General features: G+C 39.7%; 117 protein-coding genes (1 of these 117 only partly in view). 71 read left to right on the top strand and 46 right to left on the bottom strand.

From position 1 onward, the window contains the following. The 3 genes from ABIB30_RS18380 to ABIB30_RS18390 form a co-directional block, all read right to left on the bottom strand. Positions 1-556 carry the 5' portion of an NAD(P)-dependent oxidoreductase gene (locus ABIB30_RS18380; protein ID WP_354304507.1) on the bottom strand. 98 nt of this gene lie to the left of the window's left edge, so only the first 556 of its 654 coding nucleotides appear in the window; it begins with the start codon at positions 554-556; its stop codon lies beyond the left edge, outside the window. A gap of 19 nt (positions 557-575) precedes the next feature. Beyond that, on the bottom strand, positions 576-992 hold the full coding sequence (locus tag ABIB30_RS18385) for an RrF2 family transcriptional regulator (RefSeq protein WP_354304508.1): 417 nt from the start codon (positions 990-992) through the stop codon (positions 576-578). 92 nt (positions 993-1,084) lie between these two features. After that, on the bottom strand, positions 1,085-2,005 hold the full coding sequence (locus tag ABIB30_RS18390) for a hypothetical protein (RefSeq protein WP_354304509.1): 921 nt from the start codon (positions 2,003-2,005) through the stop codon (positions 1,085-1,087). Between the two features lie 102 nt (positions 2,006-2,107). On the opposite strand from ABIB30_RS18390, the gene ABIB30_RS18395 reads away from it, so the two are divergent. Further along, on the top strand, positions 2,108-4,546 hold the full coding sequence (locus ABIB30_RS18395; RefSeq protein WP_354304510.1) for an AsmA family protein: 2,439 nt from the start codon (positions 2,108-2,110) through the stop codon (positions 4,544-4,546). Here the strand turns inward: ABIB30_RS18395 and ABIB30_RS18400 are convergent. Next, positions 4,543-4,776, bottom strand: coding sequence for a hypothetical protein (locus tag ABIB30_RS18400; RefSeq protein ID WP_354304511.1), 234 nt, complete (start codon positions 4,774-4,776; stop codon positions 4,543-4,545). The two genes, ABIB30_RS18395 and ABIB30_RS18400, sit on opposite strands and share 4 nt — an antisense overlap. A gap of 12 nt (positions 4,777-4,788) precedes the next feature. Beyond that, complete coding sequence (gene thiD / locus ABIB30_RS18405) at positions 4,789-5,640, bottom strand: bifunctional hydroxymethylpyrimidine kinase/phosphomethylpyrimidine kinase (protein ID WP_354304512.1); 852 nt, start codon at positions 5,638-5,640, stop codon at positions 4,789-4,791. A gap of 411 nt (positions 5,641-6,051) precedes the next feature. Here thiD and ABIB30_RS18410 point away from each other — a divergent pair, with 411 nt between their 5' ends. Both ABIB30_RS18410 and ABIB30_RS18415 read left to right on the top strand, forming a co-directional pair. Further along, positions 6,052-7,206, top strand: coding sequence for an ATP-binding protein (locus ABIB30_RS18410; RefSeq protein ID WP_354304513.1), 1,155 nt, complete (start codon positions 6,052-6,054; stop codon positions 7,204-7,206). Next, positions 7,203-7,676 (top strand): hypothetical protein, encoded by a 474-nt coding sequence (locus ABIB30_RS18415; RefSeq protein ID WP_354304514.1) that lies wholly within the window; start codon positions 7,203-7,205, stop codon positions 7,674-7,676. The genes ABIB30_RS18410 and ABIB30_RS18415 overlap by 4 nt, the downstream gene beginning before the upstream one ends. On the opposite strand, the gene ABIB30_RS18420 is transcribed toward ABIB30_RS18415, so the two are convergent. Continuing rightward, a complete protein-coding gene (locus ABIB30_RS18420; RefSeq protein ID WP_354304515.1) occupies positions 7,673-8,890 on the bottom strand; it encodes a BamA/TamA family outer membrane protein in 1,218 nt (405 codons plus the stop codon). The two genes, ABIB30_RS18415 and ABIB30_RS18420, sit on opposite strands and share 4 nt — an antisense overlap. A gap of 158 nt (positions 8,891-9,048) precedes the next feature. Between ABIB30_RS18420 and ABIB30_RS18425 the strand changes: the two genes are divergently transcribed. After that, positions 9,049-10,458, top strand: coding sequence for an aminotransferase-like domain-containing protein (locus ABIB30_RS18425; protein WP_354304516.1), 1,410 nt, complete (start codon positions 9,049-9,051; stop codon positions 10,456-10,458). Between the two features lie 186 nt (positions 10,459-10,644). Then, a complete protein-coding gene (locus tag ABIB30_RS18430) occupies positions 10,645-11,163 on the top strand; it encodes an N-acetyltransferase (protein WP_354304517.1) in 519 nt (172 codons plus the stop codon). 40 nt (positions 11,164-11,203) lie between these two features. Here ABIB30_RS18430 and ABIB30_RS18435 read toward each other — a convergent pair whose 3' ends face one another. Further along, positions 11,204-11,590: a nuclear transport factor 2 family protein gene (locus ABIB30_RS18435; protein ID WP_354304518.1), complete on the bottom strand. Its 387-nt coding sequence runs from the start codon at positions 11,588-11,590 to the stop codon at positions 11,204-11,206. Between the two features lie 196 nt (positions 11,591-11,786). Between ABIB30_RS18435 and ABIB30_RS18440 the strand changes: the two genes are divergently transcribed. Genes ABIB30_RS18440 through ABIB30_RS18450 form a run of 3 tightly spaced genes read left to right on the top strand, consistent with a single transcriptional unit; the run spans position 11,787 to position 15,759 of the window. Further along, the gene (locus tag ABIB30_RS18440) at positions 11,787-13,127 is read left to right on the top strand and encodes a TolC family protein (protein ID WP_354304519.1); all 1,341 of its coding nucleotides are present in this window, start codon (positions 11,787-11,789) and stop codon (positions 13,125-13,127) included. 1 nt (position 13,128) lies between these two features. Further along, entirely contained in the window at positions 13,129-14,178 is a 1,050-nt protein-coding gene (locus ABIB30_RS18445; RefSeq protein ID WP_354304520.1) for an HlyD family secretion protein, read from the top strand. A 3-nt stretch (positions 14,179-14,181) separates the two neighbouring features. Further along, positions 14,182-15,759: an MFS transporter gene (locus ABIB30_RS18450; protein ID WP_354304521.1), complete on the top strand. Its 1,578-nt coding sequence runs from the start codon at positions 14,182-14,184 to the stop codon at positions 15,757-15,759. A gap of 63 nt (positions 15,760-15,822) precedes the next feature. Here ABIB30_RS18450 and ABIB30_RS18455 read toward each other — a convergent pair whose 3' ends face one another. From ABIB30_RS18455 to ABIB30_RS18465, 3 genes are all read right to left on the bottom strand, one after another. Further along, positions 15,823-16,974 carry a helix-turn-helix domain-containing protein gene (locus tag ABIB30_RS18455; RefSeq protein WP_354304522.1) on the bottom strand — a complete coding sequence of 384 codons (1,152 nt, stop codon included), beginning with the start codon at positions 16,972-16,974 and terminating at the stop codon, positions 15,823-15,825. Positions 16,975-17,049: 75 nt separating this feature from the next. Next, positions 17,050-17,790 (bottom strand): metallophosphoesterase family protein, encoded by a 741-nt coding sequence (locus ABIB30_RS18460; RefSeq protein ID WP_354304523.1) that lies wholly within the window; start codon positions 17,788-17,790, stop codon positions 17,050-17,052. Next, complete coding sequence (locus tag ABIB30_RS18465; RefSeq protein WP_354304524.1) at positions 17,787-18,959, bottom strand: MFS transporter; 1,173 nt, start codon at positions 18,957-18,959, stop codon at positions 17,787-17,789. The genes ABIB30_RS18460 and ABIB30_RS18465 overlap by 4 nt, the downstream gene beginning before the upstream one ends. An 88-nt stretch (positions 18,960-19,047) precedes the next feature. Here ABIB30_RS18465 and ABIB30_RS18470 point away from each other — a divergent pair, with 88 nt between their 5' ends. Together ABIB30_RS18470 and ABIB30_RS18475 are read left to right on the top strand one after the other, a co-directional pair. Further along, positions 19,048-19,902, top strand: a complete 855-nt coding sequence (locus ABIB30_RS18470; protein WP_354304525.1) for an AraC family transcriptional regulator — start codon at positions 19,048-19,050, stop codon at positions 19,900-19,902. A 103-nt stretch (positions 19,903-20,005) separates the two neighbouring features. Beyond that, a complete protein-coding gene (locus tag ABIB30_RS18475; protein ID WP_354304526.1) occupies positions 20,006-20,959 on the top strand; it encodes an aldo/keto reductase in 954 nt (317 codons plus the stop codon). Between the two features lie 72 nt (positions 20,960-21,031). On the opposite strand, the gene ABIB30_RS18480 is transcribed toward ABIB30_RS18475, so the two are convergent. Then, a complete protein-coding gene (locus ABIB30_RS18480; RefSeq protein ID WP_354304527.1) occupies positions 21,032-21,757 on the bottom strand; it encodes an IclR family transcriptional regulator in 726 nt (241 codons plus the stop codon). A gap of 47 nt (positions 21,758-21,804) precedes the next feature. Next, positions 21,805-23,004 (bottom strand): FAD-dependent oxidoreductase, encoded by a 1,200-nt coding sequence (locus ABIB30_RS18485; RefSeq protein WP_354304528.1) that lies wholly within the window; start codon positions 23,002-23,004, stop codon positions 21,805-21,807. A 167-nt stretch (positions 23,005-23,171) separates the two neighbouring features. Here ABIB30_RS18485 and ABIB30_RS18490 point away from each other — a divergent pair, with 167 nt between their 5' ends. Further along, positions 23,172-24,503, top strand: coding sequence for an FKBP-type peptidyl-prolyl cis-trans isomerase (locus ABIB30_RS18490; protein ID WP_354304529.1), 1,332 nt, complete (start codon positions 23,172-23,174; stop codon positions 24,501-24,503). A gap of 61 nt (positions 24,504-24,564) precedes the next feature. Here ABIB30_RS18490 and ABIB30_RS18495 read toward each other — a convergent pair whose 3' ends face one another. Beyond that, positions 24,565-25,149: a PhnA domain-containing protein gene (locus ABIB30_RS18495; RefSeq protein WP_354304530.1), complete on the bottom strand. Its 585-nt coding sequence runs from the start codon at positions 25,147-25,149 to the stop codon at positions 24,565-24,567. Positions 25,150-25,382: 233 nt separating this feature from the next. On the opposite strand from ABIB30_RS18495, the gene ABIB30_RS18500 reads away from it, so the two are divergent. Continuing rightward, positions 25,383-27,266: a gamma-glutamyltransferase family protein gene (locus ABIB30_RS18500; protein WP_354304531.1), complete on the top strand. Its 1,884-nt coding sequence runs from the start codon at positions 25,383-25,385 to the stop codon at positions 27,264-27,266. 48 nt (positions 27,267-27,314) lie between these two features. Then, positions 27,315-29,036 carry a patatin-like phospholipase family protein gene (locus ABIB30_RS18505; protein WP_354304532.1) on the top strand — a complete coding sequence of 574 codons (1,722 nt, stop codon included), beginning with the start codon at positions 27,315-27,317 and terminating at the stop codon, positions 29,034-29,036. Between the two features lie 4 nt (positions 29,037-29,040). Here the strand turns inward: ABIB30_RS18505 and ABIB30_RS18510 are convergent, their stop codons facing one another. Beyond that, positions 29,041-29,376: a hypothetical protein gene (locus ABIB30_RS18510; protein WP_354304533.1), complete on the bottom strand. Its 336-nt coding sequence runs from the start codon at positions 29,374-29,376 to the stop codon at positions 29,041-29,043. 138 nt (positions 29,377-29,514) lie between these two features. On the opposite strand from ABIB30_RS18510, the gene ABIB30_RS18515 reads away from it, so the two are divergent. Genes ABIB30_RS18515 through ABIB30_RS18525 form a run of 3 tightly spaced genes read left to right on the top strand, consistent with a single transcriptional unit; the run spans position 29,515 to position 31,780 of the window. After that, the gene (locus ABIB30_RS18515; RefSeq protein WP_354304534.1) at positions 29,515-30,195 is read left to right on the top strand and encodes an ArsR/SmtB family transcription factor; all 681 of its coding nucleotides are present in this window, start codon (positions 29,515-29,517) and stop codon (positions 30,193-30,195) included. Positions 30,196-30,200: 5 nt separating this feature from the next. After that, entirely contained in the window at positions 30,201-31,076 is an 876-nt protein-coding gene (locus ABIB30_RS18520; protein WP_354304535.1) for a metallophosphoesterase family protein, read from the top strand. Between the two features lie 14 nt (positions 31,077-31,090). Beyond that, positions 31,091-31,780 carry a hypothetical protein gene (locus tag ABIB30_RS18525; protein ID WP_354304536.1) on the top strand — a complete coding sequence of 230 codons (690 nt, stop codon included), beginning with the start codon at positions 31,091-31,093 and terminating at the stop codon, positions 31,778-31,780. Positions 31,781-31,923: 143 nt separating this feature from the next. Here the strand turns inward: ABIB30_RS18525 and ABIB30_RS18530 are convergent, their stop codons facing one another. Then, positions 31,924-33,096, bottom strand: a complete 1,173-nt coding sequence (locus ABIB30_RS18530; RefSeq protein ID WP_354304537.1) for an alpha/beta hydrolase-fold protein — start codon at positions 33,094-33,096, stop codon at positions 31,924-31,926. A 908-nt stretch (positions 33,097-34,004) separates the two neighbouring features. On the opposite strand from ABIB30_RS18530, the gene ABIB30_RS18535 reads away from it, so the two are divergent. The 7 genes from ABIB30_RS18535 to ABIB30_RS18565 are packed head-to-tail and all read left to right on the top strand — an operon-like array spanning position 34,005 to position 88,074. Beyond that, positions 34,005-55,049: an SDR family NAD(P)-dependent oxidoreductase gene (locus ABIB30_RS18535; RefSeq protein WP_354304538.1), complete on the top strand. Its 21,045-nt coding sequence runs from the start codon at positions 34,005-34,007 to the stop codon at positions 55,047-55,049. Between the two features lies 1 nt (position 55,050). After that, the gene (locus tag ABIB30_RS18540; protein WP_354304539.1) at positions 55,051-62,430 is read left to right on the top strand and encodes an SDR family NAD(P)-dependent oxidoreductase; all 7,380 of its coding nucleotides are present in this window, start codon (positions 55,051-55,053) and stop codon (positions 62,428-62,430) included. A 12-nt stretch (positions 62,431-62,442) separates the two neighbouring features. Continuing rightward, positions 62,443-83,358, top strand: coding sequence for a non-ribosomal peptide synthetase (locus ABIB30_RS18545; protein ID WP_354304540.1), 20,916 nt, complete (start codon positions 62,443-62,445; stop codon positions 83,356-83,358). Positions 83,359-83,363: 5 nt separating this feature from the next. Beyond that, positions 83,364-85,697 carry an ACP S-malonyltransferase gene (gene fabD / locus ABIB30_RS18550; RefSeq protein WP_354304541.1) on the top strand — a complete coding sequence of 778 codons (2,334 nt, stop codon included), beginning with the start codon at positions 83,364-83,366 and terminating at the stop codon, positions 85,695-85,697. Then, entirely contained in the window at positions 85,698-86,654 is a 957-nt protein-coding gene (locus tag ABIB30_RS18555; protein WP_354304542.1) for an acyltransferase domain-containing protein, read from the top strand. An 11-nt stretch (positions 86,655-86,665) separates the two neighbouring features. Next, the gene (locus tag ABIB30_RS18560) at positions 86,666-87,319 is read left to right on the top strand and encodes an MBL fold metallo-hydrolase (RefSeq protein ID WP_354304543.1); all 654 of its coding nucleotides are present in this window, start codon (positions 86,666-86,668) and stop codon (positions 87,317-87,319) included. 5 nt (positions 87,320-87,324) lie between these two features. After that, positions 87,325-88,074 carry a 4'-phosphopantetheinyl transferase family protein gene (locus ABIB30_RS18565; protein ID WP_354304544.1) on the top strand — a complete coding sequence of 250 codons (750 nt, stop codon included), beginning with the start codon at positions 87,325-87,327 and terminating at the stop codon, positions 88,072-88,074. On the opposite strand, the gene ABIB30_RS18570 is transcribed toward ABIB30_RS18565, so the two are convergent. Further along, positions 88,062-88,817: a hypothetical protein gene (locus ABIB30_RS18570; protein WP_354304545.1), complete on the bottom strand. Its 756-nt coding sequence runs from the start codon at positions 88,815-88,817 to the stop codon at positions 88,062-88,064. The two genes, ABIB30_RS18565 and ABIB30_RS18570, sit on opposite strands and share 13 nt — an antisense overlap. Before the next feature lie 99 nt (positions 88,818-88,916). On the opposite strand from ABIB30_RS18570, the gene ABIB30_RS18575 reads away from it, so the two are divergent. Beyond that, entirely contained in the window at positions 88,917-89,750 is an 834-nt protein-coding gene (locus ABIB30_RS18575; protein ID WP_354304546.1) for a 3-keto-disaccharide hydrolase, read from the top strand. A gap of 2 nt (positions 89,751-89,752) precedes the next feature. Here ABIB30_RS18575 and ABIB30_RS18580 read toward each other — a convergent pair whose 3' ends face one another. Next, positions 89,753-90,127, bottom strand: a complete 375-nt coding sequence (locus tag ABIB30_RS18580; RefSeq protein WP_354304547.1) for a DoxX family membrane protein — start codon at positions 90,125-90,127, stop codon at positions 89,753-89,755. A gap of 78 nt (positions 90,128-90,205) precedes the next feature. Next, positions 90,206-91,051, bottom strand: a complete 846-nt coding sequence (locus tag ABIB30_RS18585) for an AraC family transcriptional regulator (protein WP_354304548.1) — start codon at positions 91,049-91,051, stop codon at positions 90,206-90,208. Positions 91,052-91,273: 222 nt separating this feature from the next. Here ABIB30_RS18585 and ABIB30_RS18590 point away from each other — a divergent pair, with 222 nt between their 5' ends. The 6 genes from ABIB30_RS18590 to ABIB30_RS18615 all read left to right on the top strand — a co-directional run bounded on the left by ABIB30_RS18590 (position 91,274) and on the right by ABIB30_RS18615 (position 98,176). Further along, positions 91,274-92,953: a GMC oxidoreductase gene (locus ABIB30_RS18590; protein ID WP_354304549.1), complete on the top strand. Its 1,680-nt coding sequence runs from the start codon at positions 91,274-91,276 to the stop codon at positions 92,951-92,953. Between the two features lie 4 nt (positions 92,954-92,957). Continuing rightward, the gene (locus ABIB30_RS18595; protein WP_354304550.1) at positions 92,958-93,524 is read left to right on the top strand and encodes a gluconate 2-dehydrogenase subunit 3 family protein; all 567 of its coding nucleotides are present in this window, start codon (positions 92,958-92,960) and stop codon (positions 93,522-93,524) included. 5 nt (positions 93,525-93,529) lie between these two features. Further along, positions 93,530-95,005, top strand: coding sequence for a xylulokinase (locus ABIB30_RS18600; protein WP_354304551.1), 1,476 nt, complete (start codon positions 93,530-93,532; stop codon positions 95,003-95,005). Between the two features lie 20 nt (positions 95,006-95,025). Then, the gene (xylA, locus tag ABIB30_RS18605) at positions 95,026-96,357 is read left to right on the top strand and encodes a xylose isomerase (protein WP_354304552.1); all 1,332 of its coding nucleotides are present in this window, start codon (positions 95,026-95,028) and stop codon (positions 96,355-96,357) included. A 92-nt stretch (positions 96,358-96,449) separates the two neighbouring features. Next, entirely contained in the window at positions 96,450-97,214 is a 765-nt protein-coding gene (locus ABIB30_RS18610; protein ID WP_354304553.1) for an SDR family NAD(P)-dependent oxidoreductase, read from the top strand. Positions 97,215-97,267: 53 nt separating this feature from the next. Next, positions 97,268-98,176 (top strand): helix-turn-helix domain-containing protein, encoded by a 909-nt coding sequence (locus ABIB30_RS18615; protein ID WP_354304554.1) that lies wholly within the window; start codon positions 97,268-97,270, stop codon positions 98,174-98,176. Positions 98,177-98,526: 350 nt separating this feature from the next. On the opposite strand, the gene ABIB30_RS18620 is transcribed toward ABIB30_RS18615, so the two are convergent. Continuing rightward, complete coding sequence (locus ABIB30_RS18620) at positions 98,527-99,201, bottom strand: FMN-dependent NADH-azoreductase (RefSeq protein ID WP_354304555.1); 675 nt, start codon at positions 99,199-99,201, stop codon at positions 98,527-98,529. 267 nt (positions 99,202-99,468) lie between these two features. Between ABIB30_RS18620 and ABIB30_RS18625 the strand changes: the two genes are divergently transcribed. From ABIB30_RS18625 to ABIB30_RS18635, 3 genes are all read left to right on the top strand, one after another. After that, positions 99,469-100,254, top strand: a complete 786-nt coding sequence (locus ABIB30_RS18625; protein ID WP_354304556.1) for an AraC family transcriptional regulator — start codon at positions 99,469-99,471, stop codon at positions 100,252-100,254. Between the two features lie 118 nt (positions 100,255-100,372). Further along, positions 100,373-101,191: an AraC family transcriptional regulator gene (locus ABIB30_RS18630; RefSeq protein WP_354304557.1), complete on the top strand. Its 819-nt coding sequence runs from the start codon at positions 100,373-100,375 to the stop codon at positions 101,189-101,191. 5 nt (positions 101,192-101,196) lie between these two features. Beyond that, positions 101,197-102,048: an SDR family oxidoreductase gene (locus ABIB30_RS18635; RefSeq protein ID WP_354304558.1), complete on the top strand. Its 852-nt coding sequence runs from the start codon at positions 101,197-101,199 to the stop codon at positions 102,046-102,048. Positions 102,049-102,119: 71 nt separating this feature from the next. On the opposite strand, the gene ABIB30_RS18640 is transcribed toward ABIB30_RS18635, so the two are convergent. Further along, on the bottom strand, positions 102,120-103,355 hold the full coding sequence (locus ABIB30_RS18640; protein ID WP_354304559.1) for a DEAD/DEAH box helicase: 1,236 nt from the start codon (positions 103,353-103,355) through the stop codon (positions 102,120-102,122). A gap of 33 nt (positions 103,356-103,388) precedes the next feature. Between ABIB30_RS18640 and ABIB30_RS18645 the strand changes: the two genes are divergently transcribed. Then, positions 103,389-104,360 (top strand): tetratricopeptide repeat protein, encoded by a 972-nt coding sequence (locus tag ABIB30_RS18645; RefSeq protein WP_354304560.1) that lies wholly within the window; start codon positions 103,389-103,391, stop codon positions 104,358-104,360. A 10-nt stretch (positions 104,361-104,370) separates the two neighbouring features. Here the strand turns inward: ABIB30_RS18645 and ABIB30_RS18650 are convergent, their stop codons facing one another. Beyond that, a complete protein-coding gene (locus ABIB30_RS18650; protein ID WP_354304561.1) occupies positions 104,371-105,657 on the bottom strand; it encodes an MgtC/SapB family protein in 1,287 nt (428 codons plus the stop codon). A gap of 296 nt (positions 105,658-105,953) precedes the next feature. Further along, positions 105,954-106,517 (bottom strand): IS3 family transposase, encoded by a 564-nt coding sequence (locus ABIB30_RS18655; protein ID WP_354304623.1) that lies wholly within the window; start codon positions 106,515-106,517, stop codon positions 105,954-105,956. Between the two features lie 295 nt (positions 106,518-106,812). On the opposite strand from ABIB30_RS18655, the gene ABIB30_RS18660 reads away from it, so the two are divergent. From ABIB30_RS18660 to ABIB30_RS18670, 3 genes are all read left to right on the top strand, one after another. Further along, positions 106,813-107,160, top strand: coding sequence for a hypothetical protein (locus ABIB30_RS18660; RefSeq protein ID WP_354304562.1), 348 nt, complete (start codon positions 106,813-106,815; stop codon positions 107,158-107,160). A 158-nt stretch (positions 107,161-107,318) separates the two neighbouring features. Then, positions 107,319-107,900: a TetR/AcrR family transcriptional regulator gene (locus ABIB30_RS18665; RefSeq protein WP_354304563.1), complete on the top strand. Its 582-nt coding sequence runs from the start codon at positions 107,319-107,321 to the stop codon at positions 107,898-107,900. A gap of 49 nt (positions 107,901-107,949) precedes the next feature. After that, a complete protein-coding gene (locus ABIB30_RS18670) occupies positions 107,950-108,741 on the top strand; it encodes an SDR family NAD(P)-dependent oxidoreductase (RefSeq protein WP_354304564.1) in 792 nt (263 codons plus the stop codon). A 45-nt stretch (positions 108,742-108,786) separates the two neighbouring features. Here the strand turns inward: ABIB30_RS18670 and ABIB30_RS18675 are convergent, their stop codons facing one another. After that, positions 108,787-109,923 (bottom strand): MFS transporter, encoded by a 1,137-nt coding sequence (locus ABIB30_RS18675; protein WP_354304565.1) that lies wholly within the window; start codon positions 109,921-109,923, stop codon positions 108,787-108,789. Between the two features lie 109 nt (positions 109,924-110,032). Here ABIB30_RS18675 and ABIB30_RS18680 point away from each other — a divergent pair, with 109 nt between their 5' ends. Continuing rightward, entirely contained in the window at positions 110,033-110,389 is a 357-nt protein-coding gene (locus ABIB30_RS18680) for a winged helix-turn-helix transcriptional regulator (RefSeq protein WP_354304566.1), read from the top strand. A gap of 79 nt (positions 110,390-110,468) precedes the next feature. Here ABIB30_RS18680 and ABIB30_RS18685 read toward each other — a convergent pair whose 3' ends face one another. Further along, positions 110,469-111,857, bottom strand: a complete 1,389-nt coding sequence (locus ABIB30_RS18685) for an NAD-dependent succinate-semialdehyde dehydrogenase (protein ID WP_354304567.1) — start codon at positions 111,855-111,857, stop codon at positions 110,469-110,471. A 156-nt stretch (positions 111,858-112,013) separates the two neighbouring features. Between ABIB30_RS18685 and ABIB30_RS18690 the strand changes: the two genes are divergently transcribed. Both ABIB30_RS18690 and ABIB30_RS18695 read left to right on the top strand, forming a co-directional pair. Then, positions 112,014-112,955, top strand: coding sequence for a helix-turn-helix domain-containing protein (locus tag ABIB30_RS18690; RefSeq protein WP_354304568.1), 942 nt, complete (start codon positions 112,014-112,016; stop codon positions 112,953-112,955). Further along, positions 112,952-113,560 carry a hypothetical protein gene (locus ABIB30_RS18695; protein ID WP_354304569.1) on the top strand — a complete coding sequence of 203 codons (609 nt, stop codon included), beginning with the start codon at positions 112,952-112,954 and terminating at the stop codon, positions 113,558-113,560. The genes ABIB30_RS18690 and ABIB30_RS18695 overlap by 4 nt, the downstream gene beginning before the upstream one ends. A 13-nt stretch (positions 113,561-113,573) precedes the next feature. On the opposite strand, the gene ABIB30_RS18700 is transcribed toward ABIB30_RS18695, so the two are convergent. Continuing rightward, the gene (locus tag ABIB30_RS18700) at positions 113,574-114,029 is read right to left on the bottom strand and encodes a MarR family winged helix-turn-helix transcriptional regulator (protein WP_354304570.1); all 456 of its coding nucleotides are present in this window, start codon (positions 114,027-114,029) and stop codon (positions 113,574-113,576) included. Between the two features lie 149 nt (positions 114,030-114,178). Here ABIB30_RS18700 and ABIB30_RS18705 point away from each other — a divergent pair, with 149 nt between their 5' ends. From ABIB30_RS18705 to ABIB30_RS18730, 6 genes are all read left to right on the top strand, one after another. Further along, positions 114,179-115,228: an HlyD family secretion protein gene (locus tag ABIB30_RS18705; RefSeq protein ID WP_354304571.1), complete on the top strand. Its 1,050-nt coding sequence runs from the start codon at positions 114,179-114,181 to the stop codon at positions 115,226-115,228. Between the two features lie 33 nt (positions 115,229-115,261). Then, positions 115,262-116,842, top strand: a complete 1,581-nt coding sequence (locus ABIB30_RS18710; RefSeq protein WP_354304572.1) for a DHA2 family efflux MFS transporter permease subunit — start codon at positions 115,262-115,264, stop codon at positions 116,840-116,842. A 35-nt stretch (positions 116,843-116,877) separates the two neighbouring features. Further along, positions 116,878-118,173 carry a TolC family protein gene (locus ABIB30_RS18715; protein ID WP_354304573.1) on the top strand — a complete coding sequence of 432 codons (1,296 nt, stop codon included), beginning with the start codon at positions 116,878-116,880 and terminating at the stop codon, positions 118,171-118,173. Then, positions 118,174-118,422, top strand: coding sequence for a hypothetical protein (locus ABIB30_RS18720; protein ID WP_354304574.1), 249 nt, complete (start codon positions 118,174-118,176; stop codon positions 118,420-118,422). Positions 118,423-118,563: 141 nt separating this feature from the next. After that, entirely contained in the window at positions 118,564-120,762 is a 2,199-nt protein-coding gene (locus ABIB30_RS18725; protein ID WP_354304575.1) for a B12-binding domain-containing radical SAM protein, read from the top strand. 159 nt (positions 120,763-120,921) lie between these two features. Then, positions 120,922-121,437, top strand: a complete 516-nt coding sequence (locus ABIB30_RS18730; RefSeq protein WP_354304576.1) for a LytR/AlgR family response regulator transcription factor — start codon at positions 120,922-120,924, stop codon at positions 121,435-121,437. A gap of 30 nt (positions 121,438-121,467) precedes the next feature. Here the strand turns inward: ABIB30_RS18730 and ABIB30_RS18735 are convergent, their stop codons facing one another. The 3 genes from ABIB30_RS18735 to ABIB30_RS18745 all read right to left on the bottom strand — a co-directional run bounded on the left by ABIB30_RS18735 (position 121,468) and on the right by ABIB30_RS18745 (position 126,125). Then, complete coding sequence (locus ABIB30_RS18735; protein WP_354304577.1) at positions 121,468-122,634, bottom strand: M57 family metalloprotease; 1,167 nt, start codon at positions 122,632-122,634, stop codon at positions 121,468-121,470. A 144-nt stretch (positions 122,635-122,778) separates the two neighbouring features. Continuing rightward, entirely contained in the window at positions 122,779-125,151 is a 2,373-nt protein-coding gene (locus tag ABIB30_RS18740; protein ID WP_354304578.1) for an ABC transporter permease, read from the bottom strand. A 386-nt stretch (positions 125,152-125,537) separates the two neighbouring features. Continuing rightward, complete coding sequence (locus tag ABIB30_RS18745) at positions 125,538-126,125, bottom strand: DUF4142 domain-containing protein (protein ID WP_354304579.1); 588 nt, start codon at positions 126,123-126,125, stop codon at positions 125,538-125,540. A 101-nt stretch (positions 126,126-126,226) separates the two neighbouring features. Between ABIB30_RS18745 and ABIB30_RS18750 the strand changes: the two genes are divergently transcribed. The 3 genes from ABIB30_RS18750 to ABIB30_RS18760 all read left to right on the top strand — a co-directional run bounded on the left by ABIB30_RS18750 (position 126,227) and on the right by ABIB30_RS18760 (position 127,733). Further along, a complete protein-coding gene (locus tag ABIB30_RS18750; RefSeq protein WP_354304580.1) occupies positions 126,227-126,580 on the top strand; it encodes a VOC family protein in 354 nt (117 codons plus the stop codon). A 96-nt stretch (positions 126,581-126,676) separates the two neighbouring features. Continuing rightward, positions 126,677-127,345 (top strand): competence protein CoiA family protein, encoded by a 669-nt coding sequence (locus ABIB30_RS18755; RefSeq protein ID WP_354304581.1) that lies wholly within the window; start codon positions 126,677-126,679, stop codon positions 127,343-127,345. Further along, entirely contained in the window at positions 127,335-127,733 is a 399-nt protein-coding gene (locus ABIB30_RS18760) for a DUF6122 family protein (protein ID WP_354304582.1), read from the top strand. The genes ABIB30_RS18755 and ABIB30_RS18760 overlap by 11 nt, the downstream gene beginning before the upstream one ends. 19 nt (positions 127,734-127,752) lie before the next feature. Here ABIB30_RS18760 and ABIB30_RS18765 read toward each other — a convergent pair whose 3' ends face one another. The 4 genes from ABIB30_RS18765 to ABIB30_RS18780 are packed head-to-tail and all read right to left on the bottom strand — an operon-like array spanning position 127,753 to position 130,193. Continuing rightward, positions 127,753-128,184: an HvfX family Cu-binding RiPP maturation protein gene (locus ABIB30_RS18765; protein WP_354304583.1), complete on the bottom strand. Its 432-nt coding sequence runs from the start codon at positions 128,182-128,184 to the stop codon at positions 127,753-127,755. Between the two features lies 1 nt (position 128,185). After that, complete coding sequence (locus tag ABIB30_RS18770; protein WP_354304584.1) at positions 128,186-128,941, bottom strand: HvfC/BufC N-terminal domain-containing protein; 756 nt, start codon at positions 128,939-128,941, stop codon at positions 128,186-128,188. After that, positions 128,928-129,818: an HvfB family MNIO-type RiPP peptide maturase gene (locus tag ABIB30_RS18775; protein WP_354304585.1), complete on the bottom strand. Its 891-nt coding sequence runs from the start codon at positions 129,816-129,818 to the stop codon at positions 128,928-128,930. The genes ABIB30_RS18770 and ABIB30_RS18775 overlap by 14 nt, the downstream gene beginning before the upstream one ends. Positions 129,819-129,839: 21 nt before the next feature. Then, a complete protein-coding gene (locus ABIB30_RS18780; protein ID WP_354304586.1) occupies positions 129,840-130,193 on the bottom strand; it encodes an HvfA family oxazolone/thioamide-modified RiPP metallophore in 354 nt (117 codons plus the stop codon). 377 nt (positions 130,194-130,570) lie between these two features. Here ABIB30_RS18780 and ABIB30_RS18785 point away from each other — a divergent pair, with 377 nt between their 5' ends. From ABIB30_RS18785 to ABIB30_RS18805, 5 genes are all read left to right on the top strand, one after another. After that, complete coding sequence (locus ABIB30_RS18785) at positions 130,571-131,683, top strand: acyltransferase family protein (RefSeq protein WP_354304587.1); 1,113 nt, start codon at positions 130,571-130,573, stop codon at positions 131,681-131,683. A 56-nt stretch (positions 131,684-131,739) separates the two neighbouring features. Further along, complete coding sequence (locus ABIB30_RS18790; protein WP_354304588.1) at positions 131,740-132,717, top strand: helix-turn-helix transcriptional regulator; 978 nt, start codon at positions 131,740-131,742, stop codon at positions 132,715-132,717. Between the two features lie 46 nt (positions 132,718-132,763). Further along, entirely contained in the window at positions 132,764-133,594 is an 831-nt protein-coding gene (locus ABIB30_RS18795) for an SDR family NAD(P)-dependent oxidoreductase (protein WP_354304589.1), read from the top strand. 7 nt (positions 133,595-133,601) lie between these two features. Continuing rightward, on the top strand, positions 133,602-134,261 hold the full coding sequence (locus ABIB30_RS18800; protein WP_354304590.1) for an NAD(P)-dependent oxidoreductase: 660 nt from the start codon (positions 133,602-133,604) through the stop codon (positions 134,259-134,261). A 140-nt stretch (positions 134,262-134,401) separates the two neighbouring features. Beyond that, positions 134,402-134,980, top strand: a complete 579-nt coding sequence (locus tag ABIB30_RS18805) for a Crp/Fnr family transcriptional regulator (protein ID WP_354304591.1) — start codon at positions 134,402-134,404, stop codon at positions 134,978-134,980. Positions 134,981-135,063: 83 nt separating this feature from the next. Here the strand turns inward: ABIB30_RS18805 and ABIB30_RS18810 are convergent, their stop codons facing one another. From ABIB30_RS18810 to ABIB30_RS18825, 4 genes are all read right to left on the bottom strand, one after another. Next, positions 135,064-135,756 carry a type 1 glutamine amidotransferase domain-containing protein gene (locus tag ABIB30_RS18810; protein WP_354304592.1) on the bottom strand — a complete coding sequence of 231 codons (693 nt, stop codon included), beginning with the start codon at positions 135,754-135,756 and terminating at the stop codon, positions 135,064-135,066. A gap of 50 nt (positions 135,757-135,806) precedes the next feature. Further along, positions 135,807-136,097 carry a putative quinol monooxygenase gene (locus tag ABIB30_RS18815; RefSeq protein WP_354304593.1) on the bottom strand — a complete coding sequence of 97 codons (291 nt, stop codon included), beginning with the start codon at positions 136,095-136,097 and terminating at the stop codon, positions 135,807-135,809. Positions 136,098-136,537: 440 nt separating this feature from the next. After that, the gene (locus ABIB30_RS18820; protein WP_354304594.1) at positions 136,538-137,317 is read right to left on the bottom strand and encodes a DJ-1/PfpI family protein; all 780 of its coding nucleotides are present in this window, start codon (positions 137,315-137,317) and stop codon (positions 136,538-136,540) included. Between the two features lie 90 nt (positions 137,318-137,407). Further along, positions 137,408-138,325 carry a GlxA family transcriptional regulator gene (locus ABIB30_RS18825; protein WP_354304595.1) on the bottom strand — a complete coding sequence of 306 codons (918 nt, stop codon included), beginning with the start codon at positions 138,323-138,325 and terminating at the stop codon, positions 137,408-137,410. Between the two features lie 526 nt (positions 138,326-138,851). Here ABIB30_RS18825 and ABIB30_RS18830 point away from each other — a divergent pair. Both ABIB30_RS18830 and ABIB30_RS18835 read left to right on the top strand, forming a co-directional pair. After that, on the top strand, positions 138,852-140,147 hold the full coding sequence (locus ABIB30_RS18830; RefSeq protein ID WP_354304624.1) for a DUF3863 domain-containing protein: 1,296 nt from the start codon (positions 138,852-138,854) through the stop codon (positions 140,145-140,147). A 36-nt stretch (positions 140,148-140,183) separates the two neighbouring features. Next, entirely contained in the window at positions 140,184-142,007 is a 1,824-nt protein-coding gene (locus tag ABIB30_RS18835) for a glycoside hydrolase family 2 protein (RefSeq protein WP_354304596.1), read from the top strand. A 513-nt stretch (positions 142,008-142,520) separates the two neighbouring features. Here the strand turns inward: ABIB30_RS18835 and ABIB30_RS18840 are convergent. From ABIB30_RS18840 to ABIB30_RS18850, 3 genes are all read right to left on the bottom strand, one after another. Further along, positions 142,521-143,150: a hypothetical protein gene (locus ABIB30_RS18840; protein WP_354304597.1), complete on the bottom strand. Its 630-nt coding sequence runs from the start codon at positions 143,148-143,150 to the stop codon at positions 142,521-142,523. 4 nt (positions 143,151-143,154) lie between these two features. Then, on the bottom strand, positions 143,155-143,394 hold the full coding sequence (locus ABIB30_RS18845) for a hypothetical protein (RefSeq protein WP_354304598.1): 240 nt from the start codon (positions 143,392-143,394) through the stop codon (positions 143,155-143,157). Between the two features lie 642 nt (positions 143,395-144,036). Further along, positions 144,037-144,927 (bottom strand): LysR substrate-binding domain-containing protein, encoded by an 891-nt coding sequence (locus tag ABIB30_RS18850; protein ID WP_354304599.1) that lies wholly within the window; start codon positions 144,925-144,927, stop codon positions 144,037-144,039. A gap of 88 nt (positions 144,928-145,015) precedes the next feature. On the opposite strand from ABIB30_RS18850, the gene ABIB30_RS18855 reads away from it, so the two are divergent. The 14 genes from ABIB30_RS18855 to ABIB30_RS18920 all read left to right on the top strand — a co-directional run bounded on the left by ABIB30_RS18855 (position 145,016) and on the right by ABIB30_RS18920 (position 165,756). After that, a complete protein-coding gene (locus tag ABIB30_RS18855; protein WP_354304600.1) occupies positions 145,016-146,437 on the top strand; it encodes a pyridoxal phosphate-dependent decarboxylase family protein in 1,422 nt (473 codons plus the stop codon). Between the two features lie 692 nt (positions 146,438-147,129). Continuing rightward, entirely contained in the window at positions 147,130-150,480 is a 3,351-nt protein-coding gene (locus ABIB30_RS18860) for a sacsin N-terminal ATP-binding-like domain-containing protein (protein ID WP_354304601.1), read from the top strand. A gap of 450 nt (positions 150,481-150,930) precedes the next feature. Then, a complete protein-coding gene (locus tag ABIB30_RS18865; protein ID WP_354304602.1) occupies positions 150,931-152,484 on the top strand; it encodes a hypothetical protein in 1,554 nt (517 codons plus the stop codon). Next, entirely contained in the window at positions 152,481-154,154 is a 1,674-nt protein-coding gene (locus tag ABIB30_RS18870; RefSeq protein ID WP_354304603.1) for a hypothetical protein, read from the top strand. Before ABIB30_RS18865 ends, ABIB30_RS18870 begins: the two co-directional genes overlap by 4 nt. Continuing rightward, positions 154,151-155,041 (top strand): hypothetical protein, encoded by an 891-nt coding sequence (locus ABIB30_RS18875; protein ID WP_354304604.1) that lies wholly within the window; start codon positions 154,151-154,153, stop codon positions 155,039-155,041. The genes ABIB30_RS18870 and ABIB30_RS18875 overlap by 4 nt, the downstream gene beginning before the upstream one ends. Then, entirely contained in the window at positions 155,034-160,136 is a 5,103-nt protein-coding gene (locus ABIB30_RS18880; protein WP_354304605.1) for a DEAD/DEAH box helicase, read from the top strand. Before ABIB30_RS18875 ends, ABIB30_RS18880 begins: the two co-directional genes overlap by 8 nt. A gap of 305 nt (positions 160,137-160,441) precedes the next feature. Further along, positions 160,442-161,269, top strand: a complete 828-nt coding sequence (locus tag ABIB30_RS18885; protein ID WP_354304606.1) for a hypothetical protein — start codon at positions 160,442-160,444, stop codon at positions 161,267-161,269. 92 nt (positions 161,270-161,361) lie between these two features. Beyond that, positions 161,362-161,700 (top strand): helix-turn-helix domain-containing protein, encoded by a 339-nt coding sequence (locus ABIB30_RS18890; protein ID WP_354304607.1) that lies wholly within the window; start codon positions 161,362-161,364, stop codon positions 161,698-161,700. A gap of 344 nt (positions 161,701-162,044) precedes the next feature. Next, complete coding sequence (locus tag ABIB30_RS18895) at positions 162,045-162,452, top strand: hypothetical protein (RefSeq protein WP_354304608.1); 408 nt, start codon at positions 162,045-162,047, stop codon at positions 162,450-162,452. Between the two features lie 8 nt (positions 162,453-162,460). After that, positions 162,461-163,405: an IS3 family transposase gene (locus tag ABIB30_RS18900; RefSeq protein ID WP_354304609.1), complete on the top strand. Its 945-nt coding sequence runs from the start codon at positions 162,461-162,463 to the stop codon at positions 163,403-163,405. A gap of 235 nt (positions 163,406-163,640) precedes the next feature. Then, on the top strand, positions 163,641-163,895 hold the full coding sequence (locus ABIB30_RS18905) for a helix-turn-helix domain-containing protein (RefSeq protein WP_354304610.1): 255 nt from the start codon (positions 163,641-163,643) through the stop codon (positions 163,893-163,895). Position 163,896: 1 nt separating this feature from the next. Continuing rightward, the gene (locus tag ABIB30_RS18910) at positions 163,897-164,211 is read left to right on the top strand and encodes a hypothetical protein (RefSeq protein ID WP_354304611.1); all 315 of its coding nucleotides are present in this window, start codon (positions 163,897-163,899) and stop codon (positions 164,209-164,211) included. Between the two features lie 12 nt (positions 164,212-164,223). Further along, on the top strand, positions 164,224-164,772 hold the full coding sequence (locus ABIB30_RS18915) for a BfmA/BtgA family mobilization protein (protein ID WP_354304612.1): 549 nt from the start codon (positions 164,224-164,226) through the stop codon (positions 164,770-164,772). Positions 164,773-164,775: 3 nt separating this feature from the next. Then, the gene (locus ABIB30_RS18920) at positions 164,776-165,756 is read left to right on the top strand and encodes a DUF5712 family protein (protein ID WP_354304613.1); all 981 of its coding nucleotides are present in this window, start codon (positions 164,776-164,778) and stop codon (positions 165,754-165,756) included. Positions 165,757-165,791: 35 nt separating this feature from the next. Here ABIB30_RS18920 and ABIB30_RS18925 read toward each other — a convergent pair whose 3' ends face one another. From ABIB30_RS18925 to ABIB30_RS18950, 6 genes are read right to left on the bottom strand one after another with little or no spacing between them, the layout of a single operon-like run. Continuing rightward, entirely contained in the window at positions 165,792-165,989 is a 198-nt protein-coding gene (locus tag ABIB30_RS18925; protein ID WP_354304614.1) for a hypothetical protein, read from the bottom strand. A gap of 2 nt (positions 165,990-165,991) precedes the next feature. Then, complete coding sequence (locus tag ABIB30_RS18930; protein ID WP_354304615.1) at positions 165,992-166,171, bottom strand: hypothetical protein; 180 nt, start codon at positions 166,169-166,171, stop codon at positions 165,992-165,994. A 10-nt stretch (positions 166,172-166,181) separates the two neighbouring features. After that, the gene (locus ABIB30_RS18935; RefSeq protein ID WP_354304616.1) at positions 166,182-166,931 is read right to left on the bottom strand and encodes a hypothetical protein; all 750 of its coding nucleotides are present in this window, start codon (positions 166,929-166,931) and stop codon (positions 166,182-166,184) included. Next, entirely contained in the window at positions 166,918-167,217 is a 300-nt protein-coding gene (locus tag ABIB30_RS18940) for a hypothetical protein (protein WP_354304617.1), read from the bottom strand. The genes ABIB30_RS18935 and ABIB30_RS18940 overlap by 14 nt, the downstream gene beginning before the upstream one ends. 12 nt (positions 167,218-167,229) lie before the next feature. Further along, complete coding sequence (locus ABIB30_RS18945) at positions 167,230-167,544, bottom strand: hypothetical protein (protein WP_354304618.1); 315 nt, start codon at positions 167,542-167,544, stop codon at positions 167,230-167,232. 40 nt (positions 167,545-167,584) lie between these two features. Continuing rightward, positions 167,585-168,481, bottom strand: coding sequence for a HEPN domain-containing protein (locus ABIB30_RS18950; protein ID WP_354304619.1), 897 nt, complete (start codon positions 168,479-168,481; stop codon positions 167,585-167,587). 337 nt (positions 168,482-168,818) lie between these two features. On the opposite strand from ABIB30_RS18950, the gene ABIB30_RS18955 reads away from it, so the two are divergent. Beyond that, positions 168,819-169,334: a helix-turn-helix domain-containing protein gene (locus tag ABIB30_RS18955; protein WP_354304620.1), complete on the top strand. Its 516-nt coding sequence runs from the start codon at positions 168,819-168,821 to the stop codon at positions 169,332-169,334. 248 nt (positions 169,335-169,582) lie between these two features. Here ABIB30_RS18955 and ABIB30_RS18960 read toward each other — a convergent pair whose 3' ends face one another. Continuing rightward, positions 169,583-170,845 carry a site-specific integrase gene (locus tag ABIB30_RS18960; RefSeq protein ID WP_354304621.1) on the bottom strand — a complete coding sequence of 421 codons (1,263 nt, stop codon included), beginning with the start codon at positions 170,843-170,845 and terminating at the stop codon, positions 169,583-169,585. Positions 170,846-171,032: the final 187 nt, after the last annotated feature.

A 171,032-nucleotide genomic window follows, 5' to 3' on the forward strand; every position in this document is an offset into this window, starting at 1 on the left:
CATTTTCATCAAATACCGGTGTATCCAGGCTTGTTCTATAAGAACCTTTACGAACGCCTGAAGTTTGAGGACCCATTTCAAAAGCAGGACTGAAGAATGTCCAGTCTAAATCTTTTTCTTCCTTAATGATATTCAGATAATCTCTGGCAGCAGTTGCACCAGGTTTATAGGCCGCAGGGAAATCAGGTGTGTCAACAGCTTGTACACCAGGGGCAACCTCTAAACTTCCGGCGCCGCCAATTACAATATATCTTTTCACATCTGATGCACTGATACCAGCCTGTATAGCCTTTGAGCCCCTTAAAAACTCTGCGTAAATATCAGGGTTAGTCCATCCTGAATTATAAGCACTGATCACTGCATCCTTTCCATTTACAACTTTGGTTACCTGGGCAGCATCCAATACATCAGCTTTTTCAATTTTCAGGTGATCATGACGTACTGTGATTTTTTCCGGGTTTCGAACTACTGCAGTTACTTCGTGACCTCTGTTTAATGCTTCTTTTAAAATTGCTGAACCTACAAATCCTGAGGCTCCGATTAAGACTATATTCATGCGATTTAAATTTTATATTTTATGATACTGATTTAAATTTTTCACCAAACTCTTTCAATGTTTTTTTCTCTAGTTTGCTGGTTAGCGAAAGTTCCGCCTCTGTATACAATTCATCGAGGTGCTCATTAATCTGGCGGCCTACAATACAAGAAGGATTTGGAGTATTGGAACGACCAAGCAGGGGAGGTGTGCGTACAGCTTTATAAATTTCTGACAACAAAATTTCTGCTGAAGGCCGGGCAAGCATACATCCCCCGCCATTTCCCTCTTTGCTGGAAATAAATCCCAATTTACGCAGATTACTAATTTCCTTACGGACCAATGCCGGATTCAGGTTAATACTACCAGCAATCCATTCTGAGGACAGTCTTTGGCCTTTAGCTAAATCAAGTAAAGTAAGGATATGTAAAGCCGTAGCAAACTTTGCGTTATTCATCTGTAATAATAATTGTTACAGTACAAATGTATGTAAAAGAATTACTTAGTCAGATTTACTCTGTCTTATTTATGTAAAAATGAAATTAACTGTTATTTTGAAAGTCTCTTTTCTAAAATTACAGTGTTCCCGATTTTTCGTTTTCTAGAATTGTTCAGAATCACATTATAGTCACCCAGGAATCCTGTGCCCACTATATTTTGCGGAAAAGCAGAGCTTAACTGAATTTTTTGCTTTGGCAATTGAATTCCATTAAAAAGCAATCCAGGCACATTTACCTCATAAATGGTATCCAATACTTTTTTAGCATGGATATCAGAAAGGATTCTTTTAACTGGCTTAAGGCTATAATCTGCAATTAATTTACGGCCTAAATCAGATCTGGAGTTGATCTGGAAACCCGCACCTGATCCAAAATCCAATGCGAAATTAGTTTTGATACCGGCAATTTCCACCGCAACTTTTGGATAAGAATCATTTTTATAATTGATCGTTGTAAAAGCTGCTGACGGTGTAAAAGGCTGTTTAGAAATAGAAATTTGATTCTGATCATTATTAATCATCCAATTATAGCGGTAAACCATTTCAGTTCCGGTAGCTCCGGCAATGATGGTATCAGGAAAAGCATAATTTACAATAGCCTGCTCACTTCTGAATTTGAGGTTTCCAACCATAATCTTTGGTGAATAGAAAAGCAGGCGGTCATGCGGCCTGCCATTAGGAGCAACTAAAGTCAGGATATCTCCGCTTGGAGAAAGTGACCGCTTACTTTGGAAATAGGGGGTTAGTCTTAACGGTTTAGCATAAGTGCCAAATAATAAAGACATACTATCTCTATCAATCTTTACAGGAATAAAGATCCGGTTGTACTTATCCTTTTGAAAGGTTATCTTAGTGATTACAGGTGACTGCGCATTTGAATTTTGTGATAAAATAGAACAAACAAAGGTTAAACAGCTTACTGTAAAAATTGACCTTAAAGTTTTCTTATAGTCTGATTTTATGGTGTTCATCGTCGTGTGGATTTGTTGATATAAAAATAATCAATTTAAGAGAACAAAGCTACCTTTAAACAATTTCCTTATTTTAAACGTTTATTACGCAAACACTCTTCTATGCCCCTTTGGTTAAAACGCTCCATTCAAATATTTTCTGCGCTTATTGTCTTAGTCATTGTGATCTTTATTGGCCTTGCAATGTATGTGAGCGGTAATAAAAAAGAATTGCAGATGGCTATAACCAAAGAATTAAATAAGAATCTCAACGGTAATCTGACCATTGCTACTATTGAACCTACCTTTCTTAAAGGCTTTCCTAATGTATCAGTATCGTTAAAAAAGGTAGAAATTAAAGACAGCTTATGGAATATGCACCACCATTCGCTGCTTACCGCAGGAGATCTGGATATTTCTGTTAATACAATGGCGCTCTTAAAAGGAACTATAGAGATCAGGAAAGTTACGATCAACGATGCCTCAATTTACTTATATACTGATAGTAATGGCTATAGTAATACTTCAGTTTTTAAGAAAAAACCAGAGAAAGAACCAGCAGTGAAACAGGAGAGCTCATCCTCTACTCAAATCAGACGTTTTGATCTGAATGCCGTTCGGTTTATCCTGGATAATAGAAAAGGTAATAAACTGTTCTTGTTTGCTATACAAGACTTCAGTGGTAAAGTCGATTATCCATCCTCAGGCTGGAAAGCAGACATAAATTTAAAAACTTTAGTACGCAGCCTGGCCTTTAATACAAAAAGGGGGAGTTTTGTGAAAGATAAGCTGCTGGAAGGAAAAATGGATATCTCTTACAATGAAAAAGCAGGTATTATTGAAGTCAAACCTAATACTTTAAATATAGGGACTGACCCCTTCATTCTGGGGGCAAAATTTAAGATATCAAAAGATCCTGTTGAATTTTCTATCCGTGTAGAAGCTCCTCATATACTCTGGAAAAATGCTTCTGCCTTGCTTGCTCCAAATATTACCTCAAGACTGGATATGTTTAACCTTGACAAACCAATTTTTGCCAAGGCTATTATAGAAGGAAATATGGGTGCAGGAGGTGATCCCTCAATTTTCGTGAAAGCAAGAGTAAAGGATAATACGCTGACTGGCTTTGGTGGAGTAGTTGATAATTGCAATTTCGGTGGAGTTTATACCAACAACTTTATCAATGGAAAAGGTTATACCGATGAGAATTCTGCGATTAAACTTTATCATTTCTCTGGTAGCTATAAAGAACTTCCCTTTACAATTGATACAGTTTTTATTCATAATCTGGATAAGCCAGTGGCGACCGGTATTTTTAAATCTCAATTTGATGTCGCTAAACTGGGAACTGTTTTGGGAACCGACGTCTTAAACTTTACTAAAGGAACGGCCGATGTAAAACTGAACTATAGTGCAGATATTGTAGATTTTAAGTTGAATAAACCGATGTTAACGGGAACAATCAACGTGAAAAATGCAGATGTAAGTTACGTGCCTAGAAATGTGAATTTTAAAAACACTTCTATTTCCCTTGACTTTAAAGGGCCTGATCTTTTGATTCATGACATCAGGCTTCAAAGTGGTAAAAGCGTAGTTTTTATGGATGGAAGTGTCAAAAACTTCCTGAACCTATATTATAATTCTCCGGAGAAAATCCTATTGAACTGGAGGATGCATAGCCCTGATCTCTATTTAGGCGACTTTCTTGCTTTTCTGGGAACCAGAAAGAACAGTGTCCCTGTTAAATCGAAGAATAAAAGCAATAGTTTCGCTACCCAGATGAATACCATGCTGGAAAAAGGTAATGCTGAAATTAATTTACGGGTTGATAAAGTTCACTACAGTAAGTTTACAGGAACAAATGCGACTGCAGATGTTTTCCTTTCTGAAAATGGACTCAACTTAAAAAATGTAAGTCTGAAACATGGTGGAGGTTTGATTAAACTGAATGGGAAATTACAGCAAAATGGCCGTTTAAACAACTTTGCATTAAACACAGTGGTCTCTAATGTTAATATCAGTGATTTCTTCTATTCATTTGATAATTTCGGTTTGGAAAGCCCGACTTATAAAAATTTAAAAGGGAGCTTCTTTACGAAAACCAATATTACCGGGAGTGTAGATGGTCAAGGTAAACTTATTCCGAGATCAATGAATGGAAACGTTAGTTTTGATCTTAAGAAAGGGGCTCTTGTGAATTATAATGCGGTGAAAAGTATCGGTAAGTTTGCTTTTCCGTTCCGGAATCTGGATAATATTACATTTGATAACCTTAATGGTAATTTTGATATTAAAGGAAGGCTTGTTACTATCAAACCGATGATGATCAATTCCAGCTTATTGAATATGAATTTAGCAGGTGTTTATGCGACTACCGGCAAGGGGACTAACATCCTGCTTGATGTGCCGCTCCGAAACCCAAAGAAAGATGAGGATATTACGGATAAGCAAGAGCTTAAGGAGCGGAGGATGAAAGGTATTGTCATACACATCCTCGCCACGGACGGAGAGGACGGTAAGATCAAATTTAAGCTGGTTGGGAAAAAAGATAAAGACAGTTAAGGCTGTAAGCTTTCAAATTTATCTCCGATCAAAAAGATAAGATCTTCATCTGCAGTTACCTCATCATTGGTCACCCACATATCATCCTCAGAGAGAAAGATTTCAAAGTTTTCCTGACCAGGTATGTCCACCATAAAAATTGAATCGTCGTCATTTTCAACTTCAGTAATGATCACGGGAATTGTTTCACCTTCAAATTCTACTGAGAATTCTGTTTTTAAATCTGCCATGGTTCAAATATATTAATTTTTAACATCCAGATCCAGCTTAATGAGGGGAACAGGAGCGTAAAAGTGATTCAATGGTCCTTTACCTTTTCCTGTTTTTACCTCAATACCCTCAGCAATAGCACGATGAACATAAGATTCTGCATTTTTAATAGCCTCTGGCATTTCCATATTTCTTGCCGTAAAACAAGCAATCGCAGAAGATAAGGTACAGCCTGTACCATGCGTATTCTGACTTGGAATACTATCATTTTCAAATATGAACTCTCTTCCTTTTTTATCCAGGTAAACATCATAATGCTTGTTTCCTTTCAAATGCCCACCTTTAATCAGTATAGCCTGCCCACCAAATTTAAGGAGCTGATGTGCCGCAATTTTCATGTGTTCTACGGTAGAAATTTCCATGGCTGTTAAAATAGCGGCCTCATCCAGATTTGGGGTAACCAGGTTGGTCAGCGGAATCAATAAAGCTTTCATTAATTCAATAGTATCTTCTTCTACTAAACGATGCCCGCTTGTCGCAATCATAACCGGGTCCAGAAGCACAGGAATTTCAGGATACAGCTTTAAGATATCAGTTATGGCCTTTAATAAGGCTGAATTTGGGATCATCCCTATTTTGATAGCATGAGGCCTGATATCTTCTATTACAGCTTTAATCTGATCAATAACTACAGTTACAGGCAACTCAAAGAGATTAGTAATTCCCATTGTGTTTTGTGCGGTAATCGCTGTAATTGCAGAAGTCCCATAACAACCTAAAGCCGAGATGGTCTTCAGATCGGCTTGAATACCTGCGCCACCACCACTATCAGAACCGGCAATTGTTAATACAGCAGGATAAATATATTTGAAGTCAGTAAGCATGCTTGTTTTGAATATTAATGTATTATTTCAAGTAAAACTATCAATATATAAACTAATAACAAGGGATTATGGTTAAGCCAAGCATTCATCGAAATCTTTTTTTTAATAGTTTCAGGAATATTTTGATACCGTGATTCTCTCTTTAAACCCATCTATATGTGTTGTGCGCTCTTTTCTTAATTCTAGAAAAGCCAGACAGGTATTTTACGATAAACTAAATATATTCTTGGTCGTTTTTTTGTTAACGTATAGTATAGACTCAGGAAAATTTTTAATTATATAATTTTTTAACCTGACTATATTACCTGCCTTGATTAACAAAGGTACTGAGCCACATCAAAGATTAGTTGGTGATCTATCTGATACCCTCCGGGTATGAAGAGGACTTGGGATTAATTTTAATGATAAATTATGAGCGCTCAAAACACACAAGAACAGCTGCTGGCTGAAATAAAGGAATTGAAAATTCAACTTGAAGCAGCTAATGATACTATTGAAGCTATCAAAACAGGCAAAGATCTTCCAGTAAATCAGGAACATTTTATACTGCTGGCCAATAATATTCCCCAGATTACCTGGACTAATTTGTCGTCAGGGCAATTTAATTTCTTTAATGAGCGCTGGTATGATTATACAGGCTTATCATTTGATGCCACATTTGAAGAATCATGGGACAATATTATTCATCCGGATGATCTGCCAGCAACCAGGGAGGAATTCAACCGCTGTATAAAAACAGGAGAGGTCTTTGAAATTGAAAACCGGTATAAACGGAATGACGGTATTTACAGATGGCATCTTAACCGGAATATCCCTTTAAGAAATGAAAATAATGAACTCTTGTTTTGGGTGGGTACCGCAACTGATATTGACGATCAGCGTAGATCTATTGAAAAGAAAGATGAATTTATAGGGATAGCCAGTCATGAATTAAAGACACCATTAACCAGTTTAAAAGCTTATTTACAGCTGATCTCCAACTATAAAAAAGAGGTTGTTCCTGGTCAGGTTAAAACCTTTATTGTCAAAGCTGAAAGCTCCATCTGCAAGTTGCAAAATTTGGTTAATGACCTGTTGGATGTCAGCAAGATACAAGCCGGAAAATTGGATTTTGTTCAATCACCGATGAGCGTTAAAGAGCTGATCACCACCTGCGCAGAGAATGCAGGCTATATATTTCCTGATTATAATATTATTTTTAACCCCGCCGCAGAGGTCAGGATTAAAGGAAATCCAGAGCGTCTGGAGCAGGTACTGATGAACCTGATTAATAATGCAGTAAAATACTCTCCGCTGCATAAGGATATTATTTTATCAGTTAAGAAAGAAGGTCATCAGGTCCGGATTTCTGTAACCGATTACGGGATCGGGTTATCCACAAGTCAGCTGGATAAGATCTTTGAAAGATTTTATCGTGTTGACGTTAAAAACACAATGGCAGGCGGATTGGGAATGGGATTATATATCTCTATGGAAATTATCAAAAACCACAAAGGTACAATAGGTGTTCAAAGCAGAATTAATAAGGGTTCTACTTTTTACATTTTATTACCTTTGCTTTCATGAAATATGCGTTAACATTCTTGCTTTGTCTTTTCGGGTTGTTCAGCAGTGCTCAGCACTTTAAACTAAACCAGCTTGAATCACTTATAGGTCAGCCAGTTTCAGCTGTTACTGATAGTCTCGTGCAGCATAAATGGGAAGTAAGACCTGAGTTGTCGGGAAAACAAGGGCATCAATTGTATAAAACTTTCTCTTTCGGAAACCATGCCTCCGAACAGGGTAAAGCCTTATCCTGGTTCAGGATTCAGGCAGATAACGAGGTTACCAATCAACTTTACTATCAACTTAGTGGTGCAGAAGCCTATCAGTTGATTCTGGAAGAAATCAAGCAGACAGGAGCAGAGAAAAAAGATATACAGGATATAGAAGCGCAACAAATCAGTACCTACTATATATCAACTGATTATATTTTCCAGACGATAGTAGGTAATGATAGTTATACAATAATGGTCATGCCGAATCAACAGCCTTAGAAAGCTTCTCCAAGACCGATAGAGAAGCCGGAGAATCCCTTACTTACTCCATAATCAACTGCTATATTGGTGTTAGAACCTTTGTTAAATTTGATCCGCATACCACCTCCAACTGCAGGATGGATTTTCTTGAACGAATTGGTTTCTGGTTCAGCGACTGAAGTTGCGTTGGCAAAAACTACAAATCCCAGCAAACCATTTTCTGTAATATCCCTTCTGTACTCACTCTCCACATAAAACAGAGCTTTCCCTCTGTATCTGTTTTGGTCCATACCTCTACCAGACTTGTTGTAAGGATCCCAGCCAATACTTGGTAAATTCAGGTAAGGAATGCCATTGTTTAAACCTGTCCAGAAATAAGACCATAAAGCCAATGTATTCTGTTGATGCGGTTTGGTATTTAGTGAGATGTATTTTCTTGCATCTATATAAAGCGATTTCCAGCTGGTTTGACTTCCCAAAAATTTAGGGTTGGTTCGTAAAACAAGGTTTAGATAACTTCCCGGCAGCGGATTGATAGAATTATTTCTTGTATCATATAATAAGTTGAAAGATATACCTGAAGAAAAAGAATTACTTCCCTCTTCAGTTCCTGAATTATAGCCAGTAAATTTCTGAAGACCCGGATCGGCAGCTCTGACATTTACAAAATAATCCAGTGTATAACCGAAACCGGCATAAAAATAGGGTCTGATCCGCTTTAATGCACTTTGATAAAATCTGATATATTTATAATCTACTAATAACTTCTGATCTTCACTTCCACTTCCCAAACCCCAGGTATACTGTGGATAAACAAGGAAACGTGTATCTCCCTGGATATTCCAGGTATTGTCTGCTAACCAGATATTTGAACGCAGAGGCAACCCGAACCGGCTTTTCAAATTCCAGTAAGGCGTAAATGTAACGTTCGATATATTCGTTGTCTTGCGGTCACCTAAATAAAAACCTGCACTGGTTGAAGTAATCAATGCCGTTCCTCCTCCTGGTACGTTACCTCCGATAGGTAAGAGTGAAAAGAAAACTTTTCTAGGCTGATCTCCAGTTTTTATACCCGGTTTTATTTTAAATAATATTTTGGCATAATCAATCAAATCCCGTTTATTCGAAGTATCACGGACTTGATTATTTGCGGAAATAGCGTCAGCTGCATTTTGTGCACTGGCACTGTAAGTAATAAATAAAAAGGAGAACAGAAAGATAGTTTTTTGCATTAGGCAAGATGATAGTTGGTGTATAATTACAGCTTAACCAAATGCCGTGCCGTATTGTTTATTTTTTTATTAAAATACTTAATATTTCTGCTGGTTGTTATTTGTTACCTTTGGGATACAGGTGTTATTTTATTAAAATATACCAATACAGTTTGGCTATGAAACAATACCGATATGAAGAATTTACAATAATTATTGAAGCCCAGATCAAAGAAGGAGTCTATAAACCGGGACATAAATTACCGTCGGTGAGAGCTTTAATGAGAAAATATGCAATGAGTACGGGGGCAGTACAGCAAGGCTTTGACTATTTAGTAAGTAAAGGTCTGGTAGAAAGTATTCAAAAATCTGGTTATTATGTTTCTAATTTGCCTGAAAATCAGGTCGGTATAGGTGGTGTGAAACGGATGCCGGTAGTCAGAGATGCTGTGTTTAAGCATAAACTCTCACAAACAACTTCTTTGCGTACCGGCCGGAATTCTTTAACCGAGTTTAATGTAGCTGCTCCGGGAGATTTGTTAGTCCCTCAAAAAATGATTTTGAGAACTATGCAACAAGTAATCAGAGAACAAGGTGCAGGGCTATTAAGATACTATCCTTCAACAGGATCCGAAGAATTAAAACATAATATTTGCAAGCATGCTGCACATTACAATCCAAGGCTTAATGCAGATGAGCTGATCATTACCGATGGTGCACTGCAGGCGTTATACATTGCCCTGGTTTCCATTTGTTCTCCCGGTGATGTAGTTGCTGTAGAAAGTCCTTGTGTGTTTTCCATTCTCCAGGTAATTAATACCTTACGGCTAAAAGTTGTAGAGATTCCAATGGACTTCCAGACTGGATTTGATATCGGGCATTTAAAAAAGGCAGTTTCTGCTACAAAAATAAAGGCGATTGTAGTGACCCCGAATTTTCAAAACCCTACAGGGATATTACTTACTGACGAACAGAAAAAACAATTACTGGCCGTTGCACAATATCAGGGGATAGCTATCATTGAAAATGACGTGTATGGAGATTTAAATTTCACCGGGCAAAGACCAGCTAACCTTAAATCATTTGACGAAAGCGGGCTGGTGATGACCTATTCTTCGTACGCTAAGACACTCGCTGCGGGAATCCGGCTGGGTTGGCTGTCTGCAGGACAGTTTTTTCAACAAGCAGAACAAGTGAAATTTTCGACCGGCAGCACGGTTGCTCCTGTCTACCAGGAAACCGTAAGTAAATTGCTGAATTCGAATAGTTATGACAGGCATATCCGAACTTTCAGAACCCAGTTATCAAAAAATGCTTACCATACACTTAATTTGCTGAGTACTTATTTTCCAAAAGGTACGCAAGTGACTATGCCCGAAGGCGGATATAATTTATGGGTGAAGCTTGCGGATGAGATTGACATCAAAGATTTTTATCTGCATTGCGAAAAAGTTGGCGTAAAATTTACACCGGGAGAGACCTTTTCTTTCTCCAGTGATTTTAAACAGTTTTTCAGAATAGTATTTGCTGATCAGTATTCTGCAAAGCGTATTGAAGGGTTGAAGCTTGCAGGTAAAACCATGTTGTAAATTCAGAAATCTACGGACGCCAATAATGCATAAATCTACGAGGCCAATAATACAGAAATCTACGGATAATAATACGGGTATGCTAATAAATGATATCAGGTGCTTACTGTATCGGTCATTTAGCTGCAATGTGTATCTGTATCGATTGATGATCCTGTTTACCTTTGATCCTATAAAATTAAAATCATGGATCAAAAAGTTATCACGAAATTCAAAGTAGCAACAGAAGATGCGATTTCTGAATTATTGTACCTGACCAGGACTATCGCTTTAGAAAAATATGCCCATTTAGTAAATGAAGAAATTATTGAAGCATATATTTCTCTTCATTATAATGATAAACAAATAATTGATGAAATGAATAGTTTTGGTAACCAGTGGCTCGTTGTCTATGTGGATGAAAAAGCAGCTGGTTATGCATTTATAACTACTCAGGGCAAAAGACCTGGATTATTGGAAGGTAAAAAAGCAGTCTCTATTGCTGATTTCTGTGTTTTAGAGGAATATTTACCTGGCGAGGCTAAACAATCTTTGCTCGATAAATGCTTAACTATTGGTAAGGGCTATGAATCAATATGGTTGACAGAACAAGTTGATAGTCCGTTGATATCTTTTTTTGAAGCCCATGGACTTCATCCTATAACAGAAAGGAATGAACTTATTCATCCAAACATCCCGATGCGTTATCTGATTAAAGAAAATTAGTTTTTAAGGAGCAGCTTACAGAACTTGCTGCTCCTTATTGCTAAATTCTGGAGCCCAGATCTCTGTCTTTCGGGTCCCCGCTAATTAAATAAGTCAGTTCATCACAGTAGCATATTTGATCACCCTGAAAACGGAATTCTCCGATAACCTGTATTTTCATATCCCCGGCCGATTTTTTACTAACGATATGATTGGAGAAAACAGTGTAGCCTTCCTGAACTAATGTTTTGATATCAATTTGAATCTCAGGCATATCTTTTTTCAGCGTTTTCATATGCTGATTGAAGCCCTCAAAATTCAGCATCTTACCATCTACATGCTGCACATAATTTGGACTGAAATATTTACCAACAAGCTCTTCATTGTAAACAGGGTTTTCAAGTACTTCTGAAAACACCTCTTTCAAACGCGATTTATAATCTATCATCTCTATATTATTTGACTACAAAATTATCATGGATAAACTGCTGTACAATGGCAGATCGGTGGCAATGATTGGACTATTCGCGGAAGGAAATTAATTTCTTTGCTGATTTGCGCTAGTAAATCTATATGGCCAAAATTAATAAATATATGGCCAATTATATAAAATTAATCGAACTGTGATTGGTGAATTTTGTAAGATGAAACAACAGGAAATTAAAATCAGTTATTCAATCTTCTGTATTGTGTTTTTATTGCAGGGGCCTGCTGTGTTTGGTCAGGATATTGAACATGAGCCTATAAGACTCAGTCTGAACCAGGCTTGGGAAAGAGCATCCGCCTATAACAAGGAAGTTGCAGCGCAGCTAATAAACACTAAACAGGGAGATGAAGAATTTAAAGACGCAAAAGCTAAAAGGTTGCCTTCCATACAAGCGGGCACAAGTTATACTCGTTTTACAACTATGACAGCCTTTGAGGATGGGCTCTCCAAATCAAAGAAGATTCATCTTACTCCCGATAATGTTAATCTGGATGCCAGCGCATCCCTGATGCTATACCAGGGAAAACAACTTAATAATTATATTAAAGAAAAGGAAGAGGCAAAATACATGTCTATTGAGCAGCAAAAGCAACAATTGGCAGAACAGAAGTTAAAAGTAGCTGCGACTTATTACCATGTACAACGCAGTCAGCAATTCAGAAACTTGCTTTTAGCCAATTTGAAAGAAGAAGAAAAGAGACAGCTGCAAATGAAAGTGCTGTTTAAAAACGGGGTGGTTTTACGGAGCGATTTGTTAAGAGCAGAATTACAGATTTCCAGACAGCAAATGAAACTGATTGAGGTTAACAATACTATTCTGCTCGCTGAAAATGAATTGAAATTATTATTAGGGATACCCAGACCGCAAGAATTCACCTTAACAGATTCCATTGTAAAACCACAATTACAGAAGGAAGAAAATTTAGCATTGTTGATGAGTACTGCACAAACTGAGGGTTATGAAATTAAAATTGCTACCCAAAGAACGCGCATTGCTTTATTCAGACAGAAACAGGTTCAAGCAGCTTTTATGCCTAAAGTAGAGTTGTTGGCAAACTACGGCTATGCTTTTCCCGACAATATTTTCTATCCAACCATCAAAAGGGTATATGGATTAGGATCTGCTGGAATCAGAATAGCCATGCCACTATCAGCATTGTATCAAAATAAGCACCGGTTCGCCATTGCGAACCTGGAATCCGCTAAACAAAAGATTTTGCTGGCTGACCAGGAGGATAAAACAGGACAATTAACTATGGATGTATATATCAGATTCAACGAAGCCTTAAAAAGGGTGGAGGTTGCAGAAGAAAACATCAGGCTCGCTACAGAAAATTACCGGATTGTTCGGCAAGGCTATTTTAATCAGCTGGCTTTGCTAACAGATTTACTGGATGCAGATACACAGTTATTGCAATCAAAATTTGACCTGGAAGACGCAAAGGTTACCGCTATCATTCAATACTATCAATTACTTAAAACAGTTGGAAAACTATAATATGGAAAATAAAGTCAATCGTACCGATCAGCTGGTCACTTTTTTTACTAAATGTTCGGCAATTATCCTGCTTGCGGGATTGATACTATGGGGAGGAAAATACGTCTGGGGCAGTTATCATTATGAAGAAACAAATGATGCACAGATTGAAGAGTATGTAAATCCAGTGAGTACACGGGTAAACGGTTATATCAAAAAAGTCAATTTTGAAGAAAATCAGCAAGTCAGTAAAGGAGACACGCTGGTTATCATTGATAATAATGAATATCAAATTCAACAGCAAGAAGCTGAAGCTTCCCTTGCCAATGCAGCAGCAGAGATTAATGTTTTGGAAAGCAGCATAGTAGTACTTCAAAATACAGCGAAGGTAACGCAATCACAAATCAGTGCAGCCAAAGCTAAACTAATAAGACAAGAACAAGAATATAGCCGTTATCAAAAATTGTTAACTGGTGAATCTGCAACACAACAACAATTTGATAACATAAAGGCAGCTTTTGAAATCGCTAAATCTGAATACCAGACTACCCTTAGCAATTATCAAGCATCGCTTTCAAAGGTTAAAGAAGCACAATCCCGAAAAGCATCCATCGAGGCAGAAATCAAAAAAAGAGATGCAATGCTGGGGTTAAAAAGATTGAATCTCAATTATACGGTGATTTTGGCTCCTTATAGAGGCCGGGTAGGGAAGAAAAACATCCAGGTTGGGCAGCTGGTGCAAGCAGGACAGGTACTCACTTTCATTGTAAACCAGGACGCTGGCAAATGGGTCATTGCTAACTTCAAAGAAACCCAGACCGGAAAATTCAAGCGCAATCAACCTGCTTTGATTACTGTTGATGCTTATCCCGGATATACTTTTCATGGTGTGATCGAATCACAGTCTCCTGCCACAGGTTCCCGTTTTTCACTATTACCACCCGACAATGCAACAGGGAACTTTGTGAAAACCATTCAGCGTATTCCAGTTCGTATCCGGCTGACTGATATTCCGGAGAAAACTGCAGGATTAAAAGCCGGAATGAATGCTAATGTTTCTATTAATCATTAAAATATGGATAGTTTTTTTAAAGAATGGGCTCCAGACTGGCTGATCAGATTAACAATATTCTTGGTTTTACTTCCTGGTCTGCTGGTTTTTGCACTCTACTTCAGTAATATTTCTGAAGCCAGTGGTTATTATGGAATAGAACCTGCTGATGTACAATTTTCAATCGTATTAATGTATGCCGCACTAGTTAGCTTTTTTCCCGTTGATGATCGGTTTTTTAAGTATTTAAAACCGAAGCCTTATTTTATTACAGCCACATTGATCAATATCGTGAGCTATTATATTTGTGCAATAACCCGCGACGTGGCTACACTGATGATCTGTCGTTTTATTCAGGGTTTATCCTGTAGTATGTTATGTAATTTTTGTTTGAATCTTATCTTTTATAAGTTACCACAACAACGAGCAAGAGCCCTGGGATATGGTGTTTTTTATGGCGTCATACAAGCCTCGATTCCGGTTTGTGCCATTTTTTGCAGTTGGATACTTTATCGTTATGAATTCAATCATTTATTCTATTTATTGATACTTATGCAAATTCCGGGAGTGGTATTAATGCTCTTGATTATGAAAAATATCAGGATCAAAAAGAAGTTTCCGCTTTATCAATTAGACTGGATAAGTTATGTTTTTTATACATTTATACTTTGTTCAGCAGGGTATATTCTGGTATATGGACAGCAGTTAAACTGGTTTTCAGCACAGAAAATAAAGCTGTTATCGCTGGGAATTGTCATTTCAGCCGGGCTGTTTAGTTACCGGCAATTGCATTTGAAGCGCCCTTTACTACAACTCAGGTTGCTTCGGTTTGCGAATGTCCGGAATGGATTATTGTTACTTGCCTTATATTATATCTGTAAAGGCACAACGGGCTTTACCTATATTTTTGCACAGCAGATTCTCGGATTGGATGCTATACATCTTATTCCATTTTGGGGAGCGAATATTGCCGGGATTGTACTGGGTATGGCTATTTCAGTCCGGTTTGTACTGCTCAAGACGGAAGCCAAAGTGTTGTGGATTACAGGCTTTGCTGCGCTGCTGGTTTTTCATCTTTTGATGTACTTTCTCTTTTCAGCAAATGTGGAGGATAATCAATTATATCTGCCTCTTTTTCTACAGGGATTTGGAACGGGCTGGCTGATGGTTCCTCTTGTTGTATTTATGTCTTCAGCAGCACCAATCTCTATGGTCGGATCTACGCCGTTTATTGGTGTTGCGAGCAGATTTCTTGGCTTATCTATCGGTCTTGCAATCGCAAACTATTTCCAGCTATACTATAAAAGTATACACTTTAATGATTTTCGTCAGTATGTTACGGCATTAAACCCTTTATACACTGAGAAAATAAGTGACTTACAATCAGGAGTAGCTTACAGTGGAAATGGTATTGGAAATACTCAGGAAACTGCTGCTGCATTACTTAATAAATCTATTGCAAATCAGGTGTTTTTGAGATCAGCTATGGATTATTATTCTTTAATGATCCTGATGATTAGTGTGATTATAATTCTTATCATTTTTTTACCAGGAGTCAAACAGGTGTTGCTGGTTTTCAGGAGCAAAGTAATGCCTTATTAATTCGTGTAAATAGTACTGTAATTGTATCGTTTTGATTTAACTGTGATCTGTCTGTAAAGTAGGCTATTGTGTATACTTTTTTCGGTATTCAGTAGGCGTGAGGTCAGTATGTTTTTTAAACGAAGTATTAAAAGATGATTTAGAATTAAATCCTATCTCATATAAAATTTCAAGGATAGTCAATTTAGCCTTTGCCGGGTCTTTCAGAATTTTCATTGCCTTTTCAATCCTGTATACATTTACAAAATCAAAGAAATGCTGGTCCAGGTGATTGTTAATCAGAATAGACAAATCCTTTACAGGCATATTGATCTGATTGGCAAGGTCCTGTATCGTCAGTGCAGGTTCAAGATACGGCTCTTTTTGAACCATATAGTCCCTGATGCGTTGAAGCTCTTTTTGATCCTGCAGGCTTAAAACCCCTTTAATCGGCTGGTTGGCTAAATGATCTTCCAGCACTAGATTTTCCGCAGGCTGAATTGTAGAGTCTATCCCTCTAAAAAGGTCTGGATAATATAAAGCCTTCAATATGAACCAGCATAAGATGAATACCGCATTGATTCCAACAATAATTTGTGCACCGTTAAACACATCTGTACTGACAGTAAACTTTAAAATATCTTTTAACGTAACTATAGAATGTACAACCGTGATCACAACCGTAAGTTGAAATAGCCATTTATAAGTGATTGTCCTGCTATCTGCATAGTTTTCCAGGTAAATCTTCCTGTATTTTCTTAAAACCAGGAAAACACCAATAAAATAGCATGCAAACTGCAAATGCCCTGCCAGCAACATGATTTTTGCTGCTGACCCATCTCCATAATGTTCAAGAAAAAATGATTTTTGCTTTATATCCGTCAGATAAAACTTCGGCAATAGTAACAGGTTATAGCCTATAAAAGGAAGCGCATGCAGCAAATGTTTAGCTTTTAACCTGAAATCAGAAAAACAAATGGATAAGGCATACAAATAAAACACAGGATTGATCAACCAGGAAGTAGAACGTCTGAATAGCTCCAGATCGGGATGAAGTTTGGTGAAATCGTAAATGAACCAGGCGCTCAGATCAATTGCATTCAGTAGAATAAAGCCAGCCAGCAGAACATTCCCTAACTTTCTTTCACTATTTACAGTGAGCAGAAAAAATGATAAAAGGACAGAAACAAAAACTGCAATCAGACTGATAATGCTTATCAAACTTTTACTATCCATTTAGCGCGTATTAGTGTCAACCTCACTAAATTAAATATATTGTTTAATTACACAATATTATATTGAGTACCTGTCTTAAACTGACCCCAGAAAACGGGCATAAAAATCGGGGATATTACTTTCGTGAATTGCCTTCACCACTTTTTCTACAGGATAAGCTAATTTAATAAGTTCGGCCTGTACACTATGTTCATTAATTGCTATCAAAAGATAGACCGCCATTGGCTTTCCTTCTTTTGACCGGCCAACAGAACCACAGTTGATCACCATCTGATCCTTACCCTCAGAAGGAATAGCCCTGATATACGATTCATGTGTATGTCCCATCACCAATATATCTGCTCGTTCCTGATCCAGCATTCCGCGAACATCGTTTAATTCGTGGTCCTCATAAATATATTCCTCATTACTCCTGGTACTGCCATGCACTAGTAAAATACGAAAAGGCTTTCCTTTCAACTTAAAAGTGATTTTTAATTGAGAAGGCATTCCGGCCAAATATGTTTTGCAATCTTCTTTAATCGTGTTTTTTGTAAAATTGATTGCAGCTATCCTTGCCCGGGTTTCTTCCTGATTGTGTTTTGCAAGCGGAATAACTTCGTGATTAAAAGCGATCCGTTCATCATGATTCCCCAGCAGACAAGGAATCTGCAGATCCCTGATCGTTTCGATCACTTCATTTGTCCAGGGCGCAAAATCTACCAGGTCGCCCAGACAATATACCTGATCCGCTTTTCGTTTTTCAATATCTTCCAAAACAGTTTGAAGTGCAGGTAAATTTCCATGCACATCACTAAATATCGCTATCAGGCTCATGATTTGTAACGCTTTGAAATGATGACAATTAATAAAGCGATACCACTCCATAATAACATTTGAGAAGTCGAAAGCCCCCATTGCCCTAATTTCCAGCTCAGCAGACCAAAATAGGTACCTACCGCTGCACCGATAAAATAAGTGGTCATATAAATCGTATTTAACCGGCTATGTGCATCTTCATGCAAACTGTAAATACGGGTAAAATTGGTAATTTGGGTGGCTTGTACACCAATATCCAAAAAGAAAACGCTGATAATTAATACAGGTATCGAATAAGGGAACACCTTAATTAACAGGATACTACCGATGATCATAGAAACTGTGAGCAGCAAAGAATTGTAAACATCACCCTTGTCGGCTAGTTTCCCAAAATAGGGGGCAACTAAAGCCCCGCCAATAGCAATCAGGCCAAACAGACCAATTGTTCCGGTATGGTAATTCAGTGGGGCACTGCTTAAATGGAAAGTCAATGTCGTCCAGAACGAGCAGAACACACCAAAAGTGAAAGCACCTAATAAAGCTGCCTGTCTTAAAACGCGGTATTCCTTAACCAAAGCCAGTGTGGATTTCAAAAGGTTCAGGTAACTTCCTTTAAATTTGGGAGTGACTTCTGGCAGATATAATTTAAGCAAAATAGTCATGGTCAAAACCATGAACGCCGAAATCCCATAAACATAGCGCCATCCCAACCATTCTGTAATTAATCCACTCAATACCCTGGCTCCCAGAATACCAACCAGTATCCCGCTAAAAACCTGTCCAACATTTTTACCCCTGTTATGTTTGCCCAAAGTCGCAGCCATCGGTAAGATAATTTGTGCTGGTGTAGAGAAAAGGCCTACAAAAAAACTCAGGATACAGATTCCCGTTAAGGTAGAAGAAAAAGCAAAAAGGGTCAATGTCACGATGAGCAGGCCGCAAAGCAGAAGGATCAGGTTTTTGCGGTTCAGTTTATCGCCCAGCGGCAATAAAAAAAACATGCCTAAGCCATAGCCTAATTGCGAAAGCATCGAAACCTTTCCAATCTGGCTTTCACTCACCTGCAGCGCTTGTCCAATTTCGTTTAATATAGGTTGGTTATAATAAATATTTGCCACAATAACCCCGGCTGAGACTGCCATTAAAGGGATAATTGCAGGATGTAAGTTTGATTTTTCTGATGTCATGCGCTCTTCTAATTCTGGCTACAAACCTACCTTTGTAAAAAGCTTACAAATTGTACATTTAAACGGTATATTTGTCAAAACTTATTAATTGGAGCGATTTATTCAGCACGAGCCTCTTTTTATCAGGCATTTTACGACTAGCATATGGCCGTACCCTGTACATAACCATAACCATTTTGAACTGATGTTTATCCATTGCGGGAGTGGATATCACGAACTAAATGGCGCGACGAGCGCTTACCGGGGGAAATGTATGTTTTTATTAGCACCAGCAGATTATCATACTTTGGTTATCCAGGAGGAAACGCAATTCAGTGTGTTGAAATTCAACAATGTCTATCTGGATGGTGCAGCAAATGAATCTGCTAAAAATGAATGGAATAAGCTGATTGATCATCTGCTTGTGGTGAGTAATGCTTACGACTCCTGCCTGGTGAAATCGGAAGATGAACTGGATAAAATTGATCATATTATGCGGATGATCGTCCGGGAATGGCAAGAAAAAAACACATCAAATGAAGTTATCTTTTATCTGATCAGAAGTGTTTTTGCTTTAATTAAACGAAATGCCCTTCATCAGGCAATTCCAGATCACCTGCCAAACGGAAACTTATTCATCGGGATTATGAATCATATTCATATCCACATTCACCATCCGGAAAGTTTGAACTTAAATACTTTGTCTCACCAATTTAATCTATCCCCGAACCATTTAAGCACTTTGTTCAAACGGCAAATGGGTATTTCCATTAAAAAATACATTAGTGATTATAAGTTCAAACTGATTGAAAACCGGTTAAAATTCGGGGATTCTATGATTAAAGAAATCAGCAACGAATTCGGTTTTGCAGACTTAAGCCATTTCAATAAATTTCTGAGAAATCAGGGTGGTGTTAATCCCAAAGATATCAGGAAGAAATCGAGAGGTGAAACTGGAATCTAGTATAAGTTCAATCATACGGAACAAACTGTCATTTTATATTTATTGTGTCTCTGGTTATTTACTAATGATGTACTTTTGAGAACTGAATTTAAAATAAACAATCATGATACAAAAAAGAAACTTAGGTACTTCATCTATAAGCATTGCACCTTTAGTATTTGGAACTAATGTATTTGGCTGGACCACTGATGACCAGATGACGTTCAAATTGCTGGATCATTTTACAGCTAATGGCTTCAATGCAATTGATACCGCAGATGTTTATTCTGCATGGGTTGATGGTCTGGAAGGCGGGGAGTCGGAAAAGGCAATTGGGAGATGGTTGAAAAAATCGAATAAAAGGAGTCAGATTGTATTGGCTACCAAAGTTGGAGCAGAACTAAGTGCCACTAAAAAAGGGCTTAGCAAAGCTTATATCATTTCGGCTGTGGAAGCTTCCCTGAACCGCTTGCAAACTGACTATATTGATTTGTATCAATCTCATTATGATGATCTTGATACGCCAATTGAAGAGACCCTGGAAGCTTATGATATTTTGATTAAAGCAGGTAAAGTCCGGATTATCGGTGCTTCAAATTTCACAGCAGAACGGTTAACTGCCGCTCTTGAAGTGAGTAAAGCAAATGGTTTACCTCAATATCAAACTTTCCAACCAGAGTATAACCTCTTTGATAGAGCCGATTTTGAGAAAAATATTAAGCCCGTTACAACAGCCAATGGAATCAGTGTAATTAACTACTTTTCATTGGCCAGCGGATTCTTAACTGGCAAATACAGAAAGGTCGAAGATTTGCAGGACAGTAAAAGAAGCGCTTTTGTAGAGAAATATATGACGAGCAGAGGCTTCGGGATCTTGAATGCATTAGACGAAGTTTCTTCAAAATACAATACGAATCCGGCAGCAGTAGCTATTGCCTGGTTGCTGGCAAATCCGGCAGTAACGGCCCCAATTGCAAGTGCAACGAATATTTCGCAATTAGACGATTTAATCAGAGCGACACAATTGAACCTGGATCAGGAGTCCGTTGTACTTTTAAATACAGCGAGTGCACTGTAAGTTTTTAGCTGAAATCAACAAAGCCCTTTCTCTTTCAAAAAGAGAAAGGGCTTTGCTTTTAAATATACTCCTTTAAGGAAGCAGTTGTGTGCTATATTTGGGAAGATCCTTTAAAGCTGCATTGATCACCTGGATCGCTTCAGCAAATTGCGGCTTGCCAAACCGGTAGGAGGGGCCGGATACACAAAGCACCGCAATAATTTTCCGCTGATAAAATAAAGGAACGGCAACACAATTTAAATCCGGATCATACTGTTGGACATCTAAAGCATAGCCGCAAGATTCGATTTCCTTAATTTCGTTCAGCATTCCTGAAAAATATTCCTCCCCATGATACTTGATTTGGTTAGTCTGCAAATAAGCAGAGTACGTAAGAAAGACTTTTCCGATCGCTGTAGTTGTCATTTCAAACGGCTTACCCATTTTTAATGAAATTTTCACAGCCCTGTTGGGTTCACATTTCAGCTCATGGCGATAAAATGCACCCATCTGAACAGCCAGATAAGAAGATTCTTTAGTACCCTCAGTGATCCTCTCCAATACCGGACGTAATTCTTTTTTTAGCAGAACAGCCGAAATATCCGGCGCATAAAGACATTGCAATTTTGGCGTAATCTGATACCTTGGACTCAGGTCATCTTGTTCCAGATAACCCAACTGTTTAAGCGAATCCAGAAAATTATGTACTGTAGTTTTATTGAGCGCTAAGGCTTGTGCAATATCATTCAGCCGGACGATATTACCATTCTTAGCGATATACTCCAGAATATCAAACGTTCTTTTAACAGATTGAATCATGAGTTCATTAATATGGAACAAATTTACGGTTTACAGCTGAGATATTCTTAATTGTTCACGCTTTGCTGTTTTGCATAAAGTATTTGCCCGCCTTGATTTGAAGCATTTACTGCATTGATGCTGTGGTTCAGCATAGTTGTTTCGTAATCGGAAATAGCATAGGCTAAATCAATCTTTTTCCGAGCTGCTTTGACTAAGTTTCCGGTCAGCAGAGCAGCATCATAAAGTGCTGAGTTAGCGCCTAATCCACCAGCGGGACTCATGGCATGTATCGCATCTCCCAATGCTGTGATCTTGTTGCTGCGCCAGGTTTTTTCGGGTAAAGCTATTTTTACTGGGGTTAACGTGAGTGTGGCCGGGTCAGCGAGCTCAAATAAGGCTTGAAATGTGGGAGCCCACGAGCTGGTTACCTTTTGAATACGTAACAGAATTTCTGCCGGGGAAAACAGCAGTTTTTCTTCCATGCTTAGGCCGAAACGGTGACGGTTACCAATAAATGCCCAGTAAATATAGTCTTGCTGAAAACTAAGCTGTAAACCGGCTGGGTGTTCTTTAAACTGCATCGCATCCATAACCAAGGCTATTTCCTCTCCGAAAATAACAGAGGTACCAGTTTGTAATTCTGCAGCTACTAATTTTTGGACTTCAGCTGTATAAAATGTTTTTCCGTAAATATTAATGTTGCCTGTATCAAATAGGTGATTCTCAGGGAATCTTAAGGCACATAATTTGGAATGGACACCGTCGGCAGCGACTACCAGATCTGCCTGTATAGTTGTTCCGTCTTTAAAATACAGGCAGATTTTGCCGTTTGCTAATTCCTCATAGTTTACAAATTCCTTATTGAAACTAATTTGTTCACCTAAATCTGATAAGAGTACTTCTCTCATAGTAAGTCGGTTAGCTTTTAAGTCTGGTAGTTTATCATTTGCATTGTCACTCCAGGAATCAACCCATTTATCAGTTAGTTTTTCATATTGTGGATTCAAGGTGCGTACACCCAGCGACGGTAGTGCGCAACTCTCAGCAAATGCGTCATAAAGTTCTTTTGAAAGACAATTGGCCAAAGCCTTTTGCCCAGTTTCGTCAATTCTGATCCGGTAACCCTGAGTTCTGCTGTTCACTGCCTTATCTTTTTCGAATACTTGAAAAGAAATGTTATTTTTTCTCAGGCCCTGTGCTAAAGTAAGCCCACCCAGGCCAGCTCCGATGATCGCAATATCTATTTTATCAGGTTTTTCATTCATTGTATTTGTATCATTTGATATTAAGACAAAACTCTGGCATAAAATAACAGCATTTACCAACCAAATCAGGGGAATGGTTAGACTATATACGGTAATTCCATACAGACAGTAGAGGACAGCGGGTTGCGTGACCTTCTATACCTTCGTGTTCACTAAAAAACATATGCATGAAAGTAGCGAAGTATTTATGGATAGCAGGGGCCATGCTCATGAGTCAAACAGAATTGAAAGCACAGCTGGCACAGATTCCATATGAAACCCGCGGATCGCATCTGATCGTCAAAGTACAAACCAATCATAGTGATTCATTAAACTTTATTTTTGATTCCGGTGCAACCAATATATCAATAGATTCACTGACCGCAGAGCGTGTTGGTATTAGTAAAGAGAACCGCGAAACAGTTGCAGTTGGCGGATCCGGAGGAACCCAGAACTATAAAATGGCTTTACATCAGAACTTAAAAATAGGAAACCTTGAAATTAAAGATGTCAATATGGTCTTGATAAATTTCGCTTCGCTTTCTGAAGCGATCGGCGTAAAACTGGATGGTATTATCGGATATGAAGTGTTGAGCAAATATGTAACAAAGCTCGACTTTGAACGTAAAAATATATCATTTTATGATCGGATTAAATCAGTTGATACAACAGGTTATACCGTGATTCCTTTTGAATTTAATAAAAACATACTCATCCCTCGCTTTCCGATTTCTGTTACTTTAGCAAACGGGGAGACTTTTACGGGCAGGGTCATGTTTGATACCGGCAATGTTTTTACGCTGATTGTGAGTACTCCTTTTAGTAAGTATCATAACTTCGAGAGCAAGTTAGGAGAAACCAGTGTACAAACGGGCAGAGGCTTAAATGCGACCACACAAGATCAGCTGGCAACCATTAATTCTATATCATTTAATGGGTTTAATTTTGGTAAGATGGGCATCAGGCTGACGATTAATGATCAGGCTGAACCTAAAGATGGTTATTTAGGGATTTTAGGCATGGAAGTGATCAAACGTTTTGATGTTATTCTGGATTATATGCAGAAAAAAATCTATTTAAAGCCTAATAAAGCTTATCGCGATGCTTTTCCTGCCGAACCGAAAAAAGCAGGGATCTATAAAGAAAGCGAAGACTTTTTGGCGAAAAATAAGACCAGGCCTGGCGTAAGAGTTACCCCATCAGGTTTGCAGTATAAAATTATAAAACAGGGGAATGGTGAAAAACCGGCCATGGAAGATAGGGTAAGTCTCAATTTTACTGCTACGCTGGTTAATGGTAAAAAGATATGGAGCACCTATGACGAGAAAAAACCTTGGGTACACCATTTAGATAAGGCTTTCGACGGTTTGGGAGAAGCCGTGCTGATGATGCCCGAAGGCTCTAAATGGATGCTTTATATTCCTGCTAAACTGGCTTTTGGAGATACAGGGACACAAGAAGTCCCACCTGGTGCGGCTTTAATTTATGAAGTGGAGCTTTTGAAAGTAGCGCATCCCTGAGCTATTGATTAAATGCAAAAAGCCTCATGATTAATGAGGCTTTTTGCGTTAATTGTATATTTTATCCTTGTTTTCTGACATATTTAGTCAGGATCACAATGACCTGCCCTTCGATTTTACCTTCTATCTGATCGGTATTATTATCTACTAATCGGATGTTTTTGACCACCGTACCCATTTTAGCGTTTAACTGAGAACCTTTTACGTCCAGAGACTTGGTTAATACTACAGTATCACCAGTTTGCAATACTGCACCCAAACTATCTTTGTGTACTTCCACCACACTGGTATCGTTGTCTAATCCGCCAGCAGCTTTTGCCCAGGCTAATCTCTCGTCATCAAGATACATCATGTCCAGATTATCCATTGCCCAGCTTTCATTGCTCAGACGGTTAAGCATACGCCATGAAACTACTTGTACTCCAGGTGTTTCACTCCACATGCTTGTCGTTAAACAACTCCAGTGTTTGCTATCCAGTTCTTCTTTTCTGTCAATTTGTGCAAGACATTTCTCACAGATGATGATGCAATTATCTTCATTGCTGCTTGACTGTGGTGGGACCTCATATAATTTAAGAGTTTCTCCGGATCCGCATAACTCACATTGATTTTCGCTTCTTTTCAGCAATTGTTCTTCCAATTTCATATCCTTCTGTTAAAATAAAGAGCGCGAAGATAATTATTTTAGCCGGAAATAAGGTTTTCTACTTTTAATGGTGTTTTTCAAGTTCAGAAGGCAGTATCCTTCAAGGTCAGAAGTCAGTATTTTTCAAGGTCAGAAGTCAGTATTCTTCAAGGTCAGAAGGCAGTATCCACATTGTGACAAAATCGTTTAAAATACCCCGGAGAGGTCTGCTATTTTTTCTTATTTTGGGTTTTATGAAACAACTTGTATCCGCATTATTTATTTCCGCAGTTTCCATCTTTCCTGCTGCCGCGCAGCAAACCCAGAAACCAGTATTACATGGTAAGAACTGGATGGCGATTACGGGTAAACCGCTGGCCGCTACAGCAGGGGCTATGACCTTTCAAAAAGGCGGAAATGCAGTAGATGCAGCTTGTGCGATGCTGGCTGCAACTTGTACCATGTGGGATACTTTAAGCTGGGGAGGCGAAACCCAGGCATTGATCTATAATCCAAAAACTAAAAAAGTAATCGCAATTAATGCAATGGGTGTAGCACCCAGCGGAGCGACTGTAGATTTCTTTAAAAATAAAGGCTATAATTTTCCTCCTGAATATGGCCCTCTGGCCGCAACTACTCCCGGTACGCCCGGCGGTCTTTTGTATATGCTGGCCAATTATGGGACGTTAAGTTTGGAACAAGTACTTTCTCCGGCTATGGAAATGGCAGCAGGTTACCCGATAGAAGCGCAGGCAGCCAATAGTATTGAACGTGGAAAAGATAAGATTAAGGAATGGCCTTACAGCAAGGAAGTTTTTCTGACACATCCTGGTGAAAAAAGAGAGGCACCTGAAGCGGGAGAAATCTTTGTTCAAAAAGATTTACTGGCTACACTTCAGAAAATGGTAGCAGCAGAAAAAACAGCCTTGAAGCAGGGAAAGAATAGGAAACAAGCAATTATGGCTGCTTATGATCGTGTTTATAAGGGAGATATTGCCCGGGAATTTGTACGCAGCAGTCAGGAACAAGGCGGGTTGATTACAATGGAGGATCTGGCCAAATGGAAACCTTTGGAAGAAGAGCCGCTAATGGTCAACTACAAAGGAGTTGATGTTTATAAATTACAACAATGGACGCAGGGCCCAATGCTTTTGCAAGCACTAAATATCCTGGAAAATTTTGACTTGAAAGGCATGGGATATAATAGTACAAAGTATATTCATACCTTATATCAAGCGATGAATCTTGCATTTGCAGACCGTGACTTTTATTACGGTGATCCTGCCAATGGGCCAAAGGGGCCTATGAAAGGCTTATTAAGCAAGGAATATGCAAAAGAAAGAGCAAAACTTATACAATATGATAGAAATGATGTGGCTATAGGCCCTGGTAATCCATATCCTTTTGAGGGAAGAAAAAACCCTTATATCAAACTGCTGAAAGACAGGGGCTATGAACTGGATACGACAAAACGGAACTTTGCACCTGCACATGATATGACCAATAATATGCCCGATGCAGCTTATCAGGACAGACTATGGTTAGGTACTACTTCTGTAGAAGCCGCTGATAAAGAAGGCTGGGTGGTTTCGATGACTCCTAGCGGTGGGTGGCTGCCAGCTTGTATTGCCGGGAAAACAGGGATGGGGATGAGTCAGCGGATGCAAAGTTTTGTGTTGGACTCTACCTTAAATCCTTTCAATGTAGTGGGGCCAGGTAAAAGACCGAGGGTAACTTTATCTCCTTCTATGGCCTTAAAAGATGGAAAACCATTTTTAGCTTCTGCCGTTCAGGGTGGGGATACGCAGGATCAGAACCTGTTGCAGTTCTTTTTAAATGTAACAGAATTCGGAATGAATGTACAGCAAGCTACAGAAGCTGCAAACTTCAATACCAATCAACTCTGGCTTTCGCTGGGCGGTACGAAAACAACAGACCGTCAGCCTAAGCCCGGACAGATCTTATTAAATGATAACACCACACAAGTGGTCAGGGACGAATTAAAGAAAATGGGCTACACCTTAAGTTTTGGAGCTAGAACAAGTGGCCCGGTGAATGCAGTTTATTTTGACTGGAAACATGGCGGCCTTTGGGGAGGATCCAGTAATCATGGCGAAGATTATGGCATAGGCTGGTAATTTTATAGCATAGGCTGGTAATTTTTGTATCTTAAGGGATAATTTTCAATGATGAACGGTATACCTGATCCAACTAATGAACAGGAGAAATCTCCTGCGGCTGAACCTGGAAAATTCCATCTGGGAATTTGTATGGCTGGTGCAGTATCTGCCGGGGCTTATACGGCGGGTGTGATGGATTATCTGCTGGAGGCTTTGGAAGCTTATGAAAAAGTAAGAGGGCAGCCAGGTATACCCCAGCATCAAATCGAAATACCAGTAATGGGCGGTGCTTCGGCAGGAGGGATGACCGCTATGCTTACTGCTGCGGCTTTACAGCGTGAAATGCATCCGATTGAACATCCTGGGCATGATATCTTAGCGGAGCATAAAGATCATATTTTATATCATTCGTGGGTAGACCTCACTGACAAAGATATGTTTGACAGAATGCTCAGGAACGATGATATTGAAGGAACAATCGTCTCTGCACTTAATTGCATTTTTATTGATGAAATCGCTGACCGGGTGTTGAAACCTAAAGATCCTGAGTCTGTTAGCTGGAAACCTTTACCCTCTTTTTTCCCTCGTAAACTAAAACTATTTACTACACTAAGCAATCTTGGCGGGTTTACCTATAATGTGAACTTTAATGCGAGTGGCACAAGACGCCCTTATTATATGAAAGTCCACCAGGATTATGCTTGTTTTGAACTGACTTCAGAAGAGCAGTCAGTTAACCATTCTTCAGGCTGGATGCCGCTTAATTTCAGGACCGGAACTAATGCTCAAATCGCAGTTGATGCTGCGCTGGCTACAGGCGCATTTCCAGTCGGATTCAAAGCGAGAAAAATTACCCGTTCTAAAGATGTCGTCAATAATAATCCGTTGTTTGATGAAAAAATGCTTCGGGCAATTCAGATTACTACTGATCCTTATCAATCGCTGAATGTTGATGGAGGCATGATTAATAATGAACCTTTTGATAAAGTAAGGGAAGTATTAAGTGCGGTTTGCGGGCAGCAGGCCCCAGCACTATACAATGATTACAATACTTTCAATTCCACAGTATTAATGATTGCACCGTTTCCCAGTACAAAGCCAGTTGACATTAAGCTGTTTGATAAATTAATGCATGTGATGGGACTCACTTTATCAGCGATGGTGAGCCAGATGCGATCGAAAGCCACACAAGTTGTAGATGCAATGAATGAAAGTTGCGCTGGTCAGTTTCTGATTGACCCTTCCAGGGAATTAAGAAAAACGGACGGTACTAAAGTTGATCTTCAAGGAGAGCGTGCTATTGCATGCGGTGCATTGGGAGGCTTTAGTGGCTTTTTGAACAAAGAATTCAGGGTGCACGATTATTTCCTGGGCAGGCATAACTGTAAAATATTTTTGCGCGATTATTTTACAATTCCTGAGCTGGCCAAAAATGAAAATCCAATTTTTAAAGCCGGATATCATGGAATTGATTCCGATAAATATCGTTCAAAGGTAGATGGCAACTGGCAGATTATTCCGATAGTAGGTGATGTTGATTATACGTTTCCTCAATTAGCTTTTAGTTCTGGCAGCAACTGGCCAGTGCAAAGCTGGGAAGCGATCAGCCAATATAATGGTGTACTGAAAAGACGTGTACAAGCACTGATTCTTAATCTGGTGAAATATAAGCCAGTACAAAAGTTCTTTTTATGGATTGGAACCCGGATTTTATTGCGGGGGATGATTACCAAAGCCATGCTGGCAACAATTAAGGATGAACTTAACCGCTGGCAGCTGCTTAAATAGTATATTATAAATTGAAGTCGATATAAGTTGTTGGATCATCGTAATAAAGATCATCATCAAATAATATCCGGTTATAACCGCTGCCAAGAAATTTAACTGTCGTATAATCTCTATTGTTATTAGTATACAATGATACATTTATAACAGGCAGATTATGATTGAAGGGAATGGAACGGTAGCCATAAACGTTGTAAGTCTGGACATCAAAGCCATTTTTAATGGAGATTACACAATTGTCGCAGGATACTTCAAATCTGTAGTCGGAATAAGGTCCGTCATTCGTTTTAACACAAGAACTAAATAAGAAACAAATTAATAATAGGGCTACAAGCTTATTCATTATGGAAATTTATAAATACCAAAGGTAATTATTTAATGTAGCTTCCTGTTCTTTTATCGTAGAATGATGGTTTTTGTTAAAATGAACATTTCATTCCAGGATGAAGTATGTGTTTTGGCAATAGGCTATATTTGAAAAATGGAACTTGAAAATTTAGCCAGTGTGGCAGGATTGATTGGTGAACCAGCACGTATTAAAATGTTATGGGCATTGATGGATGGTAAAGCTTATACGGCAACCGAACTGGCTTTAGTAGCCGGTGTATCCCCGCAAAGTGCAAGTATGCATCTTGGAAAAATGGTGTTGGCCGATTTATTAAAAGTGAGTAATCAGGGGCGTCACCGGTATTTTAGTTATGCAAGACCCGAAGTTGCTTATGCTATTGAAGCATTGTCAAACTTGGTTCCGCATCAAAAACAGGAGATTGTTCCGGTCACTAAAGATATCCCTTTTGAATATTGCAGAACCTGTTATGATCATATTGCTGGCAGGGCAGGGGTAATCATTAACGAAAGGTTACTCGCAATGGAATACTTGATAGAGAAAGACCAGCGTTACGAAATGACTGCCAAAGGGGAGGTTTTTTTAAAAAATTTCGGAATTGACACGGACAGTTTATTAAAGCAAAAACGTCCTTTCGCCAGACCTTGCCTTGACTGGAGCGAGAGACGGCCGCATCTGGCAGGTTCGCTGGCCATGGTCATCCTAAAAAAAATGATTGCAGAAGACTGGATGAGAAAAATTCATGATTCCAGAACTTTAATGATTACTGCTAAGGGTCAGTCGAACTTATATGATTTATTAGGCGTTAAAATTTAACCTGTATGGCTATTCAAACTATTGCTTACCTGACGGATGCACATTTAGGTCAGAAAATTATACTTGATGAAGAGACTGGTCACATGCGATATGTGGAAAATACAGAAGAACATAAGGATAACCTGAAATTTATTCTGGAAGATATCCGTTCGGTTGGCATTACTGAAATCATATTCGGCGGTGATATTGGTACTCAGGAAGCTAATCAATGGTTCTTTGAAACTATGGATGAATTTAATTTCAAGCTTTTAATGGTGCTTGGTAATCATGATACCTATCCGCAGGTGGACCGGTACTATAAACCGGTGGACCGATATTATAAACAGTCGAATCAGTACTATATGCAGGTGAATCAGGACTATAAAAAGGATCAATACCATACACATCCCGATAAATATGGTGATGAAAGCGGCAATAAACAAGATGCTAAACCTGGAAATGAACTGAACTATGCCTATGAAGAAGGAAACTTTAAATTTATTTATTTAGATTCTTCTTCCAATAGCTTTAGTCCGGCCCAGCTGAACTGGCTTGGGCAGGAGTTAAACACGGATAAGAAAATATTACTTTTTATACATCATCCTGTTTTGGAAATCAAAACTCCCCTTGATAAAATAGGCGCTGCTTTAAAAGGAAGGGACGAAATTAAGTTATTGCTATCGGCGCTTCAAAAAGAAGTGCTGGTTTTTTGCGGGCATTATCATATGACTGATGAATTGACTGTTGGAAATATACGGCAATACTCCTCACCGGCATGTTCTTACCAGATAGTGAAATTATCAGAAAAAATTGAGATTGATACTTTGACATTTGGCTACAGGTTAATTACTATCAATGGCAACCATATAGAAACAGCAGTTAAATTATTTAAGACATTATAGTATATTTAAAAAATATGATAAAGATAAGTTGTCCTTATGACTGGGTTTGTGGACAGGAATTTACTATAGACGAGTTGAGCGCTCATGACAAGGATTTTGTAATTAGCGCTGTAGCTAAGAAGATGAAGTTAATATTTATTGATTGTCCTGTTTGTAAAGTCACTTTCTCTTATAATCCATCCAGTAATACAAGTACAGCATCCGAAATGATCAATCCTGATCAAAAAGAGAAAAAAGGGCCTGTACGTAAAACTTTGAAAGAATTTAATGCGTTGTTAAAAAAAGATAAAATAGAGCTTCTTCCAGCATATCTTGATTATTTAAAAAGTGCGAAATTCAAGACTCAATTGCAAGTATTTAAAGATCAGGATCCATTTGAAATTTTGAGTTACGATTCCCTGCGCGAAGTAGTCAATATTGATGGAAAAGACTATGTAAATGCCAGGCAGCTTAAAGGATTCGCATTGTCTTTAAGCGAACTGATATCGGAAAATGAACCAATACAGGAAACCGGTGTGAGCTCAGCTTATGGAAAAGAGAATTATTTTTTCACACTCGATGAACTGGCTGACAGTATAGTTATTGGCCAGGCTGGTACCCGGCTTTTATTTATTGATTGCAGAGATCAGGATACTTTATTTGTTTTTCATCCGGATGGGGGAGATATAGAAAGAACAAGCCTGTCTCTGAGAGATCTGTTTTGATCAAGATGCAGTAGCTATCTGATCAAAGTCCAGTATCTTTTTAATAAATGGTCGCTCATGCTGAATGAAGCCTTAAATCATATGCGCTCAGCCAGATTTGATGGATCCATTAAACAATTGATAACTACTGTGATTTAATATTATTACTTCAGTTTTTCCAGTTTTAGTTTAATATCAGATCTGTATTTTAAAGCCAGTGCTTTTTCAAAATATTTAACTGCGGCTGGCTTATTATCTTTTGATAAATAATAATCGCCCATACTATCATAAGCATTAAAACTCTCAGGATAATAACGAATATTGAGCTGAAAGAACATTTCAGCTTTGCTATTGTCTTTTTGCTGAAGAAATATATAGCCCAATCTATTCATATCCTGTTCTGAAGGACGGACGATATAATCCATTTCATCCGACAAGGATTGGTAGTGCGAACTGATTAGTTTTTCCAACTCTGCTGCAGTTGATTTCTTGTCGAAAAACTGATTTACAGGTTGAGTTTGTGGGAATTTATAGTGTCTGAAAATAAACTTTAAGGCATCATATTCAGCAATTAAAGGAACGGAAGTATGATCTTCATCAGGATAATATTTAAAGTTCCACCTCAAGCCCTGGACTGAACGCAGTTGATCTGAAAGCGCTAGAATAGATCTTAGATGTTGCGTAACCTGCGTAGTATCTTGTCTGGCCGCAGCAGTATCCATTCCGGGATTTATAGTATTTGCTGCTCCCAGAAAGAGTGATTTTTTTAAAAACTCTTTTTCCTGGAGTATAGGCTTAGAATTGATGAGTAGTTTACCCTGATCATAAGACATACTTGGATCAATTGCAACATATGCATTAAATAATGAGGTATGGTGGATTAGGGTGTTCATCACGGTCAATCCTCCTAAAGAATGTCCTATCAGCGTCCGGTAGGGTGCAGCCGGATAATTTTTATCCACATAAGGGATAAGTTCCTTTTCAAGGAATGAGGTGAAATTATCTCCGCCACCTGAATCCCCGAAGATTGGGCTTTTGGAAGGCGTCAAATCTCTTGTCCGGTTTCCAGGTGTATTAATAATGCCGACAATGATCATTTCAGGGAAAACTTTATTGCCATTAATTATGCTCAGCTGGTTGATCATGGCTGTTAAGGTCAGGAAATTATTTTCACCATCTAAAATGTACATTACCGGATAACCAGGTTTGGAAAAAACACGCGTATCAAGGGGTGGAGTATAAATCCATAAAGACCTTTTTTCATTTAATATAACGGAATGTAAAGTATCTGTATGACCTGTAGAAAGAGATAGTTGCTGTTGAGCGTTTACATACATTGAACTCAAAGCGAAGACTATAATTAAGAAAATTTTTTTCGTATTTAGCATCCAGCAAGGATACGGCACTTCAATATAGCTTTGAAAGAAATGTGACCAAACTGTTCTTTCATGGGGTGAAGAGTTTCTATGCTTACGTTAACTGGCAGATTAGTCGTAATTTTTTTTCTGATTACTGACTTAACTAACTGGTTAACATTTTAATAGTAGATTATTTCCATAGAATTTATCTGTAGTTTCTGAAAAAAATATTTTACGCTTTACAGTAGTAAGCTGAATTTATTTGAGCGTTTTTTTGAAAAAAAATAAAGTATCAAATAATAATTGTCCCCTTTGTTTATTGAGAATTAAAAGTTACATTAGCATAAATACGTTGTTAAAACCCGTTAAAAAGCCATTTTAAAGCACTTATTATCATTACGTTATAAATACACTTAGTATTTTGATAAATAAGGGCATTTGAATATAGATGTTTGAACAATATTTAACACTTTGATAACACGGGTAAAGGTCAGTATTTACAACAATGAAATAATTTAGCATAGTTAACCAAAAACAAAATATAAGTATAAAAACAAAGAACTAAACCTTCGCATCATCTATCTACCAACCAAAATACCTACAATAAAACAAAACACAATTCCCTATGAAAAACATGTCTAACCTCAACGGTATTAAACACCTTTCGGTGATGTTTAATATCAGTCTGCAATCCATGCAGATTATCTATCGATTTAAATCTTCCAGCGTACTCCAGACAAACAGCGTGCTGACGTAAAGTTATTCACCTTATTTGCTTTGTAAATACAGTATAAAAATACTGTAGGTGGCATTTTTTTGCCCAAACTTAATGGTTGTTTCACGATGTGTGGAGGACCAGCTGTACCTGCTTTGTTAAAAAAATTGAGATGGAAGACACATCAAAAAATGCAATCCCGTTGGATAGCCAACAAAATAATAATGATATCGCTGTGATAGGTATGTCATGCAGATTCCCCGGAGCAGGCAACTACCGGGATTTTTGGAATAATCTTGTCAATGGAGCCTTCAGTGTGACGGAAATTCCCGACACCCGATGGAACTGGCGTGACTATTATGGCGATCCTGCACAGGATACCAATAAGACTAACAGTAAATGGGGTGGATTTATCGAAGACATGGATAAGTTTGATCCGTTATTCTTTAATATCTCACCAAAAGAAGCCAGGTATATTGATCCGCAGCATCGGATTTTTCTGGAAGCGGCCTGGCATGCGGTAGAAGATGCAGGGTATAGTACAGAAAGTTTATCAGGCAAAAAGGTTGGTGTTTACGTAGGCGTTTCTAAAAATGACTATGCCGAGATGCTGCAGTCTACGCATCAGGAAATCAGCTCTTTTATTTCTACGGGTACGGTACATTCTATTTTGGCTAACCGGGTTTCGTTTCTGATGGATATCAGGGGGAAAAGTGAAGTGGTGGATACCGCTTGTTCCAGTTCACTGGTTGCCTTGCACAATGCAATCCGTGATATGCGGGCAGGAAATTGTGACTCCGCATTGGTTGGTGGTGTGAATGCACTGATTACGCCTACCATGTACTTATCACATGGTAAATCAGGGATGTTATCTTCAGAAGGAAAATGTAAGACTTTTGATGAGAGTTCTGACGGTTATGTGCGCGGAGAAGGGGTGGGGTGTATTTTCATCAAGCCCTTAGCAAGAGCAATAGCAGATAATGATTCTATTATTGGTATAATCAAAGGAACCGCGGTGAATCACAATGGCCGCTCCAATTCCTTGACTTCACCTAGTGTACGTGCACAAGCAGAGGTGATTAACGCCGCGCTTGAAGATGCTGGTGTTGACGCCGGGCAGGTGAGTTATATTGAAGCACATGGTACAGCTACTCCTTTAGGTGATCCTATTGAGATTAGTGCCTTAAAAAAGGTATTTAGTAAATACGGTGAAGACAAAAATGTGCAATGCAATTTAGGGGCATTGAAAACAAATATAGGACATCTGGAAAGTGCAGCAGGGATCGCAGGCCTCATTAAAGTATTGCTTTGTATGCGCCATGGTCAACTTCCTGGGCTATTGCATCATAAAAAACTAAACCCATATATTGATTTAACGCATAGTCCATTTGTTATTTCTGGTGAGCTGAGCCCATGGAAACCGGCTGTAAAAGGTCTTCAAAGCGGGCCGCTTACTGCCGGAGTGAGTTCTTTCGGAATGGGTGGGGTAAACGCACATGTAATCTTGCAAGCCTACAACGGAACTCAGCGCAGCGTTGTAACTAAAACCGCAGGTCCTTATCGTATTCCTGTGAGCGCAAAAACACAAAAACAATTAAAATCATATGCACAGACTATTGCTGACTTTTTAAAAGCAGATGGTCACAAATTGCATTTACAGGATATCGCATTTACGCTGCAAAACGGCAGAGATGTAATGGCTAGTAAAGCAGTTTTTTTAACTACTGATTTAACGGATTTCATTGCACAGCTGGATGAATATGCTGCGACCGGGAACATCACTCCAAATCAACTTAAGCCAAACGAACAGCTGATTGCAGCAGATGGCGTAAGAATTGCCTTACCGGGATATCCATTTGAAAGACGCAGGTGTTGGATGGATGCGGCTTCGGTTTCTGCTGCTGTTGTAGAAATAGCCCATCCTTTATTGACATTTTCCAACAACGATCAGGAACAACAATGGGCCTATGAAACTTTGTTAAAACCAGCAGATTATTTCATTCGCGATCATATTGTGCAGGGTGAATGTATGATGCCTGGTGTGGCTTACCTGGAAATAGCGAGAGCTGTAGCGGAACAAGCTTGTGGACGACCTGTTGCTGAATTAACTGAAGTATGCTGGATGCAATCTGTGAAAGTGTATGCGGAAAATGTGCCTTTACAGCTTAAACTGGCACCTGTAAATACAGGTTTTTCTTTCGAAATCACAACGGCCGGCGGGGTGCATGCCAATGGAAATATCTTATTAAAAAATAAAATCAATACCCCTGCGGTCATTGATTTGCAAAATATAAAAGAACGCTGTGTTATTCATAAAACAGCAGACGAAATTTACCAGGCACTATCAAAAGAAGGATTAGCTTATCAAAAAACCTTTCAAACTATAACAGCAGGTTACTTTACCGCTGATGAAGCATTATGCAGCTTACAACCAACTGACAAAGACCAGTCAGTCTCTTCAAAAGTATGGGAGCCTTCTTTACTGGACGGTGTTTTCCAAACTGTAGTGGGTTTGTGTATTTGGGGTAATGTAGAACATACTTATCAATTACTGCCATTTTATCTTAAATCGGTGCGCTGTTATGGCCAGCTTGGCGAGGCACGTTATGCTTATGTTAAAAAATCAAGTGCTTATCAGGAAGGGGAAAAGTTCTCATTTGATATGTTCTTGTGCGATGAAAATGGAAACGTAATCCTGTCATTCAGTGAGTTCGTTAAAAGGGCTTATAAATCAGGTCCGGTTGCGCTTAAAGAGCCTGCAGCAGTCTTAATAGAAAGCCTGCACTATACTGCAGATTGGCTGGAAAGACCATTGGGCGTATTAAATGAGCGGCCAAATGCTGTTATTGTATTTGATACAAATACTGTTTTATATGAAAGTATTCAAAAGAAACTGCCTTTTACAACTGCGGTAATTGTATTGCCGGGTTATACTTACCAGAAAAAAGATAAACATACTTATCAGCTCGACGTTGCAGATGCTACATCTTTTAAAAGGCTGACTAAGGATTTAGCACAGGACGGGATCGTTACCGACAATTGGATTTACCGGTGGAGTATGGGCCGTGATCAAAAAGTAAGCGCGCATTTACAGGATATTTATGCCTTATTATATTTATCGCAAGCTTTAATCACTGCTGCTTATGCTGAACGCATCAAATTATTATTTGTCTACAATCATAGCGACACGGTAACTGCTGCGGTTCACCAGATGGCTGGTGGGTTTGCAAGAACACTAGCGTATGAGAATCCGCGTATTTCTATTTTAAGTGTTGGGATTACGGAAGATGAAACTGTAAACTACCAGGAGATCATTCTGCAGGAAATTACGCATTATGTAATGGCTCCATTGTTAGAAGTAATTTATCGTCAGGGACGCAGAGAAGAAAGAACCGTTGTACCAGGGAAGGATTTTTATGGCCTTCCGGAGCAGGTTTTGCTAAAAGAAAACGGCTGTTATATTATTACTGGTGGTAGCGGAGGCTTAGGAATGGTATTCTCAGCTTATCTGGCCGAGCAGTATAAAGCAAAAATCGTATTAATTGGCCGCAGTGCAAAGAATGAAGTAATTGAAGAGAAATTGTTGCAATTGCAGCAGCTGGGCGGGGATGCGGTCTATTATACTGCAAACGTTGCCGATAAAAAAGCAATTGCTTCAATCATCGCTAAGGTTAAGAAAAAATATAAAAAGGTTAATGGGGTCATTCATGCTGCGGGACTGATCGAAGACTCGTTTATCATTAATAAAAAACCAGATTCATTTGAAAGGGTAATCACCCCTAAAATCTATGGCGCTATTAATTTAGAGGAATGTCTCCAAAATGAAGCGCTCGATTTCTTTATTGCATTTTCATCCATCGCTTCATTAATGCCTAATCAGGGGCAGTGTGATTACGCTGCCGCTAATAATTTCCTGGATCATTTGATGTATAGCAGGAACCAGAGAGAAATTGGAAAAGGGCGTCATGGAATCAGTCTTGCTATTAACTGGCCGCTTTGGGAGAACGGAGGGATAACAATCTCTGCTGAAGAACGTGAGCATTTATGGCAGGTATTTGGAATGAAGCCAATGCTGAATGAAGATGCGCTAAAAGGGTTTATAAAATTATTGAGCACCAGTAACACTTCAACTCCTTGTCAGGCCGTACTAATTGAAGGGATAGCAGACAAGATAGAAATGCACCTGAATGTTGAACGGACCTTGAGTAATAAACAGAAAGAAGTTCCTGCTAGCGGTGATTTTTCTGCTGTACTACGTCATATGATTACGGCTGTTTTGCCAGAAATAAAAGTGATTACTGATACAGACAGTTTCAATAAAATGGGGCTTAGTTCTTCTGCACTGGTTAAACTATCCGCTCTTTTGACGGAATATCTTGATACAGCGATCAATCCTATCTTATTAATTGAATACAATACTATTCAGGAGCTGACCGCTTATGTCAACAATGAAATACCAGCAGCAGTAGTCACGGCCGCCGCAAAAGCAGCAGGACAATTAATATTTGAAAACGAACGCAAAGACCATCATGGATATGGCGGTAAAACTTCCTTAGTGGATGCAGATCGTTCAGATCAGTCAAGTTTGTTATTTAGAAAGCGCTTCAGCAATGAAGAGTTTTATATGCAGGATCATGTGGTCGACAATAAATACAATGTTCCAGGAGCTTGTTATATTGAAATGGGCAGACAGGCTGTTTCCTTGCTGGGCAAAAAAGTATACAGCTTATCAAATAACTACTGGCCTGAAGTATTATCCTCTGCAGGTGCGCCGATCAATGCTAATATTCAATTGATACAAAAAGGATCATTGTATAGCTATGAGATCTTTAGTCAGGAAATAACAGGGCGCAAAGTTGTGCATGCGATGGGTGATGTGAATTTGGAAACTGTCATTGAGCCTGGTGAGTTAGGGGTGATTAACCTTCAGTCGCTGCGCGAAAAGCTAACCAAAACAATAACCAGGGATACGGTATATGAGCAAATTATCGCGGAAGGTCTGCATGTAGGGCCTTCTTTTATGCCGATGAAAGAGTTATGGACTAACCAGGAAGAAGCGCTGGGGCATTTGATTTTGCCATTACATGTTGCGGAAACTTTGCCTGATTATATTTTGCACCCAAGTATGCTGACTGGTGTATTCCAGACCGCTATTATTAATAATAAACCGAATGGCATGGATGCTACCAAATATATACCGGTAGCTATCGATGAAATCTTATTTACTGGTCAGCTTCCTGCCGAATGTTTTGTACATACAGTTGCGCATGAAGAGAATTCAAACAGAAGTGGGATTAAGAAATTTGATGCAGTAGTTGCTGATCTGGCCGGAAATATTATTGCACGCCTCAGTGGTTTTGCAATCAAAGAAATTACAAATGCACAGCATGTTTCAGCTTCTTCACCACAGCTTGCTCAGAAAGCCAGATTGGGCAGCATAACAGGCCCGGCAATTGAAAGCGTAGCGCATTTGTTAAAAACATTGCTGCACGATGGTGTGGGGCTGGAGATCGAAGAGATGGATGCTGAAATCTCTTTTGAAGAGTTGGGTATCAATTCCAGGATGATTATCGATCTGAACAGATTGCTGGCAAAAACCTTCGGTAACTTATCAAAAACTCTTTTCTTCGAGTATCGGAATATCAGCGAACTGGCAGAGTATTTTCAGAAAAAACATGCTGCAGTATTACAGGAATTGCTTGCTTCGGAGCAGCTGGAAGAGGAAGGAAATGTTGCAGGCTTAACTGCTGAACAAATATTTGCTGGCCAAATTTCATTAGCAACAGATCAACAGGCAATCAGTAATCAGCTAGTAACTAGTAATCAACCAGCAACCATCAATCAGTTAGCAAAAGCTCCGGTATCAAAAGATATTGCGATTGTAGGTATAGGCGGTAAATATCCGAAAGCTGATAACCTTGCTGAATTCTGGAAAGTATTAAAGCAGGGCGAGGATTGTATTGTTGAAATCCCTGAAGATAGATTTGATTATAAAGCTCATTTTGATGCGGATAAAGATAAAGGGCTATTATATGCCCGTTGGGGAGGGTTTATCAATGATGTAGATAAGTTTGATCCCTTATTCTTTAATATATCTCCAAGAGAAGCTGAACAGATAGATCCTCAGGAAAGATTGTTTCTGGAGGTAGTTTGGGCAACGCTGGAAGATGCAGGTATTACCCGTGAAAAGGTAGCTGCACAATCAAAAAAAGTTGGTGTATTTGTTGGTGCACTTTGGCAACCTTATATTAACCTGGGCGTTGAAGAAACGGCTAAAGGAAATCCAGTTGCACCAAGTGGTCTTTTATATAGTATTCCAAACAGAGTATCCTATTTCTTTAACTGGACAGGGCCAAGTATTGCAATTGATACCGCTTGTTCGGCTTCGTTAACGGCCTTACATTATGCTTGTGAAAGTATCAGAAACGGAGACGCTGACAGCTGTATCGCAGGAGGGGTTAACTTATCACTTTCACTAAGTAAATACTTGTTTTTAAGTTCTCATAATTTCCTGGCTACCGATGGCCGCTGCCGTAGTTTTGGTATCGGTGATGGTTATGTTCCCGGTGAAGGAATTGGTGCCGTTTTACTGAAGTCTCTGGAAGATGCAATTGCTGATGGAGATCAGATTTACGGTGTCATTAAAGGTACAGCAGTCAATCATAGTGGTCGTACTAACGGATATACTGTGCCTAGCCCTAATTTGCAAGGCGAACTGATCAGTTCAGCTTTAGAAAAAGCACAGCTTGATGCGCGTACTATCTCTTATGTGGAGGCGCATGGTACAGGAACTTCTTTAGGCGATCCTATTGAGATGACAGGTCTTTGCAAAGCTTTTGATGCACATACAGCAGAAAAACAATTCTGTGCAATCGGTTCTGTGAAAGCTAACATTGGTCATTTGGAAGCTACAGCTGGCATTGCCGGATTAACAAAAATATTATTGCAGTTTAAACATGAGGTACTCGTACCTTCAATTCACTCTGCTGTGCTGAATCCAAATATCAGTTTTGAAGATACTCCTTTTTATGTGCCGCAGAATTTAGCGCCATGGAAAAGACCTCTGATTACAAATAAAGCAGGTCAGCTGGAAGAAATCCCACGCAGGGCGATGCTAAGTTCTTTTGGCGCAGGAGGCAGTAATGCACACCTGATTGTCGAAGAATTTAAGCAAGCGCGGCAGCAACCAGTAGCTGAACAGGATTCTGCAATCATTTTGCTGTCTGCTAAAAATGAAGAACGGTTACAAGAACAGGTCGCTAATTTAAAATATTTCCTGGAGCAGGACCAGAGTTTATCAGTTCTTGATATCGCCTATACCTTGCAAACCGGAAGAGAAGCAATGGAAGAGCGTATTGCCTTTATTGCTAAAGATATACCTGCATTGGTTACTTTATTAGGTAGTTTTCTGGAAGGAAATCCAGCTGATTATCTGGCCTCTGGTGCAGGATATCGTGTTGGTAATAGTAAACAAGGTACAAATGTCCGCAAGGGTATTGTTGAACAAAATGTATTATCACAAGCTATACAGACTTCAGCATGGGGAACTATTGCAGATTTCTGGATCAATGGACAGTTGGTGGACTGGAAAATATTGTATACCGGAAAACAGCCCCGCAGAATCAGCTTGCCAACTTATCCCTTCGCAAGAGAACGGTACTGGCTTCCAGAAGCAGAAGAAAATATTAAGCTGTTCAGCAGTAAATCTGAGGGCAAAAACTTGCATCCATTGGTACATAGCAATACCTCGGATCTGGATCAGCAGCAGTTTACCAGTACATTTGATGGCAGGGAGTCATTTTTAGCACATCACCAAGTACAAAACAAAAAAATACTGCCTGGAGTAGCTTATCTGGAATTAGCCAGAGCAGCCGGAGAACTCAGCATCCACCAGCAAATTAAGCAGCTGAAACAAGTAAGCTGGATAAATCCTTTTTGGGTAAATGATACCGCAACACTGCATATCAGTTTATTCCGGAATCAGGGAGAAGTCAGTTATGAAATTTACAGTGGACAGGAAGAAAATATAACCCTGCACAATAGCGGTAATTTGTCTGCTTCAGCAGTAAATATTCCTGCCGCAATGAATATTCCACAGCTTAAACGTGCTTTGACCAGTGAAATATCAGGACAGGAATTATACCGTGCATTTGATCTGGCAGGATTAAATCTGAAAGAGACTTTTCAACAGGTTGAAACTTTATATTTTGGAGAAGAAGGCGCTTTGTCAAAAATAAAGCTGGCAAACACTGATGGTAGCATGTATCCACCAGGCATCCTGGATAGTTTATTACATGCCATTTATGGATTGATGGAATCTGGCGGACAAGCTTATTCGCTGGTATTGCCTTTTTACGCAGGAGAAGTGAATTTCTATCAGGAAATTAAGGGTGCTAAAGAGTTATGGGGCTATGCCGTTAAAAAGAAAGACAAGGCTCAGGAGCAAACTGCTGTTACTGCCGATTTCTATCTGCTGAATGAGTCTGGCGAAGTGCTGTTATTCTTTAAAGATTTTATCTTCCTTCCTGCAGAAAATAAACCAAAGATTACTTTAAAAGAGGACGCAAGCGTTGCTTTTTATCAGCAGCATTGGGAAAAAGCAACTTTAGCTGAAGCCCAGCAGCTCGAAACAGCCAATCAGCTTATCCTTATTGCGGGTGGTGCAGCCGGTTTATGTGATAAATTGCAGGAAGAATTGGGGCTGGAAGTGCTTAACGTTACGCAAGAACAACCAGCGCTTTATTTCCAGACCATACTCGAAAACATTAAGTCGAAAATACAACAAAAAGGGCCTGCGCATCTTACTGTCATTTGTCAGCATGACGATTACCTGGAATATGGTTTTATATCAGGTTTGCTTAAAACGGTAAAGCTTGAACATCCGGCTATTACTGGAAAAGTATTGTCAGTAGACAGCTTGTCTGTTAAAAATCTGGATGAACTTGCGGCAATAATTGAAGCTGAACAGGGTAATATAGCTTCAGAAGTCAGTTACAAGGATGGGGTGAGGGAAATCAAAAAGCTTTCTCCGGTTAACCTTAATGCAGCAGCGGTGAATGAGGTTTCCTTTAAAAAAGACGGAGTTTATTTGTTAACTGGTGGTGCAGGTGGATTAGGTTTATTAATCGCAGCACATATTTGCAGTAAAAATAAGTTGACGCTGGTCTTAACTGGCAGAAGTCAATTAACAGAGAAAGTAAAAGCTGAACTCGCTAAAATACCAGGCGCAGTTTATCATGCTGGTGACTTGAGTGATCTGCAGGACACGCAAAAATTAATCGCAGTTATTCATGAAAAATATGGCGTACTCCATGGCGTGATTCATAGTGCAGGGGTAATTAGAGATAGTTATATTCTAAATAAAACGCCTTTACAAATAAATGAAGTGTTTTCGGCTAAAATACAAGGCACTAAAAATCTGGATGAGGCCACTAAAGATGAACCACTGGATTTTATGCTGTTCTTTTCTTCGATTACAGCGATTAAGGGAAATGCAGGACAAGCCGATTATGCGGCGGCAAATGCCTATCTGAATAACTATGCGGCTTACCGGAATACAGCAAGACCAAATTGTAAAGCGAATGGTAAAACATTAAGTATTTGCTGGACTTTATGGGAAGAAGGAGGAATGCAGGTCAGTAAAGAAGACTTGCAATACCTGGAGAAACAGTGGGGCTCATTTGCACTCCCTTCGGTTGAGGGAATGAAAGCTTTTGACACTTTATTAAAAAGCGGAACTGGAGAGATCCTGGTGACTTATGAAGGTAAAGAGGTTCCCAAAGCACAGGAAGCTGCTATACTGACCACTCCGGGTAGTCAGCAAGAAGTTACCCTGTTCAACGGAGAATTTACACTGGATATGAATTCAGCAATGACTGAAAATGTTTCCCGCAAAATTATTGACGTGGTCGCTGCCTTATTGAAGTTAAATCCTGCTGTGATTAAAAGGGATAAAGCATTTGGGGATTATGGATTTGATTCTATTTCTCTTACAAAGTTTGCCCGTGAGCTCAATTCTTTTTACGAACTGGAATTATTACCTACTGCTTTTTATAACTATCCGACAGTTCATGATTTAGTTTCTTTTTTGATCGAAGATCATCAGGCGTCAGTAGCTAAAAAACATGCTGTTTCTGCTCCTTTAAAATCAATAGCCATAGATACAGCGCTTGCACAACCGGCAGTTTTAGCACACAAAAGACAAGATTTTAGCAGAGAAAGAAGTACAGCCGTTCCAGTAGAAGAGCGTACCGTTGCTCCAGGAGAAGGACGTACAGCTATTCCAGGAGAAGAGCTTACCGCTGCTCAAAGAACGGTAATTGTTAACCAGGATCAGCAATCTCTTCAAAACAACTACCAGGGCATAAATCAGGTGCCTGTTGCAATTGTGGGGATCAGCGGACGCTTCCCCGGTTCTGCAGATCTGGATGCTTTTTGGGAAAATATCGCTCAGAATAAAGACCTGATTACTGAAATAAAAGCTGAACGCTGGGATTGGAAAACCTTTTATGGCGATCCGCAGAAAGAGAAGAATAAGACCAAAGCAAAATGGGGTGGTTTCATTGAAGATATAGACAAATTTGACCCTTTATTCTTCAATATATCTCCACGGGAAGCAGCATTGATGGATCCGCAGCAACGCATCACTTTAGAAGCGGTATACCAGGCTTTGGAAGATGCAACTATTGCACCCGATAAAATCAGAGGTAGCGATACCAGTATTTTTATTGGCGTTTCTACTTCCGATTATTCCATGCTGCTAAATAATCAGTCAGATTTAACCGGGCAAGGACATTATGCAACCGGATCTGTACATTCTGTACTGGTTAACCGGATCTCTTATCTGCTTGATCTTCGTGGTGCAAGTGAACCTGTAGATACAGCTTGTTCAAGCTCGCTGATTGCGATTCATCGTGCAGTTGCACATATCCGCAATGGAGATAGCAAAATCGCTATTGCCGGCGGGGTAAACGCGATCTTATCACCAGAACTCACTTTATCTTTTAGTGAAGCAGGTATGTTAAGTGACGATGGCCGCTGTAAAACATTTGATGAAAGTGCCAATGGCTATGTACGTGGGGAAGGGGTAGGTATTGTTATCCTGAAAGCACTGGAACAAGCAGAAGCAGACGGAGATCATATTTATGGAATTATCCGCGGCAGTGCTGAAAATCATGGTGGTAAGGCGAATACCTTAACTTCTCCAAATCCTAATGCGCAAAAAGAACTGCTGATTAAAGCTTATCGTTCTGCTGGGATTGATCCAAGGGACGTTACCTATATAGAAGCACATGGAACTGGAACTCCATTAGGAGATCCGATTGAAATAGAAGGCTTAAAACTAGCTTTTAACGCATTATATAAAGAAAAAAATCTGGCACAACCTGATACCGCATATTGCAGCATCGGTAGTGTGAAAACAAATATCGGACACTTAGAAGCTGCTGCCGGAATTGCAGGGGTCATGAAAGTGATCTTGTCCATGAAGCATAAAACGCTGCCGGGCAATCCTCATCTGGTTCATCAGAATGCGTATTTAAAATTGGATGGAAGTCCTTTCCAGTTGCAACAACAGACTACGGATTGGAAGGTTCCTTCAGGGAAACCGAGAATTGCCGGAATCAGTAGTTTTGGTTTTGGAGGTGCAAATGCACACTTAATCCTGGAAGAATATATCCCTGTAGCACATGAGCTTTATCCAATTGAGCAAGCTGCTATAATTTTATTATCTGCGAGGAATGCAGATCGGTTGAAAGCTAAAGTGGTTCAGTTGAAGGAATTCTTAAAAGTGGAAACTGATCTGCATGAACTCGCTTATAGTTTGCAAAATGGCAGAGATGCAATGGAAGAACGTCTGGCTTTAGTAGCAGAAAATCAGCAGGATTTATTGATTCAGTTGGAGAATTATCTGAATGATCAGACTACTGGATTCTTAAGGGGAAATACAAACCATAATCACGCAGACTTCCTGCTGGAAGGAACAGCGGGGAAAGCATACGTAGACACCGCAATCCGAAATAAAGAGAGCAGAAGCCTGGCGCAATTATGGGTTAAGGGAATTGAAATAGACTGGAAATTATTATATCCTGGAATCCTGCCACGCAGAATCAGTTTGCCAGTCTATCCATTTACCAGACAACGGTGCTGGATGCCTGAGTCAGCTAAGAAAACCGTGCAAAATCTTAAGATAAATCAGCTTCATCCTTTGCTGCATACCAATGAATCTGATTGGGTGCAACAACAATATACGGCAGTATACACAGGTCAGGAGTCTTTCCTTGCAGATCATATGGTGCGCAGGGAGAAGATATTACCTGGGGTAGCTTACCTGGAACTGGCCAGAGCAGCGGGTGCTTTAAGTACGCGTCAGCCGGTAGTTCGGCTTAGAAATGTAAGCTGGCTCAGCCCACTAAAATTGGAAGCGGGTACTGCTGCGGTTTGTATCGGTCTTGAAACAGATTTAAGTTATAAAATCTATAGTCAGAAAAACCAGGAACTTGTTTATGGAAGTGGTCAGCTGATTACCGGAGAACCAGAGGTTGCCGGAGCTTTTGATCTGGAAACTTTAAAAGCAGGCTGTTCTAGAAGTATACAAGGGACTGAGATTTATCAGGACTTTAAAACACAAGGATTAAACCTGGGGACTAGTTTCACAGGGGTGACTCAAATATTTGCAGGAGCAGAGCTTGCTTTGTCTTCGATAAATCTGGCAGAATTGGAAGGTTGTTTATATACTCCTGGAATTCTGGACAGTTTGCTGCATACTATATATGGTTTGGTAACAGCCGGCGGGCAGCCTTATACACTGGCCCTGCCTTATTTTGTGAGAGAAGTACATTTTCATCAGCAAATAGCAGACGCTACGGCCTTATGGGGATATGCAAGGAAAAGTAAAACCTATAAAGAAGGAGATCAGGTGATCAGTTATGATCTGGATTTACTCAATGAAAACGGAGAAATATTAGTCAGCTTCAGAGATTTTGTAGCCTTACCTCCAGATGGATTTGCCGTTATTCCACAGGAAGACAGCGAGAAAGCGCTTAGTCAGCAACAGATTCGCATTGCTGAGCCGCAAATTTTCACTGATCAGGAGGAAATCAATCAGCAGGAAATCATCGTATCCAATAGTTTCCTTAAAGAAAGCGTTGAAGCTGAACTGGTGAAGGTCGTTGCTGAACTGATCAGTATGGATGCATTGGCTATCGAAAGAGATAGAAAGTTCGGTGATTATGGTTTTGATTCGATCCTGTTGACACGCTTTACCAATCAGCTGAACGGATATTATAACCTTGACCTGATGCCAACGGTATTTTACAATTATTCAACGATTTATAAACTGGCTGCTTTCTTAACAGAAGAATATGAAGCTGCATTCAGTTTAAAACATGGAGGATTAATAGTTAAACCTGATGCAATGGCTAAACCTTTAGTTCATGCTGTGGCCAAACCTTTAGTTCATGCTGTGGCTAAACCTTTCGCTCATGCTGTGGCTAAACCTTTAGTTCATGCTGAGAACAGACCTTTAACCCCACAAAATGCTTTTTTACATCGCACAGTTGTACCAGTAATGTCTGCAGCCGGCTATGGACAACAATCAACAATGGAGCCTATTGCCATTATTGGGATGAGCGGACGTTTCCCTGGCTCTCCGGATTTGGAAACTTTCTGGCAGAATATCAGCGCGAATAAAGACTTGATCACAGAAGTTCCGGCAGACCGCTGGGACTGGAGAAAATATTATGGTGATCCTTTAACAGAGAAAAACAAGACTACAGCTAAATGGGGTGGTTTTATCACTGATATTGATAAATTCGATTCTTTATTCTTCAATATCTCTCCGCTTGAAGCAGAACTGATGGACCCACAACAAAGGATCCTGATGGAAGCTGTATACCAGGCATTAGAAGATGGTGGGGTTGCGGCCGACAAAATAAAAGGCAGTAACACAGGCATCTTTATCGGTGTATCTGCTTCAGATTACGCCACACGTTTAAGCAATGAAACAGATCTGTCAGGACATATGCATTATACCACCGGGTCGGTGCATTCGATGCTGGTCAACAGGATCTCTTATTTACTGGATATTAACGGGCCGAGCGAACCCGTTGATACCGCCTGTTCAAGTTCATTGATTGCGATTCACAGAGCAGTCGAAAATATCAGAAGTGGTATTTGTGATATGGCAATTGCTGGGGGCGTGAATGCAATGCTTTCGCCAGAATTGACGCTTTCTTTCAGTCAGTCGGGCATGCTGAGTAAAGATGGCCGCTGTAAAACATTTGATCAGCTGGCTAATGGATATGTAAGAGGTGAGGGGGTAGGCGTTATTATTCTTAAAGCTTTAAGCAAAGCAGAAGCTGATGGTGATCCTATTTATGGGGTCATTAAAGGAACTGCAGAAAACCACGGAGGAAAAGCCAATACATTAACCTCTCCTAATCCGATTGCACAAAGAGATTTATTATTGCGCGCTTACCGCACCGCAGGGATTGATCCGCGCGATGTCAGCTATATTGAAGCACACGGAACTGGAACACCGCTTGGTGATCCAATCGAAGCAGAAGGGTTAAAGCTGGCCTTTAAAGAATTATATAAAGATAGAAATCTGCAAATGCCAGAACAGCCGTATTGCAGTATTGGAAGTGTAAAAACTAACATTGGGCACCTGGAATCTGCTGCGGGTATTGCGAGCACAATTAAGGTCTTGCTTTGTTTGAAACACTGTAAATTACCTGGTAATCCGCATTTACAGCACCCTAATGAGTACTTGAAATTGGATGGCAGTATTTTTCAATTGCAAAAGGAAACCACGCCATGGTTAGCTGCAAACGACCGTCCCAGAGTGGCCGGAGTCAGCAGCTTTGGTTTTGGCGGTGCGAATGCGCATATAATTATCGAAGAATACAAACCTGTTGCCCCAATTTCTTATCAGGGGACTGACCAGGCTATTGTTTTACTCTCTGCAAAAACTAAAGAAAGCCTGAAAGAACAGGTTAGTGGTTTAGCAACCCACCTGGAGAAAAATCCTTCTTTAAACTTGTATGATGTTGCTTATACTTTGCAAACGGGCAGAGAGGCACTGGAAGAAAGACTAGCGATTGTCGTTTCAGATAAAACTCAGCTGGCGAACAAACTGGCCGATTATTTAAATGGGGAGACCAAATCCTTATTCGCTGGCAATAGTAAGCAGGGTAAAACTGGCTTTTTATTACAAGGTGGCGCAGGACAGGCCTATATCAACTATGCGATAGAAAAGAAGGAAATAGCGTCTTTAGCAAGCTTATGGATCACAGGTGTTGCGATTGACTGGGATTTATTATACACAAGTCAGCGTCCTGCGAGGATTAACCTACCTGTTTATCCCTTTATAAAAAACAGGTACTGGATACCTGATTCGGGTAAATCAACAGGGACTGGAAACACTCCATTGCACCCTTTACTACACCGCAATGAATCAGATTTAAAAGAACAGAAATATACCAGCATTTTTACCGGGCAGGAAGTTTTCCTGAATGACCATAAAGTGCAGGACGTAAAGATATTGCCTGGTGTGGCTTATCTTGAACTGGCAAGAATAGCCGGGACATTGAGTAGTGGGCAACCTGTTACGCAGCTGAAGAATATCAGCTGGTTAAATCCGATCAGTATAACCGGGGCGCCAATCAACGTGCATACTGGAATTTATATTGAAGAGGATCATTTATGTTACGAGGTCTACAATAACGAAGATGCAATTCATGGCAGTGGTCAGCTTTTTACGCATGCGTTAATTCAGCCGGAGCACCTGAACATTGCTGTGCTGCAGTCATCCGCAGATATAATTCTGAACGGAAAAGAAATGTATCAAGAGTTTCTTGCAGCTGGTCTGGAGTTGGGTTCTTCTTACAGAGGTGTTCAGAAAATGTACGCAAACCAGGCTGGGTGTTTAGCTAAAATAGAGTTGAATAGTCTGGATGGGTTCAGGTATACACCAGGAATTCTGGATAGTATGCTGCATACAATTTATGGATTTCAACAGGTCAGCGGTGAACCGTATACTTTAGCACTTCCTTATTTTATGGGTGAGGTGAGTTGCTACAAAGATCTGGAAAGTACTTCTTTATGGACTTATGCAAGGATGAGTCAGGAAACTAAGGCTGACGATAAACTGGCCGCATATGATATTGATTTACTGAATGCATCAGGAGAAGTATTGCTGAGTTTCAAAAATTTTGTTGCACTTCCATTAGGCGGCGGATTTAAACCAACGCAAACGGTAAAGCCGGCAGCTGAGCTTCATATTTATCAACCGGCATGGGAAACATGGGTTGCGACAGCTCCAATGAAGAAAGCTACCGCAGTTGAGCAGCAGTTAATCTGGCTGGCCGGAGGTTCTGAAACCTTAGCAGAAACTATTCAAGAGCGCTTGGGGATTGAGACAAAAGCTATTGCACTTACTCAGCCTGTAGTTTATTTTTCAACGATACTGGAAAGGCTTAAAACCGAATTGAAGCAGAATGCTTCCTTACATCTGACTGTTGTTTATCAAAATGAAAATTACGCACAAGCAGGATTTATAACCGGTTTATTGCAATCTGCAGTACAGGAGAATCCTCGTATTACAGGGCAAACGATAGGAACAGACAGTTTAGCACTGGCCGATGTAGCTGCCATAACTGAGCTACTGAAAAAAGATAAACCTGTTGATGCTCCGGAAATCCGTTATGTTAAAAATATACTGGAAAGAAAACACTTCAGACCGTCACAGCTTAACAAAGCTGATGATTTGCAGATCCGTGAAAATGGGATATACCTGATTACTGGCGGTGTTGGTGGATTGGGGCGTATTTTTGCTGCGCACCTTAGTAAAACCAGTGGTGTAAAGGTTTTATTGACGGGTAGAAAATCTCCTGATCAGGAAATAGAAAAATTGCTTGCTGAAATACCTGGTACGGTTTATTATCCATGTGATATTACGGTAGAGAAGGAATTAGCAACCCTGCTGCTAAAGATCAAAAGTACTTATGGGGTATTGCATGGTGTGCTGCATAGTGCAGGAACTTTAAGGGATAGCTTTATTCAAAATAAAACGCAGGAACAGATCCAGCAGGTACTCACTCCGAAAATAATTGGAGCTCAGTATCTGGATGAGTTAACCAAAAATGAACCGCTTGATTTTATGCTGTTCTTTTCGTCTGTTGCCGCGGTGAGTGGCAACGCAGGTCAGGCTGATTATGCAGCAGCAAACACTTACCTGGATCATTATGTTTTACACAGAAATGAAGCAGTAGCTAAAGGACTGAGGTCTGGTAAGACATTCAGTGTGAACTGGCCATTGTGGAAATCTGGTGGAATGCAGGTGAGTGCAGAAGGTGAAAAATACCTGGAAAAACAATTTGGTATGTTGCCAATGGACACCTTGACTGGCTTAAGAACTTTTGATGAATTATTGAAAGCTGAAGCGGGACAGTATGCTGTTTATTTTGGTGACGCTGAAGGTATTGCAAGAACGACTGGTAATGAGCTGCCTGTAAAAGAGGTCGCATCAGTTGCGGCCACGAAGCCTTCAGTTACGGCTCCAACGCCTTCTGTTGCGGCCACGAAGCCTTTAATTACGACCCTAAAGCCTATAGTAACAGGTTTGGAAGAAAAAGTTGCCGGACAAATCAGCGCGATTGTAGGGGAATTACTCAAACTGGATCTTTCCATGATTAACCAGGAAAAGGAATTTGGCGTATATGGCTTTGATTCTCTTTTACTGACCAGGTTTACCAATGCATTGAACAGTTATTATACACTGGAATTAATGCCCACGGTATTTTATAATTACCCCGCTATTGGGGTACTTACTGCTTTTCTGCTGAAAACATATCCTGAGCAATTGGCTGCAAAAAGTGGAAATGATGAGATACAACTGGCTAGCCCGGTCACTGCTAAAGACTCTGCAGCACAAACAGACGAGCAGCTGGATACTGCTGAGCAAACAAATTATGCGCAAACAGCACGCAGAAGCAGATTTAATGCTTTAAAAGCTGAGCACCCTTTAAATGGCGAACCGGCTTTAGCACAACCGCAATTTAAACCAACTGAACAAGCAATTGCGATCATAGGAATCAGCGGACGTTTTCCGGAATCACCAGATGTAGCTACTTTTTGGGAGCAGATCAAAAATAACAAAGATCTGATTACTGAAGTTCCTTCAGACCGCTGGAGCTGGCAGGAATATTACGGGGATCCTCAAAAAGAAGCACGTAAAACGAAGGCTAAATGGGGCGGTTTCATTACCGATATGGATAAATTTGATCCTTTATTCTTTAATATCTCGCCTAAAGAGGCTGCTTTAATGGATCCGCAACAGCGAATCACCCTGGAAGCAGTATTTCATGCGCTGGAAGATGCAGGTATAGCAACCTCTAAACTCAGAGGAACGGATACTGGTGTTTTTATTGGCGTATCAGCAGTGGACTATTCTACTTTACTGAATAATGGGACTGATTTAATGAGCCGGGCACAATTTGCTACAGGCGCAGCCCATTCCATGCTGGTCAACAGGATTTCTTATTTACTGGATATTCATGGGCCGAGCGAACCAGTAGATACCGCTTGTTCAAGTTCATTAATTGCCATTCACCGCGGTGTAGAGCACATCAGAAATGGTCATTGTGAACTGGCTATCGCAGGTGGGGTCAATGCCATGCTTTCGCCGGAACTTACACTTTCTTTCAGCAGTGGAGGAATGTTAAGTGACGACGGACGCTGCAAGAGTTTTGACCAGCGTGCCAATGGTTATGTGCGTGGAGAAGGTGTCGGGATCGTGATCCTGAAAGCTTTGAGTAAAGCCGAAGCCGATGGCGATCTAATTTATGGAATCATCAGAGGCACTGCCGAGAATCATGGTGGAAGGGCAAATACCCTGACTTCACCAAATCCGAATGCACAGCGTGATTTACTTGTTAAAGCTTATCGGAATGCAAATATAGATCCACGTGATGTGAGTTATATAGAAGCGCATGGTACTGGAACAGCATTAGGCGATCCGATAGAAATTGAAGGTTTAAAGCTGGCATTTGATACGCTATATGAAGATAGGGGATTGGCACAAACAACAGCTGCTTATTGCAGTATTGGAAGTGTGAAAACCAATGTAGGACATTTGGAATCTGCTGCAGGTATGGCTGGTGTGATGAAGGTATTGATGGCAATGAAGTATCAGACTTTGCCGGGAAATCCGCATCTGCAAAGTCCTAATGCTTATCTGCAATTGGAAAATACTCCTTTCCGTTTGCAAAAGGAAACCACTGCCTGGCTATCAGGAAATAATAAACCAAGAATAGCCGGGATCAGCAGTTTTGGTTTTGGCGGTGCAAATGCGCATGTGATTATTGAAGAATATCAGCCTTTATTCAAAAAAGCTTACATCAATAAACAGGCTGCTATCATTCCTCTATCGGCGAAAAATAAAACACAGTTGCGGCAACAACTGGAAAATCTCAAAAGTTATCTGGAACTGAATCCAGAAGGCAACATACACGAGATCGCTTATACTTTACAAAATGGCCGCGAACCAATGGCCGAAAGAGCTGTATTTATAGCACGCAATGTTAGAGAATTGATTCATCTGCTTGCCGATGGCTTCAGTGATAATCTGGATCAGCTAACTGTGGCTGATGATTTTGAGACCAGGTTAATGCAAATTGCTAAAACATGGTTAAAAGCAGAGCAGGATGATTGGTCAGCCTGTTATCCGGATCAGAAACCTGCGAAGATCAGTTTACCAGTTTATCCTTTTGCGCGTAATCGTTATTGGGTGCCTGAAGGAAAAAAGACAGCTTCGGAATTTGTAGAAGAAATTGAGAAAAAGGTACTTAAGGAAGTTGATAAAGAGCTTAACAATGAAAAGCAATTTCCGGAAGCAGATAAAACTGACCACCTGTATACCCCCATCTGGAGCCGTGTTAAAAACCTGGAACAAGTTGAAATTACTGGTCAGGGTAAATGTCTGATCATTACAGGCGATGCCCCTGAGCATGTTACACGGAAAATACAACAAGAACTGAGCAAAAATGGTTCTGAAGTCATTGTGGTTGAAATGCTGACCAGTATACCCGAAGATTTAACTGCTGTCTATTTACTGCAAGGCTTGTCAGAAGAAGAAGGCCAAACTTTAAATAAAGGATATGCACAAAGAGAATTTACTGTATTCCGAACGATCAAAACATTATTGGATACTATTTACAACGATACCGGACTGAATGTTACAGTACTGACTGCCAATACACAGCAGGTTTTTGCGATTGACAAGGTGGAGGAATCAGGAAGTGGGATTTCTGGACTGATCGGCTCTTTCGCAAAAGAACAAGCGCATTGGAAGTTCAGAGTCATCGATGTAGAAATGGACGAACAGGGGATGCTAAAGACCAGTACTGAAAAGTTATTGCAAACCGAATTTAACACTACTGATGTTCTGGTTAGTTATCGCAATGATATTGCTTATAAACGGAACCTTTTTCAATTAGAACTTCCCGCTGATAAAATAAGTAAGTTAAAAAGTAATGGGACTTACGTGCTGCTGGGAGGCGCAGGTGGTATTGGTAAAACAACAACTACCTACCTGGTTGAGCATTACCAGGCCCAGGTAATCTGGCTGGGCAGAAGGCCGCTCGACGAGACTATCATTAAAGCACAGGATGAAGTTGGGAAATTGGGGAAAAGACCCTTATACATTCCATGTGATGCCAATGATAAGGAAAGTGTAAGGAATGCTTACCTGGAGGTTAAAAACTCCGGATTAACTGTAAACGGGATATTTCATTCAGGCATTGTGTTAAATGATATGTTGTTAAAGAACATGAGTGAAGACGATTTTATCAAATCTTTTGAAATCAAATCTATGGCCAGTCATTATCTGGTTGATGTTTTTAAAGAAGACCCGCTCGACTTCATTTGTTTCTATTCTTCCGTTCAATCACAATGGAGTGCACCCGGACAATCAAATTATGCTGCTGGCTGTACTTATAAAGATAGCTATGCACATAGCATCAAACACAGACACCAGATTCCGGTACACATTATTAACTGGGGATACTGGGACGAAGTAGGTGTAGTCTCTTCACCTGCCTATAAACAGCGTATGCAGCGATTGGGAATAGGGGGTATCTCACAGAAAAAAGGAATGGCCATACTGGAAAAGGTATTGGCCAGTAATGAATCTCAGGTATTTGCCGTAAAACTTATATAGTATGGAATTGATTAGCAAGAGTAAAAAATTCGTGAAAACGGGAGAGGTATCACTGCTGAATACAGCGATACCGGCTATAGCAGTTAAAGATTTTAGTCACCATGATTTGCTGGCCACACTGATCAAAGCAAATGTGGCTTCCAGTGCCGGCAATCTTCAGGCGGGCAATAAATTCCATATTCTGGAAACTGGAAATGTCAACCAGGAGATCGGTAATTTATTAAGTGACTATACCGATCAGGTAAGCTTATGGACTGTGACTAATCAGCAGCAAACAGGCATTTACGATATCGTAGTCAGTACTTTAGTTAAAAGCGTTGCGAGTGAAGAATTGCTGGCACACCTGAAACCCAGCTTAAAAGAAAATGGGTTACTCGTTTTAGAAGTTACGGCAGGTCATCCTGATATTTTGGTTTTTCTATCGGAAGCAGGTTACGAGCAAATGATGATTTACCCACTGGATCATGGCGGACATGTGATTTTAGCAAAAAGCAATGGGCTGATCGAAGTGCTGAGAGAAGCGACTCTGGCTACATTGCCAGTTGTTAAGGCTTCAACTTTGGCCGCATTGGCATCCTCAGCTAGCGATAGCGAAGATAACGGATGGTTAATGGCAAAACTGGTGACTATTGCTGCTGCAACGATTGCATTGCCTGAAGAAGAATTTGAGGTCACTACACAATTTAAAGACTATGGTTTTGATTCCATTATAGGTATTGAACTGATCAATGCTTTAAATGCAGAACTGAACCTGACTTTAAAAGCGACTGATTTATACAGCTATCCAAATATTACACTGCTGAATGCTTATTTGCAAAAGAATTTTGCTGAGGTGTTAAGACCTCCTGTTCAGCAGGTGGAAGTGGTCGTTCCTATCCTGATTGCTGAAAAGGAAATCAAGGTTAATCAAACGGATTTTACGCCTGAATCTTCCGCAGAAATTGCCATTATCGGGATTAGCGGGCAGTTTGGTACAGCGAATGATCTGGATGCCTACTGGGAAGTATTAAAAGCAGGCCGGAGTTTAATCACCCCGGTTAGTGCGGAGAAATGGAGTGAAGACGAAAATAGTTCCGGACAAACGCGCTGGGCAAGTTGTTTAACTGATGCTGCTTGTTTTGATCCTTTGTTCTTTAAGCTCTCAGGCGCTGAAGCAGAGATGATGGATCCGATGCAAAGGTTATTCTTAGAACATAGCTGGAAAGCTATCGAAGATGCAGGAATTAACGCGGATCAGCTTTCTGAGGTAAAATGCGGTGTTTATGCCGGAGCCGGACAAAGTGATTATGCGGCTGCAACTGAAGGAACTTTACCTTCTGCGCTTTGGGGTAATTCCAGTGCAATACTGGCTTCGCGGATATCTTATTTCCTGAATTTAAAAGGGCCTGCTATTGCGATCAATACTGCATGTTCCAGCTCACTGGTTGCTATAGACCTGGGCTTTAATAGTCTGCAAAGGGGCGATACTGATCTGGTACTTGCTGGTGGCGTGAATATTATTAATTCTGCCCAGGCTTATACAATGGCGGTAAGGGCAGGGATGTTATCTGCAGATGGCCGCTGTTATACTTTTGACAACAGGGCAAATGGTTTTGTGATGGGCGAGGGAGTTGGCGTTATCGTCCTTAAAAGACTCGCCGATGCAGAGCGGGACAATGACCGGATTTATGGCGTGATCAAAGGGAGCTTAACCAATCAGGATGGCACAACCAACGGAATAACTGCACCAAGTGTATTGTCACAACAGGAACTGGAAAAAGAAGTTTATAACCGGTTTAACATCAACCCCGAGACCATCAGTTATGTAGAAGCACATGGAACAGGTACGAGCCTGGGTGATCCAATAGAGTTTGAAGCTTTAACAGCATCCTTCAGGTCTTATACTGCTAAAAATAACTTCTGTGCTTTAGGAAGTGTAAAAACTAATATTGGACATGCACTGGAGGCCGCAGGAATTGCCAGCGTACTGAAAGTTGTACTGGCACTCAAGCATCAGCAATTACCCCCAACTATCAATTATAAACAGCATAACCCATTGATCAATTTTGAAGGTAGCCCGTTCAGGATACAAGATCAGCTTACTGCATGGGGCACTCCTGAAAATACACGGAGAAGGGCAGCGGTAAGTAGTTTTGGTTTTAGTGGAACGAATGCCCATATGGTGATTGAGGAATATATTCCCGTGCAAAAAAATGGCGTTCAAAATACAGGGGAAGTCCTGGTTTTATTATCTGCTAAAAACAAAGAGCAACTGCTTTTGCAAGCTGAACAATTGATAGAACATATTCAAAACGAACCAGCTATAAGCTTATACAATATTGCTTATACTCTGCAGACTGGCCGGTCTGTAATGGAAGAACGGCTTGCTGTTCCAGCCAGAACTATGAACGAACTCCTGGCGCGTCTTATGGATTTTACCGAAGGAAAAACTGGTCAGTATTACCATGAAAATATCAGGAAACACAAGAAGTCAGTAGCAGGTGAAATTAATGAAAGGACTAATATTCAGAACGCTATAGCTAACAAGTTATGGGATACTTTAGCTGTTTACTGGGTTAAAGGATTCCGGGTAGCATGGAATATTTTTTATCAGGATAGTAAACCCGATAAGATTACGTTACCGCATTACCCATTTTTCCGGGAACGTTTCTGGTTAAAATCAAAGCAAGGCACAGCAACATCAAATGTTGTTTTACATCCTTTATTACACATGAATAATTCGACGCTTAACAAGCAGCAGTTTAGCAGCCGGTTCACTGGCACGGAATTGTTTTTAAGGGATCACAAAGTTCTTGGAGATCAGGTTTTACCTGGAGTTGCGTATTTGGAAATGGCCAGGGCGGCGGGGGCATATGCAACAGAAGCAACCATTACTCAATTTAAAGAAGTGAATTGGTTACAGCCTGTTAAAGTTAACGCATCGCCGGTTGAGGTTCATTTGAATCTTCAGGCTAAAGGTGATGAGGTTATTTATGAAATCTACACCAGCGGAGAAGAAAAGCAGTTATATGGTCAGGGTGTTTTAAGCACTTTATCTTTACCCACACCAGTAACAAGAGATCTTCATGAATTGCGTAGCAGTTTAACGCCCATTGGAAATGGTTTTTCAGAAAAGGGTGGTTTTTCAGACAAGGGTGGTTTTTCAGACAAGGGTGGTTTTTCAGAAAAGGGTGGTTTTTCAGACAAGGGTGGTTTTTCAGACAAGGGTGGTTCTTCAGACAAGAATGGTTATCAGCAGGGAGCAGATTATTATGCAATATTCCGTTCGATAGGACTTGACTACGGAAAAACCTTTCAGGGGATTCAGCAGATTTATTATAGTGAAGAAGCGGCTTTGTCCAGCCTGTCTCTGGCAGCAGAAACTGGTTTCTGCTTATCTGCCGGAATGATGGATGGTGCCTTGCAAACCTGTATGGCAATGAGTCTTTTAACGCAAAATCAGCAGTTAATGCTTCCTTTTAGTGTAAGAGAAATTAATATTTATCAGCCTTTGCCTGAAGAAATCTGGTGTTATGCCAGAAAAAACAGTTCAGGTAAATCGGCCAGTAGTTATGAAATAGAGTTATTAAACGGAGCAGGTGAAGTGCTGATCAGTTTTACTGAATTGGTGGTTTTACCTTTAGAAGTTGATCGGGTTAAGCCTGCTTTGCATCATAATCAGGCCGTTGAGGTATCGGATGGCCTAAATTTATATACGCATAGCTGGCAGGCGGAGGTTATAGTGCAAAAAGAACTGGAGCTATCGAATACAGTTCCATTGGTTTTTCTGGCAGGAGGATCGGCATTGCTGGCAGAAAAGCTGGAAGAAAGATTGGAATGTGAGGTGAGATTAATCAGCGAAAATACACCTGAAGGAGTTTTTGTCCAGGTTTTGGAAGAATTCCAGCAAAGAAAACTGGCTAAAACTGTGGTCCAGTTTGTTTATGCGATCACTGATGAACTGGATTACAGCTTTATTTCGGGGATGTTAAAGACTGCAGTGCAGGAAAGTTCATTGCTACTAGGGAAGACGATTGGTGTAGAAAGTTTGTCAGTCAATGAACTGAGTTCGCTGAGCGAGATTTTATTGGCAGAGCAAGCGAATCCGGCAGCAGAAGTACGTTATCAAAACGGACAAAGGGAAGTGAAAGAATTGCAGGCTTTATCGGGAATTCAAGACCTGTCTAAGCGTACTGAATCCTCCGAAGCTGTTGAATTAAGTACTGGTATTAAAGAAAACGGAGTATACCTGATTACTGGTGGTGCTGGTGGTTTAGGATTAATTTTCGCTGCTTATCTGAATAAAGTAACCGGAACGAAAGTTATCCTTGCGGGTAGAAGTTTATTGGGGGTTACACAACAGGAGGTCATAAAGACAATGTCTCATGTAGTTTATGAACGTTGTGATATGACCCATATCGAAGAAGTTAAGGCTTTGGTAGGTAAAATCAAGAATCAATATGGACACTTGAATGGTATTGTCCATAGTGCCGGAGTGACCAGGGACAGTTTGCTGCAGCATAAAACAGCAGTTGAAGTCCGGGACGTATTTTCAGCTAAAGTTAATGGGGCTAAAAACATAGATGAGGCTACTAAACAGGAGCAGCTTGACTTTATGATTTATTGTTCTTCGCTGGCCGGAGTTTTTGGAAATACCGGACAATCAGATTATGCTGCTGCCAATGCATGGCTTGATCATTTTGCTGATTACCGCGAACAGAAACGTAATCAGGGCAAAAGAACAGGAAAAACACTAAGTATCAACTGGCCGCTTTGGAAAGAAGGCGGGATGCAAATCAGCGCAGAGCAGGAAAAATATATGGCCCATCATTTTGGCTTAATGCCCATGCCAACAGTTGATGGTCTTCGGGCTTTAGAACAATTGTTAAACCATACGGTAAAACAGGGAACTGTTATTTATGGTAATCCTGACAAATTAGGACTGCCACGTAGCCCGTATATAATACAGGAATTGTCTTTAACTGCTAAAACGCCTTCGTCTGCGACACTTTATTCTACAACACCTTTAACTTCAACAATACTTGAAAAACCTGCTTTAGTGGCTATAGCAGATGATAATTTACGGGTAGCGGCAACAGTTTATCTGGGTGGGCTACTGGCTGGGGCATTAAAAATACCGGTAGCCAGGTTACAACCAGATCTACCTTTTGAACAGTTTGGGATTGATTCTACAATAGTCATCAGGCTAACTAATCTTTTAGAAGAAAGCCTCGGTAAAGTATCCAGAACAGTGTTTTTCGAATGTCAGACCCTCGATGAACTCGTTTCTCATTTCTTAGTTACGCACCGTGATGTATTGTCTGCTTTAACAGGTATTGCACATGCAGTTGCAACTCCTTTAACGAGTGAAGCAACTTTTTTAACGGTCGAAGCTATTCCTGTGGCTGTTTCAACTCCTTTTATCCCTGTAACACTGACTAACCTGGTTCCTGAACAAATAATCAGAACGGAAGGCCGGGGTGGAAAAGAACCGCAATTAGCTAATGATGTAGCCATTATTGGTGTTAGCGGCAGGTATCCGGGGGCTAAAAACCTGAATGAGTTTTGGGAAAACTTAAAAGCAGGAAAGGACAGCATTACAGAAATACCAGATAGCAGATGGAAAATCAGTGATTTTTATGATGCGGTAAAAGGTAAAAATGGGAAGACCTACAGTAAGTGGGGAGGTTTTATGGATGATGTTGATCTTTTTGACCCATTATTCTTCAATATCTCTCCGAGAGAGGCTGAAATCATGGATCCTCAGGAAAGACTGTTTTTACAAACAGTATGGGAAACAATGGAAGATGCAGGTTATACCAGGGCCAGGTTACAAGGGAAAACAGAGGAAATATCTGGTCTTGCTGGTCAGGTTGGCGTTTATGTCGGTGTGATGTACGAAGAATACCAGTTATTCGGGCCACAAGAGACTGCTAATGGTAATCCTACTGCTTTGCTGGGAAACCCCAGCAGCATCGCTAACAGGATCTCTTATTTTTTCAATTTCCACGGGCCAAGTATGGCGGTAGATACCATGTGCTCTTCTTCTTTAACGGCTATACATCTAGCTTGTAAAGACTTACAATCCGGAGAAATAGAAATGGCAGTAGCAGGCGGGGTAAACTTAAGCCTGCATCAGAATAAATTCCTGATTTTAAGCGAAGGAGGTTTTGCTTCCAGTAAAGGACGTTGTGAAAGCTTTGGGGAGGGTGGTGAGGGGTATGTGCCCGGCGAAGGAGTGGGCGCAGTATTGCTGAAGCCGCTGAGCCGCGCGATCGCTGATGGTGACCGTATTTATGGGGTCATCAAAGGTACAGCGGTAAACCATGGAGGTAAAACTAATGGATATACGGTGCCAAATCCAAAAGCACAAACTGCGGTTGTGAAGACCGCAATGAAAAGAGCAGGTGTAAAAGCAGAAGATTTCAGCTATATCGAAGCCCATGGTACAGGGACAAGTCTGGGAGATCCAATAGAACTGACGGGTTTGAAAAATGCATTTGAATCTGCTGAGAAGCAGTTCTGCAGTATTGGCTCCGTTAAATCCAATATCGGACATTGTGAATCGGCAGCCGGGATATCAGGCCTGACTAAAGTATTGCTGCAAATGCAACATCGTCAGCTGGTACCTTCCTTGCATTCTGCCACCTTGAACCCAAATATAGATTTTGAAAATAGTCCATTTAAAGTGCAGCAAGAGCTGGAAGAATGGCCTGCGGTGAATCAGAAAGCCCGTTTGGCAGGAATCAGCAGCTTTGGCGCAGGAGGCAGTAATGCACATATTATCATTGAGGAATATGTTGCTCCTGAACCTGAGCATTATAGCGCTGCAGGGCCAGCGCTCATTTTATTATCGGCAAAAGATGCCAGCAGACTTAAAGATCAGGTTATTAATCTTAAAAATCTGGTTCAAGAACGTCCTGAACTCAGCCTGCATGCTATCGCTTATACTTTACAGACCGGAAGAGAAGTGATGGAGGAGAGACTTGCATTTTTAGCTGCAGACAGGGCTGAATTACTTCGAAAGCTTACCAATTACCTGGAAAATAAAATGCAGGATTTACTGATTGGCAATACCCGTAAGGATGATCCGGGTTTTTTACTGGAAGGAAAAGCCGGTAAAGCTTATCTGGAAAGTGCTATCCTGGAAAGGGAAAGCCATTCTTTAATTCAGTTGTGGATCAAAGGGGTGGCCATCGACTGGAATTTGTTGTATCCAGACAAAAAACCAGCAAAAATCAGCTTACCTGCTTACCCTTTTGCCAGAGAACGTTACTGGTTTCAGCAGCAGGAAAAAACGGCTGTAAAGCACAGCAATCAACTTCATCCTTTAGTACACACTGCGGATGAAAAACAATTACATCCTCTTTTACATACTTACAAAGCAGAATTAACATTTTAATTGACATCTACCATGAAAAAACAAAATCAATTCAGCAGTGTATATACCGGGAAAGAATTCTTTTTAACAGATCATATGGTAATGGGAGAACAGGTTTTGCCTGGTGTCGCTTATCTTGAAATGGCCAGGGCAGCTGGAGAATATGTTGCACAGGAAACCATCACCCAAATTAAAGAGGTGAATTGGTTACATCCTGTAAAGGTTAAAGAATCGCCAGTAGAACTGCATATCAGCATTCAATCCATAGCGGATGAGTTTACTTATGAAATCTATACCACAACTGCAGAAAAAACTTTGCATGGACAGGGAATATTGAGCACTTCTTTACAACAAGCGCCAGCGGCAAAGGATATTACAGCATTGCGCCATAGTTTTACGCAAAGTGAAGAAAAAGCTGGTGTTCAGGATGGAGCAGGTTTTTATGAGATATTTAGTTCGATCGGACTTGACTATGGAAAAACCTTCCAGGGAATTCAGCAGATTTATTATAACGCAAAAGCAGCTTTATCCAGCATTGTATTACCGGCAAATGCAGGTTTTCTGTGGTCTCCCGGGATGATGGACAGTGCGCTGCAGACTTGTATGGGAATCAGTCTTTTAGACGGTAGTCAGCAGTTGATGCTTCCATTTAGTGTGAGAGAGATTAATATTTATCAGCCATTGCCTGAAGAAATCTGGTGTTATGTCACAAAAAACAGCGCAGGCAAAATGGCCAGCAGCTACGATATTGAATTGTTAAATGAAGCAGGAGAGGTGCTGATTAGTTTTACTGAACTGGTAGTTTTACCGCTAGCCCTTAAAAATAATGCTGATTCAACAGCAGGACTAAATTTATATAGCCAGAATTGGCAAACTGAGACCATAAGCAGCAGGGAGCTGGAACAATCCGGTACTAAAGAAGGGACGGCTCCGCTTGTTTTTATCGCCGGAGCAGCTGCGCTACTTGCGCAGAAGCTGGAGGAAAGATTGGAGTGTGAGGTAAGGATGGTTAGTGAAGGTACACCGGACGCTGTTTTTATCCAGGTATTGGAAGAATTGCAACAAAGAAAACTTGCTAAGTCAACAGTGCATTTTGTTTATGCGGTAACCGATGAGCTGGATTACAGCTTTATTTCAGGGATGTTAAAGACAATTGCACAGGAAAATCCATTGTTTAGTGGAAAGATGATTGGGGTAGAAAGCCTGGCTATCAGTGAACTGGCCAATTTAACTGGGATTTTACTGGCAGAGCAGGGAAATGCAGCAGCAGAGGTACGTTATCTAGATGGACAAAGAGAAATTAAAGTTTTAAATCCAGTTTCTGCTTCATCAAAAAATACAGAGAATTATACCAATGATGAGCTTCAGGATACATTAACAGCAGGAAACATTAGTAAAGAAAATGGAGTCTATCTGATCACCGGTGGTGCAGGTGGGCTGGGATTGATTTTTGCTGCTTACTTGAATAAGGTAGCGGGAACAAAAGTAATCCTTGCAGGCAGAAGTGTTTTGAGTACTGCACAACAGGAACATTTAAAAGAATTGCCACATACGGTTTACGAACGTTGCGACGTCACTCAGCTGGAAGAAGTAAAGGCATTGGTAGAAAAAATCAAGGCTGAAAACGGGCATTTAGATGGAATTATTCATAGTGCCGGATTGACCCGGGATAGTTTGCTGATGAATAAAACAGCCATTGAAGTTGAAGCAGTTTTTTCCGCAAAGGTTAAAGGTGCTAAAAACTTGGACGAGGCAACGCAGCAAGAACAACTGGACTTTATGGTTTATTGTTCCTCCCTGGCCGGAGTTTTTGGAAATACAGGACAGTCAGACTATGCTGCTGCCAATGCATGGTTAGATAATTATGCGCATTACCGTGAACTGGAGCGTATTCAGGGTAAAAGAACAGGGAAAACATTAAGTGTCAACTGGCCTTTATGGAAGGAAGGCGGGATGCAGATTGACCAGGCGCAGGAAAAGTATATGGCCAATCATTTTGGCTTATTGCCGATGCCTGCTGCTGATGGACTTGCCGCTTTTGAAAGTTTATTAAATAGTAACGAGTCTCAGGGAGTCGTTTTATATGGTAATCCGGATAAATTAAATGCGCTTTTAACTCCGCCATCAGCTCTGCAAAGAAAAAAGGCTGCGGTAGGAAAAGCAGCAGCAGTAAATGAGGAAGTACTTTATGCTGCCTCATTGACTTATCTGCGTAGTCTGTTGACCAAAGAGCTCAGAATGAAGGAAGAAAAGTTAGACGCAGAAACTCCTTTTGAGCAGTATGGAATTGATTCCATTATGATCACCAAATTAACTAATTGCCTGGAGGCTGTTTTCGAAAGGATACCCAGAACCTTGTTTTTTGAGTGTCAGACTTTAGCCGAATTAACTGAATACTTTGTGGAAGTTTATCCTGATAAATTAATACAACTTACGGGTTTAAAAGTCTCATATTCTGATTTATCACCTGTTTCCGTTGAAGCTATTGATGAAATTAATAATCAGACTTCAGCAACAGCTGCCGTATTCAATGCCCATGCTATATCGCAAAATAAGACAGCTCTCCAGCCAAAAGAAATATCAAAAACAGCTGTCGCAAAGTCAGCGATTCCGGTGGCTAAAGAACCTATTGCCATCATTGGCTTAGGGGGAAGATACCCGGGGGCTAAAACCATTGCAGATTTCTGGGAAAACTTAAAGGCAGGGAAAGACAGCATCACAGAGATTCCGGCAGATCGCTGGGACCTGACAGATTTCTATGACAAGGAAAAAGGTAAAGCTGGTAAAAGCTACAGCAAGTGGGGTGGGTTCCTGGAGGATATGGATCATTTTGATCCCTTGTTCTTTAATATTTCTGTTCGTGAGGCAGAGTTAATGGACCCGCAAGCTCGCCTTTTCCTTCAAACGGCCTGGGAAACACTGGAAGATGCGGGTTACACCAAAACTAAATTACAAGGAGAAAAAGGTAAGAACTCTTTAGGTGCACAAGTGGGCGTATATGTAGGCGTGATGTATGAAGAATATCCACTGTTTGGTGCCGAAGAGAATGCAAAAGGTAATTTTGTAAACCCCGGAGGAAGTATCAGCAGTATTGCAAACCGTGTATCTTATTTCTTCAATCTTCATGGACCAAGCATGGCGATTGATACCATGTGTTCTTCGTCTTTAACGGCTATTCATCTGGCTTGTGAGAGTATTCAGAATGGGAGTTGTACCATGGCACTTGCAGGTGGGGTGAACCTTAGCGTGCATCCAAATAAGTATTTAATGCTGAGCCAGGGTATGTTTGTTTCTAGTGAGGGACGGTGTGAAAGTTTTGGTGAAGGTGGCGAAGGGTATGTGCCAGGTGAAGGTGTAGGAGCAGTATTGCTCAAATCACTGAGCCAGGCATTGGCAGATGGTGACCGTATTTATGGTCTGATTAAAGGAACTTCGCTGAACCATGGTGGTAAAACGAATGGGTATACCGTTCCTAATCCAAAAGCACAGGCTGCGGTGATTAAAGCTGCAATGAAAAAAGCGGGTGTAAAAGCAGAAGACTTCAGTTATATCGAGGCGCATGGAACAGGGACAAGCTTGGGCGATCCTATAGAAATAGCCGGTTTGGCCAAGGCTTTCGATTCAAAGAACAAACAGTTTTGCAGTATTGGTTCGGTGAAATCAAATATCGGTCACTGTGAATCAGCTGCTGGAATATCAGGGTTAACCAAGGTATTATTGCAATTAAAGTACCGCCAGCTGGTTCCTTCCTTACATTCTGCGAAGCTGAATCCCAATATAGATTTTGAAAATACACCTTTTAAAGTTCAGCAGGAACTCGAAAAATGGCCTGCATTGAATAATAAACCAAGAATTGCTGGTATCAGTGGTTTCGGAGCGGGCGGTAGTAATGCACATTTGATTATAGAGGAATATGTGCCCTTGACAACTACAGCTTATACGCAGGTTATACCGCCTGTTATCGTCTTGTCTGCAAAAGATACAGACCGGTTGAAGGAGTTGGTGGCCAATTTGAAAAGTTATGTGGAAGCACAACCTGAGCTGAATCTTGATGACCTTGCTTACACTTTGCAAACAGGAAGAGAGGCTATGGAAGAGCGGTTAGCTTTTATAGCTGAAGACAGGGAAGATTTAATCGCTCTGCTCAATGACTACCAAAATCAAAAGATACAGGAATTATATATTGGAAATACCCGCAAAGATCATCCGGGGATTTCGCTGGAAGGAAAGTCTGGTAAAGCTTATCTGGAAAGTGCAATCCGTGAAAAAGAAAGTCATTCCCTTGCACAGTTATGGGCTAAAGGAGTTAATATAGACTGGAATTTACTGTATACAGCGGTCAAACCATCATTAATTGGTTTACCCGCTTATCCGTTTTCTAGTGAACGTTACTGGTTCCCGCAGGGCGAAGGTGAATTATCGGTGAACAGGGGAGCTAAACTGCATCCTTTATTGCATAGCAATTCTTCAAGCCTTCAGGAACAGCAGTTTACGAGTGTTTATACGGGTAAGGAGTCATTTTTAATGCACCATCAGGTGCAGCAGGTAAAAATATTACCTGGGGTGGCTTACCTGGAATTAGCGAGGGCTGCGGCTGAGCAATCTGTTCAGGACAAGGTCACACAATTAAAGGAGATAACCTGGTTTAGCCCTGTAAAGGTGGAAGCAATTCCGCAAACAGTTTTTACCAGCTTATTTTCAGGTGCCGATCAACAGATTGAATATGAGATCTATACCGATAATGGTACTGAAGAATTCTTGCATTGCAAAGGGCTTTTGACCACAAAAGAGTTGGATAGGCCGGAAAAACAAGATCTGGAGAAAATAAAGTCTGCTTTAACGCAGGAAATCAGTGGTGAGGCCTGTTATGGCTTATTTAGTGAAGCAGGGATTGAATATGGAAGTAGTTTCCGTGGAATAAAGGCATTATATTATAATGAAGATGCTGTATTATCCCGTATTTCTTTGCCACAGGATCAAGCCTATGTGCTTAATCCTGGGCTACTGGATAGTGCTTTGCAAACTTGTATTGGCATGCAATTGGGCAAAAGCAGTAAAGAGATTCTATTACCATTCAGTGTTACTGAACTTAACATCTATCAGGCTTTACCAGAAGAGGTATGGTGTTCCGCTAAAAGGAATAGAGCAGGTAGCCGGGTTAGTAGCTATGATGTGGATTTGCTGGATGCTGAAGGACAGGTGCTGATCAGTTTTAAAGAGTTGGTATTGTTGCCGTTAAATGGCTTCACGAAGCTTGGAACAACAGTTAATGCAGGAACAGCGGTTAATCCAGAAACAACTAGTAATGCGGGAATAACAGTTACTACAACGACTGGTGTTTATGCAGCAACAGCTGCTAACGCACCAACGCAGCTTCCAGTGGTTGCTGCCGAAAGTGAAATCAGCCAGAAGCCTGTGCTGCAGAAAGTTAATGGATTGCATTTATTCGCGGATAACTGGAAACCTGATGTACAGCCTTTTGTTTCTTTAACGGCAGTAACACCGCTGATTATATTGGCAGGGGGTACTGAGGTCATGGCTGCTGGACTTCAGGAGAACCTTTCTCTGGTTGTTAAAGCTAGTAACCACATCAATGAGGAAGATTTCTTCAATGAAGTACTGGCGATTGCGAAAGTCTTAATGCCGCACAAAAATCCAGCGCACCTGGTCATTGTGTGCAGTCTGGATAATTATAGACAATACGGTTTTATCACAGGTTTATTAAAAACATTAACACAGGAAAATCCAAAAATCACTGGTAAACTGATCAGTGTAGAAGAACCTGTTTTCCAGCATATAGAAGAACTGACAAATGTAATCGCTGCTGAACAGCAAACCATTGATCAGGAAATACGCTATCGTGCAGGTTTACGTGAAGTGAGAACGATGGAAAGCGTTTTAGCTAAAACATCAGACACCGCAAATATTCAAATTAAAACTGGCGGTGTATACCTGATTACTGGCGGTGCTGGTGGATTGGGGCTGATCTTTGCCCAGTATATCAGTAAAACGAAGGGTGTAAAACTAATTTTAACAGGAAGAAGTGAGTCGCTGAGCCCGGCGCAGCAAAAAGCAGTTGGCCGGCTTGGCGCAACCTATTACCATTGTGATGTAAGTGATGCCGTAGCGGTAAATGAGCTGGTTAAAAACATCCTTGCTGAACACAAAAAACTGGACGGTATTATCCATAGTGCTGGTGTGATCCGGGACAGTTTAATCGTTTACAAAACAACAGCAGAAGTAAAACAGGTCTTTGCTGCTAAAATAAAAGGAACTAGAAATCTGGATCTTGCTACGAAAGACCTGGCACTGGACTTCATGGTTAGCTGTTCTTCGATAGCCGGAGTAAATGGCAATGCCGGGCAATCGGATTATGCTGCTGCAAATGCATGGGTTGATAATTACGCTTATTATAGAGAAAATGAGCGTCTTCAGGGAAGGCGTCAGGGTAAAACTTTAAGCATTAACTGGCCTTTATGGAAAGACGGTGGGATGCAGCTGGATGCAGAAAGCGAAACTTATATGGAGCTGCATTTCGGTTTAATCCCCATGCCAACAACCGCAGGATTAGAAGCATTTGAAGATTTAATGAACAGCGAAATTGTACAGGGAATGGTACTGTATGGTCAAACTACTCAACAGTCAATTTTAGTAGATCAGCTTATTGAAAGTGCTGAATCTTTGTTGAATGAATCGATGAAGACGTTGGATATTGTACCTGTAACAGCTGCAGTAACTAACGAAATTTTAAATGATGCAGCTATAAAATATCTCCGTAAATTACTGGCTAAGGAATTAAGAATGCCGGAAGAAAAACTATTGGCAGAAGTTCCTTTTGAAAATTACGGAATTGATTCTGTGTTGGTAATCAGGCTCTCCAATCGTTTAGAGGAAGTGTTTGGTAAGCTGCCACGTACTTTGTTTTTCGAGTATCTGAGCCTGAAGGAGCTTTGTGGTTATTTTCTGGAAGCCCACCGCTCACAGGTATTGGACCTTACAGGTTTGGCTGTAGTTTTGGCCCCGGTGACTTCAGTTGTTCAGCAAGAAGCTACAATGGCTGGAACGCCTTTCGTTAATCAAAACAGACGTCAGCGTTTTGCTGGCGTAACGCAACAACAACAACAACAACAACAAAATAATTTAACGGAAGCCATTGCCATCATTGGGATTAGCGGACGTTATCCTGGTGCAAATAATCTCTCAGAATTCTGGGAAAATCTTAAGGCAGGAAAAGACTGTATTACTGAAGTCCCTGAAGACAGATGGAATGCAGAGGAAATGTATCACGAAGAAAAAGGACAACCCGGCAAAAGCTATAGCAAATGGGGCGGGTTCATGAATGATATTGATAAGTTCGATCCTTTATTCTTCAATATTTCTCCAAGAGAAGCGGAATTAATGGACCCGCAAGAAAGACTGTTCCTACAAACAGTTTGGGAAACAATGGAAGATGCAGGTTATACCCGTGAAAGCCTGCGGGCTGAGGATATGCAAAGTGGAATTGCCAGAAGAATAGGAGTTTATGCTGGTGTGATGTACGAAGAATACCAGTTGTTTGGTGCGGAAGAAAGAATGAAAGGGAATTTTGTGACCCCTGCTGGCATTGCCAGCAGCATTGCGAACAGAGTTTCTTATTTTTTCAACTTTAATGGCCCAAGCATGGCCGTAGATACGATGTGTTCCTCGTCATTAACGGCTATTCATCTGGCTTGTAAAGATATCTTGACCGGAGATACAGATATGGCTATTGCTGGTGGGGTTAATGTGAGCGTTCATCCAAACAAATACCTGATGTTAAGCCAGGGTCGTTTTGTCTCTGGTGCGGGGCGTTGTGAAAGTTTCGGAGAAGGCGGGGATGGTTATGTACCTGGTGAGGGCGTAGGAACGGTGTTATTAAAGCGTCTAAGCGAAGCAATCAAAGATGGCGACCACATTTACGGTCTGATTAAAGGCACCGCTTTAAATCACGGCGGAAAGACAAATGGATATACAGTTCCTAATCCTAAGGCACAAGCTGCGGTTATTAAAGCAGCGATGAAAAAAGCAGGGGTAAAGGCCGGTGATTTTAGCTATGTTGAAGCACATGGAACAGGTACGAGCTTGGGTGATCCTATCGAAATTGCGGGTTTAAACAGAGCATTTGAAACCACAGACAAACAATTCTGCAGCATTGGCTCTGTCAAATCGAATATTGGTCATTGTGAGTCTGCGGCAGGTATTTCGGGTTTAACGAAAGTGATCTTGCAGCTTCAGCACCAACAATTCGTTCCATCACTGCATTCTGCTGCTTTAAATCCGGAAATTGATTTTGTAAACAGTCCGTTTAAAGTACAGCAGGCTTTAGAGGAATGGCCTTCAATAGCGGGTAAAGCACGTATTGCAGGCATCAGCGGCTTTGGTGCCGGAGGTAGCAATGCCCATGTCATTATCCAGGAATATCAGAGATCAACTGTTCAGACCTACGCCTATCAGATGCCTGCGATCATTGTTCTTTCTGCGAAACAGGCCAGCCGTATTTTAATCCAGGTAAGCAACTTAAAAAGCTTTTTGGAAGCACATCCGCAAACGAATTTATATGACCTGGCTTATACGCTGCAAATAGGCAGAGAGGCCATGGATGAACGCCTGGCATTTATTGCAGACAGTATCGAAGATTTGCTGGTACAATTAACTCAGTATCATCAGGGGGAAACAGCAAATTCAATTGCTGGGAATATCCGTAAAGAAGAGGCTGCTGTTGAAGGAAATGATGCCAGAACAATTGCCCAGGCATGGGTGAGAGGAATGGCTACGGATTGGAACCTATTGTATCAGCAGGGCTTGCCTTCGCGGATCAGTTTGCCAACCTATCCATTTGTGAAAGACCGGTACTGGATCCCTGTATTAAACAAGGAAATTATACAAAACGGAACAGTTAATTTACATCCGCTGCTACATAGCAACGAGTCTGATTTGGGTGCGCAAAAGTTTACCAGCACTTATACAGGTAAAGAAGATTTCTTAATTAAATGCCACATTCCTAATTATAAAGAGTTGCCAGCTACAGCATTACTTGAACTGGCAAGAGAAGCAGGGGAGCGGAGTTTGCGTCAAAATATTACACAAATCAAAGACGTCACCTGGATGGATCCTATCCGGGTAAATGGTTCTCCGGCTAAAGTGCAGATCAATTTGTTTGCTGCCGGAAAAGACATAGGATATGAAATTTATACGCATCATCAGGAGCAAAAGGAAAAGCTCAGCGGGCAAGGTTTATTGAATGCAACGCCACAGCAAGTACCGGATAAAAAAGATATTCAGGCTTTACTGAAGCGGTATCAGCAAGAGATCACAAAAGATGAGTTTTATCAATTGTTTGCTGATGCAGGTAAAAATCATGCGCTTGATTTTCAAGGAATAGTTAAGCTGTATTGTAATGAAACTCAGGCGCTGTCAAAAATTGAATTGCCGGTTACTGATGGTTTTATCTTATCTCCGGGATTACTGGATAGTGCGGTACAAACCTGCACTGGCTGGCTGCTAAGCAAAGGTGAACGCTTATTATATCAGCTTTCGGGAGTTGCCGAGGTCACGATTTTCGGAACATTACCTGCTGTGATCTGGTGCCATGCCGTTTTCGAAAGACAGGCAAAGGGCGCAATTTGTTGCCAGCTTGAAGTGTTGAATGCGCAGGGAGATGTTTTACTTCATTTCAAAGACTTGATCTTAATTCCTGAGCAACATTCAGAAAATGGCTTAAAAGTCAATTCTTCCATGGCTTACAAACCAGTCTGGGACCGGATTATAGCCTCAACTACCGCTTCAGCTCCAATCCTGGGAAAACAAGTTATAGTGCTTGGAAATTCTAATCCGGTATTTGCACAGGGGCTTAGTGAGTGGTTAACGATGCAGGGAGCAGAAGTTTCAATCGTTGAAAAACTGGAAGCTATTCCTGATGCGCTTGCGGGTGTGTATCTGTTGCAAGGGTTGCCAGGAAGCCCTGAAGAATCGCAGCAAGAATTAGCGGTGTTTACGAGTGTGAAACAATTATTAGATGCAGCGGTCAAAGATTTAAAGCTGACTGTATTTACTTGTCAGACGCAGCAAGTATTTGCTGATGATTTAGTAAAAGCTGCTGGCAGCGGGATTACCGGATTGATTGGCGCGTTAGTGAAAGAACAGCCGCAGTGGTCAGTCAACAGGATTGATTTGCAGCTGTCGGCTGATCTTCTGATGCCAGTCGAACCTGACTGGTCAACGCTGCTGGCTATGAGTTTAAATCAAGAAAATGCGGTGACTTGTTTAAGAGGTGGTCATTACTATAAACAACAGTTATATCCTTTAGTATTACCAGAGATAAGATCCTCAAAATTCAGAAAATCTGGTGTTTATATTTTGTTAGGTGGTGCTGGTGGACTAGGAATAGTGACCACGGAGTACTTAGTGAAGCATTATCAGGCTCAGGTAATCTGGTTGGGACGAAGACCTGCAGATGCGGTTATTCAAGCCGCTCAGGAAAAAATTTCATTATTGGGGATGAAGCCTGAATACTATCAATGTGATGCTGCTAATCTCACTGACGTTGAAAAAACATATCAGTCAATCAAGGAAACTCACCAGGAAATACACGGTCTTTTTCACTCTGCAATTGTCCTTCAGGATAGGTTGCTGAAGAACATGACGGAAGCAGATTTCAACAAAGCTTTTATCCCTAAGTCTGTAGCAAGCCAGAACCTGGTGCAAGTTTTCGGGCAGGGGCCATTGGATTTCATTTGTTTTTACTCTTCCGTGCAGGCATTGGTCCATGCACCAGGTCAGGGAAACTATGCCGCAGGTTGTGCCTATAAAGACAGTTATGCGTTAAGCGTAAATAGCCAGCATATACCTGTAAAAATTATCAACTGGGGATTCTGGGGTGAGGTAGGTGTAGTTGCTGCTGACGGCTATAAAGACAAAATGAAACAAGCTGGTGTAGAGAGCATCACTGCTGAGGAAGGTATGCAATTACTGGAAATGGTCATCGGCAGTGACCAGCAGCAGGTTGTTGCGATCAAACTCTCTAATACGGCAGCGGCAGCAATACCGGCTATGCGTCAGGATCTGGAAATTTCAGCTGTAAAAGCATTATCGGTGCTGCAATTGGCAAAACCTGATGAGTTGGTTTATCCTAAAGCAGACCAGCTGGATTTGGTTTTTAAGAAATTGTGTTGTAAAGGTCTGTTGCAAGTTTTGCTTGAATCAGGTTTGATGCAGCAGCAACAAGCAGGGCAGACTTTAAGTAGTCTGAGAACAGTATTAGCCATTCAAGATAAGTATGAGCAGTTATTTTTTGTATTGATTGGATTGCTTCAGGAGCAAAATTACCTTACCGTAAATGAGTCACAAATCACGATTGATCCTGTGATTCAATCGGAAATCAGCAATTTCAGTTTTGAACAGCAAATGAATGCATTGGTTGAACAGGAACAGGAATACCGTCCGCATGGCACCTTATTGCAAATCTGTTTAGCGGCTTTCCAGGATATTTTAACTGGAAAACAGCAAGCTACTACTGTGATGTTCCCTGGGGGAAGTATGGCGTATGTAAGCGGCATTTATAAAGGAAATGCGCAATCTGATTATTTCAATAATTTATTAGCCAGCATTGTCAAAAATAGTGTTGCCCAGAGCATTCCTTACTTACAGCCTGGTGAAAAAATCAGGATACTGGAAGTGGGCGCCGGAACAGGCGGCACAAGCCAGGTAGTTTTTAAAGCACTGGAACCCTATAAGGAGCATCTTTTCTATTTGTATACTGATTTGTCGCGTAGTTTCCTGAGCCATGCAGAACAGCATTTTAAAGACATCGCCCCGTATTTAGAAACGGCGATCCTGAATATCGAACAAGCTCCTGATCAGCAGCAGGTTGCTCTTGGAAGCTATGATATTGTGATCGGGGCTAATGTGGTACATGCAACTAAAAATATGGCCGTAACGCTGAACAATATCAAGGCTTTACTGAAGAAAAACGGCCTGTTTATCCTGAATGAAATTGCACGTACTGAACTGTTTACCACACTTACTTTTGGTTTACTGGATGGCTGGTGGCTTTATGAGGATGCAGGAATCAGATTAAAAGGCAGCCCTGGTTTATCAGCAGCAGGCTGGAAGACAGTCTTAACCGAAACTGGCTACTCACAGGTGCGCAGTTATCCGGGAATAGCTGACCTTTCTCAACAGATTGTATGTGCGCTAAGTGACGGCATGGTTCAGCATGGCGTGGTCCAGCACGGAACGGTTCAGCACGGCTTAAAAATTAACGGCATCGTTCCGCAGTCTAAACAACCATTGCCTATGCTTCAAAATGGAGTAATCAAACCAACTGCATCAATAATTAAAGAGAATACATCAGTAATTACGCAAACTGTACCGGTAATGAAAAAAGCAATGGATAATAAAACGCTGGTGAACAAAGTGGTAAACATCGCTGCGGCGCTGATTAAACTGCCACCGGCAGAATTTGATATAGAGAGCCAGTTTATGGACTACGGATTCGATTCTATCCTGAGCATGGAACTGGTTAAAAACATCAATGAAACATTAAATGTAGCATTGAAACCAACTGATATCTTCAGTTATAATAATATACAACAGCTTGCAGATTTTCTGCAGATGAATTTTGGGGAGCTCCTGCAAACAGAGTTTGCAGAAGAAATTGCAGTACCAGTAGTTGCAGCTCCTTTTGTTGCATTACCACAGGCTGTATCACCTATGAAAACCCGTTTTTCGGGTTCTGTGGTAAATGCTGAACCTGTTTACATCGCTGAAAACGATATCGCAGTAATCGGCATGAGCGGCCAGTTTGGTGCTGCAAACGATCTGGACACTTTTTGGGACGTGTTAAAGAATGGACAAAGCCTGGTGGGCGATTTGCCAGAGAGCAGGTGGCAGGGTTATGTGAACAAGGAAAGTTTTAAATGGACTGGAAGCTTCTTGCTGGATATCGATAAGTTCGATCCGGTATTCTTTAAGATTTCTGGAAATGAGGCCGGGTTGATGGACCCTCAACAGCGTTTGTTCTTAGAACATTGCTGGAAAGCCATTGAAGATGCAGCGATTAATCCGAAGTCTTTAAAAGGCAGTAAATGTGGTGTATATGCAGGGGTTGCACCGAGTGATTACAGTATCCGCGAATGTGAAGAGGCATCTGTAATGTGGGGTAATTCAAGTGCTGTCCTGGCTGCCAGGATTTCTTATTTACTGGATTTAAAAGGGCCTGCAGTGTCCGTAGATACAGCTTGTTCAAGCTCTCTTTTAGCGATGGACATGGGTTGCAGCAGTTTACAAAAAGGTGAAACTGATCTGATCATTGCCGGAGGAGTCAATATTATGACTACACCTGGTTTTTATTCGCTGGCCGACAGAGCAGGAATGATGTCTGCTGGCGGACAGTGTTACACTTTCGACAAAAGAGCAGATGGTTTTGTTCCTGGCGAAGGCGTAGGGGTCGTGATCATGAAACGCCTTGCGGATGCAGAAAGGGATGGTGACCGTATTTATGGGGTGATTAAAGCGAGTTTAACAAACCAGGATGGAGCTTCGAACGGAATTACTGCGCCAAGTGTTTTAGCGCAGCAGGAATTAGAAAAAGAGGTTTACCAGAAGTTTAAAATCAATCCGGAAACCATTTCTTATGTAGAAGCACATGGCACAGGAACAAGTTTGGGTGATCCTATTGAACTGGATGCTTTAACACATGCTTTTAGAAAATATACGGAACGGAAACAGTATTGTACCATTGGAAGTGTTAAAACCAACATCGGCCATACATTAGTTGCTGCGGGGGTAGCAGGGGTAATAAAAATCATGTTATCCTTAAAACATAAGCAGTTGCCTCCTTCGCTGAATTATGAAGAATGTAACCCTCTGATTGATATGCTGAACAGTCCTTTCAAGGTGGAACAAAAACTAATGGACTGGGCAACTGAGCATAACAACCCAAGGCGCGCTGCAATCAACAGTTTTGGTTTTAGTGGTACGAATGTCCATATGATTATTGAAGAGTATCAGGATAACCGGCCTGCTGTATCCGTTGCGGGCCCTGCTGTTATTGTAATTTCTGCTAAAAATGCAGAAAGACTTCAAAATCAGGTTAAGAATCTTGTGGTGTGGCTGGAACGTAACCCAGAAACCTTGTTATCTGAAATTGCCTATACTTTACAAAAAGGAAGACAGCCGATGGAAGAACGTCTGGCTATCATTGCTTCCGATCGTGCGGAACTAAATAAACAGCTGGCTGACTTTTTAAATGGAAATACAGATCAGCTGATGACTGGAAATATTAAAAAGAATAAAGCAGACTTTTTACTGGAAGGCGGAGCAGGGCAGGCTTATATTGATTATGCGGTAACGCACGGAGAAATCAAGTCTATTGCGCTGTTATGGACCAAAGGGATTACGATTAGCTGGGACCTGTTATATACTCAGGGTAAGCCAAAAAGAATCAGCTTACCTGCTTATGCTTTTGCCCGTCAAAGGTATTGGGTGCCTGAGGCGAAGAATTTAGTCAGTCAACAGTATCATAGTTACTTACATCCGTTGTTACATCGTAATACTTCAACTGTTAAAGCACTGCAGTTTACCAGCGTTTTCACCGGGAAAGAGCAGTTTTTGGAAGATCACCAAATACAGTCGAAGAAAATATTGCCTGGAGTAGCCTACCTGGAAATGGCCAGGACAGCTGGAACAGAGGCTTTGGGACAAGGAGTAACCGGGCTGAAAAATGTGGCCTGGTTAAGTCCGGTAAGTGTAACTGGGCAGGAAGAAAAAGTAAATATCCGTTTAAAAGATGCTGGTGAAGAACTGAGTTATGAAATTTACTCTGTAGCAGGACAAGAGCGTTTACATAGCCAGGGACGTATTTTAACAGCACCATTGCCAGCAAAAGACCGTCTGGATCTGAAAGCGATCCGCAGCAGGTTAACTCATACTGTTGAACGTACAGTTTGTTACGGCATATTTAAGCAAATGGGGTTGAATTATGGTACCAGCTTCCAGGGAATTGAAACGATGTATTATACAGCGTCAGAAGCCTTGTCAAAGATCTCGCTTCCCCAGGAAAATGGATTTGCCGTTTCTCCCGGTTTACTGGATAGTGCATTGCAAACCTGCATGGGACTCAGTTTCGTAGGTAAAAAATCCAGTGTACAGCTTCCTTTCAGTGTAAAAGAGATTTTGTTTTATGCTGAGGTGCCAAACACAGTCTGGAGTTATGCAAGAAAAAGTAAAACGAATCATGGAAATGGCCCTGTCAATATTTATGATGTAGATATCGTCAATGAAATGGGAGATGTCTTGTTGAGCTTCCGTGATTTTGTAACCCTTCCTGTTGATGGACCGGGGAAAACAGAATCGACTGATGCTATTGTGGATACCTGCATTTTTAACCTGAACTGGGAAGCAGCTGCAGCAGAAGAGAATTTTGCTGCTCAGGAGCATGAAGTGATTCCATTGATTCTTCTGGCCGGTGGCCCGGCACAGCTTGCCGAAAACCTGAAAGGGGAATTAGGGATTGAAACCGAGACTATCACTGGAGAAACTGCTGAGGAATATCTGCTCAATGTGATGGCTGTGGTGAAAAAGAAAGTCGCAGAAAAACACAATTCTCATTTGCTGATCGTTTGCAGCCATGCTGATTACCTGGACTATGGTTTCATATCCGGGTTATTAAAAACAGCTCATCTGGAAAATCCAGGTATCAGCGGAAAACTAATTGTTGTAGATCGCCTTTCTGTTAAAGATATGCCAGAACTGAGTACTATTTTGCAAGCAGAACTGAGCACTGCTGATTCGGAAATCCGTTATGAGGCGGGCCTTAGGAAGGTGAAGAAGCTTCAGGAAATCGATCTGCTGGATCATGATGGATTGAAGATTAAAGAAGGCGGAGTTTACTTGATTCTGGGAGGTGCAGGGGGTGTGGGCAGTATCTTTGCGAACCATATCAGTAAAATCCCGCAGACTAAGGTGATTCTGGCTGGCAGAGGAGAGTTAGATGCCAGAAAGAAAGCTTTAATCGCTGGACTGGCCCATGGTGATTATTTCAATTGTGATATCACCAATAAAGAGGAAGTAATCCACTTATTAGCGCTGGTTAAGGAAAAATATCAGCGGATAGACGGGATTATTCATAGCGCAGGCATAACCAGAGATAGCCTGATTACGAATAAAACAGCGCAAGAGGTACATCAGGTGCTGGGAGCTAAAATTACCGGAGTCAAAAATCTGGATGAGGCTGCTAAAGATGAGGCACTTGATTTCATGATTTTCTTTTCTGGTCTGGCAGGTATCTCAGGCAATGCAGGACAGGCAGATTATGCAGCTGCCAATGTCTATTTAGACAACTATGCATTTTATAGAGAAAGTGAACGTGTAAAAGGCAAAAGACAGGGTAAAACAATTAGTATTAACTGGCCTTTCTGGAAAGATGGCGGGATGTCTATTGATCAGGCAAGCCTGGAATACCTGAACAAACAGTATGGATTGTTGCCGTTACCTTCTGTTTCAGGGATCAATGTTTTTGACCAATTGCTGGCGAGTCAATATAATCAAGCTATAGTGGTTTATGGAAAAGTGGATAAAATAAGGCCACAGTTTCTGAATAAACTGGTTGTAAAACAGAAACAGCTTAGTACTGCTACTGTTGCTATTGTAGAACATCCTGTGGGTTTACAGCTGAAGGTAGCTGCGAAATTACTGGCGATTACGGCTCAATTGTTAAAATTGCCTGAAAGTGACCTTGAACTGGATGAAAAATTAAGTGACTATGGCTTTGATTCAATCTTATTGATCAAATATTCGAATGAACTGAATGATTTCTATGATACAGACCTTACGCCAGCTGTTTTCTATAATTATCCAACTATAGACGGGCTTGCTGAATTCCTGATTGAAGAATATCAGGAGAAGCTCCTGGTTAAACATCAACCGGAGCTGGTTTTTACTCAGGAGGAAGAAATGCCGGAAGAAGCTTTCCAAGAAGTTGTTCAAAAGCGCTATCCCCTTTCTGAAGGTCAAAAAGGTTTATGGTTTATACAACAGCTGGAACCTGAAAATGTAAATTATAATGTGCCTGTATCTTTTATTATACCGGGGGTAATTGAGCATGAATTGGTCAAAAAGGCTTTCCAGTTAACATTGGATGAGTATCCAATCTTAAAATCAAGCTTCCTGACAGATGAATTAACGGGTGAGGTTTATAATCAGTTCAACACGCTGTCAGAAGTTGAACTAGATGATCAGGACCTGACGGAAGATCAACAGATCAAAGAGGTTTGCTGGAAGCTGATCAGAACGCCGTTTAATCTCGAAACGGGCCGTCCTGTCAAACTATACATCAGAAGAGATCAAAAAGCAGCCAAAAACTATGTGCTGCTGGTCTTTCATCATATCATATTTGATGGGATGTCGAGTTCGGTATTTATTGCTTCACTCTTTGAAAAATATCAGGCTCTTGTAAGCGGGCAGAATGTTGCCTTAAAAGAACCGGATTTTGCCTATTTCAATTATGTAGAATGGGAGCAGATTTACATGCAAGGTAAACAAGGAGAGAAAAGCCTGGCTTACTGGAAAGAAAATCTGGCTGGTGTATTGCCAATTCTGAACCTGCCTTATGATTTATATGTTCCTGGTAAACTGAAAACAACAACGATCGGAATTGAGCGGATGCAACTTGAGCAGCAACAGGTGGAACAATTGAAAGAATTAAGCCGTGCGCTGAAAGTCAATCTGTCTGTGATCTTCTCAGGGATTTATGCGATGCTGCTTCATAAACTGACCGGGGAGGAAGATTTGCTGGTCTTAATGCCGACAGCTGGTCGTCCGCGGAAGGAATATGAAAATAGTATTGGTTATTATGTGAACATGATGATTTTGCGCAACCGTGTATCCGGAGATTTGACTTTCGCTGAATTGGTGAAAAATATACAGCAGGAAATGATCAATGGGATATCACATGCTGCTTATCCTTTACCTAAACTATTAGCAGATCTTAATCTTGACCGTTCTGGCAGTAGAGAAACACCGTTTAAGGTGTCGTTCATTTATCAGAATATCTTTGATGAGCTAATGAGTGGCGGTTCGGGAGTTGAAATCTATGATGACGTTTATCAGGAAACCGCACATGTTTATTCCTTGGAAATACAGGATTTAAGAAAAGATATCATTGTTAGTCTGAAATATGATCAGGATGTATTCATTGCCGGTACAATCAAAACGCATATGGGGTATTTCAACGAGCTACTTAAAGGTGTGTTGGAAGATGCTGCCAAACAGCTTAAAATCTATGAAGTGCTTTCTCCAAACGAGATCCATTACTTGTTAAATGAACGCAACGCGACCACTGTGGCTTATCCACAAAATAAAACACTTTCTGATCTTTTTGAGCAGCAGGTGCTTCAAACACCGGACCATATCGCAGTAGTGCATGATGGCAAGCGAATAAGTTACACTGAACTGAACCAGATGGCTAACCGCCTTGCTGCTTTACTAGTCAAATCAGGCCTGCCTGCAAATGCGCCGGTAGCGATAGTTTCTCATAAAAGCCTGGAACAGGTTTGGGGTGTACTGGGTATCCTGAAAGCTGGCGGACATTATATTCCTGTGAAAGGAAGTTTGCCACAGGCAAGGATGAATGAGTTGATTTCCCAGACTGAATCCAGCATTGTATTGGTACAGCGTGATTATCTGGACAAAGTTCATTGTCCGGAAGGCGTAAGGCTCATGGTATTAGAGGAAGATACTTTTGCCGCCGGGCCTGTGGAACATGAAACAGTAAAAGTACTGGATACTGAACTGGCTTATATCATTTTTACTTCTGGATCTACTGGAAAACCAAAGGGGGTGATGATCGATCACAGAGGTGCTGTAAATACACTTTATGATATGAACGCCCGCTTTAACATCACAGCAGAGGATAAGGTATTCGGTATTTCTGATCTGAATTTTGACCTTTCTGTCTATGATATCTTTGGTACACTAGCTTGTGGGGCAACATTGATCCTGCCTTTAGAAAAAGAAGGGTTAAATCCGGATATCTGGCTTCGTTACGTACAAGAAGAAAAAGTAACGGTTTGGAATTCCGTACCTCAGATTGTTAACCTGCTGATAGAAAGACAAGAAGATATGCCAGAAATGCAGCTGTCAAGTTTGAGAATGTACTGGATGAGTGGAGATTGGATCCCACTTGATCTTCCAGGCAGAATCCGGGCGCTGAATCCTGCAAGTGAAGTTATTAGTTTGGGCGGAGCGACAGAAGGTTCTATCTGGTCTATTTATTTCCCGATAGGTGAGGTTGATCCTTCCTGGAAAAGCATTCCTTATGGGTATCCACTTGGAAATCAGGAAATGTATGTGCTGGATGCCAATCTTTCTCCTTGTCCGGTCAATGTTCCTGGTGATATTTATATCGGAGGAATTGGGGTAGCTAAAGGGTATCACAATGATCCGGAGAAAACTGCGGCTAGTTTTATGCTGCATCCAGGAATGGGAAAACAACTTTACCGGACTGGTGATATGGGCTGTCAGCATCCTGATGGATTTATCATGTTCCTTGGCAGACAAGATGGACAGGTAAAGATTAATGGATTCAGAGTAGAGCTGGGAGAAATAGAAACCGTTCTTCAGCTTTCTCCACTGGTTAAACAAGGTATCGTGCTGACTGTGGAAGATGATTGCCGGAATAAGCGGTTGGTGGCTTACGTAGTGGTCTATGATACTTTGAATAAGGAGGAGTTACAACAACATCTGCGGGCTCATTTGCCAGAATATATGGTGCCTTCTTTATTTGTGGAAATAGACAAAATTCCTTTGTCTTCTAATGGAAAAGTCGATCGGAAAGCTTTACCTGATGCAGAATTCAGTACTGTTGCCCAACGGGATTTTATAGCGCCTTGTGATGCAATGGAAATTGAACTGGCTGCGATCTGGTCAAAACTGCTGAAAACAGAAAAAGTAGGTATTCATGATAATTTCTTTGACGCGGGAGGAAATTCGCTGACAATGATCCAGCTAACACATAAAATTAATACAGCATTCGGAAAGGATATTCAGCTGATCCATATTATGAGAAGCCCGACGATTGCTGAAATTAAGGTTCTGATTCATGAATATGAAGATGTACAAGATGCTGCTGTTTTAACCTTAAGAGAGGGATTAGCAGAAGAAGTTGCTTTCATTATTCCAGGAGCGCTTGGTTCAACAGAGGGGTATTTTGGCCTTGCTGGTCATTTACCTGGCGAAGGTGCTGTATATGGTTTGCAGATGAAAGGAATCGCCGGAAATGAAACACCGAATACAAGTATTGAAGCCATGGCTGCGTATAACCTGGAGCAGATCAAACAGGCTGGCGTAATAGGTGGAATTACTTTATTAGCGCATAGTTATGGTGGTATCGTGATCTATGAGATGATCAAACAGGCTGAAGGTACTGGAGTGGAGATCGAGAAAGTCATTTTACTGGATTGTTTTGTAGATCCGCTTTCTTCTTTCTATACCGTAGAGGAGGCTGATAAACTGGGTACTTATTTCCGTTCACTGATTAAGTTCAGCCAGCCATGGCTGGACGAGAAGGCCGTAAATAGTTTAGTTGATCAGTTGCCCGCGGAAAACTACATGACCTTTATTTGTGAAATAGTCCATACGCTTCCTGCAAAAACAATAGGAAAAATGTGGGAGGTTTTCCGTGCAGCAATTTCAGCTGTCTACAGCATGGATGAGCAATTAAACCAGACGGTCAATTTTATACAAGCAGATAATTCAAAATTAGAAGGAGAGGACTGGGGGGATGCGGGTGCTGCAGCTGGCTGGGATAATTATTTCAGCGATGTACAGCTTATTTACTCGCAGGCCAATCACTTTACCATGGTGAATGCACCTTATTGTATAGAATGGTTAACAAAAATGAACATTGAACAGAATATAAAACAAACGCTATAGCAGATATGAAAGTAGTTATGTTTCCCGGACAGGGATCGCAATACAAAGGAATGGGGAAGGCTTTTTTTGATACATTTAAACAGGAAACTATACGCGCATCTGATATATTAGGATACGATCTTGAAGAGTTATGTATTAAAGATCCTGAGCGTCAGCTGGGTAAAACAGCCTTTACACAGCCAGCGCTTTATGTAGTGAATGCGTTTACTTATTATGCAAGTCAGCCAAGAATCAAGCCTGATTATTTTATTGGCCATAGCCTGGGTGAGTACAATGCTTTACTCGCCGCAGAGGCATTTAGTTTTGAGACGGGGTTGAGATTGGTTCAGAAAAGAGGAGCATTAATGGCTGCTGCATCAGGTGGTGGAATGGCTGCGGTATTAGGCCACAAAGTAGAAGCTGTACAGCAAATGTTAGACGAAGGCGGTTATACCGATATTGATATTGCCAATATCAATACGCCCACTCAGATTGTAATTGCTGGCCCGCAGGATGCAATCAACAGAATTGTACAGGAATTTGAGGGCAGGAAGATTAAGATTTTTCCACTTTTTGTAAGTGCTCCTTTCCATTCCAGGTATATGAAACCGGCGGCAGTTGAATTTGAAGAGTTTTTAAAGGACTTTAGTTTTTCTGCGCTGCAGACTCCTGTGATTGCCAATGTTACAGCAAAGCCTTATCAGGATAGCCAGGTAACTGATTTGCTGGCTAAACAGATTGAAAGTTCTGTGCAGTGGACAGATACGATCCGTACGCTGATGGGAAAAGGTGTAGAGGAGTATGAAGAGACGGGCAGCGTTATTCTGACTAAAATGGTCAATGAAATTAAGGAGAATTGTACGCCGATAGTGGATGAAAAGAGCGTTGTGATGGAAAAAGATGTTATGATGGAAAAGGTGGATGCCGGAGAAAAAGTAGTTGCTGGAGAAAAATCCCATACAAATGGTTCGTCTGTCAAGGTAAATGGCAAGCAGATCGGCAAAAGCTGCTTATCCACCCGCCTGGGAAGTCAGGCATTCCGTAAAGATTATGGACTGAAATACGCCTATGTTGCAGGGGCAATGTACAGAGGGATTGCTTCCCGTCAGCTTGTCGTTAAGTTGGCAAAAGCAGGGATGCTTGGTTTTCTGGGAACCGGAGGAATGTCATTGGCCGAAATGGAACAGAACATTATACAGATTCAGAAAGAGTTAACTAATGGGGAAGCTTATGGCGTTAATTTCTTGCATAACCTGAATGACCCGGCGTTTGAAATGAAGGTTGCTGAACTTTTCCTTCGTTATGGCGTGACCAATATTGAGGCTTCTGCTTATATGCAAATGATGCCAGCATTGGTTTATTATAGGTTGAAAGGTTTAGAAAAAGGAGCCGATGGCGCAGTGGTCTGCAAACATAAAATTATAGCTAAAGTATCCAGACCGGAAGTAGCGGAGGTCTTTATGCGGCCAGCACCAGAAAAGATGGTGAAACGTTTACTAGAAGATGGGTTGATTAGTGCTGAGCAGGCTGAACTTTCCAGGTTAGTACCGATGAGTTATGATATTTGTGTGGAAGCAGATTCGGGTGGACATACTGACCGTGGAATTGCGATGGTCTTATTGCCTTCGATTCAACGTTTGAGAACAGATATCACAGCAGAGTACGCTTATGGCCAAGCTATCCGTGTTGGGCTGGCTGGTGGTATTGGTACGCCGCAAGCCGCAACCTGCGCTTATGTAATGGGTGCAGATTTCATCCTTACAGGGTCTATTAATCAATGCACTGTAGAAGCGGGAACTAGTGATGCTGTAAAAGATCTTTTGCAGGACATTAATGTTCAGGACACGGATTATGCTCCAGCGGGTGATATGTTTGAGATTGGAGCAAAAGTACAAGTGTTGCGCAAGGGCGTATTATTTGCAGCCAGAGCTAATAAACTTTATGCTTTGTATAACCAGTATAATGGGTTAGATGACATCCCTGAAAAGACCCTGATCCAGCTGGAGAAGACCTATTTTGGTAAAACAATAGCTGAAATATGGGACGAAGTCAGAGTTTATTGTAAGGGAACAGGCGCAGAAGCTGAGATTGTTAAGGCGGAACAAAATCCCAAGAATAAAATGGCTTTGGTATTCCGCTGGTATTTTGGCTATACGAATAAACTTGCATTTGAAGGAAACATAGAAAATAAGACTAATTTCCAAATACATACAGGTTCGGCACTGGGTGCATTTAATCAATGGGTAAAAGGCACGCAGCAGGAAAGCTGGAAAAAGCGTCATGTAGATGAAATAGGGATTAGCATTATGGTTGGCGCAGCGAAATTATTAGAGGATGCTGCCTTAATGGTGAACAATTAAATGATTGAACGTAGTTTAAAGCCTGTAGTATTGTTGTTTTCCGGACAGGGAAGTCATTACCGGGGCATGGGCAGAGCGTTATTTGAACAGCATCCGAAATTCAAAAGCAGCCTGGAAAAGATGGATGAAGTAGTACAGCAGCAATTGAACCGTTCATTGATTGATGAGCTTTATATAAAAAATGAAGAACCTTTTGACGAGCTGCTGATTACACATCCAGCAATTGTTGCTGTTGAAATTGCTTTATATGAGGTAATTATGGATATGGGGATCAAACCGGATTTTGTATCGGGTAATAGTTTAGGGGAATTTGCCGCAGGTGTAGCTAGCGGAGTCTGGAATGCCACTGCGGCTATAGAAGCTGCTATAGAACAAGCAAAATCAATATGCCGCAGTGATATTGAGGGTGGAATGCTGGCTGTACTTACGGAAGAAGAAAAAATGAAAGATCTTTATCTGCAGCATGAGCTATTTCTTGCTTCAGATAATTTTAAAGGGCATTTTACTTTAGCTGGCAGGGTGGGCGATTTAGGGTTGTTTGAGCTGGAATTGTCTAAGCTGGGGATCAGCTTCTTCCGTTTACCGGTAACCACCCCATTTCATTCTCCTTTGCTACAGCAGGCAAGTGCAGGTTTTAGTCAATATACGGCTGCTGCGACTGCTTTGGGAAACCCTGAACCTGGTTTTGTATCTGGTTTTACAGGAAAAGAAATGGAGAGATTACCTGAAGGTTATTTCTGGGAGGTGGTAAGTCAGTATACTAATTTTCCGGAAGTAGTTAATTTTTTTGAAAGTAAGGGTTCTTGTTTATATATTGACATGGGGCCTTCAGGAACCAGTGCTGCTTTTGTGAAATATAATTTACATTTGGATACTGAGTCTGAAATCTTCCAGATTATGAGTCCTTATCAGGGAGAAATGAAACAATTGAAGAAGTTACAGGCTATTATAGGGTAAAACAGGAGCACATGGAAGTCAAACTTTTTCGGGTATCTAATGAACATATAAAAAACCAGTGTTATCTTATTTATGAAGGTAATTCGGGTATTTTGATTGATCCTGCATGGGATTATGAGTTGATCAATGATTTTTTGCAGGAGAATGAGATCACCTTAAAGGGGATACTTTTAACGCATTATCACCATGACCATACTAATCTTGCGGCGGATTTTGCAGAAAAACACGTTGTTCCCGTCTATATGTCTGCAATTGAAATCAGAGAATATGGATTCACTGTCCAGCATTTAATTGCAGTACAGCATTTACAAGAGTTTGTGGTGGATGACTTTATGGTTACTGCTTTGCTGACCCCCGGTCATACTAAAGGCAGTATGTGTTATTGGATTGGCGGGCATTGTTTTACAGGGGATACTATTTTTATCGAGGGAGTAGGGATCAGCAGCGAGCTGAATGTCGGTTCTTTATTCAATTCTGTGCAATTTATAAAGCAATATTTACCAGCGCATACGCTGATCTGGCCAGGCCATTCTTTTGGCCAGACCCCAGGTAAAGAACTTAACTTTTTGCTGAAGAATAATATCTATTTTCTATTGAACAAGAAAGAGGCATTTATAGAATTCCGAATGCGTAAAAATCAACCTGATCCTTTTGCTTTTAAATAATATTTATGCCTGTTACTGTTGAAAAGCTTGTTTTACAAAGAGCTAAAGGACAATTTCCTGCTGCTATTGCTATAGTGGACCAAACATTGGGTGAGTTAAAAGACAATCGCTATTCGTTTTTGCATCCCAATGAACTGAACTACTTTGCTGGTTTAAAATTTGAGCGGGCTCAACATAGTTATTTGCTGGGAAGACTTGCTGCTAAAAGTGCCTGGAGTGCTTTTGCAGAAAATGATGTGATGACAGCAGTGGAGGTCACTGCTGGGATATTTCAGCAACCAGTGCTGTATTTGCCTGAAGGGGGAAATATACAGCTTAGCATCGCGCATACGGAAAAAATAGGGATGGCTATCGTTTATCCGGAGAGCCATCCGATGGGAATAGATGTAGAACTTATTAATCCGGAGCAAAGTGAAACGATCAGAGAGGTTGTCGGTTTGAGAGAACAAGGCAAACTCCATTTGATCCATAGTGACGTGCACAAAAGCCTTACGCTTTTATGGACCATTAAGGAAGCTTTATCGAAAGTGCTGAAAACAGGTTTAATGACTCCATTTGAACTGTTTGAAGTGGATAATATACAGCATATGGAGGACGTCGTGATTTGTGATTTTCTTAATTTTCCGCAATACAAGTCCTTGTCATGGTTGGCTGGTGGTTATGCCTGGTCTATTGTTTTACCGCGCAAGAGTATAATGGATCTGGCAGTGATCAGGAAGTTATATTTGCCAGACAGGGCAGCTCAGGTATCCTGAATAAAGAAATTCCCGATTTCAACCGGCTGCTGATACTTTTTGACAAAGTTTCTTACGCTTGTAGGCAGGTATAAATAACCAATTCCGTCATTTCCTAACAGACCACTATGGATGGGGCTGATAGCTGAAATCAGTTTATCTTCTAGTTGCAAAATAAACTCCGGCCCAAAGAATCCTCTGAATACAGGGGCGAAATTTGTCATGATCTCCGGATCTATATTGATGGGTTCTTGCAACCAGGCAGGAAATTGTGCCCCAAATTTTGATGTGGTTAATTTTGAACCTTCAAACCATTCCTGGCCCGCTGGAAAGTCATCTTTTGTTTCCTGTGCTGAGAATTTGGTCAGGACTATTTTTCTTTCTGGAATAGGAGGTGGCATAGCTGCTAACTCCACCGCTTTCCCTGTATCGTAATGTAAAATAACTTTTACTGTACCATTCTTTATTTTCTCAGACTGTAGGGGATCATTGACAGTATAGAGTGCTGGCATATTGGTTCCAATTCCAAATTCCGGATGTATTTTGACAGCTAAAAATATGCTGATGCAATAATTGCTGTCTTCCAGTAAATTGTTAACAGCAAAACCACTATCAAAAAGGTCTTTCTTCAAAGACATTAAAAGCAGCATTGGTTTTTGCGTAACCGGACAAACAGGATAGTCTGCCTGGTTGATATGAGCGACTCCGCCGATTCGGGAGGTTTGTTCATATTGTCCAGAATTTGTAGTTGTTATGTGATACATTATTAGCTTAAATTGGCAGCAAAATAGTTATAATGTTTGTTTTATTGCCTGCTTTCATTTAATTACTTACTTTTAAGAGCTAACCATTTGTCTGTACGTATGAAACTAAAAATTACCTTGTCGCTTCTTATTGCGCTGTCTTTCTGCTGTGTCAATCAATCTTCAGCTCAAAAAGGCTGGATCGATCTTTTTAACGGAAAAGATGTGAAAGACTGGAATATCAAAATTTCCAAGCACAACTATAACGAGAACTATGCAAACACTTTTCGGGTAGAAGATGGTTTGATGAAAGTAAGCTATGATGGTTATAGAGATTTTGATCAGCAATATGGCCATATCTTTTATAAAAAGCCTTTCTCTTATTATCTATTAGAGGTTACTTATCGTTTTGTGGGTGAACAAGCCAAGGGAGGTGAAGGCTGGGCTTATAGAAATAGTGGGGCTATGTTGCATGGGCAGGCACCTGAAACTATGTTGAAGGATCAGGATTTCCCGATTTCTGTAGAAGGACAAATTTTAGGAGGTGATGGTACACATGACCGTCATACCAGCAATGTTTGTACACCCGGCACACAAATCGTTTATGAAGGAAAATTGTTTACACCACATTGTTTAGACTCCAGGTCAAAAACTTATGCGGGCGATCAATGGGTTACTGCCAGATTCCTGGTTTTAGGGGATTCAGTAATTAAGCATATTATTGATAAGGAAGTAGTTCTTGAATATACAAAACCTCAGATTGGTGGTGGCAACGTGTCCAATTATGATCCGAAAATGAAAGTAGATGGCAAAGCATTAACAGGCGGCTATATTTCCTTGCAGAGCGAAAGTCATCCTATTGAATTTAAAAAAGTAAGGCTATTTAATCTGCAGCCTTACTCAAAAGATAAATTGAAATTAGCTCAGGTTATCGGGAAGATTTTAAATGACTAGTTTCAGGCATCGATCATAGGTTTGTATTTGCCCCAGTTATCTCCTATGATCCAAAGATTGATCAGGAAAAATGGCAACGCAATAGCTAGACCAGCTGGCTCATAAATAGCGTTATGGATTATAATGCCTGCCATCACAGGGAAAATAACAATAGCACCAAGGGCTCTGTATTTTGGTAGTATAAAGAGCAGGCCGCCTATGATTTCAACGATTCCCACAAAAGGCATTAGCCAGGAAATTCTGACAAAAGCTTCCATGAGTTTCATTTGCTCTGCCGTCATTTTAGGCATGGGCATATAATTGAAGAGTTTGTTTAACCCGGCATTGATAAACATCAAAGCGAAAAGGATACAGAGTACAGTTTTTACGATTTTCATTTTAATTAGATTTTTGTGGGATTTAAATTACTGTTTAAAATTTGAAAATCAATGGGTTAGCTTGAAAAAAAAATGATCTTATTTTATATGTTGCTTTCTGTATTTTGATGGGGATATCCTGATAACGGCTTTAAACTGCTTGCTAAAATGTGCCCAGCTGTTATAACCACTATCGTAACAAATATCTAAAACAGGCCGGTTAGTTTCTCTCAGAAGTTTACAAGCATGTCCAATTCTGATCTCTTTAATGAAATCAAAATAGCTTTTCTTAATATTCCGTTTAAAGAAACGGCAGAAGGCAGGGATAGACATATTGGTAATCCCTGCTACTTCTTTTAAAGAAATCGGATCAAGGAAATGTTTAAAGGAGTAGTCAATAATCGTTTCAATGACTGAATTTTCTTCACCGCTGGTCATGGTGTCAAAAGCCGTTGTAATGATTTTTTGCTGCGTTGAAGTACTGATCTTTTGCATACAGTTGATCAGGAGCTGAATACGTTCAATTCCTGTAGCAAACTCCAGTTGTCTGATTAATACAGCAATATCATTTGATAAGTTTTCCAGAAGCTGAATTCCTGTGTTTTTACTGTCTAATAACCCTGCTATATTTTTCATTTCTGGTAGGGCCAGAAAACCTTCACCCCAGAAATCTCTCATAAAATGAATTACAATTGCACTTCCGATAGTCGTATTCTGTGATTTTCTAAACCAGTGCGGTACGTTGGTATTGAGTAAAAAGATATCACTTTGTTTATATTCTCCAATATAATCACCAATCAGTGCAGTTCCATTTCCTTCAGTAATCAGAATTAATTCACATTCCAGGTGCTTATGCCAGGCCGTTTCAAAATCAGGTGTTTTGTAAGTCCGGCAAGCGAAAGAGTTATATTCTTCTACATGGATTTTCTGAATGAGTGTCTTCATAAAACGGGAAATGTATGTTATTCAACTGCTATCTGAACATGAAATTACGTTGCTAAATCTAATAAGTGATCAGATAGCATATTTTTTTTAATAAATAACGGTTGAACAGGGCTTGTGTTATTCTGTAGATTTAAAACTAACGAATTCTTTGACGCTGAGACAATTTTAACCTGAATAAAACCAAATATATTTTTATGAATGAAATTTCAATAAACGCTGATTATGGAAGATAGTACATATGATGCGATTGTAGTCGGTTCTGGCATCAGCGGTGGCTGGGCCGCAAAGGAGCTTTGTGAAAAAGGTTTAAAAGTCTTGATGCTGGAACGTGGTGGCCCTTACGATCATGTTAAAGATTATAAGACTGCGCAGAAAAATCCCTGGGAATTTGAACACCGGGGAGGTACAACAGCTGAACAGAAAAAGAATTATCCTGTTATTCATCGTGGCTGGGCAGCCAACGAAGCTGTAATGGACGCCTGGGCAAATGAGCAGGATTGTCCTTATACTGAAACCAAACCTTTTACCTGGTGGCGCAGTTACCGGATGGGTGGCCGTTCTATTTTATGGGGCAGACAGTCTTATCGCTGGAGTCAGCTGGATTTTGAAGGCAATGAAAAGGATGGTATAGCTACACCATGGCCAATTGGTTATGCAGATCTGGCTCCCTGGTATGATCATGTAGAGAAATTTGCAGGCATTAGTGGTTCTATAGAAAATATCGCGCATTTACCTGATGGACATTTTTTACCTCCTATGGAGTTGAATTGTGTGGAGAAGGATATGGCACAAAGAATAAAAAAGGAATACCATGAAAAGAGGCATTTAATTATTGGAAGGGTAGCTAATCTTACTGCTGCAATTCCCGGCAGAACTAAATGTCAGTTCAGGAACCGCTGTTGGGAAGGATGTCCATTTGGAGGCTATTTCAGCACCCAGTCTTCTACTTTACCTGCGGCAATGAAAACCGGGAACCTTACGGTAAGACCTTATTCTTTAGTGAAGCAGGTTCTTTATGATAAGAATTCAAAAAAGGCGACAGGAGTAGAGATACTGGATACCGGGACTAATCAGACTTATGAATTTAAAAGCAAGATCGTTTTCCTTTGTGCCTCGACGTTGAATACAGCCTGGGTTTTATTGAATTCTGCGACTGATATCTGGCCTGGTGGTTTAGGAAGCAGCAGCGGCGAGTTAGGGCATAACGTAATGGATCATCATTATAATGTAGGTGCTTCCGGATCGGTTGAAGGGTTTGAAGATCAATATGTGTATGGCAGAAGAGCCAATGGATTCTATATTCCAAGATTTGTAAATCTGGGTGGAGATAAAAGGGATTACCTGCGCGGTTTTGGCTATCAGGGTGGTGCAAGCCGGGAAGGTTGGGGACGCGAGATTGCTGAGCTGAATATTGGAGGTGATTTTAAGGATGCTTTAGCTGAGCCAGGAAAATGGACTATTGGGGCAACTGGATTTGGTGAAATTCTTCCATATCATGAAAATAAAGTTTCACTGGATAAAAATAAGAAGGATAAGTGGGGTTTGCCTGTACTGGCCATGGATGCTGAGTTGAAGGAGAATGAGCTGAAAATGCGCAAGGATATGAAGGAAGAAATGAGGGCAATGTTTGATGCTGCTGGAATAAAAAATATCAATACCTGGGACAATGGACATGCATTAGGGCATGGCATCCACGAAATGGGAACCGCCAGAATGGGAAGAGATCCAAAGACTTCTGTTTTGAATAAGTGGAACCAGGTTTGGGACTGTATGAATGTATTTGTGACTGATGGTGCTTGTATGACTTCTTCAGCTTGCCAGAATCCTTCCTTGACTTATATGGCTTTAACTGCAAGAGCAGTAGATTACGCCGTGAGTGAATTAAAGAAAAATAACATTTAAGCTGATGGAAAGAAGAGAACTTTTAAAGATGATTGCACTGCTTACGGGCGGTGCAATTATTGGAGGTAATACTTTACTGACTGGCTGTAGTCCTGAAAAAGGGAAATTGCAAAATAAGCTGGTCTTTAGTCAGCAGGATCAGGATTTTCTGGATGAAGTTGCTGATACCATATTGCCTGCGACAAAGACTCCTGGGGCTAAGGCAGCTAAAGCAGGTGCTTTTATGACAGTGATGGTGAATGATTGTTATGAAGAAAAAGATCAGAAAGTGTTCAGCGAAGGCATCGGTAAACTTAATGCAGCCTGTGAAAAGATGCATGGCTGTGAATTTATAAAAGCTACGAAGGATCAAAAACTATCCTTGTTGGTTACACTGGATAAGGAAGCTAAAGCCTACCAGGCTAAAAGAGGTGATTTACCTGCTCATTATTTTACGATGATGAAGCAATTGACACTTTTAGGCTATTTTTCTTCAGAACCTGGTTGTACAAAGGCAATGCGTTATATCGCTGTACCGGGCCATTACGAAGGATCAGTTCCTTATAAAAAAGGCGATAAGGCCTGGGCTTAGGACATATGTATTTACTAGGAATTGATATAGGTACATCTTCCATCAAGGTTTCTGTGGTGGATATCGCAACCAGGAAAAGGATTGCCACAGCGCAATATCCTGATGAGGAAGTTGAAATTAAGTCTCTGCAGACTGGCTGGGCTGAACAGTCTCCTGAAATTTGGTGGGCGCATGCAACTCAGGCTATACTCAGACTAAATGCAACCGGAAATTTTGATCCTAAAGCTATCACGGCTATCGGTATTGCTTATCAAATGCATGGATTGGTGCTGGTAGACAAAGACCAGAAGGTGTTGCGGGATAGTATAATCTGGTGTGATAGCAGAGCTGTTGAGTTGGGTGAAGAGGCTTTTACCGAAATCGGGAGGGAAAAATGTTTGCATCACTTGTTAAACTCTCCGGGAAATTTTACCGCCTCAAAACTTGCGTGGGTAAAGAATAACGAGCCTGAGCTTTATCAAAAGATAGCGAAAGCAATGCTTCCTGGCGATTTTATTGCAATGAAGCTGACGGGGAACATCACTACAAGCATTCCGGCGTTGTCTGAGGGGATATTCTGGGATTTCCGTCAGGACGAATTATCAAAAGATATTATGGATTATTATGGTTTTGATCAAAATATAATACCTGATATCCAGCCACTTTTCTCTGTACATGGGCGGCTTAATTTAGACATTGCAGCGCAATTGGGGTTACAGGAAGGCATTCCAGTCGCCTATAAATCGGGTGATCAGCCTAATAATGCGCTTTCTTTAAATGTGCTCCGGCCTGGAGAGGTGGCGGCAACTGCTGGCACGTCCGGAGTGATTTATGGGGTCAGTGATGCTTTGATTTATGACCCTGAGTCCAGGGTAAATACATTTGCCCATGTTACGTATAGTACAACTCAAAAACACACAGGTATGCTATTGTGTATCAATGGAACCGGAAGTATGTACAGATGGGCAAAGCATAATTTCGCACCAGATTTGTCTTATGATGCCCTGAATGAGCTGGCGGCAACTGCTCCTGTTGGAAGCAAGGGCCTGAAAGTTCTTCCTTTTGGCAACGGGGCAGAACGGATACTGAATAATAAGTATACAGGTGCACAATTGCTGGGAATCGATCTTAATGTGCACGGAAAGCCTGAAATCTTCAGGGCAGTACAAGAGGGCATCGCTTTTGCATTTCGTTATGGGCTGGATATCATGCGGGAAAATGGAATGCAGCCAACGGTGATCAGAGCGGGAATGGCGAATCTGTTTCTAAGCGAGCTTTTTGCCCAGACATTTGTAGATGTGACCGGTGTTCCTATAGCATTATATGAAAATGATGGCAGTGTGGGTGCTGCAATAGGTGCTGGTATTGGAGCAGGCATTTTTGAAAATGCGGAAGAAGCATTCCTCCATCATGAACCGGTCAGGTATTTAGAGCCTAAAAATACAGAGGCCTATGAGCCCTTGTATACCGAATGGAAAAATCTTTTAAATAAGGCTTTATAAAGCTGAATAAAAATACAGATATGACAAGAATAGTAATTGGAGAAAAAGAATTTTTTAAAGGAATAAAACAAGTTCAATTTGAAGGTTTAGAGAGTGATAATCCGCTGGCTTTTAGATGGTATAATCCAAATAAAGTAGTAGCTGGTAAAACCATGAAGGAACATTTGAAGTTCGCTTGTGCTTATTGGCATTCATTTAATGGGAATGGTGGCGACCCTTTTGGTGGAGCTACTCATGTTTTTCCATGGGATGAAAAGAAGGATGCGATAGAAAGGGCAAAAGATAAAATGGATGCTGCTTTCGAATTTATAACGAAAATGCAATTGCCCTATTACTGTTTTCACGACGTGGATATAGTTGATTATGGAAATGATATTGCTGAAAATGAGCGCAGATTACAGGCTCTTGTTGACTATGCCAAAGCAAAGCAGGCGAGCAGCGGAGTAAAATTACTTTGGGGAACAGCCAATTTGTTTAGTCATCAACGCTATATGAATGGCGCATCGACTAATCCTGATTTTCATGTTTTAGCGCATGGGGCTGCCCAGGTGAAGGCTGCTTTAGATGCAACTATAGCTCTTGGTGGAGAGAATTATGTTTTCTGGGGCGGCAGAGAAGGTTATATGAGTTTATTGAATACCAATATGAAGCGCGAGCAGGAACATTTGGCTAAATTCCTTCATACGGCTAAAGACTATGCAAGAAAAGAAGGGTTTAAAGGAACATTTTTTATCGAACCTAAACCTTGTGAACCTTCTAAACATCAGTATGATTATGATGCAGCTACGGTAAAGAGTTTTTTACAGGAGTATGAGCTGCTTGCTGATTTTAAACTGAATATAGAAGTGAATCATGCAACCTTAGCGGGGCATACTTTTCAGCATGAGTTACAGGTTGCTGCGGATAGTGGTTTATTGGGATCTATAGATGCCAACCGTGGTGATTATCAAAATGGCTGGGATACGGATCAGTTTCCGACTGATATTAATGAACTGACTGAAGCGATGCTTGTCATTTTAGAGAGTGGTGGATTAAAAGGGGGAGGTGTGAATTTTGATGCCAAGATCCGCAGGAATTCAACTGACCCTGCTGATTTGTTTTATGCCCATGTTGGTGGTATGGATGTTTTTGCACGGGCGCTGCTTACTGCAGATGCTATCCTTCAAAAATCGGATTATAAAAAGATAAGGTCCGACAGGTATGCCTCTTTTGATAGTGGTAAAGGTGCCGAATTTGAGCAAGGTAAATTAAGTTTAGAAGATTTAAGGAATTATGCTGTGCAAAACGGGGAACCAGAAATACGAAGTGGAAAACAGGAGTATCTGGAAAATCTGGTTAACAGATATATCTAGATTATTTGAAATTCGCAAATAACGGATTGAAATCTTCAAACAAGAGGGGCTGCTGTAACAGATCTTTGTAGTATCAAAATAAAGATATGATTATGGAGAACAAAGGTAAAATAGCATTGGTCACTGGCGGTAGCCGCGGACTAGGTAAAAATATGGCACTTAAACTTGCAGAAAAAGGTATTGATGTTGTGATCACTTACCTGAATAAAGAAGACGATGCTAAAGAAGTCGTTGCACAAATTAAAGCTGCCGGACAAAATGCTGCGGCTCTTCGCCTGGATACTGGTGATGTGAAAAGCTTTGATTCGTTTTTTGAACAATTAAAAGGAGTGCTTAAGGATACATTTCAAGCAGATAAATTTGATTTTTTAATCAACAATGCTGGGGTGGGTCACAATACCTTAATTAAAGATATGAGTGAGGAAATCTTTGATCAGCTAACGAATGTACATTTTAAAGGAGTTTACTTTCTGACACAAAAGGCATTGCATCTATTGAATGATCAGGGTGGTATTGTGAATGTTTCTTCTGGTCTTTCGCGGATGAGTATGCATGGATATTCTGCTTATGCGTCTATGAAAGGAGCAATTGAAGTTTTTACCAGGTATTTGGCAGCAGAGCTTGGTGCAAGGGGGATCAATGCGAATTCAATAGCACCCGGAGCTATAGAAACTGATTTTGGAGGCGGTCTTGTGCGTGATAATGAGCAAATTAATAAACACATTAGTGGTATTACTGCGCTTGGACGTGTTGGTTTACCTGAGGATATTGGCGGTGTTGTAGCTTTCTTATGTACACCAGATGCCAAATGGATTACTGCGCAGCGTATTGAGGTGTCAGGAGGAATGAGTCTTTAAGCTCTCCATTTGATTCTCAATGGGATTGTTATATTTGATTTTTGCAAAATGATATGCCTCAAGAAACATCCTTAGAAGAATTTTATCAAAAAGTAACGGCCACTCTTCCTGTAGATATCAACAGGGAGATTGGCCATTTCAATATTTTTGAAATTGATAAGCTATTTGATAAAAAAACCGGTACCCGGATTATGCCTTATAGTAGAAGGGCATATTATAAGATTAGTTTGATCAGGGGAAAAAACAGGGCCGAGTATGCTGATAAAGTAATTGAAATCCCGGAAAGTGCCCTTCTTTTTGCGACACCAAGAATACCCTATAATTGGGTAGCCCATGATGACGATCAGACTGGTCTTTTCTGCATTTTTACAGCAGAATTCCTGGCTAAAAATAAGGTCGGGATTGCCCTGGACGACTTACCTATATTCCAGCCCGGGGAATTGCCTATCTTTCAGCTTTCAGCAGAAGAGAGTGCAGAACTTGAAATTATTTTCAGGAAAATGCACCGGGAAATGGACTCCAATTATGTTTATAAATATGACCTGATCCGTAATTTTGTAATGGAAGTTATCCATTATGGGCAAAAGTTACAGCCTATATCTCCATTCCATGTGGTACAAAATGCTGCGGAAAGAATCACTTCATTATTTGTAGAGCTATTGGAAAGGCAATTTCCAATTGAAACCTCAGGACAAAGATTGATGCTCCGGACGGCTAAGGATTATGCAGACCGGCTGGCTGTCCATGTAAACCATCTGAATAAAGTATTGAAGGAAAGTTCTGGTCAGACTACGACCAGTATTATTACACTGCGGGTAATTCAAGAGGCAAAAATCTTGTTGAAGCAAACAGACTGGAGTATTTCGGACATCAGTTATAGTTTGGGGTTTGATGATTTGGCCCACTTTTCAAATTTTTTTAAAAAGCAAACCTCTATTAAACCAATTGCGTTTCGCTCTTAAACCAATTGCCTTTCGCTCGTAATCCCAGTTACTGATTGTTCCTGATTCCGACCGTCTATCGTCCGTAATTTAAATATGATTTTAAAGATTTCCCTCTTGCAAACAGGATTGCTGCAAGAGGGAAATTTAACTTTTGAAGATTTGTCCCACCGAAGCCTGTGCGCTGGGCATAATTAGCAGGTCACTCACATTTACATGTGCGGGCCGTGATGCTGCAAACCAAATACTCTCTGCAATGTCCTCTGCTTGTAAGGGAATGTAACCTTCATATACATCAGTTGCCTTCTGTTGGTCTCCTTTGAAGTGTACTTCGGAAAATTCAGTAGCGGTAAAGCCAGGATGTACAGCCGTTACTTTATTCCATAAGGCAGCAGTTCAATATGCATACCTTTATTTAAAGCGGCCACAGCCGTCTCTGCTACTTCAAAAGCCTTTTTTACGGCTTCTATTTCTGCTTCTTTGCCAAATAGTGTTTGTTCGGCTTTGATGATGGTGACATCAGAAATACCGATAAACTTTAACCACATCAGCATATAACTATTCTGGAAATCATATTCGGCTTCTGGAGTAGCTGTTCCTGTCGCAAAATTTACACCTCGCGCGGCAATCAGTACAGCTTTCTTATTCATCAGTTTGCCGTTAAATCCATTTTCATCAAAAGTGAATAAGATGTCTTTATGGCTAATCAGATCTATCAGCTGTTTCAGTTTATAAGGTATTCCAAAGTTCCACATTGGAACGCTGAACAAAATCAGATCCGCCTGGTGAAAATCAGCTGCAATTTTTCTGATGATATTCCAGGCTTCCACCTGCTGTGCAGTTAGGGCTATAGCTTGTAATCCGGCATATTTTGCATTAAGTGCGTGCTCATCGAATTCTGGAAGCGCATCTTTCCAGACATCTATGGTTTTAATTGTACATCCTGGATATTTTTTTCTGCATCCGTCAATATAGGTTGAGGCGATACTTGTTGAAATAGATTTCTCATTTCTTGGAGAAGCTATCACATGTAAGATATTGATCATATCAATATGAATTTTAAAGGGTTATCAATGCTGCAAAATTGGCTTGTAAATTCTGCTGAAAGAATGGATTATTTTCCCTGATACTGGCCATTTTTCTATAAATGGAGATTTAAATAAGTGTCAAGGATTTAGGAAAAAATGCTATTCTTTCCTACCTTCAGTCCTGTTAATTTTGCAAGTGTAAAATTTACGATCATTCAAAATACAGATGCGGTTACAACATATAGATCGAAGTGGAAGAGGCGAAATGCATTTTCTGAGCGGAGAATGAGATTGAATAATCTTATTGAAGAACATAGAAGTAAAGAGTTTTTAACAATAGCTCTTAATACTGGTGAGCCACAGCGAATAACAGTGGATGGAGTGGCTTATGATTTTCCTTCCTGGAGTATTATTCCAATATATGCAAATCAGTCTTTTCATTTCTATAATCCTGAAACGGTAACCATCTGGCAATATAACAGGCAGTTTTATTGCATGGCAGACAACCATGTAGAGATTAGTTGTATCGGACTGATCTTCCTGGGATATTCTAAAAAACTATTTATAGAGATAGCTGAGGAACATCGTGCTAAAATTTCTGCATTGATGGGGATTTTCATTGAAGAATTTGATTCAGGAGATTATATTAAGACAGATATGCTGCTGACTTTGCTCAAGCGGTTTATTATCATATTGACCAGGCTGGCCAGACAGCAATATTTTGGTGATATTGTTTTTATTGATGATAAGTTTGACCTGATCCGTCAGTTTAATTTTTATGTGGAAGGGAATTTCCGTAAGGAACATAAGGTGCAGTTTTATGCAGGTTTGATGAATAAATCGCCTAAAACATTATCGAACATTTTTACACTATACAATTATAACTCTCCAATGTCCATCATCCATGACCGTATTGTCAATGAGGCCAAGCGGTTATTATTTTATACTGATAAATCAGCAAAAGAGATTGCTTATGAGCTTGGTTTTGAAGATGCTGCGCATTTTAGCCGGTTTTTCAAAAATAGTACAACTCAAAACCCTTCAGGATTTCGCAAGAATGCAGTAGTTTAAAACAGGCTGATACCGGGACTTAATTATGGGCTTCTCACTAAAACAAAATTGAGCTCCTGAGGAAAACAGGGACTCAATTTTATACGCACCTTTGTATGGTCAATTTAGAAGGAAGAAAATGAAAAAGGAAATTCCAGCTGTTGTTTATCCCGGAGTCGTGTATTCTCATTATGAAACTAAAAAGATCATAGGTGAACAGTTTATCGGTGAATATGGAGTCTGTTATATTATTTCAGGAATTCTGAAGGTCATAGATGCCGGGCAAAGCCGTACTTTCAACGCCGGAGATGTGCTTTTTTATAGAAAAAACTTTCTGGCTAAGTTTGTTAAGATGCCTGCTGAGGATATCGATTTCAAGTCGATTACAGTAATCTTAAATCAGGAAGCACTTTTAGAATTCAGCACGCAGTATGGTTATCTCAATGACGCACCTTATAAAGCAAAAGAAGCCGTTCTAAAATTACCTTATAACCTATTGTTAGAGAATTATTTTAAAACGCTGACTCCTTATTTCGATGCAGAGCTGGCTGAAAAATTGATTATCTTAAAAAGACAGGAAGCACTATTGTTACTGCTGCAAGTGAATCCTGATTTGAAAAATATGCTGTTTGATTTCAGTCAGCCGGGTAAAATCAATCTGGAAGCATTTATGCAGCAGAATTTTCGCTTTAATGTAGACTTAAAAAGGCTGGCTTTCTTAACCGGAAGGAGTTTGGCAGCCTTTAAAAGAGACTTCGAAAAAATATTCCATGTTTCTCCCAACCGGTGGTTGCAGCAAAGACGTTTACAGGAGGCTCATTATCTGCTTCAAGAAGAAAACAAGCGTCCTTCTGCTATCTATCATGAAATTGGTTTTGAAAGCCTGTCTCATTTTTCCTACTCATTTAAAAAACAATACGGAGTTAATCCTTCGGATATTCTGAATATAAATCCATAAATAAGATGAAAAAAACAATTTTAATTACCGGAGCTTCCTCCGGTTTCGGGAAAACTACGTCCAGATTTTTTGCCAGTCGGGGTTGGAATGTGATTGCAACGATGCGCAGTCCTGAACTGGAGACAGAACTTTCCGGTGATCCGTCAATTTTAGTTACCCGGCTGGATGTAAGTGACAACGCTTCCATCCAATCTGCTATAGCAGCTGGTATTGAGCAATTTGGCCAGATAGATGCATTGGTAAATAATGCAGGTTATGGCCAACAAGGATTATTTGAAGCCGTTAAGCCTGAAAAGATTCAGGAACAGTTTGATGTGAATGTTTTTGGAATGATGAATGTAACCAGGGCCATACTTCCTCATTTCCGTCTTAGAAAACAAGGTACATTAGTGAATATATCCTCTGCCGCTGGTCGCGTTACTACACCCATACTGTCAATTTACGCGGCTTCTAAGTTTGCTGTGGAAGGCTTTTCAGAATCTCTTGCTTACGAACTGGAATCACAGCAAATAAAAGTGAAAATTGTTGAGCCTGGTTATGTGCCAACCAGTTTTTATGAAAGGGCAGGAGCTGAATTTGCTTACGATGCTGCATTAACAGATTACAATACATTTAACGGGGAAATGGCTGAACTTTTTTCTTCATTTGCTGGTGGCTTAAATGCAACGGCAGAAGAGGTAGCCAGAACGATTTATGAAGCGGTAACTGATGGGACTTACACTTTGCGTTATCTGATCGGCCCTGAATCCGAGCCATTGATAGCGTTGAGAAATAGCAAGCCAGATCAGGAATATGTAAGCGCACTAAGGAGTATGTTTATGCCAGCTGCTTTTGAAAATAAAGTCGAATCTATTTAAGCTGGTTAATCTTTAAAAAACAAAATCCCGGCAACCGTATAGTTTGCCGGGATTTTGTTTTTTAACTCTTTTTAGGATAAAGAGATATTTTCACTGTCGATTAATTCTACCTTTTTACCCATCTTCTTTTGAATGATTTCAAAATGATGTAATTCATCCTGGCTAACCAATGAAATTGCATCTCCAGGTTTATCTGCACGACCAGTTCTTCCGATACGGTGAACATAATCTTTTGGTGACCGCGGTAATTCATAATTGATCACAAAAGGAAGGAAATTAATGTCAATTCCTCTGGCCATTAGATCTGTGGCTACCAGTACTTTAAGTTTTCCTGATTTGAAATGTGTTAAAGCATCAGTTCTTGCGCCCTGGCTTTTCTTACTATGAATAGCTTTTGCATCAATATTATTTTTACGTAGCTTGTTGACAATAGCGTCAGCCTGCTTAACTGAAGAGGCAAAGACCAGTACTTGCTTCATCTCATGATGATTGATCAGGTAACGCAAAAACGGCCCTTTCTTTTCGTTTGAAACGATATAAGCTACCTGGTTGATGAGGTCGAGCGATTCCTCTTCTTCTTCTATTTTGATGACCACTGGATCATGCAATAAGATTTGGTGAATATGTTGAAGATCGGCATTCAATGTGGCTGACAATAGTATGTTTTGACGCTTTTCAGGTAATAGTGCAATGATTTTATTCACTTCTTCTTTAAATCCCAGGTTAAGCATTTTATCTGCTTCATCCAGTACCAATGTTTCAATGCTGGATAAGTGTACTGCCTTTGAGTCTACTAGTTCCAATAATCTGCCTGGTGTAGCAACCAATACATTTACACCCTGCATAGCCATCATTTGAGGGTTAATAGAAACACCACCGTATACCGCTAATGTTTTAACAGGCTCAGGAATTGCTTTGCTGAAAGTTTGAAAAACCTCTTTAACCTGTTCAGCAAGTTCGCGTGTAGGCACCAGAACCAATACATTTGCATGGCGGTTTTTTACGCCCAATGTTTGTTGCAGGTTCATTAAAAGCGGTAAAACATAACTTGCAGTTTTGCCAGAACCTGTTTTCGCAATGGCTAAGACATCTTTTTTATTTAGTATAGCTGGTATAGCTGTTTGTTGAATAGGAGTAGGTACTGTGAACTTCTGATCTATCAGCGCTATGAGTAAAGCAGGTGACAAACCCAGGGATTTAAAAGGCATATTACTTAATTTTTCGTGTAAAAGTAAACAAAAATCGTTGTTAGCCGTTGGAGAAAGAAGAGAGAGTTTTTGATGCGCATTGGTGAAAAGAAAAAACATTATCTATTTTAATAGAAATTTTAGTGCTTAAATATGAAAGACGAGATACGTATGGCAGTTTCCCTGCCAGGAGAATTGGAAAATGAGGTGTTTGAATTAAGCGATATGGCTTGTGAATTACTGGAAGAGGGTAAGGTCGGAGAAGCATTGACAAAAATAAAGCTTGCCTGGGAGAAAGTACCGGAACCAAAGTTTAATACTTCTGTGTCTCACATGATCTTATCTGCTTTAATTCCTATTTTGAATACAGCAGGTCAATATAAGGAGGCATTACGACTGACTAAAGAATGGGTAGCAGATCTGGAAACCTCTGGTTACAAAATCTATCATACTATACCTTATATCCTACATGGGGAAACCTTATTATTTCTTAAAGATGCAGATGCAGCAAAAGAATCTTTTTATCAGGCAGTAAGGTATGGCGCTAAAAAAAGAGATTTTAGTGATCAGCCTGCTTTCTATCTGGAAGTGGCTCAAAAGAAGCTGAATGACAATCAGGAGATTATGACGCTCTTTGAGGAGAAAGTTTTGTCCCGCTTTGTTACCGTATTAAGACCTGAAATCGTGGAACTTTCTGAGCAGGTTAGTGCGCGTATTGAAGAATTAAGTGAACAGGGAAACGAGTTGTTTGAGGAAGAAAAATATCGGGAATGTATTCAGGTTTGGAGTGCGGCTTTGGCCTTAATTCCAGAACCCCAAAACTCCTGTGGCGAAGCTTTCTGGCTGGAAACTTCTATCGGAGACTGTTATTTTATGTTGAAGGATTTCGAGCAGTCATTGGTACACTTTTTAAATGCAAAAGGGAATATCGAGACCAATGCTTACGAAAATCCATTTGTGATGTTGCGTTTAGGGGAGTTGTTTTTAGAAGGAGATCATTTTAATGATGCCAAAGAATTCCTGCTCCGGGCTTTTATGCTGGAAGGGGAAGAGATATTTGAGACAGAAGATGACAAGTATTTTGTGTTTTTAAGCCAAAATGTTGAACTCAATAAGCCCGGTTAAGGGCGTATATTTATTGTAAATACCTGACAAATATTTCAGAAAGTTGGAAAATACGGTCCAGTACAATCATAATAATACCTACGAAAATAATGCTTAACAACTTGTAAGTAAAGGTTCTGACTATCTTTTTATCATGTATGGTTTTCCAAACAATGGGCAAATCAATCAGTGCACTTGCCATAGAGGATATAATGGCTGCACTACCCGCAACTGCAGGACTAATCTGCCCGTGTGCAGCCATCGTAGCAGCGGCAACAGTTGTACTTGCGCTGCTAATCAGTCCTCCGAAAAAACCAGTGCCTAAAATACCAAGACTTCCGAAATAGCGGGTAAGTAAAATACCTGCTGCCTGAATAATGATAAATAATACGCCAAACCACAATACTTTTGGTAAAGAAATAGGAGAGGCCAGTTTTATAGTAGCCTGCGGGGTGGTCTCTGCTTCCTCTACCAAATAATCACGCCAAATCCATAATGCTGCCACACAAGACATGGCGAGTAGCGGTATAAGTGTAGCAGTGAGTGATAGTGGAACAAATATAGCTGCCAATAGCATGTTTCTTACAAACATGGAAATATTGATCAGGCTGGATAGTGTTGTTATTTTTGAGGGTGTGCCAGCATTCTGGACCCTGGAACTGACTTCGGCCACGGTTGCTGTACTATTGACCAAACCTCCAAATATAGCCCCAAGGTATAAACCTCGTGTACTGAATACGCGCAGAAATACATAATTTACAAATCCAATTCCCGCAATGGCAATCACACTTATCCAGGCATCACTGGGATTAAATAATTGCCAGGGATCAACATATCTGTTAGGCAATACCGGGAAGATTACAAAGCCAATCAGACCCAATAAAATAGCACTCCTGATTTCTGAAGGCAAAAGTCCACCAGCAAATTTGTTGAGCTCTGTTTTCCAGGCCAGCAGCATTGTGATTACAATCGCACCTGCTACTGGTGTAAATATATGTCCCATACCCACCAGAACACCCAGCATATAATTGGCAATCAGGGCAGCTGAGGTTGTGATTTCTACAGATTCGTTAGTCATCAGGCTTCGTGCATTCATGCCGATTGCCAATAAGAAGACGCCTACCATCGCAACGATAATAAAATCGTGTCCTGCAAGAGTAGAGAGCATGCCTAATAGTGCAACAATTGAGAATGTCCTGATTCCAGCCTCTTTATGTGACCACTTTCGCTCCATGCCTATCAGCATGCCAATGCCTACTGCAACAGTCATTTTCAAAGCAACTGGCCCGACTGGATAATGTATAAAATCGTTATTCATATAGCTGATTTTTATTCCCTTCAATAAGTTTTCTCTGCTGCTCAAAATCATTGTAAATTACGTAAACAGGGAGAGCCTTCCTATCTATTTGTGTAATGCTTTTGAGGCATTGCAGTTTAGTACTTTTAGTTAAACAGTTAAACCCCCTGTTTTGTGCGTATTGGGGAACTGAGGAGGTACGCTTAAACCTATATTAGTGATAGATCACTAACGCATCTGTTCTGTACTGAGCTTAGTTTACAGTAGAAAGTAGATTACTAATTTATGTTTACCTAGTTTATTACATTTTCCTGCCCTTAGGTTACAATAGGGGCAAAAATGGCTACTTTTTTGATTTTTGGGGTTACATTCTCTAATAAATGCGTGTTTTCTGGTGTCTGGAAATTACAACTGGCATGTAACCTGATGTTGTTATATTTATAAGCAGCCAGATCAACCTGTGTTTTTGCCTGCGCCATGTTTTTGAAAGTTTTTACAAGATCAAATTCCATTTTTAATATTCCATTCACTCTTTCAGCAATCGCATTATCATAGGGGCTTCCTGTTTGAGTCATGCTGATTTGAATATTACTATCCTTCAATAAAGTCACATAATCATCACAACAATATTGAGTTCCCCTGTCAGAATGATGAATAAGCGGCCTTAAAGGATATTTTCTGTCTTTTAAAGCTTGTTTTAATGCTTTAATACATCCAATGGTATTTAAATCATTTGCTAAATGGTAGCCCACAATTTTTCTGGAATAAGCATCAGTCACTAAAGAAAGATAAACAAAACAACTGTCTGTACGCAGGTAAGTAATATCACTAACCCATATTTTTTTCCTACCTGTGGATAACTGTAAGATCCTGATAAATATTCTAAGGCTACCTGCACCTTAAAGCTGTCTGAATGGATAGCTTTTCTACCCCCTTTGCCTTTGTTCGGCTTTTTGTCTTTTATACTCATTTTTCTGTTTTGAAAAACTTTCTTAGGTAAACTCTTTTCAGGAACGGACACCCTGAATAGTCTTCTTCAATTGACTGACTAAAAAGCTCCGGAAAATTGAAATATTGATAAAAACAGTCAGAATTTCAAGCACAGTTCCTGCTCATGTGCCTTTAGACTCGGGAAAGCAAGCTTTTATTGCTAGTTTTGCGCTCAAAGAACAGATTATGGAAGCGAGTGAACTAAGAATTGGAAATTATACAATGGATCATGGCCATCCTGAGCAAATACCTTATGGATCTGATATTGATTCTGCGGGATTAATGGACCCAATTCTTTTAACAGAGGAATGGGTAGTTAAATTTGGTTTTGAACGTTTTGAATTTGAATACGAAGAAGGAAATGAAACTACTTATGTGCTGGAAAAAAAGAATGGTCATCAATTCGTTCTCAATGAAAGTTTGCAACCTATGGATGGCGAAATCGCAATGCTAGACTACAAACTGCAGTATGTTCACCAGATTCAGAATCTTTATTTTGCGTTGACTAATGAAGAATTAATGATCAAAGAATAGGATCAGAAGAATTTCCTGATTAAATAACGGGATTTTTCCGGCATCTTTCGCCTGACTCATCGTGCCGGAAGGGTTGAATTCAATAAATACTTTTTTAAAATAATTTTCACAAGTCAAAAAAATATCTATTTTTGTATCGATTACTACAAAATAAAAAGATGAAAGGAAGACCAGTTACTTTTGACAACGAAGAGGTAATCTTAAAAGCCCAGAAAGTTTTTTGGGAAAAGGGATATACAGCTACTTCACTAGCCGATTTGCTGACTACTACTGGTATGGGCAGCGGTAGTTTCTATAATACTTTTAAAGGAGGAAAAAAGGAACTCTTCAGAAAAGCGATACAGCAAAGGCGGGAAGCATTTACACAGTTCAAAGCTGAGCTTAATAAAAGTGAATCTCCAATTGATCTGATTAAAGACTTTTTCAGGAGTATTGCTGCTGCTGATAAGCAAACACATCTGCAAGGTTGTCTTATTTCAAATACAGTAACAGAAATGACTTTTGTTGATCTTGATCTTGAAAATGAAACAATAGCAATTTTGAAAGATGTGGAGAAAATGTTTGCTGCGGCTATTGAAAAAGGACAGCAGGATGGGCGTATTAGAAATCAAACTGACCCGGTTATTTTAGGCAGATACCTTGTTACATTCTGGAATGGGTTGAATGTGACCAGAAGGATGTATCCTGACAATAAAATTCTCCAAAAACAAATCGAAATGCAGCTGGATATAATCAGTTGATTTTTTTTGTTCAATTATGTATCAATCATTACAAAAATAAAATAACATTATGGATTTATATTTAGATTCAAAAACAGCATTTATCAGTGGCTCTACACAAGGTATCGGCTTTGCGATAGCCAAACAGTTAATCAAGGAAGGCGTAAGTGTAATTCTTAATGGGCGTAACCAACAAAAATTAGACCTGGCTATACAAAGTCTGCGACATGAATATCCTGATGGTAATATTTCAGGAATTGCGGCCGATTTTTCTAATGGAGACGAAGTTGAAGAACTAGTTGCAGCATTACCTCCGGTTGATATTCTGATCAACAATGTGGGGATTTTTGAACTCAAATCTTTTGAGACGATAACGGATGCCGGGTGGACGCGGTTCTTCGAGGTCAACGTAATGAGCGGAGTACGGCTTTCGCGTGCGTTGTTACCTAAAATGCTGGATAAGAACTGGGGCCGGGTGATTTTTATCAGCAGTGAGTCTGGGATTAATATTCCTGAAAATATGATTCATTATGGGATGACTAAAACGGCATTGCTCTCGATAAGTAATGGTTTGGCCAAATTAACGAAGGGCAGTCAGGTTACAGTAAATACCATATTGGGCGGGCCAACTTATTCGGATGGAGTAGCAGAGGCGATAGCGCAAATCGCTCATGCTCAAAATCAGGATCCAGAGCAGCTCAAAGCCTATATCGGTACGAGTACAAATCCGACGTCGCTGCTGCAGCGTTTTATCGAACCTGAAGAAATTGCCAATCTTGCTGTTTATCTTTCGAGCCCCTTGTCGATTGCTACAAATGGCTCCAGTTTACGAGCAGATGGTGGCGTACTAACCGGAATTTAAGTTTTGTATGCTCAGAATAGTTAAATAGACCTTATGATTGAAGCCTCACATTTTTGTGAGGCTTTTTAATGTGAATACCAATAATGATAAACCAAGCAAAATAATACTTGTCCAGGGTAACTGATGAATACCAATGTTCACGATTGCAAATCCGCCAACTGTTGAACCGATTGTTACAGCAAGATTTCCACAGGAAGTAAAAATACTATTGATGAATTCAGGTGCTTCTGAGACTGAAGAAGTGATATTTACATTACTAATCAGAAAGCCACCTGAATGGATGAATCCCCAAAATACGATAACCAGTATCATCAAGTTATAATTAGCGCCCATAAAATATGTCAAGCTATGGATTCCTAACAGTGATAGCATAAAAAATAACGTAGTCCTTTCTATATTTTTACTTAAAAATTTGCCAGCAAAGTAATTCCCAGCAACGCCGGTTATGCCAAATATCAATAACATTAATCCAATTTCTGAACCATTCATATGGGTGACATTTTTCAGATAATCAGCCATGTATCCGTAAGTAGAGAACATGGCGGCAATCATCAGGCAAGCTAATAAAAGACTTAATAACAGCTTACGGTTACCTAGTATTCTCCAATAGGAAGTTTTGATTTTAACCTTGGAAATGGGGATAAAAGGAAGAAAAATCCAGATTGATAAAAATGAAATGATATTGATAACGGCAGACAAGAGGAAAGATGCTCTCCAATCAAACATTTCTGCTATAAATGTTGCCATTGGTATCCCGAAAACTGTTGCCAATGTTAGTCCACCGAATACGACGCTAACAGCTTTAGGTGACTGTTCTGAAGATACAGATCCTGCAGCAACAGCCAGGCCAATGGACCAGAAAACAGGATGTAAAACAGCAGGTAGTGCACGGGCAAAAAGTAAGAATGAAAATGAAGGCGCAATAGCTGATAGTATATTGGAAATCGAAAAAATGGCTAGTACCAGTAATAAGGTCTTTTTTCTATTGGCATTTGTGAATGCTAATGTTATAAAAGGGGCAGAGATAGCTATAATCAGCGCAAAAATACTCAATAACCATCCTGCCTTATCAATAGTAACATGATACGTATTTGCTATTTGTGGTAAGATACCGATCACACCAAATTCGGTTGTTGTAATTCCGAAAATCCCTAAAGCCAGTATATAAAGTGTTCTTTTCATATTTGTTTTTTATGCAAATTTGAAACATAAATAACCTGATCAGATGATATGCACTTTTATGTGCGATACTATCAAAAAGGAAAGTATACTGATAATTAGAAGCTTAATCATGCCAGAATTTTTTCACGATAAAAAACTATACTATACCCCAATTGAATTTGCCTTAAAACATATTGGGGGGACATGGAAAATGCCTATTCTCTGGAGGCTTCAGGCTAATATTCTCAGATATGGAGAATTGAAAAAAGATATTCCGCATATTACGCACAAAATGCTGGCGAGTCAGTTGCGGGAGCTGGAAGATAAACAACTTATTGAACGGACTGTTTACCCCGTTGTTCCACCCAAAGTTGAGTATAAGATTACTGCAAAAGGATTAAAAGCAATCCCGGTAATTGAGCATATTATGAAGTACGGTTATGAATTAATCCAGGAGGCAGGTATCGAATATCCACCAAAGATTTAATTTGCGATAGGTCACATCCTGAAAATACCGTTATTAATCAAATAACGGTATTTTTCAAAAAGGTTTGTTGTACAGATAATTATTGTAATTTCAGTCCTGAAAACAGGGTATATTTAACTTCCACATATTCTTCTATTCCGTAATAACTGCCTTCACGTCCATAGCCCGATTCCTTAATGCCCCCAAATGGTACAGATGCAGTGCCTACAGAACCACTATTTAAAATGACCATACCAGACTCGATGCGTTGCGATAGTCTGAATGCCCGGCCTAGATTCTCAGTATAAGCGTAAGCAACTAAGCCATATGGTGTATGATTTGCACGTGCTATTACTTCTTGTTCGGATTCAAATGTATAGATAGCGAAAACAGGCCCGAAGATTTCAGTTTGACTAATATCCATGTCATCCGTCAGCGCTGTTAAAATAGTCGGCTCATAGAAAAGACCGCCTTTTTCATGAACTTTTCCACCATATATTACTTTAGCACCTTGTGTGATTGTTGTAGAGATCAATGCCTCAACTTTATCAATTGCCTTTTGATTGATAAGTGGTCCAACTACAAATTCTTCCTGCAACCCATCATCAACTCTTATTTGTGAAACTGAATCTTTCAGCAGCGCTATTACCTGGGCATAGCAAGTTTGCTGAACATAAATACGGTTGGGTGAAATACAGACCTGTCCGGAATTTCTCAACTTTGCACTCACCAAACCTTTCACTGCATTTTCAATATTTGCATCGTCAAAAATGATAAATGGCGCGTTACCACCAAGTTCCATCGTTAGTTTCTTAAGGGTTGATGCACTTTGTTCCACCAGAAGTTTACCAATCTGAGTCGATCCTGTGAATGATATTTTACGGATACGGGCATCGGCAGTGAAAATCTGACCAATCATTTTTGGGTCACCGGTTACCAGTTCAAATACGCCTTCTGGAATTCCGGCTTTGCGTGCATAGGCTAATAACTTTATCGCAGTTAGTGGTGTATCTTCAGCCGGTTTTATAATCATTGTACAACCTGCCGCTAAAGCTGTAGCAATTTTTCTTGTAATCATCATGAATGGGAAATTCCAAGGTGTGATTGCTGCGGTTGGGCCAATCGGATTTTTGGTTACAATGACAGCTCCATTTGGATCATGCGTTGGGATAGTATCTCCATATAAACGTTTAGCTTCTTCTGCATACCATTCGATAAAGCCTAAACCATAATCAATTTCCCCACGGGATTCCGATAAACATTTTCCATTTTCTGCTGTCAGTAACTTTGCAAAGACTTCCTTGTCTGCTTTGATCAGATCATGCCATTGACGTAATAACGCGGAGCGTTCAGCAGCAATTTTTTTTGACCAGGATGGAAATGCATTAACTGTACGGTCAACCGCAATTTTCACTTCTTGTTCACTGAGATTTGCACATTCATCAATTAAATTTCCTGTTGAAGGATTGTATACTTTAATAGTTTCCATGTTCTTGTAATTTTATGATACAAATGTACCATGACCAAAATTTCGTAGTTAGGCGCTATCAAACCAATGTTTGTATAAATCAAACCATGCTGTGGCATTAGCTAAAGAAATTATTTATTTAATCAGAGAAATTCATTTTTGCAGAATTCAAAGAAAATGGACTATTTTTGCCATGTTTTAGTAGTATATTTCTCTCAGAATATGGAATCTCTTGAAGAATTTTACCAGTATAAATTTGATGGGTTTTCTGGACAGCTTAATAAAGCTATTGGACAATTCAATGTATTTCGTATTGAAGATCGTGCACGTAGAGAGGCTCTTTCATTGGTGCATGTACGACGTAATTTCTATAAAGTAATGCTTTATATAGGAGAAAATGTTTTTCATTACGGAGATGAAAGTATAAAAGTTAGTGGTAAAACTCTGCTATTCTTTCATCCTCAGATCCCTTACTCTTATCATAAGGTAGAAGAAGGGACGACAGGTTTTTTTTGTGTATTTAAAGATGAATTTTATCAGGAAAATTTTAGGTTGAATTTAGGAGATCTTCCTTTATTTGCACCTGGAGTACCTCCTGTTTATAGTCTTAATGTAGAACAAGCTATAGAAGTAGAATCAATTTTTCGAAGAATGTACCAGGAAATCGATACATCATATATTTATAAATATGAATTGATCAGGAGTTATCTGAATCAACTGCTTTTTATGGCTATGAAACTGAATCCTGATCATACGCATTTAAAACATGCTGATGCGGGTACCAGGATAACTGCCCAGTTTGTTGAAATGCTGGAAAGACAATTTTTGATTGAATTCAGCACAGAGCGGTTATTGCTTCGGACACCTAAAGATTTTGCTGGCAAACTTGCTGTTCATATCAATTATCTTAACCGGATTATAAAGAAAACAACTGGTAAAACTACGAGTGAACATATATTCAGCAGAATAGCTTCAGAGGCCAAAATATTGCTTAAACATACGCAATGGAACGTTTCTGAGATAGGTTATGCGCTTGGTTTTGATGATCAGGCACATTTCAATAAATTTTTCAAAGCACAAGTTGGAATGAACCCCACTTCTTACCGTACGGACATATGACAGGTGAAATACAAATTTTAAAGGACTTTGTTGAAGGCAGATTAGCTCATAAAGCTTTTGAACAACAAATTTATACAAATTCAGCATTAGAGAAATTGCTTTCTGACCCGGCAATAAGCTGGCATGGAACTTATCTGGAAGGTACAAACGCATTTTTATATTTGGCAGAACTGAACTATGAAAATTCTGTTGGACGAATTGAATCTCAAGGAACTGTTGAACTATTTTTAATGAAAATTGGCGTTGAAGTCGTCGCTTCAAAAAAATATACGGAAGACAATGAACTGTTGAACACTGCAAGTCCAAAATATATTGATGCTGATCCGGATTTTATTGAAAAATATATTTTGCCAACGGAGAAGACAATTTCTAAAGCTGATAAAAAGCAGTTTATGAAACAACGTTACGCAGAACTTTTTAAATATCAGACAAAACCTCCTCAATGGATACAGCACCCAAATTGGTTAATAAGAAATGATAAACCATTGTTTTTCCTGGGCCAGTTTGAAATCAAAAATTGTAGTTTATTTCAAGATGATGGCCGTATTTACTTATTTATCGATACCGAAACAGGGGCTGTCGAAACTATAAAACAATTTTATTGACACAAGTATTCAATTATAGCAATTTTTCCTGCTCTTCATGCCATTTTGAAATTTTAATCAATGTATCTATGAATTGTTCATATTTTTTGGCGCCAATTAACTTCACATATTCTGCAGTCATATCATCCGCCATTTGACAGATTTTATCATGGAGTTTCTTTCCTTTTTCGGTCAGGAAGATCATGATTGATCTGGCATCAGTTTCGCTTTTCTGAGTATAAGTCAAACCTAATCTTTCCAGTTCTTTTACTGTTTTACTCACTCCCTGCTTGGTTACCATGATTTTGTTTACCAGGTTATGATTAGAAATACCACCATGACCAATACTCATAAAATAGGGCATAAAGGTCATATTGAAATCACTGGGCATTAAGTTCGCTAAGTGGTCGGCTGCTGCTTTATCAGTATGTCGTTTTAAAATATAGACCTGTTTGAAAATTAACCTTTCATAATCGTACACATCTTCCATAGTTGCGAATTTAATATAAATATTACTTATTTAACTCATAGCAGCAATGTCATTTAAATCTAATATTGACAATTTTGTCAATAAAATAAGTAAACTTAGTTGACGATATTAGTCAACTAAGTTTACATTTGTTCCGTTAAATATATATTATGGAACCAGAAGAACAAACCCAATCCTCCGCTAAAAAAGTTGTAAAACTATTGATTGCCGGCCTTTTAGCTATTTTTATCTGCTATTTCGCCTTCAACAAAATTGCGCATGCGCTGACCTATGAAAGTACTGACAATGCACAGCTCGAATCAAATGCTGTTCCTGTTCTGAGCAGAGTTTCCGGTTATATTGATGATTTTAAATTGTTAGATTATCAACAAGTACGAAAAGGAGATACTCTTGTCGTTATTGATGATAGTGAGTATGTACTTGCTGTAAAACAAGCTGAAGCTGATCTTTTAGCAGCAAAAGCCGATTTGAGTAGTGCGGAATCTCAAATCCCGACTATTGGCTCCGATCAGGATGTGGCTTCTGCAGGAATCAGTGTAGAAGAGGTGACTTTGAAACAAGCGAAACGTGATGTAGTCCGCGATGAAACCTTATTCAAAGAAGGGTCAATTACCCAAAGGCAATATGAAAGAAGTCAATCAGCTTATCAGACTGCTGTTCAGATGCTGGCTTCCAGCAAAAGTAAACTCAAACAGGCAGGGACGCAAAAAGGGAATGCCAATGCATTGATCCAGCGTGCAAAAGCGAACATCTCCGCCCGCGAAATTGCACTCGAAAAGGCGAAGCTAAACTTAAGTTATACCAGAATTGTAGCTCCTTCGGCTGGTAAACTTGGTAAAACCAATCTCAAAAGCGGACAATACGTTCAAGGTGGACAGCAGTTGTTTAACCTGGTGAGCAACGATAATTACTGGATCGTTGCCAATTTCAAAGAAACCCAGATTGAACATATGAGAGTGGGGCAGCGAGTAGATATCGTCATAGACGGATATCCGGATCATAAAATTACGGGCACCCTTTCTGGCTTCAGTGATGCTACAGGAGCAAAATTTTCTTTGCTGCCGCCAGATAATTCTACCGGAAACTTTGTGAAAGTTACGCAGCGTGTGCCGGTTACTATTCAGATTAATGAAGCTGAAGCGCTTAAAGGAATGCTGAAGGCCGGTCTAAGTGCAGCTATCGATGTAAAGGTGAAATAGTCATGGATAATTTCAATTTTACCAAATTTTAAAATGGAAGGCGAAAGAAACAAATTCATAAAAATAATCATTGTAATTACCTGTATCACAGCTGCTATAATGGAGTTGATTGATACCTCGATTGTCAATGTCGCGCTGACTAATATTAGCGGAACCCTGGGCGCAACTCTTGAAGACGCGTCATGGGTAGTGACTGCTTATGCGATTGCAAACGTGATTGTGATCCCTTTAACTGGTTTTCTAAGCCGTTACTTTGGAAGAAAGAACTATTACCTCGCCTCAATTATCTTGTTTACTCTGGCTTCGTACATGTGTGGTAATTCATCCTCTTTATGGATGCTTGTGTTTTGGAGGTTTGTACAGGGAATAGGGGGTGGTGCGTTACTGTCTGTTTCTCAGGGGATTCTGTTCGACCAGTTTAAACCTGAAGAGAAAGGTATTGCTGGTGGTATATTCGGAATGGGTATTGTTATCGGGCCAACCATAGGACCTATCCTTGGTGGATATATCGTAGACAACTATCATTGGGCATTGATATTTGATATCAATATCCCTATAGGGATAGCTGCGGCCTTGCTTACCTGGAAATTTGTAGACAAGAAAGCTGATGAATATAATATTGATAAGAAATCAATACCGATTGATTATATCGGTATTCTCTCTTTAACCATAGGCGTTGGTGCCCTTCAGTATATCCTGGAAAAGGGGCAATCTGATGATTGGTTTGAGGACGAAAATATCCGTTACCTGACTGCTGCAGCCATACTGGGACTGGGACTGTTTATCTGGTGGGAACTTACGACCAAAAATCCGGCTATCAATTTAAGAGTAATGAAGAGCAGGAACCTGATTGGGAGTAACATCCTGACCTTTGTCTGTGGTTTTGGATTATTCGGATCTGTTTACCTTTTTCCGGTGATGGTTCAAAGGGTAATGGGGTATACGCCAACAGAATCTGGTTTATCGATGATCCCAGGTGCACTGGTAACCATATTTGCAATGCCGTTTATTGGTGCAGGTTTGGGAAAAGGGGTAAAGCCAATTTATTTTGTATCTCTGGGTTTTGCACTGTTCATTTTACATGGATATACCTCTTCACAAGCTGCCCCGGATGCCGATAAATGGTGGTTTATTATTACGCAGATCTGTCGTGGAGTAGGTACAGGTTGTTTAACTGTACCCTTATTAAGCCAGGCAGTAGTCGGGTTAAAACCAGAAGACATGCCCTATGGTATTTCGCTCAACAATATGTTCCGTCAGCTTGGGGGAGCGTTTGGCATTGCGATTATGAATACTTATGCCACCAATCGTTTTGCAACACACCGGATGGATCTGGTTTCTAATCTACAGGGCAATAATCCGCTATTGAGCGAGCGGCTGAATGGAATAACACAAGGTCTGGTCGCTAAAGGAATGAACCCGTCATTAGCCAAACAAGCTGCATATGGCGCCCTGGACCATAGTTTATCTAATCAAGCACAAATGCAGGCCTATTTAGATGGTTTTCTGCTGATCGCCATTTTCTTTGTCTGCACGATTCCATTTATGCTCCTATTGAAAAATGAAACGATGGATGCAGAAACAAGAGCAAAAGTTGCAGCAGCAGCACATTAATATTTAGGCTGCAAATTGTCATTAATCAAAAAAACATGAAAAAGTTATTTCTTATTATATCCCTGATTGCGCTGTCTCCAGCTCTGCATGCGCAGGAGAATGCAGGAGACCTTAAAACATTAATCAATCAATCATTTACTTATTTTCCGCAGTTTAAAGAACTCGGTCAGGCTATAGATGTCGAACAGCAGCGCATAACGCTTGCCAGGTCTGCGGGCTTGCCTTCTGTTCAGGCTACAGGCAGTTACCGGTATACGAGCCCGGTATCTCAAATCAGCATCCCTGCTGGTGACAATGTGCTGGCTCTGAGTATTATGCCTAAAAATAATTACAATGCATCTCTGGATGCTAGTTACACGCTTTGGGATTTTGGTGTGGTCAAAGCTGGCGTTGACCGTGCTAAAGCAGGCTTGGAATATGCAAAAGATAACCTGGAATTTAATCAGAACCAGGTAGCATTTCAAGTGGGTAATATTTACTACCAGATTGCTTATCTCAAAAACGCGATCTCCATACAGGATAGTGTAATCAATTTTCTGGAAGTCAATAAAAAAGATACCGAAATAAAGTTCAAAAATGGAGATGCCTTAAAATATGATGTACTTTCTATTCAATCCAGCATTGATCAGGAGGGAAATCGTAAAATAGAACTTCAAAATAACCTGGATAAGCAATATGCTTTAATGGAATACGCAACAGGAACCAGAATTAAGGTAAATTCTTCAGATTTTGTTTTCCCTGTAGCCAACAAATATGATCTGAATGAAGCACTGGCGGAGGCGCAAAATAATCACCCGGAATTCAGAATGATTAAGGACAGAATTCAACAAGCAGAGGCTGAACTTAAAGTCAGTCAGACTAATGGTAAACCTTCCTTGATAATGAGTGGGGGAACGGGTTACAAAAATGGTTTTACACCAGATCTTGATAAGTTCAGGTATAATTATTCGGCAGGTGTGACGCTTAATATTCCAATTTATCAAGGTGGAAGAGCCAAAAAGCAGGTAAGGTTATCACAAAGTCAGCTTTTAGCTTCTAAGTACTCTGAAGAAACCTTGAATAACACTTATCGAAAAGATATTCAGCAAGCTATGATTGACATTACCAGCAATACTTCTAGCCTGATGAATTCAGCAAGACAGGTTACAGAGGCTAAAGAAGCACAGAAACTTGCACATAGCCGTTATAGAAACGGAATTGGAACTAATCTGGAGCTGACCAGTGCAAGTACCAATGTCCAAAAAGCAGAATTAACCAATTTACAATACAAATACCAGCTATGCGTAGCACAATTGACGATTGCTAAACTAACTGGTTTAAAATACTGGTAAATGAAAAACAGGTCTCAATTTATACTAATTCTGTCAACGGTCATCAAGACTCCATTTGATCTGAACCGTATTAAACGCACAATCACAAATTTTCAAAGTGTGATTGAATGGAGTCAGGATCTTGATGATATTGACAAAATCCTTCGTATCGTTTCTCACGAAGATATCAGCGAAAAGTTGGTGCTGAATCTGGAAAAAGCAAAAGTACGCGCAATAGTCATGCAGGTATTTGAGAAGAGTATAACCTGATAGATCAGCAGAACGGTACTCCAAACCCAGGGTTTTACACTAGTGAGGCCTTAGGTTTGGAGTCCGTTGATAATATTAAACCCGGCAAAACCCAATACTAAAATAATTATAGATATTTTTGTCAGGAAATACAATTCCATTTTGAAAACAGATCTTTTCGTTGTTACGCCTCCCTTTACCCAACTGAATACCCCGTATCCTGCAAGTGCCTATATCAAAGGGTTTTTAAATACTAAAAATATTTCGTCAACCCAGGCAGATTTGGGTATTGAAGTTATTTTGGCTTTATTTTCCAGAAAAGGTCTGGAAGATCTTTTCTTTCATGCTGAACAGTTGGCAGATCAGCCAAAAAGTTCAAATGCGAAAAGGATTCTTGCTTTGAAAAAAGAATATATCAGAACTATTGATGCTGTCATTGCCTTTTTACAAGGCAAAAACCCAACATTGGCTTTGCAAATTTGCCAGGAAGACTTTTTACCGGAAGCATCCAGATTTATGCAATTGGAAGAGCTGGACTGGGCATTTGGTTCAATGGGAACACAGGATAAAGGGAAACATTTGGCTACCTTATATCTGGAGGATATTTCGGATTTTATTATTGAATGTATAGATCAGAATTTTGGTTTTAGTCGTTATGCCGAAAGATTAGGCAGAAGTGCAAATTCATTTGATGAGCTTTATGAAGCTTTGAGTCAGAAGTATACCTATATGGATAAACTGCTAATTGAAATTTTAGAACGCAAAATTGCTGTTATCCAACCTAAATTATTCTTAATTTCTGTTCCTTTTCCAGGGAATTTGTATGCTGCTTTCCGATGTGCACAATACGTAAAAAAGCATTATCCTGAGATTAAAATATCGATGGGTGGTGGTTTCCCCAATACCGAATTACGTTCTGTTTCTGACAAGAGAGTATTTGAGTTTTTCGATTATATCTCACTGGATGATGGAGAATTACCTATTGAACTGATCTATAATTCGATTATCAAAGCGGGACCTTTTAATCTGTATAAAAGAACTTTTCTATTGGAAAATGGGGAAGTTACCTATAAAAATGATGCTTTAAGAAGTGATTATAAGCAATTTGATGTAGGAACACCAGATTATAGTGATTTACAACTTGACCAATACATTTCGGTCATAGAAATTGTCAATCCAATGCACCGGATGTGGAGCGACGGCCGCTGGAACAAGTTGACCATGGCACATGGATGTTATTGGGGGAAATGTACATTTTGTGATATTTCTTTAGATTATATTAAGGTTTATGAACCTGTTGCAGCTAAACTGATTGTTGACCGGATTGAAGAATTAAGTGAGAAAACAGGACAGAACGGTTTTCATTTTGTGGATGAGGCTGCACCACCGGCCCTGATGCGGGAAGTAGCACTGGAGATTTTAAGAAGGGAAATCTCTGTAAGCTGGTGGACAAATATCCGTTTTGAGAAAAGCTTTACCAAAGACCTGTGTATTTTGCTAAAAGCATCTGGCTGTATAGCCGTTTCGGGTGGTTTAGAAGTGGCATCAGATAGGTTATTAAAACTTATCGATAAAGGAGTTTCGGTTGAACAAGTGGCCAGGGTTACCCGAAATCTGACAGAAGCAGGAGTGTTGGTTCATGCTTATTTGATGTATGGGTATCCAACACAAACTATTCAGGAAACTGTAGATAGTTTGGAAATGGTGAGACAATTGTTTGAAGCAGGTGTTTTACAATCTGGCTTCTGGCATCAGTTTGCGATGACCGCGCATAGTCCTGTTGGTATGTTCCCGGAAAAATTTGGCGTAGTTAAAGAGACTGAAGTTATCGGGACTTTTGCTAATAACGATATTAATTATATCGATAAAACGGGAATAGACCATAATAAATTTAGTTTTGGTCTGAAGAAATCGCTTTTTAATTTTATGCATGGCATTTGCCTGGATTATAAATTACAAGACTGGTTTGATTTTAAGATTCCTAAAGTAATGATCCCTCCGGATTTTATTGAACAAGCTTTAAAGGAAGAAAGTAAGTTTGACACTAAACCAACCGCTAAAGTGGTTTGGTTGGGAGGGAAGCCTGATACCAAGTGCTTTTCAAAGAGTAAAAAAGGCAACTCCATGGAAACTATGATTTTAACTTTCCACGATAAAAAGGAAACCTTTACCATTCAGACCAATAAAAATGAAGGAGAATGGTTGACTTCAATCTTAGCTAAAATAGAGGTTTCCAATAGGAAGATTTATACTTTTCAGGAAATCAAAGCTGATTTTGAAACTACGATGGAATATTTTGAATTGTTCTGGTATTCAAAACCAATTTATACTTTAAGGGACTTTGGGCTATTGGTTTTGTAGCCCTTTCATTCATTTAAAAGAGTAGTATTGCCTGATGTATGCTATATTAATACAAAAGATTACACATTTTATACGTAATTCTGCTTTTCCCATTTTCCTTTCTTCCAATTGGCTATTTTAGTTCCAATCGACTAATTAACCTTAAGGAGCTTTACAGCCATGCCATTCTCTTGCATTATTTTTAACGATGATTTATTAGCGGCCGAACAGCTTGTAGAATACCTTGGAGCGCTGCCTTTACTGAATTTAGTTAAAACTTTCTCCAGTCCTGTTAAAGCGATGGAAGAATTACATCATTTAATTGCAAACAACCAGTTGAGTAATCCTGGTTTAGAAAGACCATCAATCCTTGTTAAATTAAGTGGCAAAAACAGAGCGGTAAAATTATATATTGATGATATTATCCTGATAGAAGGAGCATCAAACTATATAAAAATCCATACAAAAGATAAGCTATATGTTCCGTACAATAAAATGTCTGCTATGGAAAATGAATTGAGAAATTATAATAATTTCAAGAGAATAAGCAGGTCTTTTATCATCTCTTCCCTATATATTGAAAAGGTCGACGGTTATCATATAAAGCTCAAAAATGAGCTTGCTGTTTCCGTAAGTAAGTTATACAGACCTGCCTTTGATTCATTTTTAATGGAGTTATTAAATAGCAGACCCTAACCAATACTGCCAGGGTCTGTTCTATTTGTATTAGTTAGCTGTGCTTAGGTTTTTAACTGCACTAACGATCTGTGCTAATGTTTTTCCGGGAGCGGTAACTGTTCCGTTTTCACTTAAAGAGGCTTTGATCAGCTTTGTTTGTGCTGTATTACCATATAAACCAAACAGTCCGATGTTATCATAAGAACTAAAAGTCAGATTGCCTTTGGTACCGGTTACTGCCAGCATGATTGAAGTAGGATCTGTTACGGTATCCGACCCATAAGATGGGCTAAGGGGAGTACCATAAAGATGTCCTGCCTGAGCATCTGTCCCTGTCATTTCTCCTTCGTTGACTAAACCAGAATTGGCGATCTGATTCTTTAACTTTGTTTGGTTAGCGGCCGTTTGATTGTCCCATGTGCCTGCACCATACTGGCTATCTACCAGGTTTTTAGTCATATTAGTCAAGATGATATCCTGATTAGAGGCGCCGGTATTATAGCCACCTGAACGCAATGTAGAATAGATTCTGTTTTTGTAATCTGTATGTCTCAGCCCTATTGCATGTCCTAATTCGTGATTTAATATGCTTGATATAAATGCTCTGGTTGCAGTCGTATAACCAGCGTCTTTGTTGCTGTTCATAGAAACATGTTTACCCGGATTTCCCTGTGCATCGACGAATGCCCCGTCTTGTCCAAGGGTTACATTACCATTTGCATCAGCTCCTCCCAAATCTGCAAACAAGGCGATAATATCTGCTTTTGTAGTATCAGTTGTCTTTACAAACTTTAGCGGTAATTTTAAATTGTTAAGTGCGACTAATGTTGAATCAAAAGCTTCATTAAATTTAGGAGTATTTGTTTCGTCATAAAAAGCGATATTAACTGTTCTTCCAATAGTTAGCGCATACCTGGTAGAGTATTGCCCTTGTGGTTTTAAGGCTGCAAAGCTTTCATTCAGATTCCTTTTGGTTAAACGGATATCTCCTTCTACTCTATAACCATCTGGTGTTATTTGTGCACTTAGCGGATCAAATCCAAGACTTTTTATCTTTTTCAGATCGCTTATTACCTCATTGAGAGAAACTTCTCCCAAAGCTGATTTGGTTTTCTCTGTAGGATTACTGGTCTGTGAATCGCTTTTTTTACACCCTGTACTGGTGATCAAAAAAACTGCGGCCGCTGAGGCTGCAAGGTAAAATACGTTTTTCATATTATAAATGTTTAGGTAATAGGTTTTACCTAATCTCTATAATTGCATCCTGATTCAACAATTTTTTATGTGAGACCACTTTAAATTTTATGCGAACTTGAAAAATTATGAAAATAGCTTTGAAAATAATTCCCCTAAACTGTTTTATTCGTACTTCAGCGCTTCGACAGGATTGGCTTTTGCAGCCTTATAGGCCTGAATACTGATGGTTAAAAATGCAATGATTGCAGTTCCTGCTATGGATACCAATATTATTGAAAAGGATACAGTTGTCCTGAACTCAAAGCTAGTGAGCCATCTGTTCATCAGATAATAAGCTAAAGGAACGCCAATACATGCAGCGACAAATACCATTTTCAGAAAGGAAACTGAGAGTAGATTCATAATATTACCAACTGAGGCACCCAGTACGCGACGTACACCAAATTCTTTGGTACGCTGTTCTGCGCTGTAAGTAACCAGGCCATAAAGCCCCATACAGGAGATTAATATTGCTATTCCTCCGAATAGATTAGCTAGAATGCCCAGTATTTTTTCTGAATGCATTTTCCTTGAATATAGTTCATTGACAAATCCAATTTCTACTGGATATTGCGGGTTTATATTTTTGGCAACAGTCGAAATCAGCGCTATATTTTTACTCAGGCTATTTGCAGGATTTAACTGCATATTAATGTTTCCACCTTGGTTTTTACTGAAATTGATCACCATTTGGCGGCCCTCCCGGTAAGGGGAATCCCAATTAAAATCTTTAAAAATGCCGATTACCTTCAATTGGTTTCCAAAAAGCTTTACGGTCATCCCGATTGGGTTTTTAAGCTTCATTACTTTCACGGCTGTACTGCTCAATAGAATTGCTGCGGTATCTGATGCAAAATCTCTGGAAAAATCACGGCCTGCTATCAACTCTACACCGCTAGTTTTTACAAAATCATAAGTGGTCTGAAGGCGGTTGAAAACAATTTCCTTTCCTCTTTCTTCCATTCCCGGCCATTCAAGACCATAAAACCAGTTACCTACTCTGATCATGCTCTGGGATGACTGGTTTACAGCAGTCACTGCCCCGGTTTTCAGCACCTGATCTTTAAACAATTCGAACTTACCAGACAGTTCACCGTCCTGAGGCATCTCAGCCATTAAATTAATGTTATATCCTACCGGTCTGTTCTTGATAAACTGCATCTGTTTATAGATCACCATCGTAGCAATGACCAGCATAATAGCAAAACAAAACTGTCCTACTACCAGCACCTGTCTGAGGTTGATAGGAATGATTTTCGCCCTTGCTGTTTTCTTTTTTAAAGTTTGGATCGGATTAAAGGAAGAAAGGAAGAGTGCCGGGTAAGTCCCCGACAAAAGGCCGGTCACTAGAGCTACTGTCAGAATGCCCAGCCAATAACCTGTATTGCTATAATGAATTGTAATATCTATTTCCAGCAGCTTATTGAACAGGGGTAAACTGACTTCAACAATCGCGGTAGCAATCAGCACCGCTACTGTAGTCAGCACCATAGCTTCGGTCAGGAATTGAGTAACTAAAGAAGCCCGTGTTGCACCAATAGTTTTCTTGATACCCACTTCTTTTGCCCTGCGTTCTGATTTAGCAGTGGCCATGTTCATGAAATTGATACAAGCGATAAGCAAAATACCAAAAGCCAATGCAATAAATAAATAGATGCGATCTATATCACCACCTATACTTTTGCCGTTCAGAAATTCACCATATAAATGTCTATCCGATAACGGGAACAGGAAATTCTCGCTCTTTTGCGCGGTATAGGTTTCATTAAAAAGCTTTTTTACTTTAGCATTAATCAGATCAATATTGGCCGGATTGTTAACTTTTGCTATGGCCAGAAAGCTAAAATCTCCCCAGCCAGGGTTTTTAACATAATTGTTTATGCTTTCAAAAAAAGACCAGGGCATCAAATAATCAAACCTGAGCGAAGTATTAGCAGGCAGATCTTTGATTACACCAGTAACTTTTAAATCATTTGTATTTTTATACCTGACCGTTTTGTTCAGGGCATCTGTTGTACCGAATAAAAGTTTTGCAGTTTCCTCTGTCAATATAACCGAATTTGGCGTATTCAGTGCAGTGTTGGGATTGCCAGCTATAAAATCGTAACTAAAAACTTTCAGAATATCCGGATCGGCGAAGAGATCCATTCTTTTAAATACTTTTTGCTGATTGGCAATGAGCGATCTATCACCACCACCAATGCGGGTAATCACGTCTACCTCAGGTATTTTAGCCTTAATAGCCATTGCGATCCCATTTCCAGGTGACACACCCGTACTTGTAATTTTTCCGGTAGCATCCTGAAAATTGGTCATCACCTGGTAGATTTTGTCCGCATCCTTAAAGTGGCGGTCGAAATTTCGCTCGTAATTAACATAGAGTAATAGTAACAGACAGGCAGATAAGCCAATCGCCAGCCCAATTATATTAATCACAGAGGAAGTCTTGTTTCTCCAGAGATTACGCAAAGCGATTTTTAAGTTGAGTCTGAACATGTCAGCAATGATTTATTTAATTAAACAAATACGATTGATCTGCAATTTACTAAGTTTATGCCAAGAGTTGTTTTTGTTTTAAATCGTTGTTGTACAGTGTTTTGTTTTTTAATTACTCAGGAAATTGTTCATTATCGGACGGTAAGCGTACACTGCCGGACAGTTAAGCACCAGGAAGAATTAACATTTTAGTACCATATTGCTCTGAAAGATTTAATAAGTATTACATTTTTTATGTGCTGAGATACTTCATAGCCTGTTATTTTACTGACAGTATCATTCAGGTGAGAAACCGATATGGACATGCAGCTTGCGGACTTCGATGGTCTTTTCCAGGTTTGATAATTACACTTCAGTAAAAATTTCAGGCCACTTGTTACTCAGCTCTATTTCAAGCTGTCGTGAATTACATTAACCATATTCATATGTGATTGAGCAATTGAAACAGCTTTAGTTGCAAAAGTCCTGACATCTGCATCTTTACCATCTTTTGATTCATCTTGCATCAGCTTCAACATTTTTTTATTTTTGCTTGCTATAGTTTCTATGTAAGCTTTATCAAAGTCTGCTTTGGATTTTTCATTCAGTTCAATTGATTTTTTCTGGTCTTCATCGTCCAGCGTCAGCGGAAGTGAAATATTTTTCTTTTCAGCAATTGAGGCAAGTTCCTTATTTGTTTTGCCATAATCTCTGATAATCATCCGGGCGAAATATTTTAATTGAGCATTTGCTGCATTTTCGACCGCAATTTTACTGAATTCAACTTCTGCCATTCCATTGGATGCGGCTCTTGTCGCAAATTCTGCATCGGATACTTTTACACCCAATGTACCCCTGGCCATCGTATTCGGAGTCATATCTTTAGCCCTGTTTACACTATCAGCCGCGGCTGTAGAATCTTTATTGCTATTACAGCTTCCCAATGAAAATAGTATTGCGCAGGTAGTAAGAAAGTTGATTGTTTTTTTCATCATGCTGGTTTTATCGCTTTATAACACAGAAAATTGGATATAGTTTAAACTGTGGAGTAATAATTTACTACAATATTTGAAACAATACTTTAACTTTATGTTCCATGAAAGTAAAACGTGTAGTCGCTAATATCGCTTCATCAGAAATCATCAAAGCAAAGCTATTTTACGCAGATTTATTGGGAATGGAGATTGTAATGGATCAAGGATGGATCGCTACCTACGCTTCAAAGGAAGAAATGATTGTACAAATTAGTTTTGCCAGCGAAGGTGGTTCTGGTACTCCGGTTCCGGATTTGTCAATCGAAGTTGATGATGTAGATAGCGCTTATAAATTAATGAAAGAACATAATTTTAAAATTGAGTATAAATTAACAGATGAGCCCTGGGGTGTACGCCGTTTTTATGTGCGCGATCCCTTTGGTAAATTAGTCAATATACTTGCTCATACGCTTTGAAGACAAAGCAATAAACTGATAATTTTTTCAATATCTTGCTCCACTAAAAATATTAGTATAGATTTGTGTGCTGCTAAATTCCTGCAGTGTTACCATATGGAGCCTAATTCTTCTATATTCATAAACAGTGATCAGCTCCAAAAGGAATCTCCTGGTCGGCTGGAGAAAAATCTGAGGAATTATCATGGAGAAACGGAGTGGCATCGTAACTGGAAAGCGGCTTTTCCGGAGGCGTTCAGAGAAGTAAGTTTTTCTGACGTAAAAATGGGAGAACTTCATCGCGCAGATGTACATACTCCTTGTGGTACTACGCTTGAATTTCAGAATTCTCCTATTTGCCTGGAAGAATTAAAGAGCAGAGAAGCATTTTATCCGAAATTGATCTGGATTCTGAATGGGAAAAAATTTAAAGGTTTCCGGGTCTTGAAAAACTTGCCTGATGTAGATGATCCCAGAATTGCTGACTATGATTTCTGTAATACCGACCACCTGTCGATGATCAGAAAGGCTGATTTTCTAAAAGGGAGACCCCGGGTCCTGAATTTTCAACATCCTGAACTTAAGAAGCTTCCACTAACCTCTTACTATTACTCATTTTGCTGGAAACATCCACATAGGGTATGGTACCAGGCTAAAAATCCAATCATTGTGGACTTGGGAGGACATTTTATTTATCAGCTGAAGCAGCGCAGGCAACTATCCGAAGACTATCCCTACCTGCATATTATGACTAGAAAATCCTTTATTGAGCAATATGTCTGCTGATTTTATTAAGATATTACAACCTATTGTACATTATGGTTTCCATTTTTTAGCGCCTGGAGCTATTGCATTTTTATTTTTTAGAAAGCAGTGGAAGCGCGCATGGTTCATCATGATCTGTACTATGCTGGTAGACGCTGATCATTTATTAGCGACACCAATTTTCGATCCTGGAAGGTGTAGTATTGGTTATCATCCACTGCATTCTTATTATGCTATTGCGTGTTACTTTATATTACTGCTGTTCCCTAAAACCAGGATAATTGCAGTTGGATTATTGTTTCATATGTTTACGGATTGGCAGGATTGCTATTGGGCTGATATTGCAATGAACTTACCTGCTGAAAATACCGGGAAAGCGATTGTGATGCTGATCGACAAGAACTGCTAGTTGATAATTCTCTTCCGAATCAACTTTTTATGAATTCATCGGCACTTGCTTTTCCAGGACCAAGAATTAGCAATGTGAATAGCAGCAAGAGATAATACAAAGGAATTTCATATCCGTTTTCTCCTGCTTCAAAGCCATTAGCCCAATGTACAGTTACAATGGCTACCACCATTGTAAACATTAAAGGAATACTGATCAGACGGGTACCTAACCCTAGTATGAGTAATACTACGCCTAAAGCTTCCGTACCTGCTGCCAGGTAGGCGTTGAAAAAAGGAGCGGGGATTCCTATACTGCCAAACCATTCTCCAATGGCATTAATATCATTCCACTTCATTCTGGCCGGGTTGTAAAAGCCATAGGCCAGCGTTAACCTGATCAGCAAAAGCGGTAAAAAAGAAGCTTTTTTAAGCTGATCACCCAGATAGCTATAGGTTTGTTTGATTTTCATTTTAGTTATTTTTAAAGCCGATGATCAGCTGTGATTCCATAGCCATCAAGATAAAATCCCGGCACATGGCTGTAATTTCAATAGTTTGTTCAATTTTTAGCTCTTCACACAAATTGTCAATAAGTAAAGCCGCAGTTTGAGGTTTTTCTGATAAAAGCTCCAGCAGACGAACAAAAGCGGGAGAAAGATCCGTAAAACTAACATCTCCGCTTTCTGGCAGACGATGCATGCACAGGTAATAATCTCCTTTAGCTGCCGCTGTAATTTTTTTCGCCTTCTTAAGATGTACCGGAAAGTTAAAATGCTGAAAGTGTATTTCCGGATTCAGCACAATTGGATCCCGCTCAAGATTTCCTGTTGTTTTATAGTCAACTTCCTGGTCTTCCATCATAAAAAGCTCTACTTCAAGCCATTCGAACCATAATAGTTCCATTAATACAGGATACTTATTGAGTATTAATGGGCGGGTTTGTTCCAGGTATTCATAAAACTCCCGGGGCATATACCAGACTTGTGGTGACTGGCAAGCATGGTTGCTGAAAAAATCATGGGTAATCATTTGCCATTCTCTGGTTTTGAGTAGTTCATGGCTTAGCGGGAATGCTGATTGTAACATGTCATCTATAACATTAAATACCAGGCGACGATATTGGCTGATGTTTTCAGTATTGATTCCCGGAATATCTTCCAGAATTCCTGTACGGCAATAATTGGCCAATGCCAATTGATTACGGTGTGTTTGTTCAAGCAGTGACATAAGACGTTGATTTTAGTGCTGCCGTTTTAATCTCATTTAGCCGGATCATTTCTTCCTGTAGTTCATTTAGTTCAGGAATATTGAAATCCCGTTCCAATAACACAGGTACATCTCTTTTCAGGCGGTGCATAGTATAGTCAAAAAGATCAAATACAGGATCAATAATTGCTTCTCCATGTGTATCAATAATCAAGTTCTCTGCTACTTGATGATGGCCGGCCATATGGATATAACTCACGCGCTCCATTGGCAGAAGATCAATAAATTGTTTTGCATCGTAATTGTGGTTGAAAGCATTTACATAGACATTGTTTACATCCAGCAACAGCTCACAATTTACTTCGGCCAGTATGTTATTGATAAATTCAATTTCAGTTATTTCCGGGGCTACCGGGCTGTAATAACTAACAATCTCAATGGATATTTTTCTTTCCAGAACATCCTGTACAGTCCGGATCCTTTCTGCTACGTGTTTTACTGCATCATGGGTGAAGGGGATAGGAAGCAGGTCATAAAGGTGCGCATTGTCACATTTAGAATAACTTAAATGTTCCGAATAGAGCTGAGCGTTGGTTTCCAGGAGGAATGTCTTTACTTTTTTAAGGAACTGGAAATCCAGCGGATCCGGACTGCCAATAGAAAGTGATAAGCCATGCGTATATAATGGATATTTTTCCAGGGCTTGTCTGAACTTCTTTTTCCAAAAACCACCTACACCGATCCAGTTTTCTGGAGCTACTTCTATAAATGCAGGTTGAATGCTACTATTTTGCAGCATTTCTTCTGCAAAATCTTTTCTGAAACCGATGCCTACCATAACAACATTTTTTAAGGGGTGAAAGTTGTTGTCCAAAAACACGGTTACATCCGTATTCATAGACAACAACTTAAGATTTGCTTATCCTTTTTTAGGAGCAGAGGTAGTTTTTGCTTTTCCAGCACCGCACTTACCTTCACCACACTTACCATCCTTGCCTTTACCTTTAGATTTGGTCTTAGAGGCACCACATTTGCCTTCGCCACATTTTCCGTCTTTACCTGTTTTGGTAGAATCTGTTTTAGATTTTGCGCCACAGCTTAACTCCAGGGAGTTTGCACCACTAGCTTGTTTCGACAAATTTGTTCTTACTACTTCTCCTGAACCAAGGTTGTTGTAACGGAACAAGCCGTTAGCGTTTGCACTTAAACCTGATACTGCGATAATTGCGCTAGCGATAATAGTACTTCTCAGGATGTTTTTTTTCTTTTCCATTGTGTCAATTTTTAAAGTTTATTATTGTTTTGTTTTGACATTGGTCGTAGGAAAGAAGTCATCCTTACAAAAAAATAATTTTTTTTAAATAAAAGTGTTTTTTGATGATTTAGGGGGAGAAATACAAGCTGCTAAATGGGCGTTATAAATATGTAAGTTTTTGATTTTGTGTGTTTTATAGTTTTTTGTTTCTGAAAACCCGGAAATGGATTTAATAAGGTCTTATTCATTATCAGCAGAATTTAAAACCATAATATTTGTTTTAAAACCTTTTTTATATAACCCTAATTTTGATTGGGTCATTAATTTAGATAATTTGGGGCAACAGCAAATCATACGCTAAGCCAAATTAAACTTATTGATACGATATACATTAAATGGATACGGACAAAACCAAAGCATTACCCCTGCAAACAAAACAGCATTTCGAAATTTTAGATGGATTAAGAGGCGTTGCAGCCTTGGCTGTTGTTGTATTTCACTTTATGGAATGGGTTTTTACCGATCCCAGCAAGAACTTTATCGGACATGGTTTTTTGGCTGTCGATTTCTTCTTCTGCCTTTCGGGATTTGTGATCGGTTATGCCTATGACAATCGGATAGCAAAAATGGGTATGCTTAACTTTTTTTCCTCAAGGATCATCAGGCTGCATCCGTTGGTTATAGCAGGTTCGGTACTCGGGCTGCTGACATTTTTGTTCGACCCGTTTGGCGGCCACCTCGAATTGTATAGCACTGGTAAAATAATTTTGACTTTTTTTTGCTCGCTTTTCCTTATTCCCTTACCAGTAATAGCCGATCGTGGATTTAATTTGTTCAGCTTCAATGCACCGGCATGGTCGTTGTTTTGGGAATATGTTGCCAATATCGTATATGCATTCGTACTTTATCGGATAGCCCGTGGCTACCTGTTGCTATTGACCTTACTTTCGGCCGTGGCTATTTGCTATGTTGCGTACCATTCCGGCAATTTATTGGGTGGCTGGAGCGGTCCAACCTTTTGGGATGGAGGCGTCCGGATATCATATTCTTTTTTAGCAGGATTGCTTATTTACCGTTCCAACTGGATCATCAAAAACAGGCTGGGATTTACCGGCCTTGCCATATTATTACTTCTGGCCTTTGTAATGCCATTCTCAAAATGGAACTGGTTATCCGAACCTCTGATCGTACTATTTTACTTTCCCTTTTTGGTCGCTTTAGGAGCAGGAGCTATTTTAGCACCTGACTTAAAAAAGGTTTGCATCTTTTCGGGAAAGATCTCTTACCCATTATACATGACGCATTATGCTGTGTTATGGATGTTCGGTAATTATTATACCAGTCACAAACCGGGCAATATGCAATTAACTTTCATCATCATATCCGGGCTGATTCTGTTGGTTGGAGCAGCATACCTGGTCATGGTATTTTACGATATCCCTGTGAGGAAATATTTAAGCGATAAACGGAATGAAAGGTATGCCAGGCAAAAAGCCGGTGATGTTTAGATTTCAGCTCAGTTTACAAAAAACATTATAAAGACTATAATAATGTACCTTTGATTATGACTTATTCTCAAGGGGGTAATCCGCTTCAATATTTGACAGATGTCGCTGCACAAGTTGGTGGTACTGTCGAAAATAACAGCTTAATCCTGAACGGTTCTGCGGATGAAGGCTCAATCAAATTATTTGTGCTGGAACAAGGCCTTATTATGGCTTTAACTGAGGTAAAATCAAACTTAAGTATCTCGAAACTGGAGCTTAATATTCCCCCGGATTATCTGTTTATAAAGTTATACCTGCCAGAGTCCCATTTAGACACCATGGTAAAGTATGATTCCAAGTATTATCAAATCTCAACTCCAGGTGTTCTTCTCTATAATGCTCATGTAGAGTTAAAGTCATTATTCAAGATCCGGCAACGGTTTAAGATAGTTTCATTTGTGATACATGCTGAATGGCTTAAAAAGACATTCCATTCTGATTCTATATTTTCACAGCAGCGCTTATTTGAACTACCGCTTTTTAAGTTCGAGCATGTTAAGCCTGCGATTTTACAATCAGCATTAAATCTGTTTACCCTTAAAATAGATTCAGGCCCTTTCAATTTACGAATGAAGGCAATTGCATATGATATACTTAGCCATCTTTTTTCTGCTTTTGACATACAAGCTAATTCAAATTCAGCTGAATTTAAACATCAAAGTGATATCGAAGCTATTTTTAGGATAAGAGAACAATTGCTTGATATGGAGGACATGAATTATCCAACCGTGGATGTTTTGGCAAAACAAGCTGGGATGAGTGCTTCTAAACTAAAAACCTTGTTCCATTCAGTTTTCGGCATGCCTGTTTTTGAATTCTATCAGTATCACCGGTTAGCGTATGCCCGGATTTTGATAGAAGGGAGAAAACATACCATTGGAGAGGTTGGCTTAAAAATAGGCTATACTAATCTGAGTAAGTTTTCCCAGGCTTATAAAAGGCAGTTTGGTTATTTACCACATCAAACTTTATTACCTGATCGGGCCATTAATTAACCCATACGGGCTATTCGAAACGTTAAGTAAGGTCTAACTTTGTTTCATGAAGAAAACAGTTGTAATTACTGGTGGAACTGGTGGCATTGGATATGCTATTGCCATAGCACTGGCTAAACAGGGTAATGATATCATATTTCAGGGTCGTGATGCTGATAAAGGTAGGAAGATTGCTGGGGAGCTTTCCAAAATTAATGGCACTAATGCCAAATTTATTGCTGCCGATGTTGCTTCTATTGAAGGAACGAAAGCTCTGGCTTTGGCCATAAAAAAGCTAACCAATAAAATAGATATATTGATTCAAGCTACAGGTACACTCAATTCTGAAAGACACGAGACAAAAGATGGGTTGTACGAGAGCTTTGCTGTAAATTACTTATGTAAGTTTATGCTGGATTATTTATTAGTGGATGAATTGAAAAGTGGATTAGGAAAAGTAATTATTGTTGGTGGCCCGCTTAGGAAAGGCGCTGCTATCAATTTTGACGACTTACAAATGAAAACCAATTATTCACTGTTTAAAAGTATAGGAAGAAATCAGCTCGCCATTCACATGCATGCTCAGGAATTCAGCAGACGATATGGCAGTTCAATACCAATTAACGTTGTGAATGCAGGAATGGTGAAAACTGGTATTGATAGAAAGGTAAAGGGCTTTATGAAGCTTGTGTTCCTTGTTTTAGGGCCTATATTGGCAAACAGTATTGAAAGTGCCATTGTGAATGTTATTGCGCTGGCTGATACTGATGAAAGAGATGCTGGCTATTTCCTTCCAAAGGTTGCAAAACCGGCACTAAAAGACAAAATAGATTTAGATAAAAGTGTAGCATCAAAGTTGTCGGATGAGAGCATAAAAATCGGGAAATTGAACGTATAGAAAGACTATGTCAAGAAAAGTATTAATATTAGGTGCTACTGGCAGAACCGGTAAACACGCGATACCATTGGCATTGGAAAAAGGTTACCAGGTGATTGCCTTGGTTAGAAATCCAGCAAAGATCGCTATTAAGCACGATGGGCTAACCATTGTGAAAGGACTTCCTGCAAACATCGATGATATCCGCAAAGCGATGAAAGGTTGCGATGCAGTTCTCAGTTTGTTAAGTCCTTTAACCAGGGGCGAAGCCATTTCTTTCCGGAAAATAAATGCGCCGCGTATTCTTGAAAAAAGCATAACTAATGTATTGCAGGTGATGAATGAATCTGGGGTTAAACGTTTATTAATCTTATCCTCTGTTGGAGTAGGAAATTCCTGGAAATATACGCCATGGTATGTGAAGCTACTGATCAGACTCACCAATTTCAAAGTTATATTTGCCGACCATAATGCTCAGGAAGATTTAATTCAGGCATCTGGAACAAATTGGACCATCGCCAGACCTGCCGGCCTGAATGAAAACGAAACGATTGGAACGTTAGCCGTAACTTATAACCATACACCAAAGCCGTTCCAGCTAAGCCGCAAACTGCTGGCAAAATTCTTTATTGATAATTTATATAGTGAGGATTTTGTTCGCAAAATGCCCATGCTGTCAGAGAGATAATGATGATTCATTTTGGGTATGTTGTGCTATGATGCTTTAAAATGTGCTTGTTGATAAGACAAAACTGGAGGTAATGTGGAAGAAAGCCTGTGGCGCATATCACAAATTTTATACCTTTAGTCTATTCAATTTCTAAACATATGACGCCTTCAGTGACAACGCAACGGGAAATTTTAAAAGAACACCTTGCAAAGACCATTACTTTGACTGACAGTGAGTTTGATCATTTTTTTTCTTATTTAAAACCGTATTCCTTTAAAAAGGGACAAAACATAATCAGTGAGGGAGATCATGTTGCCTGTGAATATTTTGTGCTGAATGGATGCCTGAAAACATTTTATATTAACAAGGACCAAAAAATGTTTATCCTTCAATTTGCGATGCCAACGTGGTGGGCCTCTGATTACGGTGCTATATATGGAGGAGGGATAGCTACTGTTAATTTAGATTGTATTACAGACACTGATGTATTATGTCTTACCAGTGAAGACCGGGAAAGGCTTTGCAAAGAAAACTACCAGCTGGAGTATTTTTTTCGCTGGCGTTCTAATAAGGGATATGTAGCCCAACAGAAGCGCTTGTTATCATTTATGAACAATGATGCAAAAGGCAGATACGAAGAATTAATGAAGATGTATCCTCAATTATACAATATTGTTCCAAAGCAGCTCATTGCAGCCTACCTGGGTGTATCCCGGGAAACCCTTAGTCGTTTGTAATATTATTGCTGTGACCTAAGTCTGTTTTTGAGTTTTGTTAGCTAAGGGAACATAAGCATTGGGCTCCCTTAGCTAATTAATAATTAGTCCTGCAGATTAAGCTTTGAAGCATTCAGTAATTCTATCATATTTTTGCCAACTGCAATTGCTGACGCCGGGTTTTGGCCAGTCACAAGGTTACCATCAACTATACTGTTGGAAGACCATGGTGTTGCTTCATGAAATATTGCCCCCTGATTGGTTAAGGCTGTTTGAAGGTCAAAAGGAACATCTGCTTTTGCGTAGTTTTCTTCTTCTTCACTGGTGAATGAACTGATATTCTTACCCATAAGCAGGAAGGTTCCATCACTTAACTTTACATTTAGCAAGGATACTGGTCCGTGGCACACTGCACCAACTATACCGTTACGCTCGTAGGTCTCTTTGATCACTTGCTTAAGAATTGGATTTTCAGGAAAATCAACCATTGGTGCTAAACCACCAGGCATGAATATCGCATCATACACAGTTACGTCAATATCTTCAAGTTTACGGTTATTTTGCATCTTTTTCCAGCCTCCACCGTTTAGGAATTCTGCGTTCATCGGTTCATCTTTGGCTTGCAGGTTATCCAGAGCAGGTACTTCTCCTGTAATACTTGCAAAGTCGATCTCATAACCAGCATGATCAAATTCTACATAAGGGTGAGCTACTTCATCCAGAAATACGCCTGTTTTTCTGTCATTAGGGCCAATAACTGTTGCATTAGAAACGATGATTAATATTTTTTCAGACATGATATTTATTTTTAGTATTTGATAATATATTTATGATATTGCGCTGCTGATTAATACAGCTTCTTTACGCTTGATACCTCGCGGATTTCCAGGTAGGGAACAATTTGTTTGGCGACTATTTCCTGGTAATGCGCCGAATTTTTGTGAGCCTCGGCAGCTTCTGCATCAGTATAACGCTCGTGCAGGATCAGTACATTGGCATCATCTACAGACTGGTAGATGTTGTAAGAAAGGTTCCCTTTTTCACCCTTGGTTTTTTCTTCCAGCCCAGCCAGCAAATCCAGTATCCTTGAAGTCTCAGTTTCTTTGATCTTCCATTTTACAATTATTTCTTTTTCCATTTTCGTGATTATCAGGATTGTGTAAATACGTTTGTTTGCTTACAGTTATTCGTTGTTGACAGAACAAAACTCTGGTTAAAAAAGAAGAATGACGTGTGACTTGTATCACATTTGGCGGAACTAAGTGATTATGTGATGCAGGTCACAATGATGCGCTGAAGCTTTAAAATTTACGATGGCATCAATATGTAGTTAACGTCGCCTGTCCAAGTCCTTTTTGAAATAGATTTTAAATACAAAAGGCGCAATAGATTGCGCCTTTTGTATTCCTGCAGGGATTCGGATCTGGTGTGAAAATCAAGATTTAAATGATTTCTATAATTCTTCTTAAGCTCACTCTCGTTATAATCGAAAGACTATGACGGACTTTAAAAGTAAAGCGGGGCAGCAGTAATATGGTGCGTCTATATATCACCAGCACTGATGATATATAGACGTGATTATTGTTTTTTTGATAAATCTAATCCTTGTTCTGGTATATACTTATCATATTCCATTTGTTTTGCAATTGCGAGTGCTACTTCCTTTCCCTTTAATTTGGCGACCAAATGCAAGGCGCCATCTATACCTGCTGATATCCCTGCCGTTGTGATGATCCTGCCATTATCAATATAACGTACATTTTCAAGCACTTTGGCCTTTGGTACTGCCTTTTGAAGATTTGCTATACTTTTATGAAAAGTAGTAACCGTAAGCTGATCAAGGAGACCAGCCTTACCAAGAATAAACGCACCCGTACAAACTGAAAAATAGCTTTTAGTGGCCTTGTCCCTTGATTGTATCCAGGAAATCACTTCAGGATCATCTGCAGCGACTTCATCCGAGCCGCCAAATACGGCAAAAATATCTGTTTGAGGAGCATCTTTAATACTGTAATCTGGTATGATCTTTAGGATACCCTGAGACAAGAGAGGTGCTTTGGTTTTTGCTACAGTGATAATTTTGAAACCTGCATATGAAAAAACTTCCATTGGCCCTGCAAAATCGAGTACCTCTACTCCATCATATAAATAAAAGCAGACGCTCAACTTTTGATCCTGTATTGTCTGGTGATTCTGTTCTGCTAAATTCATCCCATAATGCGGATTTATAATAGATCGCTGAAAAGTAGTTGTATCACTGATACCTTTACAGGAAGCACATACATATTTAGCAACTTTAGCCTGTGTAAATGTAAAGCAGTAAATAAAAGTTAATAGAAGTAATAGCTGTTTCATCATATTTTATTTGAAGCAAAGTTATGTGGATAAGAAGAATAAATCAGGACATCTGTAATACTTATCCAGCCATTCTATACCTAAAGGGATTCTTTAATTATATGTTTCTTTAACTAATCTGCGCAACTGAGCTGTACTTTGATAACCGCATTCTTTCGCTACCCATGCAGTTTTATAATTCTCTTTAAGGAGGCGCTTCGCTTTTTCCTGTCTTAGCGAATTGATATATTGTCCTACTGTGATGCCAGTAGAGGATTTGAATAATCTCGTAAGGCTTCGCGGACTGATAAAAACCATTGAAGCAAGTTCGTCTATGGTTATTTTATGATGGAGATGCTTAGTAATATAATCCTGTACCTGATGAACATAACGATTAATATGCTGCCTGTTTTGAAGGTAAATACTATTTTGAACATCCATTCCGTCTCTGCGGATATAAACGACCATATCTTTTGCCACTGTACAAGCGAAATCTACCCCATGTTGCTCTTCAACAAGATATAATGCCATGTCAATTCCTGTCGCAATGCCTGCACTGGTAAAGATCCTTCCACTTTTTATAAACAATTTATTCTCTACTACTTTTATACGAGGATATCTTTCCTGTAAAACGGTTGTCCAGGACCAGTGTGTGGTGCAATTTTGATCATCCAGTAATCCTGCAGCAGCAAGTGCAAACGCTGCCGTACAAATTGAACAAACTGTAGCCCCGGTTGCAGCAGCAACCTGCAACCATAGTATCCAGAGGTGATCATCTGCTCTATTCCACTTTTCGATTTCCATCCCAGCTACAATGACAATATCATTCTTGTTTACCGTTATTGAATTTAACGGCTCAACGTTTGTAAATCCTAAGCCAGATGAAGTTTGTGGATTGACATAGGGCGATACATAATGGAGGTCATACTTTTTGCCACAGCATCCTGATTCATAAAAAACCGTAACTGCACCTGCCAGATCGAGAAGGTGTACACTATCGAATATGAAAAATATAACACGATTGGATATCATTCTTCAAATTTAGAGGATTTCCAATAATTAAATCTTCCTATTTTAAGATTACTCCTTATAAGAATAGTGTTGTTTTTTAACGCAAAAAGCGGACGGTTCCACCTATAACAGTTACTTTTATAATATACCTGCTAATCAGTTAGAGAATGGTTTTAAAGTAAAGGGCGGGGAGAATTACAACCTGGTTCGCAGCGGGCTTTCGATGTTAACAAGAACTATCTGGTGCCAATACCAACCAAACAGATAGCACTAAACCCGGGTAAGCTTAAACAAAATCCGGGCTGTTAAATCATAGAATTGATTAATAATTTTTGAAATTTACGATACCGGGCTGCCAATTGACATCATCACCAGGGAGGCCGGTTTATTGGGGTTCATGGCATAAAGGCCACTTTAACGATATAAAGAACAAAAGATGGATAGAAGATCATTTGTAAAGAATACTTGTATAACCGCTGCAGGAGTACTGGCGGGAGCTCAGCTGCTGGATGCTGCGCCTATTCGAATGCTGGTACCAACAAAGCTGATGGGCGGGCGGTTTGTTACCCTCTGTATTATGATCCGCACCACACCTTGGGAAGTGTCCAGAGATGTAAAGCTGCATCCGCGCGACGAGGAAAAATGGCATACCCTGGATGGCGTGAAACGACTGCGCGAAGCATTTGGTACCAATAACCCTGATGGACGTTTAACTTGGGGTTTTACGCTGAATGCACTAGAAGATAAGCGTGAAAATTATATTCAGATACGGGAATATGCAGCATTTTGCCAGGCTAAATACGGAGATGAGGTAACCGTGTTCCCGGGATACTTTCCTGCAATGTACCTTCCGCCAGTTCGTATCAATAAGGAATTATCAGAAGCATTGCGGATCATCGCCGGTTTTGTGGGAAAAGGGTACAAGCCCCAATCTGTGATCGGTGGATTTTTACCGGCAGCGTCTTTGAAATATTTGGCGGAGAAAGAAAACATACATGTGGCACAGGCCGTGATCTGGAGCCAGCATAATATAGATGGTGGCGGCGCAGACGGGTCACCATCGTATCCTTATTATCCGTCTACCGAACATTTTTGCAAGCCCGGTCAGAGTAAAAAAGACCTGATCGATTGTGTGAACCTGGATGGGTGGTCAATGGATTTTATTTGTGCACGGCAAAGCGGACAAACAGGCCATGAGATCACAGGCTATAACAGCAGGCGCGGCGTTGGCCCTATAGAAACGTATAAGGGGTGGGGGCTGGAACTTGGGCACATGGAAGTCATGCATACCCAATCGATACATTTTGACAAGGGATTAGAGTTGAACGGATTTGGATGGGTACCCAATATCTGGGAGGCAGAAATGGTGCATGAGTTTGGAATGGACTTTATCTGCGATGCCATGAAAAAATGGGTAACAGATACCCTGAAGCGATGGCCAGATACTAAATGGGTAAGCTTCGGCGAGTTTGGCGAAATATGGCGCGCGCATTATAAGACCAACGACGATTACAATTACAAATTCATAGAACGGGGATGCGGCTTGGGGGATTCTTATAATAATCTCGAAATCCGATGGTTTATGAACAAGGCATTTCGGCTTGCCTTGCTGCGCGACTGGCATCATAACACACCGGCAATGGTGATTGATTTTACGCGATATGATTTGCCTGCGCAGGAGCCTGCAGGCGCCCGGCCGGATCATCCGGTTAAGGACTGGAGCCTGATCAACAGGATCAACCAGAAGGGGCTGCGGCCGGAGGACAAGCCGGTGTTAGTGAGTGAACTAACAGACGCAGAGCGACAATTGATTTATAAATATTGCCCTGAACTTAAGAACTAGTACGAACATATTTTAGCCTTTACTTATATTGAAAAAATGGTATATCATAAACAAAATTCTTTTAAAAAACAGTCCCTCTTTGCAGCTCTTCTATTGTTAGGTATGCAGGTGTACGCTCAGGATGCCAAACTGCCTACACAGTGGACGGAGCAGGCCCAAAACGCAGAAGTGCCGCTGAACGAATATCCCCGCCCGCAACTGCAGCGCAACGATTGGCTTTGCCTGAATGGTAAATGGGATTATATAGGTGGCAAATCTGCACCAGATGCTTTGAACCCTCAGAGCGCAGCGTCATTTGGAAGCGTAAATCAGAAAATATTAGTCCCATACTGCCCGGAGTCTTTCCTTTCGGGAATACAGAAAAACCAAGAGATTAACCTATGGTACCGTCGGATATTTGAACTGCCAGCATCATGGAATGGCAAGGATGTATTGATAAACTTTGGCGCTGTTGATCATGATGCTACCATTTTCATTAACGGCAAAAAAGTGGGCCGCCATTCGGGCGGGTTTGATGCGTTCAGCTTTAATATTACCTCTTATCTTTTAAAGGGAAGCAATACGATTGTTGTTGCCGCACATGACCTTAACAATGGTAAGGCACCATCTGGTAAGAACGGTCCGCGCGGTGATTATACCTTCAGCTCTGGAATCTGGCAAACGGTTTGGCTGGAACCTGTATCACGCACACATATCAAAAGTATTAAGCTATTGCCGGATATAGATGGCCAGCGATTAAAAGTATTGGTAAACACGAGTGACGGATGCAGCGTTACTGCTATTGCCCTAAATGATGGCCGGGAGGTATCGCAGACTAAAGCCACCAGTGGTACCTATTTTTATTTGCCAATAAAAAAACCGGAATTATGGTCACCGGAACACCCTTTCCTGTATGATCTGAAAATAACGCTGCATAGCAATGATGGAAAAATTACCGATCAGGTGACCAGTTATTTTGGTATGCGCGATATTAAACTGGCAAAGCTGAATGGCGTTGTTCGCCCGTTTATCAACGGCAAATTTATGATGCAGCTTGGTTTACTCGATCAGGGCTATTGGCCTGACGGCATACTCACTGCCCCAACAGAGGAGGCATTGAAATTTGATATAGAATACACTAAAAATGCGGGCTACAATCTCATCAGGAAACACATGAAAACAGAGCCGCAACGTTTTTATTATTGGGCTGATAAACTTGGTTTGCTGGTTTGGCAGGATATGCCGGCCATTTGGTATCAAAATGAAGACACCACTGTAACCCGTCGTGTTTTTCGCCAGGAACTAAAGGCAATTATTGATGATCATTACAATTCGCCATCCATTATCACCTGGGTGCCGTTTAACGAGAACTGGGGAGCTTTTGATGTGAAGAATATCACGACTTGGGTAAAACAATATGACCCATCAAGACTGGTGAATGGAAACTCCGGTTTCAATAACAATCCCAACTACCAAAAGGCCTATGGAGATCCCGGCAACGGCGATTATGTGGATACCCATATCTACGTTGGCCCGTATGGGGCATCAGTCCCTGATGACAAACGGGCGGCATCATTAGGTGAGTTTGGAGGTGTAGGCCTGTTTGTGCGTCGCCACATGTGGCCGGTAGAGAATAATGCTTACGAATACGAACCAACCCAATCTGCGTTAAGCGATAGATATGTATTTCTGTTAGATCGCGTAGCGCAACTCATGAAATATAAAGGACTTAGCGTTGCTATTTACACCCAAACTACCGACGTGGAGCATGAAGTTAATGGCGTGCTTACCTACGATCGCAAAGTTGAAAAAATGGAAACAAAGCGCATTAAAGAAGTTAACCAGGCAGTCATTCAATCTGGACATGACATGAATAAATGATGCCTTTTTAGGATGCACACTCACAGATCATCCCGGTAATGGACAAGTGTATTTTGAAGAAGAGTAGAGTAGATAACTGTAGTTTTTCTGCTCTTCTTCAGCCTGAGCTATTAAGAGGACTTTTTCAGTGACCCCGATATTTATATTCTAAGTCAGTACCTTGGATCGTTGATAGTCAGGTACAGCTCCGGTTCGAAATAGCAAATTTATTGTCTATCTCTATCTTATAGGCTTCGAGCAAAAAATCCCAACTGATCTAGGATAGATTGCTATTTCAAACTACTTCGTTAACAAAAAAACGCTTCTAAATGTTATTTAGAAGCGTTTTTATATTTCGGTGATCCCGCTGGGATCAGAACCTAGTTCAAATATCAGAGTTTATATAGTATTTAGGGTGGTTTTCGATTTTGACTCACCTAATCGCTCACCATTTTTTTCGGTACGTTTTAGCTGCAATTGCAATAGAATAAAATTATGAAAACCTCTCATAATTTCAAATAAAGCGATCTAAATTTATATCTTAAATTTTCTTCCTGATTGATTTGAACTCGGTTTATGAAAATTCTTATTTTCAACAATAACATCATAAATATGCTGATCTAATCTTCCATTGCTAAATCCATATTTAGCAAAATTTTGAGGATAAATTAATTCATTACTATGGTATTTGAGTAATTCTCCATTTTGAAAGCTCATGATCAATTGATTTACTTCTCCTTCACCGGTGTAAATAAAATCCGATCTGTCAAAATAGAGGAAGAAATTCGCAATATTTTTAAAGCTCTCGTTGAAATTAATTCTGATGTTATTTACAGATATGGTTAAGCCACTTTGTTGTATACCACGGAGAGCTACCCTTGTAATCGACTGCTGAATGCTATCTAAAAAAAGAGTCACCAGAGACGTCTTGTAACCAGCATTACGAGCATAATCAGCTAAATCTTTAAATGAGGCGTCATTAAAAACAGTTTCTATCAATACATCTTTACCATTATCAATGCTTTGTTTGGCTAGATCTTTAGTTCTTCCCTTATACACATCGGTCATCAATACTTCAAAACCTTCAAGTTCATTCAACCGTGTACGAATAAATGTCGATTTACCGGCAGCATTACAGCCAGCTACAAAAACCAATTCAGGCATAATATTAATCCAATCTTTTGATAATCGTATCTCTCACCTCAATAGGCATATCATTTTCATCAGTTATCACTTCCAGAGAAACAAGATATTTCTCGCCTGTTGGCAACTCTTTACGCCAATATCCCTTGTCTTCTGCAAACTGTGCATAAAATGGATTGCCTAATTCAAATGCTCGCTGACGGCCTAGCTCATGCATATTACCCATGTTTTTTAAAAGTTTGTCTACAATAGAGTATGTTTTCATGAGGATAAAATATTTAGATAGAAGTCATTACAGTACAAGAAACAATTCCGATAATTCATTAAAGGAATTATTCAAATATAATTATAATGGTGGTAATATCACAGAAGTGATATTTATACAGGGGGATTTAGTAATATTTTTTAATGCAAAATGCCTCAATTTGCATTGAGGCATCTCGTGATCCCGCTGGGATAATAACGTATTATTCCAAGTGGTACTAAATGAGCAAGATATAAATAATATTTTATAGTCATTTCAATATGGGCACCAAATTAGGCACCAGTTATTTTGATACAGTTTGACCTATTTTAAAGAACAATTTGTTTGTGTAATACACAGATTGCTACTTTAAACCGCAAATACTATATAATTTAATTAATTTATATAAAGTTATATTAATCATTGATTTAATTTTAATTCTTTATTGTAGCTAATTTTAGGTAGTGCGTAATATTTTGTCAAGATCGACAATTTTTTATTCCCAGTTTTGTGCCATTAAGTTTAAATAAAAAAAAATATTGCAGTATTAGAATTTATTACTAAAGAAGATCTTGAAAAATTTAAATTAAAGCTTTTCGTAGAACTTAGAAGACCTGGGCAAAAGTTACATAAGCAAAGCGAGCAAAAGGAATGGTTGAAAAGTTATGAGGTTCGAAAGCTGAATGTAGTAATTGCCTTGATGATATCAGGAAAGCAGGTTTCAGTGTTTGGCAGCCATAACATTACATTTTCTACTTTTTGAGGAATGTCTTTCAACTCAATATACTTTATCCCGCGGTATCCAGATAAACTGTTCACAGGTTCAATTGTCAAACCAAAGCCAGCCTCAACTAATTTTATTGCTGTACTGGCAAAGGGTGTCTCATGTATAATATTGGGTATAAATCCCTCGTGTGAAAATATAGAGTGTAATGTTTCGACGAACCTTGGCCCTTCAGCCTTGGGAGGTAGGATGAAACGCTCATGCTGGAAAAACTTTAAGCCTGGGAATTTATCAAGCGTTATAGGATAGTCAAGTGGCATGGCTAATGCAAAGTTACTTGTGTATATCACCCTATGCCTAAAACTTTCGTCAATATCCGGATTGGTAGAAAAGCCAATATCAATCTCCCTGTTTTTTAGCGCCTCGTATTGACGGGTATTATTAAACTCCAACCATATGATGCGAATTTCAGGATACAGCTTGTTAATATGGAGCATCATAGCGGGAAGAAAGTGCTGCAACGCTGAATGGGTATAGCCGATCCTGATTTCTCCTGCCTGGCCATGAAAAAGTTTATGCGTACGGTTGACCACGAAGTCCATCTGATTGAGCAGTGCTTCAATCTCATTTCTAAAATACTCACCTGCAGCTGTCAGCTTTACATTCCTCTTGTCCCGGTTGAAAAGCAAAACACCTAATGATTCTTCCAAATGTTTTATCTGCCGGCTAAGCGCGGGTTGGGCTATATGAGTTTGCTCTGAGGCTCTGCTGAAATTTAAATTTTTACAAAGAATCAAAAAGTTCCGAAGTACAAAAGTATCAACATTCATTATTCCTTAAAATCATTAATGTATTCAAATTTAGTATTTTTTTTAATAAATTGAGTTGGTTTAATTTGAGGCTTTAAATCATTTGATCATGGGAAACAATTTTAGCAACATCAATTCACCGGCCGTCTTTGAAAGAACAGGCTATGAATTAATAAACTTATTAACTGAAGAATTAGAGAGATCCAATTTGCTTGGTATTGGTGAAACTATTCAATGGGAAACTCCTGATGAACAATTAAAGTATTGGGAGAATGATTTTGCATCCGGTCTAATTGAAGACCCTATTTCCTTATTCAAAAAAATAATCTCGCGTTCAATTAATATGAACAGACGGGGTAATATAGGGCATCAGATCGCTGCTCCATATCCCATTACTGTACTGACCTCTGCTTTGATGGCACACCTTAATAATGGGATGGGTGTATATGAAGTGGGTATGACCGGAAATGCTATGGAAAAGATCATTATCGGCAAGCTTGCCGGGATGTTTGGGTTACCAGAAGATGCTGCTGGGTTTATTACATCAGGAGGAAGTTTGGGGAATTTAACTGCGCTTCTTACCGCTAAATCAATGTTTTTACAGCAAAATCCGGAAGTTGCTTTAGGATCGATGAGCATTTTGGTTTCATCTGAAGCGCATTATAGCATTGAAAGGGCTGGTAAGCTTCTTGGTATCCCATCCGGTAATATAATAAAAGTTCAGGTGGATGCCAGTTTTAAGATGAAGACCAGCCTGCTTGATAGTTGTTTAAATGAAGCTAAAAAAACTGGCAGGAATGTATTCTGTATCATAGGCTCTGCATGTTCTACTTCTACGGGATCTTTTGATGATCTTGTGGCGATCGGTAATTTTGCAAAGTCTCATCAGATCTGGTTCCATGTTGATGCTGCGCACGGCGGGCCGGTAATTTTTTCAGACCTATACAGATACCTGCTGAATGGAATAGAATGGGCTGATTCTATTATTCTTGACTTTCATAAAATGATGGCCGTTCCATCATTGTCCACTGCACTGATCTACAGACATAAACACTATTCAAGGGCAACTTTTTCTCAAGATGCAAAGTATCTATGGCGAGACCAGGAGCGGGAAGAGTGGTACAATTCAGGAAAACAAACTTTTGAATGCACCAAACCAATGAGTATCATCCATGTTTATACGGTACTACGGGTTTATGGAACCCAAATATACCAGGAGCATATTGATCATCTATATGGGCTTGCCAGCCAGTTTGCAGCTATGATCAGCTTAAGGGATAATTTTCAGTTACTTATAAAACCAGAGTCTAACATTGTCTGCTTCCGTTATATTGGTGGAACTCTGGAAGACAATGAGATGAATAGAGAACTTCAGGATAGAATTATGCGTGATGGCACCTTTTATATCGTTGGCACAACTGTGGAGAGTAATTATTACTTGCGCGTATCACTTATGAATACCCGTACAACATTGCAGGATCTGGAAATATTATTGGATATGATAGTAGGAGAGGCGTCACAAATTAAATAGGGAAGTTGCAGCTGATATTGTTTTTAGTTTCTTTTTTGATATCGCTCCTGAATTACATTGCAATTTACACATATGCTCTGAGTTACACAATCTCAGTTAGCTAGGAGAATAATTTTCTAACTGAATTTCGCAGGTTCCAAAAAGCTCATCATGTTTGCGCTAGGTTGTTGTCGGTTCTATGGCCTATAAAACAGGAATGATGTTGAAAGCAGCTGTATATAGAAACAGATCTTTTAATGCAAAATGCCTCAATTTTCATTGAGGCATTTCGTGATCCCGCTGGGATTCGAACGTAGTCCAGATATCGGCGTTTTAATAGTATTTTATGCGGTTTTAGATTTCGACTCACCTAATCACTCACCATTTTTTTCGATACGTTTTAGCTGCAATTGCTATATGCAATATACGTAATTATTGTTTGTAAATGGGGAATCTAAAAGTTGTTCATTTAATATGGATAATGGTTTATTACTTACTACCGCGACATAAAAGATTATAATAATCATGAGGCTAAGATCATCATTAGATGAATAAATACAATTGACTGATAAAGAGATTAGATTGATTAAGATCATTTTTATCAAATTAATTAGCTCTTAAGTTCAATTTTGATATATTTGAGAATACGGGTAGAAACATAAATCTCTGTCGAGTAAAAAAACTATCTGATCAAATAACGCAACCTCAATATTATGGAACCAGCAGGTGTTCACGAAGATGAACGGGAATTATTAATCGAATATTATATTCAAAAAGTATCGGGACGTCTTCGTCAACTTAAAAGCCCTAATGAGTATGATCAGAAGAGATGGGTATGGGAATTATTACAGAATGCTAAGGACAGCATATCAAAGTCAGATCGGACTAGTGTAGACGTAGAGGTTGAAGTTCAATCTGATAGAGTTATTTTTAGACACAACGGCGAACCATTTACTCCAAAAGCGATGAATAGTTTAATTTGGCAAAAAAGCGGAGATAAACGTGGTGTAGTTGGAAGTTCAGGTCGTTTTGGAACGGGCTTTTTAACGACACACACTCTCTCTGAAACTGTTTCTGTAAAGAGCAATGTTCGTGACATTAATGGTAAAGTTTTCTCACTTTTAATGACTCTTCATCGTGAAGGTGAAACTGACGAAGAACTTCAGTCCGGAATTGAAAAAACGCTCCTCAGTCGAACATATTCCTTGGAAAATGTAAATCAATGGACGGAATTTACTTATCTTCTGAAGAATCACGTAAACCGCTCCTGTGCGATAGCAGGGCTTGAAAGTCTTGAATCAAATGTATTTTACAACCTTGCATTTACGCCAGAGATAAATACGATAAGAATAATCAAGGAGGGCAGTTCAAGGCTAATCAGCAGGAAAACAATTAAAGCACTTTCATCAAAAATTTCACTCCAATGTTTCCTCGATGATGGTACTGATTGTCAGGTTATAAGAGGTATCGCATCAGTAATGATCAATGCACCTTCATTAATGCTAAGCCAAAAATTTAAACAAGAGCGTAGAGTTAACCTTTCAGCCGCAATTGAAATAGAACCTGATAGTAAAACTATTATAGGAATTAATTCAAATACACCGTCGCTGTTTTGTGTGTTTCCATTAATTGGTAGCGAAGATTTTAATTTTCCAGTAGTCTTAAATAGCATTGACTTCGAGCCAATCGCTGAAAGAGAACGACTGCTACTGGACGGTGATGCTCTAAACGAAGAAGGAATAGCCACAAATTGTGGTATTAATCAGACATTGCTAAAATACGGCCTCAATCTTTATAGTCTCTTATTAAAATACTTTTCCGCTGAATCATATAAGGGTATGCACTACCTTGCAGTAGGTGCGGGTTCTCTTCCCAAACAAAATAAGGACTTTGACAGAATTTGGTATAAGAATAATATACAAACTAAAATCCGATCACTTGTGCTTTCAGTCCAGATTGTAGAAACTTCTGCAGGTTTAAAAAAGATAAATAATGGAGTAGATAGAATATTTTTCCCAAAATCTGATTCATTGTTTCTACAAGATATTATATGGGAAAAAGCATTCAAGATCATGTCTGATTCATTACCACTAAAATCATTAAGCAGAGATTGGTCATTATTAGCTTGGGAGGATGACTGCGAGCTGCTTACCTTAGAAGTACTTGTAGAAAAAGTTAGTTTGTATAACAAAATGGAGCTTTTACCTGAAGAAATTGTTGACAAAGTTGAATGGGTAGATGAACTAATTACCCTTGTTCAGAAAAATTCACCTGAACTGTTGCAGCAATATGCCATTATACCTACTGAGGATAACAACTTTCATTCTATTAATTTCGACGACCTTTCAATTAACGAGGGACTAAAAGAAGAGGAACTTAATATTTTATTACTTTTCGATAAGGATTGGAGTAAAATTCTAGTCAAAAAAGGAATATTAGGCGCACCTATTCAGTTAAAACAAAATGAAGATAGCTTCTTAATATTATTAAATGGAACTATCCGTGCTAAGACTAATAGTGACGAACCCAGTTTTTTTAAATCAGTATTGGAACTAATCAGCTATCAGCCCTTTTTTGACACTCAAGATAATGAAGATCTGATACTTAAAAGAACTATGCTTTATGACATAGCATTATCTCTATTTGGCAAGATGGTACCGGAGAAAAAACAAATTCTGAATCCCAGGGAAGAAATGTGGGAACAGGCAGATATCTGCCTTTCTAAAAAAATAGTTTCCACTATAGAAGCCCTCAACCTTACTTTAGATATAAGTTCAAGCCAAACGGTATCTGGTTGTGTTTCTCATGGAAAAATAGTAAGTCCAATAGAGAAACTAAGATTTTTATTGTCTGAAAATCTTGATCAAGAAAAATCAGAACAATTTGTTCTAAACTGGCTTAACAGTTTCTATAAATTGATGACAGCCCTAAGTTTTTCGATAGGGACTACAGTCCCTAGCCAAACAGGGTATTTCAAACTACTAGAAGCCTTAAAAGACGACAAAGAAATTCCAAACGAGCTTAAGGAAATTTTGTTAATGATCAGCCCAGAAGATGATTATAGAAATCAACTTATTCATCAAGGGCTGGAAATTACTCCACTTCATTCTTTAGGTGTAAAAGATATTGCGAAAACTATAGATGATATAGTTAAGACCGCTGACAAAGATAATATTAATGACAGTTTTCTAGAGGGGGTTAAGTTATTGATAATTGATTGGTTTAACAGTGCATATTATCCAGACTATCTATATATTGAACATCGTCTTCAAACCAATAGAGATGCAAGTAACCAATTGTTTAGTAGAAACTTTTTTGAATATTCTTATCAGAAAAGAGAGTTTATCGAGATTAACATGTTATGGACAGTTGATGAGCGAAAGGATTTCCAAAAGCTAAGAAAAGTATTACCAAATGAAGTAAGAAAAAGGCTGCTAGCAGAACCAGATTTATTGGAAAACCATGGAAAATTACAGGAAGAAAATCAGGTTCTCACAAAAAAATTAGAGGAAACAAAAGTTATTTTCGATAAGTATCCAGAATTAACTCTTGAAAAACTTGACAGATTAATGGAATTGAAAGCTTTAAGCGAAGGTTGGAATACAGATGTTAATTATTCACCTGATGATTTTCAAAAAAGAATCAATTTTGAAAATGGTTGGAAAGGTGAGGCATATGTGTATAAAGAACTGGTCAATAAAGGACTTAATGTTTATTGGCCAAACAAGGCAACAACATTTACCCAAAATGTTATAGTTGATTACGTCGGTGAAACTCATTATATTCAAGATCAAGGCCATAAGTATGATCTTGTAGTAACACTCGAAAATAGTCAAAAAGCTTATATCCAGGTCAAAAGTACGGTTACTGATATCGATCGCGCCGACGAGATAGCTCTACCAATCAGTACACGAGAATGGAAATTCATCAGCGAAACCCAACTAGGCGAACAGTTCATTCTAGCAAGGGTCTTCAGTATAAATGAAACGCCGGAGCTTTATTTTATGCACCTCACTAGTATGAATGATATAGCGATTATAAATCAGAAGGTAGTCACCTCATAACTTTAATGGTGCTAGATCATAGTAGATTTAGGAAATACACTGCTTAAGAATTTTACATGGTGACAAATTCAATATGCACAGTTTTTTGGATGCAAATTAAATGCAAATATCCATGATTTAGCGAGATAACAGAACGTTGCGGCAACTTATTTCGACTTCTATAGAAGTTTGATCGATCTTAAACACTGCCGAAAACGATGAGACCTTTAATATTGACTTTACGGTATCCCGTAATAAAGCGGACGACGATTCAATATATTTGAAATATAATAGCTAATTGAAATTAAGACTTTAATTAGTAATATGTTAGCAAAGGTCTTTTCAGATTAGTATTGGCAGGGTATTGTGAGCATAACAATAAGAGTATAATTATAAGGTAGTATAATTATTATTAATATATTGATTTTCATAAGCGAACAACCAGTGATCAGTTTGTAACCTTATTTTTTAATGACTTATAAAGAATTTAATAAAAGAGTTTTTCAGCTTTATGTTTCGAGGTCCTCCTCAAGCTATGCAATTTTCACTTTCGATGCAGTGGAATTAAGCTCTATTGTGCCAATAGCAGAGATTAAAAGATTTGAGATTCTGAGGTCAGATTGGCAATATTTATTAAAGGACTTTGAGAATATACCACAATATTTTGGTCTTCTCGCTATCCAGTGTTGCGCGGCATCCATGATGGAAAGATCAGACGCAGTAACATCTAATGCTTATCAGCTTAGGCTAATTAGGTTGTTGGGGTTGAAAGACGAAGTGGAATTACAGCAGTTGTTTAAACAAGAAGTATCTGGTCGTCCGGTTCAGGAAGTAATATGGGATAAAGCCAAACGCTTTCTAGCGGAGCGCTTTAAGCAAGATCTAAATATTCCCAAGCCCACAACAAAAGCCGGCCGTTATGTGCGATATCCTAAATGGCAGGCTCTGTTTAACACAGAAGAATTAAAACAATTCACTGTCTTTTTTAGTCAGACTTTTCAAGTTGGCGAGTCTTTATCATTTAATTACTTTGAAGCAACGTTGTTGGCTACAATACGAAATATTAACCTTACGTCTCGAATGAAAGAACTTTTAGATGATCATCGTAAGAAGGCTTTATGTATCAAGCAAGTCTTTAATTATTATAATCGCTGGAATGGTGATGTTTATAGTTTACAAAAACAACAACCGGTTTTAGCAGTGAAAGAAGCTGTTGCAATCAACCTATTTGCCAAATTAATCTTAATTATTGAAAACGATTCCCCAGCCTTTTATTTGCCTCCGGAAAATAAGAAAATTCCAATTGCTGATATTTTATCAGTCAAAAAGTATCGATATTTCTATAGCGCACTTCAAATCTTTTCTGAAATCCCAGGATTTGATCAGGAATATGAACATTCTCGGTTTATTTTCAAGAACACACCTTGTTACTTGATAGTGAGTGATAGGCCTGTTACTTCAATTTTGGATTTTTTAAAAGGCAGCAGTACTGCTGTATTAATTCATGAAGAAAACGGATTATTTATCTTTAGGTACCAACCGTCGGAAGCTACAGCACGATCTCCGCTGGGCTATTATTTGCAAAACAAACTCCCTATTGCACTATCCAGCGGATTAAGATTAAAAGAGAAAAGCTACTTGGTAGGCTATGGACCCCATATAACCGGCGATTACGATTACAATGTTCTTTTTGAAAATGCACCGTGTATGTATGATGCTTTCCGAGCAATGCCTGGAGAATACATCGTAAGGATTTCGGGTCATAAAGATATTCGCTTTAACATTATCAGCCCAGTGCAATCTGAGGAAATAATATTACCAAAAAATAAAGGGTGGAATTTTGCTTCATTAAGCGTAGGAGACACTCCTATATTGGAAGGTTGTTTACTAAATAACACAAGAGATAGCTCTGCTATACCTTTAATTCGTGAATGGATATTATCTATTCAACAAAAAAGCCGAAATAACAATCACGCATATAATAAAAATGCACTTTTAAAAGCAATTAAAAACGCTAAATTATGAAAATTACTGGAGCAGTTGAAATCCGCAAGAGCGCAAGCGCACGAATAAGGGTAGTTTCATTCAAACGCAAAAACGAATATATCACACAACCCGACGAGGTTAGGGTTGCCTATCCACCCGAAGGTTACGTTTTTGCGCCGGTCCTCCAAGATAAATTTGAAGTAGACGATCTTATAGAATTTCATACAGTTCCTGCTAAGAATCCGAAGCCATCAGAAGATGAATTCATTCTGGATAAACATGGTGCCTGCAACCTGATTGGTAATGAGGTTTTTAGGGTGTCTGCATACATTATTCGTCCAGAAGGAGCTATCGATTTAGAAGAGTTTGACCATTCATTGATTCGGTCAAATTCAGAGTTTTATTTGTCCATCAATGAATTTCTTTATGGGCCATTCAAAAAGTCTGAGGATTACATACAACCGATAAAAGAAGTGTTTCAGTTTCCGCTGGATCAAGTTACATTATATCCCGCTGGTAATAAGTCTTACTTGATTGGTAAACCATCTAGCAATACAAAATACGACACGATGAATCAAGCGCAGCTGGGCGACTGGTTGAAAGATCGGATGCGCAATTTTGATTTGGCATTTGAGTTTCAAGACGTTCGTAACGCAATAGCAAAACAGCCATTAAATGGCTTAGATAGCGTCAGAATTCGACGGGCATTGAGCACTCTTGACCAATTATTACTTAACCAAGCGGATCTCAAAACGATTTCTGATAACATACCTCAGTTAAAAGTAACTTATACGAGTGCCCTAGAACTTGCACGCGATGAAATAACATTACCTTTACAGATCCAAGCAAGTGAATTAGAAAAGAACATATTTGCCTTAGTCTCAGAAAAACAAACCGCTGAACAACAGCTCAAAGAGCAACTCATTCTACTAAATAATGCTAGACAGCAACTTGCTAATATTGAGCGAGAAAAAGAACGACTTATAGATGATATAAAAATACACGCTTTGGTGCAGCCATCAAGCATTAACATAGTATCTCAGTTTGCTAAATTTGATGTGCAAAGTTACGTCTCACAAGGGTCTCAACATACATCGGTATTCGATTTTATAAAATCTTTTAGGGAAACTATAGTTGTTGGCGAAGAGGACCTCGCAAAAGTGGGCCACACTTTACTTTTATTATTAAAGGATTACAAATGTTTACTTACTGTGGCAGCAGAGCCAATTATACAGATCGCAAGGTTAAGTAATAACGCAAAAATATTTATTCAGCAGGTCGAACCTGACTGGCTAAAATATGATTTGTTCTTTGAGAATGGTCTAAAACAAGTTTGGGAATCAGCTATCACGAATCCGGAAATGATCCACTTTTTACTTTTGGAGGATTTAAATATGTCTAGTCCAGAGTGTTACGCACGTCCTCTAAATGATATCCTAAGCGGTATAAGGCGTTCACTGCCAGGTCTTCCTGGCCCTTTTCCTGTTAATTTATGGATCTTTGGCATACCTATGGAACCTTCCTATGATCAGGAATTTGGGTTACCAATATTAAAAAACACCTTCCGCCACTGGGGCTGTGTGCCGATAAGAAATGGCGAATGGGAATTTACTCATAACAACTCAGGAATGATTCTAACCCCGACGGTACTTATCGACCACGACGAAATGGCAGCGTCGTCACCAGATCATTATTTTGAACACGAATGATGATTATCGATCTGCAATCTGCTATTTTAGAATGGTTTTGGTTTGAACAAGATAAATATAAAACCATTTTTAAAATTGAGAAAAGATGTAAAGACTTGTTTCACCAATTCTATCCTAACCAGCCAGTTAGCAATGCGAAATATCAACTTTTTTATCCATTGGTGCGTTATGGAATGATAGAATTTTATGGAGCGGGAAAATTTGCATTATCGCCTACATGTGCTTTAGTTTCAGCAAATTTTATATTGCTGATTAATTTGCCTACGACCCTTAGACGCTCTTTAGATGAAATCAATTCCTTCTCTGAGCCTTTTTTAGGCTATGTTCGTTATCCTTTTTCTAAACCGCTGTTACAAGCGATTAAAAATAAAAAAATAAATTGTGAGGAATTTGACATGGGGATAATGTTACGGAAGCTACCTTCCTTAGTCTCCCTAATTAAAACATGGGAGAAAGAAAACGTCATCGATCCGACGCCATTCCTGTTCTTTGATGGGAAATGGGGAAAGTATCCTGGTGAAACATATCTTGGGGTATTTAAAAAATCTGACTTGGCTTATAGTCAACGTGTTTGCCGACTCGGTCCCGATGAATGGAGGGTCATACCCGAACAAACTCAACACATTGACGCATTTTCTATAGCAGTATTATGGAGTAAAACGCATTGCGCAAAAACGATTGGAGCTTCTTACATTACCAAGACTTCGAAACTTGTTCTAACAGAGACATTTTTCCCCCTTGCTGTAGAAAGGTTGCTCAGTATTAACACAATGCTAAACAGAATTGATAGCTCCGCCATGACTAAACGCAATTACCATGTGAACCAACACCATTTTCGGTTACTAAATCATTTTCTATCTAATTCAATTGAATCAACTTATGAATAACGCATTTGCAGTCTGGCGCGAACTTAGAGACATATATCTTAAATATATAGACACAGGTCTTCCAATTAAATACAAACACCTTGAAAATGAACGGAAGCATTTATTGCTCGCCCAAGATGCTATCTGTAAGGATCCGATCATTGAATTAGTTCCTCGTTATCAGGAGTATTGCACACTAACCGAGGCCTGTCAGCAACTTAATTTGATGGAAAGTTATGCTGAATTTGCAAAGACCGGGCTTTTTGCAAGCAGGAATGGTCAGGAAAGCAAGATGTACAAACACCAGTTTGAATCATTGAAAGCGGCTGCACTACAGCGGAAACATATTATCGCAACAACCGGAACTGGATCAGGGAAAACTGAGTGTTTCCTTTTTCCTCTTTTATATGATATTCACAAAGAAAAAAGTCATTCAGAGTCTCAAAACATACATGCAGTCAGGGGGCTCATTCTTTATCCTTTGAACGCTTTAGCGGAGGACCAAATGCGGCGGTTAAGAAAGGCTTTAAGCAGCAATGACGCCATTAATTATTTGGATAACAATTTAGCTGGTAAACGGATCACCTTCGGTAGGTACACAGGCATTACACCTGGAACCGGGCTGGAAAAAGAATCGAATAAGAAAAAGCTAAGGCAAGATAAGGATAGTCTGATGCGGGACTGGGAATCTGCCAAAAAGCAGGCGACAATAACTAGTAATACCGACTATTTATATGACGTAACCAATATGGATGCCGGCGTCGATGCTGAACTATGGGACAGGTGGACTATGCAGAAAACACCTCCAGATATCCTGATTACTAATTACAGTATGCTGAACATAATGCTAATGCGCCAGCACGAGTCAAATATCTTTCAAGCGACTAAATTGTGGCTAGAAGCTGATAAATCACATGTATTTCACCTTGTAATAGATGAACTCCACTCTTATCGTGGTACAAGCGGGACAGAAGTTGCTTACCTTATCCGTTTATTGCTGATGCGGCTCGGTTTAACACCAGATTCCCCGCAGGTGCAATTTCTATGTTCTAGTGCTTCCATGAAAGAAACAGAGCGTACTAAGAAATTCATTTCTGGTTTTTTCGGGTTGGAAACTACTTTATATACAGAGCTATTTTCCGTTATAAGTGATCCAACCGTAGTTGCTAAAGGGTTGGAATTGGGCAATCTTGAAATTGAAAAATACAGTTTAATAGATGAGAACACCGATCCGGAATTAATCTCAAAATTATTTGAAAGGGATAGCATCCTGAAATTATTAAAGGATAAAATCACAAAAGCAGAGGAAAGTCATAAAATTGAATTGGCCTTGTTCGGGGAAGACAGTCAAGCTTCGCAAAAAGCTCTTGAGGGTTTACTTGTAGGCCTAAGTCTATTAAAAAATGCAAAGGGAGATGTAATACAGCCCCAACGCGCTCACTATTTTTTTCGCAATATAGAAGGACTTTGGGCATGTGTTAACCCACAATGTAGCGAAGTTTTGCAGGAGCATCGATTTGAAGGCCGAGCAATTGGACGTCTTTTTCGTAAACCGCAAGTTTCATGCAAGTGTGGGGCTATTGTACTGGAGGCTCTCTTATGTAGGCAGTGTGGTGAATTATATTTGGGAGGTTGGCTCAATAAAGACGCAAAAGTTAGTTACTTATCTATTGAGAAGGAAGTTTATCGCGACAATAGTGATTATATAACCATATATCCAAAACCAGATATCGCTGATGGTGAATGGCAAACATGTAATTTGGATTTTGTTGATGGGGAGTTTAAAAAGACAAGGTTGGGAACAAGTCTTTTCTTTTCAAAGCCAGATAATTATACCGCCCAGTATCCCAATTGGTGTTTTAACTGCGAGTACAAAGTTCAGCTTCAGTCCGGAAGTACACTTACACCAGTCTATAAACATTATACAGGCGTCCAGAAAGTAAACCAATTAATGGCTGATTCCCTTATGCTTTCGCTAAACAAATACAATCAGGGTTCAGAAAGATCTAAATTGGTGCTCTTCTCAGATAGCCGACAGGCGGCCGCTAAATTGGCCGCGGGTATAGAAATGGATCATTACCGAGATACGATCAGGGCAATTGTGCTTAATAGTCTAGAAGAAAGATCAACCGAGAAAAATATTCTTAGAAGATTTTGGGCCTCAAAATCGTCGATTAGCGAGGCTGAGCGAAAAGTCCTCAAAACAATGAGAGAATCGAATGAGTTCAGGGATATTTTTGACTTGATTACATTTGAGGACCACAATCATCCGGGAATTGCCGATTATTTCAAAACAAGGAATAATGTTCGTATAAACACACTACAATCTAAGGTAGCTAATAGTCTTTTCGAAATCGGTATAAATCCGGGTGGATCTGCACCTTCACTAAATCAAGATTGGTTGGAAAACTACAATTTTGAGAAGGCCGGATTTACACTAGAGAATGAGAGTTTAAAAGCAATAAACTTACATAGCAATATTATCTCTTCATGTGTAAAAGAAATCCTAATTACGATATTTGCACACAATAAACGTTCGCTGGAATCTCTGGTTCAGGGAAAAGTTATTGCAGAGCATACTCATGCTAATCCACGTATCAATGAATTTATCAACTCAGCAATCCGGCTACTGGGAGAATCTTGGCGAATAGACGGTGTAAGTACAACCTATACTAAATCATTTCCAAAGCGGTTATGGAGTTACGCGAGAGCGGTATTCGGTTTTAAGGGCTGGAACTTTCCAAGCGAAATACAGGATGATGTGCTCGATTTCCTTACAAACAATAGGATAATAAAAAGCAGAGATTCTAGAATACTTACGGGCAACGGTTTGTTATTTATTCCGGCCGTCGATGGAGATCCGGTCTGGAAATGCACAATTTGTCAAACTGTCCATTTGCACCATAGCGCAGGCATTTGTATAGGTTGTAATAATATCTTACCAACAGCAGATATATTAACCACAAAGGACATCGAGAATTTAGATAACTATTATATCTATTTAGCTAAACTTGCGCGAGAAAATAAACCAACCCGTCTACACTGCGAAGAATTGACGGGACAGACAGATAAGGAAGATGCACGGAAGCGTCAAAGATTATTTCAAGGAAGGACATTAGAGCAGGAAATCAAAAAAGTAGAAGAGATAGATCTTTTAAGTGTGACAACTACAATGGAAGCTGGTGTGGACATAGGATCTTTATCAGCTGTTATGATGGGTAATGTTCCACCTCAAAGGTTCAATTACCAGCAAAGAGTAGGTCGTGCAGGTCGGCGAGGTAAGGCACTTTCAGTAGCTCTGACAATAGCTAAAGGAAACAGCCATGACCAGACCAATTATGCCCAATCACATAGGATGGTATCAAGTACCCCTCCAGATCCTTATCTGGAATTGAGCAGAAAGGAAATATTCTACCGTGTGTTAAACAAGGAAGTTCTTAATCGTGCTTTTTCCCTAATCAATCTTTCTAAAGATGATAAAACGGACAATGTACACGGAGAATTTGGTTACTATTATAATTGGGACAACAACCGAGATCAAGTTATCTTTTGGATAACTAACAATGAGCTGGAGATAACAGACATTGCCAAATCGTTGAAGGTCGGAACTAATTTGAAATTATTAGACACAGAAATAGTTCGCTATGTGCAGGCAAATTTAATAAAGCATATTGACGATGTTACTCACAATGAACATGACTACACGCAAATGGCGTTAAGTGAGCGGTTGGCTAACGCCAGTTATCTGCCAATGTTTGGATTTCCAACCAAAGTACGTATGTTGTATGAGCAGTGGCCAGATAAATTGCCACCTGAAAATGTAGTTGATAGAAATCTTGATATAGCTATATCTGAATTTGCGCCCGGTAGTGAGATTATCAAAGATAAAAAGGTATTATCGCCCGTGGGATTAGTTCATTATCGGTCTATAAATCACCAGATAACAGAACTAGATGGAAGAGGGGTTTTGGCGAATGGTATCTCTCGGTGTGTAAACTGTAACACTGTATTTCTAGATCTCACTGATACTGATAAATGTACTGTTTGCCAACATAATCTTCAAAAAATAGAAGCATGCGCACCTCTAGGTTTTTGTGTTGATTACGCGATGATTGTTAAAAAGGACTTTGACGGCAACTTCGAGTGGTCACCTAGGGCTGGTGAAACAACACTCGACCCAACTTCAAAGCTGATTAATGAAAAGCCCACCTATAATATTTGTATTCGCTCAAACCAAGTTCCTTCCGAAGGTATAGTTCACCAGATAAATGACAATAATGGTAATTATTTTACGTTGGGTAGAATTATTGGTGAACAGCGCTGGGTAGTTAGAGACTTACTGCTTGATAAAAACACACCAATGACTGCCGCTCAGTCATATGCTTTTATTTCTTCTCGACATACCGGAGTCATTAGTTTGACTCTGAATGAAATCGACGGGGATTATAATCTTGACCCGTTCGACCCATATATAAAAGCTGTATATCTATCATGGGCATTCTTAATTAGAAAATCAATATGCGACAAGCTAGATATCGAAACAAATGAATTTGATATTGGCTATCGCGTATCTCCAAATACGAAACTACCGGAAGTATATATCGTGGAAAAGGCAGATAACGGTGCTGGCTATTGCAACTATTTGAATGGCATGGATGATTTGGAAATAGCTGAAAGCGTTTTTATTCATTCTTTATTGCCTAGTGGTCGTGTGTTTGAAGAGATTTTGATGAAACCAGTTCATGAGCAGATTTGCGCGTCTTCCTGTTATGATTGTTTAAGAGATTATTATAATCAGCAGCACCATGGATTATTAAATTGGCGGGTGGCACTAGATCTTGCCGCAATGGCTGCTAATAGCAAAATTCACTTGAATTTTAGTCAAGTATATTGGCTGGATTACATTAATAATACACTTCTCCCTACATTAGAAAATAAATTAAAAGGTGTCAGAAAGATTCATGGTGATTATTACATGATCCAAATAGGTGACGATTTATTATTGTTAACTCATCCGTTTTGGAGCGATGATAGAAAAAATAGCATCAAAAGTCAGATTGGGGGTAATATCAAAGAATTGAATATTATGGATGCAATTGCAAAATCAAAATTTTAAGGAATGATAATTGGTCGCTGATGGGGTGTCTATATTCGGAGCATAGATTTATTAAAAAATCCTTTAGTGGTAAATATTTTTGAGTCATTCAATTTAGATTCTTACGTTATAAATTGTATCGGAATATGCAGAACCTAACCAAATTTTTAATTAAGGTATAAACCTTTGAGCTTTGCCTTACCACCAAAGGAGAATTGCAAAAGCGAATAAAAGAAAAAGATAAGAAACTTGCTTATAGCCTTGTTCATGAGACGCAGTCTTATAACTCCTTTAGTTATAAGAGTGAAATCAGGGTATTGAAAGACATGGCACTGATAGACCTGCTATCTCTTAATGATGTTAGTTTAAAAAGAGAATTGGAGCAGATCAAAAAATTAAAGGGTAGGTTTAAACTCTTCTGGACAAATTTTCACCAGCATTATAGCGAACTTCAAATTGAATACCCACGCAACTTTATTTTTTCCGTTCGTCTCGATTACCTTTTTATTGTCAAGAATTTGCAATCCGATTATAGCGATATTTTTATCGGGGATGAATTTGTAGAGAGCCTTAACGACACTGCTAAAATCCGGGAAATGTACCTTACTGAACTAATCAACGAGGTCGAGGCCATATTATATCCCACTGAAACATTCGAGGAATGGAAGGCTAACCAAGCTAGCCAGAAAGCAGATCAAAACATTCTTCCAGATTTGCCAGTCAAAATTCCCTATAATGAAGATGCAGGTCTACCCAAATTCGATCAACAGTCGGCCAGTGACTTTCTTAAAATAATGAGATCTTATTTTTCCGAAGAAGATCAAACACAGCTTTCAGCATTAGTTTTTGACAATACAACACCTATAGATCGGTTGATTTTTAAGGGGAACGGTAACCAGCTTGCGGATGCTTTTAAGCAATTGATTGAAGCCAATCTCATCACAGGCTGCCTGAAAACTAATCTCGAAAAATGGATTGCAAAAAACTTTCTTTATGGTACAGGAGAGGTCCCAAAAGAATATACTGAGGGTTGGGTTGGTGCTATTATTTCTGAAGATACTAAACCTTGTAAATCTCCAATTATTGATGTCAGAATGGTTGATAGGGTTCCTACAGTTTTCCCAACGACGAGAAACAAAAGAAACGGTAAATAATTAGTAGGGAAACTATAAGGATGCGGTTTAACCCCTTGTAACCGTACAAAACAAGTCGGTACTATTGCAGTATAAAACAAAATATACAGCATATGAAGTACACATTTGAAGAACTACCGCAGGCCATCAGCGCACTGCATAACAAGGTGGACAATATTAAATACTTGCTTTTAGAAAGCCAAAAGGTACCTCCACCTTATGCTGATCTATTGACAATTAAGCAGGCCGCTGAATTTCTCAGCCTTTCTGTGCCGACACTTTATACTAAAGTCAGCCGGAAGGAAATTCCTGTAAACAAACGGGGCAAAAGACTTTATTTTTCAACAGCTGAATTAAGCACCTGGATAAAATCCGGCAGAAAGAATACGCAGGAAGAAATTCAGATCACCGCTAATTTTCAACCTGTCAAAGAAAACCCACCACCCACATAATCAGGTATCAGGATAACCTTATAGCTATATATCGGTATAGCCAGTTATCGATATATACAGTGTGTAAGATATACTGCTCATTAATAAGCTGTTTATCTAGCTATGCAATGGGGTATATATCAACATAACTCTGTGGGTACATACAGATATATGGATATAACCAGCTACAGAAAGTTTTTGTATAGCAAAAACTACGGTCACAGCAATTTAACGGGGGACAATTAATGGGCTTGTGAGGCTTTTGTCGGAGGACAGTTATAGCGGTAGAAAGGCGATTTATGCAGTCAGTCCCGTTTTCGGGGCTTGTCTTGTCCTGGAATGGGTTTACATTAAAAATGGACAAAATGGAAACAAAAATCAGGGCAAAACAGAAACCATCACTGTATTTCAGTGTAAAACAGAAGCGTAAAATCATCGATGATTACCTACAAAGCGGCAAATCGAAACAGCAGATCTGGAAGGAATACACTGGAGATCACAAAGAAAGAGGTAAGATGTTAAAATGGATGCGGCAATTGGGATATGTTGAAGGAACTGTAATTAAAAAGGCACCTTCGTTTTACATGGAAAAGAAACCAACCGCCAGTAAACCAGTAATATTGCCACTTAGGGATGAAGGCAGCTTTAAGCTGCAGAAGTTGCAACAGGAGCTAAATGACAGCCATTTACGCGAGCAATCCTACCTGCTGATGATAGAGGTGGCTGAAAGGGAGTTGAAAATCAACATTAGAAAAAAGTTATATACCAAGTAATCTATGAAATGAAAGACAGAAACAAAAATATAAGCCTTGCACGGATCTGTCGAGTACTTGGAATGAGCAGACAAGCGTACTATCAGCACTGGTGGCATAATGAAACACTAACAATTGAACATGAACTCGTACTGAAACAGGTTGCACAAATAAGAGAGGACCACAGGCATATGGGAACCAGGAAACTTTATGAACTCATTCAACCATTTTTATTGGAACACCAGATAAAGATAGGCAGGGATGCACTATTCGACCTTTTGTCCGCTCACGGAATGCTAGTGAAACGTTATAAACGAAGGATATCGACGACAAATTCTTATCATATGTACAGGAAATTTCCGAACTTGATTAAGGGATTGGTCCCAAGTTTTCCAAATCAGGTCTGGGTAAGTGATATTACCTACTGGAAGATCAATGATAAATTTCTGTACATCAGCTTCATTACCGATGCTTTTTCACGAAAGGTTTTGGGTTATAATGTTGCGGAAAATATGTTGTCGATAGAAAGTGTTAAAGCATTAAAAATGGCACTTGATGGAGCAGAGGGTATTGATTTCCTCCATCACCATTCTGATCGTGGGCTACAATACTGTTCAAACGAATACGTCCAGGTTTTGGAAGAAAACGACATTAAAATCAGCATGACCGAAACCAGCGACCCCAGGGACAATGCCATTGCAGAACGGCTTAATGGAATCATTAAAAATGAATACCTGAGCAGTTACGTTGTCAAGAATCTGGAAGAAGGGAAACAAGTTCTAGACTTCGTAATCAAGCTGTACAACGAGGAAAGGCCACATATGAGCATAGGAAATCTAACTCCGGAGCTTGTACATCATGGAAATGCCAAGCCCCCGCAGTTATGGAAGAATTATTATCACAAAAACAGTACTATTGTAAATCCTATTCAGGATTACGATACTGCTGTAAATCTATTGCAGGATCGAAAGTAAAAAATCGTAAACGTATTTCAGGACGAGTCAGCTGAGCAAGCGGAAGTTGGGCAGTTGCCCTACTTGCTTGCCCTGTGCTATCGCTACAGGGGTTTCAAGTATCCTCCGGGGATACTTGTGGGCTTTGCAAGCCCTTTGGAGGCCATAAATGGTATACTGTCAGGTATACCATTTATGTAGCTATACAATATCATCAATTAAATGACGAAATACATTAAGGAGAACAAGTATGCAAATGGACATTATCACTATGGAGGATTTAAAGCAGTTCAAGGTGGACTTTTTACAGGAAATGAAAGCCGTTATTGGACAGGGAAAACAGGACGAGGCTACAGCCTGGTTAAGGAGTGCTGCGGTTAGAAAGATGCTCAACATATCACCGGGAACTTTACAAAACCTGCGCATCAATGGCACTTTGCCATTCCGAAAGATTGGCGGTACTATGTTCTACAGCAAAGCAGAAATTGAAAAATTATTAAAAGGAGAATAAGATGAAGAATTACCAGCATATACAGCAACATGCCCTTAGCGGTTACTTTGAACGGGTAGCATCAGAAGACCGTTTTTATTCGAGCCATATCAGTCTGCTGATGGCCTTGTTTTACTACAGCGACGGTGATGCGTCGGAAATGTCCTTCCAGGTGAGCAGGCCAAAGCTGATGAGGTTTTCACGCATTAAGTCGTTAGCCACCTACCATAAGAATATCAAAGACCTTGCAAGTTTTGGATATATTGAATATACCCCGTCTTGGCATCCGCAAATGGGCAGCCAGGTCAGGTTAATTGTTGGAACAGCAAACAGGTAAATAGCTGATCAAATGGAAGACATCAATACCAAATCGGTGCGCTACCCGGTAACCACCGACCAAAAGCTTGAAAAGCTCGCTTTAAAATTAGGCCGTCCAAAAAAGCTGGTTGTCATACAAATGGTGGATTATTTCTACCGGAGTAAGAAAGACCCTTTAGACCTCAGCGATGAATTGCTCAAAAAAGAGCTGGCAGGTGGAAACAGCAGGATTATTGGTTTCGTTAAGCGGCAGGAAAGTGATTTCCTGCTGCCCATCTTTACCGCCAGCGGAGTGTTGACCACCATTGCGAAACAACATACGATCTATTTCCAGCAGATTTCGGATTATCTGCTGGAGGAAGCCAAAAAGACCGCTCAGCTTTCTTTGCGCATGGGAGTAATGAAAAAGGGCATAGTTGCAACACAAACCAGGATCGAGGAAAAAGTCTTGTTAAAATCACGCTTTAAAAAGATCCTCGAATATTACATCAACCAAAGGGAATCATTGGGCTGGCCTGTATCCAACATTAAAAAGGAGGATCTGCAAGCCCATGTCAAACAGTCACTGGAAAATTTATAACTTATGTTCATTAATATCACGGCATCAGAAACAGGGAACAACAAAGGCAGTAGCGGGACACTGGTCAATTACCTGGAAAAAGAGAACCATTTGCAGCCTGAAAAAGGCAGGGGTTTAGGGCATGAAAACTGGTTTAATGGTACAGCAAACGAAATCAGCAGGCAGGAAGTCAGGATAAGGATTGACCGCAACATTGCCAAGCTTGGCCGTAACGACAGTAAGTTTTTCCTGATCAATGTCAGCCCCAGCCAAAAGGAACTTGCACACCTATACCAGACCTATGGTGAGCAGGGCGTAAAGGAACAGCTGAAAGAATTTGCCACGAAGGTGATGGACGAGTATGCTGAAAATTTCAAAAGAGCAGGAATTAACAGCCATCAAGACCTGCTCTGGTTTGCCAAACATGAAAACTTCCGGTATTATAAACATGATGACAAAGAAGCGAAAGACGGAAGCAGGCAAAAGGGAGAACGCAAAGAAGGACGGCAGGATCACATACAGATCATTGTTAGCCGTAAAGACATCACCAATACCATCAAGCTTAGCCCGCAGAATACCTCAAAAGGGAAGAACAAAGAGCATTCAGCCAAACTGGGCGAGTTTAACCGTACCGCTTTTAAACAATCCGGCGAAAAGTTATTTGATGCGTTTTTTGATTTTGACAGGGCACTGAAAGATACTTTGGCCTATGCCAATACCATGAAAAATGGGACAGCCGAACAAAAAGCGCAAATGCTGGTTTTGGATGACATTCAAAACAGGCAGGGTGAACCCGCTCCAATCCTTAAAGACCTCAGTCTGGAAGTGGCGGGAGGATTGTTTGACAGTATTGGGGAAATGATCGGTACGGTAGGTAAATTCAGTGTTGATTTGTTGAGTATTTTGATGGAACCTGTTTACGTAGCGCCTGGGTCAGCTCCAATACAGGGAAAGAAGAAGAAAAAGAAAAGGTGTACCGATCAAAGTCAGGGCAGGCGTTACTAATTGATTGATTGGTAATCCTGTCCCTGAGATTCACATTATAAACCATCAGTAATATATTTGGTGCGTTCGGCTAATACTGCTTTTAACCACTGCCTGATAACTTTCCTTCCACTATTTACAGCTTTAACTTTATCCTGCGGGCTAGTAACAAGGTTGTACCTGATCGCTTTGTTGAATAAAGTTAGGTAGTGAATTTCCAAATCTTCATTCACCTGAAATTTTGGACTCTCCACATCTATGAAATTGAGGAAGCAGAGGGGGTTGCCCAGCAATCGCTTCCAGTCGGGTTACTAAAATAAGAAGGAAAAGAAACCTGATTGATGAATTGCTGTATAAGCACCTCTGGCTTGATCTGGTAAATACTGCAAAGTATGTAAAAGTCTTCTGGTAGGGTAACGTTAATTGTTGTTTCCATAAAGGTGAGTTTAGTTTTGAGTGGTAGCCAGATAGTGTGCGAGGTAAATTTCTCTTAAAATATTTGTGCGCTCCTCCAGGTCACGTATGATGTAGAGTCCCAAATGTAATTCCTCCATTCTCCCAAAGAAATTGAGTTCGGGTTCTGTTAATTGATAGGCTTTCGGCTTATTTCCTCCAAAACCTTCTGCTATATTGGAGAACAAAGAGAAAGTAAAATTATCATAGGCGAGCTTTAACCCTTTATGGGCATGGGCATCTGCTGCTGAAATTCTGCCCATAAAATATTCCAGAAATTCCTTGGGATAGCAATTATGAGCTTCACAGAGTATGCAAAAATCTTTGTTCAATTTGATAGTGGAATATTCATCAAGGTATAAGGTGTCTGAAATGGTATATACCCGTTCCATTGCTTCAAAAATCATGTTGACAAGGGAGCGGGTTTTCTCTCTTTTAATAGCGGTCAAGCCAGCCTTTTTTGTGGCCAATACTTTAATTTTTGATAGACAGGATATGAGTAATGCGCCACAATTCCTCATGGCTTTACTTTCCACAGACCGTTTCCTTTTTGCCCTTACATAAGAACCAACGGTTCTGGTGGCCTCTGAAAACCCTTCGCAATAATCCTCACGAATGGTATCATATACGGTTACATGGTCGGCGAAAACCTGTAATACTTCCACCAACTCAACTTTGTATATCGCACAGGCCACGCTAAATTCTAAAGGGACTATGATTTGTTGCCTGTTAATTCGTTTCATCAATCATTTTTTTAGGTTTTGTCATTTCAGCATAGACATAACTGGCATTGACCATTTCCAGGAACTGGGTATAAAAGCACATCATATTTTTTGTTAAGTCTTCATCCCTATATGCTGCGGAATGATAAATCCAGGCTTTGTATAGTTCCCATAAATTGTCTCTTGTCTCATGGATGGGGAAGTCTGCAAAAAAATAAGACATCAATCTTACTGGGTTTTCCATTTGATCGGCTGTCAGGCCACTAGGCTGATAGTTCAATTGTTTTTTAATTTTCTTCATTTTCATAACGGGTGGCTTTTAATAAAATTCTTGGAAATCTGCCGAATCACCCTTGCACAGCAGGTAGTTCAGCGATAAACTGGCATAATAGCTGAGATATTTTTCACCCTGATGTGAACTACAACTGACCAGTAGAAAATCTTCTGTAACCTTGATAGATACACGCTGTTCTATTGCCTTCGGTACAATTACAGCCAGTAATAAGATCCCACCCTTATAAGAGACTACACGCACCTGATCTTGATTTTTAGGAAACTGCAATGAAGCTAAATTTGGATACCGATCAACTGTTTGACGCAGCAGGATTCTAGTTCCTTTCTGAAAAGGGAGCATTAAGAACCGTTTATTGCAAAGTGAGACTTCTATATCCGGCTTATCCATTTATAACCTCACTTTCCTGCATTACTCTTTTGTATAAAGCGGCCTCGTTTTCCAGTTTCTGAATTTTCTCTTTACACATCGCTTTGACAAGACTTACAAAATCTGTAATCCTATCATATAAGTGCTGTGCATCCTCAGATTCAACTGAGAAATGATCACCATAACGTGCCTCCGAATAGCTTTTAATCAAAATTTCAAATAGTCTTTCATCTTCGGAGCTTCCTGATAGTAATGTTTTAAAAGGCTTACTGGAAAAACATTTACAGAGGTTTAAAAGGCGTTTTAAATTGTGAATCTCTGAACGGTATGCCATTTGAACCCTGATAAGTACAATACAGGATTGTTCTACAGCCTGATGGAGCATGAAAATACCAACATTATATTGCCCGTTGATCACACATTGATTCGCGCCAGTCAGGAAGCCTTCAATTAAGGGTATGCGGTGACTTAACTGTTTCCTCGCTTTGACACCTGCCTTTGTAGGAATAAATCTGATCGGGAAATCTGGCATGGTCATACCGTCATGGCTGTACAACAGATGTCCGGTACTATAAACCGTAATGAAAAACCTATTGTTGGCCTTGATTGCTTCCATAATAGTTTCTTTGCCGTGGCAAAGAATAGTAATCACGCCATGCTTATAATGAACATTGGCAAATTCCTGGATTTCATGATCAATCCGGGTATTGGTTGATGTTACGATCAGTAAGCAATAATTGCTACTGTGATCAGTCCTGTAGTCTAAAAAACAGCCATCGGTTTGCGCTAATAGGCTCTTTTTTGAAAAGCAGAAAACTTGTTTGGGTTCGAATTTTTGGACTAGTGATTTGACGAACGTCTTAAAATAGAAAGCATGTTCTTCTGCCGGGGATAGGGGGTACATTTCCATATATCATCTCATTTATAGTTAATAAACTACTCAAATGAGCCTTGATGAGATGGAGTACACAATAAATGTGGGGACTGCCAACCGTGGGAACATATAAAGTTTCTGACGCCTTACGTGACACGGAATTACAGCAGCCCCCACATCTATTTCAAAGCACAAATATAGTACTTCTACACGTAGACGTGGGTAATTTCTGCTGTCCTGCATCACGGCGTCAGAATTATGTTCCGCAAGACTCTTATTATTACCTGTTTAATCTTAAATCAAATATAGTAATTATTTCAATTAAATAAAATATATAGTCAAATTGAAATGATTTATAGGAGTGATTTGCTGTATGAGCAATCTTGTAAGAAATATCATTGGTAGAAATGTGAAATCTATTCGGATAGCGTTGGGCTTATCCTTACTAAATTTTTCAATAGTTACTGGTATGTCGAAAGCCAGTGTAATCAATATAGAATCTGGAAAAACGGGATATAATTTAAATCTGTTAGACAACATTATATTGTTTTCTAAACAAAGTCTGGGTGACCTCTCTAAGGAAGATTATGCACCAGTGGATGATTTGAGGGATCAATTGATCAACCATTACAAAAACAAACCTGAGTTTATAGGTATATTGACTCAAAAGCCAGAAATCGTGTACGCTGTTAAGTATAAACTTTTGAAGAGTAATTTTATAAACGAGCCTAAAGAGATCAATGAAATTAAAGTCTTTTTTGAACAATTTGGCTGGAAATACTTAGGGACTTCTATATCAAACGCATTAAAGAGAATGCCTGCCAACGTGAGTATTAATAAGCATCCATCTAAAAAGAACACTCATGTGTATTCAAAAAATAAAAGTTAAATCAGCTGTCTAATTTAGTTAATTTCCTCCCGCTCATTTGTGGCTTACGGAACCCCTTCGCACCATTCCATCACGCATGTTCCCGTTTTGGGCTTCTACGGAGTGGTAGCGGTCAGGCTTCTGCTTCTCGTTTTGGACGGTGCAATCCAATAGGTCGAGCTTTTGCAGGATAATAATATGCCCAAAGGCTGAGCTTCAGGCATATTAACTATTTAGCGATCAAATCGCTTTCTGGCATTACTGGCTGATCATACTGGCCATTCAATAGGTACTGTAGTTTCAATAGCTTCAACACTTGCTGCAAACATTTCCCTAAGCGGCGCCATATCTTTACCTACTTTTTCATCCAGCATTTTTGCATATAATTGGGTAGTACGGATGTTGGTATGTCCCATCATCTTGGATACGCTTTCGATCGGAACCCCGTTCAGCAGCGTTACCGTTGTGCCAAAGGTGCGTTTTGCAATCCGGTTGCCTAAAACTTTGACAACGTTTGACAATACTGCAATTTCAGTAAGATACTCGTTCATCTTCTGGTTACTGGAAATAGGAAAAGCCTTATCATGATTGATACAAAAGGGGTGATCTTTGTACCTATCAAGAATATCCCGTGCAAATGGCAGCAGTGGGACAGCCAGTCGTGTGTCTGTTTTTTTTCTATAACCAAACAGCCATTTTTCCCCATCATTTCCTATACGTATATCTGATGTTTTTAGCTTCTGTACATCGGCATAAGATAGTCCAGTATAACAACTGAATAAGAAAAAATCCCGTACCTGTGAAAGTCTTACTGTAGTAAAACTTTTATCAGCAATCCTTTGCAGTTCCTCTTTGGTTAGATATTCCCGGTGTACGACTTTTGATCTCAATTTATAACCAAAGAAAGGGTCACTGCTGATCCATTTATTTTTCAAGCAGATACGGACAATCTTCCCAAGATTTTTAAGGTGCTTACTTGCCGTATTCGCTCCATTGTCCTTAGAGGTATGAAGATAAAAATCAAAGCCATCTATAAACTCGTGGTCTATATACCTAATATTAAGATCGCTTTTCTGGTATTTAAAGGACAGGTATTCTTTGACATGTCTTTCCAATACCTCAAACCTTTTTAGTGTTCCTTCGGCATAATCTCCCTTTTCTACCAATTCCTCCATCTTTTTATTATGGATTTTAATAGCCTCGCAGATCGTATGAGTTTTTTCAGCTTTGCCCAGGTACTTGCTTTTAACCGCTTCTGAAGTGATTTCTGCGTCCTCCCTACATAGTAGGGTATGAGCGGCAGTAACTCCGGCTTTCATCTTGTCTAAATAGCTATTTAGGGTTTTGGCTTCTTCTTTAGTGCCTACCATATGTCCTGCCTTGGTATTCCACAATTCCGGTTCACATTCTCTGCTGGTGCAAAGTTCTGCACGTTTCCCGTCAACAGTAATCCTTAAATAGATTGGTACAACACCTTTAACATAGTTTTTTGGTTTCTTTAAGTAGAAAAGCAGTGTGAAATTCGTTTTCATAATGACTGATTTAAGGTTAAACAAAGTTAGCCTTGCAGTCTAAGTGTATCAAGTCGTTCAATGGTTGAAATTTCTGTAAATCAAATATTTACGGATCAAGCGGAAAAGTTGGGGGGAATGATTTTAGGCATATATTTTAGAAAGTCTGAATAAGAAGAATTTGATATCTCTTACGCCTCTGGAAGTT

The organism is Pedobacter sp. UYP1, assembly GCF_040547305.1.
Classification (GTDB): Bacteria; Bacteroidota; Bacteroidia; order Sphingobacteriales; family Sphingobacteriaceae; genus Pedobacter.

Coding starts and splice junctions, on each gene's coding strand:
- ABIB30_RS18545 (WP_354304540.1), top strand. CDS start 62,443: ATGAAAAAACAAAATCAATTCAGCAGTGTATATACCGGGAAAGAATTC.
- ABIB30_RS18485 (WP_354304528.1), bottom strand. CDS start 23,004: ATGAATGAAAAACCTGATAAAATAGATATTGCGATCATCGGAGCTGGC.
- ABIB30_RS18960 (WP_354304621.1), bottom strand. CDS start 170,845: ATGAAAACGAATTTCACACTGCTTTTCTACTTAAAGAAACCAAAAAAC.
- ABIB30_RS18580 (WP_354304547.1), bottom strand. CDS start 90,127: ATGAAAATCGTAAAAACTGTACTCTGTATCCTTTTCGCTTTGATGTTT.
- xylA (WP_354304552.1), top strand. CDS start 95,026: ATGACAAGAATAGTAATTGGAGAAAAAGAATTTTTTAAAGGAATAAAA.
- ABIB30_RS18740 (WP_354304578.1), bottom strand. CDS start 125,151: ATGTTCAGACTCAACTTAAAAATCGCTTTGCGTAATCTCTGGAGAAAC.
- ABIB30_RS18805 (WP_354304591.1), top strand. CDS start 134,402: ATGACGCCTTCAGTGACAACGCAACGGGAAATTTTAAAAGAACACCTT.
- ABIB30_RS18585 (WP_354304548.1), bottom strand. CDS start 91,051: ATGAAGACACTCATTCAGAAAATCCATGTAGAAGAATATAACTCTTTC.
- ABIB30_RS18935 (WP_354304616.1), bottom strand. CDS start 166,931: ATGAAACGAATTAACAGGCAACAAATCATAGTCCCTTTAGAATTTAGC.
- ABIB30_RS18500 (WP_354304531.1), top strand. CDS start 25,383: ATGAAACAACTTGTATCCGCATTATTTATTTCCGCAGTTTCCATCTTT.
- ABIB30_RS18625 (WP_354304556.1), top strand. CDS start 99,469: ATGAGATTGAATAATCTTATTGAAGAACATAGAAGTAAAGAGTTTTTA.
- ABIB30_RS18515 (WP_354304534.1), top strand. CDS start 29,515: ATGGAACTTGAAAATTTAGCCAGTGTGGCAGGATTGATTGGTGAACCA.
- ABIB30_RS18615 (WP_354304554.1), top strand. CDS start 97,268: ATGCCTCAAGAAACATCCTTAGAAGAATTTTATCAAAAAGTAACGGCC.
- ABIB30_RS18510 (WP_354304533.1), bottom strand. CDS start 29,376: ATGAATAAGCTTGTAGCCCTATTATTAATTTGTTTCTTATTTAGTTCT.
- ABIB30_RS18475 (WP_354304526.1), top strand. CDS start 20,006: ATGATACAAAAAAGAAACTTAGGTACTTCATCTATAAGCATTGCACCT.
- ABIB30_RS18665 (WP_354304563.1), top strand. CDS start 107,319: ATGAAAGGAAGACCAGTTACTTTTGACAACGAAGAGGTAATCTTAAAA.
- ABIB30_RS18395 (WP_354304510.1), top strand. CDS start 2,108: ATGCCCCTTTGGTTAAAACGCTCCATTCAAATATTTTCTGCGCTTATT.
- ABIB30_RS18650 (WP_354304561.1), bottom strand. CDS start 105,657: ATGAATAACGATTTTATACATTATCCAGTCGGGCCAGTTGCTTTGAAA.
- ABIB30_RS18455 (WP_354304522.1), bottom strand. CDS start 16,974: ATGGATAGTAAAAGTTTGATAAGCATTATCAGTCTGATTGCAGTTTTT.
- ABIB30_RS18400 (WP_354304511.1), bottom strand. CDS start 4,776: ATGGCAGATTTAAAAACAGAATTCTCAGTAGAATTTGAAGGTGAAACA.
- ABIB30_RS18595 (WP_354304550.1), top strand. CDS start 92,958: ATGGAAAGAAGAGAACTTTTAAAGATGATTGCACTGCTTACGGGCGGT.
- ABIB30_RS18690 (WP_354304568.1), top strand. CDS start 112,014: ATGGACTATTTTTGCCATGTTTTAGTAGTATATTTCTCTCAGAATATG.
- ABIB30_RS18670 (WP_354304564.1), top strand. CDS start 107,950: ATGGATTTATATTTAGATTCAAAAACAGCATTTATCAGTGGCTCTACA.
- ABIB30_RS18425 (WP_354304516.1), top strand. CDS start 9,049: ATGAAACAATACCGATATGAAGAATTTACAATAATTATTGAAGCCCAG.
- ABIB30_RS18465 (WP_354304524.1), bottom strand. CDS start 18,959: ATGACATCAGAAAAATCAAACTTACATCCTGCAATTATCCCTTTAATG.
- ABIB30_RS18570 (WP_354304545.1), bottom strand. CDS start 88,817: ATGTATCACATAACAACTACAAATTCTGGACAATATGAACAAACCTCC.
- ABIB30_RS18420 (WP_354304515.1), bottom strand. CDS start 8,890: ATGCAAAAAACTATCTTTCTGTTCTCCTTTTTATTTATTACTTACAGT.
- ABIB30_RS18675 (WP_354304565.1), bottom strand. CDS start 109,923: ATGAAAAGAACACTTTATATACTGGCTTTAGGGATTTTCGGAATTACA.
- ABIB30_RS18865 (WP_354304602.1), top strand. CDS start 150,931: ATGACTTATAAAGAATTTAATAAAAGAGTTTTTCAGCTTTATGTTTCG.
- ABIB30_RS18415 (WP_354304514.1), top strand. CDS start 7,203: ATGAAATATGCGTTAACATTCTTGCTTTGTCTTTTCGGGTTGTTCAGC.
- ABIB30_RS18795 (WP_354304589.1), top strand. CDS start 132,764: ATGAAGAAAACAGTTGTAATTACTGGTGGAACTGGTGGCATTGGATAT.
- ABIB30_RS18705 (WP_354304571.1), top strand. CDS start 114,179: ATGGAACCAGAAGAACAAACCCAATCCTCCGCTAAAAAAGTTGTAAAA.
- ABIB30_RS18915 (WP_354304612.1), top strand. CDS start 164,224: ATGGAAGACATCAATACCAAATCGGTGCGCTACCCGGTAACCACCGAC.
- ABIB30_RS18660 (WP_354304562.1), top strand. CDS start 106,813: ATGGAAGCGAGTGAACTAAGAATTGGAAATTATACAATGGATCATGGC.
- ABIB30_RS18575 (WP_354304546.1), top strand. CDS start 88,917: ATGAAACTAAAAATTACCTTGTCGCTTCTTATTGCGCTGTCTTTCTGC.
- ABIB30_RS18875 (WP_354304604.1), top strand. CDS start 154,151: ATGATGATTATCGATCTGCAATCTGCTATTTTAGAATGGTTTTGGTTT.
- ABIB30_RS18435 (WP_354304518.1), bottom strand. CDS start 11,590: ATGATAGATTATAAATCGCGTTTGAAAGAGGTGTTTTCAGAAGTACTT.
- ABIB30_RS18560 (WP_354304543.1), top strand. CDS start 86,666: ATGGAAGTCAAACTTTTTCGGGTATCTAATGAACATATAAAAAACCAG.
- ABIB30_RS18410 (WP_354304513.1), top strand. CDS start 6,052: ATGAGCGCTCAAAACACACAAGAACAGCTGCTGGCTGAAATAAAGGAA.
- ABIB30_RS18910 (WP_354304611.1), top strand. CDS start 163,897: ATGAAGAATTACCAGCATATACAGCAACATGCCCTTAGCGGTTACTTT.
- ABIB30_RS18825 (WP_354304595.1), bottom strand. CDS start 138,325: ATGATATCCAATCGTGTTATATTTTTCATATTCGATAGTGTACACCTT.
- ABIB30_RS18390 (WP_354304509.1), bottom strand. CDS start 2,005: ATGAACACCATAAAATCAGACTATAAGAAAACTTTAAGGTCAATTTTT.
- ABIB30_RS18430 (WP_354304517.1), top strand. CDS start 10,645: ATGGATCAAAAAGTTATCACGAAATTCAAAGTAGCAACAGAAGATGCG.
- ABIB30_RS18790 (WP_354304588.1), top strand. CDS start 131,740: ATGACTTATTCTCAAGGGGGTAATCCGCTTCAATATTTGACAGATGTC.
- ABIB30_RS18900 (WP_354304609.1), top strand. CDS start 162,461: ATGAAAGACAGAAACAAAAATATAAGCCTTGCACGGATCTGTCGAGTA.
- ABIB30_RS18835 (WP_354304596.1), top strand. CDS start 140,184: ATGGTATATCATAAACAAAATTCTTTTAAAAAACAGTCCCTCTTTGCA.
- ABIB30_RS18535 (WP_354304538.1), top strand. CDS start 34,005: ATGGAAGACACATCAAAAAATGCAATCCCGTTGGATAGCCAACAAAAT.
- ABIB30_RS18610 (WP_354304553.1), top strand. CDS start 96,450: ATGGAGAACAAAGGTAAAATAGCATTGGTCACTGGCGGTAGCCGCGGA.
- ABIB30_RS18695 (WP_354304569.1), top strand. CDS start 112,952: ATGACAGGTGAAATACAAATTTTAAAGGACTTTGTTGAAGGCAGATTA.
- ABIB30_RS18710 (WP_354304572.1), top strand. CDS start 115,262: ATGGAAGGCGAAAGAAACAAATTCATAAAAATAATCATTGTAATTACC.
- ABIB30_RS18490 (WP_354304529.1), top strand. CDS start 23,172: ATGAAAGTAGCGAAGTATTTATGGATAGCAGGGGCCATGCTCATGAGT.
- ABIB30_RS18930 (WP_354304615.1), bottom strand. CDS start 166,171: ATGGAAACAACAATTAACGTTACCCTACCAGAAGACTTTTACATACTT.
- ABIB30_RS18730 (WP_354304576.1), top strand. CDS start 120,922: ATGCCATTCTCTTGCATTATTTTTAACGATGATTTATTAGCGGCCGAA.
- ABIB30_RS18870 (WP_354304603.1), top strand. CDS start 152,481: ATGAAAATTACTGGAGCAGTTGAAATCCGCAAGAGCGCAAGCGCACGA.
- ABIB30_RS18720 (WP_354304574.1), top strand. CDS start 118,174: ATGAAAAACAGGTCTCAATTTATACTAATTCTGTCAACGGTCATCAAG.
- ABIB30_RS18480 (WP_354304527.1), bottom strand. CDS start 21,757: ATGATTCAATCTGTTAAAAGAACGTTTGATATTCTGGAGTATATCGCT.
- ABIB30_RS18840 (WP_354304597.1), bottom strand. CDS start 143,150: ATGCCTGAATTGGTTTTTGTAGCTGGCTGTAATGCTGCCGGTAAATCG.
- ABIB30_RS18385 (WP_354304508.1), bottom strand. CDS start 992: ATGAATAACGCAAAGTTTGCTACGGCTTTACATATCCTTACTTTACTT.
- ABIB30_RS18445 (WP_354304520.1), top strand. CDS start 13,129: ATGGAAAATAAAGTCAATCGTACCGATCAGCTGGTCACTTTTTTTACT.
- ABIB30_RS18815 (WP_354304593.1), bottom strand. CDS start 136,097: ATGGAAAAAGAAATAATTGTAAAATGGAAGATCAAAGAAACTGAGACT.
- ABIB30_RS18755 (WP_354304581.1), top strand. CDS start 126,677: ATGGAGCCTAATTCTTCTATATTCATAAACAGTGATCAGCTCCAAAAG.
- ABIB30_RS18735 (WP_354304577.1), bottom strand. CDS start 122,634: ATGAAAAACGTATTTTACCTTGCAGCCTCAGCGGCCGCAGTTTTTTTG.
- ABIB30_RS18495 (WP_354304530.1), bottom strand. CDS start 25,149: ATGAAATTGGAAGAACAATTGCTGAAAAGAAGCGAAAATCAATGTGAG.
- ABIB30_RS18590 (WP_354304549.1), top strand. CDS start 91,274: ATGGAAGATAGTACATATGATGCGATTGTAGTCGGTTCTGGCATCAGC.
- ABIB30_RS18885 (WP_354304606.1), top strand. CDS start 160,442: ATGGCACTGATAGACCTGCTATCTCTTAATGATGTTAGTTTAAAAAGA.
- ABIB30_RS18750 (WP_354304580.1), top strand. CDS start 126,227: ATGAAAGTAAAACGTGTAGTCGCTAATATCGCTTCATCAGAAATCATC.
- ABIB30_RS18770 (WP_354304584.1), bottom strand. CDS start 128,941: ATGTCACTGCTTGAACAAACACACCGTAATCAATTGGCATTGGCCAAT.
- thiD (WP_354304512.1), bottom strand. CDS start 5,640: ATGCTTACTGACTTCAAATATATTTATCCTGCTGTATTAACAATTGCC.
- ABIB30_RS18700 (WP_354304570.1), bottom strand. CDS start 114,029: ATGGAAGATGTGTACGATTATGAAAGGTTAATTTTCAAACAGGTCTAT.
- ABIB30_RS18635 (WP_354304558.1), top strand. CDS start 101,197: ATGAAAAAAACAATTTTAATTACCGGAGCTTCCTCCGGTTTCGGGAAA.
- ABIB30_RS18685 (WP_354304567.1), bottom strand. CDS start 111,857: ATGGAAACTATTAAAGTATACAATCCTTCAACAGGAAATTTAATTGAT.
- ABIB30_RS18830 (WP_354304624.1), top strand. CDS start 138,852: ATGGGCGGGCGGTTTGTTACCCTCTGTATTATGATCCGCACCACACCT.
- ABIB30_RS18640 (WP_354304559.1), bottom strand. CDS start 103,355: ATGTTTTTTCTTTTCACCAATGCGCATCAAAAACTCTCTCTTCTTTCT.
- ABIB30_RS18880 (WP_354304605.1), top strand. CDS start 155,034: ATGAATAACGCATTTGCAGTCTGGCGCGAACTTAGAGACATATATCTT.
- ABIB30_RS18780 (WP_354304586.1), bottom strand. CDS start 130,193: ATGGAAAAGAAAAAAAACATCCTGAGAAGTACTATTATCGCTAGCGCA.
- ABIB30_RS18895 (WP_354304608.1), top strand. CDS start 162,045: ATGGAAACAAAAATCAGGGCAAAACAGAAACCATCACTGTATTTCAGT.
- ABIB30_RS18450 (WP_354304521.1), top strand. CDS start 14,182: ATGGATAGTTTTTTTAAAGAATGGGCTCCAGACTGGCTGATCAGATTA.
- ABIB30_RS18810 (WP_354304592.1), bottom strand. CDS start 135,756: ATGTCTGAAAAAATATTAATCATCGTTTCTAATGCAACAGTTATTGGC.
- fabD (WP_354304541.1), top strand. CDS start 83,364: ATGAAAGTAGTTATGTTTCCCGGACAGGGATCGCAATACAAAGGAATG.
- ABIB30_RS18920 (WP_354304613.1), top strand. CDS start 164,776: ATGTTCATTAATATCACGGCATCAGAAACAGGGAACAACAAAGGCAGT.
- ABIB30_RS18715 (WP_354304573.1), top strand. CDS start 116,878: ATGAAAAAGTTATTTCTTATTATATCCCTGATTGCGCTGTCTCCAGCT.
- ABIB30_RS18745 (WP_354304579.1), bottom strand. CDS start 126,125: ATGATGAAAAAAACAATCAACTTTCTTACTACCTGCGCAATACTATTT.
- ABIB30_RS18440 (WP_354304519.1), top strand. CDS start 11,787: ATGAAACAACAGGAAATTAAAATCAGTTATTCAATCTTCTGTATTGTG.
- ABIB30_RS18905 (WP_354304610.1), top strand. CDS start 163,641: ATGGACATTATCACTATGGAGGATTTAAAGCAGTTCAAGGTGGACTTT.
- ABIB30_RS18680 (WP_354304566.1), top strand. CDS start 110,033: ATGCCAGAATTTTTTCACGATAAAAAACTATACTATACCCCAATTGAA.
- ABIB30_RS18760 (WP_354304582.1), top strand. CDS start 127,335: ATGTCTGCTGATTTTATTAAGATATTACAACCTATTGTACATTATGGT.
- ABIB30_RS18630 (WP_354304557.1), top strand. CDS start 100,373: ATGAAAAAGGAAATTCCAGCTGTTGTTTATCCCGGAGTCGTGTATTCT.
- ABIB30_RS18955 (WP_354304620.1), top strand. CDS start 168,819: ATGAGCAATCTTGTAAGAAATATCATTGGTAGAAATGTGAAATCTATT.
- ABIB30_RS18645 (WP_354304560.1), top strand. CDS start 103,389: ATGAAAGACGAGATACGTATGGCAGTTTCCCTGCCAGGAGAATTGGAA.
- ABIB30_RS18950 (WP_354304619.1), bottom strand. CDS start 168,481: ATGGAAATGTACCCCCTATCCCCGGCAGAAGAACATGCTTTCTATTTT.
- ABIB30_RS18565 (WP_354304544.1), top strand. CDS start 87,325: ATGCCTGTTACTGTTGAAAAGCTTGTTTTACAAAGAGCTAAAGGACAA.
- ABIB30_RS18785 (WP_354304587.1), top strand. CDS start 130,571: ATGGATACGGACAAAACCAAAGCATTACCCCTGCAAACAAAACAGCAT.
- ABIB30_RS18820 (WP_354304594.1), bottom strand. CDS start 137,317: ATGATGAAACAGCTATTACTTCTATTAACTTTTATTTACTGCTTTACA.
- ABIB30_RS18555 (WP_354304542.1), top strand. CDS start 85,698: ATGATTGAACGTAGTTTAAAGCCTGTAGTATTGTTGTTTTCCGGACAG.
- ABIB30_RS18855 (WP_354304600.1), top strand. CDS start 145,016: ATGGGAAACAATTTTAGCAACATCAATTCACCGGCCGTCTTTGAAAGA.
- ABIB30_RS18505 (WP_354304532.1), top strand. CDS start 27,315: ATGATGAACGGTATACCTGATCCAACTAATGAACAGGAGAAATCTCCT.
- ABIB30_RS18860 (WP_354304601.1), top strand. CDS start 147,130: ATGGAACCAGCAGGTGTTCACGAAGATGAACGGGAATTATTAATCGAA.
- ABIB30_RS18540 (WP_354304539.1), top strand. CDS start 55,051: ATGGAATTGATTAGCAAGAGTAAAAAATTCGTGAAAACGGGAGAGGTA.
- ABIB30_RS18775 (WP_354304585.1), bottom strand. CDS start 129,818: ATGAATACGGATGTAACCGTGTTTTTGGACAACAACTTTCACCCCTTA.
- ABIB30_RS18525 (WP_354304536.1), top strand. CDS start 31,091: ATGATAAAGATAAGTTGTCCTTATGACTGGGTTTGTGGACAGGAATTT.
- ABIB30_RS18600 (WP_354304551.1), top strand. CDS start 93,530: ATGTATTTACTAGGAATTGATATAGGTACATCTTCCATCAAGGTTTCT.
- ABIB30_RS18945 (WP_354304618.1), bottom strand. CDS start 167,544: ATGCTCCCTTTTCAGAAAGGAACTAGAATCCTGCTGCGTCAAACAGTT.
- ABIB30_RS18765 (WP_354304583.1), bottom strand. CDS start 128,184: ATGAAAATCAAACAAACCTATAGCTATCTGGGTGATCAGCTTAAAAAA.
- ABIB30_RS18530 (WP_354304537.1), bottom strand. CDS start 33,096: ATGTATGTAAACGCTCAACAGCAACTATCTCTTTCTACAGGTCATACA.
- ABIB30_RS18940 (WP_354304617.1), bottom strand. CDS start 167,217: ATGAAAATGAAGAAAATTAAAAAACAATTGAACTATCAGCCTAGTGGC.
- ABIB30_RS18890 (WP_354304607.1), top strand. CDS start 161,362: ATGAAGTACACATTTGAAGAACTACCGCAGGCCATCAGCGCACTGCAT.
- ABIB30_RS18850 (WP_354304599.1), bottom strand. CDS start 144,927: ATGAATGTTGATACTTTTGTACTTCGGAACTTTTTGATTCTTTGTAAA.
- ABIB30_RS18845 (WP_354304598.1), bottom strand. CDS start 143,394: ATGAAAACATACTCTATTGTAGACAAACTTTTAAAAAACATGGGTAAT.
- ABIB30_RS18520 (WP_354304535.1), top strand. CDS start 30,201: ATGGCTATTCAAACTATTGCTTACCTGACGGATGCACATTTAGGTCAG.
- ABIB30_RS18620 (WP_354304555.1), bottom strand. CDS start 99,201: ATGATCAATATCTTACATGTGATAGCTTCTCCAAGAAATGAGAAATCT.
- ABIB30_RS18800 (WP_354304590.1), top strand. CDS start 133,602: ATGTCAAGAAAAGTATTAATATTAGGTGCTACTGGCAGAACCGGTAAA.
- ABIB30_RS18460 (WP_354304523.1), bottom strand. CDS start 17,790: ATGAGCCTGATAGCGATATTTAGTGATGTGCATGGAAATTTACCTGCA.